Below are 230686 nucleotides of genomic sequence, written 5' to 3'. Positions count from 1 at the left end.
CATGGAGGCACTCACCCCTGTTGGTGGCGCCTCTGAGGTGCAGATTCTTCGCGTTGGCGATGAGGACCTACACCAGCAGACCTTCGCCCTGGGCACCCTCGCCGGAAAGAGTGTCCTTGTCGTGACCTCCGGTATTGGCCTGGTTAATGCGGCGAATGCTACCTCGCGCGCGCTCAGCCTGGTTGACCCTGAACTGTTTATTGCTGCAGGAACCATCGGTGGCCTGCATGTGGACATCAACGTCGGAGAGATCACCGGTGGCACTACCGCGATCTACAACGATGCTGATGTCACTGTTTTCGGCTACGAAATGGGTCAGATCCCCAGGATGCCCGTTGATTACCGCACGCACCCCACCACCATTGCTAAGCTTGACCACCTGCGTGAGGTCAGCCCTCATCCGGTGATGATTGGCCGTATTGTGTCGGGTGACTCCTTCGCTTCTGAGCAGGTTGTTCCTGGTATCCGCCAGCGCTTCCCCGATGCGATTGGCACCGATATGGAGACGGTTGCCTCGGCCCAGGTGTGTTATGGCATGGGTGTGGATTGGGTGTGCCTGCGCGCCGTGTCTGACTTGTGTGGTGCGGGTTCTGATGAGGCCTTCCACATGAATGGCGAGGATGCCGCCCGCCACTCCTACGATGCGGTTGTGGCTTTCTTGGGGATCTAAGAGGCGCTGTGCTGCGTGAGTGAAGCCCCCGAGCCGTGAGGCTCGGGGGCTTTGCTTTAGCCGGATTGGCTGTTGGGGTGTGTGGTGCCGGTGGCGTCTGTGTGGGTGGTGGTGATGAGGTCGGCGTAGTAGATCATGCGGCCGAGGGGGTTGCCGTGGGGGTCCCAGTCGGAGCAGACGACCATGGCGAACATGGGGGCGTTGGCGGTGTCGTAGACGATGGTGGAGTTGGGGTCGTAGTCCTCGACCATGATGTGGAGGGTGTCGCGGTAGGTGTAGCAGGCGTTGTGTCCGGCGGAGTCTTCGACTTTGATGATGTCTCCGGTGGTCCATAGGCCGTTGTTGAGTTCGTTTCCGAGGGCGGTGCCGGTGTGGTAGGTGTGGCTGGTGAGGACGGCTTTGCCCTGGTGGGAGCCGAGTTTGGGGCCTTCGTTGTACCAGCCGACGGTGTAGGGCTCGGAGATGGGTGGTGCGCCTGCGGCGTCGGTGGCGTCGCGGCTGAGGGACATGATGGGTAGTTCGCGGTTGTGGCGGAGGAGGATGAGGCGTGTGGGGTCGTGGATTTCTTGGGGGGTGAGGTCGCAGTTGGCGGCTGTGGCTGCGGCGAGGATGTCGGCCTGTGTGGGGGGTTGGTGTGTGTTGTGTTGTTTGTCGAGGGTGTTGCCGGGGGTGGGTGTGGTGGTGAAGGGGGTGTGGGATTGGGGGAGGGCGTGAAACTCTGCTGGCTGACGAAAAAGAAATATATAAGTGAATATAGAGATAATGAGGAGTAGGAGGATGAGGGAGGTGGTTGAAATATCCTCTTTAGAGATTTGCCAGCTTTTCATGTGAAATCAACAAACCCTTATTGTTTCCTGAGCGTATCCTGAGATTTTGGTGGCGGTAGAAAATGCTGCCCAAGAATTTCCGCGTCGCACATCAGAGCTATTTCTATCATGCCGACAGGGTGCTTGTCTGGGATTTCAAGAAAGAAGCGCAGGAAGCAGTGCGAAGAGACTTGGCGCGATCTGTGCGTCTTGTTTGTGCTGATATCGCGCCAAAAGTATGCGGATCTCGAGTGATGCCGCACCGGTGGAGTACCTCACAAAAGTGGCGCGAAAAAAGGGGAGAAAATATTCTGCTCAAACTCTAGAAAAAACTTCCTCGGTAGATTAGCATCGGCGTGTAGCCGTGAATTCTATTCAACCCAATAAGGTCTGCGATGATGCCGAAGAAGCTTTCCGCACTAGGTGCAACCCTGGCACTGATCCTTGCCGCCATTATTCTTCCGGCACACGCCGATGACCCAGCCGAATTCCTTGAAGTCACCCTCACAGCTCCCACAGGCGTGCCAGTCACTGCCGAGCTCACCAGTAGCACCAGGCACGTCCTCGCCAAAGCCGCCGGGGAGGACACCCTCGTGCAAGAACTCCCGCGCGATAACTACACCCTGACGGCCTCCCCGCTGGTGTGGGAAGGCAAACGCTACGAACCCTCCACTCTTCCACCATCAAGCATCACCACTGACCTTGAACGCCTCGAAGTGACCTGGGTGCTGGCCTCAGGCGTCCAAGACCTCGCCGTACACAACGCAAGCGATACCGAGGTTGGCTTCACCTGGACGGGTGGCGAAGGCCTCGACCTTCAACTGCGGCGTACCCTCGGTGAAAACGCGCCCACAACGCCCAGCGAGGGCGAGGCCGTGCCCACCGGAAGCAGCGGCGCACAGGACGCGGGACTCACCCCCGGCACCACCTACGCCTACACCCTCTTCCAAGACGGCTCCCCCGCCTACTCCCTCGTTCTAGGCACCTCCGACGAGGAGGCAGAGCTCTCCACCTCCTTCGTCCGCGAATACTCCGCCACCTTCCTCGACGCCACACCACCCGGGCAAGGGCGCAACGGAAACCTCGTCCTTGAATGGCCCGCCGACACGCCCCTTCCTCTCCTTGGCAGCGGTGTTGTCGTACCCGTCTCCGATGACCTTCCCGGCGGATATGTCGGCACCGCGCGCAGCATTAGCCACGACGGCACCCACGTGGAACTCGCGCCGGGAGGTTTTTCTGATGTGCTGGCCTTCATGAATATGGAGTCAAAGAACTACCCGCCAGAAAAGGATGACTCCATCCCCGGCCCACCACCAGGCCCCAAGGATCCCGCAGACGATAACGACAAGCCCCACAACCAACCTGGGGCCTCACGCCCTCAACCCGGAGCGGAAAGACCAGAGCCCCCGCCCTCTCGACAGGCGCCCGACCGCCCACAAGGGAAGCCCACTAAACTGCCCAATACGGGCGGAAATGCGCTCAAGTCTTGCTTCCAGGTGGGCAGTGAACACAGCATTCACATCAAGGGGCACGAATTCAAGGCCGACGCCTTCTTCAGGCACAAGTTCGACAAGTACCTGTGGAACTTTCCCACCGAACTCCAGCTTGAAACCTACGTCGCGCTAACCGCGCAGGTCACCCTTGACGCTGCCGTGAAAGCCTCTGGGAGCTGCTCCCTTCCGGGCTTTGACAAGATTGCCCTCATGTTCCATCCCGGCGGCGTGCCCACCATGCTGCTCATTGAACCCATCGCCGAGGCCCGCTTTGAAGGAAATTTCGTCGCTGAAAATCTGCGGATCGGCGCCACCTTGGGCTTTAGGAACTACACCACCATCGGCGTGGGCGGCTCCCGTACAGAGACCACCAGGATTGGCGAGGGGAAGGTTCCCGAACCCAGGTATTCAGATAGCGGCTCCCTCGCCCTGCGGATCGGCGGCAGCCTCACCTTCGGTCCGGGCGTGGGCAACCAACACGTCGGCGCCGTTGCAGGACTGTCAGGGGAATTGACCGTCTTGCGTGCCGATGCGACCTTTACACGCACGGAGCATGCCGGTGCTGTCACGCATTGCGCCAGCATTGGAGCATCGGGCGAGGCAGCCCTCAAGCTCAGCGCAAAGGCATGGGCTCCTTTCGTTGGATACGAAGCGGCATGGGAAATCTGGAAGGGTTCCATGTTCTATGGTCAACCGTGGACCTTCCCCCAGGGGTGCGATCAAGCGAAGGTTGCTGAGGACGTCCTCGGTGATGGTGTGACGAAGGAAGAGGAAACAACCACCGGTTCGTCTGGCCAGCGCGGCCGTGTTGAGGGCTTCGTGCCCGGTCAGAAAACCTGGGTGCTGAGCACCGGGTATATTCACGATGCTGTCGGACAGCCCGACTATCATGCCAGCAGCAGTCTGGAGATGCCCGGTGATGAGGAGCTGTCCGCGTTAGTGGGGGCACCCACCCATGATGCAGTCAGCTACACCTTGAAGCTCATTCCCACAGGCGCCAAACTTTTCGTGCGCTATGTCTTTGCCAGTGAGGAATACCCCGAGTATGTCGGATCGGAATATAACGACATTATGCGCATCACGGTGAACGGCCACAGCTGTGCGCATGTGCCCGGTACGGACATTCCCGTGTCCGTCAATACCATCAATGATCAGTCGAACCCGCAGTACTTTGTGGATAATCGTGGGGGCCGCAGCGGCTATGGCACCACGATGGATGGGATTACGGTGCCGCTGACCTGTTCGGTTCCCGTGACCCCCGGCCAAGAGGCCACAGTGGTCATCAAGCTTGCTGATACCAGCGATGACGCCTACGACTCCGCTGTGGCACTGCTTGACCGGGGCATCTGGTCCGAGTAGGACGGGCGCTGGCACCGGTGAGAGGGTAGCGATGCCGTGGTATGACGTGATCGACCTTGTCGCCATCGGCGCTGCGTTGGCCGTTGCTGCTTGGTGGGTGCAGTGGCGCTACTGTCGCAGGGATGCGCTGCGGGCGGCATGGGCTCACGCGCGAGGGTGGACTTACCACGGTGAGGTTGACGAGGGTATCGTGCGGGGGTGGGCTTTTTGCCCGTCGTGGACAATCCCCGAGGGTGTCATAGGTGGGTGACCTCGGGCAGCTACGAGGGTGCCGCCTTCTGTCTGGGCGTATTTGAATGCGATGGGACTGATGGGGGAATGTCATCGGCACGTCACTATCCGTGGGTGTGGGTGGATTGTCCAGGGGCCTGGGACTACCTCGTTGTGAAGATTCCTCGAGATCAGAGTGATCTGCGGTGGCGCGCAGTGTTGAACCGGGGGGGCGGTGGCGGCGATCTTCCTGCCGATCTCTCAGGCGCTATCGGGAGCGCCCGGGTTCACCTTTTTTGTTGCTTCGGGGCGTTTGGGTCTTGTGGCGACGCAGGCTGTGCAGGATCGATCGGGTGTTTATGCTCGGGCCCTTGATTGCTTCGCGGCACGTTGGGGCATTGGGTGTCTGGATAAGGCGTGCGCCTATAGCGACTATGAGCAACTCATGGGTGAGAAGCTGGCTCTGCTTGCTCATGTGCGCTCCTTGCTAGCGTCTGCCTACGCCTATCGAGGGCGTCTGGGGTGAGGCGGCTTGGGTGAGGGTGTCTGCCTCATGTGGAAGTGGTGAGGAGTAGACAGGGGTCTGACGCTGAGCTCCTTTAGGTGTTCAGAAAATGAATAGTTTAGGAACCTGGAAGCTTCTATGCCCCAGCCCAAGTTGTTCATGGTCTGAATAACCTGTTGGGGTACAGCTGTTCAGGACTCGTTGATCTTTCATTGGGCGTCGATGGCTGTGTGTGTGACCCGGGAGTGAGGTGGGGAAACGCTCTGGTCAATATTATGCACCGTGGAATTGTGGGTGCAGCTAAAAAAGTGCTCTGAATAAGATTAGGGGAATAGGGTCTGTGGAAATGAAGAGATATGCTGCATGTGGGTATTCATTGGCTTGCATTTCTGAGAATAGTCTATGTGTATTTTGTGGGACAGCTGAGTGTTTCCTTGGTGTCTTTAGAGGGTGTTTGGTGATCGTCGCTTGTGTGGGAAAGTGCCGGAATCTAGCGGAATTGTAGGGTTGGGTGAAGTGGTTGCTTAGCTGGGAGAATGCGGCTAATTTGCCTTAGTTAGAAACTATTCTCGCCTGAGTGAGAGTGAGAAAATAATGGCAGCGGAAATGCTGCGAGAAATACTTTTCGCAGCTAGGATCGGATGCATCGGCATTTTTCGATGTCGATATCTGAATGGAGGTGAAGAAAATGGCCATCAAGAAGATGATCTCCATTTTTGGCAGCTCAGCCCTGTTGCTCACGGCATTTGCAGTGCCGGTGTACGCGGCGCCCGCTTCCCACAAAATGGATACCGCCATGCACGCCAAAGTCGGCGTGACAGTACAGGCCGCACATCACGATCCCGGATCAGTAACGCCGGGCCCACACCCAGGCCCACACCCGGGCCCGCAACCTAGCCCAAATCCTGGCCCATGTCCCCCTCACGGTCACGACCCAAACGGTGGACTCTTTGGCCGCGGATTAACCAAGAAGTGCGAACGAGTGGTTGGCGACGCCAGCCAATGGGGCAGCGTCAACGGCCTGCTCCGCCACAAGAGGGCATGGGTGCTCAGCACAGGCTATGCCTCTGATGTTGTTGGGCGCACCCAGTACAAGGCCAGCAGCTGGCTGGGAGGAGCAGGCGACCACCAGCTGACCTCCCTCGCGGGAGTGCGCACCTACGACGCGGTCACCTACCGCGCCACCGTTGTCCCTCGCGGCTCAACCATTAAAGTCCGCTACTTCTTCGCCAGCGAAGAGTACCCCTTCTATGCGCGTTCACGGTTCAATGACGTCATGAATGTGACCGTCAACGGACAGCGCTGCACCTGCCTCCCCAACGGGGCTGCTGTCAGCGTCGCAAACCTCAGCCGCTTCCGCTTCCCCCGCTTGTTCGGGCCAAACCTCGCGCGCCGCACGGGAGTGTACACCGCCCTCAATGGCATCAGCATTCCCCTGACCTGCACTGCTCGAGTCACCCCAGGAGTGCCAGCCCAACTGGCCATCTCCATCGCCGACGCCGGTGATGGAGGCCGCGACTCAGCAGTCATCATGCCTGAAAGGGCCATCTGGTCAGACTGAGCTTCAGGCCACAGGAAGCGAGACAAGGACGTCTCTAAATTCCTGGCACAGGCTCTCTTCTGACAACACACTGGGGCCGCTGGTGGCGCAACGAAGATGTTGCACCACCAGCGGCCCCAGTACTGTGACAGGCACGGGTTCCTCGCACTCGCAGAGTGCGAGGAACCCGCAAGCTCAGTCAGTCAGTGCCTTGCGACGACGAACAGCCATCGCCGCAGCTCCATCGCCAGCAGTGAGAGCCAGCAGGCCAAGGAGCGACACAGCGCCGTCACAGCAAGTGACGAGCTCTTACCCTTACCGGTGCTCTTCTTGTCCTGACCGCTCTTCGAATCACCTGCAGGCTTCTTTCCGTCACCCTTGTCATCACCCTTGGAGGAGTCGGCATCCGTGCCAGCAGCGAGGAGGGTTACGGCCAGCTTGCCACCTTGCCACTGGTCAGACCCTTAGCCTGGATGTGATGCAGACCTGCAGGAGCATTCTCAGGCAGGGTGATCCTGGCAGATACCTTGCCGCTTGCATCAGCCAAAACATCACCAAGGTGGATCGGATCGGAGTGCAGGGTCAGAGACACTGTTTCCCCGGCGGTAAAACCGGAGGCCTCAATGGCAATCGCGTCACCGGGGCGCAGAGGTCCATCGGTCACAACCTTGACGGAAGGCTCAGTGCCACCAGGCGCAGGAGTCTGATTGCCTGGGTCGGTACCGGGGTTCGTGCCAGGACCCGTGCCGGGGTCAGTGGTACCTGCAGCGCGAACGACGACCTCGGAAGAACGTGCTGTGACTGCCTCAGCACCTTCAAGGGTGCCGGTCACGGCGACGCTGATCTTCTTCCCCACCAGCGCCTCGGTCAGAGGCAGTTCGGCGGCGGTGGCCTCGGCGATGGGCTCACCATCAGCCTTCCACTGGAAGCTCAGAGCAACGCCCTCGGGCTGCCAGGTGCCAGCAAGAGCAACCAGGGTCTGGCCACCACCGGTTCGCCCGTCACGCTGACCTCACCAGCGGTGATGGTCACTGCCGGGGTATTGGCGCGGAAGCGAGCAACCAGGTCAGTAGTGGCGTAGACCTTCAAGCTCAATGCGGCTTCGGTGCTGATGATGTCCTCAGAACCGGCGTAGCTCCAGCCAAGGAAGGTGTGACCCTCAGCGGGGGCCGCAGTAATGACTGCGCTCTCGCCCGTGCGGTAGGTACCCGGGGTGCGATCAACACTCACCGAACCCATCGCGGCGTCAGCAGAAGATGCTGCGACCGTGAACTCCTTGGCGACGAGCTTGAGGGTGCTTGCGCCAGCAACATTGATCTCGCCAGTGGAGGCTGCGGGAACCCGGGTTCCCATCTCGTCACTGGTGTAGCGCTTCTCGTCCTCAACCCACACCTCGAAGGTGACATTTGCTTCGTCGGGCTTGGCATTCGTCTCGTAGTCAATACCCACAGATGCGTTAAAGGTCGTGAAGCCCTTACCCGCGATGTTGTAGATGATCGTCGAGTCTGCGTGGGTACCCAGGCCCTTGGTGTAGGTCTGGGCTTCGCTACCGTTCCACACGCTCAGAGGACGACGGTCGGTGCTGAGGTCACGCTGGACCACGCGCCTGTCACCCGAGGTGGCGCTCTCCCGCTCAAGGTCAGAAAGGAAGACCTGGCTGACGGCGGTCACAGCAAGGGTGTACACCTTCGAGGTCTCACCATCGGGAGCGGTGACAGTCACCTTGACGGTGTTCTCACCTTCGCTAAGACCAACCTCGCTGCTGAGGGCACCCTTCGCCTGGGCAACCAGAGTGTCGCCAACATGGACGGACACGGTGGCATTCTTTTCTTCAGCGCGAGCATTCACCGTGAGGCTGGAGGCGGTCGCCAAAACCGTGTAGTCCGTGGTGTCGCGGGCGAACTCGGGGGAGATATCCACTGCGCCAAGATCCAAAGCCTCCAACAGAGCGTTGTCAGCCTTCGGGACCTTCACGACGACCTCGTAGCGCTGAGGAGCAGCACTGGTCTCCGTGGCCACCAGGATATTGATGACATTGCGGCCGGGAACCAGAGTGACCGAACCATCGGCACTGACGCGACCCTTGTGGACGATAGTGACCGTCGAACGAGGTGATGCGCTGCGAGCCTCGACCGGCACGCTCACTGCTTCGGGGTGATCAATGGCGTAGCTGGTCACGCCCTCTTGTAGCTCGATGGTCTTTCCAGCGACGGAGAGGGAGGCGAGGGCTGCGTTGGAGTCACCGGAACGCATGATGACAAAACGGTAGGCGTTCTTCGTCACCTGGTCCGAGGCGGTCACGGTCGCTTCGATGACATTGCGACCAGGAGCAAGCCTCAGCGTCGACGAGGGTTCAATCGTCGCTCCGTTGTACGTGACCGTCATCTGTGCGCGGGTATCGCGTGCGGCCAGGGCCAGGGACACCGATTCGGTTTCCACAGGGGCGGTCATGAGGTAATGGAGCGTTCCTTCGTTGAAGGTGAAGGGGCTATTGAGGCCGGTGATCGTTGCCTGAGCCAGGGCAGCGTCGGCGTTGGACGCAGGGTCGTTAGCCGAGCCGACCGGCGGGATTGGCGTCTCCGGCGGCATCGGGCTGTCACCCTGAACCGTGATGGTGAGCGAGGGGCCGGGGAAGGTGCGCTGACCAACCGTCACCCAGGTACGCACATGGGCGATGCCGGGAGCCTTAGCGGTGACGGTGCCATTGTTCTCGACGGTTAACACGTCGGGGTTGGAACTGGTGAAGCTCACCTGAGTGGCAGCTTCAGTGCGGTTGTCAGTGTTGTAGGCAATGTTGTCCGCAGCGAAGTTCACGTGGTCTTCGGCCATGCCGCTTTCAATGCGGCTGCCGAGGTTGAGGCCAACATCGTAGCTATTGCCCTCAAGGCGAACGTTGTTGCTGCCGACAAACTTGAAGAGCCTGCCTGCGGTCTCATCGGCCAGGCGCGCCTGAGCATCCAGGGTCAGAGTGTCATTGACTGCCATGGTCGCGGGAGTGTCAGCAAGAGTGACAACCGCCTTGCGATCTTCGCGAATGATGCGGTTGTTGGTGAAGTTAATGCCGTCGACACTCTTGGCGTCCAGAACGAAGTGTCCCTTAATGTCGTGGCCACGACGTGCAGGTGCGTGGTTCTGGATGTAGAAGGTATTCCCCGTGATGGTGTGGTTGGTGTGAACAGCACTGTCAGGGCTTGCGAACCTATTGGTCGGCTCCACAAAGATCGCCTGATTGTTGCTGCGCTGGAAGACGTTATTGCGGATCGTCACATTTCGTCGTGCGACCAGACTCGTACCACTTATTCGCATCATTGGAGATGAAAATACCAGCCATGCCCATGCCATCAAAGAGGCTGTCCTCAATGACGACCTCACCGCGAGTGGTCATGAGGATACCGCGGGTGGGGGTCTCCTTGAAGATGTTCTTGTGGATGTGCACATTCGGCGTGTAGGTGATGTTCTCGACGACCGCGCGGTTCGGGAGCACAGCGGCGGGGACATCAGGGCAGAGGACAAGCTCAATATCCGTCAAGCTATCGGTGCCAGTGAGTTCTTCAGCGAGAACTCCACCTTGTCGCCCGGATAGAAGCTGGGGAAGCCAGCAGTTTCACGGTGCTTGTATTGCACGCGGACCTTACGGCCCTCCTTGTGAATGACCTGCAAGAAGGTTCCATGAACGTTGATGGGGTCATCGTGAGGGTTGGAGAAGGTCGAGTTGGAAATGTCGATGAGACCCTTAGTGTCCGACATCTGAATGAAGTCAGCAAAGCCTGCCGTTGAACGGCCAGACGATGCGGGGACCTCGAAGTCCACATCATCCATGGTGATGTTCTCGCTGTGCTGGCCCACCATGCCAAAGCCGTGGAGGAAGTGCACATCAAGATTACGCAGGACCAGGTCCTTGCTCTGCCAGAAGAAGGTACCCGGATGATCGCGATCGGTGTCGCGCATCTGGAAAGACATGCCGGGGACGAGATCCGAGCGGTCGCGCCCGGACGCAAGACGTACTTCAGGCGGCGATTACCCTCGTCAGTCACCGACGTTGCGCGGGACAGAGGGTTCATGTGTGCCCGAGTGTCCCCGCGACGGGTAATGCCCGTCACCGTGTTGTAACGCTGGGTGTAGGTGGGAACGCCCCGCATCGTCCAATAGGGCCGCTTCGTGTAGGGGCTAACATCGCTCAGCCAGGTCACGGTGTTATTGGCAACCGTGTAGTTGTAGGCCTCGGGAACGTAGACCGTCACTTCGTTACCGTTAACGCTCTCGATGGTGACATCAACAACGGTTGGAACCTGGAAGTCGACCGTAAAGTTCTCAAAGGTGACGTTCGTGGAGTCAATCGCCGCGAAGGTCGTCATCTTTCCGTGGAACATGAAGGTCGAACCACCACCGTCAATGGTGATGTTCTTGGCGCCCTCAACGAGCAGGCCAATCTTCATGTTCTTGTAGTCCTGGTTGGTGCCCACAGTGTTAGACACATACAGGGTGCGCTCCTATGACATCTCGGGGAAGATGTCGTAGCGGCCTTGCGGGAAACGCACAATAGCGCTGCCGCCATTTGCCGTGTGGGCTTTCGCTTCGGCGATTGCTGCGCGAATAGCGGTAGCTGCGTCCTCACCCGTATTCGGATGAATTCCGTGAGCGCTAACGTCAACAACCAGGGGATCGCCCTCGGCAGCAAAAGCAGCCTGAGGGCTCACTACACCGGCAAAAACCAAAGCAGCGGTCATGGACAACGCCAAAGCGCCACGACCAGCCTTGCCAGAGTGGGTCATCAAACGGGCCTGTGTGGGCACCGTCTGACGCGAATGGCGTCTGCGGTCCTCTTATCCACCTGGGATGTGGCGAACAAGGATGCGCGATCTCATCATCGAGGCCCTCCTTGTAGGGGCATCATTGCCACTTTCCATCCTAGAGGAAAAATAAGACCATTTTGGCCGATCGAAGCACTTTTTATGACCATTTAATAAGACTTGCTGGTTGGGGGCAATATCGACATATGTCGCACAGCAACACGCTGAAACCACCAGCGCCCACCCCAACCATCAGCGCGCAAGCCAGTGCCGCATAATATGAGCATGACCTTCCGCGTTCTCATGGTATGCACCGGCAATATCTGCCGCTCCACAATGGCCCATCAAGTCCTCCAACAGGCCCTCACCGACCTCCGCCGTAACGGCGAAAACCTCGACGTCATCGTCGACTCAGCCGGAGTCTCCAACGAAGAACAAGGCAACCCCATCGACCGTCGCGCAGCCCGCGTCCTGCGCGACGCCGGATACACCGTCCACCCTCACGCCGCCCGCCAAATCCGCCCCCACGAACTCGGCACCTGGGACCTCATCCTCGCCATGACCGGCCACCACCGCTCCAACCTCGTCCGCCTCGCCGACATGGCAGGCGTCGAACGCGCAGAAAACGGTGAACTCGGCGACTACTCCACCGTCGACATCCGCATGTTCCGCTCCTTCGACCCCCACTCCAGCGCAGGAGACATCGACGTGCCCGACCCCTGGTACGGCGGACACCAAGACTTCCTCGACACCCTCGACGTCGTCGAACGCACAACCCCGCAGATCATCAACCACATCCGCCACGCCCTCGCCCACTGAACGGCCTCCACGCCACCCGCATACCCTCGCACATGAGCCACCGCCAGCCCCAACAACACCGTCCCCACGGTCCCACAGCGCACCGCCAACCCGGCCGCCGCCCCACCAGCCCAGCACGCTCACGGCAGGCACGGCGCCGCCCTCGTCAAACCACACCCGCACGAGGCTGCGTCGTATTCTTCAGCGTCATCGTCGCCGGACTATTCCTCGTCTGGCTCTTCGTCACCATCATGCTGGCAGTCCTGGGCTCACGCCCTATCGCAGACAACGACACCCCAACACCAGAACACCACACGGCGCCCCGCACCCCACCCCTGAGCTACGCCGGATTCGACCCCGGCACCATCATCTCCGACGCCGACTTCTACAACACCGCGGCCATGAGCCGCGACGACATCGCCACCTTCGTCACCACATGGAACGCAGGCTGCACGCCCGGCCCATCAGGAGATACCCCCTGCCTGGCTGACTGGCGCGCCGAAGCAGCTGTCTCATTCCCAGAAGACGACTTCTGCTGGGCCATGAACCTTCCCCAAGGCGCCAACGCCGCCGACCTCATCCACGCCGCCGCCCAAGCCTGCGAAATCAACCCCCAAGTCCTGCTCGTCATCCTCCAAAAAGAACAAGGACTCATCACCGCCTCAGGCGCAAGCCTCGCCCCCTACCGCTACGCATCCGCCATGGGCTACTCCTGCCCCGACGGCGCCGAATGCAACACCGACTACGCCGGACTCATCAAACAGGTCTACTACGCCGCCCGCCAATTCCAGATGTACCGCATCATCCCCGACCACTACACCTTCCATGCGGGCGAAACCGCAGCCGTGTCCTACCACCCCTCCGGCCAATGCGGCGCCGCGCCGGTCGCCATCACCAACCAAGCCACCGCCAACCTCTACAACTACACGCCCTACCAACCCAACGAGGCGGCTCTTGCCGGATACGGCGACGAATGCTCAGCGTGGGGCAACCTCAACTTCTACGCCTACTGGCACGCCTGGTTCGCGCAGAAATAGCCGCGGATATGAGTATTCCCCTGACATAGGCAGTCAGGGGAATACGAGGCGGTGGTGAATCAGCTACATCAGCCAGTGATGACAGGCAGAGTCGACCAGGGGAAATTAATCCACTTATCGGTCACGCGCCACACGTAATCAGGGCGAATAATCGAGCGCGGCTTCTCGTAGATGACCGCGCTACGAGCTTCCACGCGGACCGTGGTCTCCCCATCAAGAGACAAGCCATGCTCTGCAATGAGATCCATGACCATCTTCAAGGTCTTGCCCGAGTCAGCCACGTCATCAACCACAAGCACGCGCTTACCATCCATCGCCGACACATCCATCAGAGGTGGAAGCAGCATCGGTTCATCCAGCGTCTCACCCACGCCGGTGTAGAACTCAACATTCATCGTGCCGATAGCCTTCACCCCCATCGCGTAGGAAATCGCACCGGCGGGAAGCAAGCCGCCGCGAGCGATCGCAATGATGAGATCAGGGATCCATCCCGACTCCACAATGCTGGCAGTAAGCTCACGCGACGCATCACCAAAACCCTGCCAGGTTAAGGTCTCCCGGTCAGGTTGCTGGTCAGCAGGCAGGCCATCGGGGGAGGTTGCGCCGTCATCAAATGCAGTGGTCACGAGTGCTCCTGAAAGGGTCACGATCGGGTAGGTGCTTCTATCGTAGTGCTGTCTGCAGGATGCTCCCAGTCCCCACGTCCCACATCCACCCCCGATCCCAGGTGTGAGCCCACGGCCAAAAAGTCTCGGTGGAAGCAAGAAAGGGGCGTGGACTCACATGCCGGAGCCGAGGGCGTGAGGTTGGGGTGTGTGAAATGAGCTGCGGGAAGTAGACAGACGCGCAACAGAGAAAAAGCGAAAGGGTGGGGGAGTGACTCATGTGAGTCACTCCCCCACCCTGAGGTGATTAGGCAATCACACTCGTGGGATCACTTCACACCCTTACGCGACATGCGCTTGGTTGCGAGGGCTCCTGCACCTGCAAGAGCGAAGAGTGCGAAGATGCCAACCACAGGAGCGGCACCGGTGGAAGCCAGGCCACCCTGCTTCGCAGAAGCAGTGGGAACCTTCTTCGACGTGGGCTTACCGTCCTTCTTGGGGGTTTCACCCTTCTTCTGGGGATCGTCCGTAGGCTTATCCTTCGGCGTGTCGGTTCCGGGCTGGGTCGTGCCAGGAGCCGGAGTGTCGGCCTTTGCTACCTTGAACGCAGCGTAAGCCAAGAGCTTGCCCTTTTCGTCACGAGCAAATACCTGGTGATCTCCAGCAGGGAAATCCGCTGGGATACGCCACTTCACAGTAGCGACGCCCGAAGAATCTACGACCGCTGTGCCTGCCAAAACAGGATCGGAGTGAATCCACAACTTCACCGTCTCGCCGGTCTTTGCAGGAGCCTGAAGCGTGAGCTCTGTGCCAGCCGCTACGGGGCCACTTACAGGAGCGTCGCCAACCTTCAAGGAGACTGCGGGCACCTTGGTGATGTCCTCATTGTCGCTAGGCTGGCCGGAGTTGCCGCCATCGCCGGGCTGCTCGCCGCCGGAGTTGCCGCCGTTTCCACCAGGCTGGCCTTGGTCGCCGGGTTGGCCTTGGTCGCCGGGTTGACCCTGGTTCTCGGAGTCATTGCCGCCGGGTTGGCCTTGGTCGCCGGGCTGACCCTGGTTCTCAGAGTCATTGCCGCCGGGTTGGCCTTGGTTCTCGGAGTCATTGCCGCCGGGTTGGCCTTGGTTCTCGGAGTCATTGCCGCCGGGTTGGCCTTGGTCGCCGGGTTGGCCTTGGTCGCCGGGCTGACCCTGGTTCTCAGAGTCATTGCCGCCAGGGGTGCTGTTATCGCCAGGCTCAGCAGGGGGCGTAGCTGCCTTTTCCAGACGCCAGTTGGCCTTCGAGTGGCCCAGATCCTCCAACACACCCTCGAAGGTGGTCTGCTTGGAGTTCGACAGAGCCAGAACAGGATCGGCACCTTCACCGTAGAAACCAACGGTGACAGGGGATTCCTCGGTGCCATAGCCCCACATGACAAGCTGACCGCTCAGCGTGGTTCCACGCTTGAACAGCACCTTCGTGCCAGGCTTGAAGGTCATCTGCTTGAGCTGATCCAGGTGGCCGATTGGGCGATCAAGAGTACCCGGGCCAGATACCGGCGCGGAAGTGTCAACGTAGTAGGTGTCGTAGTCGGGCGCTGCCATACCCGCACCGTGGACGTGAACCTCAGAGAGGAACACGGGTCCACGAGCCTTGACAACGTTCACGCGCACGGCGTCGGCCTCGTAAGCCCGATCAAAGGTGACGATACGACGAGCACCAATGGTCGAGGCAGTAGCGGCCTGAGTCCACTGCCCACCGTTGCGGACCTCCACGTTGAAGGCCTCAACCTGTTGGCCGTGGGCGCGGGTCTGTTCGGAGATCATGACTGCATCCACAGAGTGAACGCCGTCAAGCTCCACAGTCCAGGTACCTGTCTCGGAAGCGTTGGGGTTACCGGGGCCGGTATCCAAGGATCCGTCGGTGAGCAGTTTCGTCTCTTCAACGAGATTTTCGCCCTCTGAAGCGCCCGGGTAGGACACGCTACCGGGACGGCCTAGTGCGATATTTGCGGTGTAGGCGGCGTGACGCCACTGGGTCCATTCCTGAATCAAAGCGACATCGCGGTCGTCAAACTTACCCTCGCGCGTTGGCGGCACATTGAAGAGCAGCACAGAGTTGCGGCCGTAAGACTCACGGAAAATCTTCTGCAGCTCGCTCATGGGCTTAATGCGCTGGTTGCGGTGATGGAACCAGCCGTGACGGATTGAAACGTCAGCCTCAGCCGGATACCAGGTCAGCTTGGAGACGCGACCGGAGAGTACCTGGCTGACGACGCTTTCCAATGAGCCGAGGTTTGCGCTGGTAGCGCCCACAACCGAGTAGTTGCCGGTGGGGTTGTCCTTCACAGCCTGCGGGCTCCACTCGGCCTCGCGAGCCAGACCCGATTCGTTACCCACCCAACGCACGTCAGGGCCAGCGACGGCAATCAGCGCGTGAGGCTGGAGCTTGCGGATCAGATCGAAGTAGGCCGTGTGATCGAAAACCTCGGTGCGAGCGGTGTTACCACCTGCTCCATCGAACCAGACTTCGTCGATGGAGCCATACTCGGTGAGGAGCTCGTAGAGGGTATTGAGGAAGAGCGACCCGTAATCCGAGGCTTCGTAGGTGAAGGGGCCGGGGAACTCGGTGCCGATCTTTCCTTCGCGGCTATCGCCAGCGACGAGGGTCGGGATGGAACGTTCCTGCTTGGGGCGGGCGTTTCCGTAGATGCCGCGACGTTCCTGGTGGGAGTCAGCGGGGGAGACGTAGAAGCCGACCTTCAGGCCGTACTTGCGGGACGAGTCGACGAAGCGGCGAACGACGTCGCCCTTGCCGCCCTCGAAGTTCAAGGACTTCTGAACGCCGAACTCGTTGTAACGCGAGGGGTAGAGCGTGAAGCCATCGTGGTGCTTGATGGTCAGGATTGCGTAACGGAATCCTGCATCGGCCAGGGTCTTTGCCCACTGGTCAGTGTCGAGGTTCGTCGGGTTGAAATCCATGGGGTTCTCATCACCGTAACCCCATTCGCGCCCATCACTACCCCAGTAGGTGTTGATGCCATAGTGGATGAAGGCGGTCAGGCCAGCATCGAGGAAATCTGCTTGCTGAGCTGTGGGGCGCAGGGCAGAGAGCTTCGCGCGGATTGAGGCGGCGCAGTCTTCTCGCGTGACGGTGATGGTGTTGGCCGGAGCGGGCTTGTCGAACTCGCAGGTGCCGTCAAGAATGTCACCAATTCCCTTGGGGACCTCAACAATCCACCCAGAATCGGGTGCGGCAAGGCGGATGTGCTTGAGGGTACCCTTGAGGCCGCGTCCCTGACCAGCAGGGTGAACCTCGGTGGCGAAGCCAAACACGTTGCTCTTATTGGGGCTCATGCGAGAGACCGCACGAACGTTGATGGGGGTTGCTTCCTTGTCGTTGATCCACACGCGCATGGTGGTGTTAGCGGTCGTTGATGGAAGGTACTCGACGCGCACCAGGGTGGGGCGGGTCAAAAGTGGGGCGGCAATAGAGTTCTGGTGGGTTGACCAGCGTGATCCGTTGTTGGATGAGAATCCGTACTGGATGGAATCACCGGTGTAACGTACGTACAGGTTGCCGCCAGCGGAGAAAATTGTGGCAAGGTCAGGCTGGTCAGCTTCTGGCGTGAAGAGAATCTCGGCGCGGAAGCCTCGAATCATGTCCTGGCTGCCTGGGTCGGCGAGGTTGAACTGGGGCTGTGAGGCCGTGAGGGTGACGCCGGTACGGTTGCCGGGCAGTGAGAGGCCACCAAAATCGAGCTTGGTTTCGGTACCTGCTACGCGCGCCAGCACGCCTTCCTTCTTTTCTCCGGTGGCTGCGGTGTATTCGTTACCTGAGGAGAAGTCGCCGCCGAAGGTGACATCCACAGCGTCACGAACCGTGCCGGGTTCTTGCTCGTCCTCATCGTCACCATCGCCTGTCGAGGGCGGTTCGGGCGCTGGTGGGTTACCGGGTGTGCCGTCCTCAGATGGGCGGGTCAGTGCCCAGTCGTCGTTGTCAGCGAGGATGCGCACATGCTGGATGGAACCCTTGAACCCTCGTCGGGGGGAGTCCCCGCCGGGGTTGACCTCGCGCCCGAATCCGTAGAGTGCCTTAGCGGCACCGGCGAGGCGAGACTTCTTGTCGGAGGAAACGATCTCGCCGTCTGTTCCGTTGATGCTGACCTTCATTGTGGTCGTGTCACCAGGGAGGTATTCGACTCGGAGTAGGTGCGCTTTTCCTGCTTCGGGCAGATCAATGCTGCCCTTGTGGTCACTCCATGGGCGTGAGGCGCCGGGAGTGTTGGCGGAGTATCCGTAGTAGATCTTTCCCTGTTCATAACGGACGAACAGGTTGCCGCCCGCAGAGAACAGGGTTGCAAAGTTGGGCTGATCTGCTTGGGGGGTGAAGATCATTTCTGCGCGGATCTTCTTGTTGGCGTCGTCTCCTTCAGAGGCGAAGGGGGAGGCCTCATTGCTGGTGTATTGAATACCTGTGGTGGTGCCAGCAAGGGTTACTGCACCGTTGGCAATAGTTTCTGTGCCGGCGAGGCGCTGAAGTGAACCGGTAACTACTTCACCGTCTGCCTTTGTGTAGGAGTTGTTGTCGCCGAAAGATCCGGCGAAACCAACGTTTAAGGGGGCGGTGTCAGGGGTGTCGGCCGCAGCGGGGGGTGCGGTGAGCAAAACGAGCGTGAGGGCACCTGTGGCGATGCTGGCAATGCTGCGTCGCAGCCAGCCTCCCCGTGGTGGTGCACCCTTATGACGATAGAGTGACATGCACGCCTCCTTGCGTGTGGTCAGTGAAAAGGGACATGAAGGATCATAAGGAATTGAATCCCGACCATGTGTTCAAGACCGATGATCGTCTGAACAAAGCCTTGAAAAACCGAGGAAGATCTCTAAAGCTATGATGAATATCACAAAAATAGGATCGTTAGCCTTAACGAAAGGTGTCACTAGAGCTTGAGCTATGTCAAGGCGTGTGGCATGCGTGGCGCAATTGCCCCTATGGGTGACAAGTGTCAACCGGCCCGTAGATTAGATATGTTATAATTCTCGATTACGTTTGAGGTGGGCAAGCTCCCCGGCATACCGGCCACCAGGAACAGTGGGCACCCCATTATGGGACCACTCCAACACCAGATCGCCATTAAACATACGGTCACAACTCCCACACGACACCACCCGCCTCGGCGCAGAAAACAACCGCTTCTGCATCCCGCAGCGAGTGCACGACCCTACCCACGGCGCCTCAACAGAAGGTAGCTCCCGAGGTAAACGCACCGAATCCGGTGCCCCCAACTCCTCAGCCTTCGCCCTCCATACCCGATCATGATGATGCCCCTCCCCTACCAGCGCATGGGCGATCTCGTGCAAAATCACGCCACGGACGGTGGCCTCGTCATACAGATCCGTCAACTGCGCCGACAAAGAAATCGTGCGCGACGAATAATGACACGCCCCCGCCCGACGCCGAGCCCGATCAAAACGAAACCCCCAATCAGACACGCCATGCTCAGCCATCAAACGGAGAGCAAGCTGCCGCGCCGCCTCACGATTCACGCGCCCGCCTCCACCAGCAGGGAACGCACACGCTTAGCCGACACCTTCTGCGGAGTGCCCAAGGTCTGAGCAAAAAGAGAGACACGAAGCTCTTGAATCATCCACTCAGCCTGCACAAGATGAGCATTGCACGCCGGATTGAAGGGGCGCGTCTGGGCAGCATCACGCGCATCCTGCAGGGCATCCTCAAGGGCATGAACAGTATCCATTGCCTCAAGATCACGATTCAGGGCGCCCGATGAGGACGCTGCCTTCGTCAAACGTACAGCACCCGCCCGAAGATAGCGAGCCAGATGCGGCAGGGCAAAAGCAGGGGTAGCTGAGAGAAAACCATCATGCACCAGGTGAGTCACTGTCGCTTGCACGTCGGCTGTCACCTCATGAAGGGAAGAGGTAGCCTCATACTGCTTCAACGCTCCTTGAACCTCTGACAAAGCCTCCATTGCCCGCACCACGTCACCCAGAAAGTCATACACCCTGTCCTCATGCAGGTCACGAGCCAGGACTCCCAGAGCATCAAAGGCAGCAGCGTCACGAATGGAGCTAGGATCCTTCGCGGGGGCAAGCTCGTCTACCAATGACAAGGCGGAGGCAAGTTGAGCATCAGCAACGAGCGCAGCCGTATCCGCATAAGGGGAAGCAGCGAGCATAAGCGCCTGCCGACCCGTCCACCGCGTCGTGATCCGCGCCGTCGCCAAACGCAAACGCACAGCGAGAAGTCGGGCCAAGCCCTCACGGTGGAGGTGATCAGCCTGGCCAGGATTAGCCATGACACGCACGCCTGCTGCGGGGGCAGCAGGCGTGCCCTGGGGCACCAGGCAGGGATAGCCCCGCAGCAGCATGCCCCCAACACCATGCGAGTCCACGCTGCGGGGAAGATGTGTGGTGGGGAAAGCAGTGAGGCCATCAACATGCAGGTCGGATGCTCCCTGTCCTAGAGCCGAGGCAGTCGCTGTAGTTTGATCCTTCCCGGCGCCCGCATGTGTGCCCAAGGAGGAAACACCACCTTCGGAGGCATTTTCTGCGCTGGCATCACAGGTGGGAGCCGATGCGTGTGCACGAGGGTGCGTGGGGGAGAGAACAGCTGGCTCCTGACCCGTGCCGTGGCCTTTACCGGGGCCATTCTTCTGGCCCCGGCGCGTGCCGGTGGCGCCACGTCGTTGAGCCTCTTCCCAGGCCTCGGCAACAGCGCCGCGCACAGCGCGCCGCACCGCAGCATCAGCCTGATTGGCCAAGGTCTTTTGTAGATACGGCAGAGACGTACCCGCGCCCAACTCTTTACCGGAGCGGTCAACCACCACGAAAGTCATCTGCAGGTGGGACGGCAAACTATCACGGACATGAGCCAAATCTTCAGCCGACAAATCAACGCCGCGAATCGTGCGCACACCATCAGCAAAAAGCGTGGCAAAAGGCGAACGCTGGGCAGGGGGGATCTCATCAAGGGACAAGCTCGGAGGCGCTAAGAAACTGGAGTGCGCGCTGGATGCAGCTTGAGTGTGCGAAACAGGCGTCACGGTAGAACCTGTTTGAGTGCCTGCCATAGCAGTCGCAGCGCTTGCGCCCGCGTGTGCACCCAGGGCATCAGAAGCGCCTGAAAGGGGCCGTTCCTGGTCTGGGCTCACACCTGGGAGCACAGAGGAAGAATTACCCGAATCCTTCGGGTGAGGCTGCACCTGTGCCTGTGCGTCTGAGTGTGCTTGGGCCCGTGCTTGCGCGGATGACGTCTGAGCCTGCCCCTGTGAGGCTCGCGTATGACCGGTGCGAGCACCCCAGGCAGCCAGGCGATCCATCGCCGCCGACAGGGACATCGGATCCACGTCAGCAGCCTGAGGCGCATTGCTGCGTGCTCGTTTGGCCTGTGCTGAGTTACCTTGTGCAGACTTGCCCTGCGCAGACTTACCTTGTGCAGCTTTACCCTGTGCAGGTGTGCCCTGTCCTGAATTGCGCTGATCGGAATTGCTCCGGTCTGGATCAGCCTGGGCAGCTTCGCCCTGCCCAACTGTCTTCTGCGCACCAGGCTGCGCGCCCGCATGTGCATCCACACCCGAAGCAACAGCGCCAGAACCCAGAACAGCCGTGGAGTCACATGTGGGAGCCGAAGAAGCAGCGCCAGCGAATTCTTGACGAATCCACGCCGCCACCTTCGCCCCTACCTCCGGTGCAGGAGCCAGCAAGCGCCGCTTCGCCTTTGGCAGCGCCCGAATCGACTCAGTGACCAGCTCTTCAAACAGGCCCGGCACCAGCCAATCCGTTCCCGCCTCCGAGACACGCTCCAACACTTCAATAGGAATCGTCATCGTGACACCATCACGGGACGACCCCGGATTGAACTGATACGACAACGGCAAAGACATGTCCCCACACTCCCAAGAGTCAGGGAAATCCCCCTCCGCATCACCCGTCCCACGCGGCAAAAGCAATGCCATCGTGTAGGTGAGCAGGTCCGGGGTGGAACGTCTCTGCTGCTTCCACCACTTATCGAAATGCCTGGCCGACACACAATCATCAGGAATCAGGTCGTCAAAGAAAGCAACGCGCGCCTCCTCATCAGCCACAAGCCCATGCGTACGCGAACGCCGCTCCACCTCCCGCGCCTGCTCCAGCAGACGCTCATTCTCCTTCTGGAAACGATGAACCTCACGCCACTCGCCGCGCACCAAGCCGTGACGAATAAGCATCTCGCGGGCCAACTCCCGGGCGTTCACCCCCGACGAGGCCAACGCCGTCACATTTTCCGGCCCGTGCGTAGCGGTGGTGCCAGAAGCACTCAAACCAACGCCACCAGAACCATCACCCGCCGTGCCAGCATCACCCGACAGCCCGGCTGAATCCGCCACCGCAGCAGCCCCGCCATCAGAGGCGGCACCCTCAGGCCCGCCACCCCCAGCCGCAGCCTCCGCAAGGCGGTCAATCCCACGAATCCGCACGTCAAAACTCGGCTCAGCCGCACGCAAACCCTGCGCAATACCCGCCAAAGTCCCCGGCCTGGCCACAGAGGAACGCCGTGCGCCGCCCTCGCCAAACACCGTATCCACCCGCCCCAGCAGCACCGGGCGATCCGCCACCAGCGTCATGCCATAGAGCAGCACCTTCTCTTTGACCATGGCCGCGCCCTTCGAGGTCGACCAATACGGCTCAGAGTAGACGCGCTTGAGCAGCGGCCCAGCGACAGGCTCAATCCAATCAGGATTAATCCGCGCCACCGTGCGGGCAAAGAGGCGAGAAGTCTCCACCAGCTCAGCCGTCATCACCCACGAAGGATGCGCGTGCGCCAGTCCCGAACCCGGCCAGATCGTGAAATGCGTGCCGCGCGCGCCCTCGTAGTCGCGCTTGACCTCATCCCACGAGCCCAGGTTCGACAGCAAGCCCACCAGCAGGGAACGGTGAATCTGATCGGCATCCACCGACGAGGTCGACGCCGTGTACGCCACCACCGCGCGCGCCGCCGCGTCCGCAATGCCGCCCGCCATTGCCGCGTGGGCGACATCCTCGCCGGACGGCATACCGATGGGGTGAATATCCAGGTCAAGAGGGCGAGCAAGCTGACGCAACTGGTTGACAATATCGCGCCACTCACGCCACCTCAGGTGATGGAGGAACTCCGCCTGGCACATGCGACGGAAAGCCGACCCCGACAGGTCGCGCGACTGCACATTGAGGTATCGCCACAGGTTGAGGTAGGTGATGAAGTCCGAGTTCGGGTCTGTGAAGCGCGCGTGCGCGGTGTCGGCCGCCTGCTGGTGATCCAGGGGGCGCTCGCGGACGTCCTGCAAAGACAGGGCGGCAACAATGACCAGCACCTCGGAGGCGCAGCCATTCGCGTCAGCCTCCAGGAGGATACGGCCCAGACGCGGGTCGATGGGGAGGCGCGCGAGGTCACGGCCAATACGTGTCAGGCGGGTGCCGCCCGCACTGGGTGTGGCTCCGGCGCCGCTGGCTCTGTCGGAGGCAGCAGCATTGTCACCACCAGTGCTCCCGCCGACGTGACCAGTAGTGTCACCGTGACCGCCCTCGCCCCCAGCTTGGCTCGCACGCTTCCCGCGCGCCCGGCCGTCGGCTCCGGCCTCGTCATATTCGAGCGCGCCAATCTCCACCAGGAGCTGCACGCCATCGCGCACCGCCCGCGAATCCGGGGCGTCAAGGAAGGGAAAATCCGCCACCGACCCCAAGCCCAGGGCCGCCATCTGTAAGATGACGCTGGCCAGGGAGGTACGCAGGATCTCAGGCTCGGTGAAGGCGGGGCGGGCCTCGTAATCGCGCTGAGAATACAGGCGAATAGCAACACCATCACTGACGCGGCCGCAGCGGCCTGCGCGCTGGTTGGCGCTGGCCTGGCTGACGGGCTCAATGGGCAGGCGCTGGACCTTCGTGCGGTTCGAGTAGCGGCTGATACGCGCCAGGCCAGGGTCAATGACGTAGCGGATGCCGGGCACAGTCAGGGAGGTTTCAGCGACATTCGTTGCCAGCACAATGCGGCGCAGGGAATGCGGCTCGAAGATGCGCTGCTGCTCGGCGGCGGTCAGGCGCGCGTACAAGGGCAGGACCTCGATGGAATCTGGCAGAAGTTGACGTCGTTGGGCGCCGCTGTCGGTGACGGCTCGCGGCCCCAGGTGATCCACGAGGGCGTGCTGCACGTCGCGGATGTCGCGCTCACCGGGCAGGAAGACGAGGATGTCGCCCTCGCCCTCAGCGCACAGCTCATCGACGGCGGCGCAGATCGCCGCCTCCTGGTCAATGTCTTCGCCCGCCCCGTAGCCCAGGGTGGGTAGGTCGTCATCGGGGTCTTCGAGGACGAGCTGTTGGAAGTGGACGCTGTCGCCGTGCGGGGTGGGCGCGTGCTCGGCCTCAATATGTTTGCCGAGGTCGACGCCGATTTCTTCGCGCGCGTTGGAGCGTTGGCTGGCGCTTTCGGAAGTCCACTGGCTGGGCAGGTCAGCGCTGAGCGGACGGTAACGGATCTCCACTGGGTAGGTGCGGCCCGACACCTCAATGACGGGTGCGGGAGCAGTGAGCGTGCCGCGTCCTGGCTGACAGTGCCTGCCTGCAGCATCCTCCCACCGGCCAAAATGGGCGGCAAAACGCGCCGAGTCGATGGTGGCCGAGGTAATGATGACCTTCAGATCTGGGCGCAGGGGAAGCAGGCGCGCCAGATAGCCCAGGATGAAGTCAATATTGAGGGAGCGCTCGTGGGCCTCGTCAATAATGAGGGTGTCGTAGCGGCGCAGCATCGGGTCGGACTGGATTTCAGCCAGGAGGATGCCGTCGGTCATGAGCTTGACCAGGGTGGTGGGGCCGACCTGGTCGGTGAAACGCACCTGATAGCCCACAACCTGGCCCGCCTCCTTGCCGACCTGCTGGCCCATTTCCTGGGCGATACGCGTGGCGACGGCGTGTGCAGCCAAGCGGCGCGGCTGGGTGTGGCCAATCATGCCCTGAACGCCGCGGCCCAACTGCAGGCAGATTTTGGGTAGCTGCGTGGTCTTACCCGAGCCGGTTTCACCAGCAACAATGACCACCTGGTGTTCACGGATCGCCTGGGCGATCTCATCCCGGCGGGCACTGACTGGTAGGTCGGGGAAGGAGATGACGGGAATGGCTGCAGCGCGGGCGGCAAGCTCATTGGCGGTGAAGGGTGTGAAGGGGGCTGCGACCTCGTCAATTGGGCGACGCTGTCGCCGCGGGCGGGCACCGGCGCGGCCGCGCGTGGGAACACTCGCCTGACCGTCGGCGCGGCGGGAGGAGCGCCCCTTGCGTGGGGGATTCCGGCGGCCGTTGCGGTTCGGGCGCGGCGAGCGAGGCGAGGAGGAAGCAGATTCTGACACGCCTCAAGTGTACGAAAGGCCTGCCTGGTGCCTCTCAGCGGGTGGTGTGAGGTGTGCGGACGGAAGGGGCTTCGTGGCACGCCTTTTGTGAAGGGCAATGCCTGCCTGGAGGATGTGCTGTCTGAAGGGTGTTTCCCCTCAGGAGCGGTGCCGGGTGGGGCGGTTTGGCTGAGTGGAAAGTATCTGGAGTACAACGTGTTCGGCTCGTCGGCTCCCAGGTGTGAGTCCAGAACAAAACAGCCGATATAGACCCGGAAAAGGCCGTGGACGCACATGCGGGAGCGGAGAGAGACGTGCCTCCAGCACGTGGCGTATTTTCTGCGCTCTTCTACTTATTCAGTTACCGCATCGTCGCTGACGTTGGCAGATGTGGCACGGCGGTGGGTGGCTGTGGTGGCGGGGGTTGGGTGTGAGAGCATGTGAATGGTCTTCCCTGAGTTATTCGGCGCCATCGTCATCGTTGTGCTCACTTGATTGAGTGCTATCCGTTGCGGGAGTATCGATCCAGCCGTCACATTCAAGAGGTGCTCCGTTGAAGTTTGCGAGGAGGCCACGCTCTCGAATTCCGCACATGCTGGCGGCACTGATGCCCGGGTGGGAAGTAAAGAATCGTTGAGCACGTGCCGTGGCCTCGTCATCGAGTCCGGGATCAGTGCCATTGAGGTAGTCGAACTCTAGGCGTGTGAGATGAGCGTAGGAATCTGCGTCTTCTGGTTTTTCGGCATCCGGTGGGGTGTCGGCGTATGAGTGGATGTGGAGGGTGGTGGGTGTGGGGTTCCAGTGGTCGTCGACGTTGCGCCAGTTGGTGGTGTTGCCTTCGATGGTTTTGAGGAGTTGGTCGAAGGGGTAGTTTGTGGGGGGTTCCCATCCGTTGTGGGGGTGGATGATGATTTTCCACCATTTGCCGATGGTGAAGGTTTCTTCGAGGTGGCCTAGCGTGTCGGGGAAGTCGGAGCGTTTGGCGACAAATGTGGAAGGGAAGGCCGGCAGGTCGCCGTGGTCGAGGGTGACGCTGGTGCAGTTGGCGGTGACGTGTTGGATGCCGGGGGCTGCGGCGTATTGGTCGATATGGGCAAACATTTCGCGGCCGTGGCATGGGGTGTTGGTGGGGGGAACAGCGTATTCGTGGAATGAGAGTGTGAAGGGGGTGGTTTTGATGCCCCAGGTGATGTCGATGCTGATTCCTTCGTGTAGTCCTCCTGCGAGGGAACCTGCGGGAATGGCTGTGATGCTGTGGAGGAGGTTGTTTGCTTGTGCGGCGGTTGTTTCGGCGTGGAGTTCGGCGGTGACGATGGTGGTGTTGTGGTCGGTGTCTTCGGGTATTCCGTTGCAGGGGGTGACTTCGTGGGTGACGATGAGGGGGTTCTTCGCTAGCAGGCTCTCGATGTTTTGGTAGCGTTCTTCGCAGCCGGCCCCGTATTTGGGGCCGATGTCGGGGTAGCTATCACACCCGGACAACAAGGCTCCTAGGGAGAGGGCAGTGACGCCTGCGAGTGCGGTGATCGCACGTCGGTGGGCGGGTTTTGTGGTCTGTGGTTTCTGTGTAGTCATTGTGGTTGTGTGGGAGTGTGTTTAGAGGAGGCCGAATTCTTGTGATGGCCAGTAGTAGCAGTAGTAGGGGACGCCGGAGCCGTGGAATAGTCCGCGCTCAGAGACACCGCAGATTCTTGCGTCTTTGATTCCGGGGTGGGTATTGAGGAAGTTGCCGATTCTTTGTGCGGCTTCTTGGTCGAGTCCGGGGTCAGTGCCGTTGAGGGTGTCTATGGTGATGCTCGATAAGGAGGGGTCGAGGTTCTTGGTCTCTTCCGTTGCGTGTTCTTCTTCCTCGTCCATTCCTGGAATGTCGGCGTAGGAGCGCACGTTAAAGGTGGTGGGTGTGGGGTTCCAGTGGTCGTCGACGTTGCGCCAGTTGGTGGTGTTGCCTTCGATGGTTTTGAGGAGTTGGTCGAAGGGGTAGTTTGTGGGGACTTCCCATCCGTTGTGGGGGTGGATGATGATTTTCCACCATTTGCCGATGGTGAAGGTTTCTTCGAGGTGGCCTAGTGTGTCGGGGAAGTCGGAGCGTTTGGCGACAAATGTGGAAGGGAAGGCCGGCAGGTCGCCGTGGTCGAGGGTGACGCCGGTGCAGTTGGCGGTGACGTGTTGGATGCCGGGGGCTGCGGCGTATTGGTCGATATGGGCAAACATTTCGCGGCCGTGGCATGGGGTGTTGGTGGGGGGAACAGCGTATTCGTGGAATGAGAGTGTGAAGGGGGTGGTTTTGATGCCCCAGGTGATGTCGATGCTGATTCCTTCGTGTAGTCCTCCTGCGAGGGAACCTGCGGGAATGGCTGTGATGCTGTCGAGGAGGTTGTTTGCTTGTGCGGCGGTTGTTTCGGCGTGGAGTTCGGCGGTGACGATGGTGGTGTTGTGGTCGGTGTCTTCGGGTATTCCGTTGCAGGGGGTGACTTCGTGGGTGACGATGAGGGGGTTCTTAGCTAGCAGGCTCTCGATGTTTTGGTAGCGTTCTTCGCAGCCGGCCCCGTATTTCGGCCAGACAACGGGCTGACGTAAATCCTCACACCCGGACAACACAGGACTAGCGAATAGCAAAAGTAAGCATAGGAACATAGCGGGGATAGAGATTCTCGCTTCAGTGAAACTACGCATCTTCAGCAACTACTTTCCTAGCTTCCACTTTGGGGAGGGAGAGGCTCTCCCCAACTGGTTGTGACGAAGCGATCAGCGTATTCGCCCCAGGAGATGATAAAAACCCCGTCCTTAGGCTCGCCTGTTTCATTGTTGTGGCCCCAAGGGTTACGCAAGGTCAGGTTCTCCTCGTCCGCGCTAATCACCGTGTAAACGTGAGCAGTGGAGATTTGCTTCCCGTCATGTGGTTTGAGTTCACCAGAGAGTTGAGTTTGCGTGGTGACTGCTTGGCCATTGTTTACCGCATTGATGATCTCCTGCTTTGAAAGAGGGGCATATTCGCGGTTTTCCATATCGCCAACATTCTCGCTGGCTACGCTCACAGAAGATAACCCTGTGATTGCTTCGTATGCGTCAGCGTGAAAGCCACCTTTGATGCCTCTTTGTATATAAGACAAGCGGGTGCCTCCGGGATGGATCTGGCCATAAGCAGTTTCGTAGAGCGATCCGATCGAGGGAACGTAAGTGACGTGTTTACCCATTACATGTCTCTCACCCACTCCATGCGTATATACATCGCGGACAAGCACCTTACGGGTAGTGACCTCGCCGGTCAGGAAGTGGCGGTCATAAAGGGTGACGAAGAAGCCGTCAATCTTCCCGTTCCTGCCGTAGTGGGGTTCGATCTGCTTGCGCACAAATGCCCGCCCCTCGGGGGAGTTCAACACTCCAGCCAAAGTAGCCAGCATGTAGCAATCGCCAATCTCACCTTGGTCGACTTTTGACATGTCCAAGGATTCCAAATCCTTCATAATCCGGCGCACATCGGCTTCAGTCAGAGGCTTTCGATCCCCATGGTTCAGTCCGTTTTCTCCCCAGCTGTCGGGCTCATTATGCAGCGCTTCCCACAAGATCGCCGCTTGAGTCTGTCCGCACTCATCCAGGCGATCAAGAAGTGCGCGAGCCTGGGCGCGCAGCCCCTCCAGTTTGCGCTCGTATGCCCTGTAAGCGGCGTCGTACTCGCGTGCTGACACAGAGTTGAGGCGGGAGAAAGCTTCTTGAGCCTCCTCTTCCAAGAGTGCAATGTCACGGTGAGTGTCTTCCAAGCACTCCAGGTAGCGCCCGATAGCCTCCACCCCATCAATGAAGCCACTCTCCGTGCTATCTACTTGCGCCTGAGCTTTGAGATGGGAGGTGCGGAAGGCTTTCTGCGCCCGGCCTTTCCACTCGGGTGCGAGGCGTGGAATGGATGCGAAACGTTCACATGTGTCCTGCAAATGGCGACGCAACTTGTCGAGATCATATTGGAGAGTGAACAGGGCAGCAGGAGCTCCAGGAGCTTCGGTGAGAAGAGACAGACTCAACGCATACTCCAATCCCAAAGACCGCCCAGGAGCATGGTTCGGTCACGCACATCCAAGTCGCACTCTTGAGCGTTGAGGGCAGTTTTTTCTGCGGCAGTGGCAGTGTCTTCGCACCAGTCTCGCAGCTGGATGAGTCTGTGGTCATAAGCGTCAATGAAATGTCGATACGCGTGGGCCATCTGCTCATGCCCCCACGAGTAAGAGTCAACACCAACTGTGTAGTGGAGGCTGCGAATGCTATCTGCTACGTCAAGGCAACGCGTTTTCACAGCAAACAACTCATCAGGAATAATCACCAGATCGTGATTAGCCATCGACACCTCCTCGTGAAGAAAAGCTGCAAATCTAAAGGGATGCTATCAGGTAGACCAATCAAACGAAGGGCATTTGAAAGCACAACCTCCCGAAGTTCAAGATCCTAGGAAGCATTGCCGTCAAAGAGGCGAGGAAGAGTCAGGTTGATGATGTTCCAGAAGGTCGACGCCCAGGTGTGAGTCCAGAGCCGAAACAGAGGATATGCACCCTGAATTCGCCTTGGGTGCACACGCGGGAGTGCAGAGGGTATGAGACTGGAGCGCGGACGGAGTGAAACTGGAGCTTGGGGGGAAGGAGGAAGGTGCGCGATGCGGCGCGAAAGGCGCGTGAGGGACGGTGACGAAATGCGGTGAGCATAGGCGACAATGGACATGGCTTCAGCCCGCCCGCCAGAGAAAGGCATTGCAGATGCGCGCAGTGTTTAGTGGACTCACCACCGTGGATGTCATCCACCGCCTAGACCACGTGCCTGACCCCACGCTGAAGGTCACCTCCACCGACTTCACCCTGGCGGCCGGGGGCCCGGCGACGAATGCGGCCGTCGCCTATGCCGCCCTGGATGCGATTATGCGTGAACTCGAATTGGGCGAGGGTACCCAGCCGATTCTCCTCACTGCCCTGGGGTCGGATGCCAGCTCTAACCTCTTACTCGCAGACCTTCAGGCAGCAGGCGTGCACACACTTGACGCCACCGACTGTGAGGCCGCCGCCTCTGACCCCAAGCATTCTGAGCCTGCGACCTCCTCTATTATTGAGCACCCCGAGGGGCGCATGGTGGCCTCAACGAATGCCCGGGTCGGCGTTGATGTGGGGACCGCTCGTATGCTCCTCAACGAGGCCACCGCCCTCCCCGCTGCAGCAGAACCCGCTGATGCGCAGTATGTCAGTGATACTCGCGTCGGTGGCATCGCTGTTGTTCTCATTGATGGGCATAACCCCGCGCTCGCAGACCTTGCCCTGCGTCTGGGTACTGCCTCGTACGCTCAGCCGGAACACGCGGACGAGGACCCTTTCGCTGCGCTTGAAGATAAGCCTGCCCACTTGCGCATCCTTGATGGTGGCTCGTGGAAGCCGTGGCTGACGCCGCTGCTGGGTTTCGTTGACGTGGCCGTCCTGTCGGCTGACTTCCTCCCGCCCCTCGTTCCCGCAGGCGACGCGGACGCGATCGCCGCCTTCCTGCGCGGTTTTGGTATTACGCGCACGATCCGCACCAACGGCCCCGCCCCTGTCCAGTGGTGGTGGGATGGGGAAAGCGGCGAGGTACCCGTCCCCCGCGTCAACGCCATTTCCACGATGGGTGCTGGCGATATCTTCCACGGAGCCTTCGCCTGGGCTCTCGCCCAATATCGCAATGACGAGGCCACCCCCGCCACCGCCTTCCGCGAGGCTCCCGCCACCCCAGTTGCCTGCATTGAGTTTGCTTCCCGGGTTGCGGCCCTGTCGACCACGCATTTTGGCACGCGAAGCTGGCGTGAGGACCCTGCCCTGCGTGACCTGGTGAACGCGGTGCTCTCGAGGTGAGTTACTCCTAGCTTTGTGTGCGCAGAGAATCCGGTAGGTGGTAGCGGGTGCCTCTGCGCTGACCGCTGACCTCGGCCAGGTTTCGCTTGACGAGTTCCTGGAGGTCATTTCGCGCTTGTGTGGAGTCAACGGCGAAACGTTTGCGGTATGTGGCGTTTGAGAACGAGGTGCCGCGACGCATGTCCAGAAGGGCTTCCTTTTGATGCCGGTTGAGGAGGTCAGCGCCGATAGTGCTGAGCCACAGCAGGTCTTCCGTGGGGTGAGCTGCAGATCGAGGAAATTTCACGGTGAAGCGGACGGAATTGTCGAAAAAGTAGGGGGGTTGCAGTCCTGCTTTGCGCAGAGAGTTGCGCATTGTGCGTATGCCGCTCCCAATAGCTTCGATAATTCTGCCGTGTGGCCCGTGAACATAGCGGCAGATGGTGTAGAGGTGTTCGTTAACTGCGGATTTTCCATCGCCGGTACCGAGCTGATCGCGGGTGAGTCCCCATAAGCCGCCGGGGTTGGTCAGAATGAGGCCAGCGTCAGAAATCTTGAGTTCAACTGCGCGCCCGAGTGCTGCGTCTGAGAGGTCACGGTGGACGAGGGCGTTGGCGATGGCTTCTCGAACTGCGTCGGGAGGGAATGTGTAGGAGTTGCCTCCATGAGCTTCGTTGCCGACGACGTCTACGGTTATTGCCGTGGTGGTGTTATCGGCAACCCATCGGGTGGCGTCGGCGAGAATACGAGGTAGGGGGCCTGTAAAGTCGCGTCGGTTGAGGGCTCTCGTGTCGTCTTGCCCCGCCCGTGGCACAACATATGCGGTGAGCATGAGGGTTGGGAAGAAACGCTGGGGATAACGGCCTAGGGCGTAGAGGCCGCCGCGAGTGAGCTCACCATGAGGAGTTGTGACATTGAGATTGAGGAGGATGTCTGAATCGGAGGCTGTGGCCAAGGCAGAAGAGTCACTACGAACGTTAGTAAGAAAACCGTTAAGTAGTTCAGTGTCGAGGTCGTCAACGCTCGTGCCGGGAACGGGTAGTCCATCCTCGCGAGGACGAACGTGCCGACGGATAAGCTGCTGCTCTTCCTGGGGAGACATTGTGTAGTCACCGTCAAACTGGCGGATGTAGGCTTTGTCAGTTTCCTTCCAGCGGCAAGGTTTGTCATTGGCCGCTGCTTCTTTGACATTGACGGCGACGACGGTGATTTCGTCGACGGGAATGGCGATGGGATCGACCTGGATAGGGGAGGAGAAGCCTTTGCGGGCTTGGTCGGTGATCCTTTGGATGTAACCTCTTGGGTTAGCGACGCCGATGAGGGGGTTATCGGCAGAGTCATCGACTCCAAGCAGGATGGTGCCGCCGCCCGAGAGGTTTGCGAAGGCGCTTAATGTCGGGCCAAGAGCCTTGCGGGAGTACATGCTCATGGTCTTGGCTTCGACAGTTGAGTAGTCGCTCTCATGAAGTCTCATGAGAGCGAGAGCTTCCTGCAAGTCTTCAAGTGTGCGGATCATGATGACCATTTTACGCCAGAAAGTGGCAGTTATGTTCGTCAGAACCCGAGTTATGACATAACTTCGACATAAAACGGTCAGTTATGACAGAAAAAGGCCAGTTATGAGATAAAAACGCTGAGTTATCTCATAACTGGCCCTAAGCGCCTACACCCAGCCAGACGAACAGGCAGATAAGCAGCCAGCCAGATGAGGCCAGCCACAGCCCCTAGCGCACGACGGGCACCTGCAGCTTCGCCCATGCCAGAGCAGTGTCGATCAGCGTGCGCGGAGCCTCCTCATCACTCAAGGACTCATCCCGGACGACCTCGACGCGCGACCCGGCGGGCAGAAGGGGGAAACTTTCTTGCGTGACCTCGACAAGGCCCATGTCCTCATCGTCCGCGTCGTGCAGGACCAGCACGGGGTGCTCAAGGTTGCCCAGAAGCTCAGATGTGTCCGTCAGTGACAGGTCAGCCAGGGTCTGCTTGGAGATAGTGAAGTGCGTGCGCGGCCCGGGCGAATCATCGGGGATGGTGGTGGCGCCGCGGGTTTCAAGCTCGTCAAGCTGCTGGTCGGAGAAGATTGCCTCCCAGTCAAAGGACATGGGCTGCAGGGCGGCCCCGCACAGGATGTGCGTGCGCGCAGCGGGCAGGTGGGCGGCCAGGGCCGCGTGGGCACCAAAGGAGTGGGCGTGAATCACTTGGCGGGTGAAGCCCCGGTCGGTCAGCCACCCGGAGGCCGCTTTAATGTCCTCCACCTGGCTGGCTAGGACAATGACATCATCGCTGGACAGGCCGTGTCCGGAGTAGTCGAATTCGAGGGTGGCGTACCCGGCTGCGCGGTAGGCGGCGGCGAGTTTGCGGAAGTGGCCGATGGAGCGTCGGTCGGCCAGAACAGAGTGGGAGAAGAGCACGGCAGCGTCGCCAGTGTCGACGGGATTGATGAAGGTCGCTGACAGCTCAACGCCGCGAGGAGTCAGGATCATGATTTCGCTCATGGCTCCAACCTATCGGTCAAAGCCCGTGCTGGCACGGGGAAGTCCCACTGTGCGGGAATTTGTGCCAAGCCTGCGCCTAGAAGGTTGCCCCAAATGCCAAGCCCAGCAGGTAGGTAACGGCGGCTGCGCCATACCCGATGGCGAGCTGGCGGAAGGCCCTGGGTGCGGGCGACTGACCCGCCAAAATGCCGACGACACCGCCGGTGAAGAGCAGTGCGACACCCACCAGGCCGGTGGCCACGCCAATAGCCCACCAGCCGTTTAGCCCCGCAATGTAGGGCAGGAGGGGCACGGCCGCGCCGCCCGCAAAAAACAGGAAGGACGAGGCTGCCGCCCGCCACGGCGTGCCGATTTCCTCGCCCGCGCCGGCGGCCTCGCTGGGCAGGCCCTCACCGAGGGCGGCGCGAACGGCGATGGAGGAGGATTCCCCGGTGGCGGGGGTACGCACCTGGGCGAAGATCTGGGCGGCATGCGCGGCGGCCTCTTCGGCGCCTTCCCCGCGGGCGCGGAAAACAAGTTCGAGTTCGTTGGCGTTGACGTCAAGGGCGGGCACGGAGCGGTGCGCCTCAGGATCGGGCACGGAGGCGTCGAGGAGTTCTTGCTGGCTTTTGACGCTCACCCACTCGCCCGCAGCCATCGACAGGGCGCCAGCGAGGAGCCCAGCCAGACCGGTGAAGAGAACGACAGCGGTGGATACGCCCGAAGCGGCGATACCCAGGACGAGGGCAAGGTTGGAGACGAGCCCGTCGTTGGCGCCAAAGACGGCGGCGCGGAAAGTACCAGCGAGGGACTGACGTGAGCGTGCAGTCAGGCCTCGCACGACCTCGCCGTGGATGTGCTCGTCGGCAGCCATTTGGGCGGTCGCGTCATCATCGGAGTCGTAGCGGTTGCGCTGCTCGGAGCGTTGAGCCATCGCGAGAATGAAGATCGTGCCGAAGCGTTGGGCCAGGGCCGCGCCGAGGCGGCCCGACAGGGAGGGCTTGGGGGCGGGCAGGGCGTGATCTCCCAGGAGCGCCAGCCAGTGTTCTTCGTGACGAGATTCAGCTTCCGCTAACGCTAAGAGGACGGCGCGTTCTTCACCAGTTCGGCGGCGCGCTAGGGACCGGTAGGTGTCGGCTTCCATACGCTCTTCAGCGAGGTGTCGGCGCCAGCGTCGGATCTGCGCGGGAGTGGGGTTGTCAACGGTGTGCGAACAGGGGGTGTTCGCCTCCGGAGCGAAAGGTGCGTTCACTTGCCTACAGCGGGGTCGTGGGGATCAGTGGAAGGACGGGCGGCGGGGGCCTCGTCAATGACCTCAACGGTGATGGTCGAATCGACTGCGCTGCGCGGGGTGGCGGGAGCGCCAAAGAGGCGTTCCTTCACGGCGTCGGCAACCTTATCGGTCACGGCCTCGCCTTGCGCGCGCACAATGTCGGACACCTTCTGACCTGCGGCGTCGAGGGGGCGAGCGACCAGGGGGGTGCGGCGCAGGCGGTGGCTGGCTTCGCGGATGCGCTCGTATTGCTCGCGGCCGGCGCGGGTGCCAAGGACGTAGCCGATACTTAAACCGACGAGTACGCCAAACTTCATGCCCATGCCAGCCTCCTGGGGATTATGGTGCTTAGTGAGACCTTATTACCCTAGCGCGATCGGTGGACTCGCGCAGCCAGCGGTGGCGATCTTCACCGCCGGAACTGTCCGAAGTTGGCCGAGCGAGTGCGCGCCCGCGCGGTGATGACGGACAATATGGAGCGTGATGCGCGATCTCTTCGATGGAGCTAACGAGATGTTGCCCGACCTGTTCCGGGCAATTGACCTGCTGGGGGTGCTGCTCAACGGTATCCTCGGTGGACGCCTTGCACGCGCGAAACACTTTGATGCCGTGGGTTTTGCGGTGCTGGCAATCATGTCGGCGCTGGCTGGCGGCATGGTGCGCGACACCCTGCTGCAGGCGGGACCTCCGGTGGCCCTCACTGACCCTTTCTACCTGGCGACGGCCCTGGTGGGCGCCGGTATTGCCATGCTGTGGAAGCTGGAATCGCGCCCCTGGAGGATCGCGCTGGTGATCGCTGACGGGGCCGTGCTGGGCTGCTGGGCGGCGACGGGCGCGCAAAAGACGCTGGCCGCCGGTTTTGGCGTGATTCCGGCGATTATGTTGGGCATTATTACGGCCGTGGGTGGCGGCATGATCCGCGACATTGCGGCTGGGTCAGTGCCGCAGGTGTTTGGCGGTAATAACTTGTATGCCACGCCGGCGCTGGTGTCGGCCTCGATTATGGTGATCTTCTATCACTTTGAGGTGGCGACTTTGGGCATGCTGGTGGCCACTATCGTGGGCACGGCTTTCACGGGCCTGTCACACTGGAAGCGGTGGCAGCTTCCCCAGCATGATGACTGGACGTTGACGCTGACCTCCTCTCAGATCCGCCGCCTGCTTTCACGAGGTGTCCCGCCGCAATGACCCCTTCCTCCTCGCCGTCTTCGCCTGCGCCGAAGCCGGGGCCCCCGAAGCCCCGTCCTGCGCAACCTCGCCCGCCGCAGTCGGGTTCGCCGCAGTCGGGGTCGCGCGCCCCTAAGCCCAGCCCGCCTTCGTCTGGCGCGCAGCCGCAGGGCGTGGGTTCTGCTGATTCACGAGGCTCCCGCCCCGCTTCCGCAGGGCGAAAGAAGTCTCCTTTTGGCCCGTGGTCGCGGATTGTTGCTTCCCTTGTTGCCGCTGTCTTTGGCGGATGGTTGGTGTTGCCGGGAGTTGGGCCGGATGTCTTTGACCTGGGTGGGACTACGGGCGGGAGTGGTGCGAACTCGGGAAGGGATGCTGGTAGTCACGCGAATCCGGGGAAGGACGCGGGTGCGGCGCCCTCGTCAGATGGGGCGGCAGGTGGTGGCAACGGGGCGATGACGCCCCTGGAAGCTCAAGCCCGCCGCCAACTGGCTGAACTTGAGGTGCGGCCCAAGGCCTATGTCGAAGGCTACGACCGCTCTGAATTCGGCCCGGCCTGGGAGGACGTCGACGGCAATGGCTGCGATACCCGCAATGACGTGCTCGCCCGCGACCTAGAGGATATCCGCTACCGGAAGGGCTCTCGCTGCGTCATCCAGACGGGCACTTTGCATGACCCCTATGTGGGGGTGACGATGCCTTTCCAGCGGGGGGATGCGACCTCGCCACTGGTGCAGATTGATCACGTGGTGGCCTTGGGGGATGCGTGGCGGGCGGGAGCCTGGGAGTGGACCCCGGGTGAACGCAAGCGTTTTGCCAACGACCCCGAGAATCTGCTGGCCGTGGAAGGGCAGGCTAATCAGGATAAGGAAGCTTCCCGCGCTGATCAGTGGATGCCGCCCAATCAGGAGTATCACTGCGAGTATGTGGCCCGCCAGATTGCGGTGAAGCACGCCTGGGGGCTGAGCGTTATTGAGCGTGAGCGCCAGGCCATGCTGGATGCTTTGGATACGTGTCCGTGACAGTGTGCTGCGTCCCAGAGTCTGCGCCCAGAGTCTGCGCCCAGAGTCTGCGCCCGGTCCTTTGCGCTCCTGCCTCGCTTTTTACACACTGCGTTGTAGTTTGCACACCGCATAGCCCCCAGAAACTGCAACGCGGTGAGGAAAAGTGTGGGTAAGTGGTGGGATGCGCCTACAACCAGCCATTCGCCGTGGCCTGCGCGGCAGCCTCGGCCCGCGTGCGCGCACCCGTCTTCGTCATCGCCGCCGAAATATGGTTACGCACGGTGCCTTGACTCAAGCCCACAGCCTGCGCAATATCAGCGACCGTACCGCCGCGGGCAACCTCGCGCAGAATCTCCACCTCACGGTCGGTTAAGGGCGAGGCCCCCGCCGTCAACGCCTCCACCGCAAGCGACGCATCGACCTGGCGTAGTCCCGCGTGGACGCGGCGGATCGCCTCGGCCAGCTCTTCGGAAGGGGCATCTTTCACGAGGAAACCGCTGGCCCCAGCGTTCAGGGCGCGCTGCACATAACCGGGTCGGCCAAAGGTTGTGAGCACAAGGATGCGCACGCCGGGGAAGCGGGCACGGACGGCCTCGGTGGTGGTGATGCCATCCATGACGGGCATCTCAATGTCGGTCAGGAGCACGTCAACGCCAGGTGATGATTCGTGTGCCGAGGGCACCTGCGCGCTCCCGCGTGTGAGCTCAGCGAGCAAAGCGATGGCCTCGGCCCCATTTGCTGCTTGGCCGCACACCTCGATGTCGTCTTCCAAACTGAGCAAAGACGCCAACGCTCCGCGCACCATCGCCTGATCGTCAACAACAACAACGCGAATAGGGGCGGTCATGGGGTTGCCTCCAGTTGCTCAGGTGCCGCAGATGAAGAAGGTGGCGAGGGCGGTGCGGGTGGTGAAGCCAGCGGGGGAGAAAGCACCGAGGGAGCGGAGTCAGTCACCGGAGGCACCGCGGCTGATCCGGCTTGCGCGGATGAGGGCGGCTCAGACTTTATCGGCAGCCCATGAGGAGTGGACGTGGTCAGCAGGGGCGTGGCTGCCTCGTCAAGCTTCAAGTTCAGCACCCACCAATTCGCCTCCCGCCCCCAGGACAGCCTGCCGTACTCCCGGGTGCGCTCGGCCAACGCATCCAATCCTGATCCCGCTCCCCGAGTCTTACGCGAATAGGCCTCGCTGTAGCCGTTATTGCGTAGCTCAACGCCATTATGGCCAATGGTGAGCACGGCGCGGCTGGCCTTGGAGTGGACCACAATATTCGTGGTGCCTTCTCGAATGACGCGGGCAATCAGGGTTGAGGAGATGCCCACAGGCGGTGTGCCCTCCCGATGGATTTGCAGATCAACGCCGCTGGCGGCCAGGAGGGTGGTAGCTGAGGCAATCTCTTCATCCAGATTGAGCTGGCGATTATCCGTCACCACTGCACGCACTTCCGCTAAAGCCGAGCGCGACAGTTCTAAAAGCTCGCTGACCTGCGTGTGAGCTTCCTGCGGGCGATCCTTTTCCAGCAGTCGTTTGACTAGGTCAGCTTTGATAGTCATGCCGGTCAGGGTGTGGCCCAAGATGTCGTGAAGGTCGGCGCTAATACGGTCGCGCTCGCGCTCGCGGGCCAAGGCCAAAAGCTGGGTGTTGCGGGCTTCTTGGCGCATACCGGCATCCATGGTGAAACGCGATAGGACGGTGGTAAAGGCTGATCCAAGAAAAGCGAAAGGGAGGAACCAGCCGCTTTCAAAGGCCAGATGTTCGCCCAGCGCAATAACGAACAGTCCGGCTATGCCAGGTGCGACAAGACGGCGAGGTGCTTGGAGTGCCCACGCCGCTGCGGGAAACCCCAGCATCTGACTGCCTCCAGAGCTCCCTATGGCGTAGACCAGCAATGCCCCTAAAAACTGCAGGCCAAGAAGAAGGGCGTGAGTCACCCAAAAAACCCGAGGCACAGGGCCAGGATGAGGGGAAACAGGGTTGGTGATCCAGGTTGCTAGGTAGCTAGCAATGAAGGCAACGGTGGTCGTCGCCAGAGCCAGACCGAGGGGCCGATGAAGTCCATATTGATAGGCCCCGTAAAAGGGAAAAATGGTGAACAAGAGGAAAGGGGTCGCCCATAGGAGGGAAAAGGCTCTTGAGTTCATGTTGAGCCCAAACACGCGGTCGTCTGTGTGTGTGCTGTTCACGCTGCCCCCTGTTTTGCGGTGAGTGACGGTATTGGCGCTGGGATGTGCGAGGTGTGCGCCTGCGGGCGGAAAAAGATTCCGTCCGCAGGCGCTGTGTTTAAGGTCGACGCAATCTGCCGCATCGGAAGTACCTTGACTCTATCGGCCTGCCCCCGCTGGAACAGGCTCGCACCCTAGCGTGCCGTGTCTCGCCGCTGCCCCCACACGGCAATGGCCACGAAGAACAGCATCCACGCCACCAGGGAGATAATCCACCAGGCTTTAATCTCGGCACCGTAGATGGGAGACATGACCAGTTGAAGAGGCCCATAAAGCGGCGCGTAAGGCGCGATCGTTTGGAAGAAACTCCCCATCTGATCCAATGGTAAGAACATGCCAGACAGGAAAGCACCAATAAGAATCACCATCGATGAGGCAGAAAAGGCCCCATCGGTGCGCACAGCAAAACCGGCAGCTAAGCCAATGGCGCTAGCCATAGTGGAGGCGACAACAATGAGTGCGCCCGTCATGAGCCACACCAGGGGTTCCATACGCGAACCGGTGGCGTAGCCGATGCTGTAGGTGATGAGAATGGTGACGGCGCTCAGGAAGAACGCCGCCGTCAAACGGGCAACGATCTGGGCAACTGTTGAGAGTGGGGTCAGGGCAAAGAGGCGCGAGACACCGTTAGAGCGTTCCAGGGACACATTGGCTCCCAGGGACGATGAGGTGAGCATGACACCGTAGAGCGCCATCGATGCCAGGATTGAGGAGGCCACATTGCCGTGCCCCACCCAGGTGTCTGAGTAGTCCTTCCCCACACCGAACATCAGGTAGATGACGATGGGAAGGGCCAAGCTAAAACCCAGGTTGTAGGGGTTCGTCAGTACCTTATACAGACTCATCCAGGTGAGGCGCCCAAAGCCTCGCCACGGTGAGGCAGGCGCAGGGGCAACGAAGGGTGCTAGTTCAGTTTTTCCGTTTGACGAGGCCGTTGCTGCGTGCAGTGGGGTGGTCATCGTCAGAGTCCTTTCGTAGCAGTCGAGGGGGAGGCAGTGTCGGCCTGGCCGTTGGTAATGGTGGCGTAGGCGTCCTCCAGGCTGGAGGGCACAATCTCCAGACCGTGTGCGCCGGGCACGCTCAGCAGGTAGCGGGCGGCATCATCAAGATCAGCGCCTTGGATGGTGAGGCGCTCCCCCTCCCAGCCCAGCTGCCAGTCGGCGCTTCCAGGCAGAGCCCGCAACGCGGCTTCGACCTCGTCAATCGGGCCAGCGGTGCCAGAGGATGCCAACTGGTCGAAGGCGATACTCAGGGTCGAGTAGGCGGCCAGGCGCTGAATATCAGCGGTGGCGGCGTCAGCAACCACGCGCCCACCGGCCATAATGATCGTGCGTTCAGCGAAGTCCTGGGCTTCAGCTAGGTAGTGGGTGGCGAAGATAATTGTGCGGCCTTGCAAAGCTTGGGCGCGCATGAGATCCCAGAATGAGCGGCGCGCCATGGCATCCATGCCGGCGGTGGGCTCATCCAAAATGAGGAGCTGCGGATCAGGAAGAAGAGCCAGGGCCAGGCGCACACGCTGCTTCTCGCCGCCCGAGAGCTTCACGATGGGCTTGTCTGCATGCTCAACGAGGTTCGTCTCCTCCAAGATCTGCGCAACAGGCAAAGCTTGCGGGTGAGTGGCAGCAAAGAGGGTGAGCATCTGGGTGACGGTGTAATCCTCCAAAAGCGCCCCGGTTTGATGGACGACGCCAACCAAAGAGCGGCGAATCGCCTCGCGTGGTTCCATATCAAACAGGGTGGCGTTGCCCTCATTGGGAGCCTGCAGACCCAGGGCAATATCAAGCAGGGTAGTCTTTCCGGCGCCATTAGCGCCCAGAAGGGCCACGATCTGACCACGTGGAATTGTCAAGGAAACATTGTCGACGGCGGTGAGTGCTTTAAAACGTTTCGTCACGCCGTGAACTGCAAGTGCATCTGTCATACCCATAAGTGTGGGCGCTGCGGGGAGCGTGAAACAGTGTGAGAGGTGAGGGGTTATGGCATGACAGATGTCACGCTTCCAGCACGGGGAAATCTTTCGCTGACGGACTCGGCTAAACTGGATTCTCGCAAGACAGGGGAGCTACCAGCACAGACTGGAAGCTGAGAGTGCGCACGCAGACCCTAGAACCTGACTCGGCTAATACCGACGGAGGAAGTCGCATCTCCGGTGACCACCGCGCCACCGCACCCCTCCAGCACCGATATGTGGAGGACACCCTCATGACCATCAAGCGCCCCGTAGCGGCACTTGCTCTTTTCACCGCCACCGCCATGCTTACCCTGACCGCATGCTCTGGCCAGACCGCCCAGTCCGCCGATGCCGCCGCCGAATCTGCAGCTTCCGGCGCTGTTGCCGCCGACGCAGCCGAGAGCCTCGTCGTGCTCTCCCACGATTCCTTCGATTTCCCCGAGGAACTGCTGAACCAGTTCGAGAAGGACACTGGCGTGAAGGTCACCATCCAGGCAGTTGGGGACGGCGGCACCCTCGCCAATCAGCTGGTCCTATCCAAGGACGCCCCCCTGGGCGATGTCGTCTACGGCGTGGACAACACCGTCTCTTACCGCCTCGCTGGCCAGGGCGTGATCGAGGACGCCGGCGTGGCCTCCCCGCAGGCTGAACTGAACTTCGCTGGTGAGCCGGGCCTCGTGCCTATCGACCACGGAGACGTGTGCGTCAACCTTGATAAGAAGTGGTTCGCCGACAAGGGCCTGACCCCTCCGGCCACCTTCGAAGACCTGGCCAAGCCCGAATACAAGGACACCTTGGTGGCCATGAACCCCGCCACCTCCACCCCCGGCATGGCCTTCATGCTGGCCACCATCAACCACTTTGGCGAGGACGGCTGGACCAACTACTGGACGTCCCTGAAGAACAACGGCCTGAAAGTCACCGAAGGCTGGTCGGACGCCTTCAGCGTTGACTACTCTGCCGGTGAAGGCGCAGGCCCCTACCCCATGATGGTGTCCTACGGTTCCTCCCCCGCCTACTCCATCACCGAGGACGGCACCGACACCACCACCGCATCCCTGCCAGCGACCTGCTACCGCCAGGTTGAGTACGCGGGCGTCCTGGCTGGTTCGGACAAGGTCGAGGCTGCCAAGAAGTTCGTGGAGTTCATGCTCACCCCCGAGGTGCAAGAGGCCATCTCCGAGGTGACCTACATGCACCCGACCGTTAAGGAAGCCAATGCTCCCGAAGACCTCGTGAAGTTCGGCTCCCTGTCTGATACTCCTGTTATCGTCCCTGCCGATAAGATCGCGCAGATGGCTGAGGAGTGGCTCAAGACCTGGCAAGCCACGGTCATCGGCTGAGCTGAGTAACTGATATGCACTCGGGACGAGGTGCGCGCCGCTGGACCACCCTGCTGTGGTGGTCCCCGGCCGTCCTCGTCCCGAGCGTTTTTCTTCTCCTCTTTTTCGCCTGGCCCGCTGCAACGCTGGTCGCCCGCGGCTTCACCAACGAGGCCGGCGCCCTTGACCTTTCGGCCTTCCACGAGGTTTTCGCCCGCCCACGCACCTGGCGCATTATTGGCCTGACCCTGGGCATGGCAGCCGTGGCAACAGCACTGTCGGTGCTGCTGGGGGTGCCCGGCGCGCATGTGCTTTACCGTTGCCGCTTCCCTGGGCGCGCCGTGGTGCGCGGCATTGTTGCCGTGCCTTTCGTGCTCCCTACAGTTGTGGTGGGTGTGGCCTTCCGCAGCCTGCTGGCGCGCAGCGGCTGGCTGGGATTCCTCGGCCTGGATGGCACGATCACAGCCGTCATTGCGGCCATGGTCTTCTTTAACTATTCGCTGGTGGTACGCAGCGTCGGCCCCGTGTGGTCCCGCCTTGACCCCCGCATGGCTGAGGCCGCCCGCGCCCTGGGAGCCACACCCCTGCGTGCCTTCCTGACCGTCACCCTGCCTGCCATTACCCCCGCAATCGTGTCGGCCGCGTCGGTGGTGTTCCTCTTTTGCGCGACAGCCTTTGGCATTGTCTTGATCCTGGGTGGCGTGGAGTTGGCCACGATCGAGTCTGAAATCTACCTGCTGACCACCGCTTTCCTGGATCTGCGTTCGGCCGCCGTCTTGTCCATCGTGCAGCTGCTGGTCATCACCGGCGCCCTGTGGATGGCGGGCGTGGCCCGCCGTCGAGGCGAACGCGCGTTGAAGCTCCGTTCGGATGCGGTGGAGCATCCCGTGGGACGCCTGGATCTGCCAGCTTTGGCGGTGACGGTATCGGTGGTGTGCGGCGCGATTCTGCTGCCACTGGTGGCCCTCCTTGCCCGGTCTTTCCAACGCAAGGGGCAGTTCACCGTCCAGAATTGGTGGGATCTGGCGAATGCGAACCTGTCTCGGGCAGTGAGGGTGAGCGCGCTTGAGGCGGCGTGGAACTCGCTGGTGATCGCGGCTCAGGCGGCGGCCATCGCCCTCGTCCTGGGGGTACTGGTGGCGTTAGTGGTGACGCGCAAGCCTCGCGCCAAGGGGGCCCAACGTGCCCTGGCCCTGCTGGATGCGGCTTTCATGCTGCCCCTGGGGGTGTCGGCTGTGACGGTGGGTTTTGGTTTCCTCATTACTTTGAATCGGCCGCCGCTGGATTTGCGTTCCTCAGCGTTGCTGATTCCGATCGCGCAGGCGGTGGTGGCAATCCCCCTGGTCGTGCGCCTGGTTGCCCCCGTGTTGCGTGCCATTGACCCGCGTCAGCGTGAGGCTGCGGCCGCCCTGGGCGCGCACCCGCTGCGCGTGTTGCTCACTGTGGATGGCGCGCACCTGGTCAGGGCGGGCGCGGTGGCCGTTGGTTTTGCTTTCGCCACCTCTTTGGGTGAGTTCGGGGCGACATCCTTCCTGGCCAGGCCGGAGGCTCCGACCCTGCCGGTCATGATTTATCGTTTGATTTCGCGCCCGGGCGCCCCCGAGCAGGGGGTGGCGGTTGCGGCCTCGGTTCTTCTGGCGGTGATTGCCGCTACGGTGATGGTTCTTGTTGAGCGAGGCCGCCCGTCAACTGCAGGGGAGTTTTCATGACGACTGCGCCAGATTTACGCCTGCAGGGCGTCACGGTCCGCTACGGGAGCACCATCGCTGTTGATGGCGTGGACCTGCAGATCCGCGCCGGGGAGATCGTTGCCCTGCTGGGGCCCTCCGGTTCAGGCAAGTCCTCCCTGTTGCGCGCGGTGGCTGGGCTTGAGCCCGTGGCTGCGGGCGGCCTGCTGTGGCGAGGCCAATCCATTGTTGATATTCCAACGCATCGGCGTGGCTTTGGCCTGATGTTCCAGGATGGCCAGCTCTTCCCTCACCGGGATGTGGCGGGCAATGTCGCCTACGGTATTCGCGCCCTTCCGCGCGCTGAGCGCGCCCAGCGCGTGCGGGAAGTGTTGGATGTGGTGGGCATGGGGGAGTATGCCTCCCGTTCGGTGTCCTCCCTGTCGGGAGGGCAGGCGCAGCGCGTGGCGCTCGCTCGGTCTTTGGCTCCACGCCCGGAACTGCTGCTCTTGGATGAGCCGCTCTCGGCCTTGGATCGGTCCTTGCGTGAGCGCCTGTCCAGTGAGATTCGCCAGATTTTGCGCGAGTGCGGCGCGAGCTGCATCTACGTCACCCACGATCAGGACGAGGCTTTCGCCGTGGCTGACCGTATTGGCGTCATGATCGATGGGCGTCTGGCTGCGTTGGCCGCGCCGCAGGAGTTGTGGGCGGCGCCGGGGCGGCGCGATGTGGCTGACTTTTTGGGATTTGGCCCGTTTATTCCGGTGGGCGAGGGGCGTTGGCGTGCGCTGGCGCCCGCTTCGGTGCGGGTGCGTCGCGTCATTGACGAGGGCGGGGCCGGCGCGCTGACCTCGGAGGTGGAGCTGGAGGAGATGACGGCGGCTGCTGGGCAGGCGGGCGCGATTCTTCACCCGGTGGGTGTCATTGTGGATGCGCGTGGCGGGCGTGGGCATAGCCTGGTGGAGGTGCGCATGGGGGATAAGACCCTGAAGGCGAGGGCGTTGCCGAATCTGGGTGCCGCTTCGGATCTGGTGGGGGCGTTGGTGGAGCTCGAAGTGGATCTGTCGAGCTGCCCTGTTGTTGTGTGAGCTGGGCTGATAGGCGGGTAGCTGAAAGCAAGGAAATCCTTGCAATACTGGGCTTTTCTGACGGTGAGTTCGGATATATCGAGGGATGTCCCACAAAGCGTGACGATATGAGGCGAAGTGAATTAACTAAGGCTAGCCTTTCCTATTGCAATCATTGAGTACTGAGAGATCTGAAATACCTGCTTGGGTGGGTAGCCAGATACTCACCCCGCAGAAAGTGGCCCCATGACCTCGCTTCGCACCCGCCTCGCCGCCCTCGCGGCCGTCGCCACCCTCGCCCTGACCGCCTGCGCAGGCGGCACCAGCCAATCCGGCGCCACCGCAACCGACACCAACGCCTCTGGCGCTACCGAGTCTGCAGCCTCAGGCAACGTCATCACCCACGCCTACGGCACCACTGAAATCCCTGAAAAGGTCGAGCGTATCGCCACCATCGCCTGGGGCAACCACGAGGTTCCCCTCGCCCTGGGTGTCATGCCCGTCGGCATGGCCAAGCAGAGCTGGGGCGTCACCGACGATTCAGGCATGCACCCCTGGACTGCTGATGCTGTCAAGGCCATTGGTGGTGAAGCCCCCGTTCTTTTCGACGAGACCGACGGCATTAACTTCGAAGCCATCGAAGCCACCAACCCCGACATCATCCTCGCCACCTACTCGGGCATCACCAAGGAAGAGTACGAAACCCTCTCCAAGATCGCCCCCACCATCGCCTACCCCACCACCGCGTGGGGCACCCCCTGGCGTGACCTCATCACCATCAACGCCGCCGCCATCAACAAGAAGGACGAGGGCGACACACTCGTCGCCGACACCGAGGCAAAGATCGCCGAGGCAGCCGCCAAGTACCCCCAGCTCGCCGGTAAGTCGGCCGCATTCTTCTACGGCTCCACCGAAGACCTCTCCAAGGTCGGCTTCTACGGCACCCGCGACCCCCGCACCGCATTCCTCTCTGACCTTGGTATGAAGGTTCCCGCCTCCGTCGCGGCCGCTACCGAAACCACTGAGGACTTCCACATTCAAGTCTCCGCCGAAAACGCCGACACCCTCTCTGACGTGGACGTCATCGTCATGTACGGCTCTGACGCTGACCTGGCCAAGTACCAGGCCGACCCCCTCCTGGGCACTATCCCCGCCTTCAAGAACGGATCGGTCGTTTTCGTGGGTAACGGTGAAACCGCATTCTCCGCAGCCGTTGGCATCAGCCCGCTGTCCATCCCCTGGGTCGTTGAGGAATACACCCAGAAGATCGCCGCAGCAGCAGACAAGGTCAAGTGAACGCTACTAACCACTGAACGCCTGTGAAGATCCAGCGTCTTTTCGTAGCGGTCCTGGTTGCCCTCGCGGTGACCGGGGCCGCTGCGGCGTGCTCCGTCGCCTTCGGCGCCCGCATCGTCACCCTGCCTGAAATCCTTGACGGACTCCGCGCCGCCGGCGTACCACTCCCAGGCACTACCGATGCTTCCGCCGATGCCGCACACAGTGTTGCCGCACTGGCCGTTGCCGAACGCCTCCCCCGCACCGCTATTGCCCTTGCCGTTGGGGCCGCCCTTGGTGTTTCAGGAACGCTCATGCAGGCCGTCACCCGCAACCCCATTGCCGACCCCGGCATTCTCGGCATCAACCACGGCGCAGCCCTGGGCGTGATCCTCGGCATGACCCTGTGGCACACCTCCGACCTGCGCATCACCCTATGGCTGGCCCTAGCGGGCGCATTCACCACCGCCTTCTTCGTCTACCTCATTGGATCCTTAGGACCAGGCGGAACCACCCCCATTAAGCTCGCCCTTGCTGGCGTTGCCACCACAGCACTGCTATCTTCCCTGGTCACCGCTATTCGCCTTCCCCAGGACCAGGCACTAGATGAGTTCCGCTACTGGCACACAGGGTCTTTAGGGCGTGGCAGTTGGGACACCCTCGGCACTGTTGCCCCACTACTCGGCGTCGCACTCCTGGTAGGAATCCTCTGTGCGCGAGCCCTCAACTCCCTCGCTCTGGGAGACGAGGCCGCCACCGCCCTCGGCGTCAATGTGGCACGCACCCGCATTATTGCCGTCTCCGCTGGCGTGGCGCTCTGCGCTGCAGCAACAGCCGTGGCCGGCCCGATTAGTTTTGTCGGCCTCATGGTGCCCCACACGCTGCGCGCCCTGTGGGGCCAGGACATGCGCCTCATCCTGCCCCTGAGTGCTTTCGGAGGCGCCGCCCTCCTGACTTTTGCCGATGTTGCGGGGCGCATTATCGGACGCCCCAACGAGGTTGCCGTCGGCATCATCACCGCCTTCATTGGCGCCCCCATCCTTATTGCCATTGTCCGAGCAACCAAGGTGCGTGACTTATGAGCGCCCCCTCCTTCCCTCCAGGCGCGCCCGCTTCTCAGGTAACGGGCGGCGCGCACGCCCTCGCCGCTGACATTCGCGTAGAACGAGGCCGACGCTCCCGCCGTCACTCTCTTGTCACCATCAGCCTGGCCATCCTGGCCTTTGCTCTGTTCTGGATGACCCTCGCCTACGGTGAAAAAATCTTCACCCCCGTTGAAATAGTGGGCGTTATTGTTGGTAACGACGTGCCTGGCGCAAGCTTTGCGGTCGGGGAAATCCGCCTCCCTAAAGCGCTGCTTGGCATGCTGGTCGGCATGGCAATGGGGATGGCCGGACACGCCTCCCAAACTATGCTCCGTAATCAACTGGCCAGCCCTGACATTATCGGCATCACCTCGGGAGCCAGCGCGTCGGCTGTATTCGCCATCCTCGTGCTGGACTGGTCGGGCATGCGCGTCACCGTGCTTGCCCTTATTGCAGGTATCACCACCGCTCTGCTCATTTATCTACTGGCAACCCCCGGTATCCTCGGGGCACTCTGGGCCTACATGCGGGCCGCAGCAAGTGGCCAGCCGCGCCCGCAACTTACCCTGGGGACCGGCAGCGCCCAAGGTGGACGCCTGATCCTCATTGGTATTGGCGTGTCGGCCATGTTCACCTCACTCATCTCCTACCTGCAACTTGAAGCGAAGATCTACGACGTCAACGACGCCCTCCGTTGGCTTTCCGGCTCGCTTTCGGCCGCGCAATGGGGCCATGTTCCCTTCATGACGGGTGCGCTCATCATCTTTGGAAGCATCCTCCTGTGGCGCAGCCGTGACTTGTCCCTGCTCGCTCACGGTAACGAGGCCGCTACCGCCCTCGGCGTTCCCGTCAACGCTGCGAGCGTGAGCATTATCCTCGCCCTTGTGGGCCTGGCTTCCGCATCGGCCGCGGCCACCGGCCCCATTGCCTTCCTGTCCTTCCTGGCGGGGCCCATCACTGTGCGCCTTCTTGGCCCTGTTGACCGCTCGGCACTGATCCCTGCAGCGCTTATGGGGGCCTGCCTGGTCTTGGGGGCTGACCTTGTTGGACAGCATCTGGCTCCTGTGCGACTTCCCGTTGGTGTTGTCACGTCTTTGATTGGCGCACCCTACCTTCTGACGCAACTTATCCGCATCAATCGACAGGGGACCAGCGCATGAGCGCACTTGCCCAGCATCCCAGCCATGTCAGCGCTCAGCGCCTTGGCCACCCTCATGACCGTGCTCAATCGCGCGCACTCTCCACGCGCGACCTGACCTCTGGATACCGCAATGTCCCGGTTGTGCGCAGCGTCAATGTGGATATTCCTCCAGGGAAAATCACCGTCATTGTTGGCGCCAACGCCTGCGGAAAATCCACGCTTCTCAAAACAATGGCCCGCATTATCCCCACCATCTCTGGGGCGACTGTCCTTGATGGTCATGCGATTACTGCCATCCCCACCAAAGAACTTGCCCGTCAGCTTGGTATGCTCCCCCAGCACCCCTTAGCGCCTGAAGGGATCACGGTGGCCGACCTCGTTGGCCGCGGCCGCCACCCCCACCAGCGCCTCTTCCGCGCGTGGAGCGGCGAGGACGCCCAGATTGTCGCCGAATCCCTGGAGGCCACCGGCATCGCCGACCTGGCGACACGCAGTATCGACGAGCTCTCCGGTGGGCAACGCCAGCGCGTGTGGATTGCGATGGCCCTGGCACAGCGCACCGATGTGCTGCTTCTTGACGAGCCCACCACCTTCTTGGACCTCACCCACCAGGTGGAGGTGCTGGATCTACTCACTGATGTGAACCGCGAGCGTGGCACCACCGTGGTCATGGTCCTGCATGACATTAATCTGGCAGCCCGCTACGCCGACCACATTATTGCCATGAAAAAGGGCCAGGTTGAGGCCGAGGGCGCCCCGCGCGAGGTCGTCACCGCGCAGATGGTGCAGTCGGTGCTGGGCTTGCGCGCGCAGGTCATTGCCGATCCCGTGTCGGGCACGCCGCTGATCGTGCCGATTGGACGCCACCATGCGGCCGGAGGTGAAGCGCAGTTCGCGCTCAAGGGCGTGCCACAGGAAGGTTTCGGCAATGACTGAGTCCACCAGCTACGCCCTCGACGCCTGCCCGCCCGCTGACCTGCCACCCTTCCGGCTTTTCCGCATGACGGTGAGTGCCATTGAGGACCTCACCCCGTCGATTCGTCGTTTCACCTTCCGCGGTGAGGATGTTGAACACTTCGGTGATCCTGGTCTGGATCAGCGCATTAAGGTCATTTTGCCCGCTGGCGGAGAGGCTGTGGGAAGCGCGACTCGCACCTTGCCCTCTGCTTCGCGTCTTGGGCCAGATTCACGTTGTGCAACTGCCACTCACCAAGAGACTGCCTCCACTTTCACCACCGCATCTACTTCTCCTCCCAATGGTGGCGGCGCGCAGATGCTTGATCTCAACGCGACGGCGTGGGCGTGGGCCTCGTCCCTGTGGGACACCCCCGACTGGTACGGAACCTGGCGAGCAATGGATCCGAGCACGCGGCCTGTCATCCGCACCTACACCACACGAGCCGTGCGTTACGAGCGGGGCGAGGTTGATGTCGATATGGTTGTCCACCCTCCGCTGCGCGTGGCACATGGCGAGCCTGCTTATGAGGGCGAACATGTGAAGGCCGCTGACGAGGAAGCGGAAGAGCGTGGGTTGGGACCTGCCGCGCGGTGGATTCGCAACGCGCGCGTGGGGGACGAGGCCATGATCCTGGGTCGCAACCGCTACTTTGTGGGGGACTGCGGTGGGCAAGATTTCATCGCTCCAGCCCTCACGGAGGCTTTCCTTATTGGTGGGGACGAGACGGCTGCTCCCGCAATTGCGCGCATGATGGAAGAGCTGCCGGCGAGCGCTAGGGGTGTTGCTGTGGTGGAGTTGCCCTCGGATGCGGATTGTTCGTATCTGCCCACCCATCCCGGCATTGAGGTTCGTGTATTTGGCCGGGGTGATCGCCCTCATGGTGAGCGTCTGGTGGCCGAGGTGATGCGGGCGGCCGCCGAGCTATCCCCGCCGGGTGTAGCCCACGAGGTGGAAGAGATCGACATTGATCACGACATTTTGTGGGAGGTGCCTCGCCATGCGAAGGGCGGGGCCGCGCTCAAACGCGCTTCTTTATACACCTGGCTAGCTGGCGAGGCCGGAGCCGTGAAGACCTTGCGTCGTCATCTTGTGGCTGAGCGGGGGATGGATCGGCGTTCAGTAGCTTTTATGGGGTATTGGAGGCTGGGCCGGGCTGAGTGCTGAGTACTGAATGCTGGGTACTGGGTACTGGGTACTGGGTGCTGAGCACTGACTGCCTTCAGCGCGCGGGTATCGTCGCGTGTGCTCCGATATGTACTCCGCAAGTACATGTCCCGCCGATATGTACCTTTTTGCCCTCAAAAAGTACATATCCGGCGAACGTGTACCTTTTCGGGCCGAAAAAGTACATATCGGACTAGACTGTTGCCATGTGGACAACGCCAGATGTTCCTCGCCAAGACCTCCCTCCACTTCCTCCGAGTGAGGAAGTGGAGACTCCGGCTGTCCTCAAAGCAGTCATTGCTGCAAGTCGTGAGCTATCTGCCCTCAAGGTCGCTTGTTCGCGCCTGCCTGATCCGGCAATCCTTATTAACACCATTCCCTTGCTGGAAGCTCAGGCTTCAAGCGAAATCGAAAACATTGTTACGACCAATGACGAGCTTTTTCGCGCTGTCCATAACGCCTCCGATCAGCCAATTACTCCTGCGGTCAAGGAAGCATTGCGCTACCGGCAGGCGATTCGGATTGCTTCAGATTTACTTGCCGAGCGTCCGCTAGGCGTGCCGACCGCCCTTGAGGTCTGCACCCAGATTCGAGGGATCCAGGCGCGTATTCGGGATCACGCCGGAACCTTTATTGGTAACCCTCAAACGAAGGAGCGGATCTACACCCCGCCTGAGGGGCGCGAGGTCATCACAAGGCATCTTGGTCTCTGGGAGGACTTCCTTCATCGTGATCATGGCATCGATCCGCTGGTGGTCATGGCCTTACAGCACTATCAATTCGAAGCTATCCATCCTTTTAGTGATGGCAATGGACGAACTGGTCGTGTTCTGAACATGCTCACCCTGATGGATAAGGAGCTGCTCAGGGATCCGGTGCTCTATCTTTCGGGTTACATCGTCCGCCATAAGCAGGATTACTACAGTCTCTTGCGCGGCGTTACTGAGCGGGATGAGTGGGAGCCGTGGATTCTGTTCATGGTCTCAGCTTGCGAGGTCACTGCCAAGTGGACCCTGGAGCTTATCGAGACTATTACTGCTATGCAGACGGAGGTGGAAGGGCGTATTCGCACTCTTGTGCCCAGGGCGCCCGCAGCAGATCTTGCTCGCCTGCTGTTCACCCAGCCCTATGTTCGGATAGAGAACATTACGGAAGCAGGGTACGCGCAGCGTCAAGCGGCATCGCGCTGGCTGTCCGACCTTGTGCGTGCAGGAATTCTTGGGGAAGAGAAGATTGGGCGCGGCAAGATTTTCATCAATAACGCCCTCCTCGACACTCTTTTTGAGACCCCTCTGGCGTAGTGGGGCGTAGGAGTGCGGAGGTGCCGCGTCCTGATGTCCTGCTCGTGCGGGGGCACGATATGTACTCCGCAGGTACATGTCCCGCTGATATGTACCTTTTTGCTCTCAAAAAGTACATATCCTGCGAACGTGTACCTTTTCGGGTCGAAAAAGTACATAAGCGGGTGGGTGGTTTTAAGCAGACGTGGCGTTGCCAAGCTTCGGCTCCTGGCCTTGATCTGAGGCCTCAACCTGTGCCCAGGCAGGGACTCCAGGCGCAGAGCCCAGGCATGGTATCTCGGCAGCAAAAGGCATCCGCATCCTTTCCCTGCCACTGCCTGAGCCTGCCTATCCATCCACGTCAGGAGCAAGGTGGATGTGGCGCCACCGGCCCTGGTCGCCCTCGCCAAGCTGATCCCATTTGTCGATGAGCCACTGGTCATGGGTGGCAAGAATGAGCGTTCCTTCCCAGCTCAGCAAAGACTTTTCCAGGGCCTCAATGGTGTCCAGATCCAGATAATTCGTTGGCTCGTCAAGCAGTAACATGCTGGGCCGTTGAGCCAGTGCAAGGGCAAACTGAACACGTCGTTTATTGCCATCGGAGAGCTGAGCGAAAGGTATCGTCCACAGGCGAGGGTGAAGGAAACCCTTCCCGAGTTCGCCAATGCCCTCCCTCCACACATCACAGGGCATTCCGGCCTCGCCCTCGTCGGGTAGTTCCTGTGGAACAAATACGCACCCTTCAGCGTTGACACTCCCCGACGCTTCCTGCGGGGCTGTCCCTGTATGAATCCAACGCAACAAGGTTGATTTTCCAGCGCCGTTGGGGCCGGTTAGCATCAAATGTTGGCCGCATCCAAGCTCAAAGCTGGTTGGAGCTAAGCGTCCGGGAAGCGAAGCATTGCGCACTGAACACACGATGCCTGCGGGGATAGTGCGCGGCGTAGGAAGGGTGATGGACAAACTTTCGTAGCGAGGCCGACGTACCTCGCTTTCTCTGAGTTGTTCGAGGCGCTGCGAGTCGTCACGGATGCGGCGAGTGGACACGGTCTGTGCGCGGTCCGCGTAAAATTTTTTCGACACGCGTGTCTCGCTGCGTGGTGTGAAGTGACGGTGGCCAACCACCTCAGAAGATGCGCGGTGCTGTGTGAGATCATGTTTTTCCCGTTGCTGCTGCGCGTGTATCTGAACATGGCGTGCACGTGCGGCCGACTTTTCCCGCAAGTAATCGGAGTACCTGCCCGCGCATCGGTAGATTCCGTTGGCCTTCTCGCGCCCGGTGGCGGAGGCAATCGCATCCCACGGGACGGTATCAAGGTCGAGGATGCCTGTTGCGACACGTTCAATGAAATCTCGGTCGTGGCTGGCAAAAAGAACCGCACCCCTCCATTCCGTCATGGTGTGGATGAGGAAATCGCGGGCATCGGCATCGAGGTGATTGGTCGGCTCATCCAGGACGAGTGCGGCTTGGCCGCCCAGCAGAAGAGCTGCGAGTTTGAGACGTTCGTGCTGCCCGGGCGACAGTGAGCTGAGCGGGCGATCTTGAGCGATGCTACCCAGGCCAAGGCTGTGCAGCGTCTGGTCGATACGGCGTTCAAGCTCCCAGCCATTTGCAGCAGTAATCTCGTTGAGGAGCGTGTCGAATCGCTGCATCAGCGCTGGCTGTGAGGATGACGCAAGGTCATGAGAGACTGCGTCGAACTCTTCCCGAAGGGTCATAATGTGCTGGCAAGCTGAAGCAAGCGTCTCCCCTACAGTTGCTGGTGCGTCGCCCCCGCTGGCGAGGGTGGGCGCGTCGACAGTGCCGTGCAGAGGCGAGAGTCTGCCGAGGGCGAGGTTCAGGAGAGTAGTTTTCCCTGAGCCGTTGGGGCCAACAACGCAGAGGCGTTCCCCAGCTTGGCAGGTAAAGGACACATTGGTGAGGACGTCGATCGTGGGGTAGGCGAAGCTCACCTGAGAAAAGGATATGACTGACACACTGCACTCCCAGAAGTGGAAAACGGAAAGGGCGATGGCGTGTCATGTGAACATGTGGCGAGCCTAGCAGTACCAATAGCGGCAAGTAAAGGTTTGTTTGGTGCTGCTCAGGAGGGGTTTTCTACTGTTTTTGCCTCTGCTTCGCGTGTGCGGCGTTCTTCCTTCGCGCGGTGGTGTGCGGCGACGGTTCGTTTCGACATCCGCACTTCTTCTGTGGCTAAGGAGAAATCGTGAAAATCCGTTGACTATGGGTGCCTTTGTTCGAGGGCTTTTACAGCTTCGTCAGCAAAACGGTCGTAATCGCTGACGTAGTTATGGTCTTGTTGCTCCCGGAAAGCTGCATATTGTGCGAGAGCATGTTGATCCGATCGAACTATCCGGAAATTCCGGATAGTTCGATCCGAAGGTAGCTCGCCAGAGTCGTAGATGTTCAGCAGGTGCTCATTAATGGTCCTGACGTCAACGTCGAAGAGCTCTGCCAAAGCCTTTTGCGTCAACCATATGGTGCCGTCTTCGTAACGTACTTCAATGCTGGAATCCGCATCGGTTGTGAAGATGAGGAAATGCTGCGAAGAGTGACGGACTGACGGCATGTTGGTCATGGGTGCTCCCGAATGGCTCGAAACTCTACATGTGCTCGGTGTCCGTCGTAACGCAGGACATCTTCCATTGTCGCCTTTTGAAGAGCTAACGCATAAGGAACGGAGCCCTTGTGGATAACTATGGTGAGCTATGTGTTGCCATGGTCTCGCGGGCGCGACGTTCCTCCTTTGCGCGGTGGTGGGCGGCGACTTCCTCGGGGGTCATCGGGCCCTGCGAGGTGCCTGCGGCGCCGTCCTCGCGCTGCCACTGCACAGCCAGAGAATCCTTGGAACCAAAACGCGCCAGGTGAATACCGACAACCTGTTCAATGCGGGCAAGATCGTCAGCGGCGGGGGAGTTGGGCAGCGAAATCTCCATAACGAGGGTGCCGTCCTGGGCCTTTAGCGCACAGGAGGCGGCCAGTTCGCCCTTGCGAATGAAATTGAGGAAACCTTCTTCGCTGTCAGCGTCCCAGTCGGCCTCAAGTTTACGACCCATATGGGCGACGAGCTGTTTGGCGTAGCGTGCGGGCCGCTCGGTGCTCACGCGAGCAACGGATTCGAGGTGCAGGGGCGCGGCTGCTGAGACGGTCACAGAGGTCATAAGGTAATCCTTACCTAAGTGCCCTGAATGTTCGAGGCAGATCCCGCTGTGTGGCTGTGAGATCGCGCTCGAAGGTAGGTGCATGCCGGGTGGGGAGGTGGTGAAAGGAGGGTTAGCTGCCGATCTAATGGCAACTATCCTGGCCATAACTGGGTGAAATGGCTAGGATAATAGCCATAGGGGGTTTCGATGTCTGGGTTCCATATTGATCGTGAACTTGTCGCATTTGGTGAGCATGTGCGCGCCTGGCGAATGGTGCTCGGCCTTACCGCTCAGCAGGTGTGTGAGCGGGCGGATATCTCTCGGCAGACTCTTCGCAAGATCGAAAACGGGGAGCTCTCGGTGAGCTTTTCCAACGTGGCCCAGGTCCTTCGTGCACTCGGGCAGCTCAACGCTGTTGTGGACAGCGTTGATCCATTGAACTCAGAAATCGGCAGGCTTCGCGCAGGGGCAATACGTAAGAGGAGGGCGCGATGACTGAGATCGCCATCTATTCAGATGACGTTCATCATGGCGAGCGTCTCGTCGGTCGCGCCTTCTTCACTCGTGACAGGCGTAAGGTATCGACGACCTTCGTCTACGAGGCCTCCTATCTTTCCCACGGTGGGATGAATATCGACCCCTCATTGCAACTCGTCGCTGGAGCACAATACTTCGACGGGCTACTACCAGCCTTCAGCGATAGTGCCCCGGATCGTTGGGGACGGAACCTCCTCGATAAAGCCGAACGTATTGCCGCGCGTGAAGAGGGTCGCTCTCCTCGTCAACTGGACGATGTCGATTACCTGCTGGGAGTCAGTGACAATACCCGTCAGGGTGCCTTGCGCTTCTATGTTTCCGGAGCAGGGTATGTGGGGCAGCCATCTACCGTGCCCAAACTCGTCTCCCTTCCTGCGCTTTTGCGCGCTAGCGAGGCGATAATTGATGATCTGGATCCTTCGCAGGCCGTGAAAGCCCTCCTTGATACAGGAACAACCGGATTGGGGGGAGCTCGACCAAAGGCGTCGGTGCTTCTTGAGGACGGCGCACTCGCTATAGCAAAGTTTCCCCATTCTGCGGATCAATGGGACGTGATGGCATGGGAAGCAGTTGCGCTGGAGATTCTTAAGGATGCGGGGGTCCAAACCCCATCGAAAAAGCTCGTGTCGGTAGGTGGCAAGGGGGTACTGCTTCTCCGTCGATTTGACCGAGATCGTGCCGCGCGTCGACGAGGCTACATCAGCGCACTGACAGCGCTCAGTGCCAAAGACGGCGAACAACATGATTACCTTGAAATTGCGCAGGCTGTCCGGGCAATCTCCACCCAACCGCGCTCTGACTTGCATGAGCTCTTTGACAGGGTCGTTGTTGGTATCGTCCTTGGAAACACGGACGATCATCTGCGCAACCATGGCTTTATAGCGGATAAGAGTGGTTGGCGTTTGAGTCCCGCGTTCGATGTGAATCCCAATCCTGAGCTCTACAAAGCCCGTGCGACCTCGATTTTTGGTGCAGAAACTTTGGCAGACGAGGCGGAGGTGCTGATGGACTTTGCTGCGGAGTGCAGCCTCAGTGTGGAGCGAGCAAAAGAGAGAATCCAAAAAGTGGCTGAAGCAGCTTCACAATGGCGCCAGATCGCAGCATTGACGGGAATCGGTCAGCGAGAAATCACGATGATGGAGGAATCTCTTTCTCAGCGTCTGAACGCCGTGCGGACCCTTCTCCACTAGAGCAGGTTGAATCATCCTCGATCGCAGACTTGTTGTCATGCTGTGGTTCAGGCATAGCTGCGATGAGAACGTTGCTATCAATAAGGAACATCATCGAACTCCTAGATGCTCAGCAAATTTGTCGAAGGTCTTTAGCTGCCGCGTGCTTAGGAGCTCGAAAGCTTCACGAAATGGTGTTCGTCCCTCGTAAGTGTCGCTGATAAGTGCGGTGGCGAAGGATTGTCCTACACGAAGGGTTTCAGTGTTATAGAGATTGCGCCGACGATCCCGCTAATCATGACAAGGATGCCCTGGTCCTCAAGCTTCTCAACAAGGTGCTTGCGGACCGCTACGGGATTGGAAAAGTGCCTTCTGTTATCCACCGCGAAATCAAGGCTTAGCCTGACAAAAGCGGCGACGGAATCAATGGGCTGATTGATCGTGGCTGATCCCACCGCGGCGACGGGCTCAGACTCATTCTCGTAGGCGTAGGCGCGATACGACTCTTGCCGCCGTTGGGCCAGGTAAATAGTGTCAAGGAGATTTGCAGAAGGATTCTGGGAGGTAAGAGATGGCAAGGTTCGGAAGTCGGGAATCGGAGTCTCTTCCACGGGAGGTGTATCAAGGAAGAGGGCGGCGAACGGCGCGTGAGTTGCTCGCGCAGAATCTTCAAGTTTTCTGAGGGTGGGGTTGCGGGTGCCTTCAATCCACAGGTCGAGGGTGTTCACCCGAGTTGTACTCACTGCATCCCAGCCTCCCCCTCGCTCAACTGCCCATTTCAATAACTCCGGTTTGACTGCCACGCGTGTCGGCACTTCGTCACCTTTTTGGCTCTTTTCGTGCTGTTTCAACACCGCAAGGCTCACCCCGTATGTACGGTCGCCACACAAGCTCCTCGTACTCATGACCTCATCCATGGACTTGCCACTCGTACCTTGTTGCTCTTCCCCGGGGGCGGACGCCTCATTGTGACTCGTCCAGCGGCGTTATAGGATTCGATGAATCCGTAACGATCAATGGCAAGAATAGAGCGGAGAAGCCCTATGTTCACCGATCCTGCCCCGAATGACTCGCAAAACACGCTCCCCGTATCCTCCGGAAGCGGTGCGCAATCTCCCGGTATCTTCGCCACCTTTGCTTCACAGAGTCTGCCGGTGCGCGTTCTCATCATCCTCCTTGGAAGCATTGTCACCGTCGGTGCGCTTGCCGGGGCGGGCTATGGGTTGGGGCGGATCATGGCCATCTCCGGAGGGGACGCTCCACACTCTGTTGCGAACCTTGCCCAGTCTCAACCCGACGCTGCACAGAGCCGCTCCTCCGATGCGGACACAGCGGCCTCGGCCTCGTCAATCGCAGTTCCGCAGATGAACCCCACCGAAATCGCGCAAGGAAACTACCGTTCGGTGGCCGGCCAATGGGTCAACACTGTTGGACACGTCATGACTGTCGAGGAAGACTCCTTTACCTTTCTTCACGAGGGCGCACCGAACTTCCAAGTGGTTGGGCTGGAAATCCCCGGTGGGAAGCCTCATCACAGCTTCGCCCCCGCCATTGTCACCACTCACCCGGGGGACGTCGTACAGCTGCAGTGGGTGGATGAGCAAAACGGCTTCCCCTTCGAAAATGGTGCACTCTTCTTCCCTGAGGGAAGCGAAGTCGAATACTGGAAGCAGACCGCCGTCTCTGACGTGTCCCGAGAACGCATTCTTGCAGTTGGTGCTGGGTACGCGAGTGGCCGCGATCTTCCCAAGGACCTTACTCCCTTTATCTTCTACCGTGTTCCCACAGGCAAAAACTCTGCTGATGTGGCTGACGAGCTTGCGCAATGGAGAGACCAGTTCGCTTCAGGTCAGGCGGCGAGCTGCGCTGCGCCTGTGCATGGTGCCTACGCCTGCGCAGGAGGAGTCGCGCCAGAGGGTGCGATCGAACTACCATCCGCAGGTGTCACTGGGGTGGGAGCCCTGGTGCGTACACCGTCAGGCAATATTCGCTGCGGAATCTCAGGGCGCCAGCACCCGAACGGCTACGGGTACCTGCGCTGCTACGTGAAGTCTTGGGCCGAGGAGGGCCGCTTTACTCCAGAGAGTAATGGTGGGCCCGATGGTGGAATCCCCCATGTTGCATTCGATAGCGAAGTGCCCGTCTACAAGCAGCTCGGTACTGCGCCCGGAGAGTACATGTTCGAAGGCGACAACGATGTGACCACCGAGATGGCCTACGGCCATATCTACACCTATGGGCCCTTCGCCTGCGCCTCAGAAGAAACAGGTCTAACCTGCTGGAATGTCGAGACTGGGCATGGTGCTTTCATGAATAAGCGCGAGTTCTTGACCTTCTAAGAGGGGTCTTGTGTTGCCATTCTGTCTGAAAGAAGAAGGCTAGCGCGGCTGCATTCGACACGAGGCTTCCGACGATTACGTGACACTTGTTGCATGGCGTAGCAGTTGTTGCTTTTTGTGGCGGCTGCATCCGTCACAAAAAGCAACAACTGTCACGTAACTGGTATGTCGCCTGGGCAATATGAGCGATAAGGCTCATCGCCCGCCCACGGCCCGCGCAACCCCTAAAACGCCAACCCCTAGAACGCCAAGCCCTTCGGCGCTGGCCCCAGGTCCCAATACCGGGCGTTAGGCACCTCGAAGCCATTGGCTTTATAGGCCTCATAGTCGAAGTTTTCGCAGTCCTCGAAGCCAATCAGGTGATACTCGTAGAAGCCATCCCAATCCTCATAGCCCGAACCCAAGGAAGACTCCAAGAAAGCGTCGGCCATGGCCATCGCCAGGGGTGGGGCGGTGAAGAATGCGCCCATAGCCAGCAGGTTTGCGCCATTAGCCGCAGCAGCGCGGCGAGCAGAAGGCAGCGACTCAGCCACAGCGGCATGCACATGCGGCACCTTCGAGGCCGCAATGTGAATACCCATGCCGGTGCCGCAGAATGCGAGCGCGCGGTCAAATTCGCCTTCGGCAATCTGTGCGCCGACCAGGAAACCTACTCGGTGGTACATCGGACATTCTTCCAGAACTGGCGTCATGTCGGTGACAGTCCAGCCTCGTTCTTCAAGGTGGGCTTTGACGGCTTCCTTCAGGGGGAACCCGGCGAAGTCGGCTCCCACAACAACATGCTTATCAGCAGCAGTCTTCTTTGCCTGCATCATGATTCAGCCTTTCGAGTCAGGAGGCGTGACAGCACTGCCCCGCCCTTGAATTCATCCATGGTGATGATGGCCAACAGCACGCCGCCCCAGATCAGCGGGCGGTAGAAGTTGGAGATGTCGGGGAACATATTCAGGCCCGACGCCAGGATCTGCAGCGTCAAAATAGCCAGAATGACGCCGGTAATGCGCCCCTTACCGCCGTTGGGGTTCACGCCGCCAAGCACCACGATCAAGATGGTCAGCAGGGTGTAGGGTTCGGCGTTACCGGCCTTAGCGGAGTTATAGGTGGCGAGCATAATGACGCCCGCAATACCGGCCAGCATTCCCGACAGGATGTAGGTGCGCATCAGCAGTGACGTCACCTTCATGCCGGAAAAGCGCGCTGCGGTTTCATTCGTGCCGAGCATGAGGATCTTCGTGCCAAACCCGGTGAAAGTCAGCAGCGAGCCAATCACGGCCACGCACACCAGGAACACGACCAACTGGATGGGGATGACGCCCAAGAGCTTGCCGGTGATCACGTCACTGAAGGGCTTGAAGCCGGGCACGCCCTTACCCTCGGAAATCACGATGGCGATGCCGCCAAAAAGTTCAAGGGTGCCCAGGGTAGCCAGGATGGGCGGGATCTTCACGCGCGAGATGAGGAAACCATTGAAGGCGCCGCAGGCGCCGCCAACGATCACCGCCATGAGCACGGCCAAAAGGACAGAAAGCACGTAGTTCGTGCCGGTGGCTTCCGCAGGTAGGGCGGCCTTGAGCATGTAGGCGGTGATAATGCCCGTCAGGTTCGCCACCGACACCATGGACAGGTCAATGCCGGCGGTGAACATGGTGATCATGACGCCAAGGGCCATAATGCCAAACTCGGGGAATTGCACGGCCATGCCCGTCCAGGTGCGCAGGCCGAAGAATTGGCTGGGTTTGACGATGGCGAAGAAGGCCAGCAGGGCTACCAGCACGATAATCATGCGGGTCAGGTAGGGGTCGCGGGCTAGGCGGTCGCGTACTCCCAGGCGAGAGGGTGCGGGTGCAGCAGTCATGTGAGTACCCCTTCCTTATGCGGACTTCAGTTGTCGGCCGCGCGAGCGGGAGATCTGAACAGCGGACACGCCGGTGCCGATGATGACCAGCAGACCCAGGGCGAAACGCTGCCAGAAGGTGGAAATCCCCATGAGGATCATGGAGTTTTGGACGATGACGATGAGCATGGTGCCCAGCATCGCGCCCGTGAGCGACCCGGTGCCGCCGGTGATGGCGGTGCCGCCCAGGACGACGGCCGCGATGACCATCATTTCCATGCCCAGCAGGTTCGTGGGGTGCATCTGGCCCATGGCGCTGGTGCGCACGATGCCTGCGAGGGCGGCGATCACGCCGACGAGGACGTAGAGCAGGAACAGTGTGCGCTGGACGTTAAAGCCTGCGCGTTCTGCCGCCGCGCGGTCACCGCCAATAGCGAAGATGCCGCGTCCGAACATGGTGTAGCGGGTGATGAAGAAGGCCACCGCCAGTACTGCGACGAGTAGCAGGAAACTGGTGGGCATTGGCGAGGTCAACCCCGAGGTTGGGTTCGTGGCGACGAAGAGGTTGGATGCGCCGAAGGCTTTCATTGAGGGGGGAATGTTCGGGATCTGCACGGAGGCGAGCGCTCCCTGCATGATTCCGTTAAAGACCGAGGCTGTACCGAGGGTGATGATCAGTGTCGGCACAGTCAGACGCGAGGTGAACAGGCCGTTGAAAGCGCCCAGCACCGCGCCTAGGGCCATGGCCATGAGGAAGGGAATGATGACGGGCCCTTCGAAACCTTGATCGACAAGGAAACGGGTGGTGGCGTAGACGGCGAGGGAGGCCAACGCCGGGAAGGAGACGTCAATGCCGCCTGAGACGAGCACCAGGTGGGTGCCGATGGCGAAAAGGCCGGGCACCACCATCGCATTGGCAATATCGACGAGGTTGTTGCTGGTGAAGAACTGGCCCGAACGTGCCTGAATGACGAGGGCGACGGCCAGGATCACGAGGGCGACGTAGAACTCGTTGGAGCGCAGTAGGCGTGAGCGGAGCTTATTCATGTCACTTCACTCCTTCAAGGTCGGCGTCGGCGGAGATCATGTCGGAAAGTTCCTTCTCGGAGGTGGTGGCGGGGTTGGCCTCGCCAGATAGGCGCCCGGCCTTCATGATGAGGAGGCGGTTGCAGTTGTCGAGGACCTCGGCAAGGTCGTCAGAGATGATGATGACGGCCATGCCTTGGGCGGCCAGCTCGCGGATGATGCTGTGGATTGTGTGTTTGGAGCCGATGTCCACGCCCACGGTCGGGCCGTTGAGGATGAGGACGTCAGGCTTTTGCGCCAACCATTTGGCGAGGACGACTTTCTGTTGGTTGCCGCCCGAGAGGGTGTTGACCGCGTTGGCGGGGTCCTTAGTGGCTACGCCAATGTCGGCCACCCAGCGGTGTTGTTCTGCCCGTAGGCCGTCGCGATCGAGGACGCCCATGGCGCCCGCGAAGTCATCCATGATGGACACGGTGATATTGGAGCCGATAGAGCGCTCAAGGAAGAGGCCTTCGGTGAGGCGGTCTTCGGGAACGTAGGCAACGCCGGCTTTCATGGCGTCACCAACGTTGCGGAAGCGGACGTCCTCGCCCTTCAGGGTCAGCGTGCCCGAGTCGATGCTGTAGGCGCCAAAGAGGGCCATGGCCAACTCTGTGCGGCCCGAACCCAGCAGGCCCGTGATACCGAGGATCTCTCCGCCGTGCAGATCAAAGGAGACGTCGCTGAATGCGCCCTCGAGGCTGATGTTTCGTGCTGAGAGGACGGGTGCGGGGCTGAGTTCGCCGGGGATGAAGCGCGTGTCCTCGAAGTCGCGGCCTGTCATGTAGCGGGCGAAGGATCGGCGGTCGAGCTCGTGCTTATCGCAGGTGATGATGTGTTCGCCGCTTCGGATGATGGTGAAGCGGTCGGCGATTTCGAAGACCTCTTCAAGTTTGTGGGAGACGAAGAGGATGGCCATGCCGCGAGATTGCAGTTCGAGGACGATCTTGAACAGGGCTGACACTTCGCGTTTGGTCAGGGCTGTGGTGGGCTCGTCCATGATGAGCAGTTTGGCGTCACTGACGAGGGCGCGGCAGATGGCGACGAGTTGCTTGTCGGCAACGGAGAGGTCGCCAACGCGGGTGTCGAGGTCGATGCCGATACCGATGGTGGCTAGGGCTCTTGTGGCGATGTCGCGGAAGCGTTTCCAGTTGGCGATTTTCCGTCCGGCGGCGACCTCGCTATTGAGGGCGAGGTTTTCCATGACCGTGAGGTTGGGGAAGACGGAGAAGTCCTGGTAGATGACTTGCACGCCGGCGTCAATGGCTTCCAGGGGGGTCATTTTTTCGAAGCTGCGTCCGGCGATGGTGATGGTGCCCGAGTCGGGGGCGTGCACGCCGGAGATGACTTTAATGAGGGTGGATTTGCCGGAGCCGTTTTCGCCGGCGAGGCAGTGGATTTCGCCGGGGGCAATGTCAAGGTTGATGTCTTTAAGGGCGTGGACGCCTTTGAAAGACTTGCTGATGTGGGATACCGAGATCAATGGCGCTGGTGCCTGCGTGGGGGAGGTGTCAGTGCTGGTGACCTGTTGTTCGGTGGGGTGCTGTTCGGTCATGGGGCCGCTCTTTCCAACAGTAACCGTGGTGCCCGCGTCATTGCGGGCCGGATCGTGAGGGGTGAGTTGTGGGCCGGGTGAGGCGCGCTCACCCGGCCCAGAAGCTCAGAGGGGGTCAGAAGCCGAAGCTGTCAACGTTGTCCTTGTTAATGGTGATCCAGCCATTGCCTTCGAGGACCTTGGTGGAGCCTTCGGCGAACTTCATGTTCTCGTAGCCGGGGACGCCCAGGTTGATGCCGTCCTTGATCTCTTCGCCGTTGAGGATCTTATTGGCGAGGGAGGCCATGGCGTAGCCTGCGTCGGCGGGATCCCACAGGGTGAGGGCCGAGACGAGGTCCTTCTTGAGGATTTCAGCGTTGGCTGCGGGCATGCCGGTGCCTGCGGTGAAGACCTTGCCGGTCAGGCCGAGTTCTTCGATGGCGCGTGCGACGCCGGGTGCGTCGAAGGAGGAGGTGCCCATGATGCCCTTGAGTTCGGGGTAGGTCTTGAGCAGTTCCTTTGCGGCCTGGTAGGCGCTTTCGCCGTCGTCGTTGGATTCAACGCGGGGGTTGGCTTCTAGGAGGGTCATCTTGGGGTAGGTCTTCTTGGCGTGTTCGACGCCGCCGTCTGCCCATTCGTTGTGGGAGGCGTTGGTGACGTGGCCGACCATGGTGGTGTAGACGCCTTCCTCGCCCATGGCCTTGGCGAGGTTGTCCATGATGAAGGCGCCGTAGGCGGAGTTGTTGAAGGCCTCGATGTCGTACATGGTGTTTTCTTGCGAGGCGCCCTCGTGGGTGACGACGACGATGCCTGCGTCCATGGCTTCCTTGAGGACGGGTTCGAGGACACCGGGGTCAACGGGGACGACGCCGATGGCGGAGACGCCCTGGGAGATGAGGTCTTGGATGACCTGGGCCTGCTGGGTGGCGTCGGTTTCGGCGGGGCCCTTCTGGTAGGCGTTGACGCCGGTTTCTTCGGCGAACTTCTTGACGCCGACTTCCATGCGGACGAACCAGGGGTTGGTGGCGTCCTTGGGGACGATGACGATGGAGTGGTCGCCGCCGCTGGCTGCGGGTGCTGCGCCTCCCGCGTCGGAGCTGGGGGTGTCGGTGGTGCCGCCGGTGGTGCAGGCGGTGAGGGTCAGGCCCAGGGCTGCGGCTGCGACGAGGGCGTTGCGTGAGAACTTAGTGAGCTTCATGTTCTTTTCCTGTGATCTATCGACATTGACAGAAAATCCTGGCCGTCTGTGGCCGGGTGTGAGAGCGAGAGGCTCTGCGCCTGTGGAGGCGGGGTGCCTACGCGCTGCGGTGCGTGGAGGCTTGGCATGAGAATACCGGCTTCAATCCTCAAAAGTGTCGGATAACCTACACAAAAATTAAAGCGTGCAAATTTTGCATAGGGGAAAGGGGTGAGTATTCCCTGAAATCTCGCCGATGTGCCTATTTTTTCGTTGGAAACCCGCCTGCAATCGTTATCATTCCGAGATGATTTTGCCGCCACGTGTTAAGTGAAAACTTAATATATTGGCGGCCGAAGGAATGGATTTCCGTCGAAAATAGTGTCCAACAGGTCAGGATTTCTCGCGTTCAGCCCGCCACTTTTCAAACTCCGCAGCCGTCGCATACGAGGTCTGCGTCCCATGGCCCGTCACCGAATGAGCCGCATACGCATTCGCCGTCCGCAACGACTCCTCAATGCTGCGCCCATCGGTCACGCAATGAGCAAAGCAGCCAATAAAGGCATCTCCCGCGCCCACAGTGTCCACAGCATCCACACTCAACTGCGGCACGTGCAACTCCTCGCCATGCGAACCCAGCCACAGCACGCCGCGCTCACCCATGGTGACGATGACATTGCCACATCCTGAAGCCAGCAGGGTGCGGGCGGCCTCGCGAATCTCATCAAGGTTGCTTACCGGCATGTCGGTGAGCAGAGCAAGCTCGGTTTCATTGGGCATGAAGTATTCACAGCGGGCCACCCACTCCACTTCGAGTTCTTTCGTTGCGGGGGCGGGATTCAGCAGTACGGGCACGTTCAGTCGATTGCCCAGGGCAATAGCTGCGCGAACAGTGTCGAGGTGAATCTCTAATTGCAGAACAATCAGTTCGCAGCGGGCAATATCCTCTGCGGCGGCTTCAAGATCGTCGGGGGTGAGGGCGTTGTTTGCGCCCTTGACGATAATCACAGAATTGCGAGCCTCGGGATCAACAAAGATAGGAGCCACGCCGGAGGCGCCGGGCACCTGCTTGACGTAGCGGGTGTCAATGCCGTTATCGCGATAGTTCTGCATGGTGGAGTTGGCAAAGAGGTCATCTCCTACGCAGGTCACCATGAGGATTGAGGAGCCCAGGCGGGCGGCGGCAACCGCCTGGTTGGATCCTTTTCCACCAAAGCCGAGGCGGAAGTCGGGGGCCTCAATGGTTTCGCCTTCTTCGGGCATGCGGGTGATGTAGGTGATGAGGTCAATGTTGTTTGAGCCGATGACTGCGATGTCCACGGTCGGTCTCCTTGTAGCGTTTCGATTCATGCTCCGCGCACTCCGGTGTGCGCGTCATGGTGTGACAAGGACAGTACTACAGGGAAGGGGGTGCGCGCTTTACGTTGGGCCTGCGGACCGGGGAAGAGGAGGGCTGCGAGAAGTGTTGTGTGTGGGCAGTCCCTTGGTTGAGTGCGAGGTTGGGCGGCAGGAATTGTGGCCGAATGAGGGGTGGTGGGCAGGTGCGTGTTGACGGGGAATCGCTCGCTATTTTCGGAGGTGCGGTACTCGTACTCGTGTCCTCTGCTTCAACCGATGTTCTCTGTTTGCGCCGGGGCTTTCTTGTTGCACTGGTAGCGCCGGGTTGCACTGGTAGCGCCGGGCCCGGCGCAACGCGATCGACCAGGCGCAGTCAGTGCAACCAGGAGTAACTGGTGCAGGCGGCGCCCGAAGCAACTGGGAGTAACTGGTGCAGGTTGCGCCCGAAGCGACTGGGAGTAACTGGTGCAGGTGGCGCCCGAAGCAACTGGGAGTAAATGGTGCAGGTTGCGCCCGAAGTAGACAGGCGCCACCCCGTGCAACCACAGGCGCCTAGTGCTGTGAGGGGATTGTGCTGTGCTTGGGCGCCTGCCTGGTGGTGTGGCTGGGTGTCCTGCTGGGGAGAGTGGTTGGGGGTGTTATCTGCCTTTGAGTTCTTCGGCGGTGTCGGTCAGGTAGCCCTTGGCTTTGCGGACTTCGAAAGGTTGGGAGGTTTCGCGGGTGGTGAGGGCGTTGTTGAGGGTGATGATCTGCCCGGTGGTGGGGTGGGTGATGTGGGCGCTCCAGATGGTTTCTAGGGTGATGGTTTGGGTGGGGAAGGGCTGGTGGTAGATGTGGCGTAGGCGGCTGATGGGGAAGGGGCCTGATGGGTCGGTGGTCACCAGTGGGGCTGAGCCGTCGTTGAAGGTGTAGGTGTAGGAGGAGGCGGTGAAGGTGATGTGGATGGGGTGGCTGAGGAGTTCCACGGTTGTTTCGCGTGTGGGGTGGGTGGCGTGGACGAGGGTGGGGACGCCGACGTAGGCGCGGATGTGGGGTTGGACTTTCAGGCCTGCGCCTTCGATTTTTGTCAGGGCGAGGGCCCGGTAGGCGAGTTCTCCTGCGGGGAGGGTGTTGATGGTTTCTTCAGCTGGTGGGGTCTCGGGGTAGCAGGCAAGGGGGGTGCGAGGGATGTTGGCGAAGAAGCCATCGCAGGATTGGGCGGGCGTGGCCTGAGGATCAACACCCCACCCCTGCCATAACTGTCCAGGCACAGGAGGCTCAACAGGCGCAGGAGTAATCACATCCTCTAAGAGTGTGGCGAGGGTGTCGGGGGCTGCGACATCGGCTTGAAAAGTGAAGTCGTTAGTCTCGGGTGGGGGGTTAGTGAGGTCAGTTGTTAAAGGAAGCGAAGTGCTGAAACTCAGCGCAATAAGACAAGACGCTGAAGTGATGATCATTCCTGTGGCCTTCCTAAAGCTGCATACACCTTCCAGTTAGTGCCATCGTGACCTACTCGGACTGCGAAGCGGGTCCGTTGATGAGGGATCTCTTCTATTGAAGTTCCGTTGTAGGAGATGCTCGGGTTTTGATTAAGTTCCATGACAACATCCCAATGGCCGGGCTCTTCTGGTGTAGGTACGGCTTCGGCTGTGTGAGTGATAGCAACGCTCACCCCACTTCCCCAGCCGCCCGCTTCGCTTCGCCGATCGGATGCGTCGGCAATGTGAGCGCACCAGGCGCATTCGGGGCCGGAAATGCTGCGAAGGAGTTCGGTGTTGCCGGTTTGCCAGGTGTATTCGACGACGTGGATGAAGTATTGGGCGAAGGCTTTGGCGCCGTTCTTGTCGGGGGCTTGAGCAAGGTCGGATGGGGTGGGGGCCTCGTAGGTCTTATCTGCGTCAGGATTGATGAGTTTGCCGTCGGCACCCACCTCGAAGCCTGCTGACATGGCGGTGTCGGTTTTGCGGGTGGGAGTTGATTGGCTGAAGTCCCATCCTGGGTAGGCCTCGGACATGCTCATGACTTCGGGTTCGGGGGTGCAAGAACTCAAGGAGAGGGAGGCGGTTAGGAGGGCTGTGGCGAGTGTGAGAGTTTTCTTTGATGAGTTCAACCAGTTCATGTGTGTCACGCTACAGCCTTGCCTGGTGGTTGTGGTGGCGATTGGGAAAACTGTGGATAACTCGCGCCATTGTCCATGTGTATCCCAGGTGTTTCTCATGGTTCTTTCAGCGGGCGGTGGCTGTGGGGCGAGAGCGCGGTGGAGCTGTGGGCGGTGCCTGTATGTGGGGCTGCGGGTCTGGACCTCGTCGGGTGGATGAGGTGGCGGGCGTGTGTCTGCTGCGTGCGAAGGCTAGGGGTGTCACTGGTGTTGTCTTGTTGCACTGCTGGCGCTGGGTTGCACTGGTAGCGCCGGGCCCGGCGCAACACGATCGACCAGGCGCAACCAGTGCAACCAGGAGTAACTGGTGCAGGCGAGGCGCGCTGCAACCAAGAGTGTGCGGAGCGACCAAGAGTGTGCAGTACAACCAAGAGCGTGCAGTGCAACCAGGAGTAACTGGTGCAGGCGGCGCCCGAAGCAGAAAGGCGCCACCCAGTGCAACCACAGGCACTCTAGTGCCGTAAGGGGATTGGGCTGCGAGTGGGGATGGGGTGGGAATGCTGGGTGTATTGAGCGGTGGCGCTGTGGGCGGTGCCTGTATGTGGGGCAAGCCAGGGTGTCATGCGGAATAGGGCTACGACTGGGTGCAGGTCTGGCATAGCAAAACCGCGCGGTCCCGAGTGTGGGATCGCGCGGTTTCACATGGCGGAGCTGGCGGGATTTGAACCCGCGAGGGGCGAACACCCCAACCTCCTTAGCAGGGAGGCGCACTAGGCCACTATGCGACAGCTCCAGTGACGACCACTTTAGCGGGCTGGGCGCATGAAGAGGAAATCCGTGGGATTGCCTCATGCATTCAGTCGCAAAATAGTCGCTTGGCGGAGGGCGAGGGATTCGAACCCCCGGTGCCATTGCTGACACAGTGGTTTTCAAGACCACCACCTTCGGCCGCTCGGTCAGCCCTCCAGCGGGATTAAGTGTACCTTACTGGCGTGCGATCGTTTCCCACAGGGCAAAATCTGGTTGAAGGTCACAACCTGTGAGGGGATGTGTGCGCCATGATGTGGCGCGAATCCGGCGAAGCGCCGAATATTAGTGTGTATCCACACTGTTCGCAGGGTATTTTGTACCCTGTGAGCACTGCTTTTGATCCATGTGGTCAAAATGTTCAAGTGGTGTGACCAGTGGCCGACGCCTTCGGGCACGGTCTTTTTCTCTGCAAACACGGTCAATCATGTCCAACGGAGGTCACATGCGACGCCCCGGCAGTCCCTTCCCCCCATTGAGTCGAACAGTACGCGGTTATGCAGCCTGTGGCGCAGTCCTCGCGCTCAGCCTGTCTTCTGTGCCAGCGTGGGCCACTGACGCACCTGATGATGCTGATACTGCATCAGTACCCGCTTCTTCCGCTCCCGCACAATCAGGAAACGACGGGCAAGAGGGCACTAAAGAGTCCGATACTGCCCCTGCAAGCGGGGAGGGCTCTACTGAAACCCCGCAAACAGAAACAGCTACGGCAGGGGAAAACGCCAACTCGGCCCCTGCATCCGGTGACTCATCTTCCGAGGATGCCACCGACGTTGCCCCGCTTCCTGTGAATGCTGCCGCAATCACGCCGATTCCAGCTATCCAGACGCCAGGTGAAGCTGACGATTCAGCGCTGATCAATACGAGCGTCACCACGACCGGTGTTGTGACAGCCGCATTCCCCGCTGGCGAAGGCGGGCTGACCCCCACCATTGAGGGCTTCTACATCCAGACCCCGGGAACCGGAGGCGCATGGGACCCTGCCCGCGCGGCCTCGGACGCCATCTTCGTTTACGTTGGCAAGAAGAAGATGGAAATCCCCCAGGTCGGCCAGTGCGTGACGGTGAAAGGTAAGGTTGCCGAGTACGTCAGGCTCCCCAAGAAGAACGGGAAGCCGCAGAAGGTTCTTCCTACCCACCAGAGCCTCACTCAGCTTATTTCTCCGAAGGTCACCGTCGAGTCTGCCTGCGACCCCGTCACGCCCACTCCGCTGACGGGAGTGCCCACAGAGGCCCAGAAGGAAGCTCTTGAGGGCATGCTTGTCGCACCCCAGGGCACATGGACCATCACCGATAACTACAAGGTTCATCAAGAGGGCACGCTGACCCTCCCCCCCGGCACGGAGCCGCTCAAGCAGGCCACCGACGTCGTTGCCCCCGGCGATGAGGCCCGCCAGTACGAGGCCGAAAACGCCGCAAAGACGATCGTCCTCGATGACGGCACGACGACCTACCTGCAGAGCAAGAAGGCCCAAGAGGCTGCCTACGCCTACCTGTCGAACGAGGTTCCCGCCCGCGTCGGCTACCACGTTCAGTTCACAAAGCCCGTTCTGTTGGATTCGCGCGATAACGGTTTCGCTTTCCAGCCAACTCAGATGGTTGCCGGCCATCCCGACCGTTCGCCCGTCACCATCAGTGGTGAGCGTCCCGCAGTACCCGTCGTTGAGGGTGCTGTGAAGGTGGCGACCTTCAATGTGCTCAACTACTTCATTCACTTGGGCGAGGATGAGAAGGGATGCAAGGCGCACGAGGACCGCGAAGGCAACGGCCTGACCGCGAAGGAATGCACGGTTCGCGGCGCGTACTCGAAGGCTGCTTTTAAAAACCAGCAGACCAAGATTGTTCAGGCCATTAGCGCTCTCAAGGCTGATGTTGTCGCCCTTGAAGAAATCGAAAACGGTGCCAAGCTGGGTGCCGACCGCGACGGCGCTCTGAAAGCCCTGGTTGCCGCTCTCAACGAGGCCGCAGGTGCCGAGGTGTGGGCGCCGGTTCTGAGCCCCGCTACTGTCCCCGCTCATGAAGACTTCATCCGCGTGGCGTTCATTTACAAGAAGGCTGCCGTCAGCCCGGTGGGCGAGTCGAAGATTCTCGATCACGATATCTTCACCAATCTTGCCCGCCAACCTCTAGCCCAGGAGTTTGCTCCTGTCGTCACCGACGCACAAGAGGGCACGAACTTCGTGGTGATCGTCAACCACTTCAAGTCCAAGGGCAGTGTGTCCAATGTTCCCGGCATGAACAATAAGGACGCCGGTGACGGCCAGGGAAACAACAATCCCCTGCGTGTCGAACAGGCCAAGGCCCTTGCTGCCTTCGCTGAACAATTTGCCAGCAAGCCGACCCTGCTGGTGGGCGATTTCAACTCCTACTCCAAGGAAGATCCCATCCGTGTCCTGACCGAGGCCGGATGGGTGCACAAGTCGGGTGAGACCTCAGCCTCCTACGTCTACGGTGGTCGTGTGGGCTCCTTGGATCACGTTCTGGCTAATGCTGCCGCTGACAAGCTGGTGGCGGGCGTGGCCTCGTGGGCGTTGAATGCGCAAGAGGCGGTGGCGCTCGAATACTCGCGTGCGAATACGAACGCGCATCTGACATTCGAGGCCGACAACCCCTACCGTTCCTCCGATCACAACCCTGAGATTGTGGGATTGAATGTTGTGAAGGACAAGCAGGTTCAGCCGCAACCGCAACCCCAACCTCAGCCGCAACCCCAGCCTCAGCCGCAACCCCAGCCTCAGCCTCAGCCGGACCAGTCCCAGAAGGATAAGAATCCTTCTGTCACGCCCGGTACTGACGCAGGCAAGAAGTCTGACGCAGGGGCGAAGGCCTCAGGCAAGCCAGGGAAGAAGGGTAGCAATGGCAAACTCGCAGCAACCGGTGCCACCGGTGTGAGCATTGCCCTCGCTGCGGCTGCTCTGACTGCTGCGGCGGGTGTGAGCCTCGTCCTGCGTCGACGCGCCTGAAGCGCCACGTTCTGACGCTTACGCTCACTGCAGCCCCTGCTTTCCTCGCCCATGTGGCGCAGGAGTGCAGGGGCTGCAGCTATAGGAGGAAAGTAAGCGGAACGCTGCCGGTCACTCTGAGCGTTCAGTGAGATGCAGAACACGGGGTGGGCGTGCCACACTTAACCTATGCATGAAAGAGCTGGAACCCGCGCCCTGCCCGAAGACCTCATTGACGTCAACGCCGTCGTCAACGCCTATTACGAACGTGAGCCTGACCCGACCAATCCCGACCAGCGCGTCGTCTTTGGCACTTCCGGTCACCGCGGCTCATCCTTGGACTCGGCATTCAATGAGGCCCACATTGTGGCCACCACGAAAGCCATCGTCGAATACCGCGCCTCCCAAGGCATTGACGGCCCCCTGTTTATCGGCCGTGACACCCATGCCCTCTCTGAACCGGCATGGCGTTCCGCTATTGAAGTCCTCACCGCCGCCGGCGTGCAGGTGAAGGTCGCTGCCCGCGCCTACACCCCCCCCCCCGCCGTATCGGTGGCGATCCTGTGCGCGAATGGCGCTCCCCATAATCTACGCACCGAGGGCCCAGGCTTGGCTGACGGTATTGTCGTCACCCCCTCTCACAACCCTCCCCGTGACGGTGGTTTCAAGTACAACCCGCCTCATGGTGGCCCCGCTGATTCGGACGCCACCAGTTGGATTGCTGCTCGTGCTAATGAAATCCTCGAATCGGGCTGGCGCGAGGTGCCTCGCACGATTGGCGCCGACCTACTCTCTCACCCCTGTGTGGAGAACTACGACTTCCTGTCGAACTACGTTGATCAGCTTGCCGATGTCATTGACATTGATGCGATTCGCGAGGCCGGAGTGCGTATCGGCGCTGATCCTCTGGGTGGCGCTGCCGTTGACTACTGGGCGGCAATTGCCGAACGTTACGACCTGGATCTGACGGTCGTGAACCCCACTGTCGATCCCGCATGGCCCTTTATGACCCTCGACTGGGATGGCAAGATCCGCATGGACTGCTCCTCGCCCTACGCGATGGCCTCCCTGCGTCAGATTATGACCCCCGACGAGGACGGCAACACGCCTTACGACATTGCCACCGGTAATGATGCTGACTCTGATCGTCACGGTATTGTCACCGCTGATGGTCTGATGAACCCCAACCACTACCTGGCTGTGGCCATCGAGTACCTCTTCACTCACCGCCCGAATTGGCCGGCCACCGCTGCTGTGGGCAAGACCCTGGTGTCGTCGGCATTGATTGACCGCGTGGTGGAGTCCATGGGCCGCGAGCTGGTAGAGGTTCCCGTGGGCTTTAAGTATTTTGTGCCGGGTCTGCTGTCGGGCACTGTCGGTTTTGGCGGCGAGGAATCCGCTGGCGCATCCTTCCTGCGTAAGGATGGCAGCGTGTGGTCTACCGATAAGGACGGCATTATCCTGGCCCTCCTGGCTGCGGAGATCACTGCGGTGACGGGCAAGACCCCCTCCCAGCTGCACCAGGAGCAGGTGGAGCGTTTCGGGGCGTCGGTCTACGCCCGTATTGATGCTGCCGCCAACCGTGAGGAAAAGGCGAAGCTGGCGGCCCTGTCCCCTGAGGACGTGACGGCAACCGAGCTTGCTGGCGATCCCATTACCGCGAAGCTTGTGCGCGCTCCGGGCAATGATGCGGCCATTGGCGGCCTGAAGGTCACCACTGAAACAGCATGGTTTGCTGCTCGCCCCTCAGGCACGGAGGATGTCTACAAGATCTATGCCGAATCCTTCCAAGGCCCTGAACATCTGGCTGAGGTGCAAGAGGCTGCGAAGAAACTTGTGGCTGACGCGCTGAGCTGAGTGTCGGTTCCTGCGCGAACTCTGCGCTGACTGACGGTTCTTGCGGGAACCGTGCGCTGTGCACCAGCCCCCGCCGCTGAAAAGCGGCGGGGGCTGGTGCTTTCCCTCGGCGGGGGCCAGTGTGTTCCCTCGGCGGGGGCCAGTGTGTTCCCGCGTACGCCGCGCGGACTGTTCTGTCATAAAGGTGGTGGGACCTGCGCGAAGTGTCTATCTTTGGACTTGTGAAAATTCTGCGGCCTGAGCCCCTTCCCTTCCCGCGTCTGCTCTTTTTGGTCCTTGCCTTTATGAGCGTGATGGCCGGGCTGAATGCCGCATTAGTACGTGCAGGCGCTCTGGCCCCTGTCCCCAATCCTGATCTTGGTAGCATCCACGGCGCCCTCATGATCTATGGCTTCCTTGGCACAGCGATTGGGCTTGAGCGTGCGGTGTCTCTTCAGGCGGATCAACGCCGTGTGTGGCCCTATGTTGCGCCCCTGCTGGCAGGTCTTGGGGGGCTCAGTGCCATTGCCTTGGCTGTATCCCCTGGCCTGGCCGCAACCCTCACCTCGTCCCTCACAGGCGCTGGCCTCACCACCCGCATTATTCCCGGCTCACTGTGGCTGGCATCCATGCTGGTCCTGCTAGCGATCTACCTGTACATTGCGCTGCGCCGTCAGCCCTCAATGAGCGCCCTCATCCAGATTCTGAGCGCTTTTGTCGGGGCCTCCGGTATTGCCTTGTGGATGCGTGGCTATGAGGTCTCGGCGATCGTCCCCTGGTGGCTGATGTTTCTGGTGCTCACGATCGTGTCTGAACGTCTTGAACTGGCCCGCATTACCTTCGCGGGAGCAGGAGTGGAGTTCCGGGTTCTTCTGGAATCCGCTGCCCTCGTTGCTGCCCTGGCGCTGTCACTCCTTGCCCCCACGGTGGGGATGGTGCTTGTGGGCGTGGCCCTAGCGGCGCTGGTGGTTGATGTTGCTTGGCATGATGTGGCTCGTCGCTTGGTGGGTTCTGCAGGTATCCCCGGTTTTGCGGCGACCTGCATGCTTGGCGGCTACCTGTGGGCGCTGCTGTCTGCTGGCCTGTGGGTCTTTACGGGCGCGACCTCGGGTTACGCCTATGACATTGCTGTTCATGCGCTGACGATTGGTTTCACCCTGTCGATGATTGTTGCTCACGCGCCGGTGATTATCCCTGCTGTCATTCGCCGTGAGGTCCCCTACCACCGTTTGATGTGGGTGGCGTGGGCGTTGATCCAGGTTGCCCTTCTTGCGCGCGTCACGGGTGGCGGTCGCAGTGTGGAAGCACTGTGGCGTTTCGGGGCGGCTTTGGGGGTCGTGGCTTTCCTTGTGTTTGTCGTGGTGACGGCGACATTGACGATTCGTCAGGCGCGGCGTCGTACCCGCCAGTGGCGCCAGTATGAAGCGGCTGGCGCGGGGGAGGCAGGCACATGAGCATCCCCATCAGTCTTGGCCCCCCGCCTCAGGGGTCCCACGGGAGTTCCTCGGATTCACCCGCTCCGCTGCCCGGCGCGGGTTTGGCTCGCCCGCGTGCGCGCCGCGACGTGGTGAGCCCTGTGTGGATCGCGGTGTCTGTGGTTGCTGCCGTCATGACCCTGGTGTTCCGCCAGTACATGCCCCAGCCCCTGTGGACGATGGTTCATGTCATCACCTTGGGAGTCTTGACGAACGCGATCCTGCATTGGACGTGGTTCTTTGCCAAGGCTCTGCTGCGTTTGACTCCTGAGCATCGGGGGCCGTCAAGGGATACGGTGATCCGCCTGCTGGCCGTCAATGCGGCGTTCATTGCGCTGGTGGCGGGCATGTGGTCGGGTTCGATGGCGCTCATTTTGGGTGGGACGCTGACCTATGCGCTGATGATTGCCTGGCATGGCGTGGCCCTGGCTTTCGCTGCCCGCACCCTGCTGGCAAGCCGGTTTGCGGTGGTGATCCGCTATTACATTGCGGCGGCGGCGTTCTTCGTGTTGGCGGCGTTTTTCGCGGCTTTGGTGGCGACGACGATGTTCGTTGTGGAGCTGCCCGCGTGGTTTGTCGAGGCTCGCGACGCGCTGACGATCGCGCATATGAGTGCTGCCGTTTTTGGCTGGGTTGGGTTGACGATCGCGGGGACGTTGGTGACCTTGTGGCCGACGATGCTGCGCACGCGGATGGCGCCTCAGGCGGTGGAGTTGGCGATGCAGGCTCTGCCTGTGTGGAGTGTGGGGACGCTGGTGTGTGTCGCGGGTGCGCTTATTCCTGATGGGCGTGTGGCTGCCCGCGTCGTGGGTGTGGGGGCCGCTGTCATTGCTGTGGCTGGGGCCGCTGGTGTGGGCGTCGGCGTGTGGCGGAGCCTACGTCCGGGGGCCGCGTCGGGTTCTGCGGCGGGATCTGCATCTGGATCTGCGTCGCTACCGTCACGCTCAGCTGCCCGACCTTCGGCACCCTCGGCGCCGACGCTTCGGGAGTATCCGGCTTTAGGGGCGGCCTTGGCTCTCCTGTGGCTGGTCGCAGGGGTGGCGGCCTTTGCGCTGGTGGCATTGCAGGCGCAGGATCTGATGGCGATGCGCGCGCAGAGTTTGACGTGGCTGCCACTCATTGGCGCCGGCGGCCTCGTCCAGTTGATGCTCGCAGCGCTGAGCTACCTCACTCCCGTGGCGACGGGTGGCGGACCGCGTGCGTTGAAGATCGGTGTGCGCGCGGTGAATTCTCACGCTACGCTGCGCCTCGCTGTGCGTCACTTGGCGTTGATTGTGCTTGCCGTTCAGGCGATTGACGAGGTTCTCGCCGCCGGTTCCTTCGGCCCGGTAGCTTCCGTGTGGGTTGTGGATCCTCTTGTTCAGGCGCGCGTCACCACGGCCTTGTGGATCGTTGTAGTGATGTCGGTAGCCATTGACCTGGCAAATCTTGGCCGAGCACTTATTCTTCAACGACGAGAGGCGCGGTCGTTTGAGACTGGGCGTCCCCTGAGGTCACAGAAGGCTGCGACGTCACCAACCCCAGCGCCAGAAACCCCAGCACCAGAAATCTCAGTGCCGGTAAGCCCAGCGCCACCAGCCCCGACATCAACGACGACGACGCCGTCGACAACGAAGCCCTCGTCGACACGATCATCCGTACCGCCGCCCTCATCCTCGTCCCTCTCACCCTCTTCTCTTCCTCTTTCCGCCCCGCCGCCGACCCAGGAGACCCCGATGAGCGCTGACACCGCCCCCGACACTCAGCTTTCCCGCGCCAGCGCCCTCGTGATGGCCCTGGTCAGCGTGGTTGCGGTGGTCCTGGCTATTATCCTCACCGGCCCTGTTCCCTCCGCCCCCACCGCTTCCGGCACAACACCAGGGGGCCACGCGCAGGCAGGCGCTGGCGCCGGGGCGGCCTCGCAAGCCGTGACTCCCACAGGCGAAACCACCCACGTGGAAGTCTCGATCCAGGGTATGGCTTTCGTCCCCGCCCAGGTCGAGGTGCCAGCCGGGAATGCCCTGCACATCACGGTGCGCAACGAGGGCGACCAGCGCCACGATCTTGTTTTTGCCAATGGAGCGACCACCGGCCAGATTTCCCCAGGGGCAAGCGTTGAACTCACCCTTGACCCTCTGGGCGCGGACCTCCAAGGATGGTGTTCTCTCCCCGGCCACCGGGCGGCAGGCATGACCTTCGATGTGATCGTCACGGGGGCAGCGGCTACTGGCTCCTCTTCACAAACTCCGCCATCGGCTGACACTCACGCACACGGGCATGCGCACGGGGCGGTGGCCTCGTCAGCGGGCGTGCCCACCATGCACGAACTCCTTGAGTACAACAAAACCATCACCCCCTACCCGGCTGCTCTCGCGCCCGCGCCCGCCGCGAAAACCCACCACATTACCTTGCGCGCTTCCGAACACATGGAGCTGCTCGCCCCCGGTGTTGAGCGCGCCGTGTGGAGCTTCAACGGCATCACCCCCGGCCCTCTCCTACGTGGCAAGGTGGGCGATACTTTCCACATCACCCTCATTAATGACGGCACGATGGGTCACTCCATTGACTTCCACGCTGGGGATATCGCCCCCGACCAGGTGATGCGCACGATCGAGCCGGGCGAAAGCCTTGAGTACGTCTTTGAAGCTAAGCGGGCGGGCATCTGGATGTACCACTGCTCCACCGCCCCCATGTCGCTTCACATTGCTACCGGCATGCACGGTGCGGTCATTATCGACCCCACCGACCTGGATCCCGTGGACCGCGAATATGCCCTCGTCGCCAGCGAACTTTATCTCGGCGGCGAGGGCGGCGTCGCCAACGCAGAAAAACTCGCTGCGCTCGCCCCGGACCTGGCGACCTTCAATGGCCGCCCCTTCCAGTACACGGCCCACCCCCTAGAGGCCAAGGTGGGGGAGACCGTGCGCATCTGGGTGCTGAATGCCGGCCCGAATATCACCACCGCTTTCCATATCGTCGGCACGCAATTCGACACCGTGTGGGCCGAGGGAGACTACCTTATTCGAGGACGAGGCGCGGGCGGCGGAGGGTCGCAGGTGTTACCACTCGTTGCGGCTGAGGGCGGTTTCGTTGAGTTCACGCCGACGGAGCCGGGGACCTACACCTTCGTTAACCACGTGATGAGCGTGGCAGAAAAGGGCGCCCACGGGGTGTTGAAGGTGAGCGAGTAAAAGCGCAGCCGAAGGTGACCGATTCCGCCAATTTACGCCTATAAGTGGGCATTGAAGGCGAGTACGATAGACCTTCGTGCTCGCAAACTACGCAGAAGTCCTCACACTCCCCGGCGCGTGGCGTTTCTCGCTGGCCGGAGCGATTCTGCGTATGCCCATGTCGATGGTGGGTATCTCTATGATCCTCACCGTCAAAGCCGCCTACGGGAACTACACGCTGGCGGGTCTGGTTGTTGCCGTCAGCATTGTGGGAACCTCCGTGTGCGCCCCCATCCTTGCCCGCATGGTCGACCGTTACGGTCAACGCACGGTCATGCTGCCCTCCCTGGTGGTGTGCGCCGTGTCCTTGGCCGTGTTTTCGGCGGCGAGCATGTGGTCAGCGCCCGTGTGGGTGGTGTTCGTGGCTTCCGCAGTGGCGGGTGCAACCTGGGGAGCGCCCGGCGCCCTCGTGCGTTCCCGCTGGTCAACAGTGGTGGAAGAGCCGCGCCAACTGACCGCCGCCTACGCCCTTGAGGCAGCCGTTGACGAATTCGTGTTCGTGGTCGGCCCGATTGTGGCGACCACGGTGGCTACCGCCCTGCACCCGGCAACGGGCCTGATCCTGTCGATCTTCTTCATCGCCGTCGGCTCCTTGGGGTTCTTTTCGCAGATGGAAACCGAACCGCCTGTGGTGCAGGTTGACCGCGCGCAGCGGGCAGGGACGGTCATCACCCACCCTGTGGTCATTGGCCTTGCCCTGACCTACGTGGGGGCGGGAGCCATGTTTGGCGCGACGGATGTCGCCGTCGTTGCTTTCACGGAAGAGCATATGCAGCCCGCGTTGGCTGGGGTGCTGCTGGGGATTTTTGCCTTTGGCTCTCTGGTGGCCGCGTTGATTTATGGGGCGCGCACCTGGCGTCAGCCCCTGTGGAAGCTCTTCAGCGTGGGGATCGTGGCCTTGGCTTTGGGGACGTCCAGCTTCTTGCTGGCCACGAATGTGTGGGTGCTTGGCCTGGCGATGCTCATCACTGGCCTGACGATTGCGCCGACCATGACCAATGTCAACATGATTATTGCCAAGGTTGTGCCTTCGGGGCAGCTCACTGAGGGGTTGACCTGGATGAGTACCGCGATGAATATTGGCGTGTCGCTGGGGTCAATGCTGTCGGGGCGTTCGGTGGATGTCACCGGTGCTGAGGGTGGATTCTGGGTGGTCATGGCTTTCGCTTGGGTGATGGTGCTGCTCATGGTGGTGGGCCTGCCGAGCTTGCGTCGCCATACGGAGCGGGCGGAGAGGCCTCGCCATTTACCGGAGGTTTCGTCGGGGGAGGATGCTGTCGGGGGCGCTGGTGAGATTACTGGCGGGGGCCTTTATGAGGCTCAAGCGGTGCCCGGGTGTGTGGATCTGAGGCACAATTAAGGGGATGCCTGTCACCTGTGACGGCCTGTGAGTGAAGAAATGCGGAAGGGAACGACGTGGCTCGATTGGAGTTTTTAATCGATGACGTCTCCCCTTCCTTCCTTCTGACCTCGGTTAATGCGATGGGTGAGCGTTTCAATACCTCCCTTGCCCGCATCCTTCAGCGCCTTGGTTATGATCCGGGCATTGTCGGTTTTGGCGGTTATGCTTCGCGTGGGCGGGTCCGCGTGTTGGGCCGCGTCATTATGGCTCGCACTCACGATCAGCGCAGTTGGCTGAGTGCGCGTCGCGGCTGGCGGCAGTTTTTTGACGCTCAGGTGCCGCGCGAGCCGGTGGTGGTGACTGTCGGTGGCGCGCGCGTGGTGACGGTTGCGGATCGGGGTGGCTACGTTGACCTCGTTTGTGAAGGGCATGGTTTGACGCCCGGTTGGCATACGGCGTGGATTCAACCCCTGTCGCGGGTGCAGGTGCGTGAGTGCCCTGCGTTGGCCTCTCTTCCTTTCGCGGTGTCTGCCGTTTCTGCTGACGAGGCCACCGCCGCTGGGGCCTCGTCGGCCGCTGAGCCTCCCGCGTGGGTGGAGATTGACGGCGTGCGTATTGATGCGGGGCGCGCGGTGCCGGTGGCGGTGCGCGTTGTGGGTGATGGTGAACGCTGCGGGGTTGTATCGGATATTGATGACACGGTGATCGTGTCGATGGTGCCCAGGCCTTTCGTGGCGGCCCGCCATGCGTTGGTGGATCGGGTGGCCGCCCGCGAGGCGGTGCCGGGCATGGCACAGTTGTTGACCTACTTGACCGAGCGTGCGGCTGAGCGTGCCCAGGAGCCCGTTGAGGGCGTGCCCGCGCCGACGGTGTATGTGTCGACGGGCGCGTGGAATGTGGTGCCGACGGTGCGTGAGTTCATGGGCCGGGTGCAGTTTCCTCGCGGCGCGTATTTGATGACGGATTTTGGGCCGTCAAATACGGGGTGGTTCCGTTCTGGTCGGGAGCATAAGCGTCGGTCTTTGCGGCGTTTAGCTGAGGATTTTCCCCATATGCGGTGGCTGTTGGTGGGGGATGATGGGCAGCGTGACCCGGAGATTTATGCCGAGTTCGCCCGCGAGTTCCCGGAGCATGTGGCGGGTATCGCCCTTCGTTCTCTGTCTAGCCGTGAGCAGTTCCTTGCTCATGGGACCTTGTCGTCACTGTTCCCTGATGCCCTGCGTGATGTGCCTGAGGGGATTCCGGTGTGGTTTGGTGAGGACGGTTTTAAGCTGCTGGAGCAGGTGCAGGCTGCGGAGTAGTTGCGTGCGCGGGCGCATTCGCGGTGGTGTCTTTTGAATGACTCAGAGACTCTCGCGCTACTCTAACACTGTTACAGTAGCGTGAGAGTAGCTGTGATAGCTCCACACTTTTCTGCAGTATCTCGCGGTTTTAGGGCTGTTCCTACTGTAACGCCCAAGTGTTACAGCTCGTTAGAGTAGAGGCGATAGCAGCGATCTAGCTACGACTCTCAGTACCAGAAATTAACCACACGGCTCGCGGATCGGTGGGACTCTTTCCCACCCTCTCGACGATGCCGTGATCCCGCAAAGCGTTGAGACTACGAAGCGCGGTCGGGCGCGCGATCCCCAAGCGATCAGTAATATCCCCTGTCCCAAGGGCACCCGCGTGACGCAAGAGCATGACAATCTCACCAGCTTGCGGTGGGAGTTGACGAAGAAGATCCTCTGAAAGGCGTGCGCTGGCGTCCATAACGACGCGCACACCCCCAGCGTTCTGACGGAAATGCGGGTCGTTGAGGCCAGCGTGACGCATGTCGTAGACCATGCGCCGGATGCCCTCACCAAGCTCCTGGGTGATATTGAAATCCGCAAGAACGCGCGCAATGCGAGGGTTGCGAGCATAGCGGACGATGTCGAGCGGACTATCAACGTTCTGCGGGTTAATAAGCCCGGGGAAACGCCCCGGGCTAGAGACCTCAATACGGTGAGGGAAGATGGAGACGCGAATGTGATCCCCGGCGGCGGAGTAGGAGCGGTGGGTCACGGCGTTGACCACGGCCTCTTGCCACACGCTCTGCGGAATTGACGGCACGCTCGGCCCGAAGGTGCCGTCGGCGTTGAGCACTTGACGGCGGGGCATCCATTGATCGATGAGGGCCAAGGCCTTGCGGAGTTGGTAGACCAGGGGGCCTTCAATGCGTATATCGCCATTAGCAGCGAGGTTTTGCCTTTCCCCATATCCAGGGTCGTCCTCCAGGTAGCGCAGCACGCGAATATGAGCCTGTGGGAAGAGGGCTTCAGGGTGCTGTCCAAAGAGGAGCGCGCCAGCGATAGTCAGTGCACCATCTCGGGTGATGAGTCCTCGTGTTCGCAGGAGGCCCTCAGCATCGTGATGGGAGCCGATTCGCGCGCGAAACTCTTCGAGGAGCTCTGGGTTAAGATCCGCAATGTCGAGGTCGACGCGCTCGGCCTCGTAAGCTTGGGGAGAGCGTTCGTAGAACAGTTCCTCCCACTGGCTTTGGGTGAGTTTGATAGTGGAATCCCCGGCGCGAAGGAAACCCTTCCCATCTGAGGTTTTATGGGCGGAGTTGCTCGGTGGAATGGTGAAAATCAGAAGGGTGGAGCTTTCGCCGTCCTCAGTGAGGACAGGAAGTTCGTGAATCTCAGTGAAAAGCGGTGGTGCGATCCTGTTGAGAGGGACTTGACGCAGGGCGTTGATCTTGTCGGTGCTGTGAGTGGACTTTTCGATGCGGCGCTCGCGGATGCCGATCACCAGGGTGCCACCTTCGGCGTTGGCCATGCCAACGATTGCTTTGGCAACAGCTTTGGGGTCAACGGCGAAGGCTTTGCGCTCGAACCATTGGTTTTCCTGCGCGGCGCAGAGTGCTGGGCCGCGTTCTTCCAGAGGAAGCGACAGTATCTGCGGAATCTCATCACGAGCCATAGCTCTACTGTAACACCGTTACAGTAGCGTGAGAGTAGTCGTGACAGCCTCCCGCTTTTCCTTAGTATTTCGCGGTTTGAGGGCTGTTCCTACTGTAACGCTCAAGTGTTACAGCTCGTTAGAGTAGACCTGACAGAGCCCGCATCGCCCCTGTCGCCTCCAATGCTGAGCCACTAGGCTGGAGCTATGACAGTGCTCAAAGATCGCGCGCTTGCTTGCCTCTCCGCTGTGGCCCTGGGCGATGCCCTGGGAATGCCCACGCAATCCCTCTCCCCCGATGTCATTGTCCAGACTTACGGGCCGGTCATGGGTCTACTAGCGGGCGCTGATATTCAGCCCTACGCGCCGGGCATGCCTGCCGGGTCGGTCACGGATGACACCGAGCAAGCCCTCATCGTCGCCGACCTGCTGATTGGCGGGGGCGGGCATATCAGCCCGGAGGCTCTCGCCCATTCCCTGCTCGCATGGGAGAGCCAAATGATTGAGCGCGGCTCCCATGACCTGCTGGGCCCTTCCACAAAAGCCGCCCTCGAACAGGTGCGCGCCGGGGCCGACCCACGCACGACGGGGACTTCGGGCACCACCAATGGTGCGGCCATGCGCGTCGCCCCCGTCGGTATCGCCTGGGATACGAGCGACACCGATGCCCTCCTTGACGCGGTCTACGAGTCCTGCCTCGTCACGCACAACACTCGCCAAGGCTTCGAGGGGGCGGCGATCGTCGCCCTCGCCGTGAGTGCCCTCCTTGACGGTCAGACGTTGCCCGACGCCCTGTACTGGGCGGTTGACGAGGTCGACGCCGCCCAGTCCATTAACCCACGCGGCGAGTGGGCCGAGGGCGCCTCGGTCCTTACCCGCGCACGCTGGGCACTGAGTTTGGTGATGGCGGCACGTAACTCCTCAATGCAGGAGGTGCAGGTCATTATGAGCGCCTTGCGTGATCTGATCGGCACCTCGGTGGCGACAGCTGAGGCCGTACCCTGTGCGCTGGCCCTGGCATCTTTCTATGCCGACCGCCCGCTTGATGGCTTGCTTGCGGCCGCGAATCTGGGCGGCGACACGGACACGATCGCCGCCATTGCGGGCGCCCTTCTGGGTGCAGCCAATGGCAGTGCCGCTTTGCCAGCGGACATGCTCGCCACAATTGCCGCCGTGAATGACCTTGATATTGAGGGCATTGTGGAGGGTTTGCTGGCGGTGCGTGAAGCCCACGGCCTGCCTGCGACCCTTGAGGCAGGAGTCGAGGAGGGGGGAGCTAGTCCGCAGGGGCGCTTCCACTACACGGGTCAGGTCATTGTTGACCTCACCATGACGGTGGATCACCTGCCTGAAAAGGGTGGTGACCTCTTTGCGACCTCTCATCAGATGTGTGTGGGTGGCGGTTTTAATGTCCTCTACGCCGCCCGCCAGATGGGCGCCGAGGTTATCCATCACGGTGCCCTCGGTGAGGGGCCGATGGCCGATGCCGCCCGCGCTGCCCTCGCCAGGCAGAAGGTCACTCACGCGGGGCCGAGCGTGTCGGGCATGGATACGGGCTACTGTGTGGCGCTCACGGAGCCGGATGCTGAGCGGAGTTTCGTGTCCACCGTTGGTGCGGAGGCGGCGGTGCCTGAGGGCGCCTGGGATGACATCACCTTCAGGGCTGGCGACGTGCTCCACCTGTGCGGATACTCCCTGTATCACCCGCGCACTCGCGTTGAGGTGGAGCGCCTCGTGCGCCGTCTTGGTGCATCGGAAGTCCGGCCGCGCGCCATCGTTTTTGATGTGGGTCCCATGATTGGCGAGGCTCCCGCCGACACCCTTGCGCTCATTGGGAGCGTGCGCCCATTGTGGTCAGTCAATGAGCGTGAGGCGCTCATTCTTGGCCACCGTCTTGTCGACGAGTGTTGGCAGACCCCCGGTGATCGTCGCGTCTTGCCGGAGGTTGCGGCCGCTGTTGAGAAGGCCGCTGCCGTTGGGGCGAGTGGGGAGTGGGACCGTGGGGGGCTGGCCTCGTTCCTGAGTCGCGCCTTGGGTGCGCCTGTCCTTCTTCGTGCGGGCAAACGAGGGGCGTGGTGGGCGCGAGAGGACGAGGCACTGGCAGTTCCAACGCCTGTCGTGGAGCCAGTGGATTCCAATGGTGCCGGTGATGCTCACGCGGGTGCGTTATGTGCGGCGCTGGCGATGGGGGAGAGCTGGGAGAGTGCGTTAGTGCTGGCGAATTGTGCCGGTGGATTGTCCACGCAGTTCTATGGTCCGGCCACCTGTCCTGCGCGTGAGGATGTGGAGGAGTGTGCGCGGGTAGTGATGGGGCGCTGAGGTGTTGCGAATGGGGTGGGCGGCATAAAGGCAGGTCACTGCCCGGACGGTGGAATGATCTGTGGTTCCCGTTACATAATTATGCGCGAGATTCAAGGAAGTGTGCGAAGCAAATATGCTCTGACCTGGGGTGTTACCCTTTCGTAACCCATTGTAATCAGACCGTGATGAACGCATCGTGAAACAAAAAGACGCATATTTTTACGAACTGCATAGACTTCAACACGTATCTGGCGAATATGCCCAGACGTTTTAGTCCCCAGCATTCAGAAGGAGTTCCACATGAGCTTCAAGAAGTCTTGGCTGGCAGTCCCTGCAGTTCTCGCCCTCACGCTCACCGCGTGCTCGGGTGGCGCAGGCTCTGCTGATCAGTCCGGCGCCTCCGCTGCTCCCGCAGGCGATGTCGTTGCCGGCGATCCCATCCGCACCAACGGCTCCGAGCCCCAGCACCCGCTTCTTCCGGGTCTGACCTCCGAGACCGGTGGCGGCAAGGTCCTCGACGCTACCGGCGCTGGCCTCGTCTACTACGACGCAAAGGGCGAGACCCACAACGAACTCGCCGAGTCCATCGAGTCCTCCGACAACGTGAACTGGACCATCAAGGTCAAGGAGGGCAAGAAGTTCTCCGACGGCACCGAAATCAAGGCCAAGAACTTCGTTGAGGCTTGGGTTCTCATCGGCGCTCAGAAGCAGGACCAGGTCTTCTTCTTCGAGCCCGTCAAGGGCTACGACGACGCGGGTGAAAACCACGACCTCACCCAGGGCATCAAGCTCGTCGACGACTACACCTTCACCGTCGAGCTCAAGCAGCCCGAGGCCGACTTCCCCGCACGCCTGGGCTACTCCACCTTCCAGCCCCTGGCCGATGCCTCCCTGGCTGACCTTGATGCAGCTGGCGAGAACCCCATCGCTTCGGGCCCCTACATGCTCGCTGAAGGCGGCTGGGAGCACAACGTTGCTATCAAGCTCGTTCCCAACCCCCACTACGACGGCGACCGTGTTGCAAAGAACGCTGGCCTGACCATCCAGATCTACAACGACATGGATGCCGCCTACAACGACCTCCAGGGCGGTAACCTCGACGTCCTCGACGCCATCCCCACCTCCGCATTCGACACCTTCCAGAGCGAATTCGAAGGCCGCTCCGTCATCCAGGGCGCAGCCGTCTTCCAGTCCTTCGCTATCCCCCAGAAGGGTCACTTCGCAGGTGAAGAAGGCAAGCTCCGTCGCCAGGCCATCTCCATGGCGATCAACCGCGATGAGCTCGTGAAGGCCCTGTTCAACGACACCCGTAAGCCCGCCAAGGACTTCACCTCCCCCGTCGTCGCAGGCTACAACGACGCCATCCCCGGCAATGAGGTCCTCTCCTTCAACCCCGAAAAGGCTAAGGAACTGTGGGCACAGGCTGACGCCATGACCCCCTTCTCCGGCAAGTTCGAAATCGCCTTCAACGGCGACGGTGGCCACAAGGACTGGGTTGACGCTGTCACCAACATGCTCCGCAACAACCTCGGTATCGAAGCTGAAGGCAAGTCCTACCCCGACTTCAAGTCCTTCCGTAACGACATCAAGGAACGCCGCATCGAGACCGCATTCCGCACCGGCTGGCAGGGCGACTACCCCTCGAAGTTCAACTTCCTCGGCCCGCTCTACGCCACCAACGCTTCCTCCAACGACACCGACTACTCGAACGAAGAGTTCGACAACCTGCTGACCAAGGCCGCTGGCTCTGCTTCCCTCGACGAAGCCAACAAGATCCTCGACGAGGCTCAGCAGATCCTGCTCAAGGACCTCCCCGTGATCCCCACCTGGTACGGTGGCGCATCGGCAGCATGGTCTGAGTCGGTCGACAACGTTGTGATCAACTGGAAGTCGGTTCCCGAGTACCACAACATCACTCGTAAGTGATCGCACGGCGACCTCGGGTCGCCCAACGGCTAAGGCCGCATAACTGAACGGTATGGCGGGCGGGTTTACCGCCCGCCATACCGCGCTCTTGAGATGAGTCGCTATGTTTGGCGACTCATTAACTAGCAATTTACTGGTCGTTTGCATAAAATCAGGTCTGGAGTGCCCTTTCACGGCACCTCAGACCATGAGTGGATATCCATCCACACCAGACATGAGGATCATGTCCTGCCGAAATGTGCAGCCCCAACAGGCACAACATTCTGCTGATCGGGGGTACTTTGTGCCCTTCCAGCACGCGCAGGACGTCATCCAGTAAGGAACTCACCCATGCCCCGATACATCGGACGGCGGCTCCTGCAGACCATCCCGGTCTTCTTTGGGGCAACCTTCCTGATCTTCGCCCTGGTGTACCTGATGCCCGGTGACCCCGTGGCAGCACTGGGCGGTGACCGCGGTCTTGACCCGGCAGTTCAGGAACGTATTCGCGCTGAATTTAATCTCGATAAGCCTCTGTACATGCAGTACCTGCTGTACCTCAAGGGCGTTTTCACTCTTGACTTCGGCAAGACCTTCTCCGGCCGCCAGGTTATTGACGTGATGGCTCAGGCTTTCCCCGTCACCATCAAGCTCGCCGTCATGGCCCTCATTTTTGAAGCCATCGGTGGTGTGGTTCTCGGTGTGATTGCGGGTATGCGCCGCGGTGGCAAGTTCGACGCAACCGTTCTGGTCATGTCTCTCATCATCATCTCCGTGCCCTCCTTCGTCACCGGCTTCGTCCTCCAGTACGTCCTCGGTGTGAAGCTGGCGCTCTTCCCCGTCACAGTCGGTGGCAATACCAGCGTCTACGCGCTGATGATGCCCGCCTTCGTGCTCGGCTCCCTGTCCCTGGCCTATGTGCTGCGTCTGACCCGTCAGTCCGTCTCTGAAACCAAGAGCGCCGACTTCGTCCGTACCGCACGCGCCAAGGGTCTGACCAACCGCCAGGTGCGCAACCGTCACATCCTGCGTAACTCGATGATCCCCGTCGCCACCTTCCTCGGCGCTGACCTCGGTGCGCTCATGGGTGGCGCCATCATTACCGAAGGCATCTTCAACATTCCCGGTGTTGGCGGCACCTTGTGGCTGGCCATCACCAAGGGTGAGCCCGCAACCGTCGTGTCCATCACCACCGTCCTGGTGATCGTCTACATCATTGCGAACCTCATCGTTGACCTTCTGTACGCCGTACTTGACCCGAGGATCCGCTATGAGTGATTACATCCCCTCCGCAAACATCACGCGCACCCGCGCGGGTCAGGCGCACTACGTCTCCGACATCGACGAAACAGGCCTCGGCGCCGTTGACGCCGTCAAGGATGAATCCGCCCCCTCGTCAATGTGGGGCGAAGCCTGGAAGCAGCTGCGTCAGCGCCCCATGTTCTGGGTCTCCGCTGCCATCATCTTGCTGGTTGTCCTCGTAGCGGCCTTCCCGGGCCTCTTCACCAGCCAAGACCCCCGCGTCTGTGACCTCTCGCTGAAGCACGCTGGCCCCACCACCGGCCACATCCTCGGCTTTGACCGTCAGGGCTGCGACATCTACTCGCGCATCATCTACGGCGCACGCGCCTCCGTCCTCGTCGGCGTGCTCACCACCATCACTGTCACCCTGATCGGCTCCCTGCTGGGCGCCCTCGCGGGCTTCCTCGGTGGCTGGCTGGACGCCGTCCTATCCCGTCTTATCGACGTCTTCTTCGCCATCCCCTTCCTGCTGGCAGCCATCGTGTTCATGCAGCTCACCGCAGAGCGTTCCGTCTGGACCGTTATTATCGTGCTCTCCGTCTTCGGCTGGACATCCATCGCCCGTATCGCGCGCGGCACCGTCATGTCCGTCAAGAACGAGGAGTACGTCACCGCAGCACGCGCAACCGGTGCCTCCCGCTGGCGCATCCTCATGTCCCACATCATCCCCAACTCGATGGCACCCATCATCGTCTACGCAACCGTCGCCCTGGGCGGCTTCATCGTGGCCGAAGCATCGCTGTCCTTCATGGGTATCGGTCTGCCTCCGAGCGTTGTCTCCTGGGGTAATGACATCTCCGCCGCGAAGGCATCGCTGCGTACCGACCCGCAGGTGCTCTTCTACCCTGCGATCGCACTGGGTATGACCGTCTTGTCCTTCATCATGATGGGCGACGTCGTACGTGAGGCTCTCGATCCGAAGGCGCGTAAGAAGTGAGCGAAGAAATGAACACTGAAGTACACGCAGACGACCAGACCCCTCTGCTGCGCATCACCGACCTGGAAGTCACCTTCACGACCTCCACCGGCACCGTCCCCGCCGTCCGCGGCGCTAACCTGACCATCTACCCCGGTCAAACCGTCGCAATCGTCGGTGAATCCGGCTCCGGTAAGTCCACCACTGCCGCCGCCGTCATCGGCCTACTGCCCGGCACCGGTAAGGTCACCGCTGGCACCATCGAATTCGACGGTAGGGATATCACCAACCTCAGCGACGATGAGTGGGTCGAACTGCGTGGCTCCGGTATCGGCCTGGTCCCCCAGGACCCGATGACCAACCTCAACCCCGTGCTGCGCATCGGCCGCCAGGTGCAAGAAGCCCTGGAAGCCAACAAGGCACACGTCATTGAGGCCGCCAGACAGCGCCCCGGCAAATCCCGAGCCATCCAGGGCGACAAGATTAACATGCCAGTGCGCGTCAATGAGCTTCTCGAAGAGGCCGGCCTTCCCGAGGCCGGACGCCGCGCCAAGCAATACCCCCACGAATTCTCGGGCGGTATGCGTCAGCGCTCCCTCATCGCCATGGGCATGGCGGCACGCCCCAAGCTGCTGATCGCCGACGAGCCGACCTCGGCCCTCGACGTCACCGTCCAGCGTCGCATCCTTGACCACCTGGCTCAGCTGACCCAGGATCTGGGCACCGCCGTTCTCTTCATCACCCACGACCTGGGTCTGGCAGCAGAACGCGCCGAGCAGCTTGTCGTCATGCACCGCGGTCGTATTGTCGAGTCCGGCCCGGCTCTGGAGATCCTTCAGCGCCCGCAGCACCCCTACACCAAGCGTCTGGTGTCGGCGGCGCCCTCGCTGGCCTCGGCTCGTATCGAGTCTGCCCACGCGCGCGGCATCGAAATCACCGACGAAGAGCTCACCGGCTCCGGTGCGGGTGCGACCTCGACCGAGGAAATCATCCGCGTCGAAAACCTCACCAAGATCTTCGATATTCGCGGTCAAAAGGGCGAGGCCTCCAAGCTCAAGGCCGTTGACGACGTCTCCTTTACCCTGCGTAAGGGCACGACCCTGGCGGTTGTGGGTGAGTCCGGTTCGGGCAAGTCGACCGTGGCGAATATGATCCTCAACCTGCTGGATCCGACCTCGGGCAAGGTCTACTTCAAGGGCCGCGACTGCTCAACCTTCTCTGATCGGGAGCTTTTCGAGCTGCGTCGCCACCTGCAGGTCGTGTTCCAGAACCCTTACGGTTCCCTCGACCCGATGTACTCCATCTTCCGTGTCATTGAAGAGCCCCTGCGCGTTCATGGCATTGGATCGAAGAGGGAGCGCATCGATCGCGTGTCCGAGCTGCTGGACCTTGTGGCCCTGCCGCGTTCGGTGATGCGCCGCTACCCCAATGAACTCTCCGGCGGTCAGCGTCAGCGCGTGGCTATCGCTCGTGCCCTCGCCCTCAACCCTGAGGTCGTCGTGCTTGACGAGGCCGTGTCCGCTCTGGACGTACTCGTGCAGAACCAGATCCTGTACTTGCTCAATGACCTTCAGGCTCAGCTGGGCCTGTCTTACCTCTTCATCACCCACGACCTGGCTGTCGTCCGCCAGATCGCCGATGACGTGGTCGTCATGGAGCACGGCAAGCTCGTTGAGCAGGCTCCCTCGGATGTCCTCTTTGGTAGCCCCGTTCAGGATTACACGCGCGAACTCATCGAGGCCGTTCCGGGTCGATCGATCCAGCTCAACCTCTGACCGCGGCGCACCGCCCCGGCTGAAGGTCTTGACCTCTATGAGGAGGACTGCCGGGGTGGGGCACTGACTGGCTGTACAAGAGTGGCCACACGCACTGCGTGTGGCCACTCTTGTATGCGGTCAGTTGCTGACTTTTTGGGCTGCCCAGATAGGGAGGGAACCAGGACGCTGAGGCGGGTAGAGGCGCGTGGTGGACTCACGGACAATGAGTTCACCCTTGAAGGTCGTGCGCGTGTAGCTATTGGGCTGGTTATTCAGCAGGATCTGCACCGCTGTGCGGGCGATCTGCATGAGGGGCTGACGGATGGTGGTCAGGCTCGGCGTTGATAGAGCAGCGAATTGAATATCATCAAAGCCAGTTACCAACACGTCATCGGGGACCCGGATGCCGCGCTTGCGTAGCTCGGCAATGACCCCGAGGGCCAGCAGGTCGTTGAGGCAGACAATGGCATCGGGAAGGGGCCCTTGGGCGCGAAGAGCTCGGGCCGCTTCGATACCGCCTTCAACGGACTGGCAGCCTTCGATAATGCGGTTCTCAGGGAGGTCCATTCCCAGGCGCGTTGCGGCTTGTAGGGCCTCGTGGACGCGTGCCATGGAGGAGAGGTTAGCGCCGGTATTTGTCACCAGCGCGAGGGTGTGGACGCCCTGAGCCTGCAGGTGATCCATGATCATGCCGATGCTCGCGCGGTCATCCACGCCGACGCTGGCAATACCGATATTGGGGCACGGGCGGTCAAGCTGGACGATGGGGAGGGAACGAGAAGCGTGCTCAATGGCGGGGGCGCTGGAGATCTCGTGGCAGGGGACGATGATGAGGCCATCAACGGAACCGGAGGAGAAGGTACGAATGTGCTGGTCCTCAACGGTGTGGGAGTCGCGGGAGTTCGACAGGTGCAGTGCCATATGCTCGTCAGCGAGGCAGCTTTCAACATGGGCGACGAGTTCCATAAAGAATGGATTCATAATGGAAGGCACGACCATTCCAATGGATGCCGTTGAGGACATTCGTAATGATCGGGCAATGGGATTCACTCGATATCCGAGGCGCTGTGCGACCATGCGCACGCGTTCTCGTGTCGCGGGGCTAATTAAATGAGAGTCGAATCCAAGCGCGCGTGACGCTGTCGAAGCAGAAACGCCTGCTTCTTCAGCGACGTCAGCGAGACGCACGCGCTTGCGAGTCATGGTGATTTCTCCCAGGGTGTCGAGAACTCATGGCATGGGGCACCCTGGCTAGCCCGGTAACGCGTATAGGCCGATGAACCGTGGTTTCCCTTACCGGGAGAGTGTAACTGTATTTTTTGGCCTCAACGCGAGATTTGGCACCGATGTGACAAGGACTTTATGAAAAAGCTGCTGAGAGTCAGGATTTCTGCAGGTAAAAACGATGTGGCCGCGAAAGTTTTCCTCTTTCGCGGCCACATCGTTACCTGGGGATCACACTTAATCCAGTTGGTCGAATTTCCGAATCCATGCCGTACGAATTGGATTAGCGTCGGCGACAAGCATATTGAAACGCTCATCAGCAATATCCAACACCTCGCCCAAAGCGACGCGCGCTTCACGGGCGGGGGAGGAATCAACGCGCCTCCACGCCTGGTAGACCAACTGTTCGTGGCCGGTCAGGTTGGTGACGCACATGATGAGAGGACGACCAAACTTTTGACGGTAGGCCTGAGCGACAGCCTCCAAGGCGTTACGTTGCTCATCGGTCATATCACCAGCAGCGAGGGAAGCGACATCAAGGTTCGCCTGCGGATCATCACTACCGTGCATGACAAGCTCAGCGATATCAACGTAGTTGCCGATAAGGCTTTCCTGCATGCTGGGGGAGGCCGCAAAAACGGCCTCGTGGAAGGCCTGACGCAGGTCGGCAGTGGAGGCAAAGGGGCGATGCTGCCACGCGTTCTCTACCGGCCAGGTGTCACCGGCGAACATGCCACCGAAAGTGTTGACGAAGTCCTCACGGGACATGTTGTTGATCTGCTCAAGGTCAACGGGCTGGCCGTCAAGGACGGCGACGTCCTCGCCCTTCTGGCGGCCAATGTGGAAGAACACGATATTCAACACGATGGCGATAGTGGCACCCATGGTCACGCCTGAGCCAAAGAAGACCTGCGCCCACGAGGGCACCATCGAGCCCAACTCGGGACGCAGGGTGACCAGCAGCGCCAGGCCGATGGAGGTCGACACGATGGCAGCATTGCGATTGTCGTGCAGGTCGACCTTACTCAAGGTCTGAATTCCCACGACGGCGACAGAGGCGAACATCGCTAGGGAGGCGCCGCCGAGGACCGGCCCGGGGATGGAGGCCACGATGGCGCCAGCCTTGGGAAGCAGGCCCAGGATGATCATGATGGCGCCAGCCATGGTGATCACCCAGCGGGACTTCACGCCAGAGAGGCGCACGAGGCCGACGTTCTGCGCAAAGCAGGTGTAGGGGAAGGAGTTGAGTACGCCGCCCAGTGTGGTCGACAGGCCATCGGCGCGCAGGGCATTGGCGATGTGCTGGGGCTTGATGCGTCGGCCGACGATCTCACCGGTGGCGAAGACGTCACCGGTGGTTTCCACTGCGGTGATGGCCATGACAATGACCATCGAGAGGATGGCGGTGGCGGAGAAGGCAGGCCAGCCGAAGAAGAAGGGGGTGGTCAGGCCGAAGACGGCGGCCTCGTTGACCCCGCCGAAGGAGGCATCCCCCAGCGTCCATGCGACGAAGGTGCCAATCACCAGGCCTGCGAGGACGGAGATCGTCGCCATGAAGCCCTTGAAGATGCGTTGGATGAGGACGATCAGGGCCAGGGTTCCTAGAGCGTAGGCCAGGCCCTTGAGGGTGCCTGCGGCGGCGGCCTCGGCGTTGGCGGCATCGCTACCCCAGCGGACGATGTCCATGGCGGAGACGGCGAGCAGGGTCGTGCCCATGATGGTCAGGAGGGTGCCGGTGACGACGGGCGGGAAGAAGCGTAGGAGTTTGGCGAAGTAGGGGGCTGCGAAGAAGGTCAGCAGGCCGGCGACGATGATGGCGCCGTACATGGTGGCCAAGCCTTCTACGCCTCCGCCTGCGGACAGGCCAATAGCGATGAGGGGAGAGACTGCGGTGAAGGTGACGCCTTGGAGGAGCGGGAGGCGCACGCCGATCTTGGGGCCAAGGCCCGCCGATTGGATGATGGAGGCGATGCCGCAGGTGAAGAGGTCGGCGTTGATGAGGTGGATGGTGGTTTGTTCATCGAGGCCGAGGCCGGAGGCAATGACGAGGGGGACGACGACGGCGCCAGCGTAGAAGGCGAGGACGTGTTGGATGCCCAGGACGGTGAGTTTGCCGACGGGAGGTACCGCGTCGACAGGGTCTTTAACAGTGGGGGAGGAGGGGTTGTGGTGCGTGCTTTGGCGGGTCGCGAAAGCCATACGTCTCTCCAAAAGTGAAAGAAGGGAAGGGTTCTTCTCTATCTTCCTCCTTTGGGCTGGCCAGGAATAGGGGTGCTCACCCTGTAAAACGGCACTGTTCATCAGCTGGTATGTCACGTTTTGGTTACGTTTTCCCAAATAACAAAATGTGGGCCATCTCCTACATATGATGAAAAGCGAGCCGCATCACTGCAACGGACGCGCTCGTTATCAATGGCGCTAACAAGCACCGTCCCGCCCGGCCCTGCACGCACCATGCAGGGCCGGGGCTCCCCCAAAGCTCTTCCGTCACCTGTTGACGCACATGGCGCCCCTCTTCGTGGCTAGTTCGCTCCGCCCAACGAGGCCGTCGCCCTCGTCACCCACGCTCGCCACCCGCCCTCGTCCTGCCCCTCCGTTCTGCGCCCTCGTTCTTGAGGGCATACCCTCCACAGTGTCTGCAGGTCACGCATGCGATACAGTCGACACCAGGTTTCACCCCGCAAAGACTCACCGATGACCTTTGCTTCACCACCCACACTGCAAGGGGACCCCATGGAACACTCACTCAACCTCGGCACGCCCGTCGCCCCCCAGCAGGTCGACCACCCATGGCTGGCCGCCCCAGACCGTTACGAGGCTGCGGGCGCCCACTACCGCCGCTGCGGCCGCTCCGGCCTCGACCTGCCCGTCCTCAGCCTCGGCCTCTGGCAGCACTTCGGGGGCGACACCCCCATGAACCGTCAGCGCGACATTCTGCGCACCGCCTTCGACCTGGGCATCACCCAATTCGACCTCGCCAATAACTACGGCGTGCCCTACGGGTCAGCGGAAACGAACTTCGGCATCCACTTCGCCCACGACTTCCGGCCCTACCGCGACGAACTCGTCATCACCACCAAGGCGGGCTACGACATGTGGCCGGGCCCCTACGGCCAAGGTGGCGGCGGACGTAAGTACGTCCTCAACTCCCTTGACCAATCCCTCACCCGCATGGGCCTCGACTACGTGGACATCTTCTACAGCCACCGCTTCGACCCCACCACCCCGGTCGAAGAAACGATCCTCTCCCTCGACCAGGCCGTGCGGTCAGGTAAGGCACTGTACGCGGGCATCTCCTCCTACGACGTGGAGCAAACCCGTGAGGCGGTGCGCATCGCCCGGGAAATCCGCCTCCCCCTCGTCGTCCACCAACCCGTGTACAACATGCTCAACCGCGGCATTGAAAACGGCCTGACGGACGTGTGTGAGGAACTCGGCCTCGGCATGGCGGTGTTCTCACCCCTGGCGCAGGGGCTGCTCACCAATAAGTACCTGGGCGAGGACCGCATCCCCGAGGGCTCGCGCATGCGACAGCAACGCTTCCTTACCCCCGACGTCCTCACCGAGGATCGCCTCACCCACCTGCGTGCTTTGGCGGATTTGGCTGCTCAGCGTGGGCAATCACTGGCTCAGATGGCCCTGGCCTGGCTGCTGCGAGATCCGCGCATCACCACCGTATTGGTGGGCGCCTCCTCTGTTGAGCAGATCCGCGACTCTGTTGGTGCGATCGGCACCTGGAACTTCAGTGACGAGGAGCTGCGCATCATTGATGAACATTCTCGGGCGGCCAGCCTCGTTTAGGGGGCGGTGTCGTCTAGCGGGCGGTGTTGCCTGATGGTGAGTGTTGTCTAGTGGCCAGTGCTGTCTAATAGTCAGTGTCGTCTAGTGGCCAGCCTTGACGTGCAGGTAGCAGAGCCTGGCGAGTGGCAGTGCCTGAAGGTCTGAACTGCTGGCGGTCGGATTCGCAAGATTCTATCGAAGCGGCTCCGACCGGCCTAAGTGTGACCCATCGCCTAGTCGACGGATTTGTGTCGAGGGTGGAACGTGCCTTAGAGTATTTCTCAGCCAAACGGCACTGCGCTCGTAGCTCAATGGATAGAGCATCTGACTACGGATCAGAAGGTTGGGGGTTCGAGTCCCTTCGAGCGCGCAGCGGCCCCCGTCGGTGTGATCCACTGGCGGGGGTTCAGCGTATCTGTTGCCATCTCTTGACGATACCCGCCCGTGTGGCGATCGTCGAATCATGCCAACGCTCCGCCCAGCAGGCGCGAGGAAGATCATGCGAACAACGGCCGTTCGTCAATCTCAAAGGAGGCCCCGATGGATCTGTGGGGAAAACTTTTAGGTTTCGACCCGCCCGAAGTCACCATCCTCGAAGGCGAACGCTGGATCAACCTCCCCATCTCCCCCAAAGTTGAACGCGCCCTAGCTAAGCGGGCTGCCAAGGAACAGTGGGATGTGGAAGCTGGAGCGGAGTTCCACGCACTGTGTGTGGCCCGTAAGGCGGGAATTGCATCGCTGGGCGATGACGCCCTGGACATTGATGTGTGCGGGGTGACGGTCCTGACCCTTCAGGGCGAGGACGCTGCTGCAACCCTGGCTCGCATGCGAGCAGGTAAATCTGGCGTTGTGGCCGCCCCTGCTCGTGCCCGCAGGACTGATGCCGACTCGTGGCAGGTTGAGGTCAGTGTTCTCTGAGTTCTGACGGGCTGCTGGGCTTGGCCGGAGCTGCTGTGTGTCGGGCTGTGTGTGGGCATTGGTGTGCCTGGGCTTTGTCGGTGTGGCGCGGCATTGGTGTGTCTAGGCGCTATCGGTGTGTTTGGGCGTCATTGGTGGGTGGTGTGCCTTGTGCCTGAGGCGCCGGGGCGTACCAATAGCATGGGGGTGTGTCTGGGCTTTGTTGGTGTGTGGGGGCATTGGTGTGTCTGGGCGCTATCGGTGTGTTTGAGCGTCATTGGTGGGTGGTGTGCCTTGTACCCGAGGCGCCGGGGCGTACCAATAGCACGGGGGTGTGTCTGGGCTTTGTTGGTGTGTGGGGGCATTGGTGTGCCTGGGCTTTGTCGGTGTGGCGCGGCATTGGTGTATCTGGGCGCTATCGGTGTGTTTGGGCGTCATTGGTCGGTGGTGTGCCTTGTGCCCGAGGCGCCGGGGCGTACCGATAGCACTGGGGGTGCCCGAGGCGCTGTACCGTACCGATAGCACTGGGGTGTGTCTGGGCTTTGTTGGTGTGTGGGGGCATTGGTGTGTCTGGGCGCTATCGGTGTGTTTGAGCGTCATTGGTGGGTGGTGTGCCTTGTACCCGAGGCGCTGGACTGTACCGATAGCACTGGGGTGTACCCGAGGCGCCGGGGCGTACCAATAGCACCGAAGCCTACCAATAGCGCCGAGCGCACTCACACCCTAGCTTCATACCCCCGCCTCAAGCTTGAGGTGGATGTACCACCCAAGGACTGGTGTCCATTCCGCGCAGAGCATCCAACGGCAGAGCCTCACGCAGATCGCCTGCGCAGCGCACGCCCTCAACTCCGAGGGAACGCCCAATCCATTCCAGCACATCGGCCGTCGACCATCCCAGCGCATGCAAATCCGGTAGGGTCACTGCCCCATCACGTTTGGCCAGGCGAGCGCCCGTCGGCGACAGGGCCAGGGGCACATGCACGTAGGTTGGCTCACTCACCTCCAATAGTGAAGCCAAAGCGGCCTGCGCAGGTGCCTGCGAGAGCAGGTCATCCCCGCGGGTCACCTGGTCAACACCTTGGAAGGCATCATCAACGACGACGGCCAGATTGTAGGCGGGTACCCCGTCATTACGACGCACCACGAAGTGATCGACCGGGCCTGTCCAGCGGCCATGCAGCTCATCACTGACCGTCCAGGACGAGGCTGGCGCCCTAAGTCGTAGGGCCGGGATCCTTCCCTCTGCGGCAAGGGCTGCGCGCCGAGCTGTGCGCTCAGCTTCGCTTAGGTGCAGGCAGGTACCCGGATAGTGGCCTGGGGGCACATGCGGGGCGGATGCGGCTTCACGAATTTCCTTACGGGAACAGAAGCATTCGAAGATATGCCCGCCTTCACGGAGGCGATCAATGGCGGCTTCGTGGGCGTCAGTGCGGGTGGTCTGAATGAGGACCTCCTCATCCCATTCCAGGCCAATCTCCGCCAGATCTTCCAGCTGGCGTTCGGTGGATCCGGCGCGCACACGGTCAATATCCTCCACGCGCAGCAGGAAACGTCGCCCGCTTTGGCGTGCCCACAGCCAAGCGAGCAGGGCAGTGCGGAAGTTTCCCACATGCAGGTCGCCCGTGGGGGAGGGGGCAAAGCGGCCAGCGCCGATAGACACGGGAGCTTGCAGGGAAGAGTGCTCAGCAGACAGAGACGTCACTGGTCCATCTGCTCAAGGACGGAGTTGAGGCGCTCGACCTTGCCGGTCATTTCACCGGTGAAACCGGGGCGCAGGTCAGCCTTGAGCACCAGGGACACGCGGGGGGATACCTCGGCCACGGCGTCGCAGGCAGCTTTGATGACGGGCATGACCTCGTCCCATTCGCCCTCAATGGTGGTGAACATTGAGGAGGTTTCATTGGGCAGGCCCGACTTGCGGACGATGTCAACGGCGCGGGCGACTGCCTCGGTGACGGAGCCGTCCTCGTGGGGCGTGGTCATGGGGGCAACAGAGAATGCAAACAACATGCCTCCAGCCTAGTGGTGGGCGCGGCGCATTGGTGGAAGGCGTGCGCGCAGTAGCATAATCCCGCGTGTGCGCCCGCCAGCTGGGCGCCAGCAGCCCTAGGAACTAGCGACCTTGCGGAACCAGCGACCCTGGGGAACCAGCGACCCTGGGGAACCAGTAACCCTGGGGAACCAGTAACCCTGCGTACCAGTTAATCCTGTGGCGCGGCCTCCCGGTGAAAGCCCCCAGTGAAAGGACAGGCATGGAGATTGTGCGTCAGGCTATTGCTCGCCGCCTACTATGGCCAGCGTTGATTGTGGGCGCATTCCTGGGCGTGGGGGTGCGTCTCATCCTTGATGTTGCCTTCGGCGCGGCTCTTCGTGGTGGGCTTGTGGCACCCAGCTTGGTGTCCACTGCCGTTGCTAACGTCCTGGGCACGCTGATTCTGTTTGGACTCACACTTCGGCGCCACCGGGCGCGGGCAAGTGGCCTGCCCGGTATGGGTGAGCACGCTTGGCTCCTGTGGGCGACCGGCTTTTGCGGCTCCCTCACGACCTACTCCGCCCTCGCCCTCGCGGCCACTCATGTGAGCGCGGGATTCGCGCTGCCGCCCTCGTGGTTGGACGAGGCCACCGCCCCGCTTCCTTTGGTGATTGCGGTGGCCGCCGGGATGGGGGTCATGGGGGCGAGCTTTCGTTGGCAGCTCAATGGGTGGATTACCGTGCGTCTTACCAGCTGGCAGAGGAGGATCGCGCTCGCGGCCGAGGGCGGTAGTGAGGCCGAGGGCGGTAGTGAGGCCGAGGGCGGTAGTGAGGCCGAGGTCGGTAGTGAGGAGGGGCGGCGGAGCGAGGAGGCAAGCCGAGTCTGGGAGGCCATGGCAAACTACAGGGCGGCCTTTGTGCCTGTCCTGGGCATTGCTGTGATTAACGTATTGGGCAGTGGACTGGCCGGTTTTGCTGCGGGGAGCAGCCATGTGTGTCTGGCGCAGGGTGGTGATCCTGGCCTGCTTGCCCTGGCGTGGGTTCTTCTGGGGTCAGGCGTTTTAGGGGCATTCACCACCTTTTCGACGGCAGTGGTGGATGCGTGGATCCTGGGGAGGAGGACCTCGCCTATGCTCGCAGGCCTTGTATTTGCTGGAGTTTGGCTGTTGGCGTGGGCTGCCTGCTACGCAGGCTGGAAGATTGCTGGGATTTCAGCATGTGGAGCAATGTAACGAACAATTTGGGGTGCCTTTCCAGCGGGCATATGCTGGAGGTCGCTCATTGACTTGTCAGATGAGCGCGGCTGTGAGCTGAAGATAGACAGAAATCGGACGAGCGCAGACACTCACGCGCGGGGAAGGGTTGTCACCATGATCGACTTGATTGGGGTCCGTAAGGTGTACCCCGTCAAGGGCGCCAGCGATGTCGTTGCCCTCGACGATGTGAATCTGCACGTCGAACGTGGCTCCATTCACGGCATCGTTGGACAATCCGGCGCAGGCAAGTCCACGCTGATCCGCTGCCTTACCGCACTGGAAAAGCCCACCGCTGGCTCCATCATTGTTGACGGCACTGACCTGGCCACACTGCGTGGCCGCGAGCTGCGCGAAGCGCGCCGCAGTATCGGTATGGTCTTCCAGGCCGCTCACCTGCTCGATGGGCGCACTGCTGCGGCCAACATTGGCTACCCCCTGCGTCTGGCAGGGGTGAAGAAGCCTGAGATTGACGCCCGCGTTGAAGAACTCCTTGAGCTTGTGGGCCTGGCTGGACGCGGTAATTCCTATCCTTCGCAGCTCTCTGGCGGTCAGCGTCAGCGTGTGGGTATCGCCCGTGCTTTGGCGGACCATCCGCAGGTGCTGCTCTGTGATGAGCCGACTTCTGCCTTGGACTCGGAGTCCACGCGCCAGATTCTTGAGTTGCTGCGCCAGGTCCGTGATGTCGCTGGCGTGACCGTTGTTATTATCACTCACGAGATGGGTGTCGTCCGTGAAATCTGCGACTCGGTGACCCTGCTGGGTGCTGGCCAGGTCTTGCAGTCGGGCACGGTTGACGCCGTCCTCAATGATGTGTCCTCCCCTCTTGCTCGCGAGCTGGTGCCCGCTCCTTCCGTTGATGATGCGATCATTCCTGAGGATCGCACACTCCTGGATGTCATTTTCACCTCAAGCCCCGGTATTCCTACGGGCGCAACGGTGCTCAACCTGACGGCGTCGATGGGTGCGGATGTGACCGCTGGCCGTTTTGAGTCCATTGGTGCGACCCAGGTGGGTCGCCTGGCGTTGTCGGTGCCCGCCTATCACGCTGAACAGATTGTCACCCAGCTGCGTGAGCAGAATATTTACGCGGAAGTGAGGATCGCATGAGCACCGTCGCCTCCACCCTGTCTGCCCTCTCGCCCGTACTTGCGGGGGCGGGAGCCTCGTTGAACGAGGCCGCCGCGGCTGCCGCGCTGCTGCCCGCAGGTGCCAATGACCCCACCTGGGGGGACAACCCGGCTCTGACCAGCCAGTTTGTGCCCGCGATCATCGACACCATGCTGATGACGGGCTTTTCGACCCTGTTCACGGTGATCTTCGGCCTGCCGTTGGGGTTACTGCTCGTGCAGACCTCCAAGACGGGACTGACCCCCAATCGCCTGGTCAATCAGGTGGTGGGCGGCACCGTGAATATTGTCCGCTCGTTGCCCTTCATTATCGGCATCGTCGCCCTCTTCCCCCTGACCAAGCTCATTGTGGGCACGCGTCTGGGGTGGCAGGCGACGGTGGTGCCGTTGGTGATCCTCGCGATCCCCTTCTTCGCGCGCCTGGTGGAGTCCAATATTTTGAGCGTTGACGCTGGCAAGATCGAGGCCGCGCAGATGATGGGCGCCTCTCACCGGCAGATCCGCTGGGGTGTGCAGGTGCGCGAGGCCCTGCCCGCCCTCGTCCAGTCGATCACCGTCTTGGCGATCACCATGGTTGGCTATTCGGCGATGGCTGGCGTCATTGGTGGGGGCGGCCTGGGCCAGTTGGCCATTAACTACGGCTACACGCGTAACCAGCATGACGTGCTGATTGTGTCCGTCGTGACCATCGTTATCATCGTTCAGGTGATTCAGGTGATTGGCGACATGGTGAGCCGGCTGGTGGACCACCGCTGAGCACACCACCAGTCGGAGTTTGTGAGACGGTCCGTTTACATTCTTTCACCCCCTGAGATCGTTCTGCGCAGCACTGACCAATAGGCGAGGCTAAATGTCAACAGAGTCCTTCATGGGCTGCCTCGCTCCCCTGGGGATGCTCGGCTTCCCCACGACTGAGAATTGAGAAAACAATGCGTTCCTTCCGTGTACTTGCTGCCACTTCTGTTGTTGCAGCCCTTGCCCTGTCGGCTTGCTCGGGCTCGACCGATTCCGCCGCTTCGGGCGCTGCTTCGGGTGATGTCCTGACCCTCAATGTGGGCGCCTCCCCTGTGCCGCACGCGAAGATCCTCCAGTTCATTGATGAGAAGCTGGCTCCTGCCGCCGGCCTGGATCTGGAGATCGTGGAGTACAACGATTACATCCTGCCCAACGTTGCCCTCAACGATGGTGACCTGGATGCGAACTTTTACCAGACCATCCCCTACCTGGAGGATCAGGCTGCCGAGTACGGCTACGAGTTCACCCCTGGCGCTGGCGTCCACCTTGAGCCCCTCGCCGTGTACTCCGCATCCCTCAAGAGCCTGGCTGACCTGCCTGATGGTGGCACGATTGGCATTATTTCTGACGTGACCAACCAGGCTCGCGCCCTCAAGTTGCTCGCTGGCGAAGGCCTCGTGGAACTGCCTGCGTCGGGCGATATCAACATCCACACCGTCAAGCCTCTGAAGAACTTCACCTTCACCGAGGTTGAGGGCGCTCAGCTGGTGCGCGCCCTGTCGGACGTGGATGCCGCTGTCATCAACGGTAACTTCGCTCAGGAAGGTGGCCTGTCCCCGGAAAAGGACGGCCTGGCTGTTGAGTCTTCCGAGAACAACCCTGCTTCGAACCTGCTGGTGTGGAAGAGTGACATCTCCGGTGAGAAGGCTGAGGGCGTGAAGAAGCTTGAAGAGCTGCTCCACACTGACGAGGTTCGCCAGTTCATCCAGGACAACTGGAGCGATGGTTCGGTGATCCCCTCCTTCTGAGGGTGATTCCCCGACATCTGGGGCTGCGTGAGGCGGCCCTCGTGTAAGACTGTGGCGGCTGCCGCGGGTATGTGCCTGCGGCAGCCGCTGTGTTTGTGCTGTTTTGGCGCTGCGGGTGTATGTGTGGAAGGCGTGGCGTGGCAAGGGGTATGCGGACATGGTGGGTGGAAGTGGGCCGGATGTGTCAGGATGTCCTCATGTCTGTCAAACTTCGTCAACCTGTGTCGCAGTACCTCAGTCAGGCTGTGCAGGGCTTGCGCATGTGGAGCGCTCGCCGGTGGGGGATTGCCGTGATCTTGAGTGTGGTCATTGGTGTGGCCCTGGGGATTGTCACGGTCCTGATTCCCAACCCTGTGTTCCACCGGGATATTCCTCCGACGGTGTGGAGCTATCCGGTGTGGGTGGTGACGGCTGTGCTGTCGGGCATGCTGATGGCGACCTACGTCAAGGAGGCCTTGCCTGAGGTGGCACCGAGTGTCTCTGTTGAGGAGGAGGCGTCTGTTTCTGTTGATTCGAAGGACGAGGCCACCGAGCATTCCTCCGTGTTGGGGATGATCGGCACCTTTGGCGCGTGGTTCGCCATTGGCTGCCCGGTGTGCAATAAGTTGGCGTTGCTGGCCTTGGGCTATAGCGGTGCGATTACCTACTTTGCGCCTGTGCAGCCGTGGCTTGCGGGAGCGTCGGTGGCGTTGCTGCTTGTTGGTCTGGTGGTGCGTCTGTCCGGTGAGGTTGCCTGCCCGATGCCTGCGCGCGTGAGGTAGTGCGTCTGGTCGTGAGGCTGTCTAAGGTTTTGCCCCCGCTACCGTGAGGTAGCGGGGGCAGCGCGTTTGAGCAGGTTTTGGCGATTTGAGGATCAGTCCACGCAGCCGTAGAGGCGGTCGCCTGCGTCGCCCAGGCCGGGCACAATGTAGGCCTTTTCGTTGAGCTTTTCGTCAACGGCGGCAACGACGATGGAGACGTCCACGCGGTCGCCGATGGCCTTTTCTACCTCGGCCAGGCCTTCGGGCGAGGCGATGAGGCAGATGGCGGTGACGTCGGAGGCGCCGAGGTCAAGCAGGTAGTTGATGGCGGCGATGAGGGTGTGGCCGGTTGCCAGCATGGGGTCAATGACGAAGCATTGGCGGCCGGAGAGGTCTTCAGGCAGGCGGTTGGCGTAGGTTTCGATGAGGAGGGTTTCCTCGTCGCGCTTCATGCCGAGGAAGCCGACTTCAGCGGTGGGCAGGAGGCGGGTCATGCCTTCGAGCATGCCCAGGCCTGCGCGCAGGACGGGGACGACGATGGGGCGGGGTTCGGCGATCTTCTTGCCGACGGTGGGGGCCACCGGGGTGTTGATGGCGATGTCGGTGGTGGTGACGTGGCGGGTTGCCTCGTAGGCCAGGAGGGTGACGAGTTCGTCGACGAGTTGTCGGAAGGTGGCCGAGGGGGTGTCGCGGTCGCGGAGGACGGTGAGCTTGTGGTTAATGAGCGGGTGATCTGCAATATGGAGGCGCATGGGGCTAGATTAGCGCGCCGATGGCTCTTTGGGCAGCGTTCACGCGCGGGAAAACACGAAGTTGTCTTGCGGGGGCGAATCCTAGCTTCTGTGGCGGTTCGCGGTACGCTTACGGAGTGGTGAAAATGGACAACTTGCGTGAAGCCATGAGTCGCGCGCTTTTCTTAGCGAATCGCGCCCGGGCAGGCGATGATGTGCCTGTTGGTGCCGTGGTGCTTGATTCGATGGGGCGAATCATTGGCGAGGGTTGGAATTGCCGCGAGTCGGATCATGATCCGGCAGGCCATGCTGAGATTGTGGCCTTGCGTGATGCGGGTCGTCGCTTGAAGCGGTGGAATCTGGTGGGCTGCACGCTGGTGGTGACCCTTGAGCCGTGCACGATGTGTGCGGGTGCTGCGGTGCAGTCTCGGGTTGATCGTGTGGTGTTTGGTGCGTGGGATCCGAAGGCGGGTGCTGCGGGTTCTTTGCGTGATGTGTTGCGTGATTCTCGCTTGAATCACACGGTTGAGGTGATTCCGGGGGTTTTGGCTCAGGAAGCTTCGGTGCAGTTGAAGGCTTTCTTTGATGTGCGCCGCTCGAATTCGGGTGCTCCCTTGGTGGAGGGTGTGAGTTATGAGAAGGTTGAGCAGGAGCTTGCGCAGGCCCGTGAGCCTGAGGTGGCGCCCGTTGAGGGGCCGCGTTTGACCGTTCCGCCGATTGGGCAGGCGCCGCGTTATGGTTCTTTGCCTGACGAGGCTTTCGTCGTTATTTCGGGGGCGGATGAGGAGCGGTTGGAGGTGCGTGCGGAGCCTATTGCTCCTGTGGTTGAGTCTGTTGTTCCTGCTGTGGAGGCGGATGCTGTGGTTCATGGCCGGGTTCTTCCCGGCATTACCGTGCGTCGTCGTGGTGGGGTCTCTTTGCGCTGAGGCATGATTCTTTTGTTACGGAATGTCATTTAGTTGCAAAGGTGACATATTCCACGTCAGGAAAATAATGAGTTATTTTCCTGACTTTGAAATTCATACCGGCGGTCATTTTTTCCCGGAGCGCTATAGTCCCGAACTGGACAAGACTTGGAATTCTGCGAGATGTGCGGATGCGTCCGATATGGAGTCGGAAACCAATCTCCTCACCAAATCTGAATCCTAAGTTACTTCTTGTGCCTGAGAATGTGATACCGCACTTTCTCCCCCTGCCCCAGTCAATTTCCACCCTATCTTTCTCCTGCTCAGGCACATAGGCTGGAACTATCTACTCGTGCCAGAGGTGTCCCTTTTATAGGGGCTTCGGTGCCGATCACTGCAACGTCCCGACCTGATGGTCAGGACAGTGTGCGGACTGTTGGAAGGAAAAATATGTCTTTGAGACTACTGAGCAAGCCTATTGCTGCATTCTCAGCAGTGGCGCTCGGCCTCGGCATGCTAGTCGGAGCCTCCGGCTTCACAGCGAGCCATGCGGCCGACAACACCGACATCACCATCTTGAATCCGAAGATTCAGGCTTCAGACCGCGATCTCAATGTCGACCCCACTGACCCTGCCTTAAAGGTCGGCAATGTCGCCCGTCTCTCCTTCGACTGGGACGCCAGCAATGCTGATCCCCGATCGGGGCAGTCCTTCACCGTCGGCTTCGGAGACAACTTCCTCGGCGCACCGACCTCGGTATCAAAGATCGATACCCTGGACCTCACACTGCCCACAGGAGAGGTCGTCGGCAGCTGCCAGCTGACCCGGCCAAACTTTGTGTGTAGCTTCAATGCCAAACTTGACGAGCTGCGCGCCAAGGGCGGTATCGAGGTGAAAGGCACCGCCAAGATCCTGGTGACCGCCATTCGTGAAAATGATGATTCCTTCGTCAACATGAATCTCAACGGCACCCAGACCCGCGTGGCTCTGCCCCGCGGTGAAGCGCTTGTCCGCCCCGGAATGACCCCCTACCGTTCCATTCCACTGTCCAAGAGCCTGGTTCCCACCGTGCTCGACCAGCCCAATCTGGGGTACACAATTTCCTTCACCATTGAAGGCCTCAACGCTGCGCGCGTCCAGCGCGGTTTGGCGCCACTCGCAGGTGACGGAGTAACCCCGCAAACCATCGTCCTCGAAGACACACTTGGTCCGGGTCAGGTGCTTGGTCCGAACATCACCTTGAATCGTATGGTTGTCGGTACGCGCGTCGACGAGCCCACCGGAGCAATCCTTCCCAGCTGGGTTCCTTTCCAACTGGCATCCATCCTCAGGGGCACTGTCGCAGACGGCTTCGCGGTGAGCGCTGACCCTCAGGCTTTCCGAGGACAGACCGCCGTCAATATCACCCTCACCGGCCCCTTCAAGACCGGCGTCGTCTACACCGTCGTTCCCTCCGTTCACGCCAACACCTCCCCCAAGGGCGTGATCTACGGCTACACCTACAGCAACGCTGTCACTGAACGCGACACCGGCATGGGCGCCCGCGCAGAGCGCCCGCTCAACGCTGCCGCCCAGGTGACAATCACCATGAGGCAGGGATGGGCGACCGCCACCCTCGCTAAGGAAGTATTAGGTACCGGCCTTGGCCACATCACTGAGCCGGCAGCCCCCTACGCGTTCGACGTCGCCTTCACCCTTCCCGGTGGTGGCGTCGCCTCCGACTTCGACCAGGCCTACCGCGCGCGCGTCCAGGACGATCAAGCAAGCTTCGAAGCAGGTCTTGTCCAGGAATGGCCAGGCGTCACCTTCACGCCCGACAAGAGGGGCGGCACCGGCCCGATGAACATCATCGCAGGTGGAACCCCCGTTGCCCTCGCCGCTCTGCCCGCGGGCACGAGCATCACTATTACCGAAAAGGACCGCGCCCTGACTCCCGGAGCGCAGTGGCTCGATCCTGTTTTCGTCGTCGATGGTGTGAGCTCTGCACCTTCGGCAACGAAGTCGCACACTCTTGTCCTCGCAGACCAGCAGGTTGCCAAGGTCCGCGTGAAGAACACCGTTGAGAAGCAAAAGGGTCGCCTGTCGATCCGTAAAACCACCGGTGGTGATGGCGGTAAGGGCGCGACCCACGCTTACTCTTTCGAATACTCCTGTACTGATGGCACCACTGGTACCGCGCAGGGCATCCTGGGTGACGGCGCCGACCACCCCGTCAACGGGAAGAACGGGCAGCCGCTCGAACTGCCTGTGGGAACGAAGTGTACTGTCGCTGAAGACGTCACCAAGGCTCAAATTGACGGACTCTCCCTTGAGAATCCTCCGGCCATCGCCAAGGTCGTCATTCAGGACGGCCAGGCGGCCGTTGCCGAGTTCGATAACGTCTATGTTCCCGGTGTGACCTTCTCCGTCACGAAGAAGGTTGTTGGTACCGACTCCGGCGACAAGAAGTTCAATCTCTCCTACGTCTGCTCCAAGGACGGTAAGGAAATCGCAGGCGCCTTCGCAGCCGTCACGGCTGACGGAACCGTCGAGTCCGGCCTCGTGCCCGCAGGCTCGACCTGCCGCGTGACCGAGGACGTCGCCGCCGCCGCGATCCCAGGCTTTAATCATGCCTTCACTGCCCCCAACAATGGTGCCCTCGAGGTGACCGTCGGCGGTGCCAACACCATTGAGGTGACGAACACCTACACCCCGCGCTACGGTTCGATCACGATCACCAAGCAGGTCAACGGCCTTGATGGCACCGCTGAGGCTGACCGTTCCTTCGAGATCAACGTCTCCTGCCCGAGCCTGCCCCAACCGAAGGTTGTCAACCTCAAGAACGGGGAGTCGGCGACGGTCAACGAACTGCTTGAAGGCGAACGTTGCAAGATCGCCGAAGTGAACGCTGACGTCGACAAGATGAACCGCGATACGGTGATCACCCCTGCTTTCGTCACGATCAAGCACAACGATGGAAGCGACGAGTCCATCGCTCAGGTCACCGTGACCAACACCTACAGCCCCAAGCCCGGTTCGCTGAAGGTCACTAAGAAGCTCAACGTTCCCGATGGCACGGCCTTCGCTCAAGAGAAGTTCCCCATCAATGTCAGCTGCAACTCGACTCCTGCTATCACCAAGACCTTCACTCTTGGCCATGATGAGCATGAGACGATCACCGGTATCCCCGCAGGAACCGTCTGCTCCGTGACCGAAACTGCCCCCGATAAGGTCGGCTACGACAAGCAGGTCGTTCTACCTGCAGATGTGACCATCAAGGCCGATGAAGAATCGGCTGCTGTCGTGACGAACACCTACACTGAGAAGCCCGGCTCCCTGGTGATCACCAAGAAGCTCACTGATCCCAATGGTGCTATCGCCGCTGGGACGACCTTCCCAATCGCCTACGACTGCGGTGCAGGGAAGGCCGATACAGTCAACCTCGCCGCTGATGGAACCCACACCGTTGCCAACATCCCCGCAGGTCGCACCTGCACCGTGACCGAGGTCGCCCCCAGGGTTGACGGCTTTACGGAGAGCGTCCAGATTGACGGCTCGCCCGTTCAGATCACTCGTGATGCTACCGCCAACGTCACCGTGACTAACAGTTACGTGCGCGACCTGGGTTCCCTGGTGATCACTAAGAAGGTCGAGGTTGAAGACGGTGCTCCCTTCGTAGGACGCTCCTTCGACATCACCTACACCTGTGGTGATCCTGCCAACCCGGTCAAGGCTGGCACGGTTAGCCTCGCCAACGGAGAATCGGCCACGATCGCCGATATCCCCTCCGGCGTTGAGTGCTCGGTCGATGAAAGCACTGTCGGCGCCTACCAGAAGGGCTACGCGAACGTCGTCTCGATCGATGATCCCACAGTGGTCATGAAGAAGGACACTGAAGCAACCGTGACGGTCACCAACCGTTACACCCCACTGACCGGTTCCTTCGTGATCGCCAAGTCGCTTGCCGGTGACGGCGCCGGGAAGGCTCAGGGGAAGAACTTCACCTTCACCTACGAGTGCACCGACCTCTACGGAGCCTCCCAGGGGAAGAAGTCCGTTGAGATCGCTGCAGGTGAAAACGCCTCTATTGACGCTCGTCCCGGCTCCTGTGTGATTTCTGAAGAGGCCGCACCTATCGAGCACACTCAGCATGGGCTTGCCTTCGCGGTCAACGGCGTGGATCGCGGCGCTGGCCCCATCACCATCGACATCCCCGAAGATGGTGATCCGGTGGGTGTCAACGCTGTCAACACCTACACGCTTGACCGCGGCACCTTCACCATCGCCAAGACTGCGACCGGCGTCCAGGATGAGCTCAAGGACAAGGACTTCCTCTTCCACTACAGCTGCACCGGTAACGTCAAGGGACAGGTGATGGTTAAGGCTGATGGTGTTGCTGTACAGGCTGGCGACCCCATGCCTGTGGGCACCGAATGCACCTTCACCGAAAACGTCGACAGTGCTCAGATCCCCGGATTCACTCTGGCGGCTCCTGACGCACAAACGGCCACGATTGGTGCAGCGGATGACGTAGTGGCATTGAACTTCGTCAACGCCTACACCCAAAAGCCCCAGGACAAGCCCGACGACACCAAGCCTGGTCAGCCGGGCACGGATCAGCCCCAGACCGGTAAGGACCAGTCGAAGGATTCCACCTCCGGCACAGGCAAGGACACTCCGAAGGCTCAGGCTCCCACCAAGAAGGCCTATGGCAAGCTTGCCTCCACGGGTTCGACTGCAATGACTGTGGTTGGTATCGCTGCTGTGGCTCTGATTCTCGGTGGCGCTATCACCTGGATCGTGCGGCGCCGTCGATGAGTCTGGCTATCGCTAGATAGAGCGCTCAATGTGAGGCGGGCGAGGGGTTACCCTCGCCCGCCTCTCTATGTCGTGTATGCGTCGCTCTGAGGGGTGGTGTCTGTGGAGTGAGGGAAAGTGCCTGATAGAGCCAGGGGCACCACGTGGCCCTCCCCCTTAGCGGCCTCTGAGGGTACGAGCCCTCCCTCAGGCCGTTCCAGGGCGTGATCGTCGCCGTGGCGGGGCTAGATCTCCTTGGCGATACAGCTTCCGTCTTTCTTGACGATGAACAGGTGCTTTTCCCGGGAGAACTCGACGATGTACACGTCGTCAAGCTCGAGGCCTTCCTCAGCAAGCTCACCCATTAGCCATGCCTCGTCGCGTTCAATGGCTTCCAGGTAGTTGTGAAGAATCTGCCCATGGCGCACCAGCAGGGTGTTGATCACGCCCTCGCCCTTCTTAATGACGGTCAGGGAGCCGTCGGGCTCGACTTGAGCGAAGGCAATGTCCTCAAGGGAGTAGATGCCACGGGCGCGCAGCTGAGAGATGAAGGTGATGATGTCGAAGGCATTGCCTCCTTCCTCTGTGCCCACTTGGAAGACGCCGTTGACGATAATGGGCAAAGGGTCGGAGGTGACGGCCTGGCGGACGCTGAGGAAACGCATGGTGATGAAGTTCAGCAGGGAGATCATGCCGATGGCGATAAGCAGGACGAGGACGAAACGGTGGAAGGGGATTTCGCTGTTGTAGATGATGCCGCTGATAATGCCGCCGAGCACGAAGTTGCCAATGTAATCAATGGGGGTGACCGGCCCGCTTTGAAGCTTATTCGTCAGCTGAGGTAGGTGGCAATGATGAGGAAACCGGTGGTGAACTTCAGAAGGGAGTATAGGTAGAACATGAGGTCGATGGACATGTGGTGCTTTCCCTTCCCTGATGGACTCGTGTGGCGGTGGGGCGACGCCTGCGTGAGTTACTCACCTTAACGCTACTGCGGGCTAGCGGGCGAGGGGGAGGCAGGGCTAGGTGTCAGCGAGGGGCTTCAAGCTGGGCATACGAAAAACCCGGAATCCTTGGGATTCCGGGCCTCAGTGGTGGCTCCGACCGGCGTCGATCCGGTGACCTTTCGATTTTCAGTCGAACGCTCTACCAACTGAGCTACAGAGCCAGGACCTGATCAACCGATCTGGTCGGCGACCCCGACGGGACTCGAACCCGCGACCTCCGCCGTGACAGGGCGGCGCGCTAACCGACTGCGCTACGGGGCCTTGCGATAAGTACAAGACCTATTCACTTGTTTTCCACGTTCAACACGAGGAGTACCCCCAACGGGATTCGAACCCGTGTCGCCGCCGTGAAAGGGCGGTGTCCTAGGCCTCTAGACGATGGGGGCCTTGCGACCCTCTGGGCTAGCCGCCCTGAGGACGAAGTAAATAATATCCATGCGAGTACCCCTCTTGGCAAATCCATTCGCGGTGAGGCCCATCACAGGCGCGGAAAGTGGCGATATTTCGGCTTTTCGCGCAAAGCGCGATCCCCGTAGGCTGAAGCCATGCAGCACACAGTGACGACACCCCTGCTGACCCCCGCACGCCCACGCCCGAGGTCCCCGCCCCGGAGCTCCCATCCCCGATGCTCCCTCGACCCCGAGGCCGTCACGGGCGGTGATCTGGGCGCGCGGATCCTTGAAGTCACCCAACACATCGTGCTGCCCCTTGCTGGCGCGGGCATCGGCTTGGTGGTGGCGGTCATCGCCGCAACGATCCTGAGGATGCTCGTCCGCAAGTCCCGCATCCTCACCGCCCTCGTCAAACGAACCAGCGGACCGGGCTACTGGATGTTCATCACCTGGGGCGCCTACCTGGGGCAATTCTTTGCTGTGTGGGGTGAGGACCTGACCACCTACCCCAACGGGGCGATCATCGAGATCGCCCTGCACGCGCTGCTGATCCTCGGGATCCTGGCGACAACCTGGGTTGTGCGCGCCTCCTTGTGGATCCTCGAGGACGCCGCCCGCATCCGCCAAGAGGCAGACGGGGGAGGCTCGCGCCGCTTTGAAACCCAAGCGCAAGTCCTGCGCCGCCTCGGCCAACTCATCGTCCTCATTCTGGGCCTGTGCTTCGTCGCTTTCACCTTCCCGGGTGCGCGTCAGGGGATGGCGACAGTACTGGCCTCGGCGGGCATTATTTCTGTCGTTGCGGGCCTGGCCGCCCAATCCACGCTGGGCAACGTCTTCGCTGGCATCCAGCTGGCCTTCACCGATGCCATTCGCGTGGGTGACGTCGTCGTTGCCGGACCGAAGAACGAGTCAGGTGCGATTGAGGAAATCACCCTGTCCTACGTGGTGGTGCGCATTTGGGATGAGCGCCGACTGGTGATTCCCTCCTCCTTCTTCACGACGACAACCTTTGAAAACTGGACGCGGCGCGCCGCCAAGCAGTTGGGCACGGTGGAGCTGCGCCTGGATTGGGCCGCGCCCATGGCCCTCATCCGTGCGAAGGTTGAGGAGATCATTACCGCCACGGACCTGTGGGATGGGCGCAGCTGGGCGGTGCAGATGACGGATTCGGATAAGGATTCTGTCGTGGTGCGTGTCCTCCTGTCGGCGGAGAACTCAGGCCGCCTGTGGGATTTGCGCTGTCACGTGCGTGAAAGCCTTATCCAGTGGATCGTTGAGGAAGAGCCATGGGTGCGCCCCACGACCCGCTACCAGCGCTACGAGGCCGTTCGCGTCGAGCATGATCCCTCTCACGAGGTCGTCGCCCGCCTGGCAGCTGAGCTGTCCGGTATCGCCGCCGATACGACGGCCGCGCCCGCCTCCACTCCTCGCGTGCCGCAGGCGGTGCAGGAGGATGCTGATGACGCGGTCCATGCCGCGCGTCTGACGGCAGCCCGCCAGAAGGCGAAGAAGGCGCGGCGGCGCGCCTTCGCTCAGCGCCAGCGCGACTTGGCGCAGGGGCGTCAGGAACCGGCTGCGGTGGCCTCGTCGGAGGAGAAAACGCAGATCCTGTCCATGTCGCAGGTGGGAGAGATCCTCGCTGCGATTCGCGGCCAGAAGAATGGCGCAACTGAGGGGGCGACTGCGGCTGCGAAGGCGGACACTGATGGGCGAGGCTCGCGCCTGTACTCGGGGTCGCCGGACGCGGAGGAACGCTCCCAGATCTTCGCCGGCCCCGGCCAGGAGGCCATTGAGGAGCGTGAGGCCGCCGTCCGTGCGCGCCACAAGCGTGAGGCGGAAGAAGGTCGCAAGGCTCACAGTTCGGGCGCATCCGCACTCGGTTCCAGTAACCGTGACGAACATTCTGGTGAGGCCGACGCCTTGACGTGACAGGTGTATATTCGCCTGTTAACGCTGTGAAGAAAGATGAGAGTGAAAGGATGTTGACGATGACCACGGATGCTACCTCGGGCGTTCCTCAGCCTGCTGGGTCTGCTCGCCGCACGGAGATTGAGTGGCGGCGCGTCTTGACCCCCATGGAGTATCACGTCTTGCGTGAGGCGGGCACGGAACGTCCTTTCACCGGCGAATTGCTCGACGAGAAACGCGAGGGTATCTACCGTTGCCGCGCCTGCGGCGCTGAGCTTTTCCGGTCGGACACGAAGTTTGATTCCCACTGCGGGTGGCCAAGCTTTTACGATCCGCAAGATGCCGCGGTTGTCACCCGTGAGGATCGCTCTCACGGTATGGTGCGCACCGAGGTTTTGTGTGCTGCGTGTGATTCTCATCTGGGTCATGTGTTCGAGGATGCTCCCGATCAGCCGACGGGGTTGCGTTACTGCATGAACTCTGTGTCTTTGTCTTTCGATGCCGCCGAGTGACTCGCGGGGCGCCTCTGGTGTCCTGGTTGACCGTGTTCCGCCGCAGGTGTTCATTGTTGGATCGGCGCTCATTCAATACATTGGCGCGGCCATTGCGGTGGGCTTGTTTGCGGTGATGAGCCCGTCGGAGGTGGCGTGGTGGAGGATCCTTATTGCCGCCGCCATGCTGCTGGCGTGGCGCCGCCCGTGGCGTGATCGCTTGACCCGCGCTGACCTGCTGCGTTCGGGGGTTTTTGGCCTGGCGATGACGGCGATGAATATGACCTTCTACCAGGCCATTGAGTACCTGCCGCTGGGTACGGCCGTGTCTTTAGAGTTCATCGGCCCCGTCTCTGTTGCCGTTTTACGAGGCCGGGGCTGGGCGCCTCGTATCGCTGCCCTCTTTGCCTTGGGTGGGGTGGTGTCTATTGGCGGCATCGGCATTGATCTGAGTGATCCCAATGTGGTGATTGGCGTGGCGTGGATTATGTCGGCGGCTGCGATGTGGGCGCTGTACATCATGCTGGGGCAGCACATTGCTTCGCAGCGCTCGGGGATTACCAACTTGGCGCTGGGGTCGAGTGTTGGTGCGCTAGTGACTGCTCCTCTCTTCGCGTCGTCTATCAGCGTGGTTGGGGCCGATTGGCGTGTGTTTGTGGCTCTTCTGGGGGTGGGTGTGCTGTCCACGGTGTTGCCCTACTCCCTGGAGGCTGTAGCAATGTCGAGGGTGAGTGCGTCGACCTTCGCCCTCTTCACGGCTCTGTTGCCTGCGACGTCGGCCTTGGTTGGCGCGTTGATGCTACGCCAGATTCCCGGTGTGGGTGAATTGTTGGGGCTGGTGTTGATCTCGGTGGCGGTGGCCATTACCTCGCGCACGTCTCGCCCCTAGTGCTGGGTGCGTGAGGGGGCGTTGACCTGGGGTGGTTGCGTGTCCATGTGTGAGGGCCCAGGCATGCGGAGGCATGCCTGGGCCCTGTTCTGTCATTGTTGTGCCTCGGTACGGTTCTCATGCCGTACGTGTGAGGGGGAGAGAACTCCTGGTGGAGTGCGTGAGGGTTTAGTTGGGGGTGTCCTCCTTCCTGTCGGGGGTGTGCTCGGTAAGGCTCGTGGGTGAAGCTTGGGTGGTTTGCGTGGCGGGCGAGGTTTGCGTGGCGGGCGTTGCCTCTGGTGCGGGCGTTGCTTCAGTGAAAGGCGCGGCGGCAGGAGAGGCTGGTGCCTGGCTCTGGCCTGAGCGAGCGCGGATCAGTTCAGCACGGATGCGCGCATAGTCCTCGGGGGGGACGCGGCCATTGACGAGGTTTTCATCCAGGCGCGTCAGGAGATCTTTCGCGGGAGGTGTGGGGAGGTAGCGTTTGGCTACCCACCAGGACACTGCGATGACCAGGGCAATCAGTCCGGCAATGACGAGGCCTTCGACCAGGTTAAAGAGGATGCGGAGGCTGGCGTCGGGGCCGCCCACTCGCGTGGCGATCTGGGATGTTGCACCGGGCAGAATGCTGGACATCTGCGAGGGCAGGGCAGAGATGCTGGGGACGAGGGAGGAGGGAGACATAACAGTCCTTCACAGGGTCGGGGATCGGTGAGTCCGATCAACTGCCTCTACTGTCGCAATGCGGGTTATCACACTGATTTGAGGAACTTAAGAATGCGCTGTGAAAGCTCAGGGCCGACCATGGTGGGGAGGCGCGAGGGCATGTCGGTGCGACACAGTGCGGAGCCGAGTTGTGTGACTGTTGTTGTCTTGTGTGACGGGTATGGGCGTCTCAAAAGGTCGCAAGTGTCGCGCTATGCAACAAATGTCACCTTACTGGCGCTGTGCCCGGGCGAAATTGCTGAGTGTTGGGCAGGGTCTATGCCAGGTGGGTGGAATCGGAGGTCGTTGGCTGGGACCTGTGACTGCCGGGTGCTATCTGGGCCCGGTGGTAGGACCTGTGCCCGGCGGGCGGGATCTGTGCCTGGCGGATAGACTGATCCCCCGGCCAACTCACGCCAGCCGGGGGATCGGCTTTCCCATCAGGGAAAATGTAGGCCCACGGGGACTCGAACCCCGAACCCACGGATTAAAAGTCCGCTGCTCTACCATTGAGCTATAGGCCCACTGTCACGGTCCGCGATCACCGCGTGACCCGAACACGTTACCTACAGAGTGTAGGCAGACTTTCCCATTCTACAAAACGAAGGACACTGCAATGGCCGAACGCCCTTTCCAGCCTCGACGCCCCGCGATGCTTGATCCGCAGGCTGCGGACGCCATTGTGGGCGATACCGATCCAGCACTTGCCTCCGAACTTGCGCACACCTCCGCCTGGGCACTCCTTGGGGTGGGGGATGAGGAATTTGATGCGGCGGTGGAGCGTCTGCGCGCCTCCATTGCTGACGAGGGCGTCGATGCGGTTGCGCACATGTGGTCGCGCAGCCCGGAGTTCACCCTTCCTGGCGCCATGTGGCGCATCTTTTTGCTCAGCGAGTGGGTGCGGCGTGATCATGCCCTCGTGGAGGAGCGCTTCGCGCAGGGCGTGAGCGCACTGCGTCGCCAAGAGGAGCAGCGTCGCCAAGAGGAGTGTCGCCAAGAGCAGCAGCGCAGCCAGGATGGCCAGGCCAGCCAGAAGGCTTCAGGAAATCCTGACGGCCATTCTCGCTGGCCGGAGGCTCTGAGCGTCGAGGCCGTGGACGCGCGCTGTCTGGCGTTGCTGCACGGGCAGGCAAGCGATGATGACCTTGAGGGCATTTGCCTCCAGGCTGCTGCGCTCATGCGGGTGTTGGCTGCTGGTGAGAATGCGCAGTGGATTGAGGATCCCTCCGACCCGCTGGCGCATCCGGTGACGACCCGCGCGAGGGCTTTGCTGCGCACAGCGGAGGAGCTAGAGGATGCGGCATCTCGAGCTCGCGTGGGGAAGCTGGACTAGGGCCGCCACGGCTTTCCTGTTCTGCGCTAGTCTGGGAGAACTCATCGACAGAATGAGTAGGGCTCGGGCTGCATTGCGATGGTGGATGCGCGGGCGAAGGTTTTTCGAAGGGGATGGCGATGTCTGACGCTGTGGTTGTTCCTGAAGCTGCTGATGAGGCGGGCATGGAGACTGTGCCTGAGTTCGCCCAAGATTCGCAAGATGCGCTGGACGAGGCTGACGCTCAAGACGTCCCGTTGAACGAGGCCGCCGCGCTGGCCCCCCTCGCGGGTGAACCGCAGGATGACCAGCAGGAAGACCAACAGGACAGCTCAGAGGCCACCCCAGCGGAAGCTCCGGCCCAGAGCCCAGCCGAAGACCTAGCGCAGAGCCCAGCGGAGGTCGAGCAGGTCATGTCCGCACCTTCCCCCGCCACGGACGCCGCCCTCGCCGACGAGCTCAATACTGACAATGTGGCCAGCCCCCGCGCGCAGGACTTCTTTGTCCCCGCTGATGCCGCGCAACTGGTTGGCTGCGAGCATGAGGACGCCGAATACGACCTCGACTGGGAAGAGGACGGCTTCACCCTGCCTGACCTGTCCTTGCGTATGGACATGAGTCAGCCGATGGGTGCCGAACACCCTCTGCCGAAGGGACGTTTCGCTGACCGTGAGATTTCCTGGATGGCCTTCAACCAGCGCGTCCTTGAACAAAGCGAAGACGTGGAACTGCCCCTGCTGGAGCGCGCCTGGTTTAGCGCGATCTTCTCGTCCAATCTGGATGAGTTCTTCATGGTGCGTGTGGCTGGCCTCAAGCGTCGCCTCGCTGCGGGGATCGCGAAGATGTCGGCCTCGGGTTTGGAACCCACGCAGGTCCTGGACGCGATCCGCACGCGCACCCGCGAATTGACGACCCGTCAGGCTGAGCACTTCCGAGATGTCATTGTTCCCGCCCTCGCTGAAGAGGGGATCCACCTGCGTTCCTGGCAGGATCTGTCTTCTGACCAGCAAGAACGTATGACCACCTTCTTCCGGCGCCAGCTCTTCCCGGTCCTCACCCCGCTCGCGGTCGACCCCTCCCACCCGTTCCCCTACATTTCAGGCCTCTCAATTAACCTGGCCGTCCTCGTGCGCAACCCGTTGACGGGTAAGCTGCACTTTGCGCGCGTGAAGGTGCCGCGTTCCTTGCCTCGTGTCATCAACGTGGACACTGCAGGGCGTGACGGCAGCGCAGAGCACTTTATTCGCCGCCCTGAAGGCGCCACCTTCATCACGGTCGAGGACCTGGTCAAGGCCCATTTGGATCATCTTTTCCCGGGTGTGGAAATCGTCGAAGCCCACGCCTTCCGGGTCACCCGCAACTCCGATGTGGAGGTGGAAGAAGACGACGCTGAAAACCTCCTGACGGCAATGGAAGAGGAGCTCGCGCGGCGTCGATTCGGCGCGGTGGTGCGCCTGGAGGTGGCCGAGACGACCTCGAAGGTCATCCTTGATTTCCTTATGGAAAAGCTGGAGATCACCGCAGCGGATGTCTTCACCCTGCCCGCCCCCCTAGACCTCACCCTGTGCAATACCCTGCACGACCTGGAGGTCAGCCACCTCAAGTACCCCAAGTATGTGCCGGTGACATCGGCGGGCTTGGCGGCTGTGGAGTCGGCCCGCCCGGCAGATATCTTTGCCTCGATCCGGCAGCGTGACGTGCTCTTGCACCACCCCTATGATTCCTTCGCGACCTCGGTGCAGTCCTTCATCACCCAGGCGGCCCGCGACCCGCAGGTGCTGGCCATTAAGCAGACCCTGTATCGCACCTCGGGGGATTCGCCGATTGTGTCGGCCCTCATTGAGGCGGCGCGCGCGGGTAAGCAGGTGGTCGCCATTGTCGAGATTAAAGCCCGCTTTGATGAAGAGGCCAACATTTCCTGGGCGCGCAAGCTTGAGCGCGCGGGCGTTCACGTCGTCTACGGCATGGTCGGCCTCAAGACTCACTGCAAGCTCTCCCTCGTGGTGCGCCAAGAGGGCGATCGTCTGCGCCGCTACTGCCATATCGGCACCGGCAACTACCACCCCAAGACCGCTCGCGGCTACGAGGACCTGGGGCTACTCACCGATGATCTTGACGTCGCCCAGGATATGACCCGCCTGTTTAACCAACTGTCGGGTTATGCGCCTCGTTCCACCTTCCATCGTCTGCTGGTGGCCCCGATGTCGATCCGCGATGGGCTCATTGAACGTATTCACGGCCAGATTGCCCGCAAGCAGGAGGGCAAGGATGCGTGGATTGGCATTAAGGTCAATGCCGTTGTCGATGAGGCCGTCATTGACGCTCTCTACCGGGCGTCCCAGGCGGGGGTGCGCGTCGATGTGCTGGTGCGCGGCATTTGCGCGATCCGAGCCGGGGTGCAGGGACTGTCGGAGAACATTAAGGTCCGTTCGGTTCTGGGCCGCTATCTGGAGCATTCGCGGATCTACGCCTTTGGCCCTGAGGGGGAAGAGGAAGTGTGGATCGGGTCGGCTGACCTGATGCATCGCAATCTTGACCGTCGGGTGGAGGCGCTCGTGCGGCTGACGGAACCTGAGCACACGGCCCGTTTGGCTGCGCTGATCCGCCGTGGGGTGGCCCCGCAGACGGCCTCGTGGAACCTGCGGAAGAATGGCACGTGGAAGCGTCGCATCCGCGCGAAGGACGGGGCGCGTTTGGAGGATATGCAGTCCGTCCTGATGGACGAGGCGTCCGCGCGCGTCGTGGGCCGTTCAGCTACCTGAGTGGGGGAGTGGTCGCGCCTGAGCCTCTTGAGGTTTGAAGGAAAGCCGCTCATCTCACCTTTTTGGGGAAAACCGCGTGGGTGTGCGCTCTGTGGGTGATAGCCGAGGGTCCATCACCGTGACGGAGGGCGCAAGGCGCTGTGAACACGGCTACTCTTATAGGCGTGTCTCGTTTTCGCCCGCGTCCGATCCCCTCGCACTTGGTGCGCTCGGCTGGTGCTGTCGTGTGGCGGTTCAGGGATCCTTCCCGCCGGGCTCAGCTGGGGGAAATCATTCGTGATGAGGATATTGAGATCCTCATTGTTCACCGCCCTCGTTACAACGACTGGTCGTGGCCGAAGGGTAAGAGTGAGGTCGGCGAACCTATTGTTTCTGCCGCGGTGCGTGAGGTGGAGGAAGAAACTGGCGAACTGATTCGCCTGGGCATGCCTCTGACTGTGCAGCGCTACCGTCTGGGCAGCGGCCAGATTAAAGAGGTGCGCTACTGGGTGGGTCATGTGGCTGAGGATTCTCCTGCGGCGCGCGTGCGTCCCCCGGTGGAGCGGGCGCCTCGTCGGGAGATTGATCAGGCCCGCTGGGTGTCTCCGTCAAAGGCTGACCGTTTGCTTACTCGGCGGGGGGATCGCCGTCTGCTGACGGAGGTGTTGGCCCATGCTCATGCGGGCACGCTGGTGACGATGCCGCTGGTGGTGCTGCGCCATGCGAAGGCTGTGTCGCGCTCCTCGTGGCAGGGCAGTGAGGCTGGGCGCGTGCTGACGCGCACGGGCGTGCGTCAGAGTATGGCGGCGGTGGATATGCTGTCTGCTTTTGGTGTGGCGCGCTTGGTGTCCTCGGAGTGGACGCGCTGCGTTCAGACTCTTCTTCCCTATGCGAGCCTGGCTGATCTGCCTGTTGATGCCCGCGCGGAGTTGACCGAGGATGCCGCGAAGGAGCGCCTTGAGGGCGTGGCGCAGGCGGTGGTGGGCGTGCTCGCTGACCTGTCGGAGCCGACGGTGCTGTGCGCTCATCGTCCGACCTTGCCAGCGATATTCTCGGTCCTTCAGGGGCGCTCAAATGCGCAGGTGCAACTGGCTTTCCCGCAGGAGTCCCCGTGGTTGGGAACGGCAGAGGCGGTAGTGGCGCATGTGGCGCAGATGCCCGAGGGCGTTGAGCGTGGGGGAGAGCGTGTGGTTCTTGCTGTGGAGCGCCACGGTGCTTCGCGCTAAGTGACGCCAGCTGTCGGCCTAAAAGTGGCTGTCTTTCACACTGGATGTCAGTGGAGTGTCATCTGAGACGACGGCCAGGCACACGATGGAGCGATCGCCCGCTTTCCATGAGGCCGGCGTTGGTAGTAGCCACATGGCGTCAAGATGGGAGTCGTGAGCGTCCACCCCTACGTAGCGCGTGAAGTGCGCGTGGCATTGGGTGAAGGCGAGTTCTTCGAGGGTACTTTCTGGTGGAAGAGCCTCTTCGCGGATTTCTTCGACGCCAACGATCTCCGCGTCGTGATCGGCAGAGCAGGAGAGGACGTCAATGGTGGCGGCGCTGGCCTCAGTGGGAAGGTTGACGCACTGGCCTTCCTTGAGGTGCAAGATGAGGGATTGGGAGCAGGAGGAAAGGAGGAGGGCGGCGGCGGCTGCCAGGGCGTAACGCACAGAAGCGGGTGGGATGCCCTTCCTGCGTTGGGTGACGCTCATGGTGATTGGCCCTTCGTGTGGTGACAACGTCTTTAGAGTATTCCCCGCCTGGATGAATAGCGAATGGGAGTGGGCTGAACATAGTGGTGGGGCTGGCCTCGTGAACTGTTGTCCACGGGGCCAGCCCCGGTCACGCGCGGTACTTAGACGCCCAGGATCGCGTGTGTTGCCCAGAAACATAGGGCCGCGACGAGGGCGGCTGCGGGCAGGGTGAGGAACCATGCCACGACGATATTGCCTGCAACTCCCCAGCGCACTGCCGAGAAGCGGCGCGTGGCGCCCACACCCAGGATTGCTGAGGTGATCGTGTGGGTGGTGGAGATGGGGGCGTGCAGGGCGAAGGCTGACACGTAGAGGACGGTTGCGGCCACGCCCTCGGCGACGAATCCGCGGGCGGGGTCAAGGTCGATGATCTTACGGCCGAGGGTGCGCATGATGCGCCAGCCGCCCGCGTAGGTGCCTGCCGAGATGGCGATGGCGGCGGCGAGCTTAACCCACAGGGGGATGGTCATTTCGCCGGTGACGGGGTCAAGGATGTTGTGGTGTTCCCCGTAGCCGCCCGCCAGGAGGGCCATGACGATGACGCCCATGGTCTTTTGTGCGTCCTGCAGGCCATGTCCCAGTGCCATTGCGGCTGCGGAGATGGTTTGCAGGACTCGGAAGTGACGCATGGTTCGGTGGTAGGGCAGGTTGGCGAGCATCCTCAGGACCAACTTCATGAGGAAGTAGCCGAGGAAGAAGCCAATGAGGGGCGAGCCGAACATCGGGATGATGACGTGGGTGAAGATCCCCCACCACTCGATTTGGGTAGCCGAGGCCAGGCCCGCACCCACCAGGCCGCCGATGAGGGCGTGGGAGGATGACGAAGGCAGGCCGAACCACCAGGTGATGAGGTTCCAGACGACAGCGCCGATGAGAGCTGCGAGCACAATAATCAGGCCTTCACGCTGCATGCCAATGTCAGGGGAGGCTGAGTAGTGTTGAATGTCGATGATGCCTTTACCGATGGTTTTGGCGACGTCGGTGCCCAGGAGTGCGCCGATCACGTTCATAATCGCGGCCATAATGAGGGCCACGCGGGGGGTGAGGGCGCGGGTGGAGACCGATGTTGCGATGGCGTTGGCAGCATCGTGGAAGCCGTTGGTGTAGTCGAAGGCCAGCGCGATGACGATGACCGTGACTACCAGGACCAGGTTGAGGTCCACGGTCTCAGGACTCCTTCACTGCGATGGTTTCGATGCCGTTGGCGAGGTCTTCGAAGCGGTCCGAGCAGCGCTCAAGGACTTCGATGACGTCCTTGACCTTAATGATGGTCACGGGGTCAAGGCCGGAGTCGAAGAGGGTGGTGAGGGTGATGCGGTAGGCGCGGTCGCCCTCGTTTTCGAGGCGGTTAATCTCGATCCAGTAGTCACGCAGGTCCAGGGGGGACTTCAACTTGGGCATGGATTCAGCGGTCTGTACGGCGCAACGTGTGAGGACGTCGACCTGTGCGGCGAGGAGGCTGTTGATCTCCTCGGGGAGGTCGTGGATGCCGTAGAGGACGATGAGGTCGCCGGCCTCGTCCATGAGGTCCATGCAGTCATCCAGGCGGGCTGCCAGGAAGCCGAGGTCTTCACGGTCGAAGGGGGTGACGAAGGACTGGTTGAGCTTACGGACGACGAGGTGGTTGATCTCGTCGCCTTCGTGTTCAACGTCGTGGAGTTGGTCGCGAAGGGCGACGCGCTCTTCGGGTGATGCTCCGAGTAGGGCAGCGAGGATCTCGGCGCCGGTGACGAGTTTTGTTGCCTGGGTGGTGAAGAGGTCAAAGAATGACGGACCCTCGGGCTTGCGAAGTCCCACGGTTCCTCCTGAATTGGTCAGGGAATATCAACAAATCCAGATTAGGCCAGATCGTCCCGAAGTGCGATAACCCGAAGGGGCAGAATTCAGCCATTTTCTCCGATTGTGACACTGCACACGGTGTTCACGGGACCTACCGCCCCTGCAAAATCGGGATCAGTCAGGGATGATTGAACATGTAGATCAGGGACGGATCCGCGTCCCGGAATTACCGATAGCCTCAGGAGGCAAAATGTCCGTGACTGAACAGGACGTGCGCGCAGCAGCGCCCGCGAACACCCCCGAAGACGTGCTGGCATGGGTTGCTGAAGTTGCAGCTCTGACCACCCCCGACGCCATTGAGTTCTCCGACGGCACCCAGGAAGAGTGGGATCGCCTCACCTCCCTCATGGTTGAGACCGGTGTGTTCACCCGCCTGAACGAAGAGAAGCGCCCCAACTCTTTCCTTGCTCGTTCGCTTCCTTCCGATGTTGCTCGCGTGGAGTCCCGTACCTTCATCTGCTCCGAGAAGGAAGAAGATGCAGGCCCCACCAACCACTGGGCAGATCCGGTGGAAATGAAGGCCACCCTTAAGGAAAAGTTCACCGGCTGCATGAAGGGTCGTACCATGTACGTCATTCCCTTCTCCATGGGCCCCCTGGGTGGTCCGATCTCGCAGCTGGGTATCGAGATCTCCGACTCCCCCTACGTGGTGTGCAACATGCGCATCATGACCCGTATGGGTAAGGAAGCCATGGACCTCATTGCTGAGGGCAAGCCGTGGGTTCCCGCCGTCCACTCCGTTGGCGTGCCCCTCGAAGACGGTCAGGAAGACACCACCTGGCCCTGCAACGACGAGAAGTACATCACCCACTTCCCCGAGACCAACGAGATCTGGTCCTTCGGTTCGGGCTACGGCGGCAACGCCCTGCTCGGTAAGAAGTGCTTCGCCCTGCGTATCGCCTCGACCATGGCTAAGCGCGATGGCTGGATGGCTGAGCACATGCTCATCCTCCGTCTGACCCGCGAGTCCGACGGCCGCCAGTTCCACATCACCGCTGCCTTCCCCTCGGCTTGTGGCAAGACCAACCTGGCCATGCTTGAGCCCACCATCCCCGGCTACAAGGTCGAGACCGTTGGTGACGACATCGCCTGGATGCGTCCTGGCCCCGATGGCCGCCTCTACGCCATCAACCCCGAAGCTGGCTTCTTCGGTGTTGCCCCCGGCACCTCCTACTCCACCAACCCGATGGCTATGGAGACCATGAAGGCCAACTCCATCTTCACCAACGTCGCTCTGACCGACGATGGTGACGTGTGGTGGGAAGGCATCGATGGCGAGGTCCCCGCTCATCTCATTGACTGGCATGGCAACGACTGGACCCCCGAGTCCGGCGAGAAGGCTGCTCACCCGAACAGCCGCTTCACTGTTCCCGCCTCGCAGTGCCCCATCATCTGCTCTGACTGGGAAGCTCCCGAGGGCGTGGCCGTTGATGCCATCCTCTTCGGTGGCCGCCGCGCTTCCAACGTGCCGCTGGTTGCTGAGCAGTACGAGCCCGCTCACGGTGTCTTCATTGGTGCTTCCGTGGCCTCCGAGGTCACCGCTGCTGCCACCGACGTCAAGGCTGGCGCCCTGCGTCACGACCCCTTCGCCATGCTGCCCTTCTGCGGCTACAACATGGCCGACTACTGGGGCCACTGGCTGGACATGCAGGCCAAGCTGGGCGACAAGTTCCCCAAGGCCTACCAGGTCAACTGGTTCCGTAAGGACGATGAGGGTAACTGGCTGTGGCCGGGCTACGGCGACAACAGCCGCGTTCTGGACTGGATTGTTCGCCGCGTCGCTGGTGAGGTTGAGGCCATCGACGGCGTGACCGGCCGCTACCCCAAGTTCGAGGACTTCAACCTCGACGGCCTTGATGTCACCGAGGAATCCTGGGCCAAGCTCTTCCATATCTGCCCCGACGCATGGGCTGCAGAGATGGATGACACCGAAGAGTACTTCAAGACCTTCGGCGACAAGGTGCCTGCTCCGATCCTCGAGCAGCTGGCCAAGTTCCGTGAGCGTATTGCCGCTGCACGCGACTGATGATGAGCTCATCACTGAGCTGCTGAGCGGTCATATTCAGCGCTGGTGATTGTTCGCACACTGAAGGCCCCCGCCTCAATATGAGGCGGGGGCCTTCAGTGTTCTTTGGCGGAATCTGGGAGAAAACTGATAGTCGCTGACCAGGTCTTATATAAAATTCAAGCCGAATTAAGAGGGTTTATGGGGCTTTCTCCCAGCGAATTCCCATTTTCTATTGCGGCCTTTCATATTCCTCAATACACTGGATCTGATGAACGAGGAAAGTTGACCGAAATAACCCAATTTCGGTGCAAATTTCAACTCAATTCTGTCACTGATCTGACCCGGGAGAGTTTATGAAACCTGTTGGAATGCGGTCCTTGAGGGGGCCCTTGGCGATCCTCATCGCCTTTGTACTCGTGGTGAGCGGAGTGTTCTTTGCCTCGCCACACTTCGCGGCACGTGCAGAAGCCCCGCCGACGAACCACACGAACCGCGCAGACATCGTCGTTTCTGACTTTGTCATGAAGCGTTGGGGCGGCGGCAGTGATAAGACTGGCGTTGCCGGCCCCGTCTACCTCAACGAGTCCGCATTGATCACCTGGAAGTGGAGCCTCGACGACACCGCTCCTCGTCCCCAACCAGGCGACTCCCTCCGTGTCGGTGTGCCCGTTCAACTCAATATCAACGAGACGAACAAGTTCGACTTCATGTGGGGCGATCAGAAGATCGGTACCTGTTACCCCGAACGCAAGGCCATCACCTGTATCTTTGAAAATCAGATCGACTTCACCGGTAGGACCGGTGTGGGAGGCAGCGGCTACTTCGCCGCCGCAGTTGTCGATAAGACCGGCACGACCATTAACTTCGATGGTAATGGCGTCCCCCGCGAGGCCACCATGCCTGAAGGGCAGGCCGTAGAGGGGCGCCGCCCCAAGCAGTGGGTCGATCAGCCCCTGCACAAGAGCCATGACGGTGTCCCCTCTGACGCCCGCTTCCTGCGCTGGTACGTGGTCTTCAGTGGCCGCTCCCTGAAGGCTGCTGCGGAGAAGAAGGGTCAGGCGCTGCCTAACCCCATCGTCATTAAGGACACGCTGGAAGGTCCTCAGACCTTCACCGACATCACCGAGCTCTACATCATCCAGACCAAGGAGAACCCCGAGCTTCCCTGGACCACCCTCGTTGGTCGTCCCGACGCTACCGGCGGAGACTCCACTCCTTCGGTCCCCGGTCGATTCCCCGATGACTTTGAGCTGGGAAGCTTCAAGATTGACACCGACATCTCCCCTGATCGTAAGACCGCAACCTACCGGATTACGAAGCTCTCGGGCGAATGGCAAGACGATGTCAACTACAAGTTCCTCTACATCACCAAGCACGACGGCAAGGTCGTCGACGGCGTCGTACTGAAGAACAACGTTGAACTCTCCGATGGCCAAAACGAGCCTTTCTTCCGCCAGGTGAAGTCGGCAGGTTACACCGCATCTGCAGGCGCAACCGCTGTCATGCAGGACAACTACGGCTCCTTCCGCGTCTCCAAGACCCTGGGCGGACCCAAGCGTGACGCCGTCCTCGCCGACCCCGCACGCAAGGCGATGCTCAACGTCCACTGGACTCTGCCCGTGGGAAGGCAAGCCACCGACTACCCCGGCTGGACCGCTCCTGAAAACCCCGTGAAGATGCCTCTGGCATTCGACGCGGTCAACCCCTACCCCAACGGCGGCGATATGCCCTTCCCCGTTGGCACCACCATTCGCCTCGTCGAAGATGCAGCGGGAACGAACCCTGCTCTGCCCAGCGACGTCGTCTGGGGCGAACCCCTCTTCACTGTCGGTGATCAAAAGGGTAAGAACGAAATCTCCTTCGTGATCGAATCGCAGAAGGTCACCACCGTCCAGCTGGAAAACACTGCCAAGCTGACGCCGTCGGTATCCGTGGGTAACTACGTCTGGTTCGATGAGAATAAGAACGGCAAGCAGGACGACACTGAAAGTGGCCTTGCTGGCGCTGTTCTCAAGCTCACCTACGATGACGACACCCCGGTGACCAATGTTGAAGGTCAGCCGGTCACTGATCTGACCACCAAGGCTGATGGCCGCTACGTCTTCGATAAGCTGCCCCCGCTGACCGGTGCTCACGCAGGCAAGAAGTACAAGGTCACGATGGTGACTCCCCCTCCGGGCGGATACATTCCGACCGAGGCTGACACCGCGGGCGTGACGGTTGACTTGAACTCCAGCACCGACTGGGTGCTCTCGCAAGGTCCGCTTGAAGAAGACCTCGCCTCCGACATGACGCTGGACTTTGGTTTCATTAAGCCTGCTGTGTCTGTTGGTAACTTCGTGTGGTTCGATGCTGATAAGGATGGCCTTCAGGGTGATGGTGAGCCTGGTATTGAGGGTGTGACTCTGACGATTTCTCGTTCGGATGACGCTACTGTCAACGGTGCTGACGGCCAGCCTCTGGCTGTTTTGACGACGGTGACTAATCCTCAGGGTGAGTATTCCTTTACTGGTCTTGAGGCGTTGCCTGCTGGTACTCACTATGTTGTGAGTGTGACTGCTCCGGCTGGTTACCAGGCGACGAAGGATAAGCAGGGTGCCGATACTGAGAAGGATTCTGAGGCTGGGGCTGGTAAGGCTGAGTCCAAGGATCTGACCACCGATGGCGCCTCTGATATGAGCTTGGACTTTGGTTTCATTAAGCCTGCTGTGTCTGTGGGTAACTTTGTCTGGTTTGACTCCGATAAGGATGGCCTTCAGGGTGATGGTGAGCCTGGTATTGAGGGCGTGACCCTGACGATTTCTCGTTCGGATGGTGCTGCTGTCAATGGTGCTGATGGTCAGCCTTTGGCTGCTTTGACGACGAAGACCAATGAGCAGGGCTTGTATTCCTTTGAGAATCTGCAGGCGTTGCCTGCTGGTACTCACTATGTTGTGAGTGTGACTGCTCCGGCTGGTTACCAGGCGACGAAGGATAAGCAGGGTGCCGATACTGAGAAGGATTCTGAGGCTGGGGCTGGTAAGGCTGAGTCTGCGGATCTGACCACCGATGGCGCCTCTGATATGAGCTTGGACTTTGGTTTCATTAAGCCTGCTGTGTCTGTGGGTAACTTTGTCTGGTTTGACTCTGATAAGGATGGCCTTCAGGGTGATGGTGAGCCTGGTATTGAGGGCGTGACTCTGACGATTTCTCGTTCGGATGGTGCTGCTGTCAATGGTGCTGATGGTCAGCCTCTGGCTGCTTTGACGACGAAGACTAATGAGCAGGGCTTGTATTCCTTTGAGAATCTGCAGGCGTTGCCTGCTGGTACTCACTACGTTGTCAAGGTCACCGATCTGCCTCGCGGATGGGTTGCCACCAGTGAGGCTGGTGATGATGATCCTGCTAAGGATTCTGATGCGAAGGCTGGTAAGGCTGAGTCTGCGGATCTGACCACCGATGGCGCGTCCGATATGACCCTTGACTTTGGGTATGTTCGTGCCGCTGTCTCTGTTGGTGACTTTGTGTGGTTTGATTCCAACAAGAATGGTCTCCAGGATGATGGTGAGCCCGGTATTGAAGGGGCAACCTTGACTATTAGCCGCACTGATGGCAAGCCGGTTGTGCATGTTGATGATGTGGATAAGGCTGATGCTGTGCCGGTCGCTGCGATTGTGACCAAGGCTGATGGTGCTTACCTGTTCGAAAACCTGCCGGTGTTGCCTGCTGGTGTGAAGTATGTGGTTTCGGTTCAGGTTCCTGCCAAGTACACTCCCACCGTTGAAGCTGGTGATGATGATCCTGCTAAGGATTCTGATGCGCAGGCTGGGAAGGCTACCGCTCAGGAGCTGACTGTGGATGGCGCGTCGGATCGGACGTTGGATTTTGGTTTCGTCAATGCGCGGGTCTCTGTTGGTGACTTTGTGTGGTTTGATTCCAATAAGGATGGTAAGCAGGATGCTGGTGAGCCTGGTTTGGCTGGTGTTGAGCTGACTATCTTTGGGCCTGATGGTCAGAAGGTTGCTGTTGATGCCGATGGCAAGCCCTACAACGCGGTGTTGACCACTAAGGGTGATGGTAAGTACCTGTTCGAAAACCTCCCCGTTCTTGCGGATGCGGAGCGTTATTCGGTTGAGGTGACGCGTTTCCCCTACGATATGACGCCGACTATTGCGCAGGCTCCGGGTACTGATCCGACGAATGACTCGGCGACGGGTAGTGATCAGACGATTAAGCCGTTGGTGGCTGATGGGCGTGTGGATGACACGTTGGACTTTGGTTTTGTCAAGGCGACGGTGTCTGTTGGTGATTTCGTGTGGTTTGACTCCAATAAGGATGGCAAGCAGGACGCGGATGAGCCTGGTGTTGAAGGTATCGAGCTGACGCTGACTGGCCCTGATGGTAAGCCTGTGGTGGATGTGGATGGTAATCCTGTGGGGGTTGCTACCACTGATAAGGATGGCAAGTACACGTTTGGGAATCTGCCTGTTCTTCAGCCTGGTCAGAGCTACACGGTGAGCATTGCTTATCCTGCTCAGTACACGCATACTGTGGCTCAGGCTGAGGGGACTACTAGGGATAATGATTCTTCGACGGGGTCGGAGTCTTCTGGTGATCTTCTTGAGGATGGCGATCAGGATCTGAGTCTTGACTTTGGTCTTGTGTACGCGACTGTGTCTGTTGGTGATTTCGTGTGGTTTGATTCCAATGGCAATGGTCGTCAGGATGCTGGTGAGCCTGGTATTGCTGGTGTTGAGCTGACCTTGACTGGTCCTGATGGTAAGTCTGTGACTGATGTTGACGGTAAGGTCGTGCCGGTGGTGACAACTGACAAGGACGGTAAGTATGTCTTTGAGAAGTTGCCTGTGCTCAAGGATGGTCAGAAGTACACGGTGTCTGTGAAGGTTCCGTCGGGCTATGTGGCGACTAAGCCCAATGCCACTGGGGATGTGTCGAATGATTCGTCGTCGGGTTCGGTTTCTTCGGTGAGCTTGGTCAAGCATGGTGATCAGGACATGACCTTGGACTTTGGTTTTGTCAAGGTCAAGGATCCTGTGCCTGGCAAGGTCGCTAAGACTGGTGCTGATGCGGCAGTGGCTGGCGGTATCGCGGTGTTGATCGTGGCTGCTGGTGCTGCTGGTGTGTGGGCACGCCGACGCATGACCCGATAAACGAGGCACACGAGAATCCCCACAGGGGATACCTCACCTGAAGCTGCGGCCTGGTTTCTGTGGATACAGAAACCAGGCCGCAGTCGTCGGGATACAGTTAGATCTATGACAGCCAACAGCCCGCAGTCCTACACGCCTGGAAGCATCTACACCTTCCATGGACACGACTGGATGCTGAGCAAAGGCGCCATCGAAGACGGAATCAACCTGAGCGCCACCCCACTGCTCGTACAACTATGTACCGACTACAGCATCTGGGATGAAGCCGCCCAGGACAGCGGCATCTTCGAATACCTCCTCTCCTGCGTGATCTTCCACTTCACACAGTGGAAAAAGGAACGGGTCCGCGCCCACCCCACGGCCAAAAACCTCAGCATCTGGGTTGAGGCCCTACCGCGCCCCAGCGCCATCATGCTCGGCGCCACCACCCTCAACGACCTCGAAGCAGCCCTAGGCTTCCTCTCCGACTTCTTCCACAATCCCCAGCCCGCCACCGGGCCAAGCCCCGACGCGAACTTCTACTCCGGTATCGCATGGCACAACGACGCTGTCCTGCGCACCGGACTGACCAGCATCGCCGTCCGCCCCCTCGACATTGAACACGCCCCTGACGAACGCGACCGCAAGATGCGCGCCCTCGCCCAGGAAATCTCGCCCCACAACGGCGACCGCACCCACCTCTTCATCACCAACGCTCCAGAACTCATCGGCCGCATCTTCACCACCCCTCCCAGGCACATGACAGAAGAGGCCTTCCTCCGCAGCGTTGAACAGCGCCCACCCGCCTACGAAGACGCAGGCTGCCTCGAAACCGACGACCCCCGCCCTCTCCTGTCCATGTCGGCCACCATCAGCCCCGAAGCCTTTATCGCCTACGGCATTATCTCGGGCTTCCTCAACGCCATGATCGAAAAAATCGCGGGCTCACGGGCGCAGGTGCGCACCAGCCAAGGCCTGCGGAATCGTCAGATCATCGTCAGCTACGGCCTCGAAGGCGACTGGCTCGACATTGACGCCCACGAACTCGTCTGCGCACTGCTGGGCACAGACAACGAGGTTGACTCACGCGGTATTGACGCTGAACTGAGCGACAGTCGCATTGAAGAAATCATCGAAGTGAACGGCCTCCATGAATACTGGGAGGGGCAACTCTGGCTCCACCACATCGCATACTCCCAGATCCGCACCGAGGACGTGCGCGAGGCCCTCCGCGAATTCCTCAGCCACCTGCACATTCCCGCAAGCATCGCCACGGGAAACCTCGTCAATGACTTCCCACCCCTCACCCCCATGCGCGGATGGCTCGTCTCCTACGGGGGCGGGCAGGGCGCAGTCAATCCCCCGCCCATTGACGCCGAGGACCTCCAACGCGACTTCCTTGAACCCGCAGGGGAGCACTTCTGGACGGGCCTGCTCTTCCACGACGTTGACAGCGTCCAAAGCGCACCCCACCGACTCACCATTGGCCCTGAAGAAATCGTCGCCGAATGGTTCTCCGAACACACCCCGAATTCTGCCCTCATCCGGCGTCAAGCCCTCGCATGGGAGGAACTCATGGTGTGGGCCAGTGTCGGTGAAGGCCTGGTCCTGATTGACAGTGCCGGCCGATTCTTTGACCTGCTGCCCGGCCTGTTCCCCGACGCTGAACGCATCTGGGAACTCCTCGCCGCCAAACGTGAGCAGTGCCGGGAAGCCGGAGCGATGATCACCCGCGGACGCTGGGAAAAAATGCGCGGCCACATGCGTCGCCTCCTGCAGGCAAAAAACTACGGTGAAAGCACGGGCGCCATGATTCCCGCGCCCTGGGGTGGGGGCCGCGTCGCCCAGGTAGCGCTCAATAGCGACCATATGCGGGAAAACTCTGCGCCTCGGAGCAATAATCTCAGCCGCACCGCCGGAAAGAACGCCGCAGCGTCGCAGGGGGGTGGGCGCAAACTCGGCCTCAAGGATTGGCTGCCGATTCTTCTTCTGGCGTATTTAGCGCTGTGGCTGGGGTGGAGGATTTCGTCTCAGCTGAGCGGCACGACTGGCGGGTGGGGATTGTCTGTCAAGGACGAGGTCATCGCCGCTTTCGCCCACTTCGATACGTGGCGTTGTGGCTTCGGCTGGGGGAGTTGAGGCAGGGATTCTTTGCGGGAGGCTGCCCAGTACGTGGGCAGGGCCGACGCGAAGGGTGCGGCCGGGCTACGCTGGCAGCGTGAAGGTCCTGCTTGTGGGAAATGGCGGGCGTGAACACGCCCTTGCCCGTGCAATGGTTCGTACCTCCGATGATGTTGAACTGCTTGTCCAAGCAGGCAACCCCGGCCTTGATGAGCTGGGTGTACCTCATCGCTTCAACCCCCTTGACCCTGTGGCCGTGTGTGCCCTTGCCGCCGACGAGGCTGTTGACCTCGTCGTCGTTGGCCCCGAGGCCCCCCTGGTCGCTGGCGTCGCCGATGCCGTAACTGACGCGGGCATCCCCTGCTTTGGCCCGACACAGGCCGCCGCTCAGCTTGAAGCCTCTAAGTCCTTCGCCAAGGACGTCATGGAAGCCGCCGCAGTGGCGACGGCCCGCGCCTTCACCTGCACCACCCTGGAGCAGGTCGACGCCGCCCTTGATGAGCTGGGCGCACCCCATGTCGTCAAGGATGACGCGCTGGCTGCCGGTAAGGGCGTCGTCGTCACCGAGGACCGCCAGGCGGCTCGTGACCACGCGGCCGCCTGCCTGGCCCGCCCCGACGGGGCCGTGGTCATTGAGGACTACCTTGACGGCCCTGAAGTCTCGCTCTTTTGCCTGTCGGATGGCGCGAATGTTGTGCCCCTCGTGCCCGCCCAGGACTTCAAGCGCCTGCTGGATGCGAATGAGGGCCCCAATACTGGCGGTATGGGCGCCTACACGCCCCTGCCCTGGCTGCCCGAGGGCGTCGTTGAGCATGTCGTTGACACCGTCGCCCTGCCGACGGTGGCCGAAATGGCCCGCCGCGGCACGCCCTTCGTTGGCCTGCTCTACTGTGGCCTGGCGCTGACCTCGCGAGGCGTGCGCGTCGTGGAATTCAATGCCCGCTTCGGCGACCCCGAAACCCAGGCCGTCCTCGAACGCCTCGACAGCCCGCTCGTGGACCTGCTCTACGGCGCGGCGACCGGCACGCTTGACGAGGTTCCCGCCCCCCGCTGGTCCGCTGATGCCGCCGTCTGCGTGGTCATGGCCTCGGCAGGCTACCCCGGTACCCTGCGCACCGGCGAAACGATCACCGGCATTGAAGACGCCGAAGCACTTGAGGGTGTGCACGTCATCCACGCGGGCACGACGCTCATTCCCGCCCAGCCCGACCCTAAGGGCGCGGGTAACTGCTGCGGCGTTGAACCCGAGGACACCCTGGTCAATTCCGGTGGGCGCGTGCTCAATGTCGTGGGGCGGGGTTCCACCGTCGAGGTCGCCCGCGAGGCCGCCTACGCGGCAGTGGCGCGCATCCGCTTCAGCGGCGAACAGCATCGCAGCGACATTGCCACCTGGCCGGGCGACATCCTCGCGGATCACTGGCGACCCTGACACCACCATAGGAGGCGCACGACAATGACCGAGCACATGACTATTCCCGGATGGGTGCACCTCTCATCAGGCAAGGTGCGTGACATCTACGCCCCCGAGCTGGACCCTCACGCTGCCAGCGGTCCCTCCGAACTGCTGATGGTTACCTCCGACCGCATCAGCGCCTACGACGTCATCATGCCCACCCCTATCCCCGATAAGGGCAAGGTCCTCAACCAGCTGGCCATCTGGTGGATGCGGCAGATGGAAGACATCGTCCCCAACCACCTGGCTCCCGGCGCCCTTGATGTGCCCGCCGAGGCTGCGGGCCGCGCGGTCGTGTGCCGCAGCCTGAATATGATCCCCATTGAGTGCGTGGTGCGCGGCTACCTGACGGGCTCTGGCCTGGTCGAATACCGCCAGAGCGGCACCGTGTGTGGCCTGCCCCTGCCCGAGGGCCTCACCGAAGCCTCCCGCTTGGCTGAGCCGATCTTCACACCCGCCGCCAAGGCAGAGCTGGGCGATCACGACGAGAACATCAGCTTTGAACGCGCTGCGGAGATGGTCGGGCCTGAGCTTGCCGAACGCCTGCGGGACCTCTCCATCGCCGTCTACTCGCGCGCCCGCGACATCGCCGCTGAGCGGGGCCTGATCCTGGCCGACACGAAATTTGAGTTCGGCCTCGACCCTGACTCGGGGGAGGTTGTCCTCGCCGACGAAATCCTCACCCCGGATTCCTCACGCTTCTGGCCGGCCGACCAGTGGGTCGAAGGCCAGGTCATACCCAGCTTCGATAAGCAGTATCTGCGCGATTGGCTGACCTCCCCCGCATCCGGGTGGGACCGCAACGCTGAGGACGCTGCGGCGCCCTCGCTGCCCGACGAGGTCGTTGCCGCTACCCGCGAACGCTACATCGAAGCCTTCCGCCGCCTGACCGGCGAGGAACCACAACTGTGACCGGACACCAGCCGGGAACATTTTCGGGGGCGGCCAACCGGCCGCACTCACCGAGAGAGGGGAGCGTGGACACCCCTCAGCTCACGCAAGGAGGACGCCGTGGGGCGAATCATTGTTGAAGTGATGCCGAAGCCGGAAATCCTGGACCCCCAGGGGAAGGCTGTCGGCTCGGCGCTGCCGAGGCTGGGAATTACCAGCTTCACCTCGGTACGTCAGGGCAAGTGCTTCCACCTGACGGTGGATGGACCTGTCACCGACGAGCTGCTCGCTGACGCGCGCCGCGCGGCCGAGGAAGTGCTGTCGAACCCGATTATTGAAGACGTCGTGCGCGTCGAAGAACTCACCGATGCTGCTGGGGGTGCGCTGTGACGCGAGTTGGCGTCGTCACCTTCCCCGGCACCCTTGATGACCGGGACGCTGCGCGCGCCGTGCGCCTGGCAGGATGCGAACCCGTTGCCCTGTGGCACAAGGACGCTGACCTGCGTGAGGTTGACGCCGTGGTTCTGCCCGGCGGATTCTCCTACGGTGACTACCTGCGTTGCGGCGCTATTGCCGCTGTCGCCCCCGTGATGGGCTCCGTCGTGGAGGCTGCTGGAAAGGGTATGCCGGTGCTGGGCATCTGCAATGGCTTCCAGATCCTGTGCGAGGCGCACCTGTTGGAGGGCGCGCTCATCCGTAACGATCACCAGAAGTTCCTCTGCCGTGACCAGAAGCTGCGTGTGGAGAACGCCTCGACTGCGTGGACGGCCTCCTTCCAGGTGGGTGATGAGATCACCGTGCCCTTGAAGAATGGCGAGGGATGCTTCCAGGCTGCTCCCCAGACGATTGAGCGTCTGGAAGGCGAGGGCCGCGTGGTCTTCCGCTACGTTGATTTCAACCCCAATGGTTCGGCTAACGACATTGCCGGCATTACGAATGCTGCGGGCAATGTGGTGGGCCTGATGCCTCACCCTGAGCACGCTGTCGAGACCGGTTTTGGTCCTCTGGCTGCGGGCGCGCAGGGTATGCAGGGGCATGGTGGCGTGGAAGGCCTGGGGATTTTCACCTCCCTTCTGCGCGACATGGTGAGCTAGTCCGAAACGTCGTGAAACGTGTGGCTTCTGAGCTGCACACGCACCGCCATCCACAGAACTATCCACAAGTGAATAGGCCAATCCCCAAGGGTTTCCACATCCCTGTGGACAGAATCTGTGGATAACCGATTCTTCCGTTCTCCCGCCTGTACTTTTGGCGCAGCACAACACCGATGGAGCCACACATGACCGCCGAGGTCGCCCCCAACGCTGACTACCCTCGCGAACTCCCCGACACCACCGCCGACGCCGCAGCAACTCCCACCAAGGAGATGCCCTGGGCTGAACTGGGCCTCAAAGCCGACGAGTACGAGAGCATCTGCGAGATCCTGGGCCGACGCCCCACCAACGCAGAACTCGCCATGTACTCGGTGATGTGGTCCGAGCACTGCTCCTACAAGTCCTCCAAGAAGCACCTCATCGAACAATTCGGCAAGCGCACCACCGACGAAATGCGCTCACGCCTGCTCGTCGGCATGGGTCAAAACGCCGGCGTGGTCGACATCGGCCAGGGCTGGGCCGTGACCTTCAAGGTCGAATCCCACAACCACCCCTCCTTCGTTGAGCCCTACCAGGGCGCAGCAACGGGCGTGGGCGGCATCGTCCGCGACATTATCTCCATGGGCGCACGCCCCGTCGCCGTCATGGACCAGCTGCGTTTCGGCGACGTCAACCACCCCGACACCGCGCGCGTCGTCCACGGCGTTGTCTCGGGCGTGGGCGGCTACGGCAACTGCCTGGGCCTGCCCAATATCGGCGGCGAAACCGAATTCGACTCCTCCTACCAGGGCAATCCCCTCGTCAACGCCCTGTGCGTGGGCACCCTACGCCATGAGGACATCCACCTGGCCAACGCCACCGGCGAGGGCAACCTCGTGGTTCTTTTTGGCGCGCGCACCGGCGGCGACGGCATTGGCGGCGCCTCCATCCTCGCCTCGGAAACCTTCGAGGACGGCATGCCCGCCAAGCGCCCCTCCGTGCAGGTGGGCGACCCCTTCATGGAAAAGGTCCTCATCGAATGCTGCCTGGAGCTCTTCGCCGCGGGCGTCGTCCAGGGCATCCAGGACCTCGGCGCCGCCGGTATTTCCTGCGCGACCTCTGAGCTCGCCTCTAACGGCGACTCGGGCATGCACGTTGACCTCGAAAATGTGCTGCTGCGTGACCCGACGCTGACCGCAGGCGAAATCCTCATGTCCGAATCCCAAGAGCGCATGATGGCCATCGTCACCCCCGAGGACCGTGACGCCTTCTTCGCCATTATCGACAAGTGGGACGTCGAGGCCTCCGTCATCGGCCACCTGACCGGCGATGGGCGCCTGACCATCGACCACTACGGCCATCGTATCGTCGACGTTGACCCCAAGACCGTCGCCCACGACGGCCCGGTCTACGACCGCCCCTACGCCCGGCCCGCATGGCAGGATGCCCTCAACGCTGACTCCGCTGAGCGGCTGCCTCGTCCTGCGACGCCCGAGGAACTACGCGAGACCATGACCACCGTCCTCACCGACGTCAACCAGGCCTCCAAGGCGTGGATCACCGACCAATACGACCGTTACGTGCAGGGCAATACCGCCCTGGCCCAGCCTGACGACGCGGGCGTGGTGCGCGTGGATGAGGACACAAACCTGGGCGTGGCGATCTCCACCGACGCCAACGGCTGGTACACCAAGCTTGACCCCTACCGTGGCGCGCAGCAGGCCCTGGCCGAGGCCTACCGGAACGTGGCCGTCGTCGGCGCAGCCCCCGTGGCCATCACCGACTGCCTGAACTTCGGTAACCCCGAAGACACCGACGCCATGTGGCAGCTCGTGCAGGCCATGACCGGTCTGGCTGACGGCTGTATTGAGTTGGGTGTGCCCGTCACCGGCGGTAACGTCTCCCTCTACAACTCTTCGGGCACCGTCAAGGGCCAGCCCGATTCCTCCATTAATCCCACGCCCGTTGTCGGCATGCTGGGCATTATGGAGGACGTGCGCCGCGCGAATCCTTCGGGCTTTACCGAAGAGGGACTGGCCGTGGTCCTGCTGGGTGAGAGCCGCGAGGAACTCGACGGTTCGGCGTGGGCTCGCATTGTCCACAAGCACCTGGGTGGTATGCCTCCGCTGGTGAATTTCAATGCCGAGGTCTCCCTGGGTAATGTCGTGCGCGCACTGTCCGCCACCGACGGCCCCGATGGCCGCCCGCTGGTGCGCGCCGCACACGACCTCTCCAATGGCGGCCTGCTGCAGGCTCTGGTGGATGCTTCGCTGCGTTTCGGTATTGGCGGCAGCTTCGATCTGAGTGCTTCCGTGCAGGGTGCGCAGTTGGATGACTTCACGCTGCTCTTCACCGAGACTCAGGCGCGTGCGCTGGTGGTCGTGCCCGAGGGTGCGTTGCCCGCTGTCTACGCCGCCGCCGAGGCCGAGGGCGTCCCGGCAGTGCGTATCGGCACTACCGGTGGCGACATGCTGGCCATCGTTGGCGCCGACCTGCTGTCGGACATGGGCAATGGCGCTGGCTGGATTGTGGGCCTGGATGAGCTGCGCGAGCAGTCTGAGGCTGCGCTACGTGAGCGTTTCTGAGCGAGCGTGGGTGGTTCTGGGCGCGTGAGACCGCGTCGCCAATAGGCGTGACTGAGTGAGCGGCTGTGCCGCTTGAGTGCATCTGGTTGAGGAGGCCCCAAGGAGTGATCCTTTGGGCCTCCTCTCTTTGATGGGGGCAAGAGAGAAGGGGAGTGCGCCTGTAGAACTCCTAGTTACGTGACAGTTGTTGCGCTGCGGAGCAGTTGTAACTTTTTGGGACAGCTATAAGTGTCACATTATGCAACAAGTGTCACGTAACTTGCTTGGTCGAGATAAAACCAGCGCAGGGAGGTGGGCACACCTCATGGTCAGCATTGAAACCTGCTGCCAGCAACTCCGTGAGCGCGAAAAACCAGTGCCAGCATCCCTGATGGGGAGAGGTCATCGTCTGGGCACAACTCCACTACCCCACACCGACAACAATGAACTAGTCACCGCCTAGGAACAAAACCCAGGACAGTTCATTCAGTCCAATGCGACACATCCTGTCTTATAACCCGAGAGAGGGGGAGCCTGCTTGAGTTAGGGTCGTTTTCGGAAAAGTATTCCCGATATTAGTCTATCTTGATAGTATTGTGGCATGCTGCTGTCATTTAGCGTTTCCGGTTTCCGATCCTTCGCAGAAGAAGCGACCCTTGATCTCACGCGGCGTTCCTTCAAGACGAATGTCCCCCGCGAAGGGCAGACCTGGGCGGATTGTGTAGAGCCAATTGCGGCAATCTACGGCCCGAACGCCTCGGGTAAAACAACGCTGATCCAGGCCATGGACAGCCTGGCGCGTGCGCTGAGTTCGCCTGAGCAATCCACGACCTTGCTGTACCAGCCCTGCGCTGCGATCGAGGAGCCGGAGCGACGCACCTCATATGACGTGGATTTTGTCGCTGAGGAAGTCCGCTACCGCTATCGAGTGGAAGTGCGTCAATGGGGCGTGAGTTTCGAAGGCCTGTATGCCTACCCTCGAGGGACTGCCCGGACTCTCTTCGAGCGCACCCAGGAGAGTGAGGGTGCGGAAATGTCCTTCACTAAAGGGCCAAGTCTGAAAGGGCCGAGCTCTGAGGTGCTGAAACTAACGACGTCCAGGGTTCTTTTCCTTGCCCTGGCGTTTCGCTATGAGCACAGCATGCTCGCACCTGTGGCATCGGCTCTTGCGAGCGGCGCGGGTGTTCGCCAGGTGTCATTCCGTGAAGCAGCAGATGTTGAGCTGCTTCTGCCTCTTTTTGAGGAGATGGTTAAAGCTCCAGAAAAACAGAGGGATCTCGTCACTGCTGTCCTTAAGGCGGGTGACCTTGGTATTGAGAAGATTGACGTCCGACGTGCCATGGATATTGGGAAAGCAAGCCCGGACCTCAAATCCACTGACGGACTGTGGCGCAGCTTTGTAAGCACGGCGCCGTTTGTAGCGGCAGCCGTGGCGAATTATGCTCAAGCCCTCTCTGCGCCGCGCGAGAAAGTATTCTTCACCCACTGCGGCAAAGATGGTCAATCCTTCGAGCTCCCTCTCAGTGCGGAAAGCTCGGGCACCCTCACATGGCTCACCATCGTGTGGCATGCGCTCACCACGCTGCGCTCAGGTGGCGTGCTCCTCGTCGATGAGCTTGATGCCAGCCTGCACCCTGGCCTCGTGCGTTACATTGTGGAGCTCTTCGCCAGTGAGCGCACGAATCTCAAGAGTGCCCAGCTCATCTTCACCACTCACGATGTCACGCTGCTGGGCAATGCGCCCGCACGCCTACTGGCACCCCAGAATGTGTGGTTCGTGGAGAAGGATGATGCGGGGCTCTCAGAACTCTTCTCCCTGGCAGACTTCGACAATCGCGTCGGTAACAATAGCGAGCGCCGTTATATGGCTGGCCAATTTGGAGCGGTGCCTGATGTCGACGATGCCCTTCTGTATGACTTCCTCACTCAGCCTCTTGGGGGGTGAGAACGGTGGCACGCCTGCGGCAGAAACGTCCGCTTCGTCCGGCGATCCTTTTTGTCACCAATGGTGAACGAACGGAATATTCCTATCTGAAACGCCTCAAAAGTGAAGCGAAGGGTTCTCGCCTCTCCATTACGGTGCAGTTTCTTCCTGGCGAAGCCTCAACCCTCTTGCGCAAGCTCGATGCCAATGATCTCAGTGGCTATACCGAGATCTGGATTGTCGTTGATGAGGACGCTCGTGATCTGTTGCCACTAATTCGTGGATGTGAAAAACGGACCAGGAAGAATCAGCTCTGGGTGCCCGTGATCTCTCGCCCATGCTTCGAGGTCTGGTTGATCGCCCACTATGAGCGAGTGAAGACCTATCACTCTCAGGCAGATGCACAGAGACATCTTGGACAGATCACGGGACGAAAGCCCACAGAGAAGTCGCTACCAGCAGACTTCCCCTTCGAAAATATGCATCATGCCTGTGTGCAGTGTGAACTCCCTTCTGCTGATGCACACGAGCGAGGGCAAATGCCGCCCTCGCCAGGCTCAGGGATGGTGCACCTTGTTCAACGATTGCTGTCAGGAAGGTAAGAAGGCTAATGCCACATCTTGCCCATTGTGGGGCTCGATGAGCTGCGCGAGCAGTCCGAGGCCGCGCTGCGTGAGCGTTTCTGAGGGCTGGGCCATGTGAGGTCCTCTGCCGGGCAGGTAGAGCCTGAATAAGTGTTTCTCCCCGAATGGGTCACCATTCGGGGAGAAACACTTATAGGGCCTTAGATCTGGCGTCCTTGTTCGTCAGGATTCGTCGGATCAGGTGTGGCATGTGGCGTCTGGGGCGCAGGTGGCGGGTAAGGCGAGCCATTGGCAAAGGGCGCTTGGGCGGGCTGAGCGAAGGGTGCCTGTGCGCTGGGAGAGTGCTCATGAGGAGCTTGGCCGTAGGGCGCCTGCGCTGTCGTTGAGGGAGGGTAAGGGGAGGGCGCTCCCGGATACGCCCGTGGAGTGTCGGGCACCTGTCCGTACTGCGCTTGTCCGTACTGCGCTTGCCCGAATGGGGGCTGGCCATTTTGTGCGTGTCCAGCTGGAGCTTGACCATAGGTTGCGTGGCCGTGAAGTGGCGACTGTTGGCTCATAGAAGCTTCGGAGTAGCCCAGAGGAGCAGAATGCGCAAGGATCGGAGTCTTGTAGGGGTCGCGGCCACGCGCGGTCGATACCATCATCGTGTTAGCGACGCGGTCAAACCAGGTTCGCCCGAACTCGTCTTGGCTGAGAAAAACAACGATGACAAAGCCAATCCCCAGCGAGAAATAGGCGATGACTCCCTCAAGCAAGATCTTCAGGAAGAGCATTCCTGTTGCGGGTTTTCCGGTGCGTACGTCCACCGCGCGAACCTTCATCATTGCCATCGGCAGGGTGCGTCCCCGCATGAGGATCATCACCAGGTTGATGACCGGAATAACGTAGAGCATCAGCATGAAGATCATGGCGATGACGCCGAGGAATGTCTGTACGACAGATTCCGAGTCTGCCTTAGAGGCGAGAAAAACGGTGCCCAAACCGAGGAGATATGGGCCAAGAACAAACGCAGCATTAAGAAGGTGATAGGAAACCTTCGTTGAACTGCCCACCGCGCTTAGTCCGTCTAAGTGGGGGGCTACGGGAAGATACTGTTTACTGCCTTGAAAATATGCCTGAGACACTTGCGTCCTCCTCGTTACGCCGTATTCTCGTCAATCAGATCCAGCTTCACGTTAGCCATATTCTCATGGCCCTGAGGGTGTTCCGTGTGCACTCATGGTCACATTTTCTCGCTGTGATGTACGAAGTTTTGTGGCCCCAGGGGTGGTCTGGAGTGCAACGCCCTCGTTTGTGTAGTGTCCCCGAGTGGCCACTGGTGTTGGGGGCATGTTCTAGGGTGGAGTCATGGTGCGGCGTATAACTGTTGAACAGGGGCGTGCAGCCTTGGATGCGTGGAGGGCTGCTCCGGACGAGGCTTCGCGCGCGGTGATGTTGACCGCTGTGCGTTTCACTTTGGAGGAGTTTGCGGACAGATTTCCTGGTCGTTCGGTCGAAGTTCGCGTGCCGCCCGCAGGGGCCGTGCAAATTCTTGAGGGCGCGACCCATCGTCGAGGAACGCCGCCTGCAGTGGTGGAGATGGATATGCAGACGTGGTTGCGCCTTGTGCTGGGACAATGGTCGTGGGACGAGGTCGTGGCGCAAGGTCGGGTTCAGGCGTCGGGGGAGCGTGCTGACTTGACGGACTGTTTTCAGGAATGACGAGGGACACTAGCTGATAGTGAGCCTCTTTACTCTGAGGTGAAGCTGTGAGATTCCCCAATCAAAGCTGATAGATGTGATTTAAAGTTGCAATCCATCTTCCTCTCTGCCCTGATCTTCTGCGGAAGTTTGACCATTTGCTTGCAGTAGTCAAAATATTGATGCTGTTTTGGGGAGAAAATCCACCCTGTGAATTAAGGGATCCTGAAAGTACTATGAGGAATGACTGTGGATATTGAAGATCTTTGGGGTTCCCGCAGTGTTCTACCGTGCGCATAGCGTTTGAGTAGGTGTCGTATCCGGCCAGGGTTCCCCACATCATCTGAAAGAGGGGAAGAGAGCCTATGTTCGGTCGGCTTTCGACAAAGATACGTCCCAGCGCCGCCCTTGTCGGCGCGCTGTGTGTGACATTAGTGATTGGGACCAACACTTTCGCCTTCGCTAACGATGGCGATGTGGCACCCCAATCAGAGGCTCACATCACTGAGGTCAACAGCGGTAATGCGTCAGTTACCCCTGATGAAGGCGCGGCAAACGTAGCCGAATCAAGCGAATCCGATGCGCCTGCAAATGCCCCCGCAACGCCGGAACCCTCCACTCCAGAGGCTGTCCCCACCCCAGCCGAAAACGTTGACACTGCCCCGGCCCCGACAAACCGCAGCCCCTTCCGTAAGGTTGATGCGGCTGCTGCCAACGAACTCAGTGTTCATATGGAAATCAAGGCCGATGGCACTCCCGATGATGACCGCACTGGCGACGGACAGCCTGACTTCACCGTCGATGATTCCGCTGGTAATGACTCCAGCGCCGCCAACGGTATCGTCCGCGTTAATGACACAGTCACCTACACCCTTGAATACCGGTCCAAAGTCGGGCCCGCAGATAACTTCACCGCGAAGGTCGTTTTCCCCAAGGGTCTTTACATCACCCAGTTGCCTGGCGTTTGCCGCCAACCAGGCTCAAGTCTCAACCCCGCTGACCCCACGGCGAATGTCACCCTTCCCCTTACAGAAAACTCCCGTGATCAGCTCCAGGAACAGACTCTGCTGTGTAACCTTGGCGCTACCGAAACCTCAGCTCTGAAGGTTGAGCTTGTCGCTAAAGTATCCAACCTTGTCCACCATGGCGAACGCCTGGCTATCAAGTCCCTTACCGCTACTGCAGATGGTATCGCTGAGGTTCCCACCGATGAGGCACTGCCTGAGGTCAGGGCTTCTGCAGCTCTGAAGTGGGACGTTTCGAAGAACTCCATGTCAACTCGCGACGGTATTGGGTATGCCTATGGTCCTGCAATTGAAAACTGTTTCTGGGACCGAACTCGCGCGTGTTTTGCCACCCGCTACAATCTGCTGATCTCTTCGGCTGTTGGCGGAAAGGGGGCCATGCCTGTCATCGGAGACGTCGTTATCCAAGATGATCTTCGTCCAGAGACTATCTACAAGAAGACCGACCCCAAGATTCCTGGTCTAACGCCCGATCAGATCAACCAAGTCAACGCAAACCTAGAAAAGTACGGCAGTCGTGCTACCGCCGGATACACCTACTACGGGATGCCGGGCCGGAAAATCGGTGAATACTCCAACAATGTTCTGAACACGGTGGAGAACTCCGTGCGTGACTCGGGAGCCCTTCAAATCGCCCAGCCAGGCGGCCCCGGCACTCCCGTCACGCTAACGGTCAAGAACGCCGACTTTACGCTGCGCACCTACCCGTCAAAGGCTGTACGTCCCAATAATGAGGCTGTGCCTGCGAACAGGGCCTACGCCGTTGCACACACCTTCATGGTGCACACCCCCGCCGACATTGTTCGGGATTTCGGTGAACTCGATAACGGTGAGCGTGCTCTTCTCCTGCGAAACACTTACACCGATTTCACTGCCCAGGGCTTCACTCCCGCCGATCGACAGACCCAGGATGTGTACGAAGGAAACAACTGGCTGCCCAAAACCCTGAAAATCGGCCTTCCCGGTGGATTCTCCAAGTACTTTGGTGGCGATGTCGGTAAGCCTGGAAACTCGAATCCTGAGGAATTTTCGCCCGGCAACGGCTGGGTGGGCGAAGGTCTGCCTGGGGGTGGTACCTACCGCTCGGGTGACACCGGTGTAGCTGGGACCCAAGATGTTGTGGCCCTGATCCGAGGTACTGCAGCAAGTCCGCTCTACGACTTCACGGGTTCGACCATCGTCTGTGACGCATGGGACAACTCTAAACTTCATCTGAAGGAAAAGAACTGGAAGGGCGCTGTCTACGACTCCCGTGAGGGCATCCCAACGGGATTTGGCCGAGGCGTCGCCTCCAACGGCAAAGCCGTCTGGTTCACCGGTTACAACAATGTCTTGCTTCCTAGCGGACGATCCACTACGGATGCTATCCGCGCAGACCAGGTTCCCGAACTCAAGGTCCAATACTCCGCAACGCCCGGCGGAAACGGCGCCGCTTCAACCTGTGGTGATGATAAGGGACCGTGGTACGACAACCCGGGTGACGTTCCCGGTAATGACCAGGAAAAGGCCGCCCGCGGTGTTTACACAGCAGTGTCCCGTGCGCGCGCTTACTTTGTGAGCCCACCGGTTGTTGGCCTTTACAGCTCCATCGGTAATGGCTACAGCGTGAATATTGCCTTCGGTTTCGAGGTCGCACCCGACCTTGAGCCCGGCACGGTCATTCCCAACTGGGCGTCAACCAAGCGCGTGATCTCTACTGACAAGATCAGCTACACCATGGATCAGGTCTTGGCTGACAATTCCGCTCCGTGGGCTGAGTCCGGCTTCGAGCCAGGAACAAGTCTTGCCACGGGTAATTCGGGCACCCTCGGTGACCGTCTGATCGCCGCCGATGCCAATGTGCGCATCAACAAGCAGGTGCGCAAGGGACAAAGTGGCGACTTCGGTTCGACCACGCCACTGGTCACCGGCGATGACCTCGTCGATTACAAGATCACCCCGTCCCTCACCTCTGGCTCCATCATCGCTGGAATCCGCAAGGACGTGTGGATTGAGGACTGTCTGCCCGGCGCTTCTGCCTTCGTCAGCGCATCACGCACACCTGACCTGGTACTCCCCGGAAGCAACCCTGCAGACATCAAGCGCACTGCCTGCGCCCCTGGTGATACCTACATCCGTTGGATCCTTCCCAAGGCCGAGGCTAACGCGGTCATCGACCCCATCATTGTTACCACTGAAGTGCTGCGAACCGTTCCCAACGGCGTGTACGTTAACAACGTTGAAATCTGGGGTGAAGGCGACGCCTCACCTTTGGCAAAGCGCCGCTCCAGCGCCGGTATTTCCGTTGGAAACAAGACAGGTCTGCAGCTAGCAAAGATTGCTCTGACCCCGGTCCTGCAGGTGAACCCTGCTGACTCCACCCACCGTGACGTGCATCGTTGGAAGGTGGCAGTGACAAATGTTGGCTCCGGTAACACCCAGGCAGTCAATGATGCGACCGTCATTGACGTTCTGCCCGCACAGGGCATCAACGGCACCCGCTACACGGGAGACTTCACCTTCACAGAGATGGTCCCCAAGAGTGCCGATGCGGCAAGCTGGGTCATTCAGTACACCTCCACCCCCGCTGCCGACCTGAACCCAGACCCGAAGCACGCAAGTAACCAACCTGGCGGCAGCACCGTCTGGTGTGACGCTGATGCGGGTGGCCAACCTGTCGCAGGAGCCGCAGGTGCATGCCCTGCCACCAAGAGCGAAGTGACGGGGATCCGCGTGACTCGCCCAGGTGCCCTGCCCGCAAATAGCAGCATTGAGTTCGAAGTAGCAATGACCGGCGTGGGCAACGTGCCCGCCGAAGACTACATCAACACGGTTGCCGCCAGCGCATCCAACCTCGCCTACGCTGTCGGTCCTCTGCGTCGTGCAGAAACTACTATCGCCGCATCCCTCGGTGACCGCATGTGGATCGACGCGAACGGTAATGGTCTGTATGAGGATGGCGAGGCGCCCGTGGGCGATGCTCTGGTCAGACTTGAGGGTACTGACGACCTGGGCAACCCAGTTCGCCGCGAGACACGCACCCAAGCAGACGGCACCTACTCCTTCACTGGCCTGCGCGCATCAAACGATGCGGGCTATGCGGTGACCTTCACCATTCCCGATACTCTCAAAGCCGAAAAGTACGAGTTCACTTCCACCAATGCGGGAGAGCACGATCGTGACTCCGACCCCGATACTGATGGGAGGGTTTCTTCTATTGTTCTGCGTCCCGGTGAAGACAAGACCGATATTGATGCCGGCATTGTTAAGCCTGCGATCGACCTCGTGAAAGAGGCGGATCGCACGGAAGTAGCCGCCGGTGATACGGTGACCTACACCTTCACCGCCACCAACACCGGCTCAGCGCCTCTGACGAATGTCACTCTGGACGATCACACCTTCACCAACGGTAAGGGCCAAGCCATCACCCTAGATGCGGCCCCCGTAGTTGATAACGCCAACTCCACAGGCACCGTTGCACGCCTGGCCCCTGGCGAGAAAATCGTGTGGACCGCCACCTACACAGTGAAGGCCGAGGATCTTGAACTGGGCACTTTCATCACCAACGTGGCCAAGGTTAAGGGCACAAGCCCTCGTAACCAGGAAGTTGAGGACGAGGAAACCAACAAGATTCCACCCAAGGGCGACGGTTCCTACACCATCGAAAAGACCTCTAACCCTGCCAATGGTGTCGCCATTGAGGTCGGCCAGAAACTCACCTACACGATCACGGTTCGCCATGTTGGTGACCTGCCGGTACGTAATGCAACGCTGAGTGACGAGCTTTCAAAGGTTCTCGGGGATGCTGAATACAACGATGATCTTGTCGTGCGTACCGAAGGTGGTGAACCCGGCACGGCCCAGAAGACAGGCAACGCCATCACCTGGACCGGTGACCTTGTGAAGGATCAGGTCGTGACCCTGACCTACTCAGTGACTAGCCGTTTCGGAATCAATGGTTTCATTGAAAATGAGGTGAGTCCTGCCAGCCATCCCAAGGGTCGCTGTCTGCCCGATGCATGCACCACTCGACATGACTTCGCTCCAGGTAGCTACACCTTCTTCAAGACCGCTGCCGTGCGGAACAAACCCGGTGCCACCGCCGTGCTCACCGGAGACATCGTCGACTACACGATTACTGTCGCCCATGCTGCAGGGTTGGACCTGCTGGGAGCCAAGGTGGTTGACGATCTGACCAAGGTGCTTGACGATGCCGCGATCGTGGCTGCACCAACTGCCTCTGAAGGCCATGTGACACTTGGCCACGATCAAATGCTCACGTGGACGGGTGATCTTGCCAAGGGTGACACCATCACCATCACATACAGCATTCAAGTTAATGCTAATGGTGACGAATCCCTGGTCAACGGTGTGACGAATGGTGGGAATACTGCCGGTAGTTGTAAAACAGGTGAAGCCTGCGAAACCACGCATACCGTGACGCCTGGCAGCTTCACCGTGGCCAAGACCGCTGACCCGGCAACGGGAAGCCAGGTCCTCTCCGGCCAGGAGGTCACCTACACCCTGACGGTCAAGCACGCCGGTGGTGACACCGTTCGCGGCGCGCGCATCGAGGACGACCTCGTAGAGGTGCTGGGCGACACCAAGGCCACCTACAAGGCCGACAGTCTCACCGCATCTTCTGGCATTGCCACCTACAACGCGGCAGAAAAGAAGATCACCTGGACCGGCGACATCTCCCACAGGGCTGCAGATCCCGTGCGCATCACCTACACGGTGCAGGTCAACGCCCAGGGTGAACAAACCCTGCGCAACACCGTCACCGTGAAGGAAGGCAACGGCCAGTGCGAAAGCGCTGAAGCCTGCACCACCACCCACACCGTGCCCAAGGGACAGTACACCTACTCCAAGACAGCAGATCCCGCCTCCGGAACGGTGGTCAAGTCCGGCAACGTCATCACCTACACCATCGTCGTGAAGCACTCTGCAGGTGACCGCGTGAAGAACGCATCCATCAAGGATGACTTCTCCGCACTGCTCGCCCACGCGACCTACAAGAAGGACGCGAAGGTCAAGAGCGGGAACGGAACACTGAATGTCACCGACGCTGGCGTACTGACCTGGGAGGGCGACCTCGCCGTGGGTGCCACGGAGGAAATCACCTTCTCCGTGGAGGTTGACGCACAGGGTGGAGCCACCCTGGTCAACACCCTCACCAGCGAGGACAACGACGCGACCCGTCACTCCTGTGACACCGCTGTCGGCTGCCAGACCACCCACACGGTCCAGCAGGGCTCCTTCACCTACTCCAAGACCGCTGACGTTGCCAACAACGCTGCCGTGGTCTCCGGGGATCGCATCACCTACACGCTGACCGCCACCCACGCTGGTGGCGACCGCGTGAAGGACGCGTTCTTCACTGACGACCTCTCTGAGATCCTCAAGCACGCACACGTGGTGAGCGACCCCACGGTTGAAGGCCCGGGCGTGGCCCGTCTCCTTAAGGATCCCAACGACGACCAGAAGGTCACCGGAGTGGAGTGGCGAGGAACGCTGAACGACACCACGGCACGCGAAGCCGTCGTGACATTCACGGTAGAGGTCGACACCGACGCCACCGTGACACTGACCAACACCCTTGGCTCGACCGACACTCGTGGTACCTGCGTGGCTGCGGGCATGTGCCGCACCGACCACACCGTGCCCGAAGGTAGCTTCGTCTACTCCAAGGTCGCGAACGTGGCCAACGCTGCCAACGTGTACTCCGGCGACGCGCTGAACTACACGATCAACGTGCGTCACACGGGCGGTAACCGCATCAAGCAGGCCACCGTCTCCGATGACCTCACCGAGCTGCTCGCGCACCTCGACGTTGACCGCACCAAGGTGACGGCAAGCGCCGGTGCGATTACCTGGCAGGGCAATGTCCTGACCTGGACCGGTGACCTTGATGGAAAGACCGCTCCTTCGGCAACCATCATCATCCCCACCAGCGTGAATGCTAAAGAAGCGGCGACACTGACCAACAGGGTGACCAGCGACCACGCTCGCGGAACCTGTGACCAGGCTGTCGGCTGCGAAACCACCCACAAGGTACCCGCAGGTAAGTTCACCTACTCCAAGGTGGCCAGCGCGCCCAACAATGAAACCCTCCACTCCGGTGACGTTCTGACCTACACGCTCAACGTCTCTCACCATGAGGGCGACCGCGTGCTGGGTGCCACCATCAAGGACGACTTCACCTCCCTGACGGGGAAGGCCGTCTACAACGAGGACGCTCAGGCAACCTCGGGCAAGGTCGAGGTCGAAGATGGCGTCCTGACCTGGAAGGGCGATCTTGAACGCGCTGCGACCGCCACCATCACCTTCTCGGTGACCGTGAAGGCCAGCGGGGACGCCACCCTGGACAACAGTGTCACCTCTGAGGACGCGCGCGGCATGTGCGATGACGAGAAGGGCTGCTCCACCACCCACGTGGTGCCCGCAGGCAAGTTCGTCTACTCCAAGGTCGCTCAAGTGCCCTCGGGCTCTCAGGTGAAGAAGGGTGACACCATCACCTACCCCCTCAAGGCCCGCCATAACGAGGGTGACCGCATCCTTGGTGCCGCCATTGTCGATGACCTGGCTAAGGTCCTGCCCTACGCCTCCTACAACGGAGATGCCAAGGCTGACCTGGGTACGGTCGAGTACAAGGAGGGCAAGATCTACTGGACCGGCGACCTTGCCCGCAAGGCCGAAGCAACCATCACCTTCTCGGTGAAGGTCACCGCCGACAAGGCTGCCACCCTGGTTAATACCGTTGAGGCCACCACTGAGAACGCTCAGCGAGGCTCTTGCGATAAGGCCGTCGGCTGCGAAACCACCCACACCCTGGTTCCGCCTGCAAAGGCCGAGACCCTGACTCCCAAGAAGAAGAGTGCTATCCCGGCTACCGGCTCTATCGCTCAAAACCTTGCCGGAGCAGCAGTCCTGCTGATGGGTGCTGGCATGTTCGCCATTGCTGGTGTTCGCCGCCGCCGTCAGGGCTGATACTGGCCTGAAGGGACTCCCCTGAGGGTGTTCCTGGCTCAAGCAGGGGGGCCGCCACGCGAAAGCGTGGCGGCCCCCTGCATGTCACAGCCCGGACCTCAAAATGGTCGCACCTGGTGGTAAAAAACGGCCAAAAAATGGCCCTCTTTTTACCACCAGGTGCGACTAAACATGAACCGGTAGTGTGCTCAGGCAGAAATTGAGCGAACACCCTTGGCGCCGTCAGGATCATAGATCGCAGCAGCACCACGAATCGCATAGCGCTGCGCCACAGCCACCACAGCAGCCGACACCGCAGCAAAAGCAATCACGCCAACAATGGTCGCAGTGTCGTCATCATCAGTGGGAGCATCATTGCCGGTAACAAGCTTCCATCCAACTTCAGCGACCTTGCCAGCAGCCATTGCTGACAAGGCCAGGGCAGCAGTGCTGGCAAGCTTCCAACCAATATCCATAGGGACTCCTCAAAGAAGGCGAGAACCCGCCCCACAAGCACGCCGGGGGAGAGCATCTATCCCCTCCATCATGCACTACTGACGCGGATCCTTGCGAGCAACTCACAGATATCTGCCCACCAGAAGACCCTGTGGGCTCTGCGATATGTGGTGTGCGTGGCGTTGCGCCACACACCGCAGCGCAGCAGAGGGCATCTGCCTAAAGCCTCATACACTGGAAGTGCATCACCGAAAAGAGGTTCCCATGAGCACGACACGTCACTTGCAGCGCCCAGCAGCGGGTCTGGCACTCTGTGCCCTGCTCCTGAGCGCCTGCACCTCGTCAATCGCTCCGGGAACAACCCTGACCACGGATCCTTTCCCCGGCAACCCCCCTCGTCCTGCTCTCGCAGGCAACACCCCCGCCGCAGATGCTCCCTCAGAGCCCGGCACGAGCACCGCCCTCGTCGGACCGCATCCAAGTAGCGGCACCACAGTAGTTCGGGCCCTCCTCGCCCCAGACGCCACCTTGCCCGAAACGCTCGCCAACGACTTCCAAGCCACCACCGGCTACACCCTGCAGATCCTCAACCCCCTCAAGGAAACAGATCACCACGCTGACGTACTCGTCGGTTTCGACGGCGGCGCAATGCTGCGCATGACTCCCACCCTCTCCCCAGAGGCCCCCGAAGGCTTCCAGCCGCCCGCAGACGCTCAGCTCGCCCAGGCGCCCGGCGCCCTGCCCTACGCACACGACGACGTATGCGTCATGGCAGACACGCAGTGGTATGCCGCCAATCGCCTGACCCCGCCGGGCAGCGTCAACGACCTTGCCACCGCCGACCACGCCGCCCGCCTGATCGTCCCCTCCCCGAAGGAATCGCCCGCAGGAGCCACTTTCGCCCACCTCATGGCCTCGCTGCAGGGCGCCCAGATCTCCACCTGGCTTGCCAACGCGAAGGCTGCGGGCATGCAGGTCCTCCCCTTTGACGAGGCCGAGGCCGCGTGGACCCTCTCCGGCGGCGCGCGTCCCCTAGCGGTTGCCCCCTTGTCCCGCGCAGCGCGGACTATAACCAACACGGGCACGGAGTCCTACCTCGCGCCCGTTGCGGGCAGCTGCGTCTCACGCACGCTCTACGCCGCCCAGCACGTGCAGGCCAGCAACCCTGATGGTGCGCGGTCCTTCATGGCCTACCTGTACACGCGCCCCGCGCAGGCCCTCCTCGCTGAGCAGGGGGCTGCCTACCCCCTTGACAGTGAGCAGGCGAAACACACGGCCACTGAGCTCTATGCCGCGCCGAGGGAGGACACCGTTGCCCTCAGCGCTGAGCAGCTGCAGCCCACGCCGCAGGGCTGGTGAAAGACTGGGCTCGTCAAAGGCCGGGCTCGTAAAAGGGGCTGGGAGCGGGCCGGGCTGGTAACGGGCAACCCCGCCAGCGGCCTCAGTCGCGCAGCATCTCCCGCGAGACCTTGCACTCATCACCCAGCTTCATCGGCGCAATCGTGCCAGCCGCACGCATTTCCTCCAGGCGCGGCAGGACGCGCTCACGCACGGCCCAAGGGTCCATGGTGTTGAGGTAGATGCGCGTGCCGCCCTCGAACCCAGCGACCGTGGAGATCCTCCACTTGAGCAGGATGCGCCACCGCATGGGGATATTGACATCGGGCGGACGGTGATACCACTCCTCATTGCAGGGCACCTCAGCGCCAGTAGCGGCGTGCATGGCGTGAAGCAGGTCAGAGACACTGCGCATCACCTCGTCGCTCACCTCCCACGGGTTCTGAGGCGCATGCAGCGGCCAGATCGCAATGGAGGGGAAGCGGTGCCCGAAGCCCGCGATGGCGACCGCGTGGTCATTCTGGGCGAGCAGGAGCTTACGGGTGGCAGCAACGTGGAGGATATCCTCGTACTGCTCGGGAACATGCCGCAAACGATCAATCTCGGCCTGGGTTTGCACGGAATGCTCATCAATAGCGACAAGCTGCTTATGCAGGTGATCAAAGGACGCCCCAGCAGGCCGCAGCCAGTTCTGGAAGGCGGCAACGTAGCGCACGGCCGGATCAAGCCCGTACAGTTCAGCCATCGCGTCGGCGGTGAACTTCGTGTACTGGTAGTGCTCCTCGGGGGTGAGCGTTCCCGAAGACGCCAACTGAGACTTATTGTCTGCCCCATGAACGTAGTGGCGACGCGCAACAATCACATCATGCCCGCCCGAAAAGAAACCATTGGCCTGGCGGAGCTTATCCGAGTCCGACAGGGCAGCGAATTCCTCCTCACTCATCCCCGAGGCCATGAGCCGCGCCCGTACAAGCTGCATGACATGATCAAAGCCCGTGCCGGAGGCCAGATATTCAGCCATGCGACGGTGTTCGTCCTCAGAAGGCACATGCCCGTGGTTAAGGTGCCAGTAGTTGTAGGAGACGATCTCAAAAAGGTTGGGGATGCGGCGGAATTCAGCGACAGTGTCATGCAATTCCTCGGCGCTCAGGGTGTGAAGCTTGTGCCAGTTCCCCTCGGCGTCGCGGATGAGGCGCGACTTTTCGGGCGGGGTTTCCAAGTAGCGCTGTTCGCAGAAGGCGCAGTAGCGGCCGTGGTCGGCGGCTTCAATGGGGGAGAGGTCAGGTTCAGAGGTAGCAAGGGGGCGGTGGCCTCGTCCAGGAACGGTCCACACTTCAGTGCCGGTCAGTAGGTTTTTCTGTTTAATCGTGCCATCAGCCAGTCGGATGATTGCTGCGTCTTTTCCAGCGGGATGCTCCTTTGCCATATGACCACTCTAGTTTGCTTCCGGCGGTGTAGCCTAAAGACATGTCGCGAGCACGTGTCTTTCAACCGATTTCCGTCCGTTCAGTGACTGTTCGGAACCGCTTGTGGATGCCTCCGATGTGCATGTACTCGGCTGTCAGCGAAGGAGCTAACCTGGGTGCGCCCGCCGACTGGCACCGTCATCACTATTTCACGCGCGCCCTGGGCGGGGTTGGCGCAGTCATTGTCGAGGCCACGGGCGTCACCCCGGAGGGCCGTATTTCCAGCCACTGCCTGAGCTTGCATGATGATGCGCTGATCCCAGCGTTCGCCTCGTTGGCTGATGTCATCCACCAGGGTGGGGCTGCGGCCTTCATCCAGTTGGGGCATGCGGGGCGGAAGGGGTCGCGCCCGCAGGGCTGGTTGGATCATGGTCCGCTACCGATTGGCGAGGGCGGCTGGGAAACCTTGGCCCCCTCCCCCATTCCTTTTGCTGAGGGTGAGCCCACCCCCCATGAGCTCTCGGAGGAGGAGATTTGGCAGACCGTCGAGGCTTTCGCCCAGGCTGCGCGCCGCGCGGTGGAGGCCGGTTTCGACGGGGTGCAGCTCCACGGAGCGCACGGCTACCTGATTCACCAGTTCCTCTCGCCCGCATCGAATCAGCGCGAGGACGCCTGGGGTGGCTCCTTAGAGGGGCGCACGCGTTTTGTCCGCGAGGTCACCCGCCGTGTCCGTCAAGCCATTGGCGACAAGGCGCTGCTCATCCGCCTCTCGGCGACCGACTGGACGGTGGAGAATCCCGCCGATGGTCGACCGGGCTGGACCTTGGAAGAGACGGTGGCGTTGACCTCGTTGCTGGCCGAGGACGGAATGGACATGTTCTGCATGTCCTCGGGTGGCAGCTACCCGGATGCGAAGATTCCTGCCGGACCGGGCTACCAGGTCTTTGGCGCTCAGGCCGTGCGCGCTTCCTTGCGCGAGCAGGGCGTTGAGGCTCCCGTGTCGGTGTGTGGTCTGATTCAGGCTCCTGAGCAGGGTGAGCAGATTCTTGCCACCGGGCAGGCCGATGTCGTTGAGGTGGCACGCGGCCTGTTGACCGATCCGATGCTGCCCCAGCTGTGGCGTTCGCGCTTGCGCTGCGAGCCGGAATTGCCAGGCCAGTACGTGCGTGGTCTGAAGCGCTTGTAGAAGGTCCGGACTTGTAGGGGCCCCGCGTTGCACTGGTGACGCCTGGTCGATCGAGATGCGCCGGGTCCGGAGCGTCTGGTGCAACCAGGGAATACCAGTGCAACCAGAAGCCACCGGTGTGGCTTCAAGTGCGCCTAGGAACTACCAGTGACCCCTCAGTAACCCGGGCGCAGAGTCCGTGGGGTGCTGGGTGCTGACTGGTGGCGCCGTGTTGCACTGGTGGCGCCTGGTCGATCGAGATGCGCCGGGCCCGGAGCGTCTGGTGCAACCAGAAGCAGCCAGTGCAACCAGAAGCTACTGGTGCGAACACATGGCACCAGCGCAACAGGAAGCCACCGGCGTAACCGTGGCCCACGCCCACACAAAGAAACAACCCCGGCGCCGTTCACGGTGCCGGGGTTCATTGGGCTGCGATCCGCTTCAAACGGACACGCGAAGGGCAAAAACTACAAGATATCGTCGTCGAGGAGATCCTCAGCAGTAGGCAACCAGCCTTGAGCACTCTCAGCCAGTTCCTTCAGCAGTGCCACGGCTTCCGCCTGACGGTCAGCCTGAACGAATAGGTGATCATGATGGTAACCAGCGATGACATTGCACGAGATTGAACGGCTTGCCATGGTCTGGGCAACCGTGGCCGTCAGGCCAACAGCATTCAAAGCCGAATGAACTCCCAGCGTGATACGCGCGTAGGTTTCATCCAAAGGCAGGCCTGCTTCTTTGGCGTCTTCAAAGGTAGTGATGACGGTAATGCCTTCGGCTTCGCGGATCTGCGCGAAAGGATGAAGGCCAGCAGGAACCTCATCTACGGAAGCAAAAACGTAGACACCCTCGGGGGTTGGGTCGAGGGAGGCGAGGACCTGATCAAGATCTGACAATGCGGACATGTTTCGAGAGTATCCCCATCCCGACAGGTGTTAAAGCGCTGTCCGTGGAACGAGAAAACACCTCTGTCTGCACTCTCCCACCTCAGAACAGAAACCCTTGAAAATCCGCCATTTCCTCGCTCAACGCAAGCGGTTCATCACGTCGGGATGTGACCCAACCCGCCCCGCCTCGCCCTCGTCAAGCGCTGCAATGGCCGCCATCTGCTCATCACTCAAGCAGAACCCAAAGAGATCAAAGTTCTCTTCCTGCCGGGCGGAGGTCACCGACTTGGGGAAAATAATGTCCCCCCGCTGCAGCGCCCACCGCAAGGCAACCTGCGCAGCACTCACCCCATGGGCCTCGCCAATGGCCGCCAGGCGCGCATCCTGCGTCGCCTTCCCGCGGGCCAGAGGCGACCACGCTTCGGTGACAATGCCCTGACGCCAGCAGAAGGTCCTCAGCTCATCATTCGGCAAGTACGGGTGGGCCTCGAACTGGTTGACATGCGGCGCGACCGTGCCGCCCTCAAGGATGGCTTCCACATGATGCTGCTCAAAATTCGACAGGCCAATGGCACGGGCCTGCCCCGCAGCGTAGAACTCTTCGAGGACACGCCAGGGCATCAACAGGTCCCCACCGTAAAGGCCAGGCAGCGGCCAGTGAATAAGGAACAGGTCCACATAGTCGGTGCGCAGGTCACGGAGGGTTTTAGCGAAGGCTTCTCGGGCGGGGCCGGGCTCATGCACGTCATTATTGAGCTTGGAGGTGATGAACAGCTCCTCGCGGGGAATCCCCGAATCGGCGATCGCGCGGCCAACCTCAGCCTCGTTACCGTACATCTGCGCGGTGTCAATATGACGGTAGCCGATGCGCAGGGCCGAAGAGACCGCCTCGTACACGCCTTCAGTGACCTTGTAGGTACCAAAACCCAACTGAGGAATGAGCGCACCCGTGGGGAGGGGCAGGTAGGGGATGGGGTGGTGGACATCATGCTTCCTTACGACGGTGGAGGAGGGCAAAAGAACGAGGGCGGCGCCCAAAGCGGGGCAGATGATCAGTAGTGTTCATGCGAGTCACGCCCTCGTAAACGGTCCAATTCGCGGCGTTCTTTCTTCGAGGGGCGGCCAGAGCCGCGCTCGCGGATCGGCACAGCTCCCGCCAGACGAGGCCGCAGCGGCGAGCGGTCCTCGTAGCAGGCGCGCGCCTGGGGCGCGCCCACCCTTTTGACGAGCAGCCCCGTGACGATAAGGATCCGGTCGAAGCCGTCGACGCGCAGGCGAACCTCGTCTCCGACGCGAATCTTTTGCGAGGCCTTCGCCGTGGTCCCGTTGACCTTGACGTGGCCGGAGCGGGCGGCGGCGGTGGCGGCAGAGCGGGACTTGGTTTGGCGGATGGCCCACAGCCAGGTATCGACGCGCACCTCATTGCCGCTGGCGAGGGCGTTGGCCGGCGGGGGCGCTGCGGGCGCCTGTTCTGTGTCGAGCTCAGAGTGCATTGGAGGGCCACCATGACACGGAGTGGATACGGCAGGAGTGGATGTCGGAGAGGCCCGCGTAGGGCAGGGTGACTTCCCAGTTCCGGGATTCGCCGGGGGTGACGGCCTCGACTCGGGTGGTTGCTGCTGGGGAGGCGCTCTGGCTTCCAACGAGGGTGACGTCGATCCACACGTCGCCTGTGCTCAGCGTGTCGGAAACCTTGGTGCCTTCAGCGGGCCCGGAGTAGGTGAGGGTGCCGCGCACGAGGGCGGTGTCCTGGCCGGGAAGTTGGGAACACTCCTCAATGGCTATTGATTGCAGCAGGGAAAAGTCCACCTCTGAGACGGCGTGGGCGATTGCCACACGATCAGCGCATTCATTCTGCGTGGCCTGCTGAGTCAGTCGCGCCGCACGCTGGTACTTCATGAACAGCTCAGGCACAGCCCGCCGGTTTTCAACGGACACCCCCGCACACCAGGCGGTTGCCTGGGTCTTTGCTTCTTGTTCGCGGCGCTCGTTTTCCTCTTCGTGCTGGCGCTTGAGGTCATTGATCTCCTGGCGCTGCTCAAGCACCTGGGTTTCAAGTGACAGATTCTCTACGGCGAGCATCCCAATGGCACCCATCTGGATGAGCAGGGCGCTGGCGATGAGCGTCCACGCCAGGGCTTTGCGCCAGCGTCGCCGGCGCAGTGTGGCTGGCGAGGCCGGGCGCGAGGGGAAAAGATCGTCAAGAGGCTGGGGTGGGTGGGGCGACGGCCTCGTGGGGCTGTGCGGCGCTGCCGGGGCGGAGTGGCGAGGGCGCGGCGGCGCTGCCGGGGCGGTGGCCTCGTGGGGGGAGAGGACAACGGCATCGGGCGAGGAGGGGTCGTTACTGGTCAGATCGGACCACTTTTCGCCATCCCACCGGCGGTAGGCACTCTGGCCGGTCGGGTCGGGGTACCAGCCTTGGGGAGGGTGCGTCATGGGCGACCATCCTTTCGCGCGACACCGACCGAAGCCCTTGGCGGCCTGCCCCCCGCCTCAACTGAGAGGGGGCGCCAAGAAGAAATAATGCTGCTGTTAATCGTGCCAGGAAATGCGCATTTTTGCAGAACTCCCCTCCGATAGTGGGCACCCTAATGCCCATCACTAAGCTAGAGATATGGCGGACTTACTCTCGGCAAACCATTTGCTTACCCTTTTCCTTGTGGTGGCGGTGGGCGCCGCTATTGGCGCAATCCGCTTCGGCCCAATTCGTTTCGGCGCAGCCGGGGCCCTATTTGTGGGCTTGGCGGTGTCGGCTTTCTACCCGGGAGTGGGCGAGGGTCTGGAGATTGTCCAGCAGATTGGCTTGGCCTTCTTTGTCTACACCGTGGGCGTGTCCGCAGGCGCGGCGTTCTTCCATGATCTGCGTTCCCAGTCTGGGCTGTTGACGGCCGCTGCTGTCATCAGTGTCGTGGGAGCGGGGTTGGCCTTGATGGGTGGACGCCTTTTTGAGCTGGAAAAGTCTTTGACGATCGGCGTCTTTACCGGTGCGTTGACGGCTGCTCCGGCTTTGGATGCGGCAGCGCGCGTGACGGGCGATCCGCAGGCGGCCGTTGGTTATGCGCTGGGCTACCCGGTGGGCGTGATTGTCGGCGTGGTCATTGTGTCCTTAACGGTGACACGCTCATGGGTGGGCGCGAAGGACACGCCCTCAATGGCGGGTCTGGGTTTGGATGCGGTGACGGTGCGCGTGCGTGAGGATATCAATACGCGTCAGGTGCCGGGGTGGCGCCAGCAGCGTCTGCGCATGAGCTACCTTCGACGAGGCAACCGCATGCGCGTAGTCGTGCCGGGCGAGGATCTTCTGGCCGGGGATGAGGTCATTATGGTCGGGGCTCCCGATGCCGTAGAAAAGGCTGCGGCGAGCGTGGGCGAGGTGCTCGATCACCACTTGGCGCATGACCGTTCCGACGTAGCCTTTGAGCGCATTGTTGTGTCGAATCCTGATGTGGCGGGGCGCAGCATTTCAGAGCTGAATACGGCGGCACGTTTTGGTGCTGTCATTACCCGCGTGCGCCGCGGTGACTTGGACTTGCTGGCCCGTGATGATTTGGCCTTGCAAATGGGTGACCATGTTGCGGTCGTGGTACCCACTGAAGAGCTTGACGCTATCCAGACTTGGCTGGGGGATTCAGAAAAGCGCGTTGCCGAAGTGGATGCCATGGCTATTGGTATCGGCATGGTGCTGGGCATGCTACTAGGCGCCATACCTTTCCCCATGCCAGGAGGGGCGTCTTTCCAGTTGGGCTCGGCTGCTGGCCCGCTGCTGGTGGGTCTGCTGTTGGGGGCGCTGCGCCGGACGGGGCCTCTGGTGTGGACGTTGCCGGCTTCGGCTGCGATGACGATCCGTCAGATCGGCATTATGTTGTTCTTGGCTGCTCTGGGCCTGGTGGCAGGTGGAGATTTGGCGGCCCTGTTGGCCACCGGTACGGGCTGGAAAGCTGTGCTCTTGGCGGCTGTCATTGTCACGGTGTGCTGCGTATTGCAGGCGTTGGTGGGGCGTGTGATGGGCTTGTCGGCTGCGCGCACGGCCGGTGCGGTTGCCGGTTTCTTGGGTCAGCCTGCAGTGTTGCAGGCGGCGGATGCGCGAGTGGCTGATGAGCGCATCGAGGCCGCCTATGCGACGCTCTTTGCCTTCACCATCATTGTCAAGATCCTGCTGGTACCGCTGCTCTGGGTGCTGTAGGGGCTTGGGCGCTGTAGGTCTTGTTGCGGTAGGTCAGTCCTGTTGCGATTGGTACGTGTGGGCGCCTTTGGTACGGGGCACACCCCGTACCAAAGGCGCTGAGCCGTACCCAAGGCACTGAAGCGTACCGATACCAGTCCTTAGGGAGGCACTGAGCCATACCCCAGGCGCTGGTCTGTACCCGTGCACCAGTCTCTACCTCCGGCAGCATCCCCTGCCCGCAGCACCAGTTCCTACCTGAGGTGCCGGTCTGTACCCTCAGTCCATTCCTTGTTTGCCGTGCTTTTGTTTGCCTGGTCGGTGGTTGACTGGGGGGAATTGCGTCTTTCGGCCCTCTTTAGGTCTTGCCTTGTTGGGTGCTTCGCTGCGATGGGTCGGTCTTGTTGCGATTGGTAGGTTTCAGCGCCGTTGGTACGGGGCATACCCCGTACCAACGGCGCTGAGCTGTACCGAAAGCGCTGGAGCATACCTACAGCAGGCCCCGGGAAGGCGCCGAGCCATACTCACAGCGCTAATCCATACCCAAGGCGCTGAAGCGTACCGATACCAGTCCTCAGGAAGGCACTGAGGCATACCGATGCGCCAGCATCTACCCCCAGCGTCAGCACCTGCCCCCTGCGCCAGCTCCTACCCGAGGTGCTGGTCCTTACCCTCAGCCCCATTTCTTACTTGCAGCACCGATAGTTCTGGCAGGTTTCGGATACAAGCGCATCCAGTTGCAGTTATATGTGCAACGACTTAGGCTGGTGAGGGGAAAGGCGCAGCCACCCACAATGGTTGAACACAGGTAATGGGAGTGAAGGAGGGGTTTCGTGACAACGACTTTGTTGAGTGCGCCTAGTGAGAGCATTAGCGTTACTGACAGGGAACAGATCCTCGCGCGAAACATCGATGAATGTTTCTTCATTCGAGGCAACACTCCAGAGGTGAGCCTTCGACTGCATGACGGGAGTGGCCGGGAGGTTGAGCTTCCCCGTGAGTTGGTTCCTATTGTTCTTGCTGCCCTTCGCGCGGTGCGTGAGGGGGGTGCATTTTCTGTTGGGGTAATGCCCGAGGAACTCACGACGAGCGCGGCTGCCAAGATGCTGAATGTCTCTCGTCCCACCCTGATGAAGATGATCAAAGCCGGAAGAATCAAGGCTCATATGGTTGGAACACACCATCGCCTTGCGACTCAGGATGTTCTGGCATTGCGTCGCGAACGAATTGAAGCCCAGCAGCGAGCCGTATTTGAGATGATGGATCTCGCTAACGAACATGGAGATTTCAGGTAGACGAAACTGGGTGGCAGGCTGTGAGAATGAGGGTCCTAGTTGACGCGAATGTTCTCTACTCTCGGACATTGAGAGACTGGGTGTTCCTGTTGGCGCTAGCCAGTGGAACGGGCCCCCTTTATGACGTCTTGTGGACTGAAGATATTCTTGCTGAGACCAGTTCGTAACTTCAGAAAACGTTATCCTGATGTGCCGGGGGGCTACGTTGCGGACATCGTAGAAAAGGTGAGGGAGATCTTTCCCGAGGGAAGAATCCGAGACTACGAATGCCCACCAGGGCAGCCTGATCCGGGAGACGCCCATGTCCACGGTGCCGCTGTAGCCGGTGGCGCCGACATTTTATTGACTTCAAATGTTGCCGACTTTATCGGCACAGGTCGTGACCCTGACGAACTTCCATATGAGATCTATACGCCGGACGAGTTTCTGATGCTCGTGTGGCAATCCCAGCCTGAAATAGTTCAGAGTGTCTATGCCCAAATGGAGGAGTATCGCGTTTCTCGTGAGGGAAACTACTCCCTTGCGGAGCGATTGAAGCACGCAGGCGCGGGAGATTTTGCCCGCGTGGTTGCGACTTTGTCGGTTAATGGCGAAAGACGCCGCTGATACAAGATGCCGATCTGCCCAGGGCATGAAGCAGGCCGAACTGGTCTTGATGGTTTCGACGTTACCGCTTTCCTGCCGCTGGAAGGACTGGAAAGTGGCATTCTTTTGCTCCGAACCCTGGTCGGATTGCTTCGCTGCAATGGGTCGGTCTTGTTGCGATTGGTAGGTTTCAGCACCTTTGGTGCGGGGTGTGCCCCGTACCCAAGGCGCTGAAGTGTACCGATACCACTCCTCAGGAAGGCGCTGAGGCATACCGATGCGCCAACATCTCCCCCCAGTCCCAGCGGCTGCATGAGGCGATGAAGCGTACCAATGCCAGCAGTCCCTGCTGGTATTGGTAGGTTTTGTTGCTATTGGTACGTGTGGGCGCCATTGGTACGGGGTGTGCCGCGTACCAAAGGCACTGAGCTGTACCGAAAGCGCTGGAGCATACCGACACCAGGCCCCGGGAAGGCACTGAGCTGTACCGAAGGCGCTGGAGCATACCGACAGCAGGCCCCGGGAAGGCACTGAGCTGTACCGAAAGCGCTGGAGCATACCGACACCAGGCCAAGGGAAGGCGCTGAGCTGTACCGAAAGCGCTGGAGCATACCGACAGCAGGCCCCGGGAAGGCGCTGAGCTGTACCGAAAGCGCTGGAGCATACCGACACCAGGCCAAGGGAAGGCGCCGAGCCAAACCCACAGCGCTAATCCATACCCAAGGCGCTGAAACACCCCCACAGCGCCCCCGGGCAAACCCTCAGCTTTGTGCCCAGTACTCTGCCAGCGCGGTTGTCAGCGCGAATTGGTCGTCGACATGGGCCATTTCGCGGGCCGAGTGCATGGACAGTAGTGGCACGCCAATATCGACGGTGCGGATGCCTAGGCGGGTGGCGGTGATGGGGCCGATGGTGGAGCCGCAGGGCATGTCGTTATTGGACACGAATTCTTGCACGGGCACTCCTGCGGCCGCGCATACCTGCTTCCATCGGGCGATGCCGGTGGCGTCGGTGGCGTAGGACTGGTTGGCGTTGATTTTGACGACGGGGCCGCGTCCCATCATGGGGCGGGTGTCGGGGTCGTGGCGTTCGGCGTAGTTGGGGTGCACGGAGTGTGCGGCGTCGGCCGAGACGCAGAAGGATGCGGCGATCATGCGTGCCAGGTCTTCGGCGTCGCGCCCCAGGGCGTGCGCGGTGCGAGTAAGTACGTCGCTGAGCAGGGGACCCGCAGCGCCGGTGCGGGAATTCGATCCGATTTCTTCGTGGTCGAAGCAGGCGAAGACGAGGATGTCGCCGTCGGCGGGCACCCCTTCAGCGGCGACCTTTTCGAGTGCGACGAGGCCGGCGTGTACGGAGGAGAGGTTGTCTTGGCGTCCTGAGGCGATGAATTCGCCGTTGACTCCGAAGAATCCGGCGCCTTGTTGGGGGATGGTGACGATGTCGTAGGAGGCGATTTCTTCGGCTGAGTCGAGCCCGGCGTCGCGGGCGATGATGTCGAGGATGTCAGCCCCTGGGGTGTCGACTGCCCAGATGGGGTGCATGTGCTGTTGGCGTTTGAGGCTCAGCCCCTCACTGTTGACGCTGCGGTCGAGGTGGATGGCGAGTTGTGGGATGCGGGCGAGCGCCCCGGTGCGTACGAGGAGTTCGCGTCCGTCGTGGGTGATGACGCGTCCGGCGAGGGCGAGCTCGCGGTCGAGCCAGGAGTTGATGAGCATGCCGCCGTAGATTTCGACGCCGAATTGGTTCCATCCGTCGGCGGTTTGTGTGGAGGCGTTGGGTTTGAGGGTGAAGGTGGGGGAGTCGGTGTGTGCTCCGACGATGCGGAAGGCGGCGGTGTCCGCCAGTTGTTGGGGTACGACCCAGGCGATGGCGGCGCCTTCGCGAATCATGACGTGCCCGCCGGGGGTGGCGTCCCATGGTTGGGTTTCGTCCTGCATGGTGAAACCGGCGTCGACGAGGCGTCCGGCGACGACGTGTGCGGCGTGGTAGGAGGAGGGGCAGTCGTTGAGGAAGTGGGTGTAGTCGAGGGCGTTGGCGGTGGTGGGGTCGAAGGAGAAAGTCATGGTTCAATCCTATGCCTGAAAATCGGGCGGGAGTTTGGGGTGGGGGTTATGCTCGACACATGAGTGTGAATGTCCCGCAGTACACCTTGAATGATGGCGTGAGTGTTCCGGCGATGGCGCTGGGGACGTACAGGTTGAATGGCGTTGCGGGTGTCGCGGCGATGGTGAGTGCGATTGAGCAGGGTTATCGCTTTCTTGATTCGGCGTTTAATTATGAGAATGAGGGCGCTTTGGGTCAGGCGGTGCGCGAGGCTGAGCGTCGTTGCGGGGTTCGGCGTGAGGAGTTGGTGCTCGCTTCGAAGTTGCCGGGTAGGCGTCATGCGTATGATCAGGCGGTTGATACGGTGCGTGAGTCGTTGTATCGGGCGGGCTTGGAGTATTGGGATGTGTATCTGATTCATTGGCCGAATCCGAGGGTGGGCCTGTATGTGGAGGCTTTCCAGGCGCTGGTGGATTTGCAGAAGCAGGGTTTGATTCGTTCGGTGGGTGTGTCGAATTTCTTGCCGGAGCATTTGTTGCGTCTGCGTGATGAGGTGGGTGTGTTGCCGTCGTTGAATCAGATTGAGTTGCATCCGTATTTTCCGCAGGTTGAGGCTTTGCGTGTGCATGAGGAGTTGGGGGTGCGTACTCAGTCGTGGAGTCCGTTGGGTCGTAATAATGGGTCGACTGACGAGGGCGTTGTCCGTGAGGTTGCTCGTGCGCATGGGGTGACGCCGGTGCAGGCGGTGTTGGCGTGGCATGTGCAGCGGGGGAGTATTCCGTTGCCGAAGTCGGCGAGTGCTGAGCGTCAGCGGGAGAATCTGATGGCGGTGGAGTGTCGTCTGAGTGAGGCTGAGCTGGAGGCGATGACGGCTTTGGGGCGTGTTGATGGGCGGATGAAGGGGCAGGATCCGGCTCATTATGAGGAGTTTTAGCTGGTCGTGTGGGTCTTGACGGAGTTGTCAAGGTGACAAGCCTCTCTTTGGGTTCCGAAGAGAGGTCGAATTGTTATTTTCGCAGGCCAGAAGCGGTTATGTTCGTGCGGGTAGCCGACGCGAGCCTGGCAAGACGGTGATTGCTAGTGAGAGTGGTCAGTGTTTAAAGGGGCTCTTCACAGATAAGGGTGTAGGTGGTGTTTGAGTCCTCTGGCGTGGAGGAGGGTTCTGGCGATGTAGTTGGTGAGGTTGCGAAAGCCCAGCGCGGTGCCGCGTAGGTGTTCTAGGTGGCCGTTGATTGCTTCGGTGGGGCCGTTGCTGGTCCTGGGATGGTCGAAATAGGCCAGGATGTCACTGGCTCGGCGTTTGAGCGTGGCTGCCAGACGTTTTATCTCGATTAGCCCGGCTGGTACCCCACTTGAGATCTTGTCGATCAGGTCTGCGAGTGTGGCTCTGGCCCTTGGGCGATCTTGGTCGCGGTAGCTTGCCACCACGCGCTGGTAGATCATCCAGGTGGTCTCTACAGCGGCATGTTGCGGGTTGGCGAACAGGGCGCAGAGTTTGTCGTCTTGTCTTTGGGTTAACAAGTCAGCGCCGGTAAGCAGGGTGGGTCTAGCTGCGTAGAGTTCATCGCCGCTACGCCCGCGCCTGCCCAGGGTTTCGTGTTGGACGCGCCGGCGGCACTCTTCCAGGGCCTGGCCTGCTAGCTGAACCACGTCGAAGGGGTCCATGACTGCTTGGGCGCCGGGCAGGTGGCTGGTGGTGGCGGTCTTGAAACCACTAAACCCCTCCATTGCTACTACCTTGACTCCCGCACGCCACTGAGGGGAGCGTTGTTCAAGCCAGGTAGCCAGGACCTGTTTGGAGCGCCCTGCAACCATGTCCAGTAACCGGGCTGGGCCCTTGCCCTGGTGCACCGCGGTCAGGTCGATGATGACGGTAACGAAACGCGAACCGTGTTTGTGGCGCCAGGCGTGTTCGTCTACCCCGATGACTTCTACACCGGCGAAACGTTGCGGATCAGTAAACAGATGGGCCTTTGCGGCCTCTAGGACCGCGTCATTGACCGTGTTCCACGCCGCGCCCAGAATCCTGGCCGTGCGGGAGATGGACATTTGGTCAACCGCTAACCCGGTCAGGGCCCAATGCACTGCGTGATGGGTCAACTTCGCCCGGCTCTTGGCCAACCGGGCTAGATCAGCGCGCCACACTCGCCTGCGCCAAGCGCACTTCCAGCGTGGGACGCGCACCGTCAGATGGGTGGGGCGTTGTCCCAAGAGCAGGTGTACCAGGCTACGAGTCACGCTACCGGCGCGTTGGCCCTGGCCTCCACACGAGGAACAAAACCCTTCCCCTTCCTGGGGCAGGACCCGGCAATAGACCACTGCCTTGGCCGCAGTCAGGGACAAGCCGGTTGTTTCCACTCCCAAGGGCTCTAGACCAAGGAAAGTAGCAAGAGAAGCAGGCAAGAGGGTAACGTCAACCATGTCGGGGTCTTCTGTAGTGGGGTTTTAGTCGCCTTCCATCATCAGGGGACCTCGACCCCTACCCACCCCAACCACGCCCACAACAGTCAAACCACACCCACGCCCACACCCTCATCTGTGAAGAGCCGACAATCTCTGGCCGTATGAAGAGCTGCTGAATGCAGATTACGAAGGCCTTATGGGGCGCGTCCGCATCCCCTCCATCGACGTTGACCTGCCTATCTACCACGGCACCAGTGAAACCGTGCTCAGTCGCGGGGTTGGGCACCTTCAGGGCACTTCCTTGCCCGTGGGGGGAGTTGGCACGCACACGGTGTTGACCGCTCATCGTGGGCTGGCCCAATCGCGACTGTTTACCGATCTGGATCAGCTGGAAAAGGGTCACACCTTCACTGTGGAAATCTTTGGGGAGGTGCTGACCTATAGGGTCTACAAAAAGGAAGTTGTTCAACCTGAAGAAAACCAAAGCCTTCGTGCGGTCGCAGAAAAAGATATTGCCTCACTGGTGACCTGCACGCCTTTGGGGATTAACTCCCACCGTATTCTTGTCACCGGTGAACGAGTCACCCCCACTCCGGTGAAGGATGTTGAGCAATCACAGGATGAATCCCAGCTGCCGCGCTTCCCGTGGTGGGCGATCTGGGCGCTCTTCTTCATTCTCCTGGCTGCAGCAAACGCCCTGCATGCCTGGGTGTTCTATCGCCGACAGTGTCGAGAAAACCGTCTATCCGCTGCCTCGCTACAGGCACAAGGAGGGGGCGCTGCGCAGCAGGACGAGGGCGTGCGCATGGCTCCTCAGCACCTCCGCAAGCATGTTCGTGGCGTGAAAAATTGACCGCTCAATCAGAGGCTGACGCGCTGATTCTTCGGATCTATCGAAGAATCGGCATACCGCAAATGTCCGACACTTTGTGAAAGTCTCTATGAGAATTACGGGGAATTTGGGCGCCTATTTTTTGGGGAAGTGTCGGATTTTAATGAAGAGTTCTGGATGTGCGTACCTGGGTCATCCATTAAACCGGTAAACGTTGGTATCACGCAGAAGAAAACCACAACGCTGGTAGAGGCGATTAGCTGCTTCTCGAGAGGGGCGGGAAGTGAGGTCTACGGTGCGAGCACCTAGTTCTTTGGCGTGAGCAATGGCGGCCTCCACAAGGGCCTGACCGGCGCCCTGTCCGCGAGCTTCATTGTCGACAACGACGTCCTCAATCCAGGCGCGGATACCGGTGGGAATCTCGAAAGTGACTAATGACAGCATGCCAAGAATTGGTTGCTCTTCGTCGCCGTTGGGAGTGTCGGGGCGAAAAAGGAAAAGAGTGACGCCGGGCTGAGTAAGAAGGCGCTCGCAGCCGCTGGTGTCAAGGGGTGCTGAACTGCGCGAAAGCTGGGGGATGAGGCGTTCCATGGCGGAGACAAGTTCGGCGTTAGCGGTGCGTGCGATTTCGATGCTCATGCCAGTCCTAGCGGGTCAGTGGAGGGTTGTGTGGGGTGGTTTAGCTCAAGGGTAGTGTTGAATGAACTGCTGACATGCTACCTCCCGGGCGGAAGTGGGAGCCAATGCGGATGTGCAATTGTTGCTATCGGATTCCTGCAAGTGTGCGCATTGAGTATCTCTCGATTTGATTTCTAAATGCGTCTAACTGTTATGATATGTAAGGCCGATTCACCGTTTCTGTTGAACAGACAGGAAGGTTACTTTAAAATGAAAAAGACACAGGTTCTTTTGATCGACGATCTTGATCAAACCGAAGCCGTCGACACCGTGGAATTCGCTTACAAGGGCGTGTGCTACGAGATTGATCTCAGCGAGAAGCATATTGCTGAGATGGATGAAGCACTTGCAAAGTGGATGTCCGCCGCGCGTCGCGTGACTGGTCGGGCTGCCCGTCAGCAGCGACGCTCCTCCTCGCGCTCGACTTCCGCCCATGACACCTCCGCCATTCGTGAATGGGCGCGTGGCAAGGGTATTACCGTTTCTGATCGTGGTCGCATTTCGACCGAGATTATTGAGCGTTACTACCAGGAGAATCCGGCGACCTGCTGAGTTTTCCAGCGTAAGACGTGTAGCCCCAGGCCTTCTGGCCTGGGGCTACAACGTTTTGTCACGGGTGGAGCGCTTGGGACTTTTTGGCCTGGGGTGGGTGTTCGGCCTGAAGACAGGTGTGTATCTACTTCGTCACAAAGATGCTTCACTTTGGAGGGGTTGTCGAGCAAGATCCTGAAAGTTTTCCGTGTAATTTCAGCAGTTTTCAGTAGGTGAGCCTAAGGAGAGGCTTCTCAACTGCGGTTTGTGTCTCTTCTGAGCATCGGACTACGGTCATTGAACGAATGTCCCGTTCAGTAACACAAGTGAGAATCCCATGACTCAGCATCCTGCACGAATCTCCGCCGCCACACTCAGCGCCCTCGCGATCGCCGCCCTCGTCATCCCCTCGGCAGCAGCCGCTCCCGCAACCAACGCGCCGGCAACCACTGCCCCCGCAGCCACCAGCCCCGCCCTCACCTGCCGCTCCGAGCAGATCGAACAACGCCTCAACCAGGCGGTCGAGCGCGCCAAGGCCGAAGCCCTCCTCCAGCGCAACGCGCTCGACGAGGCCGAAAAGAACCTCAAAAAGCAGCAGGGCATCAGCGACGGCCTCGACGCTGAACGTCAGCAGATTCTCACCCGAATCGTCACGATCCTCACCAATGCTCACCGCGAAGCCCTCACCACCAAGCAGCAAGCTGATGCCGAGCACGCACAAGCACAAATGCTCCTCGGCCAGGCAGAAGGCGCACTCACCGCCCTGCAGGCCCGCATCCAAAGCCTCACCGAGGAAATCACCCAACTGCGCCAGCAGAAGGCCGCCAACGAGGCAGGCACCGACGCGCTCAGCACCGAAGCTGCCGCCGCCGCCCAGGCCCTCACCAACGCTCAGCGCACCCTTACCGACAAGGAACAGGCGCTCACCCGCGCAACCGAGGAAGTTGCCCTCGCTGAAATCGGCGTCCAATCCGCTCAGCGTCAACTCGCCGCCGCCACCACTGCCCGCGACGAGGCCAATCAAAACCTCGAAGCGGCACGCCAGACCCTCACCCAGGCTCAGGCCACCCTCGCCGAAAAGAAGGCCAGCAACGCCACCCTCAAGGGCCGCGGCGGCAAGGCCGGCATCGAGCACAAGATCCAGGAAGCTCAGACCGCCTTCGACACCGCCAGCCGGGAGCTGACCGAGCTCGACGGCCGCATCGAAACCGCCAATAACGAGGTCACCACCGCCACGCAGGACAAGGAAAAGGCTGAAGCCGACCTCAAGCCCGTCCTCGAAGCCTCCCAGACCAGTCTGACCCGCATCAGCGAACTCGAACAGGAAATCGCCACCGCGCAAGACGTCGTGGCCAACGCCCGCCAGGCCGCCACCGAGGCCCGCCGCCGCGTAGCCGAGCTGACCGGCCAAATCAACGCTGCCGAACAGGCCATCACCGGCCTTGAGCAGGAAATCCAGAACCTCAACACTCAAAAGGGCGTTCTGGATGGAGAGATCTCCGCCCTCGATGCGGACATCCGCCAGCTCATGGGCCAACCCGCCCCCGACCAGCAGCAACTCGAAGAAAAGCGGACTGCCCGCGCACAGAAGCAGACCGAATGGGAGGGCGTCACCGGCCAGATCCAGGCCAAGACCGCTGAGCGTGACACCAAGCAAGGCGAATTCGACACCGCCACACAGGACAAGCAGGTCGCCGAGCACGAAGCCACCCGCCAGACTCAGCTTGGCGACAACGAAACCGCACGTCCGCAGACCCTCGGACAGAGCCTGACCGCCGAGCGTGACCGCCTCGCCCAGGAGCAGCCCACCCTCGAAGACCTGCGTCGCGCCGTCGAAGAAAAGGAAACGCTGCGCACCCAAGCCGTCGCCACGCACGCCGACCTCGTCGCCCAGCGCCCCGCGAAGGAGCAGGCTAAGCAGGACAAGCAGGCCGCCCTCGACGCCGCTAAGGCCATCAAGGACGGCTACGGCGCCGACTTCGCTGGCAACCTCGATGAGCAGTACCAGAAGGCCGAGGACGACGCCCAGCGCGCCGTCGACGAGGCCACCCGCACGGCCGCCACCCAGCAGGCCGAGCTCACGGCGAAGGAAGAGCAGGTCACCCATTGGACCGCCGCTCACACGCGCGCCACGGAAACCCGCGCGGAGAAGGCCGCCCTCAAGGTCACCGCCGCCGGTGAAGCCGAAGCTGCCCGCACCGCCAAGGACGAGGCCACCGCCCGCAATACTCGGGCGCAGGAAGCTCGCGCCGCCGGTCATGCCCAGACCGCCCAGGACATGGTTGCCGCTGAGGTGGCACTGGCCGCCGAGCAGCTCAAGGTTGCTGACGCAACCCAGGCAGTGGCCACCGCCAAGGCTGCCCTCGCGGACAAGGCAGACAAGAAGGCCAAGGCTGACGCTGCTTTTGAGCCGCTGGACAAGCTGGCAGTGGGTGAGGGCGTGACCGAGCCTCTGGCTGATCCTCGTCTGGCTGCGCTTGAAGCGCAGATTGCCCCGATTCGTCGAGGGCTGGCTCAATCTGATGCGGGCAAGACTCGCCTGTACACCTTCCAGTCCCTGCGCAATATGGCCCGCGACGCTCAGCAGGCTGCTGCCCAGGAGCTGGCACGTGCCGAGGCTGAACTGGCTGACGCGATGAAGCTGGAACGTTGCCCGGTTCCGCCGAAGAGTCAGGGCCAGCCGGGCGCCCCCAAAGCTGACGCTCCCGCTGCTGAGAAGGACGCCCAGAAGGATGCCCGGAAGGGTGCGCAGCAGAGCGCCCAGAAGGGCCTGGCCAAGACCGGCGCCACTGACCTCACCGGTGTCGCCCTGCTGAGCGCCATGATCGGTGCGGGCACCCTCGTCACTGCGAGCCGCCGTCGCAGCGCGCGCTGATCGCACACTGCCACTGATGTGAGGGGCTGACAGCACGTTCTGTCGGCCCCTCGTGTCAATGCCACGCCAAGTCAGGCCCTTTGGCCGTGACAGGGGCGGGCCATGAATGGAAGAATAGGAACCATGACCTACACACTCGTGTTGCTCCGCCACGGCGAGAGCGAATGGAATGCAAAGAATCTGTTCACCGGCTGGGTTGACGTGCCCCTGTCTGACAAGGGTCGCGCCGAGGCTGTTCGCGGCGGCGAGTTCCTTAAGGAACACGGCGTCCTGCCCGACATCCTTTTCACCTCGATGCTGCGTCGCGCCATCATGACCGCCAACCTGGCTCTTGATGCTGCCGACCGTCACTGGATCCCCGTCGTGCGCAACTGGCGTCTCAACGAGCGTCACTACGGCGCTCTGCAGGGCAAGAACAAGAAGGAAATCCGCGACGAATACGGTGATGAGCAGTTCATGCTCTGGCGTCGTTCCTACGACGTTCCCCCGCCCGTCATCGAGGCTGGCTCCGAATTCTCTCAGGACGCTGACCCCCGCTACGCTGGCGAACCCATCCCCATGACCGAATGCCTCAAGGACGTTCTTGAGCGCCTTCTGCCCTACTGGGAAGAGGAAATCGTCCCCACCATCAAGTCCGGCAAGACCGTGATGATCGCCGCGCACGGCAACTCCCTGCGCGCCATCGTCAAGCACCTTGATGGCATCTCTGACGAGGACATCGCTGAGCTCAACATTCCCACCGGTATTCCGCTGGTCTACGAGCTCGACGAAGAAACCCTTGAGCCCGTCAAGAAGGGCGGCACCTACCTCGATCCCGAGGCAGAGGCCAAGATCGCCGCAGTTGCCAACCAGGGCAAGTGACAAGCTAAACATCACGTATCAATAGATACCTGACACAGCACCCAGGGGCTGGTAGGAGCGCAACGCTCCCACCAGCCCCTCTGCTTTTGGCGCCATAACCACACTCGCCCCCTTCGCAGCCTCGGCTCGGCCTCGACAAAGATCGACAGAATGTGGGATACAGGCCTTCCCTCAACAGAAATGCCAGTTATGGTGGAGGCGTGCCAGACGTGCTCATCCTCATTATGGTGGCCTCCCTTGGCGTCCTCGTCGGCGCTGTTGGCGTGGCAGCCTTCCGCATTTCCGAACGAGAACACGCCCACAGCTCCGCCCTCCCCGCCACCGCAGACGGCCTCTCCGCTGACCTCTCCGCCGTCCTGCACGCCATCCCCGGCATTACGATCATCCTCGACGAAGACGACGAGGTTGTCCGCGCCGACGCCCACGCCCACGCCAAAGGAATCATTCACGGCCGCGAAATCACCCACCCTGAACTCATCAGCCTCGCCCGCCGTGCCCGCCGCGCCGGAAGCCTCATCTCCCGCGACATTGAGCTTCCGCGCTCGGGCATGGACGACGAGGCTATGCTCGACTTCCAAGTCCACGCAGCCTCCCTGCCCGCCGGCAGGGTCCTCATCATCGCTGAGGACCGCACCCAGCACCGCCGCGACGCCGCCGCCCGCCGCGAATTCACCGCTAACGTCTCCCACGAACTCAAAACCCCCGTCGGCGCGATCAGCCTCCTGGCCGAAACCATCGCCGCCAACCCCCACGACCACGAGGCCATCGCCCGCTTCGCCACGCGCCTGACCCGCGAAGCCCGCCGCTTGGGAAACCTCGTCCAAGACATCATCGACCTCTCGCGCCTCCAAAGCCCTGAAGCGCCCTACGAACCGCACATCACCGACTGTAGGGCGGTTATCACTGCCGCGATCCAACGCCAAGAAACCCGCGCCGAACAACACGACATCACCCTCAATAGTCCCGACACCACACGTATTCCTCCGCTGCAGGTGTGGGGCAATGAGGACCTGCTCATTACCGCCGTCCATAACCTCCTTGACAATGCCGTGCGCTACTCGCACGCCGGAGGGGTCGTGAGCGTCACCTGTGAGCGCGACGAAGAGTGGGTGCGCATCCACGTGGCCGACACCGGCATCGGCATCCCCGCCGACGCCCAAGAACGTGTCTTTGAACGCTTCTACAGGGTGGATCCTGCGCGCTCGCGGGCAACAGGGGGCACTGGGCTGGGGCTGTCCATTGTCAAACACATCGTCGCCGACCACGGCGGCACTGTCAGCGTGCACTCCGAGGAAGGAGCGGGTTCAATCTTCACCATGACACTGCCCGTCGCCGACCGGGAAGGACAAGAACTCTCGTGACCTCGATCCTCATTGTCGAAGATGAAGACACCTACCGTGAGGCCCTGGCCTTCGCCCTCCAGCGCGACGGCTACAGCGTCACTGAAGCTGCAGACGGGGAAACGGGCCTCGCCCAGGCCATGACCGGCCGCTTCGATCTCATCTTGCTTGACCTCATGCTGCCCGGCGTTTCCGGCATGGACATCTGCGCTGCGATTCGCCGCCACCACGACACCCCCATCATTATGGTGACCGCGAAGGATGACGTTGCCGACCGGATTGTGGGCCTGGAAAACGGGGCGGATGACTACATGACAAAGCCCTACTCCTACCGGGAACTCCTTGCTCGCGTGCGAGCGGTCCTGCGTCGGCGCGAACCCTCGTCGGCCGAGGACGTCGACGAAGTACTGGAAGTGGGGGGCTTGCGTCTGTCGGTGGATCGTCATGAGGTGCGCGTTGATGGGCAGGTCGTGTCCATGCCCCTGCGTGAGTTTGAGCTCCTGGCGTGTTTGGCGCGCAACGCTGGGCGGGTGCTCACTCGATCGCAGCTGATGGAAAGGGTGTGGGGGACGGAGGACTTTCACGATACGAAGACCTTGGATGTGCACGTCAAGCGCCTGCGTTCCAAGATTGAGCAGGATCCTTCGGCGCCGCAGCGTCTGGTGACTTTACGAGGTGTGGGCTACAAGCTCGTTGCGCTGTAAAGGGTGAGTTCTGGATTATTCACCGACGAAGGCTTTGCCTGGGCTTTGCATTGTGGGCTACTCCTCCCTGGGCCTTTGAGCCGGTGATGGTAGAATGGAATCTGCCGTGTCGAGTCCCAGGGAGCGCGATCCTATGTCGTTCGAAATTGGTCAGACGGTTGTTTACCCCCACCACGGGGCCGCAACAATCGAAGACATCTCTATCCGCACTATCCGCGGGGAAGAGAAGACCTACCTCAAGCTTCGCGTGAACCAGGGCGACCTTGTCATCCAGGTTCCCGCCGAAAACGTGGACCTCGTGGGCGTGCGTGACGTCGTTGATGAAGACGGCCTCGACCACGTGCTCTCCGTCCTTCGTGCTCCCTACATTGAAGAGCCCACCAACTGGTCGCGCCGCTTCAAGGCCAACCAGGAAAAGATCGCCACCGGAGACATCGTCAAGGTCGCTGAGGTCGTGCGCGACCTCACCCGCCGTGACGATTCGAAGAAGCTCTCCACCGGCGAAAAGCGCATGCTCGTCAAGGCGCGCCAGATCCTCACCTCCGAACTGGCCCTGGCCCGCAATATCTCCAAGGCTGCCGCTGCCGAGCGCCTCGACGCCGTCCTCGCCGAAGGCTACACCGTTGACCCCAACGCCGACGAAGCCCCGCAAAACGAGGCCGACGCCGTTGACGCTGTCAACACCGACGACGTGGATGCCGCCGAAACCGGCGCTGTCGAAACCGCCTGAGCTGACAGTCCCGTGTCAGCCTTCGCTGTCCTCACAGCCGCAGGTTCGGGCACTCGCCTAGGCACCACACTCCCAAGGCCCTCGTGCCCGTCGGGGGAGTCCCCATGCTCGTGCGCGCCGCACAAGGTCTGGCCGAAGCGGGTGTGACCGGCATTGTTGTCACCGCCCCCGCCGACCGCGTCGACGAATTCGCCGCCCTCCTCCCCCCTTCCCGGCCACCCCGACACGCCTGTCGAGGTCGTCGCCGGGAGCCTCCCGCCAAGCATCCGTCGCTGCGGGCATGGCAGCCCTACCCGCCCTCGCTCAACGCCACGGCCTCACGCTGGAAGACGCCAGCGTCGTCCTCGTCCATGACGCCGCCCGCTGCCTCACCCCCGCAGTGATGATCCGCCGCGTCATTGACGCCGTTGAGCGCGGCTGCGAGGCCGTCATCCCCGCCCTTGCCGTGACTGACACCGTCAAGCAAGTGGCTTCTGAAGAGGAACTTTCCGAAGAATCCGCCTCTGAAAGGGCGCTCGAGAGCCGCTACGTCGTCGCCACCCCTGACCGCTCCGCCCTCGTCTCCGTGCAAACCCCCCAAGGGTTCCGCTGGGCGACCCTCCAAGCCGCCCATGAGGCCGGACGCGAGCGTGCCGCACACGAGGGGACCGCCGCCACCGACGACGCCAGCCTCGTCGAAGCTATGGGAGGGCGCGTCCACGTTGTAGACGGGGACGGCATGGCCATGAAGATCACCACCAGCAAAGACCTCATCTTCATCGAAGCGACGATGAAAGTGCTGAGCCGCCGACGCGAACAGGACTAAAACCCGCCTCGCCCCCTCGCTCCGTCCACACACAGGCAAGGGAGTCCAATTCGTTGGCCTCATCGTGCTACCGTTCCATTGGCGGACCGTCCCGGCCGTCACCCCAGGGCTCAGCCCACGCACCATGGAGGCACCATGTCCCAGCCCGAAGCTGCGCACAATGCTGCACAGGCCAGCGCCACCACACCATCGGCGCAGACCCCGCAGACTGACGCACCACAGAAGGCAAAACTCTTCACCCGCCCCATCCTTGAATGGGCCGCATGGGACTGGGGATCAGCAGCATTCAACGCCGTCGCCACCACCTTCATCTTCTCCGTCTACCTCACCACCGACGGACTCTTCACCAACGAAACCGACGCCCACCAGTACCTCTCCTGGGGTCTGACCATCGCCGGCCTCGTCATCGCCCTGCTTGCTCCCGTGACCGGCCAGCGCGCTGACCGCGCCGGGCGAGGCGGCCTTCTGGTTGGTATCTTCACCTACGCCGTCGTCGCCTGCATGGGCGTCATGTACTTCGTCTACCCCGATAGCCCTCTGGGACCCATTGGCGCCCTGTGGCTGGGTATCGCCCTGCTGGGCCTTGGCAATATCTTCTTCGAGTTCGCTTCCGTGAACTACAACGCCATGCTCAACCACCTGGCTGACAAGAAGAATATGGGTCGCGTCTCCGGCCTGGGCTGGGGTGCTGGCTACGTGGGTGGCATCGTACTGCTGCTGGTCCTCTTCTTCGGATTCATTAAGCCCGAGGTTGGCCTCTTTGGTGTGACCGGTGAAAACAACCTTGATATCCGCGTGTCCATGCTGATTGCTGCCGCATGGTTTGGCATCTTCGCCCTGCCCGTTGTCATCCGCCCGCCCAAGCCCAAGCGCACGCGCGCGCCCGAGGCTCCCGAGTCGATGCTCGAGTCCTACCGCCGCCTCTTCCAGACGGTGAAGAACCTCGCCACCGAGGCGCCCCACACCCTGAAGTTCCTCATTGCCTCGGCAGTCTTCCGCGACGGCCTGGCTGGCGTGTTTACCTTTGGTGCGATCCTGGCCGCTTCTGCCTTCGGGTTTGCCCAGTCTGAGGTGCTGATGTTTGGTGTCGCTGCCAATATTGTTGCCGGTATTGCCACGATCTCCTTCGGTGCGCTGGATGACCGTTTCGGCCCCAAGCGCGTCATTGAAGCCTCGCTCTTCCTGATGATCCTGGCCGGTATGGGTGTGTTCTTCATGGCTGATTACGGCAAGATCGCCTTCTGGGTGCTGGGCCTGATCCTGTGCGTCTTTGTGGGCCCCGTGCAGTCTGCCTCGCGTTCCTTCCTGGCGCGTATCATCCCCGAAGGCCGCGAAGGTGAAGTCTTTGGCCTGTACGCCACGACCGGCCGCGCCGTGTCCTTCCTTGCTCCCGCTATGTATGGCATTTCTGTGTGGATTGGCTCGCGCATTGTGGGTGAGGGTGCTGCCGCGACCCACTGGGGCATTGTTGGCATCGTGTTGATCCTGGCAGTGGGCCTGCTGCTCCTTATACCCATCCGTGAGGACGACGCGCATATCAATATCTACGAAGGCTGAGGCGGGGCTTTCCTCCTCGCCTCTGCTGGGGTGGGGCGGAGGGCGGGGGCGCCTTGGTACTTTTGTGACAGTTGTTGCATAGCGTGACAGGTGTACCCGTCACAAAACGCAACAAGTGTCACGTAACTGAGGTGTAGGGACGAGGGCGGATCACCATGCGCGGCTGAAGCGAGGGGTGGGATGGCCTGAGTTAGTCTGCGCGGACGATGAGGGCTGTCGCTTGGGCCGCGAGGCCTTCGCCTCGGCCGGTGAAACCGAGGCCGTCGGTGGTTGTTGCTGAAACGCTGACTGGGGCGTCAACGAGGGCGCTCAAGCGTTCCTCGGCTTCGGGTAGGCGAGCCTTCATGCGAGGCCGATTGCCAATAACTTGCACGTGAATATTCCCAACTTTCCACCCGGCTTCGTTGAGCATGCGCATCACTTCGCGCAGGAAGGCCTCGCCAGAGGCTCCCGACCACTCGGGGCGATCAGTGCCAAAGACGGTACCCATGTCGCCAAGCCCCGCTGCACCCAGGAGTGCGTCGCATGCAGCGTGGGCGGCAACATCGCCGTCGGAGTGGCCTAGAAGTGGGGTTTCGCCAGGCCATTCGAGGCAGGCAACCATGAGGGGCTTAGTGTCTGAGACTTCGGAGGCGAAGGCGTGAATGTCAAGGGCGTTGCCAATGCGGAAGGGGAGGGGAGTGTGTGACATGCCTCTACTTTAGATCCGATGGTGAAGATCTGTTCTTCGTCGATCGTGAAGGTCTGTTCTCTGTCGTGTTTACTAAGTGCTGTCGTGAGGTCGCAGTCGGGGCGTAATAGACAAAAAGTGTGCATTGCAACATTGCAGTACGCGTTAATTAGGGCATGAGAATTTAAATGTCGCCCTGTCATCTTGTTTGGCGTATTAGGTGTACCTAATTAAGGTGAATGAGGCCAATGGAATATTGGCGCGCCTATCTCGTATTCAGGAGAACTGCACAACCATGAGACCTGTAACAAAGCGAGCGCTTGTCTCCACCGTGGTGACAGCCCTTCTTGCTACAGCAAGCATCCTTCCAGGTAACGCTGCAATAGCCAGTGACACTCTGCCCGAAACGGGCGCCACAGAGAGCGTCGCCGCAACCAGCGAAACCCCCACCTCCAGCGAAAGCTCGCCGGCGGGAACCTCGTCCGAGGCCCCCCAAGGTGAGCAAGCCCAAGGCGGCGAGGCTTCAGAACCCAGCGCACCCACAGCCGATGCGCAAGGCGCCGCAGAAGGCGGCAGCGCCCCCGCTGAAACCTCCGAAGGCACAGGCCAGCCGGCCGACAGTGCCCAAGGAAATGCAGCACCCTCCGAAACCCCTGAAAGTGAACGCAACGAAGCGGCCACTGCCGAGCAGAACACCCAGTTCGCCATCGAAACCGGCTACGCCAACTGGGACTTCATGCGCTCATTCCGTGAATACGTTGGCATCGAGAACGAAACCCGCAGCAATGTCGGCATCCTCAACGAGGGCGGCAGCCTGCTGTGGAACCCCGTTCCCGGACAGAGCATTGACCTCAACAAGCTCACCACCCTGCGTCTCCAGGGTGAGGTGAACTGGCGCAAGTACGAAGGCGTCCTCAACGTCAGCCTCTCCAACCCCACCATTGACTTCGCCAAGAAGCAGCTCATCCTCTCTGGTTCGACCGCTGGCACCCTCTCGGGCAAGCCTGCCAAGACCTTTGACCAGGTGCCTCTGCTGCAGATGGATGACCTCAAGGTGGAGCGCAAGGATAACTACATCCTTATCCACTCCCTCAAGCCCCGCGTTCTGGACATGTCCGATGATCTGGTGGGCTTCTACAAGGACGCCATCGGCTCCCCCTTCGTGATGACGATCGCCCTCAAGGGCGTCGAGGCAGACACCCCTAAGCCTGTGCTGTGGAACCTCTTCCCCGAGAGCTACCAAAACCCCGGCAACAAGCCCATTCTGGACCCCAACGAACCCATTATTGACGTTGATGTGGACCCGCGTCTGGCTGAGTGCATCCGCACCGACCAGGACCTCAAGCCTCACACGCCGATCACCAACAAGTACATCCAGAGCGTGCAGTCACTCCAGTGCATCAGTGCCAACAACAGCGACGAGACCAAGATGCAGTCCCTGAAGGGTCTTGAAGGGGCAAAGACCCTTACCAGCGTCCGCTTTGGCTTCAACAAGATCACGGACCTGTCGCCCCTGGCCGCCCTGCCCAAGCTTCACTCCGTTGATGTGCCCAACAATGAGATCCGCGACGTGTCCGTACTGTCTGGCATGACCGCTTTGCGCAAGATCGACATTTCCGGCAATAAGATCTCGGCCCTGCCTGACCTCACTGCGCTGACCGAGCTGGCCAATTTCAAGGCCGACAACAACCGCATCTCTGATATCTCACGCCTGCCGCTGGGGTCGGAGAACCTGCGCACGCTGAGCCTGAACACCAACCGTATACAGGACGTTGAGCCCCTCAAGGCCGCCCTGTACATGCGAACCCTCAACCTGGCCGACAACCGCATCAGCGACGTCAGCGCATTCAACAACCTGCCTAACCTGCAGCGTGTTGACCTGAAGAACAACTTCATCCCCGATGCCACTGCCTTCACCAAGTGGAAGGCCTTCGGCGCCAATGGCAACGAACTGCGCATTAGCGCACTGGAAGCCAAGGGCAATCGCTTCACCAACTGGGACGTGCTGCAAGAGTACGGATGGCGCGTCAAGGGCAAGCCTGAAACTGGCCAGGAAGCCGCAGCCACGAACCCGCGTACTCTCGACGAGGCCCTCGCCGCCGACCGTAAGGCCGATGAGGACGAGGCCGCCGCACAGCAGAACGAGGCGCCCAAGACCGAAGATCCAAACGTACAAACGCCGGATGGGCAGTCCGGCGGTCAGACTCCTCCGGCCACTGAACAGCCTGCGCCTAAGAGCTACACCGCAGAGCTACGTTGGGGCGTTCGTCAATCGTTCATTTCCTACCTCACCAACCCCAACCTGGCAAAGGGCAAGTGGATCCTGAGTGACGGTGCGAAGGACAGCTTTGTCTTCCCGCTGGCTGACGGCGCCACCATCTCCCGTGAAAACATGAGCAAAATCGACTTCAAGGGCGGTGTTCGTTTCATCGCACACAAGGGCAACCTTGATCTGTCCATCGCGAACCCGACGGTGATTAACGAAAAGGGTGCATGGAAGCTGGTTGCTGACGTCGCCTCGCGTCCTGTGCCCAAGGATCTCTTCACCGCTCCCGAGGTTGGTGCCGACACCCCGCCGCCGCCCTCAAAGCGCGTTACCCTGGCAACCCTGGACGGCTTCAGCATGGAGCGCGGTGCAACCTCGACCTACAACTTCTCCACCGTCACCCTGACGGAGGAAGGCGATACTGCGTTCGGTGGTTTCTACCGTGGTGGTAATCGTGGAATGGATCCTCTGAGCATCGTCGTGACCGAGAAGGCCGCACCCGCCCCAGACCCCAAGGACCAGACTCCTGACAGAGAGGTTCCCGGTGGCACCACCCCAGGTGAAACTCAGCCTGGTGATAGCACCCCCGGTGGTACCAAGCCCGGCACGGACACCCCGGCTGATCCTCGCCCCAAGGCAATGACTGCCGATCTGCACTGGGGCATCCGTAAGAGCTTCCTTGACTATGTCACCGGCCCCATCGCTCACGGCACGGTGGAGGTCTCTGAAGGTGCCACTGGCCGTTTTGTCTTCCCCCTGGCTGACGACGAAGCTCTTGCGCACAGGAACTTCATGGGCGCTGCATTCAAAGGCAAGGTTCGCTTCACCGGTCATGGGGGTCTGCTCGACCTCACCATCGCTAACCCAGCAATCGTGCGTGAGGGCCAAGCATGGAAGCTCATGGCTGACGTGGCCTCTCGCCCCTTCACCTTCCCGGGTGCTCGTCCTGGCTCGTCTTTCTTTGCCGCTGCTTCCTCTGAGGTTCCGACACTGAAGAGGGTCCACCTGGCCGACCTTGATGGTATGGATGTCAAGCACGGCGGTGGCGGAGCAACGGTCTCCTTCTCCTCGGTTGTTCTTACCGACGAAGGTGCAGCAGCCTTTGGTGGTTTCTACAAGGCTGGCAACCGTGCGCTTGACCCGATCACCATGGTTGTGCGCGCTGCTGACAAGCCCAGCACGGACCAGCCTGGCACGGACCAGCCTGGCACGGACGAGCCTGGCACGGACGAGCCTGGCACGGACCAGCCTGGTACTGACCAGCCTGGTACTGACCAGCCCGGCACCACCCCGGCCCCGCAGCTCACCGCCCCCAACCTCAACTGGGGTGTGCGCAAGCAATTCCGCAGCTACCTCAAGGGCCTGGCCCAGGGTTCCTGGACCCTCTCAGAGGGTGCCACCGGCGAATTCACCTTCCCCAGCGTCAAGGACGCTGGCGTAGACCTCGCCAAGTACGAGGGTTCCCGCTTCGCAGGTAAGGTCCACTTCGTAGGCCACCACGGTCTGCTCGACATCACCATCGCCAACCCGGAGATCCTTCGTGGCGCCGACGGTTGGACCCTGGTCGCAGACGTCGCCTCCCTTCCCTACGACCCCAAGGACATGGCCCTGCTGGGGAACGCCGAAGGCCTGAAGAAGGCCCTCGAAGGAAAGACGAAGCCTGCCCTGCGTCGCGTTGTCCTGGCAACCCTGTCCGATCCCGTTGTGGCGGGCAGTGGCGCCGAGGCCACCATCACCTTCGCTCAGCTCACGCTGACGAAGGAAGGTGCCGACGCCTTCGGTGGCTTCTACAAGGCCGGCTCGAGCGACTTCGACCCGATCGTCATCACCGCAGGCGCCCCCGTGGCACCCCCCAAGGGTGGCGATGACTCAACCCAAGACAAGCCCTCGGAGGACCAGAAGAAGAACCCAGGCACCCCGAAGGTAGAGAACAAGACCGAGAAGAAGCAGAAGAAGGAATGCGCCGTCGACCCCAACCGTAAGCGCATCACCTCCGGCAGCCTCTCCTGGGGCGTCCGTAGCTCCTTCACAACCTACGTTCGCGGCTCCATCGCCAAGGGCGGATGGAACCTCAACGGCGTCAACTGGGACGGCTCCACCTTCAACTTCCCGGTCTCAGGCGGCCTGTACAACACCAACACCCGCACCGGAACGATCTACTACAGCGGTACCGTCCAGTTCTACGGCCACAACGGCATCCTGGACCTCACCATGAGCAACCCCGCTGTCCAGATCGAAGGCAATAGCGGCACCCTGTACATGACCGTCTCCGGCTCGGACACCTCGGGCAACAAGTTCAACCTTGGTCGCGTTGCCCTCGCATCGCTCAGCTTCAACGGCGTGAGCGTGTCCGACAACGCCCTGAGCTTCGACGGAGCATCGGTGACCCTCACCGGAACCGGCGCGAAGGCCTTCGCTGGCTTCTACCAAGCTGGCACCAGCCTCGACGCCATGTCCTCCTCGGTGAGCCTGGCTCCCGCCACCGCTTGCGACCCCGAAACCGGCGAACTCATCGAGTACGACGCCTTCGGCGGCATCGCAGGCCCCGGCGGCCTGGCCTCCACCGGTTCGGAAGCTCAGGCCCTCGTCTGGATGTCACTCATCGCCCTGGCTCTGGGCGCCGCAGCACTCGGTGCTCGCGCCCGCCAGCGCGCCTGACTGACCTGTGCCGCGCCCCCTGAAACCCCAGGTGGGCGCGGCACAGCCCACAGCAAGCAACGGCCCGCTCACCCCTAAAATGTGAGCGGTACGAACCCCGCGGTGTGGGGTGAAGACCATGCACTTCACCCCACACCGCACCGTCATGAGGAAAACATGAAAATCAGGATTCTTGCAGCAATCAGCGCCTGCGCACTGCTCCTCAGCGCCTGCGCTACCCCCACCCATCCTGCTGACAGCGCAGCAAGTGCCCAGTCTGAGGCCGCTCAATCGTCGCCAGCTCAGGCGCAATCCGGCGCCCCCGCCCAGCCAGCCTCCGTCAACCTGCCCGACCCGCGCAGCCTCGAAGGCCTCACGCAAGTTCCTGACCTCGAAGACCCCACCCCCATTGAGGGCACCTTCCCCCAAAAACTGCCCGTCACCCTCACGGACTTTGAAGGCAACTCCGTCACCGTCACGGATACCTCGCGAATCTTGGCCCTGGACCTTCCCGGCGCCATTAGCCGTACCCTCATCGGCCTGGGGTATGGCGATAAGCTCGTGGGCCGCACTGTTTCCTCCACGGAAAAGCAGCTCGCCCACCTGCCCGTTGTCACCGAGAACGGGCACACCCTCAACGCTGAGGCGATCCTCTCCCTCCAGCCCACCGTCATCATCGCCGACCGTTCCGTCGGGCCGCCCGAAGCCCTCGATCAGCTGCGCGCCTCGGGTATTCCCATGGTCCTCATCGACCCCAACCACTCCATCGACACCATTGACGACCTCATTATGAGCGTCGCCCACGCCATCGGTGCCGACGAGGCCGGAAAGGCACTGGTTGAACGCACCCAAAAGAGCATCGATGACGCCAAGGCGCAGATTAAGGAATGGACACCCGCCCAGCCCCTCGACACCGCCTTCCTCTACGTGCGCGGCACCGCAGGCGTGTTCTTCATCCTCGGGCAGGACGAGGGCGCAGCCGCCCTCATCGAAGCCGTTGGCGCGCGCGACGTCGCCGGAGCGAATGGTATTCGCGGCGTCTCCCCAGCCAACGCCGAATCCCTCGTCACCCTCAACCCCGAGGTCATCTTCGTCATGACCTCCGGCTTGGAATCCACCGAGGGCCTGCCCGGCCTGCTTGCCCGCCCAGGTGTGGCCGAAACTCGCGCCGGACAAAAGCAGCGCGTCATCGCTATCCCCGATGGCCTTTCCCTCTCCTTTGGCCCCCAAACGGGTGAGACTCTGCTGGCCATCGCCCGCGCCCTCTACGGCGTGGACAGCGCCCAATGAGTGCCACCACCCGGCCCGGCGCAGCCCTGAGCGCTGCCCGCAGCGCCTCAGTGGCCACCCCCGCGCGAGGCTTCCAACGTCGGCGCCTGCGCATGCTCATCACCCTCAGCGTCGTCATTGTCGGACTCGTGGCCTCCACCCTCGCTTCGGCCCTCCTGGGCCAATACCAGGTGAGCGTGGCCGACGTGCTGCGCTCCTCCTTCGCGCCGCTGGGGCTTGCTGACTACCCGCAGGACCCGCTGGCGTTTTCGACCCTGTGGAATATTCGCTTCCCGCGTATTGCTCTGGGCCTCCTGGTGGGGGCCGCCCTGGCGGTGGCCGGGGCCGTCATGCAGGCGGTGTTCTCTAACCCCCTGGCTGAGCCGGGCATTATTGGCGTTTCTTCGGGTGCGTCCGTCGGCGCCGCCCTGGCGATGGTGTTCATTCCGCAGGCCCTGGCTGGCTTTGCTGTGCCCGCTGCCGCCTTCCTCTCCGGCCTGGTGGCAGCCATGGTCGTGTACGTCTTGGCGCGTTCCAATGGCAAGGCAGACGTGGTGACCCTGGTGCTGACCGGTATTGCGGTGACCGCCGTGTGTACGGCCCTGGCTTCGATCGCCACCTACATTGCTCCCACCACAGCCCGCGACCACATTGTGTTCTGGCAGATGGGGTCGCTCAATGGCACGGTATGGCCGCAGGTGTGGACGGTGGCCGTGGTGATCACTATCGGTATGATCTGGGCTTTTGCTTTGGCAAAGCGCCTTGACACCCTGTCTTTGGGTGAGCGCGCCGCCGGACACGTCGGCATCAACGTCCAAGCTCTGCGTCTGGCCGCCATCACCCTGTCCACTCTGCTCACCGCCGCAGCCGTGTCCTACGCGGGTGTCATTGCCTTCGTTGGCTTGATCGTCCCTCACGTCATGCGTATTGCCTTGGGACCCCTGAACCGCGTGCTCATCCCCGGCGCGATGCTGGCTGGCGCCCTGCTGGTGACGCTCTCAGACCTGGCTGCCCGCACGCTTATTCCCTTCGCGGACCTACCGATCGGTATTTTCACCGCCCTGGTGGGTGGCCCCACCTTCTTCATGCTCCTGCGTGCACGCCTGCAACGAGGAGGACACTGATGACGCCCTCACCTACTGTCGCCGTGTCAGCTGAGCACATCAGCTTCTCCTACGGGAAACGCCAAATCCTTCACGACGTGAGCCTCAGCGTAGAATTCGGGCAGGTCGTGGGCCTGTTGGGCCCCAATGGCACCGGCAAATCCACGCTGGTGGGCATTATGGCCGGAGACCTCGACGCTCAATCCGGCACCATCACCTACGGGCAGCGGCCCATCGAAGCCCACACCCGCAAGGAACTGGCCCAACTGCGCTCGGTCATGCCGCAAACCATCGAGTTCCCCTTCTCCTACCTCGTGCGCGACATTGTTGCGATGGGCCGCCACTGCTGGGATACGGACGCTGAGACTGACGAGGCCGTCATCGCCCACGCCATGGCTCAAACCGACGTTGAGGACCTGCAAGACCGCGAGGTCACCCACCTGTCCGGCGGTGAAAAAGCGCGCGTCACTTTCGCCCGTGTCCTCGCCCAAGAAACCGGGCTGGTCTATTTGGACGAACCCACGGCCGCCCTCGACATCGCCCACCAGGAACGCACCATGCAGGTCTGCCGTGAGCTGGCCCAAGCTGGGCACGCGGTAGTGGCCGTCATGCACGACCTACAGTTAGCGGGCACCTACTGCGACAAGATCGCCCTCATGGAAAAGGGTGGTATCGCCGCTTTTGGCCCGCCCACAGAGGTTCTGACCGGGGAGCTACTCAGCCGTGTCTATGAGTGGCCCATTGAGGTCGCCACCGTTCACGACGGGCGCCTCGTGGTTCTGCCCCAGCAGGTGCGCCACTAAGATAGAGAGCATGGCACTACACCTGTACGACTCCAAGTCCGCCCGCCTGCAACCCCTTGAGCCGGTCACCCCCGGTCACCTGGGCATTTACCTGTGTGGCGCGACCGTGCAGGGATCGCCCCACGTGGGCCACCTGCGTAGTGCCGTGGCTTTTGACGCCCTGATCCGCTGGGTGCGCCGCTCGGGCATGAGCGTCACCTACGTCCGCAATGTCACCGACATTGACGACAAGATTCTGCGTAAGTCCGCCGAGGCCGGATGGCAGTGGTGGGCGTGGGCCACCCGTTTTGAACGCGAATTCGACGCCGCCTACGCCGCCCTCGGCGTTCTGCCGCCCACCGTCGCCCCCCGCGCGACCGGGCACATCCCCGAACAAATCGACCTCATCGCCCGCCTCATTGACGCTGGCCACGCCTACGCTGACGGGCAAGGCAATGTCTATTTCGATGTGCGTTCGCAAGCCGATTACGGCTCCCTCACCCGCCAAAAGCTTGACGACATGCTCTCCACCGAAGATGACGCTCAGATTGACGAGGCTGTGGAGGCTGGCAAACGCGACCCGCGTGACTTCGCCCTGTGGAAGGCCGCCAAGCCCACCGAACCCGAGGATGCCTCCTGGGATTCCCCGTGGGGGAGGGGCCGCCCTGGCTGGCACCTGGAATGCTCGGCCATGTCCAAGCGCTACCTGGGTGAAGAGTTCGACATCCATGGCGGCGGCATCGACCTGCGCTTCCCCCACCACGAGAACGAGCAGGCGCAGTCCCACGGTGCGGGCTGGGGTTTTGCCCGCCTGTGGGTGCATAACGCGTGGGTGACCACCAAGGGTGAAAAAATGTCGAAGTCCCTGGGGAACGTGTTGTCGGTGGATGCCCTCACCGCCGAGGCTCCCGCAGCCGCCGTCCGCTGGGCCCTGTCGACCGTGCATCACCGCTCCTCTATCGAGTGGGGGCCAGAGACGCTGCCTGCTGCGGCTGCCGCCTGGGCGAAGGTGCGTGCCTTCGTGGAGCGCACCATTGATGTTGCTGGCGAAGTGCCCATCGGCGAGGTGCAGGCCCTGACCCCGGCAGAGCTTCCCGAAGCCTTCAGTGCCGCCATGGATGATGACTTGAATGTCGCCGGCGCGCTCGCGGTCATCTACGAGCATCTCAAGGCAGGGAATGTGGCCCTGGAGGCCCGCGACGTGGAGGCCGTGCGCCGCGAACAGCTGCTGGTGCGTTCCATGCTTGACGTGCTGGGCCTGGATCCTGCGTCCCCGCAGTGGAAGGGCGAGGCCACCTCCGGGGCGGACTCAGCCCAGTACGACGCCCTCGACGCCCTGGTGAGGGCCGTCATTGAGGAACGCGCTCAGGCGCGAGCCGAGAAGGATTGGGCGAGGGCTGACGCCTTGCGTGACCGTCTGGCCGCTGCCGGAGTAATTGTCGAGGACGGGCGCGAGGGCGCGAGCTGGCATTTGGCCTGAGCTGGTATATAGACGTTTTCCCGCAGTCGAGCTGTACTCACGGGCGCGGGCGTTGAGGCAATGATGCCGAACGCGCGCACCCAATTCGCCTGATTGGACGAGGTAATCCCGAGGTGTCCATGAGGGGCAACTTAACGTTGCTTAACAAAATAGCTCGGCAGAGAATGGCACTGACCCGCTGTACATGAGGGGACAGTAACTGCAGCGTAGCAGTGAAGAGTTCAGCGGGCGGAATAGATCAACAGTGTACAAAGGAGTTCACTCGTGAAAATTCAGAAGGTAATTGACGTCAAGCCAAGCCTTGGGGAAGGCCCAGTGTGGGATGCCGAAACCCAGATGCTGTGGTGGATTGACTCAACCGATGGACGAATCTACCGCAACCGAGAAGACGGCAGCGACCTCACCGTCTGGGATGGTCGAGAAAAACTCGGATCGATTGCTCTATTCGCAGATGGAAAGCACCTTTTGCTCTCCCAACAAACAGGGCTCTACGCCTTCAATCCCGACACCGACGAACGCACACTCATCATCGACCCTGAGCCCGATCTTCCAGCCAACCGGCTCAATGACGGCAAGGTCGACCCACGCGGTCGTTTCATCGTAGGCTCAATGGATACTCAGGAAGAAGCCCCATCAGGGCGGCTCTACCGTCTTGACCCAGACATGAGCCTGCACATCCTCGACGAAGGAATCATCTGCTCAAACGGCCCGTGCTTCAGCCCAGATGGACGGACCCTCTACTTTGCCGACACATGGACGGGAGACATTTGGGCCTACGACTACAACCTCGACACCGGTGAAGCCCTCAACCGGCGCGTCCTCACCACCGTTGACACCTCCGATGGCGGCGCAGTAGACGGCATGACCGTCGATAATGAAGGCTTCATCTGGCAGGCACACGTTTACGGCGGAAAACTCAACCGATACGACCCCGACGGCACCCTCGAACGAGTCATCGAATTCCCCGTCCTCAAGGTCACCTGCCCAACATTTGGTGGAGCAAACCTCGACCGACTCTTCGTCACGACTATGGGCCGCCCGCCCCTCCCACGATTCCCCGAAGACGGACCCGAACGCGGCACCCTCTATGTCGTTGATGATCTCGGAGTGTGTGGCAACCCGATTCCCCGATTCGCAGCAACTACGGTGACCGAAGGAGTGCTCTCATGAATGAGAATTCGGGCAAAACACGCTACGCCCCTCTAAGTAGAGTTCCCGCAGGATCCTGGGTTGCCCTCGGGGCAACGTGGTTGATCTGGATCATCAATGCCTTCGATCGTGAGGTTATCCTCCGTCTAGGCCCGGTGATTTCCGAACACTTCTCCCTCACGCCCGAAGCATGGGGCTCCATTACCGCCGTCGTCTTCTTCGCGTTGGCTGTCATGGCAATCCCCGGCTCACGTATGAGTGACAAACATGGAGTTGGATGGCGTCGCGCCTTCTTCCAGGTTCCACTGGTCATCGGCTACAACATCCTCTCAGCGCTATCGGGCATGAGTTTCGCCATCAAGAACGTTGTCATCTTCATCGCCTTGCGCATCGGCGTGAACCTCGGCGCCGGTTGGGGTGAACCCATTGGTATCTCCAACACCACCGAATGGTGGCCAAAGGAACGACGCGGTTTTGCTTTGGGCGTGCACCACACCGGCTACCCCGTTGGTGCGCTCCTCGCAGGTCTTGTCACAGCATGGATCCTCAACCTCTTCGGCGATGAGCACTGGTACTACGTGTTCTACGTTGGTTTGATCGCAGCCATTCCTGTCATGGGATTCTGGTGGTGGTACTCCAACGCCGCTCGCTTCGACCTCACACAAGAGAAGATTGATGCGGCGGGGATGACTTCCTTCATGACGGAGCACCGCAACAGTCCGGTCACCGGCGACGAACGCGGCGCCATCGCAATGTGTTTCCGTAACCGCACCATCATGCTCACCTCGGGAACCACATTGCTCACCCAGATCGTGTACAACGGCATCAGCTACATCCTTCCCCTCTACCTCGCCAATATTCTTGGCCTCGACTTTGCTGCAGCCGCCGCATACTCGGTCTTCTTCACCATCACCGGTATCCTCGGGCAGATCTTCTGGCCGACTCTGTCTGACCACCTCGGGCGCCGAATGACCCTCATCATCTGTGGAATTTGGATGGGTGTCGCAGCAGGTGCCTTCTATTTCGCAACGAGCCTCGGGGCCTACATCGCCCTACAGCTCTTCCTTGGACTCGTCGCCAACGCCCCCTGGCCGGTGTTCTACGCTGCGGCTACCGACGCAGCACCGCCAAATGGGTCGGGTACAGCCAACGGGTTCATCACCACCGCAATGTTTATTGGCGGCGGTATTGCACCGCTCGTCATTGGATTCTTGATCTCCGCAGGAGGCGGTTGGAAGTCAGTCACCGGTTATAACGTCGCCTTCATCTTCATGATGGTCGCAGCGATCCTCGGTGTTGTCCTGCAGGTCCTCGTCCGTGAGGTCCGCAACAACAAAGCCTCCGCACACTGATTCATCGTCTTTTGGGTGGCAGGAGAGTAGGGCCTGCCACCCAAAAGCACAATTGTTGAGCCACATAGTCTGCAAAACGTGGAGGGCATCATGGTGGCTGAAGTAGTGAAGGAACGAGTACGCCCAACCGGGGCACAGATTGCCGAGAACCTTGGAATATCTCGGGCGGCAGTCTCTTACGCCCTCAATGGTCGAGAGGGAGTCTCGCTCGATCTGCGTCGGCAGATTCTGGCTGAGGCTCAGCGCCTAGGTTTACCCATCCGCGCATCGAGACGTGCAGAGCGCCCACTTTTGGGGCTGGTGTTGGCAGATGTTGGTAACCAGTTCTACTCCGAACTCGCTGTTTCTGCCTCTGATGCTGCGAGAAAACTCGGCGCGGAGGTGCTTCTTTCGCACACCGCAGACGAGGAGGAAGCGATCCGTTCAACGGTGGAGGTCATGCTCGAACATGGAGTATCGGGCATTATCCTGACGGTTGCTAGCGCAAAGGATGCCTCGTTGATGCCGCTTTTACGGGCAGCAGGGGTTCCTTGCGTCCAAGTATCAAGGAAATCAGCGCACTTCAACGGCTATTTTGTGGGCATTGATGACTACCATGCCGGGCACGAGGTAATGTCCCACATCATTTCCCACGGTTACGAGGACATTTGCATTGCAGTAGGGCCTTTGACGTCCTCCTCTTCGGCGCTCCGAGCCCAGGGAATGATCGCGGCAGCGAGAGAAGCAGGCATTGTCATTTCCCGCGAACGAATCCTCCACACCCGCCTGAGCGCTGATGGAGGGATAGCAGTTGCCGATTACCTCCTCCGACAGGGCAGTCGGCTTCCACAAGCGGTGGTGTGTGGTGCGGATGTCATTGCTCTCGCATTGATCAGTATCTTCCATGACCTTGGTGTTCAGTGCCCTCAGGATATTGCCGTCACCGGCTATGACGGGCTCCTATCGTCACTGTCACGCATTGTCGGACTGACAACTGTTATTCAACCTCGATCTGAAATGGCGCACACCGCAGTGAGGATGCTCCTCCAGAACCAACACGGAGTAGACCACATCGGTACGGACGTCATTTGTCATCACGAACTCTTTATCGGGCGGACCTGCGGATGTCCTTAGATCCACGAGGATCCGTCGTGCAACTACTTTCGAAAGGACAGAAGAATGTCATCTCAGCTTCAAGGAAAATGTGCCATTGTGACCGGCGCAGGACGAGGAATCGGCCGTGGCATTGCACTGGAACTCGCGCAGCGTGGCGCCCAGGTTCTTGTGGTCGACATGGACGGTGAGGCCGCCGCAGCAACAGCAGAGCAATGTGGGGGCGGGGCAAGCGGATATCAACTGGATGTCTCCGATGTGCATGCCGTCAATGAATTCGTTGCCTCCATGATTGAAGCTCACGGGCAGATTCACATCCTGGTCAATAATGCGGGCATCAATCGAGATGCCATGCTCCACAAGATGACTGACGAGCAGTGGGATTCTGTCCTTGCTGTTGACCTGTCAGCTGTCTTTTACTTCTGCCGGGCAGTGGGCACCCACATGCGTGAGCATTCCTACGGGCGCATCGTGAACATCGCCTCTGCCTCGTGGATGGGCAACATCGGGCAGACCAATTACGCGGCAGCCAAGGGGGGCGTCGTCTCTTTGACTCGTTCGATCGCAAAAGAATTGGCGTTTAAGAATGTTACGGCCAATGCTGTGTGTCCTGGTTTCATCGAAACAGAAATGACGCTCTCGATGCCAGAAGAGGCCTTCAATGCCATGCTCGCAAAAATTCCGTTGCGCCGTATTGGACACCCTGAGGATGTTGCGCGAGTGGTCGCCTTCCTTTCGAGTGACGACGCTGCCTATGTGACAGGCGAGGTTCTGACAGTGGGAGGAGGGTTCAGGCTGTGAAGTTCAGACTCGTTCAACCTCACGAGGTTGCCTCCTGCATCCCTGATGGGGCCACTGTTGCCTCAGATGGATTCACCATGATGTCCGTCGCTGACGAGATCTACCTTGAAATTGAGCGCTCCTTCCTGGAGACTAACCACCCTCGGGACCTGACCTGGGTCCATGCCGCTGGACAATCCAATCGCGTGGATGGCCTGGCCCGCATTGCGCACCCGGGCCTGCTCAAACGGGTGATTGGCCCCCATTGGGGACTCAACCCGCCGATGGCAACCATGCTGGGAGCTAATGAAGTTGAGTGTGTGTGCCTCCCCCAAGGTCAGATCTCGACCCTTTATCGCACCATCGCAGCAGGCAGGCCGGGACAGCTTTCCACAGTGGGACTGGGGACCTTCATTGATCCACGCCTTGACGGTGGGCGCCTGAACGATCTCACGCGCGAGCATCTTCCTGCTGACGCATACGTGGAATTGGCAACGGTCGGTGGCCGCGAATACATGCTCTATAAGTCCTTCCCCCTTGACGTTGCCATTATTCGCGGTACACGCATCGACACAGACGGGAACCTCTCTCAAGAGGACGACCCCACTATTCTCGACTCGTTGGCAATCGCCCAAGCCGTTCACAATAACGGCGGAACGGTGATCTGCCAGGTCAAGGAGATCGTCGAAGCGGGAAGCATCCCAGCACGTCTGGTAAACGTGCCAGGTGTCCTCATCGACGTGGTCATGGTGTGCACGGACACTGCCGAATACCACCGTCAGAGTCATAGTTTCCGCGAGGTCTCTTACGACCTCATTTCAGGGCGAGCAAGTGATGAGGAAATGGCCCACGCTTTTGACACCGATGATCTGGATGAGCAGCGTGCATCCATCGGTATGCGAGGGATTCGCCTGGTGAAACCCGGCGATATCGTCAACCTCGGCACCGGGATCCCGGGGGACACCGTTGGGCCTGCGCTCGCGCGTTCGGGGCTGCTCTCTCAGGTGATGCTCACTGTTGAATCAGGGACTTACGGAGGCGTTCCCCTCGGTGGCATCGACTTTGGTTGCGCAATGCACCCACAGGCCCTGATCTCCCACCCCGCCCAGTTTGACTTCTATAACGGCGGCGGCTGTGACATCACCTTCATGGGGGTCGGGCAGGTTGACGGAAACGGCAATGTGAATGTGTCGGCCCTAGGAGGCAAGGCCGTTGGCTGCGGAGGCTTCATGGACATCGTCGATGGCGCCAAACGCATCTGTTTCCTCATGTCGGCTCGTTCAAAGCACCCCAAGTGGATGTCAGCTGTTGATCATCTGACCTTTAACGGCCGCGCCGCTCTGGCAAAGAATCAGGAAGTCTACCTGTGCAGCGAGTACTACACGCTTCGTCTGACTGACCGCGGCTGGGAGGTTATTGATCGTGACGAGTCAGATGAGGCCCGCGAAGCATTACACAGTGTCCTTCGAGAATCAATGGAGAAACTCTCATGATGTTCTATGGCAATGAACGGATCGTCCTCGTCTCTGGCGCGCGCACCCCTGTCGGAAAATACGGCGGCTCCCTAGCGGGCACCGATAATCACCTCCTGGGGGCCCATGCTTATCGCGCTGCGGTCGAGCGTGCAGGTGTGGCCTCTCCCGACATTGACGAGGTCATCGTTGGCTGTGTTGGGCAGGTAGGTGGGGACGCGTTTTTGGCTCGCCGTATCTCCCTGGAAGCGGGTGCCCGTCTGGATTCGACGGCGATGACGGTGAACCGCCTGTGCGGGTCGGGCCTGCAGGCGCTGCATTCTGGGGCGATGGAGCTGATGCGTGGGGATGCCAACCTTGTCGTTGCCGGTGGCTCGGAGAACATGAGCCGCCAGCCGTTCATGGATTTCAACGCGCGTAATGGGTGGCGCCTCGGGGACCATACCCTCGTTGATGGCACCATGTCCCTGGTGACAGATCCTTTCTCGGGCGGACCTATGGGCCTGACAGCAGAGAAGGTCGCGCGTGAGTTTGGGATCAGCCGCGCCGACCAGGATGCCTTTGCCTGTGAGTCTCAAAAGCGTGCTGACGCTGCCCAGAAAGCGGGGTTCTTCGTCGACGAGATCGCGCCCATTAGTGTGCGCCAAGGGAAGAATGAGGTTCTTTTCGAGGCCGACGAACATCTCCGCCCGGAAACAAGCGTTGAGAGTTTGAGCCGACTTCGGCCAGCGTTCCTGCGCGATGAGGGGGCGTCAGTGACGGCGGGAAACTCGTCGGGTATTAACGATGCTGCCGCCATGCTCGTCATGACTACTGAGCGTCACGCGAAGGACAAGGGGCTGCCTATTCTGGGAGAGTTTGTGGATTTCGTCAAGACCGGCGTACATCCCGACATCATGGGATACGCGCCCCGGTACGCCATTGAGCAGCTCTTGAGTCGTCACTCGATGAGCGTGGCGGATATGGATTGGGTGGAACTCAACGAGGCTTTCGCTGCCCAGGCGCTCGCGGTCATCCGGGATGCGAAGTTGGATCCTGAGAAGACCAACCCGATGGGTGGGGCGATCGCGCTGGGGCATCCCGTGGGTGCAACTGGCGCGATCTTGACGCTGCGTGCGCTCCTTGCACTGCGCCGCACCGGTGGCGAACACGCACTTGTCACGATGTGCATTGGTGGGGGGCAAGCCGTCGCAGCGCTCATCCGGGCGCTCTAAAAGCGGGGTGGTGTGGCGGTTCCCTGGGACGAGGGCCGTCACACCACCCATGTGACGAAGCAGTGGAGGGATAAATGCGCATCATCATTGCACTGGACTCTTTTAAAGAAAGCATGAGTGCCACTGTTGCGGTAGCTTCAGCAGCAGCTGGGATCCGTGCCGCACACCCTGCGGTGACATGTCTAGAAGCACCGATCTCTGATGGTGGAGAGGGCCTGCTTGATGTCCTCATCCCTGTCCTCGGGTTGGAAACAATCTCTGTTGAGGTGCTTGATGCTTATGGGGAACTCAGAACTGCCTCCTACGGATTGAACCCCGCGACAGGTATGGCGGTGATTGAGGTTGCTCAAGCTATTGGTCTTGAACATGTCCCTCCGCATCGGCGTCGAATCCTGCAGGCGAGTAGTGCTGGGGTGGGGCAGCTCCTCAAGGACGCGCATGAGCGCGGCGCTCGCGACTTCTTGATTGGCTTGGGTGGAACAGCGACCTCTGACGGTGGGATAGGTGCCTTTCTTGAACTGGGAGGTTCCGTTATGACAAGCGCCGGAAGCGCGGATGCTTTTGACGCGAGGGCACTGCAGGAGATCTCTTCCATTAATCTTCCTGATCTGTCCTCATGGGCGAACACGACGGTGACGCTCGCTTGCGATGTGTCGAACCCATTGACAGGAGCAACGGGGGCAGCCCAGGTCTTTGCTCCGCAAAAGGGCGCCTCTCCGGAGGAGGTTCAGCTTCTTGATCTGCTCCTTGGCCGTTGGGGTCAGCTCGTGGAGGATGCCACGGGGGTGCAGGTTGTTCACGCTGCGGGGGCGGGTGCAGCTGGGGGGCTTGGAGCTTTCTTTCTTGGCTTCTTCGGAGCGATGTTTAAACCGGGTATTGACATTGTTTTGGATGCCATCGGCCTTGATGACCTGCTCCCATCAGCAGATCTTGTCATCACTGGCGAAGGCAAGATCGACGCGCAGACGTGCCATGGGAAAGCCCCCTGGGGGGTATTGCAGCGAGCACGCGTGCAGCGTGTCCCTGTCATTGCTGTGTGCGGCAAGCGAGAGGACGGCGTTGAGCATCTCATTGGCGACGCGGCTTTCCTCGACATTGTTCCCATCAGTGATCCCAGTGTTTCTCTGCCTCAATCCCTGAAAGAAGGGCCGGAGCGTATTGCGCAAACCTGCGCACAAATCGTTTCACGTTGGATGGATAGAGCTTGTGGTGCAGGAGGCCACTGGCACACACTTCAGCAAGCAACGCAGGAGGGGATACGCAAACAACCCCAGGAAGAGGAACTCCCATGATTGAAGGTCGCCAGCTGTGGCCCGCGCATGTGGGTGAAGGCATGTATGAGGACGCGGATGGAATGTGGGTGTTCCCTCTTCCCTCCCAACGCGTTGTGGATCTGTTCCGCCTCCAAGCCGAAGCGTGCCCTCAGCGTCCTGCGCTGACAATGGAGGATGATGCTCCTGTGAGCTACCGTGAGCTAGACGAGCGGATGACAGGGTTTGCGCAAGTTCTGAGGAGCCGAGGGATCCATGCCGGTAGCCGGGTGGGGATCCTGCTGGATAATTCCATTGAGTTTATTGTTGCTTACTACGCTGTCAATGCTCTTGATGCCACTGTCTGCCCGTTGCCGGGAAAACTCGCTGACGAGGAGCTGGCTCGCCTCGTGAGGCGCACACACAATGACGTGTTGATTCTTGAGGAGGGGCGGGTTGAGGGGATGAGTGAGTGTATTGCGGCTTTGGACCACCCCGTTCCCCCCGTTGTGGTGTGCGTGCGCGAGGACGGTGGAGCCCGCTGGGTTCTCCCTACGGAGCCAGTGCCGCATCATCCCGAGATCGCACAAGCTCCCGCCATCTTGATGTTTACCTCTGGCACAACCTCAGAATCCAAGGGGGTTCGTCTGAGCAATAGGGCGGTCATGCATGCGGTGGAGGCCTATCGGAGAACGCTGGGTATCACCGGCGATGATTCCTGTTTGATTGCTGTTCCGATGTATCACATCACCGGGATGGTAGCAGTGATTGGTCTGATCCTCTCCGTTGGTGGGCATCTGGTTATTCACCGTCGGATGCAGGCCTGTCATTTTTTGGAGGCGATTCGTCGTCATTGCATCTCCTTTATCCACGCCTCACCAACGGTTTTTGCTCTCTTGCTGGCCCAGCGTCAACACTTTCCAGAGCTTCCTTCTGTTCGGATGCTTGCAAGTGGCGCGGCACATACGCCGGTTCGCATGATTGAGGACTTGCATGAGTGGATGCCCAGCATGGAGTTTCGCACGGTGTACGGCCTGACAGAGACAACCTCTCCGGCCACTGTCATGCCACGGGATGCGGCGACAAGCCTACATAAGGGGGCTTCGGGCTGGGTTATTCCCGGAGTTGAACTGTGTATTCGAGAAGAGTCGGGGAAAGAGGTGCCTGTTGGAGCATATGGCGAAATTTGCCTGCGAGGGCCGAATATCACCGACGGCTATGAGGGTGGCTCGCAGGCATTGACCGACGATCGCTGGCTTCATACTGGGGATGTTGGTTGTGTGAGTGAGGATGGTTTTCTTTACGTGGTTGATCGGATGAAGGATATGGTCAACCGGGGCGGGGAAAAGGTCTGGTGCGTTGATGTTGAAGAGGCTCTGCGTCATCATGAGTTCGTTGCTGACGCTGCAGTTGTAGGTGTGCCTGACGAGGTGTACGGCGAGGTTCCAGCCGCTGTCATCGTTGTGCGTGAGCATGCCTTGGGCGCAGGAAGTGAGGAAGTGGTGTTGGAGCGGATTCGTCAGGGAGTGTCCCCTCACATGTCAAAGCATGAGATGCCTGTTCATATGAGGATCGTTCAGACGATTCCGCACACTCCGGGTATGAAGGTCGATAAGGTCGCTATTCGTCGAATACTTGGTGACTTCCAAGGGGAGTGCAGCAGTCATTAGGACCCAAGTCCCTGCTTGATGCCTGTGGGGGGGCGTGGCGCGTGCGCCACGCCCCCCACGCTGCGTGTTGGGTGTTTCTTTCCCCGATAGCCCTATATATAGTGGTCTGACACTTCGTCGCTCACTACATGTAGTGTTTTGAACCTTGAGGGAATGAAGGGGTTCATTGGCCCCTCAAGGGCGCAGCGACACAGCATGACGACACACCATGACGACATATCGACGACACCAGGACGAACCTCGGCGACCATCCAGGGACCCAAACAGCGGAGCTGCTCCCCACGCGTCGCCCTCGCCACACAGGATGCGACCACCACGAAAGAGGGCCACCATGACTGCGAACACCCACCCCCTGCCCACCGCAGAGGACAGCACCACGCGCCGCTACGACGTCGACGCCATTGCCACCATTGACGAATACCTCGACCGCTCTGACTGGCGCGTTAACGCCAACGCCAACCAGGGCTACTCCCTGGGAGGACTCATCCTCAACACCAGCGGCAAGATGATCGCCAACTACTGGCTGGAGCGCGTCTACACCCCCGAAGCTGGCGCCGCCCACCGCGAAGGCGCCATTCACATCCACGACCTCGACATGTTCGCCGGCTACTGCGCCGGGTGGTCCCTCAAGCGCCTCATCCAAGAAGGCTTCAACGGTGTGCCCGGCGCCATCGCCTCCGCACCCCCCAAGCACTTCTCCTCCGCCTGCGGCCAAATCGTTAACTTCCTGGGCACCCTGCAAAACGAATGGGCAGGCGCGCAAGCCTTCTCCTCCTTCGACACCTACATGGCCCCCTTCGTGCGCCTCGACAACCTGACATACGAGCAGGTCAAGCAGTGCATGCAAGAACTCATCTACAACCTCAATGTGCCTAGCCGTTGGGGCTCCCAATGCCCCTTCACCAACCTCACCTTCGACTGGACCTGCCCCGACGACCTCGCCGAGGAAAACCCCCTCATCGGCGACGAAATCGTTGACTTCACCTACGGGGACCTCGCCGAAGAAATGGAGATGATCAACCGCGCCTTCATTGACGTCATGAGCGAGGGCGACGCCGACGGGCGCGTCTTCACCTTCCCCATCCCCACCTACAACATCACGCCCGACTTCGACTGGGACACCCCCAACGCCGAGCGTCTCTTCGAGATGACCGCCAAGTACGGACTGCCCTACTTCCAAAACTTCATCAACTCTGACCTGGACCCGCACATGATTCGCTCCATGTGCTGCCGGCTCCAACTGGACCTGCGTGAACTCCTCAAGCGCGGCAATGGCCTGTTCGGATCGGCAGAACTCACCGGCTCCGTCGGCGTCGTCACCCTCAATATGGCGCGCCTGGGCTACCTGCACGCAGGCGAGGAGGCCGCTCTCGTCGCCGAGGTTGACCGCCTCATTGACCTCGCCTCCGACACCCTGGAAAAGAAGCGCGCCACCATCCAGCATCACATGGACGGCGGCCTCTTCCCCTACTCGCGCCGCTACCTGGGCCACCTGGATAATCACTTCTCCACCATTGGCGTCAACGGCATGAATGAAATGGTGCGCAATTACTCTGGGGACGAATACGACATCACCGACCCGCGCGGCTTCGACATGTGCGTGCGCATCCTTGACCACATCCGCGAGCGCATGGTGCAACTCCAAGAGGCCACCGGCCACATGTACAACCTGGAGGCCACCCCGGCTGAGGGCACCACCTACCGTTTCGCCAAGGAGGACAAGCGCCGCTACGCCGACATTATTCAGGCGGGCACGCCCGAGCAGCCCTACTACACCAACTCCTCTCAGCTTCCCGTGGGCTACACGGATGACCCCTTCGCCGCCCTCGAAGCGCAGGAGGTCTTGCAGGGCAAGTACACGGGCGGCACCGTGCTGCACCTGTATATGGGGGAGCGTATGAGTTCGGGCGCGGCCTGCAAGGAAATGGTGCGCCGTTCGCTGACGGCCTTCAAGGTCCCCTACATTACGATCACGCCGACCTTCTCCATCTGCCCCGTGCACGGCTACCTGGCAGGCGAGCACCACACCTGCCCGCGCTGCGCCGAACGCGCCGCCATGGGTATCGAGGCTGAGCCGCAGCAATGCGAGGTGTGGACGCGAGTCATGGGCTACTTCCGCCCCGTCCACTCCTTCAATATCGGCAAGAAGGGTGAGTACGCCGAGCGCCTCATGTTCAACGAGGACGCAGCCGCCTCCCACGGTGAGCTCGTCTCCGCCTTCCCGCCGGTGGGGGCCACCTCAACCGTTGGTGACGGTAGGGCCGTTGGCGAAGGCAGCGCCGTTGGGGCTGGTACGGGTGCCTGACGAGGCTAGGGCCCACGCCGCCCACTCGGTCCGCGTTCCTATCCACCTGGGGAGGAACGCGGACCCGGCCTTGTCCTTCACGGCTGAGGACCTGCAGATCGCAGGAATCTCCGCCATGTCCAGCGTGGACTGGCCGGGCAAACTCGTCGCCACCGTGTTCTGTCAGGGCTGCCCGTGGGCCTGCCCCTACTGTCACAACCACGCGATCATTGACCCGCGCATTCCCGGCGTTGTGGCGTGGTCAAGCGTGACAGCTTTGATGGAGCGCCGCCACGGCCTGCTTGACGGCGTGGTGTTCTCTGGCGGTGAGGCAACGCGCCAGTGGGCGCTCATCCCCGCCATGCGTCAGATACGGGAGATGGGTTTTGAGGTGGGCCTACACACCGCTGGGCCCTACCCGGCGCGGCTTGCGCGCCTGCTGGACGAGGGCCTGGTGGATTGGGTGGGTCTGGATATTAAGGCCCTGCCCGGCCCGTCCTACGAGGCCATCGCCGGACGCCAGGGTGCGGGAGAGAAAGCCTGGGAGGCGCTGTCGATCCTCATGTCTCACCCTGAGGTTGCCCATGAGGTGCGTTTGACCCTTGACCCGTCGTTGGCGGGAGAGGCGCTGGAGATTGCGAGGCGCTGCAAGGATGTGGGAGTGCGCCGCTTTGCGCTTCAAGAAGTGCGCCTTCAGGGGGTGCGAGATACCTATGCCAATGCGTATGAGGCGTCGGCGCGTTCGGCCGTCTCCTTCCCGTCTGCGGCCAGCTGTGGGGCGCTTGGGCGAGGAGAGGTTGAAGGGATGGTAGGTAGGGACGCTGCGGATCTTGCGGGAAGGGTGGCGGCGGGAACCTCGTCCACTGGGGGTCCGGGCGCGACAGTGGCGTGGGCCGACCAGCTGAGTGCCCTCGCGCGCGATATTGGCGCCCTCGGTTTTGAGGCATATGAGCTGCGGCGCGCGTGAAAACGCTGTATTTTCTGACGAAGTAGTCGTGCTTGCCTGCACGAAAGGCCCCAATTCGAGTAGGTTTAACCTGTGAGCCAACAACCGACGTCAATCAGCACGCGCCAACGATTTCTTGAGACTCGCCAGCGCCGACAGAACAAGATCTTCACCGTCATCGCAACAGCCATGGCGGCCCTGCTCGTCATTGCGACGCTGGTGGCATCTGGCCTCATCACTTTGCCTTTCGAAGAGGAATTCTCTGAAGCAGTCCACTTTGCAGAAGTTGGCACCAGCCCCTGTCCCACCGACGAGGCCTTGCCCTCTAATCCGGCAAACGTGCAGGTGAAGGTCCTTAATGGTACGTCCCGCCAGGGCATTGCAGGTGAAGCGACGAATATGCTGGCCGCCGCAGGCTTCCAGATGCAAGAAGCTGGCAACGCCGACGAGTACCCTGGTGCCGTCCTCATCCGCGCCACCGCCCTCTCCGTCGACCATGCCTGGACGGTCGCTCGCTACTTCCAAGGCTCGCGCGTGGTCCTGGCTGACGGCTCTGACCCTGTTGTCACTGTCATCCTCGGCACCTTCTACGATAAGGCCCTCAGCCCAGAAGATGCTGCCCGCATTACCGCTAACCGCGAGCCCCTACGTGGCAACGACAGGTGCAATCCCCTTGACCCTGAAACCGTCGAAATGCTTGTTGAGGGCCGCGAAGCTCAATCCGGCGAGTCGGCTCAGTCCGGTGAAGGTTCTCAATCTGGTGAAGGTTCTCAATCTGGTGAAGGCGCCCAGCCTGGCGAAGGTGGCGAGCCGGGTGAGGGTGGCGAGAATGGGGCTCCCGCAGAGTAGGGTGCGGCGTTGGTACCCCTGGCTGATGGGGTGCGTAGCACGCGACGGAGTGCCTAGCGCCTGATAACTCTGGCCTGATGAACTCTGGTGCCTGATGAACTCTGGTGCCTGATGAACTCTGGCGCTTGGCCGAGAGCTTGGTTCTGAACGGACACGGCATCCCGCACATTAAACCGTGTCCTCGCTATATCGTTCACCCCTTGCTGCCCGAGTCGGCTGCATACGCAATCCCCCAGGCGTGACTGCCGACCGTGGTGGTCGCAGGCAGTGCCTGGGGGATTGTGGTGCGTGAGGTGCTCAGGAATCAGTGCGAGGCCTTGTGCCGCGAGGCGTAGGGCTCGGACTCAAGCTCGGTTCCGGACGGAGCTGAAGCTGGGGTAGCGGCTTCCAGGGTGGTGCCGCGAACCTTCGAGATCCACCGCATGGTGTGGTAGATAATGAGGGCGGCAGCGGTGCCCAGGGCGATACCTTCGAAGGTGAGGCCGCCGGGGGCCCAGGTGAAGTTCGCAATGGCCACGATCAGTGAGATCGCGGCGGTGTTGAGGTTGACCGGGTCGGAGAAGTCCACGCGGTTTTGCACCCAAATACGAACGCCCAGCATGCCGATCATGCCGTAGAGGACGGTGCCTGCGCCGCCCAGAACGCCAGCGGGAATGGTGGCGATCAGGGCGCCGAACTTCGGCATGAGGGACAGGGCGAATGCAAAGCCAGCGGCCACAACGTATGCGGCGGTGGAGTAGACGCGGGTCGCAGCCATGACGCCGATGTTCTCCGCGTAGGTGGTGGTGCCAGAACCGCCGCCGCCACCGGCCAGAGCGGTGGCCAGGCCGTCGGCCAGCAGGGCGCGGCCAGTGACGTCGTCGAGGTTTTCGCCGGTCATCGCGGCAACGGACTTCACGTGGCCAACGTTTTCAGCGACGAGGACGAACACCACGGGGATGAACAGGCCCAGGGTCGACACGTCGAAGGCGGGGGCGTGGAATTCGGGCAGGCCAACCCAGGCGGCTTCCTTGACGGGAGTGAAGTCCACTTCTTGCTGGAGCACGGCTGCGATGTAGCCGATGAGCACGCCAAAGAGGATGGACAGGCGGCCGATAATGCCCTTGAACAGGACGGTGATCAGGCAGATTGAGGCGATGGTGATGACAGCGGTCAGGGGGCCGCCCTTGACATTGTTCCACGCCGCGGGGGCCAGGTTCAGGCCGATGAGGGCCACGATGGCGCCGGTGACCACCGGGGGCATGAGGACATCAATCCAGCGCACACCTGCGAAGTGGATGATGAGGCCGACGAGGGCCAGCGTCAGGCCTGTGGCGATGATGCCGCCCTGCGCGTAGGACATGCCAAGGGAAGCGCTCACTGCGGTAATCGGAGCGATCAGAGCGAAGGAGGAACCCAGGTAGGAGGGCAGGCGGCCGCCGGTGATGAGGAAGAACAAGAAGGTGCCGATGGCTGAGAAGAACAGCGTGGTTGAGGGAGGGAATCCCGTCAGGAGGGGCACCAGGAAGGTGGCGCCGAACATGGCGATAACGTGTTGGGCGCCAATGCCGACAGTGCGGGGCCACGAGAGGCGTTCGTTGGGGGCAACGACTTCGCCGGGGGCAATGCTGGTGCCGTCGCCGTGAAGCTGCCAGTTGAAGAAAGATGCAGATTTGCCGCTCATATGCGGTCTACTCCGATCAGTTTGGTGGGCGGTAGGGCCGTTGAACCGGTCGGAATCCCAGACTACCCGCGCGAGGGGTTTCAACGATAGTTTGTCCATGGAACGAGGGCGTGGGCCGAGTCACCCTTGCGCTGAGGGGTTGGGGGAGAGGGTCTGGAGCAGGGCGAGCTGAGGGGCAAAGGGGGGTCGCGAGGGCTGAGCCGTGAGGTGGGAGCTAGAAGCTGGAAGTGCGGCCGCAGGATATCTCCCAGATGGGGCAAGGATGTGCCATGCTTACACCATGACATTGCCGCCCCAGCAGCCCGCCACTCCCGCAGCGCACTCCTCCGCGCAGACGACACTTAGCGCGTCGGCCTCGTCAAACGGTGCGGCAGGGGGCGACCGCTTCGCAGAGGGCGCGCGTATCGGTATTTCGGAGAAAGCTCCCGATGTCACCCCGAGTTTTGATCAGGGTTTCACCGCCGATCCTGCACGGGTTTTCGCAGGTCCAGGCTATAACTTTCCCCCAACGCCGGTGAATCGTCCGGCTCAATTCGCCCTGTGGTTTTCCGCCCTCGCCATCGTCTTCCCCTTTGCTTTGGTTGCCAGCGTGGGCGGCGGCATTTGGGGCTTGATTCACGCGCACTTGAATCACGGTGTGGGGCGCCGTCCGGCGGCGGCCGCGCTGGTGATCTCGACATTGAGTGCCCTGTGGTGGCTTTTCGTGTGGGCTGCGGTAGCGGGATTGCTCCCAGACGCCCTGTAGCGCAGTGTTGGCGGCCATGCGAGGCAAAGCGAGGTAAGGCGAGGTAAGGCCAGGCCGGGCAGGTGCGGCTGGGCCGAGCAGGTAAGGTCATGCGAGGACGGTGCGGCTACCTCGTGGCGCTGACAGGGACTTTAGGCCCCCAATTGACGAAAGCAATGCCTTCTTCTGGGTGAAAGCGGCATAGATTCGTCTCAATCCCCCCTGCCCGCCAAGACTTTCCCAACTCTTTGCCTAAACTTGGTGTATGTTGCCTTTTCTTCTTGTCTCAACCCGCCCAGAGGATGAAGCGGTCGAAGCGGAATACGCCTGTTTCCAACGCGTCACCGGCCTGGACGAAAACAGCCTTGAGCAGGTCAGGCTCGACATGCTGGGTCTACCTGATATTGACGTCAACGCCTACACGGGCATCATCGTGGCAGGATCCCCCTACGGAACAACCACACCTGATGACAAGAAATCGGCCACGCAAAAACGTACGGAGGCTGAGCTTGCGCACCTCTTCACCGATATTGTTGCCGCCCGCACTCCCTGTCTGACCACCGGATACGGCACGGAGGTTGCAACCGTGCTGCGTGGGGGACTGGTCAGCAGAGCTTGGGCTGAGGACCCGCAAATGGTTGACATCATGCTCACCGAAGAAGGCATGAACGACCCTCTTTTAGACGGGTTCCCGCGAGAGTTCCTCACATACGTCCATCACCGCGAGGCCGTTGAACGCATGCCTGAAGGGGCGGTTCTCCTTGCGAAATCGCTGACCTGCCCTGTGCAGGCGATGCGCATGGGTGAAAATTTCTACGCCACGCAGTTCAACCCTGAAATTGACTCTGATGCCATCCGCATTCGCCTTTCAGCGTACGAGGATGCAGGCTATGGGACTGGCGGTGACTTTGACTCCCTGGTGCTCATCGGACGCAATGGGCCTGGCACCCACCAAGCAGGCCTTCTCATCCGAAACTTCATGCGCATTGCCCAGGCTGCACAGCAGGCAGGTAACTAGCGAGCCTCCCACAGCATATTGATCGGCATAGCCCAGAGGCCCTCACCAAAAGGCATGATCTCTGCGCCGGTGTAAAGGACAATGCCAGCTTTGAAGCGGTGGCCTGCGATCTCGCGCAGCTTCTTAAGACCGGTGAAGTGTTTGGCGCCAAGGGTTGCCTGTGATTTAACTTCGATAGCAACGATCTCGCGTGCTCTATTTTCTAGGACGATGTCAACCTCGTGATTGGAATTGCCGCTGTCGCGCCAGTGGTGAATCGAATAGTCAATGCGAGACCAACCCTTTTGCTTAAGAAGTTCCCCCGCGACGAAGGCTTCAACGAGACCTCCGGTAAGAGCGCTAGAAATATCGTGTTCGAGGCCTGTGACATCAATGCCGCATAGGTAGGCAGCAATTCCTGGATCAGAAATCAAGATTTTTGGTTTGGAGACTGCCCGTTTGGAGAGATTGTGTCCCCATGCAGGAATGCTGTGGATGAGATAAACGTCGGAAAGGGCTTTCACGTACGCTGGAAGGCTGCGTGCGGGCAAATCTAGCGCCTGGGCGTAGCGCTGATTAACGAACTCCGAAGAGTTCTCTGCTGCAATAAGGCTGAGCAAGGGATGTAGGCGATCGTAATGCTGAATGTTGCTGACGTCTGCAGTGTCTTTAGAGAGGACTCGCTCTAGGTAGCCGTCCATCCAACGTGTCGCGATTCGGTAGGGGGCGTTATGTATTTCAGGATAGGCGCTGGTTGTTGCAAGAGAGAGGTACTCTCTGCGAGAAAGTGTTGTGCTCGGCTGGGGCGGGGGCATTTTCGCTAATTGCCAGGCCATATGGGCAAAATCTTCACAATAGCCACGCACTTCCCCCTGGCTCAGGCCGTGGAGGCGAATGGTGTGCGCTCGACCCGCAAGACTTTCTTGTGTGCCGCTTGCGGTGAGGAGGTCGGCAGAACCTGTAACAATGAAGCGGGCAGCTGATCGTTTCTGGTCGACAGCTAGTTTGATAGAGAGAAGCAAATCGGGTGCGCGCTGAATCTCGTCAATGGCCAGCGTGCCGTCAGGGAATTGGTGAGCAAATCCGTCTGGATCGCTGAGCGCAGACTCCCTGCTTACTGCGCTGTCAAGGTTGACGAGCTTGTGGGGCAGTGCATCAAGGAGGATGTGCATGAGTGTGCTCTTCCCAACCTGCCGTGCGCCACTAATCACCACAACAGGAGAGTGGTGGAGTGTTTCCTGTGCGATCTGGGTGATATTTCGTCGGATAAGAGGGGGTGACATGCGTCGATTCTATCAACTTTTGCCGTTTTACGAGGTTGGTGTTGCCATTCTACGAGGGTGAGGTTGCCGTTTTACGAGGTTGGTGTTGCCATTCTGCGAGGATGTGGTTGCCGTTTTACGAGGTTCAGGTGAGCAAGCACACGACGCAGGAGAACGCGCACAAGGTGCAGAAAGCCTCCTATGAGAGCAGTGCCGATGCACTGTTCTCATAGGAGGCTGCTCTTCTTATTGCGATCGGCTCAGACCGGTGGCGATCTCCAGGGAAACCAACTCTTGCGGGCTGGTCTGAAGATTCAGTAGATGCCGTAGGTGCGCTGAATCTCGCGACGTTGACGGTTGATGCGGATGATGGCAACGACGCCCCAGATGGTCAGACCCAGACCAATGAAGCCCACCAGCGCACTCCAGCCCAAAGCAGAAAGCATCGCTGATGTTGCTGAATCAATGCTCAGGCCGCTCATGCCCATGAGCTGCACATTGCCTTCGGTGGCGCACTCAAGGGTGTAGGTGCCGGGGGTCAGGCCCTGAGCCCAGAAGGTTGACGAGGTCGAGGGCTGGAAGAGCATTTCGTGGGAGACGCCAGCGGAGTCGGTCAGGGCGCATCCGTAGACGTCGCCGCTGTTGACAACGACTGCGTAGCTGCCACTATCAGTGACGGTGACGGTCTGTCCTGATTGGACGGGGGCGGCGCTGTTGGCGAGTTCACCAAGATTCATGCCCCCAAGCAGAACGCCAAAAAATACTGCGGGAGCAACGAGAAGCATAGCGACCAGGCCGCCAACGAGCAGGCCAATACCACGGCCGCGACCAGGAAGAGCTGGTGCAGGCTGCCCACTGTAGGGGGCGCCGTGGGGGTTCGGGCCAGGCTGGGGCGAAACAGGTGTCTGGTCGGAGAGCTGACCGTATTGGGGCCAGGGGGTGTCGGCATGCGTGCCAGCAGTGCCGTTGGCCGAGGGCGTTGAGGAGGGGGTCTGGGCTTCAGGGGTCCATTCGTCACTGCGGCGTCCGTAACGAGGCTCTTCCATAGGGTTGTCAGGGGCGGTCATCATGTCTCCTTCCAGACAGGTCTATGGCACAGCATAGCGAAAGCAACCCAGGCGCACCTTTTCAACTTTCTTGTGGAAGTGCGTGGAAAGCTCCCGCGATTGACAGACAAAAAGCGCAGTCCACTCCCAAAGAGCACACTGCAGTCCTAGGGCAACGCATGGGATGGAGTATCAGGATGGAACTCCCATACTGGAGAATGCTCAGGAAGCTGCGACGGCCAGGCGTTCAACGCGTAATTGCTCCACGCCGGGAATCTCCACCGGTGCAAGCGCAGCCAACTCGACACCCATGGCGCGCGCCAGGAGGAGGTCCGCTAGCTGCGGGTTGCGTGCTAGAACGGGGCCGTGCATGTAGGTGGCAATAATCGACCCCTGCACGGCGCCTTCTTGCGTGGCACCCTCGGCATTAAGGGTTGTATTGCCATTGCCGAAGCGCACGCGCCCCAAAGGGCGGGCATCAGGCCCCAGAGTTGTGCCTCCGCCGTGGTTTTCAAAGCCGGTGAGTAGTTCTGTCAGCCCGTCGAGGGCGGGCTCGGAGACGAGTTCGCCGATGGAGCGTGCTCCTTGGGGGCGGGTGGTGACGTCCAACAGACCCAGGCCCGACACCTGCTGGCCGCGGGCGTCCTCGTACCAGTGGCCGAGGACCTGCAAGGAGGCGCAGATCGCCAGCAGAGGGCGGCCCGCGCTGAGTGCGCGCGTGAGGCCGTGATCCTCGCGTAGTTTCGCGGCGGCAATCTCTTGGGCGATGTCCTCGCCGCCGCCCATGGTGTAAATATCCAGGGAGTCAGGCACAGCATCATCAATGCCGATGGGGATGATCTCAGCGGCGATACCTCGCCTGCGGGCGCGTTCAGCCAGGACAACGGCATTTCCCGTGTCACCGTAGGTGCCGAGCACTTCGGGCAGGATCACGCCGATGCGCAGGGCGGATTCCGATGAGGTCGCGCCTGGTACCTGTGCGGATTCGGTGTGGGTCATGCCTGGGCCTCCCTGGCATCAAGGATCTTCTTAAAGTCACGCAGTGAGGTGTAGTTGAGCAGCATCTCCACCTGCCCGGGTTCGCACAGGGCCAGGGCGTCCATGGGGAGGTCAGCCACCTGACAGTCCACGCCCGCGTATTGCAGGCGCACGGCCAGGTCGGCGCCTCGTTCACCGCAGGCCACCACTCGGGGGCGACCTTGGAGGGCAGAGAAGTCAACGTCCCACAGCCATGAAAGGTCCTGACCGTCGGGCACCTGACCGTTCACGCCGATGACGACCTGCTGGGCTGCCGGGTCGCACATGGCCATGGACTCTTGCCAGCCTGCGGGATTCTTGGCCAGAAGAATGCGGATTTCACGCCCATCAACACTGTGAGTGGAGTAGCGTCCGGCAACCTCTGAGACGGTGGTGACAGCGGCGACGGCATCCTCAGGGTGGATGCCCAGGGCGACGGCCGCAGCCACCGCCTGGGCCGCATTGCCCAGGTTCACTTGGCCCGGCAGGGACAGGTCGAGGGGCAGCTCAACCCCGAAGGGGCCACGCAAGGTGGCACAGGCAGTCGAACCCTCAGCGTTAATGCTTTCGCACCACCACGCCGGTTCGGGGCGGGTAAGAATGGTCTCCCCCTCGTCGTTGACAACATGCCACGAGGCTGTGCCCGCCGCGCCGCCCTCGTTAGCAGGATCGGCAGCGCCAGCAGCGTCACGCACCACGCGGCCACCTCGTGGGAAGGACACCGAATCAGAATTCCACCGCCCACCCGTGGATACCCACACGACCTTGGGCGCATCCATCGCCGCCGACACAATCAGCGGATCGTCACAATTCGCCACCACCACGGCCTGCGGATTGTCCGCCACGGCCTGGCGGAGGCGCTGCTCAACGGCACCGATCTCACCGACGCGGTCAAGCTGGTCGCGCGAAAGGTTGAGCAGCACGAAAGCAGCGGGACGCACCTGGGCGGCCACGGCCGGAACGTGCATCTCGTCGACCTCAAGGGCAGCAAAGGGCGCATCAGGGTTGGCCATAAGCGCCGCCGTCACACCCGAAGGTAGGTTGTCACCATTCGTATTCGAGGCCACCGCAGCACTCACGTTGGCAGCATCGGGCACCCCAGCGGTTGAGCACGAGGGCGGCTCGGCAGCCAGCGCTGTGCGCACCATGCGCGTGGTCGTGGACTTACCATTCGTGCCCGTGACAATGACGCAGCGCGTATTGCGCGCCAGGTCAGCCAAGATCGAGGGCGAAATGCGGGCGGCGATCACCCCGCCGATCATGCCACCCGAACCGCGCCCCAAGGCCTGCGAAGCCTTCGCCGCAGCTTTCCCGGCGGTCAAGGCCAGGCGAGAGCGGAGAGGAAGGGCAGAGGAGGCCGCAGCTGCGGCGCGGGCGGAGGCGGACGATCGTGAAGATGTCATGGGATTACGGTAGTGGAGATTTCGCCCTCGATCACCCGAACGCTCCCACGAGGCGACTCAATGACCGCCCTCACACGAGGCCGAGGCGCCCCCTGCACGGCTTGCGGCCACGGCCTCCACACCACGACAGGAGCCGCATTGGGGTCGGCGGGAGCCGTGCGCGACACGCCGCCAACAGCGGGACGAGGCACGCGTTGGCCTCGTTGGAACTGGTGAACCTCACCGGTGGGGGAGGCAGTGAATACACGGTTCGCGCGGGCGTCGATCTCCTCAAGGCGGGCGCGCAGGAGGTCGCGTTCCTCCTCCAGGCGCTCCACCTGACGTTCCAGGTCAAGAATGCGCTGAATACCCGCGAGGTTAATGCCCTCATCCTGGGACATGCGCTGCACGTCACGCAGGCGTTGAATGTCGCGCTGCGTGTAGCGCCTGCCGCGGCCCTTCGTGCGGGCAGGGATCACCAGACCCAAACGGTCGTATTGGCGCAAGGTCTGGGGGTGCATGCCAGCCAGCTCCGCAGCGACGGAAATGACGAAGGTCGCCTGAGCGCGCGCCCCGCCGGAGGGACGGCGAGGTTCACCAGAAGGTGTGGATCCCTGTGCGCTAGTAGACATGGCACCCCCCTTTCTTAGACCTTCGCGATGGAATCGCTCAGACCCGCTCGCGGGTCAAAATCGCTCGTGGCTTCAGCGTAGGCCCGCAAGGCGGCCATTGCCTCGTCAGAGAGGGCAGAGGGGGCCACCATCTGCAGTTCCACCAGCAGGTCGCCGGTGGTTTTCGCGGTGCTCACGCCCTTGCCGCGCACGCGCAGCACCGCCCCCGAGGACGTGCCCGCAGGCACCTTCACCGTCACCGTCGACCCATCCAGCAGCGGCACCTCAAGGGCACCACCCAGGGTGGCCTCGGCAATAGTCACGGGCAGGGTCATGCGCAGATTGTCGCCGTCGCGGCGGAACACCGGGTGGGGGGCGACATTGACGGTCACGACGAGGTCGCCCGCTGCGCCGCCATTCGTCCCGGGTCGGCCCTTGCCAGCTAGGCGGATCTTCTGGCCGTCCTTGACGCCCGCAGGCACGCGAGCCGTCACGGTTGAACCACCCACGGTCAGGCGAATCTCCGTGCCTTTGAGGGCTTGGCGGAAGCTCAGTGAAGCCGACGCCTTCAGATCTGACCCCTTCGCGGGGCGAGGAGCGGAGGAAAAACGGGGATCGCCCGCGAAGTTTTGGCCGTTGAATGCGCCGCCACCAAAGGGGCCGCCAGCAAAGCTTCCGTCCTGCGAGGCTCCCGCGAAGGGCCCCTGGCCGTCAAACGATGCCTGGCCGCCAAAGGGGTTGCCGGCCCGAGCGCCACCGCGCCCGCCTCGGCCGCCGCCGAAGAGGCCCGAGAGGATGTCCTCAAAGCCTGCGGCAGAAAACTGTGCGCCACCTGCGCCGCCTCCACCGGAGAACATGCCGCTAAAGAGGTCCTCAAAACCACCCGACCCTGCTGAGAAGCGCGCCCCGCCCCCGGCCATGGCGCGGATGGCGTCATATTGCTTGCGTTTGTCCGCGTCGGAGAGGACCGAGTAGGCCTCGCTGATCTGTTTGAAGCGTTCCTCTGCGCCTGAGTCTCCCTGGTTTTGATCCGGGTGGTACTTGCGGGCGAGCTTACGGTAGGCCTTCTTAATTGCGGCAGTGTCGGCGTCCTTGTCAACGCCCAATACCTTGTAGAAGTCCTTTTCAAACCAGTCTTGTCCGCTCACGGCCGATCACCGCCTTTCCTTGTCGTATGAATATTCATGCACGGGAGGCATCATTCGGGATTGTCGACCAGCACCTTGGCCACGCGCAAGACGCGCTCACCCATGGTGTAGCCGGGTTGGAGGAGCTGACCAATCACAGGGTGCTCAACCTCGGGATTGGGGCGGGCCATGAGCGCCTCATGCAAGGTGGGGTCGAAGTCCTCGCCCTCTGCCCCGTAGCGGGACAGGCCAAAGCGGGTGGCCAGGGTGTCTTCGAGCTTGGTGGCGATGGCTGCGAAGGGCCCATCGGCGAGGTCGCCGGCCTGGCGGGCTGCGTCAATGTCGTCCAGGACGCCGATGAGGGCTTCGAGCACCTCAACGTGGCCGCTTTCCTTGTAGCCGGGGATGGCTTCCTTGGTGCGACGCACGTAGTTGCCGTACTCCTGGTTGAGGTTGTAGTGGTCGGCGTTGGCGCGGGCCAGCTGGTCTTCCAGGGTGGCGATGCGGTCCAGTGCTGCGGCCAGTTCGGAGTCAGCCAGGGGGTCTTCCAGTCCGGCGAGGTCGTCGCCCTCGGCAGAGGCGGGTGCAGCGGCGTCGGCCTCGTTGGAGGCGGCGTCGGCAGCGGCGGGCGCAGGGTCGTGCGCGGGCGCCTCGTGCTGGGTTGCGTCGTGCTGGGCTGCTTCGGTGGTGCCGTTGGCGTCTGCAGCTTCGGTGGCTGAGTCGGGGGCCTCGTCGAAGGATTCAGGGTCAAGGGTGGTGTGATCCACGGTTTCTCCAAAAAGTTGGTGCCGGGTGGGCAGGCGGGCGGGTTAGTCCTCGTCGTCTTCTGCACTGCCGGGCATGGAGCAGGCGGTGGCCCCAAAGAAGTTGATATTAGCCCAGTCCTCAGCGGTGGGCAGGTCGTCGCGTTCGTCTCCGCCGTTGGTGGTGGGGGCGTCGCTCATGAGGTTCTCCAAAGGTGAAGTAGGGGAAGAGTGCGGGGGCGGCCGAGGCGGTGTGGGCCTCGGCCGCCGACTGTCACGCAGTTGTGACTGAGGGGGAGGACGGGCGTGAAACGCGAAGGTTTCACGCGCCGCGCTGCGCTAGAAGGCGCAGGTCACTTCTTGTCGTCCTCGTCCACGATCTCAGCGTCAATGACATCGTCATCGGAGGAAGCCTGCTCGCCAGCGGTAGCGCCTGCGGCCTCTTCAGCCTGCTGAGCGGCGTAGATTTCCTGGCCGATTTTCATGCCCGACTCGTTGAGGGCATCCAGCGCGGTCTTGACGGCCGCGCTGTCGGAACCCTCCAGTGCTGCCTTGACGGCGTCAACGTCAGCCTGAACGGCGGCGCGGGTTTCCTCAGAGATCTTGTCCTCGTTTTCCTTGAGGAGCTTCTCCATGGAGTACACGCTCTGCTCAGCCATATTGCGCAGTTCAGCCTCTTCACGGCGAGCCTTGTCCTCAGCGGCGTGCTCTTCGGCTTCCTTGACCATGCGATCAATGTCGTCCTTGGACAGGGCAGAGCCGCCGGTGATGGTCACAGACTGTTCCTTGCCGGTACCGCGGTCCTTAGCCGAGACGTGCACAATGCCGTTGGCGTCAATGTCGAAGGTGACCTCAATCTGGGGCACGCCGCGAGGAGCGGGGGCAATGCCGCCGAGCTCGAAGGTGCCAAGGAGCTTATTGTCACGAGCGAACTCGCGCTCACCCTGGTAGACCTGGATCAGCACGGAGGGCTGGCCATCCTCAGCGGTGGAGAAGACCTCAGAGGCCTTCTTCGGAATAGCGGTGTTGCGCTCAATGAGCTTAGTCATGAAGCCGCCCTTGGTCTCGATACCCAGGGACAGGGGGGTGACGTCAATGAGGAGGACGTCCTTACGGTCGCCCTGAATGACGCCTGCCTGCAGGGCTGCGCCCACGGCGACGACCTCGTCAGGGTTGACACCCTTGTTGGGCTCACGGCCACCGGTCAGTTCCTTGACGACGTCGCTGACGGCGGGCATACGGGTGGAGCCACCCACGAGGACAACGTGGTCAATGTCGGACACCTGGATGCCAGCGTCACGGATGACGGTGTGGAAGGGAGCCTTGGTGCGCTCAAGCAGGTCGGAGGTCATTTCCTCGAACTTGGCGCGGGTGAGGGTCTCATCGAGATGGATGGGGCCGTCGGCGGTCATCGACAGGTACTGCAGGGAGATATTGGTGCTGGTGGCCGAGGAGAGTTCCTTCTTGGCCTGCTCAGCGGCTTCCTTCAGGCGCTGCAGGGCAACGGGGTCCTTGGACAGGTCAGCGCCGGTCTTGGTCTTGACCTGCTGGATCAGCCACTCGACGATGCGCTGGTCCCAGTCGTCGCCACCCAGGCGGTTGTCGCCGGCGGTTGCGCGCACCTGGATGGTGGCGAAGCCGTCCTCGTCGTCCTTGCCGATTTCGAGCAGGGAGACGTCGAAGGTGCCGCCGCCGAGGTCGAAGACGAGGATGAGTTCGTCTTCCTTGCCCTTTTCGAGGCCGTAGGCCAGGGCTGCGGCGGTGGGCTCGTTGACGATGCGCTGGACGTTTAGGCCGGCGATCTGGCCGGCATCCTTGGTGGCCTGACGCTCAGCGTCGTTGAAGTAGGCCGGGACGGTGATGACGGCGTCGGTGACGGGCTCGCCGAGGTACTGCTCGGCGTCGCGCTTGAGCTTGCCCAGGATGCGGGCGGAGATTTCCTGCGCGGTGTAGGTCTTGTCGTCAATGGAGGTGGTCCAGTCGGTGCCCATGTGGCGCTTGACGGAGGAGATGGTGCGGTCAACGTTGGTGACGGCTTGGCGCTTGGCGATTTCGCCGACCAGGACCTCGCCGGTCTTGGAGAAGGCGACCACCGAGGGGGTGGTGCGCAGGCCTTCTGCGTTGGCGATGATGGTGGGTTCGCCGCCTTCGAGGACGGCGATTGCGGAGTTGGTGGTGCCGAGGTCGATGCCGACTGCACGTGCCATAGGTTGGTGTCCTTTCGTGAGGGTTGCTCTTCGAGGGGTCTCGTCTGTAGTTGAGCAACCACTATCAAGATTGAGTGTGATGGACTCAAGGTTAGTTCGGGGCGGTAGGGGGCGCAAGTGGAAAGAGTGGAAGTTGAGTCACATCGACTCAAGTTTGTGGCGGGGGATAGTTTTGTGGTTCCGTCGAAGAAAGAGAAAAATGTCGGAAAAAAGTAGGTTCGAGGGGTGTGTATACAGGCAAAATACCCTGTGAAACCGCTGGAAAAAAATAAGTGCCTGTTGTTAAAGTTGAAAAGCCGTGGCAACGAGGCCGCGGCATCACCCGGAAGGCTCGACGATGAGTTTAAGAAGGATGACAGGAACACTCCTGTCTGCCGCCCTCATGATGGGCGGTATCACGGCGGCACATGCCGATCCCATCACTCCCCCAGCTGCCCCCGAAACACCTGCCATCGCAGGCACCCCGGCGGCAATGACCCTCAGTGAAGACCCCCGCATCAAAGCCTGGCAAGACCTGCGTTTTGGCCTCTTCATCCACTGGGGCGTCTACTCTACCTTCGGCGGCTACTACAAGGGCGAGCGCCAATGGCTCGGCTACCCCGAACAGATCAAAGCCTGGGGTATTAGCCGAAACAATATGGGCATCCCCGACGAGGACTATCTTAAAGCCGCCTCGGAAATGACCATTCCCCAGTTCAGTGCCCAACAATGGTGTCAACGTGCCAAAGACGCGGGCATGAAGTACCTGCTGGTGACCTCTAAACACCACGATGGCTTCGCCATGTGGAACACCGGCACTACCAACTACGACTTCTACGAGAAGGCCCCAGGTAAGCGCGATCCAATGAAGGAACTCGCTGATGCCTGCAATGGCATGGGCATCAAACTCGCCTTCTACTTCTCCATCATTGACTGGACGAAGCAAACGCCCGAGCCCTACCAAAACCGCAACACCCTTGACGAAGAGATGATGGCCCTCATCCACGATCAGCTCAAGGAACTGCTCTCCGGAAAATACGGAGAAGTCCCCGAACTGTGGTTCGACATGGGCGGGCCCACCGCCGAACAATCCGCCCAAATGGCCCAGTGGGTACGCGAATTCTCGCCCAACACCCTGGTGAACTCCCGCGTGTGGAATAGTAAGGGCGACTTCGAGGTCGGCGGCGACAACCACCTCACCACCAAAAAGACCCTCGCCCCCTGGGAATCCATCCGCTCCACCTTCCCCAAGTGCTGGGGCTACTGCACCTGGCCCGAAGTCCAAGAGATCCGCAACCGGCCAGAAGGCGTTGCTGAACAAACCCAGCACGAGGTCGAAAACCTCTTCACCACCGTCGCCAACGGTGGCCAGTACCTCCTTAACATTGGCCCGCGCGGCACGGGTGAATTCGACCCCTTTGAAGTGAAGATCCTCGAAGGCATCCAAGCCTGGAACGCCCGCCACCCCAACGTGATTCACGGCGCTGTCCCCACCTATTACCCCACACAACGGTGGGGACACACGGTGATCAACGGAGACGCCGTCTACCTGGGCATCACCTCCTGGCCCGAGGACAAGACCATCCGCCTTCCCGGGGCGGGCACCAACGTCACCGCCGTCACCGTCGATGACGCCACGGCAGCCTCGCCCCAGAACCTCACCTACTCCGTCGACAACAACGACCTGCTCATCACCCTGCCCGACACCCCACCCGACCCGCAGTGCCCATCATCAAGGTCGCCACCAAGGGAGCCCCCGTCTACGCCCCCAACAACGCGACCAACCTCGTCAAGGGCACCATGAGCGCAGTCGACACCAAGGCTTTGGAAACGATCAACAGCCCCAAGGGCGGCATCTCCAAGGCCATCGCCTACGCCAAGAACGCCAGCGACGAAACCGTCAACATGGCAGTCTCCCTCGACGCCAGCATCGCGCGCGACGCGAAAGTCAAGGTCAGCGTGGGCGCAACAAGCAAGGTCGTGACACTCAGTGAGCTCGCCGACGGCCTCGCAGGATTCGACGTGCCCGCACGCAGCATCGTCCCCGTCGTTGTCGAACCGGCAGAAAAGGCCTACTACGCCGATAGTTTGGGCAACGGACGAGGCCGCATCACCCGCGTCTCCCTCGGCGCAGTAGACGCCGCTCACCCCACCGCAACCGTCGAACACCGCTTCGTCGCAGAAGACGGATCGACCCTCCCGCCCGAGGTGACGGCGCTCCTGCCCAAGAACCGCACAACCATCCCCGGAATTCCACAGGTCGCCCCCAGCGGCTTGAGTGAAACCACTGTGCGACTGACAGACATTCAATGGACCTTCCAAGGATGGGACCACACGAGCCAAGCCGTCACCGGCGACACCGTCGTCTTCACCGGCACATGGAAGTCAGGACCCCTCACCTACCCTGTCTCCTACCGCTTCGAAAACACGACACCTGACCACGAATTCCCCTACTCCCTTGAATACCAGCTACCCAGGACAAGCGAATACCCACGCGGTGAAACCATCACCATCGCACCCCCTCGCGTCAACGTGGTTCGCGACTACTGGGAAAACAAGACATGGCGTTTCCAGGGATGGGAACCCGCCGTCATCGAAAACATCCAAGGCCCCGTTGAGGTCGTCGGCAGGTGGGGCTACGACCGCGACCGCGACGTGACCATCAACTACACCTTCGTCTCATCTGATGCCACCCCGCTGCCAGAAGAAGTCACGAAGCTGCTCCCCGCAGCTCAGGAACGTAAAGCGCCCGTCAGCGCCATCGGGCCCATTGATCTGAGGAGCACCGAGGTCACCGTTCCCTCAGGCGTGTGGACCTTCAAGGGATGGAATGGCGGGCGCATCTCCTGGCCTGCAGGGCCCGAACACACCTACACCGGCACCTGGGAATTCGCGCGCAATAGCTACGCCGTCACCTTCGAATACCGCTCAGCAGACCATGCGCTGACACTACCGGACACGGTGACAGCAACCCTGCCCGCAGAACTCTCCGCCCCACACGGTAGCGAAGTGCTCTTGCCCTTGCCGCGTCCAGCACGCATTGAGGTCGACAAGGGAGCGTGGGTGTTCAGCGGATGGGAACCCAGCACCATTGCCTCGATTAGTGAAGCAACGAAGGTGACGGGCACCTGGACCTACCAGCCCACCCCCACCTTCACCCCCGTCTTCACCTTCGAATCCGCCACCGAGGGCGCCACCCTCCCCGCCGAAATCCTGGCCCTCCTGCCCGTCGGCGAACAGTACACGCAAGGCGAGACGGTGGTTGCGCCAGCGCCCTCGCAAAACACGCTCACCACGCCGGCAGGCACCTGGACCTTCCAGGGATGGACCCCCGACAAGGTCGAGGACGCCCAAGAGCAGGTGAGCTTCGTCGGCAAGTGGACCCTGGACCCGGCCATGCACACCGTCACCTACGTGTTCACCTCCACCAGCGACAAGGCTCTGTCCGACGAGGTTAAAGCCCTGCTGCCCGACGCGCAGAGCCTCGCCTGGGGCACGACGCTTGAGCCCGACGCCCCGGCGAGCACCGTCCTCGCTTCTGTCGAAGGCGAGTGGCGCTTCAACGGGTGGAATGTCACCAAGGAAACCCTGGTGGGTGACCTGACCGTCACCGGCACATGGACCTACCACGCGCGCGAATTCAACGCCAAGCTGAACTTCCCCGCCGAACTGCCCGAGGCAGTGAAAAAGATGCACGACACCGACGCCACCCCCGTCATCCGCGATGGCAAGGTGTGTGCTCCTCCGCCTCTCAAGACCGAGGTCGCAGTCGAGGGCGGGACCTGGCGATTCGACGGGTGGGAGAAGGAATGCTTCACCCTGGAGGAACTGAGCAAACACCTCACCGTCAACGCTCAACCCAGTGGCGCCGGTGGCGGAAACGGCGCGGCGCTCTTTGCCCTCAAAGACATCCAACTCGTCTATGCCCTGCCCTTCGTCCCCAAGTGGACCTTCATTAAGTCCACCGACCCGAAACAGCCTCTTCCCAAGGACCCTGTCCCTCCGACAGACGGCAAGGACAAGGGGCAATCCGGCAAGGGCAAGCCGGGCGCGTCCGACCAGACAAAGATCAAGGCGGACAAGAGCGCGCCCAGTGGCAAGCAGGGCTTGTCCAAGACCGGTGCCAGCGGCAGTGTTCCCGTGATCGCGGCAAGCATTGTGGCTGCTGGCGGCCTGCTGCTTCTGCTCAGGCGACGCCGAGGCTAAGGGGCATGCCCCTCGTGGCACACGAAGGCGGCATGCGCGCCTGACACGCGCATCAACGCCTGTGGTAAGCCCAGGGTGAGGATTCTTTCCAGGGTCCTCGCCCTGGGCATTGCCATGTCCGGGCGTGGGGGTCATGTTCGGGCGCGGAGGACGGGGCTAGGCGTGGGGGCCATGTCCGGGCGCGGAGGGCGGGTGTGCTTCGCACTCGTCTCCCTCCTGCGGGGCGTGACAAAATGTCACTATGTTTTGCGACTACTTCCACCAGGGGCTGTGCCGTTCCTGCACGCACCTCAATGTCGCATACCCCGAGCAGCTTCACCGCCGCCAAGACGCAGTCGCCAACCTCCTGGCCAGCGTCCCCAGCGCCGCCCACATGACCTGGCTTGCGGCGGCGGCCTCGTCCCCCGAAAACTTCCGCACCAAAGCGAAAATGGCCGTCGGCGGTGCGGCGGGCGCGCCCACGTTGGGTTTGCTTGACGCTGAGTGGAAGGGCGTGGACCTGTCCGCCTGCCCCATCCTTGACCCGCAGCTGCGCGCCGCCATGCCCGCCCTCTCCGCTTTCGTTGCCGAGCTCAAACTTGAGCCCTACGACGTGGCCGCCCGCCGCGGTGAACTCAAGTATCTGCTGGTCACAGTCGCCGCCGATGGTGGCCTCATGGTGCGTTTCGTCCTGCGCTCGCGCCGCTACGAGGCGCTGCTGCGCTCGCGGCTGGTGCGCCTGCGCGAACTCCTGCCCACCCTGGTCGTTGCCAGCGTCAACCTTCACCCCACGCACGCCGCCCTCGTCGAAGGGGCAGAAGAAGTGCTGCTCACCGAGGCCGCGACCCTGCCCATGCGGGTTGGGGATGTGACCTTGCATGTCGGGCCGCAGAGTTTCACCCAGACCAATACGCAGGTTGCCGCCCAGCTCTACCGGCAGGCCGCCCGCTGGGCGGCGGGGGCGCGGGTGGCCGGGGAGAGGCTGCGAGGGCGGTGCCTGGAGCGCGCAGAGGGTGGTCTACTCGGGGGAGAGGCCGCGCAGGGGGCCTCGTCCGTCACTGTCGGGAGTCCGCAGCCTGCGTCCCTCCCGTCGGCCGCGCCGCTGTCTACCTCCTCGGCCCCGCTGACTCCTGCATGTTTGCCTTCGCCTGGCGGTGCTGGAGCCTCTGCCCGCCACCCTGTGGGACCTCTACTGCGGGGTGGGAGGCTTTGCCCTGCATGCCGCTGCCGCCGGAGTGCGCCAGGTTGTCGGCGTGGAGGTCTCGCCCGTTGCCATTGCCTCCGCTCAGCGTTCAGCCCGCGACCTGTGGGCTGACGAGGCCGAGGCGCGCGCCCGCTTTATCGCCGGGGATGCTGTCGCGTGGGCGGTTGAGCAGGATGCGGCTTCGGCTCCGGATGTTGTGGTGGTCAACCCGCCCAGGCGCGGTATTGGCCCTGACCTGGCCGGATGGCTCAATGAGTGCGCGGCGCCGCGGGTCATCTACTCCTCGTGCAATCCCGTGACTCTGGCCAAGGATCTGGCTGCCATGCCCGCGCTGCGGGTTGTGGAGGGGCGTCTTTTTGACATGTTCCCGCACACGGATCATGCCGAGGTTGCCGTCCTGTGTGAGCGCGTGTGAAAGGTTTTCTCCCTGCCTCGCTTCGCTGATCTTCCTTCCGGATCTCTTGCCTTCCCTCGTGACGAGCATTGACCCCCTATGTTTCGGATGCTTTTCCTGCCTTTCTTGGGCTTTAGCTCCCGAGTTTGTGCATGGTTTTCACTGCCTGCGGCTTTTGTGTCACCGCTCCTGTGCGTGAGCGATCCCACGGCGGGGGAGGACGGATCGGATTAGGTGCTTGATGCTGAAAGGCGCTAACATATCTGAGCACGCACTTTTGTGTGCACGGAGGATTCGCCTAGTGGCCTATGGCGCACGCTTGGAAAGCGTGTTGGGTGCAAGCCCTCGGGGGTTCGAATCCCCCATCCTCCGCAGATCACCCCGGAACCGGTTGGTTCCGGGGTTTTGCTTTTTCTTTCCCCGCTTTTCCCCACCGCGTTGCAGTTTGCACACCGCATAACCCCCAGAAAATGCAACAACCCTCCCATGGGCGGGGGTGGGCAGGGCTGGGGGGGTGGGCAGGGTAAAGGCTGGGGCGGGCGGCCCGTGGGGCGAGGGCGAGCTGGGGTGAGGATGTGGGCAGGGCAAAGGTGGGGGGGTGGGGCGAGGCGAGCTGGGGCAAGGATGCGGGCCGGTGAAGGAGGTGTGAGGGTGTCAGTTGTTTCGGCGCTGTGGTCACATTCGCTTGTGCACACCGCGTTGCAGTTTGCGCACCGCATAACCCCCAGAAACTGCAACAACCCTCCCATGGGCGGGGGTGGGCAGGGTAAGGGTGGGGGTGGGTGGGGCGAGGACGAGGCCGGGGTGGTGGGTGAGGCGGGGAGCGAGGGCGAGGCAGGGTAAAAGCTGGGGTGGGCAGGGAAAGACAGGGTTATGCGCCGAAAGGTGAGTGGGGGACCGGGTTAGTGATCCGGTGCTTTCCTGGCGGCAACAATATCCCTCCCAAAAGCCGCAGTATTGCCGCTGTGAGTTGTATAGGGGATGGCGCTGTGCTCACTGAGGGATGTGCAGGGGGCGTGTTGGTGAAGGCCTTCGTAGTGGCCCCCGACCTCGGGATTTATGTTTGCTACCAAACAAAATTGCCACCGGATGAAGGGATATCACTATATGGACTTGTGGCTTTTCTTTCCCTTGCTAAGTCCAGTGAATTATCAGTGCTCGCGGCGAACTCTGGAAGTTCCCTGAAGGAATGATGCATATCCACTACAGAAGTGGATAGATTTCTAAGAAGAATATGAATACCCTTACTACATGTACATTCGCTTTTCTTTGAAACATTGGATCTCAAGTGTGCTTGTCACAGCACTTGTGATCATCGGAGCTGTCACATGGTTCCTTCCCTCAGCCTCTGGCGCGCCCTCAGATGAAGGGCTCAATAAGATAGTCATGAGAATCCTGACCAACGATGCTGATCCTGATGGGGAACAACCCTCAGAGTTCTGGTCGGGACAACCCTTTACGACAACAGCGCAATTTGACGCCTCAGCCACGACAGGGCGTCTTCTCGACGCGCGCATCCGGCTGATGATCGAAAAATCACCAGTCCTTTCGGTACAACGAATCCCCGACTCGCAATTTGCGCAACGTAGTGAATCCTGCGACACCGACACCCACTGGTGCAAGGACTACTACATTGCAGCAGTAACGGGTGCAACGAACTTTTCAATCCCCGTACCACTGTCATACCTCAACCGCCAAACCCCACCCGGAACCCAGACAACAGTCACTTGGGAGCTTTTCGAGGGGGATAACACTCAGCCGCTTCGTTCAGAATCTAGAACCTTCAAAGCGAAGGTGGCTACAGAATTTACCCCCTTCAACTACTGCGCCGAAGGTCAAAGGGGCCGAGCTGCAGCACAGGTTTCCTGCGAAGTGCCCTTTGAAACCGACAACGCAGCATCTGCTACCCACACGCCCGCACAGCCGATCTTCCATCACTACGCCGTTTCGGCAAAGGAATCTCTTGATGGTGGCCGCCAAGACGGATGGGGCGAATACGCCCCTCAACGAATGAAGATCGTCACTAAGCTTCCTGCGGGCGCCACCTACGTCGCAGGATGGTGGGGTGCGCAGGACCGGCAATGGGTTTATGACCCAGGCACTCACACTGTTACCTACGAAGGGCCGCTGCACCGTGAAAACTGGCATCCATGCGGCGGACAAACCTACTGTGAGGGCATTAAACTCAGCTTCGAAAATGCCGAGATCTACTCTGACGTCGCCGCAAAAACTCCCCGCGAATACGTCCTCAAGAGCACTATTACCCTTGATCCCGGAACTGCATTCGAAAAAATCCTCCCCGAGGTCACCTCAACCACGACCTTCAAGCCCCAGCAGAAGGCTGCTTTCCCGGGCAAGACGTCCAGTGACCAAATGGACAAGCACCAGACCTCCCAGAATCTCACCTCCGATGGGGGAATCCTCTACCGTGGCAACACGCCGCTCAACTTTGATGATCCCAACACGGACATCATGCTGTGGCGTTTGTGGGTCGGAAACAGTAATAACGGTTCCGAAATCGCACCGAAGGCCAGAGGTGGTATCACATCAAACTTCACCACCTTTACCGACACTGAACTCGATCCGCGCCTCTACTTCCACAGATTCACCCCGCCTCGAAGCGGAGACTTCGGGAAACGGGGCAACGGAACAGTCGAACCACGCGAACTCGAGGCACGTTTTAATGCCCTCACTGTCTCCCTCCACGGACTGACCGAAGACGGGCAAGAAGAACTTCTCGCTGCGGATATGAACTCCAACGATCCAGCCATCTTCATTAACGACAAGGCCCGCAAGTATTCCGGCCTGAAGGTACGTTTCTCCGCGCCCTTTGTGCAAGACAACTCCTGGACATATTTCAATATCAGCGCTGCTCCCCTGGAATCCGAAATGGCCAAATGGGCCAATGGAACCTACACGCAGGCACAGCAGTACCAGAACTGGGTAACTGCCGAAGGAATCAAGGGAGACGATCAAAATACCCCCTTCACCCTTGCGGTTCGTGCAGAAACTGACTCGAACAACAACACGATCACCATTAAGCCCATCGAACCCAAGATTTTCATGTGGATCGGTGATGATCGTCAAAGCCAAATTAACTGGGATACCCAGCACAACGGTGAACGCGCTTTTACCTACGAAAAGTGTGAGAAAAAGGGCGATATTTCAACCCTTTACCCACCATACTTGTGGAAACCTGAACAGGACCGCACCCCTGTTGAACTCTCCTGCGCTCGACTTGGCGAATACGCAGTCTCCAGCAACGCCCAAGGAACCTGGGGGCAGTCGACACTCCCAATGAAAGACGTGCAGCATGTCGTTCTGCTTCCCGCTGGCATCGAGTATGTCCGCACCGTCCAAACTCAAATTGACGGCGTAATCCAGCCTCAGCCCATTGAACCGCGGATCGTCGCCAACTATAGGAACAGCGGAAAGACAGCGCTTATCTACAATTACGGCAATATTGCACACCACACCAACGTGGGCGGACACGAGCGAGTCACACGTAGCGTCTTCCACTTGGACACCACCATTAATGCCAAGGCAGCTCCAGAAACGAATATCGTCGAGTACTACACAGTGTGGTCTAACAATGACGTCGTCAAACCAAACTCGAACCATCACCTCGATAATTTGGACCTTGATGGCGATGGTGACACCGCCGAGCACTTCATGCGCATGACGCTTCCACTCAAGATGCATCCACCTCTGGAACTCATCGCGCGTAAGTCCGTTTCTCTCGACAAGAGCAACTGGTTCGTGAATGCGCCCGCCCAAGACCTCGGCGGTGATGTTTATTACAGGTTCGAGGTCGACAATCGTTCCTTCGCGGAAACCCGATCCCTGTATATGATTGATGTCCTGCCCCAAGCAAACGACCATAAGATCGTTGAGGATGTCAGAGGCCGCTACCTCCCACGAACGTGGGCGCGCCACAGCGCCGATGGAAGCACCGAGCACGTCAACCACTCCGCCTTTGAAACACCTCTCGCTGAAGCGCTGGAAACTGTGCCAGAAAACGCGGAAATCATCAAACGCTGGGATATCTTCTACGCCCTGGAACCCCAAGGCGCTGACACCGATAGCGCAATCAATGCACAGTGGAAGACAGCAAACGACATCACCGACTGGTCTGCTGTCCGCTCCATTAAACTCGCACTCAAGCCAGGACAGAGCTTGGGACGCCACGCCCATATTGAAGTGGTGACACACAATAGGGTCCCTGACACGGAGCAGACGCGAGCCCTTCCAGCGGGATCGCGCGCAGTCAATTCCTTCGCGACCTCCACCCAGGCCAACACCGGATACATCGAAACAAACGATGTCACCGTTGAAGCCGCCCGCTACCGCGTGGAAGGAACCGTTTTCGCTGACCTCGATGGCAATTCAACGCTCAGTGACGGCACCGCAGACCTGAAACTCTCAGGCCTGAAAGTGGTACTGTACGACGCAGGATCAGGTGCGAAAGTCGCTGAAACAACCACAAACGATGGGCGCTACTCCTTCGACCTGTTCAAACGCGGCAACTACCGCGTCTTCTTCGAAAAGTCTGCAGGCTCATCCGTCGTACCCGCAGGGGAAGGCCAAACAGCATCCCACGGCGCAAAGTGCGCGGTTGGCTCAACTGAACACGCTCAGGCAACACAAGAAACCTGCGCAGGCGGCCAAGCCGCCGCAGTAAACGCCGTGTGGACGGAAGACTTCGCGGTCACCCCCGACAACGCAACAGTGGTGCGCAACCTCGGCATACGTGCCGTCAGCCGCGACGTCACCATCAAGAAGGTCGACCAAGCCGGCGCACCCCTGGCTGACGTAGAGTTCAGCCTTGAATGGGCCGCCCCCCTACCGGGGATGCTTGCCCCCACGCCGACACCCGCAACGCAGACTGCCTCGTCAAACACTGAAGGTATCGCCACCTTCCCTGCGGTGCCCTACGGCACCTACAGGCTGCGTGAAACCACCACTCCCGCTGGGTACATGCCCTTGGCTGCACCCGTGACCGTGACGGTCACAGCGACGCCGCCGACCGGCCCGACGGGGGAGGTCACTCCCGACGCAACCGTGACCAACGAGCTCATCAAGGCAACGGTTAAGGTCGTCAAGGTCGACGCCGCATCGCCCACCACGAAGCTGCCCGGAGCAGTGTTCGAACTGCGTGTTGGCACGCAGGTGAAGTACACCTCAACGGCTTCGGATAACCAGGGCATTGCGACCTTTAGCGATGTCGTGGCGGGCACCTACACGCTGGCGGAAAAGACCGCACCCACCGGCTACGTCCTCGCCACAGATACCCGCGAGGTCACCGTCGGCGCCGCCCAGCATGGCACGGTCATCGAATCCTCCGCATTCCCCAATACGAAGATCAGCGCGAGCGTGAGCTTCAAGAAGGTGGACGCGGAGACGGGCGCTGGCGTTGACGGGGCGGTCTTTGGCCTGTTTGCCGAGGGCGTCGCCGGGAATAGTGCCGCTGACGCCGCCTACCAGGCGACCTCGGCAAATGGTGGCGTCGTACAGTTCGCAGACGTCGCTTACGGCCGCTACACCCTGCGTGAGATCACCGCACCTGCGGGCTATGCGCCAACCACCGCAGAACAGGCAGTGACCGTTGATGACGGCGACGCGCTGACCCTCGCCGACGTGACCAATGCGCCTATTCGCGGCACTGTGGTGGCCAAGAAGGTCGAGGCCACCACCGGTGTGCCTGTCGCTGGGGCATCCTTTGGGTTGTTTGCCAAGCAGGGCGATGGCTCTTTCGCGCAGGCGAGCACTCAGATTGCTTTGAGTGATGCGACTGGCATGGTGCGCTTTGCGGGCGTCCCCGTTGGCACCTACCAGCTGCGTGAGACTGCCGCTCCTGCCACGCATGTGCTCAACACCTCCGATGCGCGTGAGGTGACGATTGCGACCCAGGGGCAGAGCATTGACCTGACGGCCCAGCCTTTCGAGAACGTGAAGGTCACGGGTCAGGTGACGGTCAAGAAGGTCGAGGCTGGTACGGACACGCCGATTCCTGGTACGCGCTTTGCCGTCTTCACCAAGGCTGGCGCCCAGGTCGGGGCTGATAAAGCGACTGACGCTCAGGGCCTGGTGAGTTTTGACCTGCCCTTTGGTGAGTATGTCGTCAAGGAAACGGCGCCTGCTCTTGGCTTTAACCCTGCTGCTCAGGCGGAGGGACGCCCCTTCCAGATCAGCACTCACGGTCAGAAGGTGGACCTGACGGGCGCCGATGAGCGGTTCACGAACACGCCGATTACGGGTTCTGTGGCGGTGACGAAGGTTGACGCTGAGGACGCGAATGTGACCCTTGTTGGGGTGGAGTTTGGCCTCTACCCGGTGAACGAGGCCGGCGTCGTCGGTGTCGTACCTGCATACGTGGCAGTGTCGGGTCCTGGCGGTGTGGCGCTCTTTGAGGGCGTGCGCTTTGGTTCGTATCAGCTTAAGGAGAGGAAGGGGCTGACGGCCTACATCCCCTCAAGCACAGCTAAGGACGTCGTGATTTCTACCCAGGGCCAGCGCGTTGAGCTGGGGAACTTCCCCAACCAGGTGAAGAAGGGCTCTGTGACTCTCCGTAAGGTGGATGCTGATGAGCCCACCAAGGGCGTGCCCGGCGCGGTCTTCCAGCTCAAGCAGGGCAATACTGTTGCCTACGAGCAGACCTCTGGCGCTAATGGCGCTGTCGTGTTCACGGGCGTCAAGCACGGCGACTACACCCTGGTTGAGGCCAGCGCACCGGAGAGCTACGTCCTTGACGCCGCGTGGGCTCAGGCTGTGAGCATCACCGAGCAGGGGCAGACGCTTGCTGTGGGTGATGTGACGAACCGCCTGAAGAAGGCCACCGTGAGCGCAGTGAAGTGGTCGACGGATGACGATGCGCCTTTGGCGGGCGCCGTCTTTGCCCTGAAGCAGGGGCAGGACACCGTCTCGACGGCGACCTCGGGTACTGATGGTGCCCTGACCTTCAGCAATGTTCCCTACGGGGATTACACGCTGGTGGAGACCACTGCCCCCGCCGGATTTGTCCTCGACCCGACTGAGCGCGCCGTGCAGGTGCGCGTCGATGGCGCCACCGTTGACCTTGGCCGTATGGGGAATAAGGCGGTGCGTGGCACTGTCGTGGCTCATAAGAAGGATGCTGATTCAGGTCAGCCCCTTGCCGGCGCTGCCTTTGAGCTGCGCACCCCCGACGGTAAGGCCGTGGCGAACGCAGTTTCGGACGAGAAGGGCCTGGTGACCTTCACTGGCGTGCGCGCTGGGGACTACACGGTGGTGGAGACTACCCCAGCTCAAGGCTACTCGTTGACCTCTAGCACCCTCAGTGCTCGGGTTGTCACTGACGGGGTGAGTGTGGATGCTGGAGAGCTGTCCAACACCCTGATCCGTGGTTCCATCCGGGTGGCCAAGATCGACGCGGAAACGAAGAAGCCGCTGGCGGGTGTGACCTTTGGTCTCTTCCCCGCTGCGCCCACCAACGCGGGTGCTGATGCGGGTGCTGACGTGCTTGCGGTGTCCACGGCTGTGACCGATGAGCAGGGGCTGGCTCTCTTCGAGGGCGTGACCTATGGACAGTGGGTGGTGCGTGAGACCACGCCCGCCACTGGCTACAACCCCTCCCCTGAGGTTAAGGGCCGCACGGTGAGTGTCCTTGAGCACGGCGTGGTTGTCGAAGCGGGAGCCGCCTTCGAGAACACCCCCATTCGAGGCAGTATCGCCTTGACCAAGGTGGATCCGGCAGGCAAGCCCTTGGCTCAGGCGACCTTCGTGTTGCGTGACGTGGAGGGCCGCGAGGTCGCCACCGCCAAGAGTGGCTCTGATGGGCGCGTGCTCTTTAACGGTGTCCTCTTCGGCAAGTACACGGTGACAGAACGCCAAGCCCCCGCAGGCTACGTGGCTGACGGCGGAGTGTACGCCGCTACCATCACCGCCCAAGGTGAAGTGGTGGACCTGGGCTCGGTCGTCAATAAGCCCGCCCCCGCGAAGGCAGGTAGGGGCAGCCCCGCCGCTAAGGGGCCTGTTATCGCCAAGACCGGAGCCGACACCGTCCCGGCTTTGATCCTGGCCCTGATGCTGACCATCTTGGCTGCAGGAGCCTACGCCCTGCGCCGACGGGCCTAAAGGTCGCACCCGTGGTGGGTGTGCCTCACGCAGATGGCGCACCCACCACCCATGCTTAAGCGGTGCCTTGTTGTGACACCGGTGGCGTACCCGTCACCGGTATGTCGACAAGGCACCGCTTTGGTCTATCCAGGGTCTGCTTCGTCATAGCGAGCGGTGGGCGGGGCTGTTTCAGTACCATGGCGCTGTTATGCGCAAGGGGGGGTGCCGCTCAGGATGCAGACAGGCGTGCAGGCAGCCGTGCGGGCAGGGGCTGACGCCACCTACGGCAGGGAAATACACACATCCTCACCGGTCTGCGGGTCCGTAAACTCCAGGCGCACAGCCTCCAGGTGCAGCGGCGAAGCTCCCTCGGGCACCTGATCCTCCCCATAGGGGGCCGCATTAAAACCCCCATAGAGGGGATCGCCCACCAGCGGGGCACCCAGGGCCGCAAAATGCAGGCGAATCTGATGGGTCCTCCCGTGGTGCGGGCTGACCTCGTACACCGTGAACTCCCGCCCGCGCACGCTCACCCGCTCACGGGTCGCCCGCAGGTAGGTGAGGGCGTTGACCTCGCCGGGCACAATGCGTGACACCATCACGCGCTCAACCTTCTCAATACGGCTCTCCACCTTGATCCAACCCGGCATTTCCGGCGGATCGACGCTGACGGCGACGCCCTCGTCAGACCCACCAACGATGGGCGTATCCGGCAAGGCTACGGCAACAGCGCGGTACACCTTCCTCACCTTCCGCTGCGCGAATAGCTCCTGATAGGGGCGGCGCAACTCTGGGCGTTCGGTGAACAGCAACAGCCCCGAGGTCGCCCGATCCAGGCGATGAGCGGGGCTGAGGTTCGCATTATTCTCCTGGCGACGCAGGGCCACCGTCACCGTCCGCGCCACATAGGACCCGCGAGGCTGCGTGGCCAGACCCTTGGGTTTATTGACCACCAGCCAGCCATCGCCCCGGTACACCACGGGAATATGCGGCAAGTCGGCGGTGTCATCGGCGGCCGCCCAGTACATATACACCGGCCACTCCAAAATCCGGGCCGGAGTGGAAGCGTCCAAAATAGCGCCCCACGCGTCGCACACGTCGCCGCGCGCGAAAGCCTCGTCAATCTCTACGCGTGTCAGACGAGGGATATGCGCCTCCATCCACTGCGCTAAGGTGCCCTCCAGCGCGCGGGCCTGCTTGACGTTGACGCGCTTCCCTACGCGCACAGGGTGCAGGCCGCCGCGGTCGGGCAGGCGCGGCGGGCGGCGGCGAGGCCACCCCTGCGCGCCAGCAGGAGCGGCACAAGGGGAGGAACCAGCAGGAGCGGAGGAAGAGGACACGACCCTTAGATTAGGGGCAAAGCGCGGGAGGCGCATCCCTCTCACCTTGCCACGCCAACACCCCTGTTCTGGCAAATACCACGGTCACGGCGCTCAGCGGGGCGCGCGTGCAATCACGCTCCCGTCCTCTTGGGGAATGAGCACAAGATCCGAGCGTGGAAGCATGAATTGGTTCTTCGCATTGAGACCAGGGTGTTCGACGCTTCGTCCTTCCTTGAGGTCAATGAGGATCGGTGGAGAACCCAGGGGAAGAATATTGCCCCGGCCCCAGGCGTGAAGGGGAGTGGACCATCCTGATCCCAAGACGCATTGCTTGGCTGCCTCATCTCGGTAGACCAGGGTGCCGCCGGTGGGGTCCTCCACCTTATTCCCAGCGATCATCACGTTCGCGCACGTGGAATCCTGCGCAGCCTCAATAGCTGACTCTGCCCAGCTCACGTCGTTTTCCTCGAGCCACTTTTCGTACTCGGCCAGGCTGGGGGCCTGCTCTTTCCAGGGGATTTGACTAAAGACCATGCTGTCGACGGCGTTCACGGTGAAGGTACGGTAGGGGCTGCCATCGGCCTTGCGCATGTCGACGAGGATCTCGTTCGAACCTTCGTCGGGTGACTGAGTGCGGATCCAGCCGTCAATGGCTGCGTAGGGCTGGTTGGCGAAGATGGAGGTCTTCCATTGGATGGTTTTGACTTCGCCCGTTGTCATATTGAGTACCCATTCCATATTGCCGTCCATAATCCATTGGCCGCCGTTGGCGTCATTGGCGTATTGGCTGGCGAGCAGTCCCGTGGTGGGGGCAAGCTGGGTGGTCCATGTCTTGGTGTGGGGGTCTGCCCAGAGGCTGCAGCTGTAGGTGGAGTCGCATTGCAGGAGGCCCCATTCCGTTGAGAATCCACCGGTGTTTGCGGGCCAGGGGAGTTCTTCATCCTTGCCGGTGGCGAGGTTGATGAGGGAGTTTCGGGTGACAATGTAGTCGCCCCAGAATCCCATGCGGGAGGCTTCTTCCTTGGAGACTGTGCGAGAGAGGACCTCTCGCGGGGAGGAGGTGATGTCGTAGACGGTGATGAGGGCTTGGCTGTCTCCTTGGGGAGTGTTGGCCATGAGGTGGTTGCCGGTGCTGCCGTAGGTGTATTTCGTGTCGGCGCCGGGGCTGGGAAGGGTCCAGAGTTCTTGGGATCCTCCGAACCAGGCGCTGCTCCATGTCACGGCTTGTCGTGAGGATTTCCAGGAGGGGTCGGGCTTTCCGAGGGGAGCGGCGTCGACCTCGTCGGTGGGGGTGTCC

At 61.1% G+C, this 230686-nt stretch carries 164 protein-coding genes, 8 tRNA genes, 1 pseudogene and 1 riboswitch (1 of these 174 cut by a window edge); of the genes and pseudogenes, 99 read left to right on the top strand and 74 right to left on the bottom strand.

Annotated elements, in window-relative coordinates; genetic code table 11:
- A protein-coding gene (mtnN, locus tag HWX48_RS08540) for a 5'-methylthioadenosine/S-adenosylhomocysteine nucleosidase (protein WP_175956565.1) crosses the window boundary here: on the top strand, positions 1-670 show its 3' portion. 83 nt of this gene lie to the left of the window's left edge; 670 of the gene's 753 nt are visible here — the last part of the coding sequence; its start codon lies beyond the left edge, outside the window; the stop codon is at positions 668-670.
- Between the two features lie 56 nt (positions 671-726).
- Here mtnN and HWX48_RS08535 read toward each other — a convergent pair whose 3' ends face one another.
- Complete coding sequence (locus HWX48_RS08535; RefSeq protein WP_175956563.1) at positions 727-1497, bottom strand: class F sortase; 771 nt, start codon at positions 1495-1497, stop codon at positions 727-729.
- A gap of 377 nt (positions 1498-1874) precedes the next feature.
- Here HWX48_RS08535 and HWX48_RS08530 point away from each other — a divergent pair, with 377 nt between their 5' ends.
- The 3 genes from HWX48_RS08530 to HWX48_RS08520 all read left to right on the top strand — a co-directional run bounded on the left by HWX48_RS08530 (position 1875) and on the right by HWX48_RS08520 (position 6604).
- Complete coding sequence (locus tag HWX48_RS08530; protein ID WP_175956561.1) at positions 1875-4328, top strand: choice-of-anchor L domain-containing protein; 2454 nt, start codon at positions 1875-1877, stop codon at positions 4326-4328.
- 31 nt (positions 4329-4359) lie between these two features.
- Positions 4360-4578, top strand: coding sequence for a hypothetical protein (locus HWX48_RS08525; RefSeq protein WP_175956559.1), 219 nt, complete (start codon positions 4360-4362; stop codon positions 4576-4578).
- A 1447-nt stretch (positions 4579-6025) separates the two neighbouring features.
- On the top strand, positions 6026-6604 hold the full coding sequence (locus HWX48_RS08520; RefSeq protein WP_175956557.1) for a choice-of-anchor L domain-containing protein: 579 nt from the start codon (positions 6026-6028) through the stop codon (positions 6602-6604).
- A gap of 406 nt (positions 6605-7010) precedes the next feature.
- Here the strand turns inward: HWX48_RS08520 and HWX48_RS08515 are convergent, their stop codons facing one another.
- From HWX48_RS08515 to HWX48_RS08495, 5 genes are all read right to left on the bottom strand, one after another.
- Positions 7011-7439 (bottom strand): hypothetical protein, encoded by a 429-nt coding sequence (locus tag HWX48_RS08515; protein WP_175956555.1) that lies wholly within the window; start codon positions 7437-7439, stop codon positions 7011-7013.
- A 74-nt stretch (positions 7440-7513) separates the two neighbouring features.
- Positions 7514-9850 carry an NPCBM/NEW2 domain-containing protein gene (locus tag HWX48_RS08510; protein ID WP_175956553.1) on the bottom strand — a complete coding sequence of 779 codons (2337 nt, stop codon included), beginning with the start codon at positions 9848-9850 and terminating at the stop codon, positions 7514-7516.
- A complete protein-coding gene (locus HWX48_RS08505) occupies positions 9834-10112 on the bottom strand; it encodes a hypothetical protein (RefSeq protein WP_175956551.1) in 279 nt (92 codons plus the stop codon). Before HWX48_RS08505 ends, HWX48_RS08510 begins: the two co-directional genes overlap by 17 nt.
- The gene (locus tag HWX48_RS08500; RefSeq protein WP_175956549.1) at positions 10109-10543 is read right to left on the bottom strand and encodes a hypothetical protein; all 435 of its coding nucleotides are present in this window, start codon (positions 10541-10543) and stop codon (positions 10109-10111) included. Before HWX48_RS08500 ends, HWX48_RS08505 begins: the two co-directional genes overlap by 4 nt.
- Before the next feature lie 530 nt (positions 10544-11073).
- Complete coding sequence (locus tag HWX48_RS08495; RefSeq protein WP_175956547.1) at positions 11074-11355, bottom strand: hypothetical protein; 282 nt, start codon at positions 11353-11355, stop codon at positions 11074-11076.
- 297 nt (positions 11356-11652) lie between these two features.
- On the opposite strand from HWX48_RS08495, the gene HWX48_RS08490 reads away from it, so the two are divergent.
- Together HWX48_RS08490 and HWX48_RS08485 are read left to right on the top strand one after the other, a co-directional pair.
- Entirely contained in the window at positions 11653-12192 is a 540-nt protein-coding gene (locus HWX48_RS08490) for a low molecular weight protein-tyrosine-phosphatase (protein WP_175956545.1), read from the top strand.
- Between the two features lie 32 nt (positions 12193-12224).
- Positions 12225-13208 (top strand): hemagglutinin, encoded by a 984-nt coding sequence (locus tag HWX48_RS08485; protein WP_175956543.1) that lies wholly within the window; start codon positions 12225-12227, stop codon positions 13206-13208.
- Between the two features lie 68 nt (positions 13209-13276).
- On the opposite strand, the gene HWX48_RS08480 is transcribed toward HWX48_RS08485, so the two are convergent.
- From HWX48_RS08480 to HWX48_RS08440, 8 genes are all read right to left on the bottom strand, one after another.
- Complete coding sequence (locus HWX48_RS08480; protein WP_254873037.1) at positions 13277-13834, bottom strand: phosphoribosyltransferase; 558 nt, start codon at positions 13832-13834, stop codon at positions 13277-13279.
- A 308-nt stretch (positions 13835-14142) separates the two neighbouring features.
- A complete protein-coding gene (locus HWX48_RS11360; protein ID WP_175956541.1) occupies positions 14143-18549 on the bottom strand; it encodes an alpha-L-fucosidase in 4407 nt (1468 codons plus the stop codon).
- A gap of 270 nt (positions 18550-18819) precedes the next feature.
- The gene (locus HWX48_RS08470; RefSeq protein ID WP_368483992.1) at positions 18820-19296 is read right to left on the bottom strand and encodes a SprT-like domain-containing protein; all 477 of its coding nucleotides are present in this window, start codon (positions 19294-19296) and stop codon (positions 18820-18822) included.
- Positions 19297-19331: 35 nt separating this feature from the next.
- Positions 19332-24998 (bottom strand): DUF3418 domain-containing protein, encoded by a 5667-nt coding sequence (locus HWX48_RS11145; RefSeq protein WP_254873045.1) that lies wholly within the window; start codon positions 24996-24998, stop codon positions 19332-19334.
- Between the two features lie 600 nt (positions 24999-25598).
- Positions 25599-26618, bottom strand: coding sequence for a hypothetical protein (locus HWX48_RS08455; RefSeq protein ID WP_175956537.1), 1020 nt, complete (start codon positions 26616-26618; stop codon positions 25599-25601).
- A 114-nt stretch (positions 26619-26732) separates the two neighbouring features.
- Positions 26733-27809: a hypothetical protein gene (locus tag HWX48_RS08450; protein ID WP_175956535.1), complete on the bottom strand. Its 1077-nt coding sequence runs from the start codon at positions 27807-27809 to the stop codon at positions 26733-26735.
- 17 nt (positions 27810-27826) lie between these two features.
- Positions 27827-29152, bottom strand: coding sequence for a C2 family cysteine protease (locus tag HWX48_RS08445; protein ID WP_175956533.1), 1326 nt, complete (start codon positions 29150-29152; stop codon positions 27827-27829).
- Complete coding sequence (locus HWX48_RS08440; RefSeq protein ID WP_175956530.1) at positions 29149-29466, bottom strand: hypothetical protein; 318 nt, start codon at positions 29464-29466, stop codon at positions 29149-29151. Before HWX48_RS08440 ends, HWX48_RS08445 begins: the two co-directional genes overlap by 4 nt.
- Positions 29467-29875: 409 nt before the next feature.
- Between HWX48_RS08440 and HWX48_RS08435 the strand changes: the two genes are divergently transcribed.
- A complete protein-coding gene (locus tag HWX48_RS08435) occupies positions 29876-30988 on the top strand; it encodes a PfkB family carbohydrate kinase (RefSeq protein WP_175956528.1) in 1113 nt (370 codons plus the stop codon).
- 7 nt (positions 30989-30995) lie between these two features.
- Here HWX48_RS08435 and HWX48_RS08430 read toward each other — a convergent pair whose 3' ends face one another.
- From HWX48_RS08430 to HWX48_RS08415, 4 genes are all read right to left on the bottom strand, one after another.
- Complete coding sequence (locus HWX48_RS08430; RefSeq protein WP_175956527.1) at positions 30996-32483, bottom strand: RNA-binding domain-containing protein; 1488 nt, start codon at positions 32481-32483, stop codon at positions 30996-30998.
- 208 nt (positions 32484-32691) lie between these two features.
- Complete coding sequence (locus tag HWX48_RS08425) at positions 32692-33462, bottom strand: alpha/beta fold hydrolase (protein WP_175956525.1); 771 nt, start codon at positions 33460-33462, stop codon at positions 32692-32694.
- 76 nt (positions 33463-33538) lie between these two features.
- Entirely contained in the window at positions 33539-34693 is a 1155-nt protein-coding gene (locus tag HWX48_RS08420; protein ID WP_254873036.1) for a VIT1/CCC1 family protein, read from the bottom strand.
- Positions 34690-35037, bottom strand: coding sequence for a YtxH domain-containing protein (locus tag HWX48_RS08415; protein ID WP_254873035.1), 348 nt, complete (start codon positions 35035-35037; stop codon positions 34690-34692). The genes HWX48_RS08420 and HWX48_RS08415 overlap by 4 nt, the downstream gene beginning before the upstream one ends.
- A 160-nt stretch (positions 35038-35197) precedes the next feature.
- Here HWX48_RS08415 and HWX48_RS08410 point away from each other — a divergent pair, with 160 nt between their 5' ends.
- Both HWX48_RS08410 and HWX48_RS11270 read left to right on the top strand, forming a co-directional pair.
- Positions 35198-35902: a trimeric intracellular cation channel family protein gene (locus tag HWX48_RS08410; protein ID WP_175956524.1), complete on the top strand. Its 705-nt coding sequence runs from the start codon at positions 35198-35200 to the stop codon at positions 35900-35902.
- Complete coding sequence (locus HWX48_RS11270; RefSeq protein WP_254873034.1) at positions 35899-36900, top strand: HNH endonuclease family protein; 1002 nt, start codon at positions 35899-35901, stop codon at positions 36898-36900. Before HWX48_RS08410 ends, HWX48_RS11270 begins: the two co-directional genes overlap by 4 nt.
- 169 nt (positions 36901-37069) lie before the next feature.
- Here HWX48_RS11270 and HWX48_RS08400 read toward each other — a convergent pair whose 3' ends face one another.
- From HWX48_RS08400 to HWX48_RS08385, 4 genes are all read right to left on the bottom strand, one after another.
- Positions 37070-37729, bottom strand: a complete 660-nt coding sequence (locus tag HWX48_RS08400) for a DNA-binding response regulator (RefSeq protein WP_175956522.1) — start codon at positions 37727-37729, stop codon at positions 37070-37072.
- Positions 37726-38811: a sensor histidine kinase gene (locus tag HWX48_RS08395; RefSeq protein ID WP_175956520.1), complete on the bottom strand. Its 1086-nt coding sequence runs from the start codon at positions 38809-38811 to the stop codon at positions 37726-37728. Before HWX48_RS08395 ends, HWX48_RS08400 begins: the two co-directional genes overlap by 4 nt.
- A 425-nt stretch (positions 38812-39236) precedes the next feature.
- The gene (locus HWX48_RS08390) at positions 39237-40061 is read right to left on the bottom strand and encodes an ABC transporter permease (RefSeq protein ID WP_175956518.1); all 825 of its coding nucleotides are present in this window, start codon (positions 40059-40061) and stop codon (positions 39237-39239) included.
- A 2-nt stretch (positions 40062-40063) separates the two neighbouring features.
- A complete protein-coding gene (locus HWX48_RS08385; RefSeq protein WP_254873033.1) occupies positions 40064-41023 on the bottom strand; it encodes an ABC transporter ATP-binding protein in 960 nt (319 codons plus the stop codon).
- A 124-nt stretch (positions 41024-41147) separates the two neighbouring features.
- Positions 41148-41256, top strand: a riboswitch (TPP riboswitch).
- 48 nt (positions 41257-41304) lie between these two features.
- On the opposite strand from HWX48_RS08385, the gene HWX48_RS08380 reads away from it, so the two are divergent.
- The 9 genes from HWX48_RS08380 (at position 41305) to HWX48_RS08335 (ending at position 52033) form a co-directional block, all read left to right on the top strand.
- Positions 41305-42396, top strand: coding sequence for a thiamine ABC transporter substrate binding subunit (locus HWX48_RS08380; protein ID WP_175956514.1), 1092 nt, complete (start codon positions 41305-41307; stop codon positions 42394-42396).
- Between the two features lie 14 nt (positions 42397-42410).
- A complete protein-coding gene (locus HWX48_RS08375) occupies positions 42411-44084 on the top strand; it encodes an iron ABC transporter permease (protein ID WP_175956512.1) in 1674 nt (557 codons plus the stop codon).
- Entirely contained in the window at positions 44081-45130 is a 1050-nt protein-coding gene (locus HWX48_RS08370; protein WP_175956510.1) for an ABC transporter ATP-binding protein, read from the top strand. The genes HWX48_RS08375 and HWX48_RS08370 overlap by 4 nt, the downstream gene beginning before the upstream one ends.
- A gap of 225 nt (positions 45131-45355) precedes the next feature.
- Positions 45356-46405, top strand: a complete 1050-nt coding sequence (locus HWX48_RS08365; protein ID WP_175956508.1) for an iron-siderophore ABC transporter substrate-binding protein — start codon at positions 45356-45358, stop codon at positions 46403-46405.
- Positions 46406-46428: 23 nt separating this feature from the next.
- Positions 46429-47466: an iron ABC transporter permease gene (locus tag HWX48_RS08360; RefSeq protein ID WP_254873032.1), complete on the top strand. Its 1038-nt coding sequence runs from the start codon at positions 46429-46431 to the stop codon at positions 47464-47466.
- Complete coding sequence (locus tag HWX48_RS08355; protein ID WP_175956506.1) at positions 47463-48629, top strand: iron chelate uptake ABC transporter family permease subunit; 1167 nt, start codon at positions 47463-47465, stop codon at positions 48627-48629. The genes HWX48_RS08360 and HWX48_RS08355 overlap by 4 nt, the downstream gene beginning before the upstream one ends.
- On the top strand, positions 48626-49546 hold the full coding sequence (locus tag HWX48_RS08350) for an ABC transporter ATP-binding protein (RefSeq protein ID WP_175956504.1): 921 nt from the start codon (positions 48626-48628) through the stop codon (positions 49544-49546). The genes HWX48_RS08355 and HWX48_RS08350 overlap by 4 nt, the downstream gene beginning before the upstream one ends.
- Positions 49539-50732 (top strand): siderophore-interacting protein, encoded by a 1194-nt coding sequence (locus HWX48_RS08340; protein WP_254873031.1) that lies wholly within the window; start codon positions 49539-49541, stop codon positions 50730-50732. Before HWX48_RS08350 ends, HWX48_RS08340 begins: the two co-directional genes overlap by 8 nt.
- A 206-nt stretch (positions 50733-50938) precedes the next feature.
- Positions 50939-52033, top strand: coding sequence for a Fic family protein (locus HWX48_RS08335; RefSeq protein ID WP_175956502.1), 1095 nt, complete (start codon positions 50939-50941; stop codon positions 52031-52033).
- Positions 52034-52360: 327 nt separating this feature from the next.
- Here the strand turns inward: HWX48_RS08335 and HWX48_RS08330 are convergent, their stop codons facing one another.
- From HWX48_RS08330 to HWX48_RS08320, 3 genes are all read right to left on the bottom strand, one after another.
- On the bottom strand, positions 52361-53989 hold the full coding sequence (locus HWX48_RS08330) for an ATP-binding cassette domain-containing protein (RefSeq protein ID WP_175956500.1): 1629 nt from the start codon (positions 53987-53989) through the stop codon (positions 52361-52363).
- Between the two features lie 245 nt (positions 53990-54234).
- Entirely contained in the window at positions 54235-54591 is a 357-nt protein-coding gene (locus tag HWX48_RS08325) for a hypothetical protein (protein ID WP_175956498.1), read from the bottom strand.
- A gap of 118 nt (positions 54592-54709) precedes the next feature.
- On the bottom strand, positions 54710-55174 hold the full coding sequence (locus HWX48_RS08320; protein ID WP_175956496.1) for a DUF2218 domain-containing protein: 465 nt from the start codon (positions 55172-55174) through the stop codon (positions 54710-54712).
- Positions 55175-55363: 189 nt separating this feature from the next.
- Between HWX48_RS08320 and HWX48_RS08315 the strand changes: the two genes are divergently transcribed.
- Together HWX48_RS08315 and HWX48_RS08310 are read left to right on the top strand one after the other, a co-directional pair.
- A complete protein-coding gene (locus HWX48_RS08315; RefSeq protein ID WP_175956494.1) occupies positions 55364-55651 on the top strand; it encodes a helix-turn-helix domain-containing protein in 288 nt (95 codons plus the stop codon).
- Positions 55648-56883 (top strand): type II toxin-antitoxin system HipA family toxin, encoded by a 1236-nt coding sequence (locus tag HWX48_RS08310; RefSeq protein ID WP_175956492.1) that lies wholly within the window; start codon positions 55648-55650, stop codon positions 56881-56883. Before HWX48_RS08315 ends, HWX48_RS08310 begins: the two co-directional genes overlap by 4 nt.
- 224 nt (positions 56884-57107) lie before the next feature.
- On the opposite strand, the gene HWX48_RS08305 is transcribed toward HWX48_RS08310, so the two are convergent.
- A complete protein-coding gene (locus HWX48_RS08305) occupies positions 57108-57605 on the bottom strand; it encodes a hypothetical protein (RefSeq protein WP_175956490.1) in 498 nt (165 codons plus the stop codon).
- A 300-nt stretch (positions 57606-57905) separates the two neighbouring features.
- Here HWX48_RS08305 and HWX48_RS08300 point away from each other — a divergent pair, with 300 nt between their 5' ends.
- Complete coding sequence (locus HWX48_RS08300) at positions 57906-59201, top strand: DUF6287 domain-containing protein (protein ID WP_175956488.1); 1296 nt, start codon at positions 57906-57908, stop codon at positions 59199-59201.
- 239 nt (positions 59202-59440) lie between these two features.
- Here HWX48_RS08300 and HWX48_RS08295 read toward each other — a convergent pair whose 3' ends face one another.
- The 10 genes from HWX48_RS08295 to HWX48_RS08250 all read right to left on the bottom strand — a co-directional run bounded on the left by HWX48_RS08295 (position 59441) and on the right by HWX48_RS08250 (position 69192).
- Positions 59441-60016, bottom strand: a complete 576-nt coding sequence (locus tag HWX48_RS08295; protein ID WP_254873030.1) for an RpiB/LacA/LacB family sugar-phosphate isomerase — start codon at positions 60014-60016, stop codon at positions 59441-59443.
- Complete coding sequence (locus HWX48_RS08290; RefSeq protein WP_175956486.1) at positions 60013-61056, bottom strand: ABC transporter permease; 1044 nt, start codon at positions 61054-61056, stop codon at positions 60013-60015. The genes HWX48_RS08295 and HWX48_RS08290 overlap by 4 nt, the downstream gene beginning before the upstream one ends.
- 15 nt (positions 61057-61071) lie before the next feature.
- Complete coding sequence (locus HWX48_RS08285) at positions 61072-62082, bottom strand: ABC transporter permease (RefSeq protein WP_175956484.1); 1011 nt, start codon at positions 62080-62082, stop codon at positions 61072-61074.
- Position 62083: 1 nt separating this feature from the next.
- Complete coding sequence (locus tag HWX48_RS08280; protein ID WP_175956482.1) at positions 62084-63655, bottom strand: sugar ABC transporter ATP-binding protein; 1572 nt, start codon at positions 63653-63655, stop codon at positions 62084-62086.
- A 115-nt stretch (positions 63656-63770) separates the two neighbouring features.
- Positions 63771-64832: an autoinducer 2 ABC transporter substrate-binding protein gene (locus HWX48_RS08275; protein WP_175956480.1), complete on the bottom strand. Its 1062-nt coding sequence runs from the start codon at positions 64830-64832 to the stop codon at positions 63771-63773.
- Positions 64833-65204: 372 nt separating this feature from the next.
- On the bottom strand, positions 65205-66131 hold the full coding sequence (gene rbsK, locus HWX48_RS08270; RefSeq protein WP_175956478.1) for a ribokinase: 927 nt from the start codon (positions 66129-66131) through the stop codon (positions 65205-65207).
- 656 nt (positions 66132-66787) lie between these two features.
- Positions 66788-67585 carry a hypothetical protein gene (locus HWX48_RS08265; RefSeq protein WP_175956476.1) on the bottom strand — a complete coding sequence of 266 codons (798 nt, stop codon included), beginning with the start codon at positions 67583-67585 and terminating at the stop codon, positions 66788-66790.
- Positions 67582-68247, bottom strand: a complete 666-nt coding sequence (locus HWX48_RS08260) for a DUF6318 family protein (RefSeq protein WP_254873044.1) — start codon at positions 68245-68247, stop codon at positions 67582-67584. Before HWX48_RS08260 ends, HWX48_RS08265 begins: the two co-directional genes overlap by 4 nt.
- A gap of 682 nt (positions 68248-68929) precedes the next feature.
- Positions 68930-69019, bottom strand: a tRNA-Ser gene (locus HWX48_RS08255).
- Between the two features lie 83 nt (positions 69020-69102).
- Positions 69103-69192 (bottom strand) — tRNA-Ser (locus tag HWX48_RS08250).
- Positions 69193-69478: 286 nt separating this feature from the next.
- Between HWX48_RS08250 and HWX48_RS08245 the strand changes: the two genes are divergently transcribed.
- The 6 genes from HWX48_RS08245 (at position 69479) to HWX48_RS08220 (ending at position 81137) form a co-directional block, all read left to right on the top strand.
- A complete protein-coding gene (locus HWX48_RS08245) occupies positions 69479-71995 on the top strand; it encodes an ExeM/NucH family extracellular endonuclease (RefSeq protein WP_175956472.1) in 2517 nt (838 codons plus the stop codon).
- Between the two features lie 168 nt (positions 71996-72163).
- Positions 72164-73831 carry a phosphoglucomutase (alpha-D-glucose-1,6-bisphosphate-dependent) gene (gene pgm, locus HWX48_RS08240; protein WP_175956470.1) on the top strand — a complete coding sequence of 556 codons (1668 nt, stop codon included), beginning with the start codon at positions 72164-72166 and terminating at the stop codon, positions 73829-73831.
- A 221-nt stretch (positions 73832-74052) separates the two neighbouring features.
- Positions 74053-75264 (top strand): hypothetical protein, encoded by a 1212-nt coding sequence (locus HWX48_RS08235; RefSeq protein WP_217701613.1) that lies wholly within the window; start codon positions 74053-74055, stop codon positions 75262-75264.
- The gene (locus HWX48_RS11265) at positions 75261-78455 is read left to right on the top strand and encodes a multicopper oxidase domain-containing protein (protein ID WP_254873029.1); all 3195 of its coding nucleotides are present in this window, start codon (positions 75261-75263) and stop codon (positions 78453-78455) included. The genes HWX48_RS08235 and HWX48_RS11265 overlap by 4 nt, the downstream gene beginning before the upstream one ends.
- Positions 78456-78531: 76 nt before the next feature.
- Entirely contained in the window at positions 78532-79854 is a 1323-nt protein-coding gene (locus HWX48_RS08225; protein ID WP_175956468.1) for an MFS transporter, read from the top strand.
- 56 nt (positions 79855-79910) lie between these two features.
- Positions 79911-81137: an App1 family protein gene (locus tag HWX48_RS08220; protein WP_254873028.1), complete on the top strand. Its 1227-nt coding sequence runs from the start codon at positions 79911-79913 to the stop codon at positions 81135-81137.
- Positions 81138-81333: 196 nt separating this feature from the next.
- On the opposite strand, the gene HWX48_RS08215 is transcribed toward HWX48_RS08220, so the two are convergent.
- A complete protein-coding gene (locus HWX48_RS08215; protein ID WP_175956466.1) occupies positions 81334-82782 on the bottom strand; it encodes an ATP-binding protein in 1449 nt (482 codons plus the stop codon).
- A gap of 186 nt (positions 82783-82968) precedes the next feature.
- Between HWX48_RS08215 and HWX48_RS08210 the strand changes: the two genes are divergently transcribed.
- The 5 genes from HWX48_RS08210 (at position 82969) to HWX48_RS08190 (ending at position 90960) form a co-directional block, all read left to right on the top strand.
- Complete coding sequence (locus HWX48_RS08210; protein ID WP_175956465.1) at positions 82969-85080, top strand: PfkB family carbohydrate kinase; 2112 nt, start codon at positions 82969-82971, stop codon at positions 85078-85080.
- A gap of 282 nt (positions 85081-85362) precedes the next feature.
- Complete coding sequence (locus HWX48_RS08205) at positions 85363-86988, top strand: ABC transporter substrate-binding protein (protein WP_175956464.1); 1626 nt, start codon at positions 85363-85365, stop codon at positions 86986-86988.
- 330 nt (positions 86989-87318) lie between these two features.
- Entirely contained in the window at positions 87319-88245 is a 927-nt protein-coding gene (locus HWX48_RS08200) for an ABC transporter permease (RefSeq protein WP_175956463.1), read from the top strand.
- Positions 88238-89206, top strand: a complete 969-nt coding sequence (locus tag HWX48_RS08195; RefSeq protein ID WP_175956462.1) for an ABC transporter permease — start codon at positions 88238-88240, stop codon at positions 89204-89206. The genes HWX48_RS08200 and HWX48_RS08195 overlap by 8 nt, the downstream gene beginning before the upstream one ends.
- Positions 89207-89214: 8 nt before the next feature.
- A complete protein-coding gene (locus tag HWX48_RS08190; RefSeq protein ID WP_175956461.1) occupies positions 89215-90960 on the top strand; it encodes an ABC transporter ATP-binding protein in 1746 nt (581 codons plus the stop codon).
- A 120-nt stretch (positions 90961-91080) separates the two neighbouring features.
- On the opposite strand, the gene HWX48_RS08185 is transcribed toward HWX48_RS08190, so the two are convergent.
- Both HWX48_RS08185 and HWX48_RS08180 read right to left on the bottom strand, forming a co-directional pair.
- Positions 91081-92145, bottom strand: coding sequence for a LacI family DNA-binding transcriptional regulator (locus HWX48_RS08185; RefSeq protein WP_175956460.1), 1065 nt, complete (start codon positions 92143-92145; stop codon positions 91081-91083).
- A gap of 258 nt (positions 92146-92403) precedes the next feature.
- Positions 92404-94365 carry a solute carrier family 23 protein gene (locus HWX48_RS08180; RefSeq protein WP_175956458.1) on the bottom strand — a complete coding sequence of 654 codons (1962 nt, stop codon included), beginning with the start codon at positions 94363-94365 and terminating at the stop codon, positions 92404-92406.
- A gap of 534 nt (positions 94366-94899) precedes the next feature.
- Here HWX48_RS08180 and HWX48_RS08175 point away from each other — a divergent pair.
- The 3 genes from HWX48_RS08175 to HWX48_RS08165 all read left to right on the top strand — a co-directional run bounded on the left by HWX48_RS08175 (position 94900) and on the right by HWX48_RS08165 (position 96864).
- A complete protein-coding gene (locus HWX48_RS08175) occupies positions 94900-95967 on the top strand; it encodes an aldo/keto reductase (protein ID WP_175956456.1) in 1068 nt (355 codons plus the stop codon).
- A 276-nt stretch (positions 95968-96243) separates the two neighbouring features.
- Positions 96244-96316: transfer RNA gene (locus HWX48_RS08170), tRNA-Arg, on the top strand.
- Between the two features lie 170 nt (positions 96317-96486).
- Positions 96487-96864 (top strand): hypothetical protein, encoded by a 378-nt coding sequence (locus HWX48_RS08165; protein WP_175956454.1) that lies wholly within the window; start codon positions 96487-96489, stop codon positions 96862-96864.
- Between the two features lie 721 nt (positions 96865-97585).
- Here HWX48_RS08165 and gluQRS read toward each other — a convergent pair.
- Positions 97586-98545: a tRNA glutamyl-Q(34) synthetase GluQRS gene (gluQRS, locus tag HWX48_RS08160; protein WP_254873027.1), complete on the bottom strand. Its 960-nt coding sequence runs from the start codon at positions 98543-98545 to the stop codon at positions 97586-97588.
- Entirely contained in the window at positions 98542-98853 is a 312-nt protein-coding gene (locus tag HWX48_RS08155) for a thiamine-binding protein (RefSeq protein ID WP_175956452.1), read from the bottom strand. Before HWX48_RS08155 ends, gluQRS begins: the two co-directional genes overlap by 4 nt.
- 242 nt (positions 98854-99095) lie before the next feature.
- Between HWX48_RS08155 and HWX48_RS08150 the strand changes: the two genes are divergently transcribed.
- The 5 genes from HWX48_RS08150 (at position 99096) to HWX48_RS08130 (ending at position 103721) form a co-directional block, all read left to right on the top strand.
- Positions 99096-100046, top strand: coding sequence for a CrcB family protein (locus HWX48_RS08150; RefSeq protein ID WP_175956450.1), 951 nt, complete (start codon positions 99096-99098; stop codon positions 100044-100046).
- 138 nt (positions 100047-100184) lie between these two features.
- Positions 100185-101177, top strand: coding sequence for a methionine ABC transporter ATP-binding protein (locus HWX48_RS08145; protein WP_175956448.1), 993 nt, complete (start codon positions 100185-100187; stop codon positions 101175-101177).
- On the top strand, positions 101174-101953 hold the full coding sequence (locus HWX48_RS08140) for a methionine ABC transporter permease (protein WP_175956446.1): 780 nt from the start codon (positions 101174-101176) through the stop codon (positions 101951-101953). Before HWX48_RS08145 ends, HWX48_RS08140 begins: the two co-directional genes overlap by 4 nt.
- A gap of 173 nt (positions 101954-102126) precedes the next feature.
- On the top strand, positions 102127-102960 hold the full coding sequence (locus HWX48_RS08135; RefSeq protein WP_175956445.1) for a MetQ/NlpA family ABC transporter substrate-binding protein: 834 nt from the start codon (positions 102127-102129) through the stop codon (positions 102958-102960).
- Positions 102961-103157: 197 nt separating this feature from the next.
- Entirely contained in the window at positions 103158-103721 is a 564-nt protein-coding gene (locus HWX48_RS08130; RefSeq protein ID WP_175956443.1) for a hypothetical protein, read from the top strand.
- A gap of 92 nt (positions 103722-103813) precedes the next feature.
- Here the strand turns inward: HWX48_RS08130 and upp are convergent, their stop codons facing one another.
- The gene (gene upp / locus HWX48_RS08125; protein WP_175956441.1) at positions 103814-104452 is read right to left on the bottom strand and encodes a uracil phosphoribosyltransferase; all 639 of its coding nucleotides are present in this window, start codon (positions 104450-104452) and stop codon (positions 103814-103816) included.
- A gap of 125 nt (positions 104453-104577) precedes the next feature.
- Between upp and tadA the strand changes: the two genes are divergently transcribed.
- Entirely contained in the window at positions 104578-105357 is a 780-nt protein-coding gene (gene tadA / locus HWX48_RS11260) for a tRNA adenosine(34) deaminase TadA (RefSeq protein ID WP_254873026.1), read from the top strand.
- Positions 105358-105786: 429 nt separating this feature from the next.
- Positions 105787-110133 carry a DUF5979 domain-containing protein gene (locus HWX48_RS08115; protein ID WP_175956439.1) on the top strand — a complete coding sequence of 1449 codons (4347 nt, stop codon included), beginning with the start codon at positions 105787-105789 and terminating at the stop codon, positions 110131-110133.
- A 224-nt stretch (positions 110134-110357) separates the two neighbouring features.
- Here HWX48_RS08115 and HWX48_RS08110 read toward each other — a convergent pair whose 3' ends face one another.
- The 4 genes from HWX48_RS08110 to HWX48_RS08095 form a co-directional block, all read right to left on the bottom strand.
- The gene (locus tag HWX48_RS08110; protein WP_368483991.1) at positions 110358-110948 is read right to left on the bottom strand and encodes a DUF421 domain-containing protein; all 591 of its coding nucleotides are present in this window, start codon (positions 110946-110948) and stop codon (positions 110358-110360) included.
- Positions 110949-111204: 256 nt separating this feature from the next.
- Positions 111205-111280, bottom strand: a tRNA-Phe gene (locus tag HWX48_RS08105).
- 26 nt (positions 111281-111306) lie between these two features.
- Positions 111307-111380: transfer RNA gene (locus HWX48_RS08100), tRNA-Asp, on the bottom strand.
- Between the two features lie 52 nt (positions 111381-111432).
- Positions 111433-111505: transfer RNA gene (locus tag HWX48_RS08095), tRNA-Glu, on the bottom strand.
- Between the two features lie 159 nt (positions 111506-111664).
- Between HWX48_RS08095 and HWX48_RS08090 the strand changes: the two genes are divergently transcribed.
- Genes HWX48_RS08090 through HWX48_RS08080 form a run of 3 tightly spaced genes read left to right on the top strand, consistent with a single transcriptional unit; the run spans position 111665 to position 114799 of the window.
- Positions 111665-113440 (top strand): mechanosensitive ion channel family protein, encoded by a 1776-nt coding sequence (locus HWX48_RS08090; protein ID WP_175956435.1) that lies wholly within the window; start codon positions 111665-111667, stop codon positions 113438-113440.
- A gap of 59 nt (positions 113441-113499) precedes the next feature.
- Positions 113500-113931, top strand: coding sequence for a peptide-methionine (R)-S-oxide reductase MsrB (gene msrB, locus HWX48_RS08085; RefSeq protein WP_175956433.1), 432 nt, complete (start codon positions 113500-113502; stop codon positions 113929-113931).
- Complete coding sequence (locus tag HWX48_RS08080; protein WP_175956431.1) at positions 113918-114799, top strand: DMT family transporter; 882 nt, start codon at positions 113918-113920, stop codon at positions 114797-114799. Before msrB ends, HWX48_RS08080 begins: the two co-directional genes overlap by 14 nt.
- Positions 114800-114967: 168 nt before the next feature.
- Here HWX48_RS08080 and HWX48_RS08075 read toward each other — a convergent pair whose 3' ends face one another.
- On the bottom strand, positions 114968-115462 hold the full coding sequence (locus HWX48_RS08075) for a hypothetical protein (RefSeq protein WP_175956429.1): 495 nt from the start codon (positions 115460-115462) through the stop codon (positions 114968-114970).
- Positions 115463-115935: 473 nt separating this feature from the next.
- Positions 115936-116007, bottom strand: a tRNA-Lys gene (locus tag HWX48_RS08070).
- 92 nt (positions 116008-116099) lie between these two features.
- On the opposite strand from HWX48_RS08070, the gene HWX48_RS08065 reads away from it, so the two are divergent.
- The 3 genes from HWX48_RS08065 (at position 116100) to HWX48_RS08055 (ending at position 120762) form a co-directional block, all read left to right on the top strand.
- Positions 116100-116816, top strand: a complete 717-nt coding sequence (locus HWX48_RS08065) for a hypothetical protein (RefSeq protein ID WP_175956427.1) — start codon at positions 116100-116102, stop codon at positions 116814-116816.
- 119 nt (positions 116817-116935) lie between these two features.
- Positions 116936-119557 carry an RNA degradosome polyphosphate kinase gene (locus HWX48_RS08060; protein WP_254873025.1) on the top strand — a complete coding sequence of 874 codons (2622 nt, stop codon included), beginning with the start codon at positions 116936-116938 and terminating at the stop codon, positions 119555-119557.
- A 140-nt stretch (positions 119558-119697) separates the two neighbouring features.
- Positions 119698-120762, top strand: coding sequence for an NUDIX domain-containing protein (locus HWX48_RS08055; protein ID WP_254873024.1), 1065 nt, complete (start codon positions 119698-119700; stop codon positions 120760-120762).
- 18 nt (positions 120763-120780) lie between these two features.
- Here the strand turns inward: HWX48_RS08055 and HWX48_RS08050 are convergent, their stop codons facing one another.
- The 3 genes from HWX48_RS08050 to HWX48_RS08040 form a co-directional block, all read right to left on the bottom strand.
- On the bottom strand, positions 120781-121233 hold the full coding sequence (locus HWX48_RS08050; protein ID WP_175956425.1) for a septum formation family protein: 453 nt from the start codon (positions 121231-121233) through the stop codon (positions 120781-120783).
- A 143-nt stretch (positions 121234-121376) separates the two neighbouring features.
- The gene (locus tag HWX48_RS08045) at positions 121377-122438 is read right to left on the bottom strand and encodes an inorganic phosphate transporter (protein ID WP_175956424.1); all 1062 of its coding nucleotides are present in this window, start codon (positions 122436-122438) and stop codon (positions 121377-121379) included.
- A gap of 4 nt (positions 122439-122442) precedes the next feature.
- On the bottom strand, positions 122443-123072 hold the full coding sequence (locus HWX48_RS08040) for a DUF47 domain-containing protein (protein ID WP_175956423.1): 630 nt from the start codon (positions 123070-123072) through the stop codon (positions 122443-122445).
- Positions 123073-123304: 232 nt separating this feature from the next.
- Here HWX48_RS08040 and HWX48_RS08035 point away from each other — a divergent pair, with 232 nt between their 5' ends.
- The 10 genes from HWX48_RS08035 to HWX48_RS07990 all read left to right on the top strand — a co-directional run bounded on the left by HWX48_RS08035 (position 123305) and on the right by HWX48_RS07990 (position 140879).
- Complete coding sequence (locus HWX48_RS08035) at positions 123305-125140, top strand: phosphoenolpyruvate carboxykinase (GTP) (protein WP_175956422.1); 1836 nt, start codon at positions 123305-123307, stop codon at positions 125138-125140.
- A gap of 335 nt (positions 125141-125475) precedes the next feature.
- Positions 125476-130272, top strand: a complete 4797-nt coding sequence (locus tag HWX48_RS08030; RefSeq protein ID WP_217701612.1) for an SdrD B-like domain-containing protein — start codon at positions 125476-125478, stop codon at positions 130270-130272.
- Between the two features lie 105 nt (positions 130273-130377).
- Positions 130378-132390: a hypothetical protein gene (locus tag HWX48_RS08025; protein WP_175956419.1), complete on the top strand. Its 2013-nt coding sequence runs from the start codon at positions 130378-130380 to the stop codon at positions 132388-132390.
- Between the two features lie 79 nt (positions 132391-132469).
- Complete coding sequence (gene purD / locus HWX48_RS08020) at positions 132470-133801, top strand: phosphoribosylamine--glycine ligase (protein WP_175956417.1); 1332 nt, start codon at positions 132470-132472, stop codon at positions 133799-133801.
- 24 nt (positions 133802-133825) lie between these two features.
- On the top strand, positions 133826-134737 hold the full coding sequence (locus tag HWX48_RS08015) for a phosphoribosylaminoimidazolesuccinocarboxamide synthase (protein WP_254873023.1): 912 nt from the start codon (positions 133826-133828) through the stop codon (positions 134735-134737).
- A gap of 99 nt (positions 134738-134836) precedes the next feature.
- A complete protein-coding gene (locus HWX48_RS08010; protein WP_175956415.1) occupies positions 134837-135106 on the top strand; it encodes a phosphoribosylformylglycinamidine synthase subunit PurS in 270 nt (89 codons plus the stop codon).
- Positions 135103-135810 carry a phosphoribosylformylglycinamidine synthase subunit PurQ gene (purQ, locus tag HWX48_RS08005; protein ID WP_175956413.1) on the top strand — a complete coding sequence of 236 codons (708 nt, stop codon included), beginning with the start codon at positions 135103-135105 and terminating at the stop codon, positions 135808-135810. The genes HWX48_RS08010 and purQ overlap by 4 nt, the downstream gene beginning before the upstream one ends.
- A gap of 185 nt (positions 135811-135995) precedes the next feature.
- Positions 135996-138374 (top strand): phosphoribosylformylglycinamidine synthase subunit PurL, encoded by a 2379-nt coding sequence (gene purL, locus HWX48_RS08000; protein WP_175956412.1) that lies wholly within the window; start codon positions 135996-135998, stop codon positions 138372-138374.
- 580 nt (positions 138375-138954) lie between these two features.
- Positions 138955-140298, top strand: coding sequence for an ATP/GTP-binding protein (locus tag HWX48_RS07995; protein ID WP_175956411.1), 1344 nt, complete (start codon positions 138955-138957; stop codon positions 140296-140298).
- Between the two features lie 5 nt (positions 140299-140303).
- The gene (locus HWX48_RS07990; RefSeq protein WP_175956410.1) at positions 140304-140879 is read left to right on the top strand and encodes an RloB family protein; all 576 of its coding nucleotides are present in this window, start codon (positions 140304-140306) and stop codon (positions 140877-140879) included.
- A 182-nt stretch (positions 140880-141061) separates the two neighbouring features.
- Here the strand turns inward: HWX48_RS07990 and HWX48_RS07985 are convergent, their stop codons facing one another.
- A complete protein-coding gene (locus tag HWX48_RS07985; RefSeq protein ID WP_175956409.1) occupies positions 141062-141985 on the bottom strand; it encodes an RDD family protein in 924 nt (307 codons plus the stop codon).
- A gap of 223 nt (positions 141986-142208) precedes the next feature.
- Between HWX48_RS07985 and HWX48_RS07980 the strand changes: the two genes are divergently transcribed.
- Together HWX48_RS07980 and HWX48_RS07975 are read left to right on the top strand one after the other, a co-directional pair.
- Positions 142209-142562, top strand: a complete 354-nt coding sequence (locus tag HWX48_RS07980; protein WP_175956408.1) for a sterol carrier family protein — start codon at positions 142209-142211, stop codon at positions 142560-142562.
- Positions 142563-142906: 344 nt separating this feature from the next.
- Positions 142907-150535, top strand: coding sequence for an SdrD B-like domain-containing protein (locus HWX48_RS07975; protein WP_175956407.1), 7629 nt, complete (start codon positions 142907-142909; stop codon positions 150533-150535).
- A gap of 188 nt (positions 150536-150723) precedes the next feature.
- Here HWX48_RS07975 and HWX48_RS07970 read toward each other — a convergent pair whose 3' ends face one another.
- Positions 150724-150990, bottom strand: a complete 267-nt coding sequence (locus tag HWX48_RS07970) for a DUF4235 domain-containing protein (protein WP_175956406.1) — start codon at positions 150988-150990, stop codon at positions 150724-150726.
- 244 nt (positions 150991-151234) lie between these two features.
- On the opposite strand from HWX48_RS07970, the gene HWX48_RS07965 reads away from it, so the two are divergent.
- Positions 151235-152329, top strand: a complete 1095-nt coding sequence (locus tag HWX48_RS07965; RefSeq protein WP_175956404.1) for a substrate-binding domain-containing protein — start codon at positions 151235-151237, stop codon at positions 152327-152329.
- A gap of 82 nt (positions 152330-152411) precedes the next feature.
- Here the strand turns inward: HWX48_RS07965 and HWX48_RS07960 are convergent, their stop codons facing one another.
- The gene (locus tag HWX48_RS07960; protein ID WP_175956401.1) at positions 152412-153734 is read right to left on the bottom strand and encodes a DUF4921 family protein; all 1323 of its coding nucleotides are present in this window, start codon (positions 153732-153734) and stop codon (positions 152412-152414) included.
- 41 nt (positions 153735-153775) lie between these two features.
- On the opposite strand from HWX48_RS07960, the gene HWX48_RS07955 reads away from it, so the two are divergent.
- Complete coding sequence (locus HWX48_RS07955) at positions 153776-154900, top strand: NADH:flavin oxidoreductase/NADH oxidase (RefSeq protein ID WP_175956400.1); 1125 nt, start codon at positions 153776-153778, stop codon at positions 154898-154900.
- A 446-nt stretch (positions 154901-155346) separates the two neighbouring features.
- Here the strand turns inward: HWX48_RS07955 and HWX48_RS07950 are convergent, their stop codons facing one another.
- From HWX48_RS07950 to HWX48_RS07935, 4 genes are all read right to left on the bottom strand, one after another.
- On the bottom strand, positions 155347-155784 hold the full coding sequence (locus HWX48_RS07950) for an ACT domain-containing protein (protein WP_175956398.1): 438 nt from the start codon (positions 155782-155784) through the stop codon (positions 155347-155349).
- 120 nt (positions 155785-155904) lie between these two features.
- Positions 155905-156783: an aldo/keto reductase gene (locus tag HWX48_RS07945; protein ID WP_175956396.1), complete on the bottom strand. Its 879-nt coding sequence runs from the start codon at positions 156781-156783 to the stop codon at positions 155905-155907.
- Positions 156784-156818: 35 nt separating this feature from the next.
- A complete protein-coding gene (locus tag HWX48_RS07940) occupies positions 156819-157259 on the bottom strand; it encodes an RNA-binding S4 domain-containing protein (protein ID WP_175956394.1) in 441 nt (146 codons plus the stop codon).
- A complete protein-coding gene (locus tag HWX48_RS07935) occupies positions 157249-158202 on the bottom strand; it encodes a DUF2510 domain-containing protein (protein WP_175956392.1) in 954 nt (317 codons plus the stop codon). Before HWX48_RS07935 ends, HWX48_RS07940 begins: the two co-directional genes overlap by 11 nt.
- A 178-nt stretch (positions 158203-158380) precedes the next feature.
- Here HWX48_RS07935 and HWX48_RS07930 point away from each other — a divergent pair, with 178 nt between their 5' ends.
- The 3 genes from HWX48_RS07930 (at position 158381) to HWX48_RS07920 (ending at position 161829) form a co-directional block, all read left to right on the top strand.
- A complete protein-coding gene (locus HWX48_RS07930; protein ID WP_175956390.1) occupies positions 158381-159949 on the top strand; it encodes an aspartate:alanine exchanger family transporter in 1569 nt (522 codons plus the stop codon).
- Positions 159950-160761: 812 nt separating this feature from the next.
- Entirely contained in the window at positions 160762-161223 is a 462-nt protein-coding gene (locus HWX48_RS11140) for a helix-turn-helix domain-containing protein (protein ID WP_217701611.1), read from the top strand.
- 147 nt (positions 161224-161370) lie between these two features.
- A complete protein-coding gene (locus HWX48_RS07920; RefSeq protein ID WP_175956388.1) occupies positions 161371-161829 on the top strand; it encodes a PIN domain-containing protein in 459 nt (152 codons plus the stop codon).
- 740 nt (positions 161830-162569) lie between these two features.
- Here the strand turns inward: HWX48_RS07920 and HWX48_RS07915 are convergent.
- On the bottom strand, positions 162570-163871 hold the full coding sequence (locus tag HWX48_RS07915; RefSeq protein ID WP_175956386.1) for a M18 family aminopeptidase: 1302 nt from the start codon (positions 163869-163871) through the stop codon (positions 162570-162572).
- A 59-nt stretch (positions 163872-163930) separates the two neighbouring features.
- Between HWX48_RS07915 and HWX48_RS07910 the strand changes: the two genes are divergently transcribed.
- The gene (locus tag HWX48_RS07910; RefSeq protein ID WP_175956384.1) at positions 163931-164785 is read left to right on the top strand and encodes an aldo/keto reductase; all 855 of its coding nucleotides are present in this window, start codon (positions 163931-163933) and stop codon (positions 164783-164785) included.
- 176 nt (positions 164786-164961) lie between these two features.
- On the opposite strand, the gene HWX48_RS07905 is transcribed toward HWX48_RS07910, so the two are convergent.
- On the bottom strand, positions 164962-166272 hold the full coding sequence (locus tag HWX48_RS07905) for an ISL3 family transposase (RefSeq protein ID WP_175956382.1): 1311 nt from the start codon (positions 166270-166272) through the stop codon (positions 164962-164964).
- Positions 166273-166423: 151 nt separating this feature from the next.
- Between HWX48_RS07905 and HWX48_RS07900 the strand changes: the two genes are divergently transcribed.
- The gene (locus tag HWX48_RS07900) at positions 166424-167107 is read left to right on the top strand and encodes a class C sortase (protein ID WP_368483990.1); all 684 of its coding nucleotides are present in this window, start codon (positions 166424-166426) and stop codon (positions 167105-167107) included.
- 171 nt (positions 167108-167278) lie between these two features.
- Here the strand turns inward: HWX48_RS07900 and HWX48_RS07895 are convergent, their stop codons facing one another.
- A complete protein-coding gene (locus tag HWX48_RS07895; RefSeq protein WP_175956378.1) occupies positions 167279-167725 on the bottom strand; it encodes an N-acetyltransferase in 447 nt (148 codons plus the stop codon).
- Between the two features lie 249 nt (positions 167726-167974).
- Here HWX48_RS07895 and HWX48_RS07890 point away from each other — a divergent pair, with 249 nt between their 5' ends.
- From HWX48_RS07890 to HWX48_RS07855, 9 genes are all read left to right on the top strand, one after another.
- Complete coding sequence (locus HWX48_RS07890) at positions 167975-168316, top strand: Lsr2 family protein (protein WP_175956376.1); 342 nt, start codon at positions 167975-167977, stop codon at positions 168314-168316.
- Between the two features lie 316 nt (positions 168317-168632).
- Positions 168633-171170, top strand: a complete 2538-nt coding sequence (locus HWX48_RS07885; RefSeq protein WP_175956374.1) for a hypothetical protein — start codon at positions 168633-168635, stop codon at positions 171168-171170.
- Between the two features lie 123 nt (positions 171171-171293).
- The gene (locus HWX48_RS07880) at positions 171294-172031 is read left to right on the top strand and encodes a phosphoglyceromutase (protein ID WP_124872261.1); all 738 of its coding nucleotides are present in this window, start codon (positions 171294-171296) and stop codon (positions 172029-172031) included.
- 200 nt (positions 172032-172231) lie between these two features.
- Positions 172232-173392, top strand: a complete 1161-nt coding sequence (locus HWX48_RS07875; protein ID WP_217701610.1) for a cell wall metabolism sensor histidine kinase WalK — start codon at positions 172232-172234, stop codon at positions 173390-173392.
- Positions 173389-174075, top strand: a complete 687-nt coding sequence (locus tag HWX48_RS07870; RefSeq protein WP_175956372.1) for a response regulator transcription factor — start codon at positions 173389-173391, stop codon at positions 174073-174075. Before HWX48_RS07875 ends, HWX48_RS07870 begins: the two co-directional genes overlap by 4 nt.
- A gap of 133 nt (positions 174076-174208) precedes the next feature.
- Positions 174209-174805 carry a CarD family transcriptional regulator gene (locus tag HWX48_RS07865; protein WP_175956370.1) on the top strand — a complete coding sequence of 199 codons (597 nt, stop codon included), beginning with the start codon at positions 174209-174211 and terminating at the stop codon, positions 174803-174805.
- A 104-nt stretch (positions 174806-174909) separates the two neighbouring features.
- Positions 174910-175188 (top strand): hypothetical protein, encoded by a 279-nt coding sequence (locus HWX48_RS11255; RefSeq protein WP_368483989.1) that lies wholly within the window; start codon positions 174910-174912, stop codon positions 175186-175188.
- A complete protein-coding gene (locus HWX48_RS07860) occupies positions 175086-175610 on the top strand; it encodes a 2-C-methyl-D-erythritol 4-phosphate cytidylyltransferase (protein ID WP_254873020.1) in 525 nt (174 codons plus the stop codon). The genes HWX48_RS11255 and HWX48_RS07860 overlap by 103 nt, the downstream gene beginning before the upstream one ends.
- A gap of 135 nt (positions 175611-175745) precedes the next feature.
- Positions 175746-177167, top strand: a complete 1422-nt coding sequence (locus HWX48_RS07855) for an MFS transporter (protein WP_175956368.1) — start codon at positions 175746-175748, stop codon at positions 177165-177167.
- A gap of 190 nt (positions 177168-177357) precedes the next feature.
- Here HWX48_RS07855 and ispF read toward each other — a convergent pair whose 3' ends face one another.
- Positions 177358-177858, bottom strand: a complete 501-nt coding sequence (gene ispF, locus HWX48_RS07850; RefSeq protein WP_175956366.1) for a 2-C-methyl-D-erythritol 2,4-cyclodiphosphate synthase — start codon at positions 177856-177858, stop codon at positions 177358-177360.
- Between the two features lie 274 nt (positions 177859-178132).
- On the opposite strand from ispF, the gene HWX48_RS07845 reads away from it, so the two are divergent.
- The 16 genes from HWX48_RS07845 (at position 178133) to HWX48_RS07770 (ending at position 201432) form a co-directional block, all read left to right on the top strand.
- Positions 178133-182761 carry an HtaA domain-containing protein gene (locus HWX48_RS07845; protein ID WP_175956364.1) on the top strand — a complete coding sequence of 1543 codons (4629 nt, stop codon included), beginning with the start codon at positions 178133-178135 and terminating at the stop codon, positions 182759-182761.
- Between the two features lie 156 nt (positions 182762-182917).
- The gene (locus tag HWX48_RS07840; protein WP_175956362.1) at positions 182918-184030 is read left to right on the top strand and encodes a hemin ABC transporter substrate-binding protein; all 1113 of its coding nucleotides are present in this window, start codon (positions 182918-182920) and stop codon (positions 184028-184030) included.
- The gene (locus HWX48_RS07835; protein WP_175956360.1) at positions 184027-185133 is read left to right on the top strand and encodes an iron ABC transporter permease; all 1107 of its coding nucleotides are present in this window, start codon (positions 184027-184029) and stop codon (positions 185131-185133) included. The genes HWX48_RS07840 and HWX48_RS07835 overlap by 4 nt, the downstream gene beginning before the upstream one ends.
- Positions 185133-185915 carry a heme ABC transporter ATP-binding protein gene (locus HWX48_RS07830; RefSeq protein WP_175956358.1) on the top strand — a complete coding sequence of 261 codons (783 nt, stop codon included), beginning with the start codon at positions 185133-185135 and terminating at the stop codon, positions 185913-185915. The genes HWX48_RS07835 and HWX48_RS07830 overlap by 1 nt, the downstream gene beginning before the upstream one ends.
- Positions 185916-185925: 10 nt before the next feature.
- Positions 185926-187374 carry a cysteine--tRNA ligase gene (gene cysS, locus HWX48_RS07825; RefSeq protein ID WP_175956356.1) on the top strand — a complete coding sequence of 483 codons (1449 nt, stop codon included), beginning with the start codon at positions 185926-185928 and terminating at the stop codon, positions 187372-187374.
- Between the two features lie 264 nt (positions 187375-187638).
- Positions 187639-188544 carry an SMP-30/gluconolactonase/LRE family protein gene (locus HWX48_RS07820; protein ID WP_175956353.1) on the top strand — a complete coding sequence of 302 codons (906 nt, stop codon included), beginning with the start codon at positions 187639-187641 and terminating at the stop codon, positions 188542-188544.
- Positions 188541-189875, top strand: a complete 1335-nt coding sequence (locus HWX48_RS07815) for an MFS transporter (RefSeq protein WP_175956351.1) — start codon at positions 188541-188543, stop codon at positions 189873-189875. Before HWX48_RS07820 ends, HWX48_RS07815 begins: the two co-directional genes overlap by 4 nt.
- A 90-nt stretch (positions 189876-189965) precedes the next feature.
- A complete protein-coding gene (locus HWX48_RS07810; protein WP_175956349.1) occupies positions 189966-190988 on the top strand; it encodes a LacI family DNA-binding transcriptional regulator in 1023 nt (340 codons plus the stop codon).
- 45 nt (positions 190989-191033) lie between these two features.
- Positions 191034-191768, top strand: coding sequence for a 3-oxoacyl-ACP reductase FabG (fabG, locus tag HWX48_RS07805; protein ID WP_175956347.1), 735 nt, complete (start codon positions 191034-191036; stop codon positions 191766-191768).
- Complete coding sequence (locus HWX48_RS07800; RefSeq protein WP_175956345.1) at positions 191765-193240, top strand: CoA-transferase; 1476 nt, start codon at positions 191765-191767, stop codon at positions 193238-193240. Before fabG ends, HWX48_RS07800 begins: the two co-directional genes overlap by 4 nt.
- Complete coding sequence (locus HWX48_RS07795; RefSeq protein WP_175956343.1) at positions 193237-194433, top strand: thiolase family protein; 1197 nt, start codon at positions 193237-193239, stop codon at positions 194431-194433. The genes HWX48_RS07800 and HWX48_RS07795 overlap by 4 nt, the downstream gene beginning before the upstream one ends.
- A gap of 74 nt (positions 194434-194507) precedes the next feature.
- Positions 194508-195725 carry a glycerate kinase gene (locus tag HWX48_RS07790; RefSeq protein ID WP_175956341.1) on the top strand — a complete coding sequence of 406 codons (1218 nt, stop codon included), beginning with the start codon at positions 194508-194510 and terminating at the stop codon, positions 195723-195725.
- Complete coding sequence (locus HWX48_RS07785) at positions 195722-197353, top strand: class I adenylate-forming enzyme family protein (RefSeq protein ID WP_175956339.1); 1632 nt, start codon at positions 195722-195724, stop codon at positions 197351-197353. Before HWX48_RS07790 ends, HWX48_RS07785 begins: the two co-directional genes overlap by 4 nt.
- Positions 197354-197684: 331 nt before the next feature.
- Positions 197685-199658 carry a ribonucleoside triphosphate reductase gene (locus HWX48_RS07780; protein WP_175956338.1) on the top strand — a complete coding sequence of 658 codons (1974 nt, stop codon included), beginning with the start codon at positions 197685-197687 and terminating at the stop codon, positions 199656-199658.
- The gene (locus HWX48_RS07775; protein WP_368483988.1) at positions 199651-200604 is read left to right on the top strand and encodes an anaerobic ribonucleoside-triphosphate reductase activating protein; all 954 of its coding nucleotides are present in this window, start codon (positions 199651-199653) and stop codon (positions 200602-200604) included. Before HWX48_RS07780 ends, HWX48_RS07775 begins: the two co-directional genes overlap by 8 nt.
- A gap of 72 nt (positions 200605-200676) precedes the next feature.
- The gene (locus HWX48_RS07770) at positions 200677-201432 is read left to right on the top strand and encodes a LytR C-terminal domain-containing protein (protein ID WP_175956337.1); all 756 of its coding nucleotides are present in this window, start codon (positions 200677-200679) and stop codon (positions 201430-201432) included.
- A 304-nt stretch (positions 201433-201736) separates the two neighbouring features.
- On the opposite strand, the gene HWX48_RS07765 is transcribed toward HWX48_RS07770, so the two are convergent.
- Entirely contained in the window at positions 201737-203095 is a 1359-nt protein-coding gene (locus HWX48_RS07765) for a uracil-xanthine permease family protein (protein ID WP_175956336.1), read from the bottom strand.
- Between the two features lie 280 nt (positions 203096-203375).
- Between HWX48_RS07765 and HWX48_RS07760 the strand changes: the two genes are divergently transcribed.
- Both HWX48_RS07760 and HWX48_RS07755 read left to right on the top strand, forming a co-directional pair.
- On the top strand, positions 203376-203840 hold the full coding sequence (locus HWX48_RS07760; RefSeq protein ID WP_175956335.1) for a hypothetical protein: 465 nt from the start codon (positions 203376-203378) through the stop codon (positions 203838-203840).
- Positions 203841-204084: 244 nt separating this feature from the next.
- On the top strand, positions 204085-204837 hold the full coding sequence (locus tag HWX48_RS07755) for a glutamine amidotransferase (RefSeq protein ID WP_175956334.1): 753 nt from the start codon (positions 204085-204087) through the stop codon (positions 204835-204837).
- Here HWX48_RS07755 and HWX48_RS07750 read toward each other — a convergent pair.
- The 9 genes from HWX48_RS07750 to dnaK form a co-directional block, all read right to left on the bottom strand.
- Entirely contained in the window at positions 204834-206099 is a 1266-nt protein-coding gene (locus HWX48_RS07750) for an ATP-binding protein (protein ID WP_175956333.1), read from the bottom strand. The two genes, HWX48_RS07755 and HWX48_RS07750, sit on opposite strands and share 4 nt — an antisense overlap.
- A gap of 293 nt (positions 206100-206392) precedes the next feature.
- Positions 206393-207145 (bottom strand): hypothetical protein, encoded by a 753-nt coding sequence (locus HWX48_RS07745; protein ID WP_175956331.1) that lies wholly within the window; start codon positions 207143-207145, stop codon positions 206393-206395.
- A 201-nt stretch (positions 207146-207346) separates the two neighbouring features.
- Positions 207347-208123, bottom strand: a complete 777-nt coding sequence (locus HWX48_RS07740; protein ID WP_175956329.1) for a type 1 glutamine amidotransferase — start codon at positions 208121-208123, stop codon at positions 207347-207349.
- Entirely contained in the window at positions 208120-209544 is a 1425-nt protein-coding gene (locus HWX48_RS07735) for a MurT ligase domain-containing protein (protein ID WP_175956327.1), read from the bottom strand. Before HWX48_RS07735 ends, HWX48_RS07740 begins: the two co-directional genes overlap by 4 nt.
- A complete protein-coding gene (locus tag HWX48_RS07730; RefSeq protein WP_175956325.1) occupies positions 209541-210155 on the bottom strand; it encodes a heat shock protein transcriptional repressor HspR in 615 nt (204 codons plus the stop codon). Before HWX48_RS07730 ends, HWX48_RS07735 begins: the two co-directional genes overlap by 4 nt.
- 14 nt (positions 210156-210169) lie before the next feature.
- A complete protein-coding gene (locus HWX48_RS07725) occupies positions 210170-211282 on the bottom strand; it encodes a DnaJ C-terminal domain-containing protein (protein WP_175956323.1) in 1113 nt (370 codons plus the stop codon).
- Positions 211283-211332: 50 nt separating this feature from the next.
- Entirely contained in the window at positions 211333-212028 is a 696-nt protein-coding gene (locus HWX48_RS07720) for a nucleotide exchange factor GrpE (RefSeq protein WP_175956321.1), read from the bottom strand.
- Between the two features lie 42 nt (positions 212029-212070).
- Positions 212071-212205 (bottom strand): hypothetical protein, encoded by a 135-nt coding sequence (locus HWX48_RS11355; protein ID WP_303048076.1) that lies wholly within the window; start codon positions 212203-212205, stop codon positions 212071-212073.
- A 152-nt stretch (positions 212206-212357) separates the two neighbouring features.
- Positions 212358-214211 carry a molecular chaperone DnaK gene (gene dnaK, locus HWX48_RS07715; protein WP_175956319.1) on the bottom strand — a complete coding sequence of 618 codons (1854 nt, stop codon included), beginning with the start codon at positions 214209-214211 and terminating at the stop codon, positions 212358-212360.
- A 352-nt stretch (positions 214212-214563) separates the two neighbouring features.
- Here dnaK and HWX48_RS07710 point away from each other — a divergent pair, with 352 nt between their 5' ends.
- From HWX48_RS07710 to HWX48_RS07690, 5 genes and pseudogenes are all read left to right on the top strand, one after another.
- Positions 214564-215994 (top strand): alpha-L-fucosidase, encoded by a 1431-nt coding sequence (locus HWX48_RS07710; protein WP_175956310.1) that lies wholly within the window; start codon positions 214564-214566, stop codon positions 215992-215994.
- Positions 215913-218396, top strand: coding sequence for an SHIRT domain-containing protein (locus tag HWX48_RS07705; protein WP_175956308.1), 2484 nt, complete (start codon positions 215913-215915; stop codon positions 218394-218396). Before HWX48_RS07710 ends, HWX48_RS07705 begins: the two co-directional genes overlap by 82 nt.
- 1145 nt (positions 218397-219541) lie before the next feature.
- Positions 219542-219994 (top strand): annotated as a pseudogene (locus HWX48_RS07700) (methyltransferase domain-containing protein); the annotation flags it as partial.
- A gap of 266 nt (positions 219995-220260) precedes the next feature.
- A tRNA-Ser gene (locus tag HWX48_RS07695) sits at positions 220261-220345 on the top strand.
- Between the two features lie 1014 nt (positions 220346-221359).
- Positions 221360-228085, top strand: coding sequence for a collagen binding domain-containing protein (locus HWX48_RS07690; protein ID WP_175956306.1), 6726 nt, complete (start codon positions 221360-221362; stop codon positions 228083-228085).
- Positions 228086-228348: 263 nt separating this feature from the next.
- Here the strand turns inward: HWX48_RS07690 and HWX48_RS07685 are convergent, their stop codons facing one another.
- Positions 228349-229407 (bottom strand): pseudouridine synthase, encoded by a 1059-nt coding sequence (locus tag HWX48_RS07685; protein ID WP_175956304.1) that lies wholly within the window; start codon positions 229405-229407, stop codon positions 228349-228351.
- A 93-nt stretch (positions 229408-229500) separates the two neighbouring features.
- The coding region (locus tag HWX48_RS07680) for a hypothetical protein (RefSeq protein WP_175956302.1) at positions 229501-230686 on the bottom strand (1186 nt) is incomplete at its 5' end.

The sequence above is a fragment of the Schaalia sp. Marseille-Q2122 genome, from assembly GCF_903645355.1.
Taxonomy (GTDB): Bacteria; Actinomycetota; Actinomycetes; order Actinomycetales; family Actinomycetaceae; genus Pauljensenia.
This window is presented reverse-complemented; position numbering and strand designations above follow the sequence as displayed.

Excerpts from the sequence above, each read along its gene's own strand:
- HWX48_RS08065 (WP_175956427.1), top strand. The coding sequence starts at position 116,100 with ATGGCCGAACGCCCTTTCCAGCCTCGACGCCCCGCGATGCTTGATCCG.
- HWX48_RS08530 (WP_175956561.1), top strand. The coding sequence starts at position 1,875 with ATGCCGAAGAAGCTTTCCGCACTAGGTGCAACCCTGGCACTGATCCTT.
- HWX48_RS08075 (WP_175956429.1), bottom strand. The coding sequence starts at position 115,462 with ATGTCTCCCTCCTCCCTCGTCCCCAGCATCTCTGCCCTGCCCTCGCAG.
- HWX48_RS08440 (WP_175956530.1), bottom strand. The coding sequence starts at position 29,466 with ATGGCTAATCACGATCTGGTGATTATTCCTGATGAGTTGTTTGCTGTG.
- HWX48_RS08265 (WP_175956476.1), bottom strand. The coding sequence starts at position 67,585 with ATGATCATCACTTCAGCGTCTTGTCTTATTGCGCTGAGTTTCAGCACT.
- HWX48_RS07980 (WP_175956408.1), top strand. The coding sequence starts at position 142,209 with ATGGTGCGGCGTATAACTGTTGAACAGGGGCGTGCAGCCTTGGATGCG.
- HWX48_RS07845 (WP_175956364.1), top strand. The coding sequence starts at position 178,133 with ATGAGACCTGTAACAAAGCGAGCGCTTGTCTCCACCGTGGTGACAGCC.
- HWX48_RS08340 (WP_254873031.1), top strand. The coding sequence starts at position 49,539 with ATGACTGAGTCCACCAGCTACGCCCTCGACGCCTGCCCGCCCGCTGAC.
- HWX48_RS08450 (WP_175956535.1), bottom strand. The coding sequence starts at position 27,809 with ATGCGTAGTTTCACTGAAGCGAGAATCTCTATCCCCGCTATGTTCCTA.
- HWX48_RS07910 (WP_175956384.1), top strand. The coding sequence starts at position 163,931 with ATGAGTGTGAATGTCCCGCAGTACACCTTGAATGATGGCGTGAGTGTT.
- upp (WP_175956441.1), bottom strand. The coding sequence starts at position 104,452 with ATGCGCCTCCATATTGCAGATCACCCGCTCATTAACCACAAGCTCACC.
- HWX48_RS07740 (WP_175956329.1), bottom strand. The coding sequence starts at position 208,123 with ATGACCCACACCGAATCCGCACAGGTACCAGGCGCGACCTCATCGGAA.
- HWX48_RS07815 (WP_175956351.1), top strand. The coding sequence starts at position 188,541 with ATGAATGAGAATTCGGGCAAAACACGCTACGCCCCTCTAAGTAGAGTT.
- HWX48_RS07750 (WP_175956333.1), bottom strand. The coding sequence starts at position 206,099 with ATGTCACCCCCTCTTATCCGACGAAATATCACCCAGATCGCACAGGAA.
- HWX48_RS07895 (WP_175956378.1), bottom strand. The coding sequence starts at position 167,725 with ATGAGCATCGAAATCGCACGCACCGCTAACGCCGAACTTGTCTCCGCC.
- HWX48_RS08155 (WP_175956452.1), bottom strand. The coding sequence starts at position 98,853 with ATGTTGTTTGCATTCTCTGTTGCCCCCATGACCACGCCCCACGAGGAC.
- HWX48_RS08355 (WP_175956506.1), top strand. The coding sequence starts at position 47,463 with ATGAGCGCCCCCTCCTTCCCTCCAGGCGCGCCCGCTTCTCAGGTAACG.
- HWX48_RS08350 (WP_175956504.1), top strand. The coding sequence starts at position 48,626 with ATGAGCGCACTTGCCCAGCATCCCAGCCATGTCAGCGCTCAGCGCCTT.
- HWX48_RS07865 (WP_175956370.1), top strand. The coding sequence starts at position 174,209 with ATGTCGTTCGAAATTGGTCAGACGGTTGTTTACCCCCACCACGGGGCC.
- HWX48_RS08140 (WP_175956446.1), top strand. The coding sequence starts at position 101,174 with ATGAGCACCGTCGCCTCCACCCTGTCTGCCCTCTCGCCCGTACTTGCG.
- pgm (WP_175956470.1), top strand. The coding sequence starts at position 72,164 with ATGCATGAAAGAGCTGGAACCCGCGCCCTGCCCGAAGACCTCATTGAC.
- HWX48_RS08205 (WP_175956464.1), top strand. The coding sequence starts at position 85,363 with ATGAGCTTCAAGAAGTCTTGGCTGGCAGTCCCTGCAGTTCTCGCCCTC.
- HWX48_RS07840 (WP_175956362.1), top strand. The coding sequence starts at position 182,918 with ATGAAAATCAGGATTCTTGCAGCAATCAGCGCCTGCGCACTGCTCCTC.
- HWX48_RS08185 (WP_175956460.1), bottom strand. The coding sequence starts at position 92,145 with ATGACTCGCAAGCGCGTGCGTCTCGCTGACGTCGCTGAAGAAGCAGGC.
- HWX48_RS07810 (WP_175956349.1), top strand. The coding sequence starts at position 189,966 with ATGGTGGCTGAAGTAGTGAAGGAACGAGTACGCCCAACCGGGGCACAG.
- HWX48_RS08195 (WP_175956462.1), top strand. The coding sequence starts at position 88,238 with ATGAGTGATTACATCCCCTCCGCAAACATCACGCGCACCCGCGCGGGT.
- fabG (WP_175956347.1), top strand. The coding sequence starts at position 191,034 with ATGTCATCTCAGCTTCAAGGAAAATGTGCCATTGTGACCGGCGCAGGA.
- HWX48_RS08260 (WP_254873044.1), bottom strand. The coding sequence starts at position 68,247 with ATGAACTGGTTGAACTCATCAAAGAAAACTCTCACACTCGCCACAGCC.
- HWX48_RS08535 (WP_175956563.1), bottom strand. The coding sequence starts at position 1,497 with ATGAAAAGCTGGCAAATCTCTAAAGAGGATATTTCAACCACCTCCCTC.
- HWX48_RS08430 (WP_175956527.1), bottom strand. The coding sequence starts at position 32,483 with ATGATCCGCACACTTGAAGACTTGCAGGAAGCTCTCGCTCTCATGAGA.
- HWX48_RS08025 (WP_175956419.1), top strand. The coding sequence starts at position 130,378 with ATGACAGCCAACAGCCCGCAGTCCTACACGCCTGGAAGCATCTACACC.
- HWX48_RS08335 (WP_175956502.1), top strand. The coding sequence starts at position 50,939 with ATGTGGACAACGCCAGATGTTCCTCGCCAAGACCTCCCTCCACTTCCT.
- HWX48_RS07835 (WP_175956360.1), top strand. The coding sequence starts at position 184,027 with ATGAGTGCCACCACCCGGCCCGGCGCAGCCCTGAGCGCTGCCCGCAGC.
- HWX48_RS11265 (WP_254873029.1), top strand. The coding sequence starts at position 75,261 with ATGAGCATCCCCATCAGTCTTGGCCCCCCGCCTCAGGGGTCCCACGGG.
- HWX48_RS11360 (WP_175956541.1), bottom strand. The coding sequence starts at position 18,549 with ATGTCACTCTATCGTCATAAGGGTGCACCACCACGGGGAGGCTGGCTG.
- HWX48_RS08295 (WP_254873030.1), bottom strand. The coding sequence starts at position 60,016 with ATGATGCAGGCAAAGAAGACTGCTGCTGATAAGCATGTTGTTGTGGGA.
- HWX48_RS08060 (WP_254873025.1), top strand. The coding sequence starts at position 116,936 with ATGTCTGACGCTGTGGTTGTTCCTGAAGCTGCTGATGAGGCGGGCATG.
- HWX48_RS08130 (WP_175956443.1), top strand. The coding sequence starts at position 103,158 with ATGTCTGTCAAACTTCGTCAACCTGTGTCGCAGTACCTCAGTCAGGCT.
- HWX48_RS08300 (WP_175956488.1), top strand. The coding sequence starts at position 57,906 with ATGTTCACCGATCCTGCCCCGAATGACTCGCAAAACACGCTCCCCGTA.
- HWX48_RS08435 (WP_175956528.1), top strand. The coding sequence starts at position 29,876 with ATGCGCGCAGTGTTTAGTGGACTCACCACCGTGGATGTCATCCACCGC.
- HWX48_RS07755 (WP_175956334.1), top strand. The coding sequence starts at position 204,085 with ATGTTGCCTTTTCTTCTTGTCTCAACCCGCCCAGAGGATGAAGCGGTC.
- HWX48_RS08310 (WP_175956492.1), top strand. The coding sequence starts at position 55,648 with ATGACTGAGATCGCCATCTATTCAGATGACGTTCATCATGGCGAGCGT.
- HWX48_RS08015 (WP_254873023.1), top strand. The coding sequence starts at position 133,826 with ATGACCGAGCACATGACTATTCCCGGATGGGTGCACCTCTCATCAGGC.
- HWX48_RS07905 (WP_175956382.1), bottom strand. The coding sequence starts at position 166,272 with ATGGTTGACGTTACCCTCTTGCCTGCTTCTCTTGCTACTTTCCTTGGT.
- HWX48_RS08470 (WP_368483992.1), bottom strand. The coding sequence starts at position 19,296 with ATGGCTGAGCATGGCGTGTCTGATTGGGGGTTTCGTTTTGATCGGGCT.
- HWX48_RS07790 (WP_175956341.1), top strand. The coding sequence starts at position 194,508 with ATGCGCATCATCATTGCACTGGACTCTTTTAAAGAAAGCATGAGTGCC.
- HWX48_RS07935 (WP_175956392.1), bottom strand. The coding sequence starts at position 158,202 with ATGACGCACCCTCCCCAAGGCTGGTACCCCGACCCGACCGGCCAGAGT.
- HWX48_RS08390 (WP_175956518.1), bottom strand. The coding sequence starts at position 40,061 with ATGACCACCCCACTGCACGCAGCAACGGCCTCGTCAAACGGAAAAACT.
- HWX48_RS07885 (WP_175956374.1), top strand. The coding sequence starts at position 168,633 with ATGACTCAGCATCCTGCACGAATCTCCGCCGCCACACTCAGCGCCCTC.
- HWX48_RS07965 (WP_175956404.1), top strand. The coding sequence starts at position 151,235 with ATGAGCACGACACGTCACTTGCAGCGCCCAGCAGCGGGTCTGGCACTC.
- HWX48_RS08365 (WP_175956508.1), top strand. The coding sequence starts at position 45,356 with ATGACCTCGCTTCGCACCCGCCTCGCCGCCCTCGCGGCCGTCGCCACC.
- HWX48_RS08380 (WP_175956514.1), top strand. The coding sequence starts at position 41,305 with ATGACCATCAAGCGCCCCGTAGCGGCACTTGCTCTTTTCACCGCCACC.
- HWX48_RS08035 (WP_175956422.1), top strand. The coding sequence starts at position 123,305 with ATGTCCGTGACTGAACAGGACGTGCGCGCAGCAGCGCCCGCGAACACC.
- ispF (WP_175956366.1), bottom strand. The coding sequence starts at position 177,858 with ATGTCACACACTCCCCTCCCCTTCCGCATTGGCAACGCCCTTGACATT.
- HWX48_RS07785 (WP_175956339.1), top strand. The coding sequence starts at position 195,722 with ATGATTGAAGGTCGCCAGCTGTGGCCCGCGCATGTGGGTGAAGGCATG.
- HWX48_RS08175 (WP_175956456.1), top strand. The coding sequence starts at position 94,900 with ATGGAACACTCACTCAACCTCGGCACGCCCGTCGCCCCCCAGCAGGTC.
- HWX48_RS11355 (WP_303048076.1), bottom strand. The coding sequence starts at position 212,205 with ATGAGCGACGCCCCCACCACCAACGGCGGAGACGAACGCGACGACCTG.
- HWX48_RS08090 (WP_175956435.1), top strand. The coding sequence starts at position 111,665 with ATGCAGCACACAGTGACGACACCCCTGCTGACCCCCGCACGCCCACGC.
- HWX48_RS08410 (WP_175956524.1), top strand. The coding sequence starts at position 35,198 with ATGCGCGATCTCTTCGATGGAGCTAACGAGATGTTGCCCGACCTGTTC.
- HWX48_RS08145 (WP_175956448.1), top strand. The coding sequence starts at position 100,185 with ATGATCGACTTGATTGGGGTCCGTAAGGTGTACCCCGTCAAGGGCGCC.
- HWX48_RS08290 (WP_175956486.1), bottom strand. The coding sequence starts at position 61,056 with ATGACTGCTGCACCCGCACCCTCTCGCCTGGGAGTACGCGACCGCCTA.
- HWX48_RS08375 (WP_175956512.1), top strand. The coding sequence starts at position 42,411 with ATGCACTCGGGACGAGGTGCGCGCCGCTGGACCACCCTGCTGTGGTGG.
- HWX48_RS07830 (WP_175956358.1), top strand. The coding sequence starts at position 185,133 with ATGACGCCCTCACCTACTGTCGCCGTGTCAGCTGAGCACATCAGCTTC.
- HWX48_RS07745 (WP_175956331.1), bottom strand. The coding sequence starts at position 207,145 with ATGACCGCCCCTGACAACCCTATGGAAGAGCCTCGTTACGGACGCCGC.
- HWX48_RS07940 (WP_175956394.1), bottom strand. The coding sequence starts at position 157,259 with ATGCACTCTGAGCTCGACACAGAACAGGCGCCCGCAGCGCCCCCGCCG.
- HWX48_RS07995 (WP_175956411.1), top strand. The coding sequence starts at position 138,955 with ATGCTGCTGTCATTTAGCGTTTCCGGTTTCCGATCCTTCGCAGAAGAA.
- HWX48_RS07780 (WP_175956338.1), top strand. The coding sequence starts at position 197,685 with ATGACTGCGAACACCCACCCCCTGCCCACCGCAGAGGACAGCACCACG.
- HWX48_RS07960 (WP_175956401.1), bottom strand. The coding sequence starts at position 153,734 with ATGGCAAAGGAGCATCCCGCTGGAAAAGACGCAGCAATCATCCGACTG.
- HWX48_RS11270 (WP_254873034.1), top strand. The coding sequence starts at position 35,899 with ATGACCCCTTCCTCCTCGCCGTCTTCGCCTGCGCCGAAGCCGGGGCCC.
- HWX48_RS07950 (WP_175956398.1), bottom strand. The coding sequence starts at position 155,784 with ATGTCCGCATTGTCAGATCTTGATCAGGTCCTCGCCTCCCTCGACCCA.
- HWX48_RS07955 (WP_175956400.1), top strand. The coding sequence starts at position 153,776 with ATGTCGCGAGCACGTGTCTTTCAACCGATTTCCGTCCGTTCAGTGACT.
- HWX48_RS08030 (WP_217701612.1), top strand. The coding sequence starts at position 125,476 with ATGAAACCTGTTGGAATGCGGTCCTTGAGGGGGCCCTTGGCGATCCTC.
- HWX48_RS08210 (WP_175956465.1), top strand. The coding sequence starts at position 82,969 with ATGACAGTGCTCAAAGATCGCGCGCTTGCTTGCCTCTCCGCTGTGGCC.
- HWX48_RS08080 (WP_175956431.1), top strand. The coding sequence starts at position 113,918 with ATGCCGCCGAGTGACTCGCGGGGCGCCTCTGGTGTCCTGGTTGACCGT.
- HWX48_RS07915 (WP_175956386.1), bottom strand. The coding sequence starts at position 163,871 with ATGACTTTCTCCTTCGACCCCACCACCGCCAACGCCCTCGACTACACC.
- HWX48_RS08385 (WP_254873033.1), bottom strand. The coding sequence starts at position 41,023 with ATGACAGATGCACTTGCAGTTCACGGCGTGACGAAACGTTTTAAAGCA.
- HWX48_RS07860 (WP_254873020.1), top strand. The coding sequence starts at position 175,086 with ATGGCAGCCCTACCCGCCCTCGCTCAACGCCACGGCCTCACGCTGGAA.
- HWX48_RS07930 (WP_175956390.1), top strand. The coding sequence starts at position 158,381 with ATGGCGGACTTACTCTCGGCAAACCATTTGCTTACCCTTTTCCTTGTG.
- HWX48_RS08190 (WP_175956461.1), top strand. The coding sequence starts at position 89,215 with ATGAACACTGAAGTACACGCAGACGACCAGACCCCTCTGCTGCGCATC.
- HWX48_RS07855 (WP_175956368.1), top strand. The coding sequence starts at position 175,746 with ATGTCCCAGCCCGAAGCTGCGCACAATGCTGCACAGGCCAGCGCCACC.
- HWX48_RS08500 (WP_175956549.1), bottom strand. The coding sequence starts at position 10,543 with ATGTCTTTCCAGATGCGCGACACCGATCGCGATCATCCGGGTACCTTC.
- HWX48_RS07735 (WP_175956327.1), bottom strand. The coding sequence starts at position 209,544 with ATGACATCTTCACGATCGTCCGCCTCCGCCCGCGCCGCAGCTGCGGCC.
- HWX48_RS07890 (WP_175956376.1), top strand. The coding sequence starts at position 167,975 with ATGAAAAAGACACAGGTTCTTTTGATCGACGATCTTGATCAAACCGAA.
- HWX48_RS08050 (WP_175956425.1), bottom strand. The coding sequence starts at position 121,233 with ATGAGCGTCACCCAACGCAGGAAGGGCATCCCACCCGCTTCTGTGCGT.
- HWX48_RS08320 (WP_175956496.1), bottom strand. The coding sequence starts at position 55,174 with ATGACCTCTGTGACCGTCTCAGCAGCCGCGCCCCTGCACCTCGAATCC.
- HWX48_RS08490 (WP_175956545.1), top strand. The coding sequence starts at position 11,653 with ATGAGCATGACCTTCCGCGTTCTCATGGTATGCACCGGCAATATCTGC.
- HWX48_RS08135 (WP_175956445.1), top strand. The coding sequence starts at position 102,127 with ATGCGTTCCTTCCGTGTACTTGCTGCCACTTCTGTTGTTGCAGCCCTT.
- HWX48_RS08315 (WP_175956494.1), top strand. The coding sequence starts at position 55,364 with ATGTCTGGGTTCCATATTGATCGTGAACTTGTCGCATTTGGTGAGCAT.
- HWX48_RS08215 (WP_175956466.1), bottom strand. The coding sequence starts at position 82,782 with ATGGCTCGTGATGAGATTCCGCAGATACTGTCGCTTCCTCTGGAAGAA.
- HWX48_RS08415 (WP_254873035.1), bottom strand. The coding sequence starts at position 35,037 with ATGGGCATGAAGTTTGGCGTACTCGTCGGTTTAAGTATCGGCTACGTC.
- HWX48_RS07710 (WP_175956310.1), top strand. The coding sequence starts at position 214,564 with ATGACAGGAACACTCCTGTCTGCCGCCCTCATGATGGGCGGTATCACG.
- HWX48_RS08370 (WP_175956510.1), top strand. The coding sequence starts at position 44,081 with ATGACGACTGCGCCAGATTTACGCCTGCAGGGCGTCACGGTCCGCTAC.
- HWX48_RS08245 (WP_175956472.1), top strand. The coding sequence starts at position 69,479 with ATGCGACGCCCCGGCAGTCCCTTCCCCCCATTGAGTCGAACAGTACGC.
- HWX48_RS08525 (WP_175956559.1), top strand. The coding sequence starts at position 4,360 with ATGCCGTGGTATGACGTGATCGACCTTGTCGCCATCGGCGCTGCGTTG.
- HWX48_RS08150 (WP_175956450.1), top strand. The coding sequence starts at position 99,096 with ATGGAGATTGTGCGTCAGGCTATTGCTCGCCGCCTACTATGGCCAGCG.
- purL (WP_175956412.1), top strand. The coding sequence starts at position 135,996 with ATGACCGCCGAGGTCGCCCCCAACGCTGACTACCCTCGCGAACTCCCC.
- HWX48_RS08400 (WP_175956522.1), bottom strand. The coding sequence starts at position 37,729 with ATGACCGCCCCTATTCGCGTTGTTGTTGTTGACGATCAGGCGATGGTG.
- HWX48_RS08165 (WP_175956454.1), top strand. The coding sequence starts at position 96,487 with ATGGATCTGTGGGGAAAACTTTTAGGTTTCGACCCGCCCGAAGTCACC.
- cysS (WP_175956356.1), top strand. The coding sequence starts at position 185,926 with ATGGCACTACACCTGTACGACTCCAAGTCCGCCCGCCTGCAACCCCTT.
- msrB (WP_175956433.1), top strand. The coding sequence starts at position 113,500 with ATGACCACGGATGCTACCTCGGGCGTTCCTCAGCCTGCTGGGTCTGCT.
- HWX48_RS08180 (WP_175956458.1), bottom strand. The coding sequence starts at position 94,365 with ATGGCTTTCGCGACCCGCCAAAGCACGCACCACAACCCCTCCTCCCCC.
- HWX48_RS08325 (WP_175956498.1), bottom strand. The coding sequence starts at position 54,591 with ATGACCAACATGCCGTCAGTCCGTCACTCTTCGCAGCATTTCCTCATC.
- dnaK (WP_175956319.1), bottom strand. The coding sequence starts at position 214,211 with ATGGCACGTGCAGTCGGCATCGACCTCGGCACCACCAACTCCGCAATC.
- HWX48_RS08275 (WP_175956480.1), bottom strand. The coding sequence starts at position 64,832 with ATGAAGCTCACTAAGTTCTCACGCAACGCCCTCGTCGCAGCCGCAGCC.
- HWX48_RS08280 (WP_175956482.1), bottom strand. The coding sequence starts at position 63,655 with ATGACCGAACAGCACCCCACCGAACAACAGGTCACCAGCACTGACACC.
- HWX48_RS07730 (WP_175956325.1), bottom strand. The coding sequence starts at position 210,155 with ATGTCTACTAGCGCACAGGGATCCACACCTTCTGGTGAACCTCGCCGT.
- HWX48_RS08485 (WP_175956543.1), top strand. The coding sequence starts at position 12,225 with ATGAGCCACCGCCAGCCCCAACAACACCGTCCCCACGGTCCCACAGCG.
- HWX48_RS11255 (WP_368483989.1), top strand. The coding sequence starts at position 174,910 with ATGCTCGTGCGCGCCGCACAAGGTCTGGCCGAAGCGGGTGTGACCGGC.
- HWX48_RS07795 (WP_175956343.1), top strand. The coding sequence starts at position 193,237 with ATGATGTTCTATGGCAATGAACGGATCGTCCTCGTCTCTGGCGCGCGC.
- HWX48_RS08495 (WP_175956547.1), bottom strand. The coding sequence starts at position 11,355 with ATGACCCACTCTGGCAAGGCTGGTCGTGGCGCTTTGGCGTTGTCCATG.
- HWX48_RS08200 (WP_175956463.1), top strand. The coding sequence starts at position 87,319 with ATGCCCCGATACATCGGACGGCGGCTCCTGCAGACCATCCCGGTCTTC.
- HWX48_RS07975 (WP_175956407.1), top strand. The coding sequence starts at position 142,907 with ATGTTCGGTCGGCTTTCGACAAAGATACGTCCCAGCGCCGCCCTTGTC.
- HWX48_RS07690 (WP_175956306.1), top strand. The coding sequence starts at position 221,360 with ATGAGAATCCTGACCAACGATGCTGATCCTGATGGGGAACAACCCTCA.
- HWX48_RS07765 (WP_175956336.1), bottom strand. The coding sequence starts at position 203,095 with ATGAGCGGCAAATCTGCATCTTTCTTCAACTGGCAGCTTCACGGCGAC.
- HWX48_RS07970 (WP_175956406.1), bottom strand. The coding sequence starts at position 150,990 with ATGGATATTGGTTGGAAGCTTGCCAGCACTGCTGCCCTGGCCTTGTCA.
- HWX48_RS08285 (WP_175956484.1), bottom strand. The coding sequence starts at position 62,082 with ATGAATAAGCTCCGCTCACGCCTACTGCGCTCCAACGAGTTCTACGTC.
- HWX48_RS08115 (WP_175956439.1), top strand. The coding sequence starts at position 105,787 with ATGTCTTTGAGACTACTGAGCAAGCCTATTGCTGCATTCTCAGCAGTG.
- tadA (WP_254873026.1), top strand. The coding sequence starts at position 104,578 with ATGGACAACTTGCGTGAAGCCATGAGTCGCGCGCTTTTCTTAGCGAAT.
- HWX48_RS08425 (WP_175956525.1), bottom strand. The coding sequence starts at position 33,462 with ATGAGCGAAATCATGATCCTGACTCCTCGCGGCGTTGAGCTGTCAGCG.
- HWX48_RS07760 (WP_175956335.1), top strand. The coding sequence starts at position 203,376 with ATGACATTGCCGCCCCAGCAGCCCGCCACTCCCGCAGCGCACTCCTCC.
- HWX48_RS07880 (WP_124872261.1), top strand. The coding sequence starts at position 171,294 with ATGACCTACACACTCGTGTTGCTCCGCCACGGCGAGAGCGAATGGAAT.